Consider the following 227,195-nt stretch of genomic DNA (forward strand, 5'->3'; position numbering starts at 1 on the left):
GTGACGCTGATCAGATCGCTCTGGCCCGCGCCATTCGTCTGCACCTGGTAGCTGCCCGTCGGGTTCTGCACGAAGCTCCCGTTCACGTTCAGCGTCCCGATCGAGTTGCCCGGCGCAACCACGGCATTGTTCACGAAGGCGCCGGTCAGCGTACCCGAGCCGGACAGCTGGCCGTTGTTGGTCACGGCGCCGACCACCGCGCCGTTGTTGACGAAGGTCCCGCCGTTGGTGACGGTGCCGGTGATCGTCCCGGTGTTGATGGCCGTTCCGACATTGGTCAATGCGCTGGTCAGCGTGCCGCTGTTGAACAGCATTCCCTGATTGAACAACGCCGGGCCAAACGACTGGAACGTGCCGGCATTGATCAGCGTCGCTCCGGGAGCAACCGAATAGCCGCCAGTCGTCAGGAACGTGCCGCCTGACTGAACGGTAAGATTGCCGATCAGCGTACCGCCCAGCCCCAGCGTGGCACCGGAGCCCACGATCGTGCCGCCGGTATAGGTGTTCATCCCCAGCAGGTTCACGATGCCGCTGGCGATCGTGAGCCCGCCCGGACCGCTGATATCGCTGTTGATCGTCCCTGTGCCCGCCTCCTGCAAGGTCGTGTTGCCCATCAGGTACATCGGCAGCGTGGAACTGAAGTTATTCGACAGCGACAACGTGCCGGTCAGGGCCACGCTCGGCGTCACCTGGCCGTACTGGCTGCTGACGTTTCCGTTCCAGCGGTAGCCTACGAAGCCATCGACCGGATCGTAAAGGTAATCGAAGCCGGCATAGAACTCGCGACCCGTGTTGATGAAAATCGACGGGCCGTCGACGACCTGGACGAGCTGCGGATTGAGCGCACTGTCGACCGGGTTGTTGAGGGTGAAGCTGTAGGAGGCCGGCAGCGGCGTGATCTGGCCCGGCAGGAAGATCTGGATCTTGGCGTTCGTATTGCTGACGATGCAGCCCGTACCGCCGATCGAGCAGACGCCGGTGGTCAGGGAAGCGCCCGGCGGTGGTGTCAGGAACGAATAGCCGATTCCCGCGTCCGGCAGGATCTGGCCGCTGCCGCTGACGCCGCCCACCGAAATCGTCACCGGAGCCTGCTGCCAGGCGGACGACGGATTGTTCGAGTTCGCATTCGGCGTCAGCTTCACGAACGAGAAGTTGCTCGTCGTTGTCGGGTCGAGCCCCAGGATGACGCCTGCGTTTGTGACCCGATAGCCTTGCCAAAGCGTGCTGATCTGCTGTCCGGAAGCGATCGAGACGATATTGGTGAAGGGATTGATGTTGTTGTAGGGCGCCGGCGGCGCGATCGCGCTGTCACCTCGGTTGAAGCCCACCCCCATATAGGCGACATTGGTCGGATTCGGATTGGGCTGGCACCCCTTGTTGGTGAAGACGCACGTCTGATTGGTCACCAGCAAGACCGTGACGCGCGCGGTCGCGACGGGATTGCCGTTCTTGTCGTCGATCACGGCATTCGTCAGATAGTAGCTGCCTTGGGAGAGCAATCCGCTGCTGCTGTAGAATTGCTGTCCAGGCCCGACATATACATCGCCCGGTCCAGGCTTGAAGTTATCGCCGGAAACGATGATGCCAGTCGAACCGGTATCCATGACGAACTGATGGGTAAGAAGGCTTGGTGAACCCGCATTGCTCATCGATACGTTGAGCAGCGCCGCCTGGTTCATGTATTGGCCCGTAACGCCATCGACATAATTCATGGCGCCGTTGGCGGCGGGACCGGCATACTGAATGAACGGCAGGCTGGTATAGCCCTGATACAGGCTCCAGCTCTGGGCCCAGGCGCCCCCGCCACAGGCGACCCCAAGAGCGATCGAGATGCCGGCCGCCGCAATCTTCTTGAACACGTGATATCTCCACCCGAGTTGCGCCTGTTTAGGCGCGCTCCCCGATCCCGGGCTTCCCGATGCGATTGCAACGCGATTTATGGTGCTCGGGGAAGGCGAAAAGTACCCAATTTGGGCCAACCCAAGGCGAGGGCTGCGCTTATCGGATGACGGTCCAATGACGGTCCGGACGCTTGAGGAGATCGTATCGCTTCCTGCGCCGCCAGCTTCACAGGTCGACGACGAGTTCCATCCGGATCGCGGACACGTGGCTGGTGGTGTAGAGGACGGCTTCGCCGTCCATGTCACGGCTGACGCTGGAGATGACGAGAACGGGTTGGCCGATCTGCTGCTTCAACGCCTGCGCCTCCTGTTCCGTCGGCAATCGGGAGGCGACGCGTATCTGGCTGCGACGATAATCCGTGACGCCGCCGGCCAGCAGGACGGCACTCATCGACCGCGTCCGTTCGAATATCGCGGCGGCATCCTCGAAGCGACTGGCGGGCAGAAAGTGGATGGCATAGGTCAGCGGCAGCCGCTTCGCGCCGCGCAGGGTAACGAGCCGGACCACGTCCGAGTCGCGTCTCAGCCCCAATGCCGCCGCGACCGAAGCATCGGCCGGCCCGAGATCATGATGAAGCAGCTCGGATTGCGGTTCGAGGCCGATGCCGGCCAGATTCTCGGTGAAGCGTGTCCGGCGGCCGAGCCGATAGCGAACCATCTCGCTCTGGATGAAGGTGCCGCGGCCATGCTCGACGCAGACCAGCCCTTCGCTCTCCAGTTCGGCCATGGCACGGCGCACGGTGTGGCGATGAACGCCGAGCTGCTCGGCCAGGGTCCGCTCGTTGGGGAGTCGATCGACCTTCTTGCGCAAGGCGGTGGCGATCATCGCCTCGATCGACTGCTTCACGTCCCGCCAAAGCCGGGGAGCGGGAGGTCTGTGAGATGCCGATGGGGCCACTAATTCAGCCTGCTTTCTCGTTCAGCGGTCGCTGAACGAGATTTATCATCATCTGAAGCCGCTTCTCAATCGACGGCCCGTCCAGCCTGGCTCAGCCGCGCGGAACGAAATTCGTTGCGTCCGCGACCGCCGGAATGCCAAGGCGCGCGGATCCCGGCCCGAAGCGGTCGGCAAAGTCCGGCGCCAGCGGCCGGCCATTCGGCAGATTGAACCACAAGCGCAGGAGCAGGCGCTTGCGGGAGACCTCTTCGAAATCCTCGAAGGCAGTGCGCGCATGAAGGATCGAATGATTGCTGACGATCTGGACGTCGCCACTCTCGAAATCCTCCTGCAGGCACAGATCTTCGCGGCTCGCCAGTTCGTCGATCAGATCCAGCAGCGCAACGTCCTCGGCCGTCAATGGCTGCCCGGAAAGCTCTGCGCCAAGTTCGATCGACGCCCGGACATAGCGGCAGCTCAGCCTGCCGGCGTAGTAGCTGAAGATTGGAATCGGCTGATGCGAAAGGTTGTTCAACGCCGCCGGTCCCTCGCCGCGCAGATGGTAGACGTAGCCTCGATGCAGGCGGTCGAGATGCTCGGGATGATGCGTGAGTATCTCGTTGTAGATCGCGGTGGCACTCGAGAGAAGGCTGGTGCCGCCCTCCTTCGCCCGCCGCACGACGAGCAGTGCGACCGCGTCCGCGTTGTCGGTGTGGAAGCCCAGTCCGGTGCGGGTCTGGTAGCCGCGGACCGTCGGTTCACCCCAACTGCCCACCTTGCGGTCCGTCACCTTCGTCAGCAGGTCGCCATGCGCGTTCTGCGAGATCGCCGGGCCGATATGCGTTCCCAATCCGTAAAACAGCCGGCTGGCGTCTTCGTCGCTGTAGCGCTCGACCGGGATACCGCGAAGGACCACAAAACCCCGACCATTCTCGACCGCCTCGGGCACCGTCGCCAGGAACTGGCCGAGACGTGGCAACACGAAATCCTCGCGCGCGATGTCGGTCATGCCCAGGCCCGCTTCGTTTACGTGGCGGAGCGCCTGATCGAGTTCCTCGATCTCCGCAGCCGTCAGGTTATGGATCCAACTCGGATCATGTCGCAGTTCCTGCACCGTCCAGGCGCTTCCATCGCGCACGGGTTCCGCAAGCCTTGTCATCTTCTGCCTCACTTGTCGTCGGTAAAGGTTCAACCCAAAGATCGCGGCCCGAACTCCATCAGCAGCGTGCTGGCCGGCGTCCAGGCGACACCGCGCCGACGTCCGAAGAAGGCGCCATTGTTGTGGAGGATGAGAAAAGGTGGATCGTCGCGCATGACGATCTCCAGGATGCGGCGGTGCAACTGCCGTCGCTCCGCCACATCGAAGCTGCGCTCCATCTGGTCGCCGAGCCGGTTGAATTCCGGGTTCGACCAGACCTTGAAGTTGCTCTGGAAGATGCCGCGCTCGCCGTACAGCCGCCACAGCATGCCCGTCATGTCGGGCCAGGCCATCGATATGGAGTAGTCGAAGATCGCCTGGATGGGACGGGCAAAGACCTGGGAGAAATTCTCGAGCACGACCAGTTCGACCCGGATGCCGGCGGCACGCCATTGCTCCACCAGAACCTGCGCGGTGGCCATCTGGTTCGGGTAGTAGGCCGACTGGACTCGATAGGGGATGACTTCGCCGGCATAGCCGCTCTCGCGTACGAGGCGGCGCGCCTCGGCGAGGTCGAAACCCGGCGCGGGGACGTCCGCGAGATAGGTATCGCCATAGGCCGGGACCTGCGCCCCGCGCGGAACGCCCACGCGTCCGTCCCACAGGCCTGTCGTGATGGCGTCGCGGTCGATCGCAAGCGACAGCGCACGGCGGAAGCGAACGTCGCGCAACGGTCCCCAACTGCAATCGAAGCCGACGATGCGGTATTGCGGCAGTTCACCTCCGACGATCTCCAGCGCGTCGGTCTGGAGCGACCGGAACTGGTCCGGAGTCACGTCGGTGATCAGGTCGAGATCGCCGGCCTGCAAGGCGGCAATGCGCGAGGAGAGTTCATTGATCGATCGGAACTCGAGCTCGGACCACACGGGGGAGCCGCCCCAATAGCCCTTGTGGGCGGCCAGGAGCAGGCGCGTATCGGCCTGTGACTCGACGATCCGATAGGGACCGGTGCCGATCGGCCTCCGCAGCCATTCCGTCCAACCGCCCGCCGCTTCGAAGGCCGATCGGGAAATGATCTGGCACGACCAGGCCGCCAGCTTCTGCTCGATGACCGGATCGGGATAGGCCGTCACCACGTCGATATCGCGGTCGCCAACCGCAATCACCTCGGCAATGGACCCCTGGAACGGCCCGGCGATGGAGCCGATGGCGCCCGTCGCTCCCTGGCGACGCTGGGCGCTCAGGCTGAAGACCACGTCAGCCGCCGTCATCAGGCTGCCGTCGTGGAACCGCACATCGGGGCGAAGACGGAACCGCACACGCTGCGGATCCAGGCGCTGCCAGCTTTCGGCGAGCGCGGGCCGCAGCGCATAATTCCGCCGGATGTCGAAATCGATCAGAGGCTCGAAGACATTCGCGAGCGTGCGCAGGCCGGGAGTGAGATAGATGGTGACGGGATCGAGCGTCGAGGGATAGCTCGGCATGCCGATGCGCAACCGGCCGGCCTTGGCGGTCTGCGCCGCGGCAGGCATGGCGAACAGGGCGGCAAGGCCCATCGATACAGTTCGGCGACCAAGCAAGGCAGACACCAAAGACTCTCCATCGTCGGCGCGGCACGAGCCTGCAGCGATCGGTCACCGATCCCACGCCGCGTTCAAGTGGTACGTACCACTGGCGGATGAAGGCAATGTGACGGCCGGCGCACGGGTGGAGTCGCGCCGACGGACTGGAGATCCGGCACCGTTACTGGCGATAAGTCGTGGATGGTGTCGGGTCGCGCCCCGGGACAGAGACTGCGGGGCGATCGCGGTCGCTAATCGGGACTCGTGCCTGCCTGCAGCGAAGCAAGAACGACCTCGATCACTTCCTCGCTCTTGTAGGGCTTGTTGAGGAAAGCGCGATCGCGGTAGCGCGGCGGCATCAGCGCGCTCGATTGACCGGAAATGAAGACAAAGGGAATGCGCTGGGCCGCCAGTGCGTCGGCCAGCGGAAAGGCGGTCTCGTTGTTGCGCAGGGTGACGTCGAGAAGCGCGGTCTCGATGGCGCGATCACCCATCTGGTCATACGCGCTCTGCACTGATGCCACCGGCCCGACGACGGCTGCGCCTGCCTCTTCGAGGATCGAGGCGAGTTCGAAGGCGATCTCGGCATTGTCCTCGACCACGAGAACCGTCCGTCCTTCGAGCCGCTTCGGCGCTGCCGTCATCGTTGCCTCTGGCATCGTTCAAGCCCCTTTCGAAATGGTCACCTTCCTCAGGCGCGCTTCTTTCCGGCGCGCTCGATGGCGGCCTTGATGAGGGCGCGGGCCTCGTCGACATCGCCCCAGCCCATCAGCTTGACCCACTTGCCGGGCTCGAGGTCCTTGTAGTGGATGAAGAAGTGCTCGATCTGCTGGCGCGTGATCTCCGGCATGTCGGTGTAGTTCTTCACATTGACGTAGCGCTGCGTGATCTTGGGTGTCGGCACGGCGATGATCTTCTCGTCGCCGCCGCCATCGTCTTCCATCCGCAGCACGCCGATCGGCCGCACGTTCATCACCGCGCCCGGAATGATCGGCCGCGTGTTGGCGATCAGCACGTCGATCGGATCGCCATCCTCGGAGAGCGTATGGGGCACGAAGCCGTAATTTCCGGGATAACGCATGGGCGTGTAGAGAAAGCGGTCGACGATCAGCGTACCGGCCTCCTTGTCCATCTCGTACTTGATCGGCTCGCCGCCAATCGGCACCTCGATGATGGCATTAACGTCTTCGGGAGGATTACGGCCAATAGCAATGGCATCGAGGTTCATGCAGTTACCCTGATAGTACAGAAACGTACGTCAACATGCCTGCTGCAGCGCAAAAAGAAAACCGTCTTCGATCCCTCGGTCGGGCTTCTACGAGCCCGAATACATATTCGTCACAGGGGCCCGGGAAAGGGCACGGGAACGCGACGCATCATTGCCTTCACGACCAATGGATGGATGCGACCTACAGGCAGCATGTAAATATGTCCCAGGCAGTTCTTGACATGCACGACTGTCGAGATGACGACGTAGCTGTCCCTTCCGTCCCTGCACTCCTTCAGGATCGAGACGCGGACATCGAGGTGGCGGTCGTCGATGCCCAGCACGACCTCCTGCTCGGTACGACCGAAGACGCTGAAGATGCCCAGCCTGTCACCGACGCGATAGGAGTCGGCTGGCCGATCGACATCGTCCTGCATGCGTCCGACATCCTTGAGCCCGACCAGCGATACCAGTCGATTTCGCAACGACATCAGCCGCGTCACCCATTGCGGCGTATGGCGCGAGGCATGCAGGAAGACCTCCATCGGCGACAGGCTGTCGTCCGGGAGGGGAGCGACGTAGGCATCGAAGAAGTCCGCGTCGGCAAGCGTGCCATGCAGTACGCTCGAGGTGGGAACGGCGGTTTCCTTGACGATCGTCACCGGACGCTCCTGTCGGTCGAGGAAGTGGAACGCTCCGCAGCATGCCTGTCCGTTGCCCAAAAGAAAACCGGCGGCCTCGCGGCCGCCGGTTGCATCGGGAAGGTCAAGCCGTCTCAGTCGTGGTGGTAGATGTCGCGGTCCTTGGTCTCCGGCATGAACAGCAGGCCGATGACGAAGGTCATGCCGGCGATCACGATCGGATACCACAGACCCGAGTAGATGTTACCGGTGGCCGCCACGATGGCGAAGATGGTGGGCGGCAGGAAGCCGCCGAACCAACCGTTGCCGATATGGTACGGCAGCGACATGCCGGAGTAGCGGATGCGGGTCGGAAACAGCTCGACCAGCAGGGCAGCAATCGGCCCGTACACCATCGTCACGTAGATGACGAGGATGGTGAGGATCAGCACCACCATCGGCGTGTTCACCTTGGCCGGATCGGCCGCAGCCGGATAACCCGCGGCCCGGATGGCGCTCGTCGCCTCGTCGGTGAAGGCCTTGGTCTTGGCAGCGGCGTCCTTGCCGGCCTTGACCTTGTCGAACGAAGCGATCGTCTTGTCGCCGATCTTGATCTGCGCGACCGTTCCCGCTGGCGCGGCCTGGTTCGAGTAGTTCACCGAGTTGGTGGCCAGGAACGACTTGGCGACGTCGCACGAGGTCGTGAAGCTCGCCGTGCCGGTCGGATTGAACTGGAACGAGCACTCGGCGGGATCGGCGATGACGGTCACCGGCGATTTCTCCAGCGCCTGCTCCAGCACAGGGTTCACCGCGTTGGTCAACGCGCCGAACAGCGGGAAGTAGGTGACCACTGCCAGCAGGCAGCCGGTCAGGATGATCGGCTTGCGGCCGATCTTGTCGCTCAGCCAGCCGAAGAAGATGAAGAATGGCGTGCCGATGGCGAGCGCCACCGCGATGACGATATTCGCCGTCGTGGGATTGAGCTTGAGCGTCTGGGTCAGGAAGAAGAGTGCGTAGAACTGGCCGGTGTACCAGACCACCGCCTGACCGGCCGTGCCGCCCAGCAGCGCCACGAGGGCGACCTTGGCGTTCTCCCAGCGACCGAAGGCTTCGCGCAGCGGGGTCTTGGAATGACGGCCCTCTTCCTTGATGCGCTTGAAGGCGGGCGACTCCTCCAACTGCAGTCGGATCCAGATCGACACACCGAGCAGCAGGATCGAGACCAGGAACGGCACGCGCCAGCCCCAGTCGGCGAACTGCGCCGGCGAGAGGTTGATGCGCAGCACCAGGATCACGAGCAGCGACAGGAACAGACCGGCCGTCGCCGTGGTCTGGATCCAGGACGTGTAGTAGCCGCGGCGGCCGTGCGGCGCATGCTCCGCGACGTAGGTGGCGGCACCGCCATACTCGCCGCCGAGCGCCAGGCCCTGGACGAGGCGGCAGGCGATGAACAGCACCGGCGCAGCGAAGCCGATGGTGCCATAGCCCGGTAACAGGCCGACCACGAAGGTCGACAGGCCCATCAGGGTCATGGTGGCCAGGAAGGTGTACTTGCGGCCGATCACATCGCCCAGGCTGCCGAACACCAGTGCCCCGAAGGGCCGGACCGCGAAGCCCGCCGCGAAGCCCAGCAGGGTGAAGATGAAGCCTGCCGTCGGGTTGACGCCCGAGAAGAAGGTGGCGCTGATATTCGCGGCGAGGGAGCCGGCGAGATAGAAGTCATACCATTCGAAAATGGCGCCGACGGACGAGGCGAGAATGACCTTGCGCTCGCCGCGCGTCATCGGACGTGAAGCATCGGCAGTGGCTGCCATTGCCATCTTGGTTCTCCTGTACGTTTCCTCGAAGGCGGAGCCGTTACCGGCTCTCGGCTTATTCTTGCCGTATTTCACTACACGAGGGGTGCAGGGCAAACAATGCGCACGCCCTCATACTTTAGTCGAAGGCGCCGGTTGACTGGCGGGTCGTCTCCCACAACTGTAGCGATCGGGAGAAAACCAAGACGATGTCCGAAACGACGCCGGAGCCGCGCTCGTTCCTGATTGCCGACGACCATCCGATGGTGCGCGACGCCCTGCGGGCCGCCCTGAGCCAGGCCTTTCCCGGCGCCGCCATCTGCGCCGCCGCCAGCCTGGGCGAGGCGCAGGCCGGCCTCGAGGGCCAACCCGAGACAGATGCCCTGCTGCTCGACCTCGACATGCCGGGCATGGAGGGTCTGACGGGCCTGGCGCTGCTGCGCTCCGACTGGCCGACCGTGCCCATCATCGTGGTCTCGGCGGCGCGCGATGCCCGCATGGCACGGCGGACCTACGATCTCGGCGCCTCGGCCTATGTCGACAAGTCGGCCTCGCTGGAGGAGATCGCGGCGACGGTGCGCGCCGTGCTGGACGGAGAGGTCATCGCGCCGCCCGCCGTGGAAGATGGCGACACCTTCGCCCAGCGCGCCACCCAGCTCACGCCGCAGCAATGGCGGGTGCTCGCCCTGATGGTGCAGGGCGACCAGAACAAGCAGATCGCCTACAAGCTCGGCGTCGGCGAGGCGACGGTGAAGGCGCATGTCACGGTGATCCTGCGCAAGCTGGGCGTGCGCTCGCGGACCCAGGCGGTGATCGAGGCGCGCAGCCTGTCGCTGCCGACGGTGTGACGCCCGGCGACCTCAGACGCCCAGCGCCGGCCGCTCTCGCATTCGCAGCAAGGCCCGCAGCGCCGCGGGCTTGACCGGCTTGTGCAGCAGCTCGACCCGCTGCGCCCGCGCCCGCAGCCTGAGGGTGGGATCGCGGTCGGCGGTCACCAGCGCCGCCGGAACGGCCCGTTGCCAGCTCTGGCGCAAGGCGGCGATGACCGTGAGGCCATCCGCTTCGCTGCCTTCGCCGTCGAGATGAAGGTCGGCCAGCAGCAGGTTCGGCAGCCGGCCCACCGCGTGGACGCGGTCCAGCGCCTCGGCCAGCGAGGCCGCGGTGGCGACCTTGCATCCCCAGCCGGCCAGCAGCGTCGTCATCGCCTCCCGCACCTGGGCCTCGTTGTCGATGCACAGCACGAAGCTCTCGGCCTCGAGCGCCGGGACCGACGGCGACGCCGGTGCCGCGACCGGGCCAGCGACGACGGCCGCCGCCTGCGGCACCACCACCGAGAAGGTCGATCCCTGCCCCGGCGCGGATGACAGCCGCAACGGCAGGTCGAGCATGCGGGCAATGCGCTCGACGATGGCGAGCCCCAGGCCGAGGCCGCGCTCCTCCCCCGGCCGATCGTGCTCGGGTTGCAGGCGCACGAACTCCTCGAAGATCACGGCCTGCTTGTCGACCGCGATGCCGGGTCCGTTGTCGCGCACCTCGATCCGCAGCTCGTCTCCTTCGCGTCGGCAGCCGAGCAGGACGCGCTGCGGCCGGCCCTCGGCCTGCCCGTAGCGCAGCGCGTTGGACAGCAGGTTCTGCAGGATACGGCGCAGGAAGGCGGCATCGGTCGTCACGAAGGCGCGCGTCGGCACCACCGCCAGCTCGACGCCGCGCCGCGCCGCGACCGGCGCGAAGGCGGTCGCAAGCGACTCGAACAGCGGCTGCAGGGCGAACGGCCGCTTCTCCGGCTTGAAGGCGCCGGCATCGAGCTTGGAGATGTCGAGCAAGGCATCGAGCAGCGACTCGACGGCGCCCAGGCTGGCATCGATCTTGGCGCCGAGATCGTTGCCGGGCTCGCGATCCATCAGGGCCGCCGTGAAGAGACGCGCGGCATGCAGCGGCTGCAGCAGGTCGTGGCTGGCCGCGGCGATGAAGCGGGTCTTGCCGAGATTGGCCGCTTCCGCCTCGGCGCGGCTCGCCTCGAGCTGCGCCGTGCGCTCGACCACACGCTGTTCCAGCGTCTCCGCCGCGCGGCGAAGCTGACGATCGCTGTCGCGCAGGGCCTCGGCCGTGCGCACGCGCGTCGTTACATCGTTGCAGGTGGCGACGAAGCCGCCGCCCGGCAGCGGGTCGAGCCGCAGCTCGACGACGCGGCCGTCGGGCGTGGCCACTTCGTGCGTCTGCGGCGCCTCCGGCCGTTGCAGCAGCGGATGATCGAGCGCCAGCAAGGTGCCGAAGCGGTCGTTCGAGATTTCGAGACGGCCGTCCTTGTCGAAGGCAGCGATGCCCATGCCGACATGGTCGAGGGTGTTGCGCAGGATCTCGTAATTGTAGCGGATGGCCTCGGAGGCTTCGTCGATCAGCGCCCGGGCGCTGCGCGGCAGCAGCCGGCCGCGACGGCCGAACGCGGCGACGATCACCCGCGCCGAGGCTGCACCCAAAGTGCCCGACAGCACGCGCTCGGCCCGGCCCAGCGCCGCTTCGAACGATAGCGGGCCACCGCCCAGCGCCCGCTCGGCGCGCTCGACACCGACGAAGCGCGCCAGCAACTGGCGCAGCTCGTAGATGCGCGCCGCATCGCTCGGGTCCTGTTCCGCCGCCGGCTCGGGCTCGGCCCCCAGCACGAAGGCATCGGCCTGCTCGGCATCGGCGCCGGTCGCGCGCACCAGCAGCGACACGCCGACCAGCAGCAGCGTGTTGACGACGATGCCGACCACGAAGCCCTGCCCCACCGGATCGAGCTCGGCGAGCGGCGCCGGCAGCCAGCCGCTCAGCGGCGCCGTGCGATCGGGAGTCTGGCTGAGGCTCGGCAGCAGCAGGGCATAGAGCCAGATCGCGAACCCGCCCAGCAGCCCGGCCACCACGCCGTAACGATGGGCGCGCCGCCAGTAGAGGCCGAGCACGAGGCCGGGCGCGAAGTTGGCCACGGCACAGAAGCTGATCAGGCCGATCGAGGCCAGCGACAGATAGCCCGAGATCACCTGCTCGTAGGCGTAGCCCGCCATCAGGATCAGCACGACCGCCGCCCGGCGCACGAACACGACCAGCGGCCCCATCTCGCGCTGCACGCTGGCCCCGCCCTGCCGGCGCAGCAGGTACGGCATGACGAGTTCGTTGCCGATCATGCCCGACAACGCCATGCAGGCCACGATCACCATCGAGGTCGCCGCCGACAGGCCGCCGATGAAGACGAAGGCCGACATCCAGCTCTGGCCGTGGCCCAACGGCAGCTCGAGCAGGAAGAGATCCGGGTTCGCGCCCGGCCCCAGCAGCAGGAGGCCGGCAGCTGCGATCGGCAGCACGAAGAGGTTGATCAGCACGAGATAGGACGGAAACAGCCAGCGCGCCGTGCGCAGGCTGGCCGGATGGCCATGCTCGACGACGGCGACGTGGAACTGTCGCGGCAGGCACAGGAACGCCATGGCCGAGAGCAGCGAGATCACGATCCAGGTAAGCGGCGATCCTTCCTGCAGCACCTGCTCGGCGATGGCAGGCTGGGCCGCGAGCTTGGCCAGCAGATCGCCCGGACCATCGAACAGCACCAGGAGCACGAACGGTCCGACCGCCAGCAGGGCCAGCAGCTTCACCACCGATTCGAAGGCGATGGCCAGCATCATGCCGCGATGCTGCTCGGAGGCGGAGACGTGGCGGACGCCGAACAGGATGGTGAACACCGCCATCAGCGCCGCGACGATCAACGCCGTATCGGTGTGCACGTCGCCCGGCGTGTCGCCGAGTTGCAGGATCGGCCGCGCCACGGCCCGGAACGAGGACGACACGGCCTGGAGTTGCAGCGCGATATAGGGCAGCACGCCGACGGTGGCGAACAGGGTCGCGGTCACGCCGACCGTGCGGCTCTTGCCGTAGCGCGAGGCCAGGAAGTCGGCGATCGAGGTGACATTGTGCTGCTTCGCCAGCCGCACCATCTTGCGCAGCAGCGGGTAGCCCAGGGTGATCACCAGCGCCGGACCGGTATAGATGAGCAGGAAGTCGAAGCCGGCCGTCGCAGCCCGCCCCACCGCGCCGTAGAAGGTCCAGGACGTGCAGTAGATGGCGAAAGAGAGGCCATAGACCGCCGGCGCGACCGTTCCGCTCGCCGACCAGGCCCGCTGGTGCCGGTCGCCGAAATAGGCGACGGCGAACAGCAGGCCAAGATAGGCCAGCGACAGGGCGAGAACCACCGGTTCGGACAGCATCGCCCGCATTGAACCAAGCGCCCCGGGCCGCTACAAGGCTCGCCTTCCCGCGCCACCCCTGCCCGCCGCCCCGAAGGAGCCCGAAATGGCCGCTTATCAGTACATCTATGTGATGAAGGGTCTGAACAAGACCTATCCGGGCGGCAAGCAGGTGCTGAAGGACATCTGGCTGTCGTTCCTGCCGGGCGCCAAGATCGGCGTGCTGGGCCTGAACGGCGCCGGCAAGTCGACCCTGCTCAAGATCATGGCCGGCCTGGATGACAGCTATACCGGCGAGGCCTGGGCGGCCGAAGGCGTGAAGGTTGGTTTCCTGCAGCAGGAACCGCATCTCGACGAAAGCAAGGACGTGCTGGGCAACGTCATGGACGGCGCCGGCGACATGGCCCGGATGCTGGCGCGCTTCGAGGAAGTGTCCAACGCCTTCTCCGATCCCGACGCCGACATGGACAAGCTGATCGCAGAGCAGGCCGAGCTCCAGGAGAAGATCGACGCGGGCAACGGCTGGGATCTCGGCCGCACGGTCGAGATCGCGATGGACGCGCTGCGCTGCCCGCCGGCCGACGCCCGGGTCGACAAGCTGTCGGGCGGCGAGAAGCGCCGCGTGGCCCTGTGCCGCCTGCTGCTCAGCAAGCCCGACATGCTGCTGCTCGACGAGCCGACCAACCATCTCGATGCCGAGTCGGTCGCGTGGCTGGAGCGTCATCTCCATGACTTCCCGGGCACCGTCGTGGCCGTCACCCACGATCGCTACTTCCTCGACAATGTCGCCGGCTGGATCCTCGAACTCGATCGCGGCGCCGGCATCCCGTGGGAAGGCAACTACTCGTCGTGGCTGAAGCAGAAGGACAAGCGCCTCGAGCTGGAAGAGAAGACCGCCGACGCCCGCCGCCGCACCATGCAGCGCGAGCTCGAATGGATGGGCACCAGCCCGTCGGCTCGCCGGTCCAAGAGCAAGGCGCGTATCGCCGCCTACAACCAGATGGTCGAGGAGGAGCAGAAGGCGACGCTCGACACGGCGCAGATCGTCATTCCGGCCGGGCCGCGGCTGGGCGATCACGTCATCGAGGCCGACAAGATCTCCAAGGGCTTCGGCGACCGGCTGCTGATCGACAACCTCTCCTTCAAGCTGCCGCCCGGCGGCATCGTCGGCGTGATCGGCCCCAACGGCGCCGGCAAGACGACGCTGTTCAAGATGATCACCGGCCAGGACAAGCCCGACAGCGGCACCTTCTCGGTCGGCCCGACGGTGAAGCTCGGCTATGTCGACCAGAGCCGCGAGACGCTCGATCCCAACAAGACGGTGTGGGAGGAGCTGTCGGGCGGCCTCGACATCATCAAGCTCGGCAACCGCGAGGTCTCGAGCCGCGCCTATTGCGGCTCGTTCAACTTCAAGGGCGCCGACCAGCAGAAGAAGGTCGGCCAGCTCTCGGGCGGCGAACGCAACCGCGTCAACCTGGCCAAGATGCTGAAGAGCGGCGCCAACGTGCTGCTGCTCGACGAGCCCACAAACGATCTCGATGTCGACACGCTGCGCGCGCTCGAGGAGGCGCTGGTCGAGTTCGCGGGCTGCGCCGTGGTCATCAGCCACGACCGCTGGTTCCTCGATCGCATCGCCACCCACATGCTGGCCTTCGAGGGCGACAGCCACGTCGAATGGTTCGAAGGCAACTACCAGGACTACGAGGCCGACAAGCATCGCCGCCTCGGTACCGATGCCGACCAGCCGCATCGCATCAAGTACAAGCCGCTGGTGCGGCAGTAGGGCGCTTCCTGTCTTCCTCCCTCGTCGCGAGGGAGGAAGCTTCCCGCCCTTCCCATCCTCGGCCCCCGGGCCGGGAAGCCTCGAAAGCCGATGACGCAAGGCTTCCGCGCAAGTCTTCCCACAGTCCGCACCCCCTCCCCCTCGCTGTCCTCGCGCAAAAAAAGCGCTCGCGAGGAATCACCTGAAATGGCGTAGCAGCAAGCTTTCGACCGATTCCTCGCGAGGCTCGCGAGCCTCGCGAGCGGGCGCGTGCATTCCTGAAACGGCGATCCGACAACGCCACCGACCGCAGCGACGGAAAAGAGATCCGCGAGGAAAAGAAGAAGAAACACGACGCACACGCAACGGCTGGGAATTCCGCGCCGATCATAAGCGCGCCCCGTCGGCCCCCCTATTATGGTCGCCATCTCCGGAACGGGCGCTGCGCGGGAACTGGCGTCGCGCGCGGAGGCATGGAATGCTGCGCCCCGAATGAACAGACTCCCTCGCCGTCGTCCGCTGATCGCGGGTATCCTGAGCGCCGCCGTCTCGAGCCTTCCCTTCGGGGGCCGCAGCCAGTCCCGCCTTCCCGACAAGTCGCTGCGCATCCTGGTCGGCTTTGCCGCCGGCGGCGGATCGGAACTGATGGCGCGGGTCATCGCGCCGCAACTGGAGCGCCGCATCGGGCGACGGGTTTCGGTTCAAAACAAGCCCAGCGGAGCGGACATCGCAGCCGGCGATCTTTTCAAGCGTGATCTCGGGCAAGGGCTGATCGTCGCCTTCATGCCGTCGACGACGCTGCCGACGACACCGACCGGCTCTCCCTTTCCCTTCGACTCGCAAAGCAAGCTGGTGCCGTTGACGACGGCTGGTCCGTTCCAGATCGCCTTTGCCGTGGCGCCGCGGACCGGCATCAAGACCTTCGCCGATTACGTCGCCTGGGTGAAAGCGGAGCCGAAGGAGCGAGCCCGTCTGGGGACGACGGCCACGGATCTCTATCTCCAGACCTATGCGCTGATGATCGGCCGCGCGCTCGACGTCTCGTACCAGATCATTCCCCATCAAGGAGCGGCCCCGCTGGTCGAGGCCCTGGCCGAAGGCAGCGTACCGGCCGGCATCGGCAGCGTGACCACGGTGTTGGAGCACAATTTCGGTGGCGAGGTGAAGATCCTGGCCACCTCCGGCGCCAGGCGGGCCTGGGTGCTGCGCGATATCCCGACCCTCAAGGAACTGGGCTATCCCGGCCTCGAGCTGCAGGACTGGTATGGCTTCTTCGCCTCGTCGGCCTCGCCGCCTGAGATCATCGCGGAATGGAATCGCCAGCTCGAGGCCGTGCTCCTCGACAAGGAAGTCATGGCCGCGCTGGCCCAGCTTGGCTGCGACGTCGAAACCTGCACCCTGGCCGAAGCCGCAGCGCGCCTGGCGGCCAACATCGAGGCCTGGACGCAACGCATGAGGGCCGTCGGCATCAAGATGAAGAATTAAGGTGCGCACATCGCTGGCGTACCGCCATTGTCGCCGACGGCTTCTTCGAGCAGACGGCCTAGCCGTGAAGTTGCGCGTTGAGGCCGTCCCAATTTCGGGTCCGTCTGGTTGCCTCGAGAGCGCCGCTCTGGGAGTTGCGGCGGAAAAGAAGGCCCTTCTGGCCCGAGAGTTCCTTGGCTTTCAGCACGCGGCCGTCTTCCAACAGGATGCGCGCGCCCGCCGTGACGTAACAGCCCGCTTCAACGATACAATCGTCGCCCAATGAAATGCCGATGCCGGCGTTGGCTCCGATCAGGCAGCGCTCGCCAACTGTAATCCGCTCTTTGCCGCCCCCGGACAGAGTGCCCATGATCGACGCCCCGCCACCGATGTCGCTGCCGCTTCCCACAACCACACCGGCGCTTATCCGGCCTTCGACCATGCAGGGACCGATCGTCCCCGCGTTAAAATTGCAAAAGCCTTCGTGCATGACGGTTGTGCCGGGAGCCAGGTAGGCTCCGAGCCTTACGCGATCCGCATCGGCAATTCTCACGTCCGCGGGCGCCACGTAATCCGTCATGCGTGGAAACTTATCGATGCCTGTCACCTCAAATCCAAGGCCGCGCTTTCGTGCAATGAGTCGCGCTTCCGGCACACGAGAGCCTTCACAGGGACCGAGTGTCGTCCAGGCAACGTTCGGCAACAGACCGAAAATGCCCTCGAGGTTCAGGCCATTGGGCGGGACGAGGCGGTGGCTCAGGAGATGGAGCCGAAGATAGGCGTCGTGCACATCGGCCGGCGCAGAGGCAAGGGAGCCGATTTCCGTACGAATAGCAACGATGTCGACATCGCGGATATCGTCGTGCCGCGCATACCCGTCTGCCGACTCACCCAGCGATCCTTTGATCTCGTCGCCCGCCAGCCGCACCGTTATCGTCTTGCCTGCACCCGCCACCAGGCCGAGCCGAAGAAACCAGGAATCCAGCACGCGACCATCGGCGCCAATCGTCGCAAATCCCTCGCCTCTCGCGCCCTTCAGCTCCATCGCCATTTGAATTCCCCGCGCTACGATCCTGCCCGTAGGCCATACGCGAGTTCTCGTAGAGATGGCAACTTCCGGACTCTCTGTCTGGTGCGTGGTGGTTGTGCCTCCCGTCCATCATGCGGCAAGGTCGGGTTCTGTCGGCGGGCGGAGGTTGGCAATTCACATGCGCAAAACCGGCAAGACCAAAGCGCTGTACGCGGGATCGTTCGATCCCATCACGCGCGGACATCTCGACATCATCGGCAAGGCACTGATGACCTTCGATGCTGTTCACGTCGCAATCGGAACAAACGTCAAGAAGCAGCGCACCTTCAGCGTAGCGGAAGGCCAGCGGCTGATTATGCGGTCAATCGTAGAGCAGTGGCCCGAGGCACTTCCGACCAGTGACGCCATGGCCACCGGCGGATTGCTGTTCGACGGCGCCCTGGAGGTCGGTGAATTTACAAATCAGAGCCTGATAGCCTACGCCCGCAAGATCAACGCGACCCACATCGTGCGGGGACTCCGCGAGGCCAGCGATTTCAACGAGGAGTTCAATCTTCACGGCGTGGCCGAGCGTATCGATGCCTCGATCCCCATGGTCCATTTTATTTGCGCGACCCAATTCCTCCACGTCTCATCGAGCACTGCCAAGGAGCTGGACGCTATGGGCGAAAGCATTGGCTGGCTGGTCATGCCCAGCGTCGAGACGGCATTCGCCGCTCGTCGCGGATGAGCAGCCTCGACTGCGACATCAAACTCCAGTCGGATGCCATAGGATCGCGCCGGCCGTCCATTCCGTCGCCGCTTCTCGATATCGCGCGCCGCCGGGAAGATCGCGATTGGCACATCCTGCATGGCGCGGGTAAGACAGGCCTGCATCGATCTGGCCGGCGAAGGATATGCACGCCATGAAGCTACCGGACGACCTGTCCAAATGCCTCATCCTGAATACTGTCGCGGCGGCGCGGACATTGCTGCGGCGTCATGATGCCCAGCTGAAGCCGTTCGGTGTCACGGTTCAGCAGTTCGCCCTTCTCGCCGCCATTCGCTTTCATCCCGGCGAGCCGGTCGCGGCGCTGGCGCAACGGGTCCTGCTGGATCGGACGAGCCTTACCCGCAATCTCGATCTCCTCGAGCGCAAGGGTCTGGTCCGTCGCGCCTCGGGAACGGTCGGAAATGTCCGCCTGTGCGAGCTGACGGGACAAGGCGACCGGCTGCTGGATCGTCTTCTGCCGGAATGGGAGCAGGCGAACTCGGCCCTCCGCAAAGGCCTTTCCGGCAAGGACGAGGCCACTTACCTCAAGCTCGCCAAGCACTTCGCGCAGGAGTGATGAATGCGAATGACGGAGAGAGGTGATTGTCTTCGGCCGTTATAGTGTATATGCACAGTGTAATTGCACAGATGAGGTTGCGATGCATGAACCTATTGTCGTCACGGGCCTTGGCGCGGTGTCCCCTCTCGGGGCCGGCGTCGCCACGAACTGGCGCAGATTGATCGCCGGGCAAAGCGGCATCCGCGCCAACACCCGTTTCGACACGGATGGATGGAAGTGCCGGATCGCGGGCCTCGTCCCCGGGCAGGCGGAAGATCCCGAAGGCTTCAATCCCGAGGCCGCCATGAATCCTCGCGAGCTGCGCAAGACCGATCTCTTCATCCACTACGCCATGGCCGCCGCGCAGGAAGCGCTCGGTCAAGCGAGCTGGCACCCCGAAAGCACGGAAGAGCGGATGCGAACCGCCACCGTGATCGGGACCGGCGTCGGTGGCGTCCCCGCGATCACCGGGGCCAACGAGACGATCCGCACGGCGGGTGTCCGTCGCCTGTCGCCGTTCATCGTGCCGTCCTTCCTGCCGAACCTTGCCGCCGGCCAGGTCTCCATCCGCTTCGGCTTCCATGGTCCCTCGGGCGCGCCGGTCACGGCGTGCGCCGCCTCGGCCCAGGCCATCGGCGACGCCCTGCGCATGATCCGCGCCGGCGAGGTCGACATCGCCCTTTGCGGTGGCGCGGAAGCCTGCGTCGATCCGGTCGCCATCGGTGGCTTCACCGCCGCCAAGGCACTGTCCTTCGACTTCAACGACGAGCCCTGGCGCGCCTCGCGTCCGTTCGACGCCGGTCATGACGGATTCGTCCTGTCCGAAGGGGCGGCGATGCTGGTGATCGAACGGGTGAGCCACGCCGAGCGGCGCGGCGCGCATCCGCTTGCCGTCATCTCCGGTTACGGCACCACGACCGACGCCCATCACATCACCGCGGGATGGGCCGACGGCCGCGAGGCCGCGCGCGCGATGGAAATCGCGCTGGCCTCGGCCGGTCTCGAGCCCGGCGCGATCGGCTACGTCAACGCCCATGCGACCTCGACAGCGGTCGGAGACGCGGCGGAACTCGCCGCGCTGGAAAAGGTCTTCGGTCCCGGCGGCGGCGGCCGGCCGGTCGGATCGACGAAATCGGCCACCGGACACATGCTGGGCGCCGCCGGCGCGATCGAAGCAGTGTTCTCGATCCTCGCCCTTCGCGACCAGATGCTTCCGCCCAGCCTCAACATCGAGCAGCCGATGCCGGAAGCGGAGGGATTCAACCTGATCTCCGAGGGCGCGCGTCCGGCCGAGATCGACCACGCGCTATCCAATGCCTTCGGCTTCGGCGGCGTGAACGCCGCGCTGGTGTTCAGCCGATACCCGTGAGATGCGCCTGTCCTGCCATCTTCCAACGGGCAAGACTATCACCACGACAATGACCGCGGAGCGTCGCATCGGATCATGAGCGCCACTGGAGTGGCGCGCTCCCTTGAGCGAAGCCATGGATCGGCTCCGCTCGGGGCAACGGCAAAGAGTCCGTCGGCGGCTGTCCTACGATGACAGGGGTCACACTCATTGGAGCGCGCCACTTCGCGCGGATACCTCCGCGCTGAAGTGGCGCATCGGATCATGCGCGCCGCATAAGCGCGGAGGTATCCGCGCGTAGTGGCCCGCGCTCCATTGAGGTCAGTTGCCGGATTGCTCGATCGGCGGTGCCTTCGGGGCCGGTTCCTGTGCCGGGCGGGCGAATCGTTCGCGCAGCCATTGGAACACGACGTAGAGCATCGGGATCACGAAGATGCCGAACAGGGCGGCGGCGATCATGCCGCCGAAGACCGGCGAGCCGACGGCGCGACGGCTGGCCGCCCCCGCTCCTTCCGCCACGACCAGCGGCGCCAGTCCCAGGATGAAGGCGAAGCTCGTCATCACGACGGGACGGAAACGCAATCGCGCGCCTTCGATGGCCGCATCGAGGATCGAGGCGCCGTGCCGTCTCTGCTCGACCGCGAACTCGACGATCAGGATGCCGTTCTTGGCCGCCAGCGCCACCAGCACGACGAGACCGATCTGGGCATAGACGTCGAAGGCGAGGCCGAGCCAGGCGACGAAACCGATCGCCCCCAGCACGGCGACGCTGACCGACAGCAGTACCGGGATCGGGATGTTCCAGCTCTCGTACAACGCCACCAGGAACAGGTAGGCGAACAACACGGCCAGGCCGAGCACGATGCCAGTCTGGCCGCTCGCCGCCTTCTCCTGCAGGGCGGTGGCGGTCCATTCGAAGGCATATCCCGGCGGCAAGGTCTGCTTGGAGATGCGTTCCATGGCCGCCAGCGCCTGGCCCGAGCTGTAGCCGGGTTTGGGCGCGCCGTTGATGACGGCGGCGCGGAAGCCGTTGTAGCGAATCATCACCTGCGGCCCCTGCACCAGCCGCGCCTGGGCCACCGCCCGGATCGGCACCATGGCGCCGGCGCTGTTGCGCACATAGACGCGATAGATATCGTCGATGGCGTCGCGGAACCGGCCTTCCGCTTCGATGTTCACCTGCCAGGTGCGGCCGAACAGATTGAAGTCGTTGACGTAGAAGCCGCCCAGCGTCGATTGCAGCGCATTGAAGACGTCGCTCACCTTCACGCCCAGCACCTGCGCCTTGTCGCGATCGATGTCGAGATAGACCTGCGGTGTATCGGCGGCGAAGGTACTGAAGACACCGGCCAGCTCCGGTTGCTGGTTGGCCGCCACCAGCAGCCCGCGCATCACCGCCGCAATGTCGGTCGGAGACTGGCCCTGCAGCGCCTCGAGCACGTACTGGAAGCCGCCCGTGCTGCCCAACCCCAGGATCGGCGGCAGGTTGAAGGGGAACACGATGGCGCCCTGGAGCGCCGCCAGCTTCGGCCGGAGATCGGCGATGATGGCATCGACCTTTTCCGCGGCCGCGGTGCGCTCCTCGTAGGGCTTCAGCCGCACCACGAAGAAGGCGCTGTTGGACGACACGACGTAGTCGATGAAGTTGAGGCCGACCACCGACAGCACGCCCTGCACGCCCGGGATGGGGCGGATCATGCCTTCGACCTGGGCCACGATCTCCTGGGTGCGATTGAGCGAGGCGCCTTCGGGCAATCGCACGGCGGCAAAGAACGCGCCCTGGTCCTCCGCCGGCAGGAAGCTCTGCGGCGTCGACCGGAACAGGCCGAGCGCGGCGCCGGCCACGATCACCACGGCGACGACGCCGAACACGGCCACGCGGACCAGCCGACGGACGATCGCGACATAGCCGTCGCGGACCCGATCGATGCCGCCCATCACCACGCGCATGATGCCGCGATTCGGTGTGCCGCGCTTGAGCAGTACCGAGCACAGGGCCGGGCTGAGCGTCAGCGCATTGATGGCCGAGATGATCATGGCCGTCGACACCGCGACGGCGAACTGGCGGAAGAGCTGGCCACTGATGCCGGGAATGAAGGCCACCGGCACGAACACCGACAGCAGGACCAGCGTGATGGCGATGATCGGTGCGGTGATCTCCGCCATCGCCTTCTTGGTCGCCTGCGGCACCGTGAGATCCGGCTCCTCCTCGATCACACGCTCGACATTCTCGATCACCACGATGGCATCGTCGACGACGATACCGATGGCCAGCACCAACGCCAGCAGCGACACGGTATTGGCCGAATAGCCGATCAGCAGCATCACGGCGAAGGTGCCGACGATCGAGACCGGCACCGCGACCAGCGGGATCAAGGTCGATCGCAGCTTGCCCAGGAACAGGAACACGACCAGGGCCACGAGGACGAAGGCGATCATCAGCGTGTTCACCACCTCCTGGATGGTCGAGGTGACGAAGACGGTCGAATCCCAGAATACGGTGTAGGCCAGGTCGTCGGGGAATCGCTGCTTGAGATCCTCCATCACGTCGCGCACATGCTGCGCCACCTCGACGGCATTGGCGCCCGGCGACTGATAGATGCCGATCGCGGCCGCTTCCGCGCCATTGAAGCGGCTGTAGCGCTCCTGCGACTTGGCCCCGAGATCAGTGCGCGCCACGTCCTTCACGCGCACGATCGAACCGTCGCGGTTGGCGCGCACGATGATGTTGCCGAATTCCTCGGCCTTGGTCAGCCGGCCCTGCGTCTTGATGGTGAGCTGCAGCTGCTGCGATGCCGGCGTCGGGGCCGCGCCGATGCGCCCGAGCGCCGCCTGCACGTTCTGGTTCTGCACCGCCGTCACGATATCGGACGGCGCTAGCCCGAAGGCGGTCAGCCGATCGGGGTCGAGCCACAGCCGGAGCGAATAGTCGAGCGCGCCGAACAGCGTCGCCTGTCCGACGCCGCGTACGCGCGACAGCGGATCGAGGATGTTGATGGTGGCGTAGTTGTTCAGATAGAGCGCGTCATGGCTGTTGTGCGGCGAGTAGATCGTGATGATCTGCAGCAGCGCCGCCGACTTCTTGCGGATCACGAGGCCCTGGCGCTGCACCTCCTGCGGCAGCAGCGGGGTGGCGAGCTGGGCCCGGTTCTGGACGTTCACCGTGTTGATGTCGGGATCGGTGCCGAGGGCGAAGGTGACGTTCAGCGAATAGCTGCCGTCGGCGCCGCTCGTGGACTGGTAATAGATCGCATTGTCGACGCCGGTGATCTGCTGCTCGATGGGCTGCGCCACCGTCGACTCGACAGTCTCGGCATCGGCGCCGGGATAGAGCGTCGTGAGCGATACCTGCGGCGGCACGATGTCGGGGAACTGCGCCACCGGAATGCTGAAGATCGAGATCAGGCCGGCAAGGGTGATGACGATGGAGACGACGAAGGCCAGCCGCGGCCGGTCGATGAAGATGTCCGAGATCATGGTGCTCAGCCCCCGACCGGGGCAGGCAGCATCGTCTCCTGTACGGTCTGGCCGGGCCGGACCTTCTGGATGCCGTCGACGATCACCTTGTCGCCCTCGTTGAGGCCGGAGGTGACCACGACATCGGTATCGAGATTGGGCCCGGTCTTGAGACGCCGCTGCTCGACCCGATGCTGGCCGTCGACGATCAGCGCGTAGTAGCCGGATTGGTCGACCTGCAGCGCCGCCTGCGGGATCACCAGGCGCGGACTCTCACGCCGCTCGCGGATGATGGCGGTGACGAACTGCCCGTCCGACAGGACGCGATGCGGGTTGGGCATGGTCGCGCGCATGATCAGCGTGTCGGTCAGCTGGTCGACCTGCGGATCGGTGAAGTTCCAGGTGCCGCGCTCGGTATAGTCCTCGCCGCTGGACAGCCGCAGCCGGATGTCGATCTTGGACAGCCCGCCGTCGCGCTGGCGGGCGGCGCGGATGGTCTCGAGATCGCGCACGCTCACCGGGAACAGCACATAGACGGGATCCTGGCTGACGATGGTCGCCAGGATGCCGGTCGAGGGATTGACGAGGTTCCCGACCGTATAGGCGGTGCGGCCGATGCGGCCGTCGATCGGCGCGCGGATGTCGGTGTAGTCGAGATTGACCTTGGCCTGCGTGAGCGCGGCCTCGGCCTGCATGATCTTGGCCTTGGAAGTATCGAGCGCGGCCTTGTTCTGGTCGACGGTCGATTGCGGGCTGTACTGGCGCTTGGAGAGATCGAGCTGACGGCTGTACTGGAGCTGGGCGTTGGTCTGTTCCGCCTCGGCCGCGGCCAGATTGGCCTCCGCCTGCTGGACCTGCGCCTGGAACTGCACTTTCTCGATCTGGTAGAGCAGATCGCCCGCCTTCACGTCCTGGCCTTCGCGGAACAGGACCTTCTCCAGGAAGCCTTCGACCCGGGCGCGGACCTCCACCTTCTCTACCGCCTTGACGCGACCGACGAACTCGAACGCCTGGCTCACGCCCTTGAGGCCGGCGGGCCGAACCCCGACCGCCGGTGCCGTGGTTTGAGCGGCAGCGGGCGGCGCAACCTTTTCGCCTCCCCGCATCAGAAACCAGGCCGCTCCGGCAACGACAACGAGCACGACGGCGGCGAATATCCTGAGGCCGGGCGAACGCACCTTCAGGCGGGCGATGGAACGCATCACATCCCTCGTCGAATGCCGCCCGCATGTACGCGCCGGCCGGTTTCCCCGCTCGACGCACCATTACCCGAGTCCACAAATCGGAAAAGCAAATAATTCTGAGGTGCACGCGAATCGCGTTAGTGCAGGACAGCGAAAGCCGGACCTGATTCACATAACGTGACTGTTATATCTTCACCGACCCGATGAAGCCGATGAAGAGGCCTTCCCGCGCGCCGTCCCCTTCTTCGCGGAAGGACTGTGCGGCGGCGGCGTTGCGTGCCCCGCCTTGAGTCCGGCGATCAGATAGGCCGCAAAGGCGCGATAGCTGCGGTCCATCGGCCGCGCCCGGCCGTCCTCCCAGCGCAGGATGAAGGCGTCCCGGCCCAGCAGCTCGGCATGCCGCACCAGGGCTGGATGGGACTCTTTGTCGATGCCGGCGACGCGATCGCGCTGCATGGCTTGCCAGGCTGCGGTGTCCTCGTCGGGTGCCGGCGCCAGCTCGATCGTGACGAAGCCCACCATGCCGGCGACGACGGCGTTATAGGCATCGACGATGGCCGCCCCCTCGTAGCCGGCGCGTTCGAGAGCCCACAGGATGCCGTCGACCATCTCCGCCTGCACGCCGCTATTGGAAACCAGGCGCGCGCCCAGCAGGGGCGCGGCATTCGGATGAGCCCGCACGGCGACCCGGTAGCGCTCGAACAGATCGAGCAGCCAATCGTCCCACGACACGTCGGGACTGCAGCTCGGCGTCACGCCGTCGAGGACACGCGCGGCGATCTCCGCCAGCAGCACGTTCCGCCCCCCCGGCACATGCCAGTAAAGGGCGGTCGGGAAAACCCCGAGTTCGCGCGCGACCTCGCGCAGGCTGAACGCCTCGAGACCGCTGCGGTCGAGACAGGCCAACGCCGCCGTGACGATCTGGTCACGCGTCAGGTCGCCACGCCGGGATTTGGGTTTCGACATTGTTCTCCTGTACACTGAACAAGATTCCTGTACACTGGACAATAACACGATCGATCCAATGCAGACTGCCGGGGAATGAGGCCATGCGCGTCCGTCTAGTCAACGCCGTAATCACCCTTCTGGCCGGTGTCGCGGCCGCGACATCGACTTCGGCGCAGACGCCGTTCCGCATCGGCGTCGTGAACGATCAGTCGGGCGTCTATCAGGACGTCACCGGCCCCGGACAGGCGATCGCGGCGCGCATGGCGGTGGAAGATTTCGGCGGCAAGGTGCTCGGCCGGCCGATCGAGGTCGTGGTCGCCAACGATCAGAACAAGCCCGATATCGGCGCGACGGCGGTCCGTCGCTGGTTTGATGCGGAAGGCGTTTCGGCCGTGATCGGCGGCGGCAACTCCGCCGTCGCCGCCGCCATCCTCACCGTCGCGCGCGAGCGGGGGCGCCCGTTCATGATCGTCGGGGCCGGCAATCCCGACTTCTACGGCAAGCTCTGCACGCCCTACACGACACAATGGGCCTACGACACCTATTCGGCGGCGCAATCGACCGGCAGCTACCTGTCACAAGGCGGCGGCAGCTGGTTCTTCATCACCACCGATTACGCGTTCGGCCACGCGCTGGAACGCGACACGACAGCGGTCGTCAACGCCTCAGGGGGCAAGGTACTGGGCAGCGTGAAGGTGCCGCTCAACACCGCCGACTGGTCGTCCTTCCTGATGCAGGCGCAGTCGTCGGGCGCCAAGACGATCGGGCTCGCCGTCGCTGGCGCCGACCTCATCAACGTGGTGAAGCAGGCCAACGAGTTCGGGTTGACGCGCGGCGGCCAACGCCTGGCCGCGATGATCGCGCTCGCCACCGACGTGGTCGCCCTCGGTCCGGAAGCCTCGGCCGGCCTGATCGGCTCGGAGAGCTTCTACTGGAACGCCAACGAGGCCACCCGTGCCTGGTCGCGGCGCTGGATGGCGCAGCGTCCGGGAAAGGTGCCGCACATGCTGATCGCCTACGCCTACTCCGCGACCTTGCATTATCTCAAAGCCGTGCAGTCCGTCGGCTCCGACGATCCCAAGGCCGTCGTCGCCCGCATGAAGGAAATGCCGGTCGAGGACTTCAACAATCACGGGGTCGCCATCCGCGCCGACGGTCGCGTCATGAACCCGTCCCTGATCCTGCGCGCGCATCCTCCCAAGGACGATCCGCTCGACGTCATGGAGGTGCTGGCGACGGTGCCGGGCGACAAGCTCTATCGGCCCATCGCCGGCAATGGCTGCACGATGGCGGGAGGCTGACGCCATGACGCAACGTCGCTTCGGCTTCCTGATGTTTCCCGCCTTCGGGGAACTCGACCTGATCGGTCCGTGGGAAATGGCGACCATGTGGAACGCCTATGCCGGCGGACCGCAGTGCCTGACCGTCGCGGCCACGGCCGGACCGATCCGCTGCGCCAAGGGCCTCGCCGTCTCTGCCGATGTCGGGTTCGACGATTGTCCCTCTCTCGATTATCTGCTGATCCCCGGCGGCTTCTCCGCCTTCGACGCAGCGCAGGATCCGGAGGTTGTCCGCTTCGTGCGCGAGCGCGCGGCGACGGCGCGCGCCGTGCTCTCGGTCTGCACCGGCGCCTTCATCCTCGCCGCCGCCGGCCTGCTGCGAAACCGGACGGCGACCACGCACTGGAAAGCGCTCGACCGGCTGGCGGCGATGGACGGCATCACCGTGCGGCAGGAACGTTGGGTGCGCGACGGCGCGATCTGGACCAGCGCCGGCGTGTCGGCCGGTATCGACCTGCTGCTGGCCTTCATCGCCGCCGAAGACGGTGACGCCACGGCCGGCACGGTCCAGTTCAATGCCGAGTATTATCCCGAGGGCAAAACCTACGGCGATGCGCATCGCGGGTCGCAAGCGCCGACCTACGTCCGCAGGCTGCCGTGACCAGACTGTCGAGGGAGGCGCTGCGCGGGCGCGCACAAACCGTGCTGGGGCCGCTCGATCCCGCCGTTCTGGGCCCGACGCTGATGCACGAACATCTGCTGTGGGACATCCGCACGCCGACCATGCGCGCCGATCCCGATCAGGGTCCGGAGATCACGCTCTGCAACTGCTTCGCCATCAACTATGGGCAGCGCAAGGCGCCTGCCAACCTTCTCCTCACCTGTGAGGCGACGGCCGCGGACGAGTTGAGGCAGATGGCCCGCGCTGGCGGGCGCACGGTCGTGGAACTCTCTTCGGGCGGCCTCGATCCGCGGCCCAACGGGCTGGCGTCCCTGGCACGGACCACCGGCGTGCACATCGTGATGGGCTGCGGCCATTACGTGGACGAGTACCAGCCCGAGGCGAACCGGACACGCGATGCCGACAGTTTCGCCGCCGAGATGATCGACCAGATCCAGATCGGTGCCTGGAACACCGACGTGCGCGCCGGCATCATCGGCGAGATCGGTTGCCAGGCGCCATGGACCGACCTGGAGAAACGCGTGATGCAGGGCGCCCTGCTGGCGATGGCCGAGACCGGCGCGGCCGTGAACGTGCATCCAGGCCGCGATCCCGACCAGCCGCAGGAGGTGGCGGATTTCGTGCGCGCCGCCGGCGCCGATCCGACGCGCGTCATCGTCAGCCATATCGACCGCACCATCTTCGACGAGGCGCGGCTGTTGCGGCTGGCCGACTGCGGCGTGGTGATCGAGTTCGACCTGTTCGGTCAGGAGCAGTCGTTCTATCCGCTGGCCGATATCGACATGCCGAACGATGCCGTGCGGCTTCGCCTGATCCGCGCCCTGATCGCCCGCGGGCATCTCGACCGCATCGTGATCAGCCACGACATCTGTTACCGTACCCGCCTCAGCTGCTTCGGCGGCCACGGGTACGGGCACATCTTCGCCAACGTCGTCCCGATGATGGCGCGCCGCGGCTTCTCCGAGGACGAGATTGCCGCCATCACCCGTCGCAATCCGGCCCGCTTGCTCACCTTCGTCTGAGGCTGCGCCATGTCCATCACGCTTCCCAACGCCAGTCTCGATGACACGCTCTCCGAGGCCCACGCGCGCTACGAGCGCGCCAATCCGCGGAGCCAGGCCGTTCATCTCGAGGCCTGCAACGCCATGCCGGGCGGCAACACCCGCACGACGCTGTTCCACGGCCCGTTTCCGCTGGCGCTGGAGTCCGGGCAGGGTGGACGGGTGCGCGATGTCGACGGGCACGCCTACATCGACATGATCGGCGAGTATTCGGCCGCCCTCTATGGCCACTCCCACCCGGCGATCCGTGCAGCAGTGGAGGCGGCGCTGGCGCGCGGCCTCAATCTCGGCGGGCACGGCATCGCCGAAGCGCGGTTGGCGCAACTGGTCTGCGCCCGCTTTCCATCGATCGAGCTTGTGCGATTCACCAATTCCGGGACCGAGGCGAACCTGATGGCCGTGGCGACCGCAAAGGCGGCGACCGGACGGAAGCGCGTCATGGTGATGAACGGCGGCTACCATGGCGGGCTGATGTATTTCGGCGGCGGCGGTTCGCCCGTGAACGCCCCGCACGATTACCTGCTGGGACGCTACAACGACGTCGAAGGAACCGTGGCGCTGATCGAGGCACATGGGCCGGAACTCGCCTGCATTCTCGTCGAGCCGATGCTCGGCGCCGGCGGCTGCATTCCCGCCACGCCGGCGTTCCTCGGCGCGGTGCGCGAGGCGGCGAGCCGTGTCGGTGCAGTCCTGATCTTCGACGAGGTGATGACCAGCCGCATGTCGGCCGGCGGACGGCAAGCGATGCTGGGCATCGCTCCCGACATGACCACGCTCGGCAAGTATATCGGCGGCGGCATGAGCTTCGGGGCGTTCGGCGGCAACCGAGACCTGATGGCGCTCTACGATCCGCGTCGGCCGGACGCCCTGCCCCATGGCGGCACGTTCAACAACAACGTCCTCAGCATGGCGGCGGGATATGCCGGCCTCTCGGAAGCCTTCACCCCGGCGGCGGCAGACGCCTTGTTCGCGCGCGGCGAGGCCTTGCGTGCGCGCCTCAATGCGGCGGCCAATGCAGCTGGCATAACGGCGCAATGGACCGGGCTGGGCTCGATGGCCTGCGTGCATTTCGGCATTGCCGGCCCCATCGCCTCGCCGGCCGATCTCGCGGCCGCCGACAAGACGGCGCTGGAGCTGTTCTTCCTCGATATGCTGCATCGCGGCTTCTATCTGGCGCGGCGCGGCATGATCGCGCTCAACCTGATGGTGAGCGAGGAGGAGTGCACGGCCTTCGTCGACGCCTGGCAGGACTTCCTGGCCGAACGCCGGCCCGTGCTTCCCGGATAAGGCCAACGGAGCGACCATGATGACCCGCCGAGTACTGACTGCTGCCGTTCTCGCCGCCGCCGCGGCCGGTGCCTCCGCGCAGGCCACGCCGGCGCCCGCGCGCGGCAAGGAACGCATTGCCCTGCTCATCTATCCAGGCTTCACCGCCCTCGATCTGTTCGGACCGCACAACATGCTCTGCGGACTGATGCCGGAGAAGATCGACCTCGTGGCGAAGACATCCGATCCCGTGATCACCGATACCGGTGTCACGATCGTACCGAGCGCGACCTTCGGCGATATCGCTCCGGGGCTGGACGTGCTGTTCGTGCCCGGCGGCACCAAGGGCACGCTCGCGGCCCTGCAGGATGAGGCGACCCGGGAGTTCGTGGCCCGACAGGGCGCGTCGGCACGCTATGTGACCAGCGTGTGCACCGGCTCCCTGATCCTGGGGGCGGCCGGCCTGCTGCGCGGCTACCGCGCGACCTCGCATTGGGTGGCACGTGACATCCTCTCCGAGTTCGGAGCCCAGCCCGTCGATTCGCGCGTCGTGATCGATCGCAATCGGGTCACGGGCGCCGGCGTTTCGGCCGGACTCGACTTCGGGCTAACTCTGGTGGGATTGCTGCGTGATGCAGGGTACGCGCAGCGCGTCCAGCTGGTGGCCGAATACGATCCCCATCCGCCGTTCGATGCCGGTACGCCGGCCAAGGCGCCGGCCGACGTGACTGCCGATATGCGCACCATGTTCGCCCCCTTTGCCGCGGAAGCCCTTAAGGCGGCGCGGGCATACAAATAACGAGGCCATCCGGCGGGATTCAGCCCACGACGCCCCCGGCTGGCACGATTCGTGCTGCCAGACCGGCATGACCGTGATCGACAGGCCCCCGGCGCCTGCCCAGCCGGATTTCATCTCCTACATTCCCAGTGACGCGCCCTTTGACGAGGACCAGCGCGCCTGGCTGAACGGCTTCCTTGCCGGCTATCTGTCGGTACTGCCCGCGGCCGCCCCCGATGCGGCTGGGTCGGCCCCGAGGGCGGAGGCCGACGACGACGAGGCGCCCTGGCACGATCCGACGATTACCCTCGCCGAGCGCATGGAGATGGCCAAGGACCGGCCCCTGCCGCGGCGGATGATGGCGGCGATGGCCCAGCAGGATTGCGGTCAGTGCGGCTACACCTGCGAGACCTATGCCAACGAGATTTCGCAGCAAGCCGAGGAACGGCTGAACCTGTGCGTGCCGGGCGGCAAGGAAACGGCGCGCATGCTCAAGAAGCTCATCGAGGAGATGGGCGGCGGGGCCACCGACCCGGATGAGGAGAAAGCCAAGGCAGAAGCGAAGGCCGCCAGCCGGCTCGCCTCCAAGTCGCCCGCGATGCGCGGCTACTCGCGCGAGATGCCGGTCGAGGCGCGGTTCCTGTCACGCACCCTTCTGAACAAGGGCGCCTCCGAAAAGTCGACCTGGCACATCGAGTTCGATCTGGCCGGCTCTGGCCTGGACTATACGGTCGGCGACAGTTTCGGGGTCTATCCCCGAAACGATCCGGCCCTCGTCTCGGCAGTCATCGAGGCGATCAATGCGCCGGCCGATTTCCCGATCGCCGGCAAGACGCTGGCGGAAGTCCTGACGGAAGACATGTCGCTCGGCCCGGCACCCGACATGCTGTTCGAACTGATCTCCTACATGGTCGGGGGCGAGCGCAAGGCGAAGGCCAAGGCGCTGGCCCAGGGCGACGATCCGGATGGCGACGCGGCCACGCTCGACGTGCTGGCGGCGGTCCGCAAGTTTCCCGGCATCCGTCCCGATCCCGAGGCGTTCGTCGAGTGCCTGGAGGGGCTGCAGCCCCGACTCTATTCCATCTCCTCCTCGCCCAAGGTCGATCCCAACCGGCTCACCCTCACTGTCGACCATGTGCGCTACGAGATCGAAGGCGAAGGTCGCATGCGGCTGGGCGTGGCCTCGACCTTCCTGTCGAGTAGCATTGCACCCGGCACTGCGCTCAAGGTGTACGTCCAGCGCGCGCACAACTTCGCCCTGCCGGCCGATTCGGCAACACCGATCATTATGGTCGGTCCCGGCACCGGCGTCGCCCCCTTCCGCGCCTTCCTGCACGAGCGGCTGGCGATGAAGGCGCCGGGTGAGGCCTGGCTGTTCTTCGGTCATCAGCGCCGGCACTGCGACTTCTTCTACGAAGAGGAATTCGCGGGCCTGCAGAGCTCAAAGGCGCTGACGCGACTGTCCCTGGCCTGGTCGCGCGACACCAACATGCCCAAGACCTATGTGCAGGACCGCATGCGGGAGGAAGGCCCCGAACTGTGGGCATGGCTGCAGCGCGGCGCCCACTTCTACGTGTGCGGCGATGCCAAGCGCATGGCCGCCGATGTCGAGAAGGCGATGGTCTCCATTGCCGCCGAGCACGGACAGATGGGCGAGCCCCAGGCCAAGGCTTTCGTTGCCGACTTGAAGAAGTGCGGCCGCTACCAGGCTGACGTATATTGAAACTCGATTCTCGTTGCGTCCAAAGCGGTGATGCTGGCCAATGCACAGCCTGACGGAGCGCGTCTTCTCGGAACCTTCCTGCGCGCTCACCGAACCCATCTCGCTCCGGAAACGGTAGGCATTGCGCCATCCCGTACGCGCCGGACACCGGGCTTGAGGCGGGAAGAAGTCGCTGCCCTCGCGGGTGTCGGCGTTGCCTGGTACACGTGGCTGGAGCAAGGGCGGGTCCAGGCCTCGAAACAGGTATTGGAGGCAATCGGCCGTGCGCTGCGCCTCGGCCACGGCTCCTTCCGCTATATGCTCGAGCTCGGTGGCTACGCGCCGCGCGGCACGGAAACCGGTAATGGTACTGACTGCCAAGCATCGCCCGCTTCGAGAGAGCACGCACGCTTCATTGTCGAGGATTGGCGCCACGGACCAGCATTCGTGCTGGATCGGTGGTTCGATATCGTTGCGTGGAACCAGAGCTACGAGGTCATCTGGCAAGATCCGCGTGCGCAACCGAACTTCATGATCGCGCTTGCAGCATCCGGCGCCGTGGGTACGCGGCTCGGCACGGAGCACCGGACCGTGCTGCGCCAGCATCTTCCACGTTTTCGGGCGCAGACCGCCGCTCATCGCGCCGTTGCACGCGTCGACGAGATCTACCTCGAACTCGAACGATCGACGCCAGACCTCGCCGACTGGTGGATCTGTCAGAGCATGGACGCCGCCAGCCAAATCGAATTCACCATCCGCCTGGGTGACAGCATGATCCGTCTGTCCCAAGCATTCCTGAGGATCAGCGAATCCAGTCTGACGATTGTCCTGCAGCGTGCGGAGAGCGAGACCGACGCCTTGGCTCTCGCCGCCTTTTGCCGGCGACCAACATAGAGCGGCGCCCCGTCCAGGCATGCCACCGGACGACCCAGTGAGTCCTGATCATACGATGAGCCGAGAACTGGTTGGCATTCCCTCAGCCCTCTAGCGTCACGGCGTTCATCCGTCGGGCTCAAAAGTAGGGGCATCATGACAACCTGTTCAAAGCGCAGTTCGGTCAAAGGGCCGGCGATGATAGATCGCCGTTCCCTCCTGGCGTGCGGAAGCGCGGTAACCGCCACCGTCCTTTTCACTGGCGCCGAGGCATCGCCGGGATCAACGGCGGCACCCCCAGACATATACGGTCTCGATGCCACCGCCCTTCAGCAGATGCTGACGCGCGGCGAGACGACTTCGGTCGGGCTCGTGATCTCTTACCTTCAGCGAATCGCCGCCTACGAATTCGCCTACGGCGATCAGCTTGGCATCAATGCGATTTCCAATCTCAATGCCAACGCCTTGGCCGAAGCCCGCCAACGCGACGAGGAGAAAGCCCAGGGCAAGCAACGCGGTCCCCTTCACGGCATCCCGATTCTGGTCAAGGACGTCGTCGACGTGAGAGGATTGCCGACCACCGGATCGCTCGAAGCGCTTCGCAATTTTGTCCCCGCCGAAGATGCCACTCAAATCCGCCTGCTGCGAGAAGCAGGCGCAATCGTCCTCGGCAAGACGAATGTCCTCGGAGTCGACGGCCGCGGCGCCGGATCGTTCGGAGGCGATACCCGCAACCCCTATGACCAGTCGCGTCATCCCGGCTTCAGCAGCGGCGGCGCTGCAGCCGCGGTTGCTGCAGGCTTCGCACCCATCTCGATCGCCGAAGATACCTTCGGCTCGATCCGCATTCCCGCCTCGCTGACCAATCTCGTCGGCCTGCGCCCAACCATTGGACTGACCAGCGCCAATGGTCTTCAACGACTGACATGGACGTACGACACGCTTGGTCCTATCGCCCTGTCGGTCCGCGATATTGCGCTGGTGTTGGATGCCACTGTGCGCCCCGACCGCAAAGATCCGGTGAGCGCAAAGGATGCCGCGGTGCCCGCGGGAGGCTATGGTCGTTTTCTCGACGTGGGCTTCCTGCGCGGGAAGCGCTTGGGCGTCATCGGCGCTCTCTTCGCCTCCGGAACGCCGGCACAGGTCGCCACAAGCGAAGCCGTTCGCTCTGCCCTCGCCGAGATGGAACGCCAGGGCGCCACCATCGTCGAGGCGACGCTGCCTGCCGACATGATGCAGGTCTATGGCACGATCGGGCGCAAGATCATCTCCTACGAAATCCCGAAAGCGCTGAACGCCTACTTCGGGACCACGGTCGGCGCCAATGCAGGCCTCGCCGCACTGGCCCCGCCATCGGACAGGATCACTCGCGCCGACCTCCTGGTTTATTCAGGCGAGATCAATGCTTCCGATACCGACGCAACTACAAGGGCCGACGAGTCGTCGGTCAGCGAGGCTGACTACAAGGATGCCCTTGCCGCGGCGGAAAAGTACAAGCGGCTCCTTGTCCGTTACATGGTCGACAATCACTTCGACGCCTTGGCCTATCCCAGCATGCAGCAGCCGGCGAGCAAGATCGGTGTGTCCGATCCGTTCGATCAGGAGAAGCTTGCCGCCACCGCCGGCTTCCCGGCCCTTAGTCTGCCTGCGGGTTTCGTTGAAGGCCTGCCCGTCGGCATCGAACTCATGGGATTACCATTTACCGAGGCCAAGTTGCTCGGCATGGGATACGCCTTCGAGCAGGCCACGCAGCATCGCAAGCTGCCGGCGACGACGCCGGCCCTCATGACCGGTCAGGTCTCTCGTCGCTAATCGAGGCCAACGAACCGTCTGTGTGCCTACTCCAACGGATCACAATCCATGGTAGTGTTTCTCCCGAAAAAAGGGAGAACGCCATGGATCACTCAGCGCAGCAGCATGCGGGCCGAAGCCATGAAAAGATGCGCGAGGTCCTCATGCATCCGGATGCTCCGGGACCGGCGATCCACTACCACATGATCCGCGGCGGCTCGGGCGCGCGCAACATTACCGTCTGGCAGCCCGGAACGGTGGGAGCCGAGTACATCAAGACCTACGGCCATTACCACGTCGGCGCACTCGACGAAGTCTATTGGACGCTGCAGGGCGAAGGTGTGGCCATTATCCAGAAGCGGGCCGAGGGCGCTGACGGCCCGATCGACGACGAGATCGAAGATGCCTATGCCGTGCATGTACGGCCGGGTGATGCGCTGTACATGCCGCCGGGATGGGGGCATCTCGTGGTGAATGTCGGCCCGACCTTCTTCGTCACGGCCGACGATTCGCCGGTGGATTTCGGCGAAAGCGATGGCGTCTCCCTGCCCGGCCATGCCGACTACGAGCCGGTCAGGCGGATGCGGGGCTTCGCTTATTATGTCGTCGACGAGGCGGGGAAGCCGAGGCTCGTCCCCAACCCGCTCTATCGCAGGGCGCCGGATATTCGCATCATTGCCGCCGCCGACTACCCGCTCAAACGCGAAAGCTGACGTACGCGCCTGCGGCTCAGAACGATTATCCCGGCGTGCGGCAAGGGGCGTGTCCGGAATGCTTCAGTGGACGACAAATCGGTCACGCCGCCCCTCTTCGGGCTCTTAGCCCATTGCGCGCCGGGCGGTTCTCTGGCCCCATGCCCGAGCGCCAGAGATCAGGCAATCGGCTGGGAGCCCCGCTCGAAGTCGGTGCTGGTTTGCGGCGCACAAAGGTATTCAACGTCGGCCCATCGCCCCGCCAGTTCTGAATGAAGAAATTCGCCTTCGCCCTTCTGGCGCTCAGCGCAAGCGTTACTACCGCCCAGGCCGAGTCGATCATCGTTCTCAACTCCGAGGATGCCTCGTACAGCATTCTCGACCGGGCCACGCGCATGGAGGTGCAGCGCCTGCCGCTCGGGCGCGAGCCGCACCACCTGATCCTTACGCCGAACGGCAAGGAAGTGCTGCTGGCGTCCACCTTCACCAACGAGCTGGTGGCGCTCGACACGCGCACGCTCGAGCGCCGCTATGTGGTGCGCGACATCATCGACCCCTACCAGTTGGGTTTCAGCCCCGACGGCAAGTGGATGGTCACCGCCGCCAACCGGCTCGACCATGTCGATATCTACCAGACCGACGGCTACAAGCTGGCGGGCCGGATTTTCCTCGACAGCATCCCGAGCCACATCGCCTTCGACGCCGCCTCGCGCACGACATTCGTCACGCTGCAGGAAAGCGGCCGCGTCGCGGCCCTCGACCTGGCGACCCAGACCATCAAGTGGAATGTCGAGGTCGGCAAGGCGCCGGCCGGCATCGTCATGCTGCCCGACGACAAGCGGCTCCTGGTGGCGCTGACGGGAGAGGAATCGGTCCTGACCGTCGATCCCAAGGACGGTTCGGTCATCGGTCGCCTGCCGACCGGCAAGGCGGCTCACAATTTCCGCGTCAAGGACAACCGCTACTATTTCCTCAGTAACCGCGTCGGCAGCACGGTGTCCCTGATCGACACGCAGGAGATGAAGGTCGTGGCCAGCATCAAGGTCCCCGGCGGCCCCGACGACATGGACATCACGCCCGATGGCAAGGAGCTGTGGGTGACGCAGCGCTTCCTGCGCCGCATCGCGATCATCGACATCGCCGAGATGAAGATGATCGGCAGCGTGCGCGTCGGCAAGTCGCCGCACGGCCTGATCATCCTGAAGACCGACCCCGCCGCCGTACCGAACAAGCTGCGCTCGGCCTCGATCGAGCCCAGCCCGAAATAGCGGCGATCCGATGCATTGGCTGCTCGACGCCTGGATCGGCACCCAGACCTGGCTGTTCGAGACTTTCGTCAGCCCGGTCCTGTTCCATTTCAACCTGATGGAGTGGTTCGACGACGCCTTCGATGCGGTCGAATTCTTCATGCTGGGCGTAGTGCAGATCCTGGTCATCGCGCTCCTCATGCGACCGCTCGAGAAGCGCCGGCCGATGGAGAACGTGAAGAACAGGCGTCTGCCGGCCGTCGATCGCGTCTACACGGTACTCAGCAAGCTTGGCGTCGTTCCCCTCGTCGTGTTCGTGATCGCCTATCCGATCACCAACGAGATCGAGTTGCAGATGCGCGGTCTGGGCATCGCGCCGCCGCGAATCGAGAGCCTGATGCCGTGGCTGCACGACCATCCGCTGGTCACGTTCCTGATCTATTTCGCGCTGTACGACTTCGCGGCCTACTGGATCCATCGTGCCCAGCACGGCTTCTCGTGGTGGTGGGCGCTGCACAGCCTGCATCACAGCCAGCGCGAGGTGACGGCCTGGACCGACGATCGCAACCACGTGCTGGACAGCCTGCTGGTGACCCTGGTGCTGGTGATCTTCTCGCAATCGGTCGGCGTGCAGCCTGGCGACTATGTCTCGATCCTCATGGTCGGGCGACTGATCGAGAGCTGGTCGCACGCCAATGTCGATCTGGGTTTCGGCCGGATCGGCGACCGGCTGCTGGTGGGCCCTCGCTTCCATCGGCTGCATCATGCTTTGGGAACACCGGCGGAGCCCCGCATTTACGATCATAACTATGCGCTGGTCTTCCCCCTCTGGGACATGCTGTTCGGCACCGCGCGGTACGACCGCAAGGCCCGCCCGATGGGGGTGGAAGACCCGGCCATCGATGCCGACAACGACCTGGGCTGGCTGGGCCAGCAGGTCGCCGGTTTCAGGCGGTTCGCCGCCGCCATACTGCCTCGTCTCGCGGGCTGAACGTCGGGCAGGCGGTTCCGGTCTGCCGCCACCTTCTCATTGTCCAAGTTGCTTCGTCAGGAAGGCACGCACGTCGGTGACGAAGGCCTTCCAGGCCGCTTCGTTGGCACCGTAATGGGCACCACAGCAACCGCCCGGCTTGCTACGGTTGCCGGCGTCGGCCAGGTAGCGGACCGGCAGGCCCAGCGCGTCGAAGCTGTGATAGGCGCCGTCGTAAACGCGCGTCTCGATCAAGTCGCGGCCGACCGCGACGCGATCGATCACGGCCTGGCATTGCGACACAGGCGTCCAGTCGTCGAGGGCCGCCAGCGCGAACAGAGTCGGCTGCCGCACGCGCAGCCGCGGTCCCAGCGCGTCCGCCAATGCACAATCGGGATAGACCAGGATGGCCGCACGCGCCGGCGGCAGCGCATCGTCCAGACGTGGTGTGAGCGCCCGCAACATCGCGACACCGCCACCGTAGGAATAGCCCATGAAGGCGATGCGCGCGGGATCGACGAAGCTCTGCGCGCGGAGCCATTTGATCGCGGCGTCGATATCGTGGGCCCGCCGTTCCGCGTCGGCTTGCGTTGGCCAATGGCGGGCGCCGCAGACGTCCTTCAGACCGCGCGCAGAGAAGCTGTCGACGCCCAGCGCCACGTAGCCCCATCTTTGCAGCAGCGCCGCCATGCGCGCCGTATTCTGCCCCGGCCCGCCACAGCCGTGAAAGATGGCGATAGCGGCCGCGGCCTTTGCATGGTCGGAAGGCCGGTAAAGCTGGCTGGCCAGCTTCAACGTCCGGCCTCCCTCCTCGACCGGGACATGGACAGTCTGCTGCGCCCATGCCGGTACAGCCCAGACGAGACCGAGGAGCAAAAGCCAGCGCACGCGCAGAGCGACTAGATCCGCTGATCCATCTCCAGCGCTGGCTCCGGCACATCGACGCAGCCGATGATGCGTGCGGGTACGCCGGCGGCGGTGCAGCCGGCCGGCACGGCCTCGAGGACAACGCTGCCAGCCGCGATCTTCGCGCAGGCACCGATCTCGATATTGCCCAGCACCTTGGCGCCAGCCCCCAGCAGCACGCCGTGGCGAACCTTGGGATGCCGATCGCCTCGCTCCTTGCCGGTCCCGCCCAGCGTCACGCCGTGCAGCATCGACACGCCATCCTCTACGACGGCGGTCTCGCCGATGACGATGCCGGTGCCGTGATCGAGGAACAGCCCCTTGCCGATGACGGCGCCGGGATGGATGTCGAGGGCGAACAGCGAGCTGGCGCGGCTCTGGAGATAATGGGCCAGCGCGCGGCGTCCCTGCTTCCAGAGCCAGTGGCCGGCGCGATAAGTCTGCAGCGCGTGATAGCCCTTGAACCAGAGCAGCGGATCGAGATGGGACGTGCAGGCCGGATCGCGCTCGGCCACGGCAACGATATCGGCGCGCGCCGCGAGACCGATGGCCGGATCGGCGTTGAAGGCTTCGTCGAAGATCTGCCGGATCAGAGCCGCCGGCACCTCGGTCGTGCCGACAAGGCGCGCCAGATGATAGCTGAGGGCACCTTCGAAGCGTGACTGGCTGAGGATGGTGGCATGAAGCATCCCGGCTAGAACAGGCTCCGCCGCCGCCGCTGCCTGGGCCGCTTCACGGATCTTGCTCCACACCGGATCGACCGACCACCGGTCGGCCGCGTTCTTGACGACTGCGCTATCCATTGGCGCTCTCCTCCGCCCCATCGGCTCGCGACGGGACCGATTGAAAGGCCTCCCGATCGCTAGTCTACGTCCGACGCGTTACAGCCGCAAATCACTGCTTGGCCCGCGATTCCAGCTCCGCGATCAAGGCGTCGACCTTGCCGCCGTGATTCTGGATGTAGGAATTGAAATCCGAGCGTCTAGTCATGACCATGCTGACGCCCTCCACCTTCACGTCGGTGATGCGAGGCCGTCCGGCCTCGTCGCGCACCTCCCACTGGATGGAGATGGGCTGGCCGTTGCTCTGGTTCAGCTTGCTGTCGACGACGGACACGCCGTTCGGGCGCGGGCTGACGCGGCCGACCGATAGCGTCTGGCCGAGATACTGGCCGAAGCGCTCGCTATAGGCATGGGCTTCCGCGCTGGCGGCCGCCTTGAGGAAGCGCTGCTGCTCCTCGGGCGTGGTTCCGTTCCAGTGCGTGCCGAGGGCCGAGCGTCCCATGAAGTTGAGATCGAAATCCGTCTCCAGGACCTTCTTGAAGGCTGCCTCGCGAGCGGGGCCAGGCGTCGTGCTCTTGATGAGCTCGATCACCCTGTTGGCGACGCTCTCGATGAAGGTTGCGGCCGGCGCGTCGGCAGCATGCACTGCCAACGGCACGGACAGGGTTGAGGCGATGGCCGCGGCTCCGGCGGCCAGCCGTAGCACATGACGACGTGAGGCGAACTGCGACACCGTTCTCTCTCCCAGCAAAGATCCAAACTTGGAGATCAAGTCCTAGCGCACAAGCGCAAGGTTGTCGCGCCGTTCCAGCTCAGCCTTGGCATCGGGCGACCGCTTCTGGCGAATCTGTTCAGCCCGCTGCTGCGTATAGGCGCTGCGCAACGCCGCGTAGTAGTCGACGCTGTTCTTCTCCAGATCGTCCAGCGCATACATCGTGCGAACTCGCGTATCGACCACGGTCGCGCCAACGCGGCTGCCGGCATAAATCCAATAAGGGGTGCTTCCCCAGATGCTGTAGATCGCGATGCCGAACGGATCGAGCGAGCCGTCGGCGACAAGGCCCGCGGCATCGCGGACATTCGACGGCCCGAGCAACGGCAGCATGATGTAGAAGCCGCCGTTCTCAGGCTCGACGCCGGCATAATAGCCGATCGTCAGGCCGGCGTCGTTCTTCGACGGCTCGAGGCCCATCGACTTGGCGACGTCGAAAAGGCCGGCCACACCGATGGTGCTGTTGATCAGGAAGCGGGCCATGGTGGTGGCAGCCCGGTGTGCCTTGCCTTGCACGGCCTCGTTTAGGGCCGTGATCGGTTCGCCGAGGTTGGTGACGGCGTTGTGCACGCCCTTCTGGGCCGGATCCGGCACCGTATCCCGGTACAGGACCGCAACCGGGCGCAGGGCGATGGTGTCGACTGCGCGATTGATCGAGAAAATGAATCGGTTGGGCGTCTCGAGCGGATCCCAGACGTCCTCCGCCCCGGTATCCTTGGTGGCGCAGCCACCGACCAGCGCCGCCGCCGCGACAGCCAACACTGCGGACCGGCGAAGATGCCCAGCCGCCGCCTTCAAAAAACCTTGGCCCATGGATTCCTATCCAGCCCCTATCTGCGACCCTCGCCCCAGGGTCTGGACGCCTAAGCGGCTTGTTGTGCCGCGACTTTGAAACAGTCTCGCATAGGGCCAAGACAGTTTGAAGTGCATAGCAAGGGACGGCCGGAAGTTGTGGCAAAGCAGTCACAATCTGGTTGATAACACTATCTTGCAAACATAAAGATATGCTTATATTCTTCAGCCTATGGATCACCTGCTCACCCTGCTGCGGGCCGCCGCCGAGGATACGCGCTTGCGGATCCTGGCGCTGGCGGCGCGAGAGGATTTGACGGTCAGCGATTACGTGCACGTGCTGGGGCAGAGCCAGCCGCGCGTCTCGCGTCACCTGAAACTGCTGGTCGAGGGCGGATTGCTGGAGCGCTTCCGCGAAGCGCAGTTCACCCGGTTCCGGTTGGTCAGCAGCGGCGACGATGCCCAATTGGTGCGGGAATTCGTCCGTCGCCTCGATCCGAAGCATCCCCGCCTGGCCGCCGATCGGGCTCGTCTGGACGCCCTGCAACAGCGTCGCCAGACCGCTGCCGCGCGCTTCTTCCGCGACAACGCGCAGCGCTGGGACGAATTGCGGGCCCTGCACGTCGCCGATCGCGAGATCGAACGAGCCCTCGTGCATCATCTGCCGATTGGCGCGCGCCGGCTGCTCGACATCGGCACCGGTACGGGACGGCTTCTCGAAGTGCTTGCGCCCAAGGTCGAACGCGCGATCGGCGTCGACCAATCCCGTGAGATGCTGGCGCTTGCCCGGGCCAACCTCGCCCGCGCCGGCATCGACAATGCCGATATCCGCCAGGGCGACATGTACGCCCTCCCCTTCGAGTCCGAGAGCTTCGACGCCGTCACCATCCATCACGTGCTGCACTACGCCGACGATCCCGCCGCCGCGCTGACCGAAGCGGCACGCGTGGTGAAGCCGGGCGGTCTCGTGCTGGTGGTCGATTTCTCGCCGCATGATCTCGTCGAGCTGAAGCGCGAACATGCGCATGTCCATCTCGGCTTCGCCGACAATCAGGTCCAGGGCTGGCTCAGGACGGCCGGCCTGACGCCGCTCGAGCCGATCCATTTCCCCGGTCGGCGCCTGATGACCGGCATCTGGCGTGGCGAGCGGACGGTCCCCGCTCGCACTTCGCCCCACCCCGCTGCTCTTTCCAGCCAAGGAGTTTCCTGATGAGCCCCGATACCGGGCCCCTGAGTTCGAGCCCGCTTGCCGGCGGCACGGCCGAGTTCCCCGCCCGTGCTCCGCAACGCCTGAAGGTCTCGTTCGAGTTCTTTCCGCCCAAGACGGAGGCGATGGAGCACTCGCTGTGGGAAGCGGTGAAGCGCCTGGCGCCTTTGCACCCGACCTTCTTTTCCGTGACCTATGGCGCCGGCGGCTCGACCCGCCAGAGGACGCACGACACCGTGGTGCGCCTCAAGACGGAAACCGGGATCGAGCCGGCAGCCCATCTCACCTGCGTCGGCGCCACCTGCGGCGAGATCGATGAGGTGGCCCGCGCCTACTGGGATGCCGGCATTCGTCATATCGTTGCGCTGCGCGGCGATCCGCCGTCGGGTATGGGCGGCAAGTACACGCCTCATCCGGGTGGCTATGCCAACGCCGCGGCGCTGGTCGCCGGTTTGAAGAAGATCGCGCCGTTCCAGATCAGCGTCGCCGCCTATCCGGAGAAGCATCCCGATTCGCCGGATGCCGATGCGGATCTCGAGAATCTGAAGCGCAAGGTCGACGCCGGTGCCGATCGCTGCATCACGCAATTCTTCTTCGAAGCCGACGATTTCCTTCGCTTCCGGGACCGTGCCGCAGCGATCGGCATCGAGGCGCCGATCGTGCCGGGCATCATGCCGGTGTCGAACTACCAGTCGGTGGCGCGCATCGCCGGGCTGTGCGGGTCCAAGGTCCCAAGCTGGATGGCGCAACTGTTCGACGGGCTGGACGACGACGCCGAGACGCGACGCATGATCGCGGCGACCGTCGCGGGCGATCTCTGCCGGCGGCTGCGCGACGAAGGCGCCGACCAGTTCCATTTCTACACCTTGAATCGCGCCGATCTCACGTTCGCGATCTGCCATCTGTTGGGCGTGCGTCCGGCGCGCGCAGGAGGAGTATCATGACCAGCCGCATTGCCAGCCGCATGGAAAGAGCCGAGCAGCTACGAGCCATCGCCCAGGAGCGCATCCTGGTGAAGGATGGCCCCTACGGCTCGATGATCCAGACCTACAAGCTCGACGAGGCCGGCTATCGTGGCGGCCGCAGCTTCGACCACGACCAGAAGGGCAACAACGATCTCCTGAACCTCACGCGTCCCGACGTCGTGAGCGAGATTTGCAACGCCTATATCGATGCCGGCGCCGATATCCTGGCGACCAACACCTTCAACGCCAACGCCATCAGCCTCAGCGACTACGGCATCGCCGGCATGGCGCGCGAGATCAACCTGGCGGCCGCGAAACTCACACGCGCCTGCGCCGACGCGGCAACGGCCAGGAATCCCGACAAGCCGCGCTTCGTCGCCGGCGCCCTCGGCCCGACCAACAAGACGCTGTCGGTCTCTCCCAACGTCAACGACCCTGGCTATCGCGCCGTCACCTTCGACGAGATGAAAGGCATCTATCGCGAGCAGGTCGACGGCCTGCTGGATGGCGGCGTGGACTTCATCCTGATCGAGACGGTGTTCGACACGCTGAACGCCAAGGCCGCGATCGTCGCGGTCGACGAAGCCGGCGAGGCGCGCGACGAGGAGATCCCCGTCATGGTCTCCATGACCTTGACCGATCTCGCCGGCCGCAATCTCTCGGGCCAGACCGTCGAGGCCTTCTGGCATTCGGTGCGGCACGCCCGGCCGCTCACGATGGGCCTCAACTGCAGCTTCGGCGCGACCGAGCTGCATCCCTACGTGAACAGCCTGAACCCACAGGTCGACAGCCTGCTGTGCGTCTATCCCAATGCCGGCCTGCCCAACGAGCTCGGCGCCTACGACGAGCCGCCGGAGATGACCGGCAAGCTTGTCCGGGGCTGGGCCGAGAACGGCTGGCTGAACATGGTCGGCGGCTGCTGCGGCACCACACCGGCCCATATCAAGGCCATTGCCGAGGCCGTGAAGGGCGTCAAGCCACGCACCTGGCATGCCCTTCCGCCAGCCCTGCGCCTGTCCGGCATGGAAGCCGCCAGTTTCTTCTGAGTTCCGAGTACCGTCATGACCGAGCAAAGAGCCACTTTCATCAATATCGGCGAGCGCACCAACGTCACGGGCTCGGCGAGGTTCAAGAAGCTGATCCTGGAAGGCGACTATCCGGCCGCCATCGAGGTCGCACGCCAGCAGGTCGAGAGCGGCGCGCAGATCATCGACGTCAACATGGACGAGGGCCTGCTCGACGCCGAGAAGGCGATGGACACGTTCCTGAAGCTGATCGCCTCGGAACCGGACATCGCCAAGGTGCCGATCATGATCGACAGCTCCAAGTGGAGCGTGATCGAGGCCGGCCTCAAGTGCGTCGCCGGCAAGCCGATCGTCAATTCGATCTCCATGAAGGAAGGCATCGAGCCTTTCATCGCCCAGGCCCGCAAGGTGCGCCGCTACGGCGCCGCCGTCGTCGTCATGGCTTTCGACGAGAAGGGCCAGGCCGATACCAAGGAACGCAAGATCGAGATCTGCTGCCGCGCCTACGATATCCTGGTGAACAAGGTCGGCTTCCCGGCCGAGGACATCATCTTCGATCCCAACATCTTTGCCGTGGCGACGGGCATCGAGGAGCACAACAACTACGGCGTCGATTTCATAGAGGCGACGCGCGAGATCAAGAAGCGCTGCCCGGGCGCCAAGATCTCCGGCGGCGTCTCAAATCTCTCCTTCGCCTTCCGCGGCAATGAGCCGGTGCGCAAGGCCATGCACTCGGTGTTCCTGTATCACGCCATCCAGGCCGGCATGGACATGGGCATCGTCAATGCGGGCCAGCTCGAGGTCTATGACCAGATCCCGCAGGAGCTGCGCGACGCTTGCGAGGACGTGATCCTGAACCGGCGGCCCGACGCCACCGAGCGTCTTCTGGAACTGGCGCCCAAGTACAAGGGCACGGGTGAGGCTGCCGAAACCCAGGATGCCGAGTGGCGCAGCTGGCCTGTCGAGAAGCGGCTGGAGCATGCGCTGGTCAAGGGCATCGACCAGTACGTCGTCGCCGACACCGAGGAGGCGCGCCAGCAGATCGCGCGACCGATCGAGGTGATCGAAGGCCCGCTGATGGCCGGCATGAACGTGGTCGGCGATTTGTTCGGCGCCGGCAAGATGTTCCTGCCGCAGGTCGTGAAGAGCGCCCGCGTGATGAAGAAGGCGGTCGCGCACCTCCTCCCCTACATCGAGGCCGAGAAGACCGAGGGCGCCAAGGCCAAGGGCAGGATCGTGATGGCGACGGTCAAGGGCGACGTCCACGATATCGGCAAGAACATCGTCGGCGTGGTCCTGCAGTGCAATAACTTCGAGGTCATCGATCTCGGCGTCATGGTGCCGTTCCAGGAGATCCTGAAATCGGCCAACGACAACAAGGCCGATATCATCGGACTGTCGGGCCTGATCACGCCGTCGCTCGACGAGATGGTCACGGTCGCCGAGGAAATGACACGGCAGGAGTTCAAGGTGCCGCTGCTGATCGGTGGCGCCACGACCTCCAAGGTCCATACCGCCTTGCGCATCGCGCCGCGCTACCATGGCCCCACGGTGCACGTCCTCGATGCCTCCCGCGCGGTGGGCGTCTGCAGCGCCCTGGTATCGGAGTCGGGCGACCAGGCCAAGGACTTCGCGGCCAAGGTCGCGGCGGAATACGAGGCGATCCGTATCGAACGCGCCGGTGGCGGCAAGGAGAAGCTGGTACCGCTCGCACAGGCGCGCGCCAATGCCTTCAAGATCGACTGGAGTGCCTATACGCCGCCGAAGCCGGCCGTGTCGGGCACGCGGGTCTTCGCCGAATATCCGTTGCACGAACTCGTGGAGCGCATCGACTGGACGCCATTCTTCCGCGCCTGGGAACTCGCCGGCACCTATCCGGAGATTCTCGACGACAAGGTCGTCGGGCAAAGCGCCAAGAAGCTGTATGCCGATGCCCGCAAGATGCTGGAGCGCATCGTGCGCGAGAAGTGGCTGACGGCGAAGGGCGTGGTCGCTTTCTGGCCGTGCCGCCGGGAGGGCGACGACGTCGTGCTGTTCGAGGACGAGACCTTCACCAAGGAAGTCTCGCGGCTTTATTTCCTGCGGCAGCAAATCGAGAAGCGCGCGCCGCGCGCCAATATGTGCCTGGCCGATTTCATCTCCCCCAAGGCCGACTGGATCGGTGGCTTCGCCGTCACGGCGGGCCACGGCATCGAGGCGCATCTGGCCCGCTTCAAGGCCGACAGCGACGATTACTCGGAGATCCTGCTGAAGGCGCTGGCGGACCGTCTCGCCGAGGCATTCGCCGAACGCCTGCACGAGCGCGTGCGCAAGACGCTGTGGGGCTACGCTCCCGACGAGGCGCTCACCAACGACGATCTCGTTCGCGAGAAGTATCGCGGCATCCGCCCGGCGCCGGGCTACCCCGCCTGCCCCGACCACAGCCAGAAGCCGGAATTGTTCCGGCTGCTCAATGCCGGTCAGAATGCCGGGATGACGCTGACCGAAAGCTTCGCCATGCTGCCGACGGCGGCGGTCTCCGGCTACTACTTCGCTCACCCCGATGCGCAGTATTTTGGCGTCGCCCGCATCGGCCGCGACCAGGTCGAGGACTATGCCAAGCGCCGCGGCATTCCCGTCGAGCAGGCGGAGAAGTACCTCCGGGCCAACATCGGGTACTGATCGCAACAGGCGGCAGCGGTCGCGGCCGTGGATTAGCCGGACCTGGGAAGCCGGCGTCCGGTGCTATCCTTCCGGACGATGGCCACCTATCTCCTCGTGCTCATTGTCGGCCTTGTCGCGGGCCTCGTGAGCGGTGTCGTCGGCACCGGCGCCACCATCATCCTGCTGCCGGTGCTGGTATTCGCCTTCGGACCGAAGGCAGCGGTGCCGATCATGGCGGTGGTGGCGCTGATGTCGAACGTCGCCAAGATCACCGCGTGGTGGAAGGAGATCGACTGGCGGGCGACGGCCTTCTATGCGCTCGGCGGCGTGCCGGGAGCCGCCCTCGGTGCCCGTACCATGCTCGCCTTGCCGCCTGCAATTGTCGACATTGCTCTCGGCAGCTTTTTTCTCCTGATGATTCCGGGGCGGCATTGGCTTGCCCGCCGAGTCCAACGGGTCCGCCCGTGGATGCTGGCGCCCGCCGGCCTGGCTATCGGGTTCCTCACGGGCGTCGTCGTCTCCACGGGGCCGCTCAGCGTGCCGCTCTTCACGGCCTACGGTCTCTCCAAAGGCGCCTTCATCGCCACCGAAGCCGCCGGCTCGCTGGCGCTTTACATCGCGAAGGCCGCCACGTTCCGGACCTTGGGTGGCTTGCCGACCGATATCATTGCCAAAGGCCTCATCACCGGTTCGTCCGTGATGGCCGGCACCTATGGCGCGCGGCTGCTGGTCGAACGTCTCCATATCGCAACCTTCCAGCGCCTGCTCGACGGCGTGATGCTGATCTCCGGCACCACCCTCATCTGGCAGGCGTTCCGCTGACCTTTGCAAAGTTGCGATAGCCGCCGGCGGCAGAGTCGTTCTTTGCGATATGTTAAGCCTATCGCCATGCTCAGCCTGCGCCAGCTCCAGCAATTCCTCGCCGTCACCGAGACGATGAGTTTCCGTCGCGCGGCGGAGCGTCTCAACATGGCGCAACCGCCGCTCACGTCAGCCATCCGCCAGATGGAGGAGGAGCTCGGGGTCCGGCTGCTGGAGCGGACCAACCGGATCATCGCGTTGACCGAAGCCGGCCGCGTGCTGCGTGAGGAAGCCCGACGCACCTTGGCCCAGGCCGCACGGGCGGAGACCCTGACGCGACGCGCCGGACAGGGCATCTCCGGTTCGTTGCGCATTGGCTTCGTCGCCAGCGCCGTACGACATCTTCTACCTGAGCTGGTCGTCAGGTTTCGCCGTTCACATCCCGAGGTGCTGCTCGATCTCACCGAGATGCCGACCGGCCGGCAGACGGAGGCGCTCTTGGAAGATCGCCTCGATATCGGCATCGTCGTGCTGCCCCTGCCGAGCAACGCCGACAAGCTGATCGCCACCCACGTCGTCCTGAAGAGCCAACTGGTCGCCGCGCTGCCGAAGCAGCATGCGCTGGCGAGCAAATCCGCGAAGCCGCTCCCTCTTGCGGCCCTGGCGCACGAACCATGGATCCTGTTTCCCGGCCATGAGGGACCCGGCCTGCAGGCCGGCATCCTCGCCGCCTGCGCCGAGGCCGGCTTCGCGCCTCAGGTCGCGCAGCGTGCCGTGCAGATGGAAACCATCCTCGGCCTCGTTGCCGCCGAACTCGGGGTCGCTCTCGTACCGGCGTTGTTCGGAGTCACGGGCTGGGATCGCGTGGCGTTCCGGCCCCTGCGCGGTCCCGGAACGCCCATCGACTATCGCCTCGCCCTGGCCTGGCGCAAGAACGACAGCTCGGCGGCGCTGGCGGCCTTTCTTACCAGCGCCGGCGCACATCGGTCGGCCCGCCCCCGGCGATAGCAAGGATCTATCGCGTCTTCAGCCAGACGGTATTGGACGCCCGTCCGGGCGCTCCCTAGCTTCGCCGCCGAGAACTGGACGGGAGAGATCTCGTGCGAATTGCGTTCATTGTTCTGGCCTTGGTGGGATCGATGATGGCCACGATACAGAGTGCCGCGGCGAGCGAGGATGTCGTGCGGGGCGACCTTCATGCGACAACGGAAGACGGCGTGCGGATCTTCGTCCGCGAGCTGAGGCCGCGTTCATGGCTGGATGGCGCGGAGCCGATCATCCTGCTGCACGGCGCGCGCGTGCCGGGACTGGCGAGCTTCGACCTGCCCGTGACAGGCGGCTCCTTCGCTGCCGATCTAGCCCAGCGGAGCGGCCGTCTGGTCTATGTCATGGATGCTCGCGGCTATGGCGGCTCGGATCGAGCTGCCGCCTTCGAGCAGCCGCCCGAGGCCAATCCGCCCCAGTCTCGCGCCTATCTCGTCGTGCGCGACATCGCGGCGGTCGTCAGCATCGCCAAGGAGCGATCCGGCAGCCGCACCGTCTGCCTGCTGGGTTGGGCGACGGGCGGCATGTGGGTCGGCTATTACGCGTCGCTGCATCCGGAGGACGTCGGCCATCTGGTCACCCTCAACGCCCTCTACGGCGGCTCGGCCCAGCATTCCCAGTTCGGCCCCGGCTCGCCGGTAAGCGATCCGGCTCATCCCGATCGCCTCAGTCCGACCATCGGCGCCTATGCCCGTTACGATGCCGCCTCCCTGCTGCCGGGATGGGACAAATCCATTCCCGTGGCAGACAAGGACCAGTGGCGCGACCCCGTCGTGGCCGCCGCCTATCAACGCGCGGCGCTGGAGAGCGACCCCGAGTCGCAAAAATCAGAACCGCCGGCATTCCGTGCGCCCATGGGCGCCATCGAGGACAGCTTTTATCAAGCCAGCGGACGACGCCTGTTCGACGCCTCGACGATCACAGGTCATATCCTGGTCGTGCGATCCGAGCGCGACTTCTGGAGCCGGCCGGAGGACGTCCAAGCCTTCGCACATGACGCCGTTCATGCCCGGTCGATCAGGATCGTGGCCCTGCCGGAGGCGACGCACTTCGTGCATCTCGATCGACCGGAGCGCGGACGCGGCCAGTTGCTGGACGCCCTGCAGGGCTTCCTCGTCGAGCCCTGAAGCGCTTCAGGCTGCGGCGGGCTCCAACGCACAGCCGGCAACGGTGATGCGATGCATCAGGCGTCGTTCGCCGTGGTAGTCATTGGCGGCGTAGTGCCAGGTCGCGCGATTGTCCCAGAAGGCGATCGAGCCTTCCTGCCAGCGGAAGCGACAGGTAAATTCGGGCCGCGCGGCATGACGGTAGAGATGGTCGAGAAGCGGTCTGCTGTCCTCGACCGACCAATTCTCGAAACGCAGGGTAAAGGCCGGATTGACATAGAGTGCCTTGCGACCGCTCAGCGGATGCCGGATCACGACCGGATGCACGACGTCGTCACCGACCAGATGCTGATTGCCGTAGCGACCGGCGCCCTCCGGGTTCTTCGCGTTGACGCCCTGTGCGCCGAAGATATGGGCCGAGCCGTGAACGGCCCGCATGCCTTCAAGCGTTCGCTGGAGCCCGGCCGAAAGGGTCTCGAAAGCGCGATACATGTTGGCGAACAGCGTATCGCCGCCCTCCTCCGGCAACTCCTGGGCCAGCAGGATCGAGCCCATCGCGGGCTCGGGGTCGTAGCTATGGTCGGTATGCCAGCCGCCGCCGATATTGGTCTTCTCCTGCGGCTCCTTGCGCACCTCGGCGATCTCGGGATGGCCGGGGACAGACTTGAAGAAGCGGTTGACGTCGATGGGCGCCCAGCGCCGAGCGAACGCGATATGCTGCTCCGGCGTAAGGTGCTGGTTGCGAAAGAAGATGACGCCGTGCTCGACGAAGGCACTGCGCACCTCGTCCCATTGCCGATTGGTCAACGCGGTCAGATCGACGCCCAGGACCTCGGCGCCACAGCCTCCGGTGACCTTGCGCATCTCGATTGTTTCGTAGGTCATGCGCTTCCTCCCGGCGACAAGCCTAGCCCGGATGCACGCCCAGCAACAACAGCGTGACGGACAGGGTGACGATGCTGGCGCCGGTGGAGAGGACGACGGCATTCGTCGCCAAGCCGACGCCCGTTCGATAGAGCTGCGCCACAAGATACACGTTAGCGCCGGCCGGCATTGCCGCGTTCAATGTCGCGACGGTGAGCCAGAGCGGATCGAGGGCGAACAGGTAACGGCCGGCTGTCCATACCATCAGCGGAAGGGCGACAAGCTTGAAGACGGCCGTGACGGCGGCGGTCTGCCAGTGCTCCTTGAGCCCGACATGGGCAAGCGAGGCGCCGGCCATGATCAGGCCGCAGGGCGCCGCAGCGGTTGCCAGGCCCTGCAGAACGCGGTCGATCACGACGGGCGTGCCGAGCCCCGGCACGAGGGCCGTGATTTCGGACCAGGCAAGGCCTGCAAAGATGGGCGGCAGGACAGGATGCTTCAGCATCGCTAGGGCCGCTCCACCGAGCTTGCGCAGCAGATGCGTCTGGCCGGCTCCCTGGGCGCCGATCTCCATCAGGAAGGAGGAAAGCGTCAGCATGGCGAGGGAGTTGACGCTGATGATCATCAGCAGAGGCACCAGCCCCTTCTCGCCGAAGGCGTAGGAGACGAAGGGAATCCCGATGCCGACGCCATTGCAGAAGGTGGCCGACAACGCGAACACCGCGCGCTCGCTGAAGCGCAGTCCGAGGACGCGGGCCAGCAGCAGCATCAGGAAATAGAGGATGAGACCGGCGCCGAAGAAGACGATCAGGATGTCCGGCGACAGCGCGTCGATCCGCACATGCGACATGGAGCGGAACAGCAGAGCCGGAAAGAAAGCGTAGAAGGTGACGTTGGTGAGGCCGCGCAGCCCTTCGGGCCGCAGGAGACTGGTACGGCCGATCACCCAGCCCACCGCGACCATGCCGAACACCGGCACGATGATCTCGAGGATGGCCTTCATGCGCAGAGGAAGCGCCACTTCCGTGGCGCGAGTTCCTTCAGGGTCGGCAAAGACGCGCGACAGGTGTCGCGCGTCTCCAGCACGGCTTACGCCGCCATGGCGAGGTTGCTGTACCGCGTCAGATGATGCTGCTGGTTGCCGAATATCAGGTCGATCATCGTCAGCCGCTTGAAGTAATGGCTGACCGAAAGCTCGTCCGTCACACCCATGCCGCCATGCATCTGCACGGCGCTCTGGCCGCAGAACCTGCCCGACTTGCCGATCTGGACCTTGGCGCCCGAGGCGGCCTTGTGGCGCACGACGGGATCCTTGTCCTCGATCTTGAGGGACGCCATCAGCGTCATCGAGCGGGCTTCCTGCGCGTTGGTGAAGCAATCCACCATGCGATGCTGCAGAACCTGGAACTTGCCGATCGGCACCCCGAACTGCTTGCGAGTCTTGATGTATTCCAGGGTCGCGGCGTTGATGGCGTCCATGCAGCCGGTCGCCTCGGCGCAGAGCGCGACGATGGCGCGGTCCACCGCATCCTCCACCACCGGGAAGGCGGCATCGACCGTTCCCAGCACGGCATCGGCACCGACCGACACCTTGTCGAAGGTGAGCTCGGATGCGCGCAGTGCATCCTGGGTCGGGTAGTCGCGGCGCGACAGGCCTTTGGCGTTGCCATCGACCAGGAACAGGGTCAGGCCCTTTTCCTCGCGCGCACCGCCGGCGGTGCGGGCAAGCACGATGATCTGATCGGCCGAAGCGGCGTTGTAGACCACGCCCTTGTGGCCCGACAGCGACCAGCCACTGCCATCCTTGGTCGCCTTGAGCGAGACGTCGGCGAGATTGTAGCGGCTCTGGCGCTCCAGCCAGGCGAAGGCGAACTGCTTCTTGCCCTCGATCATGGGCGTCAGCAGCGCCTCCTTCTGCGCGGCGCTGCCGGCCGCGGCGATCATGCCGCCGCCCAGCACCACTGTCGGCAGGAACGGCTCCAGCACCAGGCCTTTGCCGAACTGCTCCATGACGATCATGGTCTCGATCGGACCGCCGCCGTAGCCGCCATCCTCTTCCTTGAAGGACATGCCGAGCCAGCCGAGTTCGGCCATCTGCGCCCAGTTTTCCGGCAACCACCCGCGGTCCGTCGCGACGATCTTGCGGCGGTTCTCGAAAGTATATTTGTCGCGAACAAAGCGTTCGGCCGCATCCTGCAGCTGCTTCTGTTCGTCGGACAGGGACAGATCCATCTTTCTCCTCCGAAATCTTGCGTTTCTTATAGCGCCAAAGCCTAGAGGCCCAACACCATCTTGGACACGATGTTCTTCTGAATCTCGTTGCTGCCGCCGTAGATGCTGGTCTTGCGCATGTTGAAATAGCGCGGCGCCGCCGGCGGCGCATGGTCCGGACCGATCGGCGTCTCGTTGGTATCGTGGAACAGCATGCCGGGCTGGTACGGCTGGGCATATTCGCCCACCGCCTCCATGGTCAGCTCGGCGATGCGTTGCTGGATCTCGGACCCACGGATCTTCAGTGTGGAGACTTCCGGCCCGGGCGCCCCGCCCAGCGCCATGGTCGACAGCGCCCGCAGTTCACTCATCTCCAGAGCCTGCACCTGCAGATCGATATCGGCAATCTGGGCGGCGAAGGCCGGATCGTCGGCCAAAGTACGGCCGTTCTGCGGTTCCGTGCGCGCGATATCCCGCAGCGAGCGCACGCCGCGCTTCGAGGCCGGGACCTCGGCGATGCCCAATCGCTCGTTCGCGAGCAGGAACTTGGCGCAGGTCCAGCCCTCGCCCTCCTTGCCGATGCGGTTGGCCACCGGAACCTTCACATTATCGAGGAAGACATCGTTCACGTGGTGCGCGCCGTCCATCATGATGATGGGACGAACCGACACGCCTGGGGTCTTCATGTCGATCAGCAGGAAGGAGATGCCTTCCTGCGGCTTGGCGTCCGGATTGGTGCGGACCAGGCAGAAGATCCAGTCGGCCCAATGGGCAAAGGAGGTCCAGGTCTTCTGTCCGTTGACGATGTAGTAGTCGCCCTCGCGTACGGCGCGTGTGCGCAGGTTGGCGAGATCGGATCCCGCGCCCGGCTCGGAATAGCCCTGACACCAGGCGACGTCGGAGCTGCGGATGCCGGGCAGAAAGCGTTCCTTCTGCTCGTCGGTCCCGAAGGTGTAGATGACCGGCCCGACCATCTTGACGCCGAACGGGATGATGCGCGGCGCCCCCTCTTCGGCGAGCACATTCTCGAACAGGAAGCGTTGCGTCACGTCCCAGCCCGGGCCGCCGTACTTCTTGGGCCACGTATAGGGCAGCCAACCCTTGCGACCGAGTGCCTTCTGCCAGTCGACATGGTCGGCGCGATCGTAATGCTTGCCTGCGAAGGTCTTGGCCTTCGTCGTTGGCGACAGGTTGTTGCGGGCGAAGTCGCGCACTTCGTCGGCAAAGGCCTGATGCTCAGGCTTCAATGCGAGGTCCATCGCCTCCTCCCGCTTTACAGACCGAGCACCATCTTGCTGATGATGCCTTTTTGAATCTCGTTACTGCCGCCGTAGATCGTGGTCTTGCGCGTATTGAAGTAACGCGGCGCAGTGAGATGGGCGTATTCCGGGCCGACCGGCTCCTCGTTGGAGCCGTGCCACAGCAGGCCTGGCAGATAGGGCGCGGCATACTCGCCCACCGCTTCCATGGTGAGTTCGGTGATCCGCTGCTGGATCTCGGAACCGCGGATCTTGAGGCCGGACACCTCGGGCCCGGGCTGGCCGCCCTGCGCCATCTGCGACAATACGCGCAGCTCCGTGAATTCGAGGGCCGTCACCTGGATCTCGAGATCGGCGATCTTCTCGGCGAAGCTGGGATTCTCGATCAACGGCTTGCCGTTGTCCTGTTCGGCCCGGGCGATGTCCTTCAGCGCTTCGACCCCACGCTTGGATTGCGGGACGGCGGCGATGCCCAGCCGCTCGTTGGCCAACAGGAACTTGGCGCAAGTCCAGCCCTCGTTCTCCTTGCCGACGAGGTTGGCAACCGGAACCTTCACGTTGTCGAAGAAGACCTCGTTCACCTCGTGGCCGCCATCGGCCATGATGATCGGCTTCACGGTGATGCCGGGCGTCTTCATGTCGATCAGCAGGAACGAGATGCCTTCCTGCGGCTTGGCTTTCGGATCGGTGCGCACGAGGCAGAAGATCCAGTCGGCCCAGTGGCCCATCGTGTTCCAGGTCTTCGATCCGTTGACGATGTAATGATCGCCGTGCTTCTCGGCCTTGGTACGCAAGCTGGCGAGATCCGAGCCCGAGCCTGGCTCCGAATAGCCCTGGCACCACCAGACGGTGCTCTCTCGGATGGCGGGAAGGAACTTCGCCTTCTGTTCGTCGCTGCCGAACGTGTAGATCACCGGCCCGACCATCTTGGTGCCGAACGGAATGATGCCAGGCGCATACTCCTCGGCGCAGACGTTCTCGAAAATGTAACGCTGGGCCGGCGTGAAGCCCGGACCGCCATGTTTCTTGGGCCAAGTGTAGACCAGCCAACCCTTCTTCCCGAGCGCCTGCTGCCAGCGCATGTAATCGTCGCGGCCGAGATGCTTGCCGTTCTTCACCTTGTCGCGCACATCGGCCGGCAGGTTGGCCTTCACGAAGGTGCGCACGTCATCGGCAAATTTCTGTTCTTCCGCTGTAAAAGCGAGATCCATAGGCCCCTCCCGGGCTCCGGCAGCTGACAAATTTTGTGGCGCCGGAGTTTAACGGCCGACCCGCCTTGGACAAGCGCGGAGATACCGGTTCGCGGCTGATAGCGCCGCGACGCGGAACAGCTTTCCGTAAGAAAGTTCAACGGAAATTGGTTCCATCCGCCATCGGGACTGTGGCCGGACCCTCTCTCGACTGTCCCAGATCGACTACCGCGCGCGACCGCGACGCATCATACGATGCCACCGTTTCGACCGCGTCTCATCTTCACGCGATGACGCGTTTTCGGCGCGGCGAATGTGGCGAACTGGCAACGGTTCCGGCTTCATCTCGCCGCAATTTGATCCAGATCAACTCCGCTGCTCCCGCCATCCATATCGTTCGCCGCGACGTTGAAAGCAGGAGTATTCCGAATGAAAATAACACTCATCGCGCGTGCTGCGGCGGCGGCAACTCTCATGACCTGCGTGTTGTGGCAGCCGGCGAAGGCGGACGACACGGTAACGACGCAAGCTCAGGCCGCTTCGACCAATTCGTCGGATATACAGGACTGGAGCCGCTGGCAGATTCGCCTGCGTGCGCTGGGTGTCGTGACGGACACCTCCTCGGCCACGGCCACCGTTCAAGGCGTGCCGGCGCTCTCGACCCCGAATTCCGGCCTCTCCGTCGGCAACTCGGTCGTCCCCGAACTGGACATCACGTACTACTTCACTCGTAACATTTCGGCCGAACTGATCCTGGGCGTGAGCCAGAATCACATCACCGGCAATGGAGCCCTGACCGGTCTCGATGTCGGCAGCACCTGGCTGCTTCCCCCGACCCTGACGGTCCAATACCACTTCACCGACTTCGGCCGCTTCCAGCCCTATCTCGGTGTCGGCATCAACTATACGTTCTTCTTCGGCCAGCAGCCGGCAGGCGCCTATACGCCAGGCGGCCTCGCGATCACCAACCTGAACATCCACAATACCGCTGGCTTCGCAGCGCAGGCCGGCTTCGACTACATGATCGACAAGCATTGGGGCATCAACTTCGACGTCAAGAAGCTGATCCTGCGCCCGAATTACGACGCCTGGGTCAACAACAGCATCTATGTCAGCGGCACCGCCGCTCTCGATCCCTGGCTGTTCGGCGCCGGCATCACCTACCGCTTCTAAAGCGGATCGATCTCTTTTCCTGCCGAAGCCCTCGGTCTCACGGCCGAGGGCTTCGTGCTGATGGCGATCGTCAAGGCACGATCAGCGTCTTATCTGCTTTCAGTTTCTCGATCTCGGCGTCGCTGAGTCCGGCTTCGCGCAATACCTCGACCCCGTCGCCGCCCAGCCGAGGCGCATGGCGCCGATACTCGACCTTGGTCTTCTCGAAATCGAACGGGCTGGCGAAGGTCTTGATCGGCCCTTCGCTGGGATGCTCGCGGTCGGTGAAAAATCCCGTTGCCGTGAGGTGCGGATCCTCCAGCAGTTGCTCCATCGAATGGACTGGCATCGCCGGAATGTCGGCCTTGTCGAAGGCCTCCAGCCATTCCTCCGTCGTCCGATGCTTCAGCAACGAATCCAGCACCTGATAGAGCTCGCTGAAATGCTTGGCGCGCTCGTTACGATCCACGAATCTCTTGTCCTTGGCGAGGTCGGGGCGGCCCGCCAGTTCGAAGAAGGTGATCCAGTGCGCGTCCGTGTAGGGCAATGCACAGACATAGCCATCCTTCGTCGGGAACGGATGGCGAAACTTGTTGATGATCCGGTCATAGCCCATGTCGCCGCGTGGCGGAGTCCAAGTCGCCCCGAACAGATGCTCGGTGAGCCAGAACGAGGTCAGGGTCTCCAGCATCGGCACCTCGATCAGCTGGCCCTCGCCCGTCGCTTTGCGGTGATAGAGGGCGCCCAGCACCGCAATGCAGAGATGCAGGCCGGTGGTCTTGTCCGCCACCAGGCTCGGCATGAAACGGGGCGGCCCGCCATCGACCCGGCTTTGCAGGGATGCGGCGCCGCTCACGCCTTGCACAAGATCGTCGAAGGCCGGCTTGTGCCCATACGGTCCTTTGCGGGCGTATCCCAGCGAATAGGCGTAGATGATCGACGGATTGACCCTCTTCAGATCCTCATAACCCAATCCCAGTCGCTCGATCGCCGCCGGTCGGCTGTTGTGGATGAAGATGTCCGCCGTCTTCACCATCCCCTTCAGGATTTCCACCGCCGCCGGCCGCTTGAGGTCGAGGCAGAGTGAACGCTTGTTGCGATTGGCGGCCATGTAGATCGGCCCCATGTTCTTGTCGCGGCTCATCGATCCGCCCGATGCCCGCAACAGGTCTCCCTCCGGCGGCTCGACCTTGATCACGTCGGCGCCCATATCGGCCAGATGCTGCGTCGCGAACGGCCCCAGCAACACGGCTGTCAGATCGATCACGCGTACGCCCGCCAGCGGTCCCGGCATTTCCTCTCCTTTTCGAGTTGCTCTTTCCTTGACCGTCACTATGGCACGGCGGACGGCGATCATGCATGTTGCCGGCGCAACTCGGATAGAAGGCAGAAGGAAGAAGGATGTCCGGAGCGTTGGATGGCCTGCTGGTAGTGAGCGTCGAGCAGGCGGTGGCGGCCCCTTACTGTTCGGCTCGCCTGGCGGATGCGGGGGCGCGGGTCATCAAGATCGAACGCCCGGAGGGTGATTTCGCCCGTGGCTACGATGCCTATGTGCATGGCCTGTCGAGCTATTTCGTTTGGCTGAACCGCGGCAAGCAGTCGGTGACGCTCGACTTCAAGCAGCCGGAAGATCTTGCCCTGCTCCACCGGCTGATCGCCAAGGCTGACGTGCTGATCCAGAACCTGGCGCCTGGCGCCGCGGATCGGGCCGGCTTTGGCTCGACCGCGATGCGGAGCCTGCATGAGCGCCTGATCACGGTCGACGTATCCGGCTACGGCGATCACGGTCCCTACAAGAACCGCCGGGCCTACGATCTTCTCGTCCAGGCCGAGAGCGGCCTCGCCTCGATCACCGGCACGGAGCACGCGCCGGGTCGGGTCGGCATCTCGGCCACCGATATCGGCACTGGGATGTATGCCCATGCCGCCGTCCTCGAGGCGCTGCTGGCGCGCCAGAAGACCGGCGAAGGCCGCGCCATCTCGGTGTCGCTGTTCTCCTCCATGGCGGAGTGGATGACCGTGCCGGTGCTCGGCATGGACTATTCCGCCTACGACTGGCCGCGGCTGGGGCTGACTCATCCTTTCATTGCTCCGTACGGCGTGTACGAGACGGGCGACAAGGTTCCGGTGCTGATCTCGATCCAGAACGACCGCGAGTTCGAGCGCCTCTGCAACGGGGTGATCGACCGGCCCGGCCTCGAGAAGGATCCCGACTACGCCACCAACAAGGCCCGCAACGCCCGGCGCGACCAGACCAATGCGATCGTGCAGCAGAGCTTCGGCGCGCAGACCTTCGCCGGTCTCGCCGCCCGTCTCGACGCGGCGCAGATTGCCTGGGCCCGCGTGAGCTCGGTGGCCGACCTCTCCAAGCATCCGCAGCTCAAGCGCGTGAGTTTCGGTACAGCCAAGGGCGATGTTTCCATGCCGGCGCTCGCCGCCACCTACACCGGCGAGCCGTCGCGGCTGGGCGACGTGCCGACCCTTGGCCAGCACACCGACCAGGTACGGCGCGAGTTCGCAGCCTGATGCCGCCACGCTGGCTGACGGCGCTTCGGCTTGCGGGCTACGGTGCCGGCTACTTCTTCGCCGCCGGCGCCTTCATGAGCTACTGGCCGGTCTGGCTGCGCAATCGCGGCATTTCCGATGCCGAGATCGGCACGCTGTTCATGACCCGCCAGTTCGTGGGCGTGGCAGCAACGCTTGGCATCGGCTTCCTCGCCCACCGGCTCGGCAATCTGCGCGGCATGCTGCTGGCCCTGAGCGTCGCCGCGGTGGTCATGATGGGAGCGTACCAGGTCTCCTACACGTTCCTCGCCCTGCTGCTCGTCGGCCTGATCTGGGGAGCGGTCTGGTCGCCGACGATGGCCCTCTACGACGGCGTGCTGGTGAACGAGGCGCGCGCACGCGGACTCGTCTACGGTCGCCTCCGGCTCTGGGGCTCGGTGGCTTTCATTCTCGGAACGCTGCTCTGCGGGCTCGCCGTGCAGGAGCTGGGGCCGCCCTGGGTCCTCTATGTCGGCCTCGCCGGTATCCTGTTCCTTGTGCCTTTCGCCCTCGCCCTGCCGACCGCCGAAAGCCATCCGATCGGGGCGGGTGGCCATGCGCCGTTCGGAACAAGGGATCTGTTCCGCTCGCGCCCGTTCCTTCTGTTCATGATCGCGGCCGGTTTCTGCCAGTCGAGCCATGCCGTGCTCTATAGTTTCGGCACCCTCACCTGGCGCGGCGCGGGTATCGACGACGTCACGATCAGCCTGCTGTGGGGCGAAAGCGTCGCGGTCGAGATCCTGATGATGCTGCTGAGCGGTTGGCTGATTCGCCGCATCGGTGTCACCGGCATGATCGGCATCGGCCTGGCATGCGGACTGGTGCGGCGGACCGGCCTTGCCTTCACCAACGATCTGGTGGCCCTCGTTCTCCTGCAGATATTGCATGCCGGCACCTTCGCGGCCTGCCACCTCGGCGCCATGGCGTTCATCCAGCGCGCCCTGCCCTCGAGCGGCGTGGCCTTGGGCCAGAGCCTCTATTATGCGCTGGGCACCGGTGCGACGCAGGCCGTGATCTTCCAGTTCGCCGGACTGCTCTATGACCGCTTCGGCCAGCACGCCTTTCTCGGCATGACGGTGATCAGTGCGATCGGCATGGCCGCACTGCTGATTCTGGCGCGGACCTGGAACGGCAATATGCTAGTTGGCGCGCTGCCGTCGAAAGCCTGATGCCGGCTCACAGGTCGTCGTGTCAGGAAGGCTCGGCGCCAATCAGAGTCAAAATACGACGCCGGCGTTCGTATTCGGTCCGGTCGAGGCGGACCTTTTCGAGGAGAAGACGGCACGTGGGCATCATCGGCAGGCCGAACCACCAGCGCTCGGACTCCACGATCCGCCACAGCAGGCGAAAGCCATAAGGCACGCCCTCCTCCTCACGACAGACCAGCGGGGCCAGGTAGAAGTCCAGAGTCGGATCGCGCCATCCCCAGAGGCGAGAGAGGACGAGCGGCAACGTCGTATCGGCGTAGGCATAGAGCTCATAGCGTGGGACGCGAACCCAAGCTCCCGGCAGCGGGATTTCGCCGGGCAGGCCCAGGATCGGCCGGTGCATGTCGATCAACAGGAAGCGCCCGCCCTCGCGCAGGACGGACAGGGCTTCGCCAGCGACGGCGACGGGATCACCGATGCCGCCGATGCCGAAGACCTGCACCACAATGTCGAAGCTTGCCGGCGCCAGGGCCTGAAACCCGGCGGGCACTTGCCCCGTCATTTTCGTTGCATCGCCGCGCACGAACGAGATGGCGCTCGATGATTTGAACTCGCGGCGATTGCGAGCGCCCACGAGCATGGCTTCGTTGTAGTCCAGCCCCACGATCTCCGCCGTGCGGCCATGTTCGGCCAGCACGCGCACGATCTCCAACGCCGTGAGGCCCGTTCCCGTGCACAGATCGAGCACACGCGGCCGCGGCTCGGGCGCGGATGCCACCAGCCACCCGGCAGCGCGCCGCCAGAACAGGTCCTGCCCACGCGTCGTGCGGTGGTGCTTCACGTCGTAGCCGGCAGCCTCCTTGTCATAGACTGCATCGACTTCGGCCTGGTCCAGGCCTCCCACCGCGCCGCGGCGCGGCCGCAGCAGCAGGCGGATCAGCGCCTCGGTCGGCACCTTGAGGATCGGGAACAGGATGCGCTCGAGCGCATTCAGCTCGAACGTGAGCGGCTGCCGCGTGTAAGCCGGAAACGCCGCCAGCACGTCCTTGTCGGTGGCGTGCTGTAAGGCCGCTGCGATCGAGGCGAGATCAGCCATGGCCGAACGGACAGACCATCGCCGACGGCTTCTCCGCCTGCGTCGGCATCGCTGGCTTTGCCGCCTGGCGGCGATGATGCACTCGCATCGGCAGATGCTCGCCCGGCCGCAGCGACACCAGACAGACCGGCTCGACGACATGGTCGGGCTCAAGCTCGAGCGTGAAACGCTGCGCAAGCGTGGCCAGGCAGATGATCGCCTCCGTCAGGCCGAAGGCCATGCCGGCGCAGATGCGCGGTCCGATGCTGAACGGCACATAGGCCCACTTCGATGGCGGACCGCCACCACCGGGCAGGAACCGTTCCGGCATGAAGTGATCCGGCTTCTCCCATAGCCCTCTCTTGCGGTGCAGGAGGAAGGGGACGACGAGCAACATGGACCTCTTGGGAACCGCTTGTCCTTCGATGACTTCGTCGCTCACCGCCTCGCGCGCCAGAACCGGAATGGGCGGATAAAGACGAAGTGTCTCCTCGATGATAGCGCGCGTGTAGACGAGGTTGGGCACATCCTCCAGGGAAGGCGTCCGTCCGCCCAACACGCGATCGAGCTCTTCGTGAAGGCGGGCTTCGACGTCGCGCGCCTGGGACAGTAGGAACCACGCAAAGGCCATGGTGTTTGCCGTGGTCTCGTGGCCCGCCATGAAGATCACAATGGCTTCATTGCGGATGGCGTCGTTGCTGAGCAGCTCACCGGTCTCCTCGTCGCGGGCGTCGAGCAGCGCGCGGATGAAGGAATGCTCGGTCCCGGGGACGCGATTGCGGCAGGCCTCGATGATCTCATCCAGGGTCCGCTGAATGCGGTGGGTCGACCTGAACAGCGATCGCGGCCGCAGACGCGGCCACCAATCGGGCAATGCGAACAGCGACGGGATGTCGATGAGACTCACGGATTTCTGGAAGTCGGTGAAGCCTTCGACGATTTCGTGGGTGCGTTCCTGGCCGAGCCTTTGTCCGAAGATCGCTCGGCAGATGATTTCCGCCGTGAGCTGGGCCATCTCCGCGAGAGCATCGATCTGCGTCCCGTCGGGCAGTGCGCCCCACCGATCGGCCAATTCGCGTGCCGTATCCGTCATGACCGGCGCGAAGGCGCTGGTGTTGGAGACATGGATGATCGGGGCCACGATGCGACGGCGCTTGCGCCAGACCTCGCCGTCGCTGATGAAAAGTCCGTCATCGATCAGAGGCTGCAGCATGTGTCTCATCGACGGGCTCTTGCGTTCGAAGGCGGCGTTGCGCGTATTGAAGGCGTACTGAACCGTCTCCGGGGTATTGCAAACGAAGATCCGCTGCTTGAAGACCTGCGTGCTCACGAAGTCGTAGTCGAACGCCCCCTCGGCCCACATCCCGATCAGGTTCTTTCGGCAAGCCTTGAGGCGCTGCCATATCGACGGCTCGTGCGGAAACCGATAGGGATACGGCGGAATGAATTCGCTCATCTCCGACTATCTTATCGGCGCCCCGTGATGGTTCAATCCCGGCATCCCCAACCGCGCAAGTCGATCCTCATCACGGGGGCTTCGAGCGGCATTGGCGCCGCCCTGGCGCAGGCATTGTCAACATCCGGCCGCACCCTGGCGCTGCTCGGCCGCGACGAGGCTCGTCTCGATGCCATCGCCGATGCGTGCCGTGCCAAGGGCGCGCAGTGCAAGGTCGGTGTCATCGATATTTGCGACCACGCCGCGATGGCCGACTTCATATCCCTCTTCGAGCGCGAACACGGCATCGACTTGCTGGTCCTGAACGCCGGCATCATGACCGGACGGCCAGCGGACAACGCGCTCGAAACCGGCGCGGCGGCGCAGCGCTTGCTCGAGATCAACCTCGTGGCAGCGATCGACACCTTGCATCTCGCCTTGCCCGGCATGCTTCAGCGGCGCCGGGGGGAGATCGTCTTCATGGCGTCGCTCTCGGGCCTAGCCCCGCTGCAGGATGCACCGGCCTATTCCGCCTCGAAAGCCGCCTTGCTTTCCTATGGCGTGGCCCTGCGCGACGCTGTCGCCGAGAGCGGCATCAACGTCATGGTCGTCTGCCCGGGCTATGTGGCGACGCCGATGGTCGCCAAACACCGGGGCGCCCGTCCTGGCGAAGTTTCCGCAGCCGACGCTGCCCGGCGGATCCTGAAAGGTCTCGATGCCAACAAAGGCCTGATCGGCTTTCCGATCTGGCTCTACTGGCTGAGCAGGGTCGCGTTGCTGGCACCGGAATTCCTGCGCCGGAAGACGATGTCGCTGTTCCGCTTTCACCTCGACGCCTAGCGCCTCAGCGAGAGCGGCCGCGCGCCGTAACCGGCCAGATGTCGACCAGCGTGTCACCCTTCACGACGTGATAGCTCTCATACAGGTTCACCGTCGGGTCGCAATGCGGTGGCACCAGGATGACCTGCTCGCCGAGATCCGGCGCAGCCTTCCCTTCCGGAGCGATGATAGCGAGATGCTCGTCGCCCATGAAGCGGGTGGTCGCGCCTTCGACGGCGCCCTTCAGGATCGGCGGCGGCCCCTTCTCGGTCGCCATCGCCTTGAGCCCGGCGTCGACCGTGGCCATGCCTGCGGTATTGGCACTGACCACACGCGCGTCGATCTGCAGCGCCTGCTCGAAGGTCGGCCTGTCGAGCCCGCGCAGGTCGCAGACATTGTATTCGTGGTCCATGAACACGTAGGAGCCGACCTGTAGTTCTGTGAAGACACCGAGCTTGGCGTCGATGAAATGCGTGCCCGTGCCGGAGCCGGTCACGATGGCGGGCTTCAGCCCCGCCGCCTCTAGCTTAGCAAGAATACCCTTGAGATAGGCCGTACGCTCCTCGATGGCCGCCTTGCGCTCGGCAAAGCCCTCGATGTGCTGATGACGGCCGCAATAGAATTGCACGCCGGCATATTTCAGCGCCTTGAGCTGGACGACCTTCCGCACCAGGTCGACCACGCCATCCGGCGTCGCCACGCCGGTACGATGGATGCCGGGATCGATATCGACGACCACCGCCAGCGGCTTGCCGGCTTTGGCCGCTGCCGCGGCAAGCGCTTCCGCGTTGGCCGGATGGTCGACCACGACCATCAGATCCTTCACCTTGCCGTTGAGTTCGATCAGCCGCGTGATCGCCTGAGGCGTCACCACCGGCGACGTGATGTGCAGGTTCTCGACGCCCTGCTCGGCCAGCGCCTCAGCCTCGCCCAGTTTGGCGCAGCACACGCCAAGCGCGCCGGCGGCGATCTGGCGCCTGGCGATGTCGGCCGACTTGTGGGTCTTGGAGTGGGGACGCAACTTTACATTGTGGGCGGCGGCGAAAGCGGCCATCTCGGCGATATTGCGATCGAGCATGTCGAGATCGAGCACCAGTGCCGGCGTGTTCAACGAACGCCGCGATCCCTGCTGGCCGATCAGATGACGATGAAGACGCTCGGCTTCGCTCATTACTTTCTTTCTCCTGACTGAAGGGTCCGGACGACCATGGTTTCGCCGGTCGTACCACGATTGACGCCGGCGCTCTTCATAAAGGTATTGTCGGCGCCGGTGCCCCAGAGAGCCACGCCCTGGGCCAGCAGCCCGCCATCGACCTTCACGGTCTCGCCGGTGATGAAGCGGGCGTCGCTCGAACAGAGGAATGCGGCCACGTCGGCGATGTCCTCGGGCTCTCCGCGATCCGGCCAGGGCTGCTGCTTGAACTGCTTCTCGTATCTTTCGGGCTTGCCACGATGGACGAGCGGCGTCGAGATCACGCCCGGCGCGATACCGACCACGCGGATGCGATCCGGCCCCAGCTCTGCCGCGACATTCTCGATCAGGCTGATCACGGCCGCCTTGGCCGCCGAATAGGCGTGGCTTCCGCCGCCGCCGACCATCCCCGCAATCGATGCGGTCACCAGGATGACGCCTCCTTGCCCATGCTTCTTCATCGCCAGCGAGGTATGTTTCATGCCGAGGAACACCGAGCGTGTCAGGACGGCGAAGGTATAATCCCAGCCCTCGACGCTGGTTTCGGCGATGGGGCCAAAGGCACCGCCCACACCGGCGTTGAGATAGGCAATATCGAGTCGACCGAAGCGCTTCTCGGCCTCCGCGGCCATCGCGACGACATCGGCTTCCCGGGCAACGTCGGTGCGGATGAAAGCCACGCTGTCGCCATGGCCTTGTGCCCTGGCCACGGAGATCGTCTCGGCGCCGTTCTGCTCGTTGAGATCGGCGACGACCACCTTGGCGCCATCGGCGAGGAAACGCATCACCGTGGCACGGCCCATGCCGCTTGCCCCGCCGGTCACGATCGCAACTTTGCCAGCCAGCTTTTTCATTGGATTTCGCCCTCCGATGGCATCGTGGAGTTGCGCCGCCAGCCCGGCAAGCCTAGCGTTTCGCAAAACTCGCCAGCGGGCAAACGCACACCGAGGAGCGTCCAATGAAAGTCGGAGTCTTCGCCACCTTCATGTCGCCTCTCGCGACACCGCAGATGATTCGCGACTTCGGCCGGCGCGCCGAGGAGGCGGGCCTCGACTCGATCTGGATGGGCGAGCACGTCGCCCTGTTCGACAAGAACACCTACGGCTATCCCGGCTCGAAGGATGGTCGCATTCCGGTGCCGCCGGGCGGTGGCATGCTGGATGTCACGGCGACCTTCGGCTTCCTCGCTGCCGCGACGAGGAAGCTGCGCTTCGGCACAGGCGTCGCGCTCGTGCCCCAACGCAACCCGATCTATACGGCCAAGGAGATGTGCACGCTCGACTGGTTGAGCGACGGCCGTCTCGATTTCGGCATCGGCGTGGGTTGGAACAAGGAAGAAGTCGAGGCCTGCGGTTACCGCTGGGAAGATCGCGGCGCGCGCTGCGACGAGTTCCTGGAGGTGATGCGGCGTTTATGGACGGAGCCCGTCGTCGACTTCTCAGGCAAATGGGTGAAGTTCGAGACCATGCGCCTCGATCCCAAACCGATCCAGAAGCCCCACATCCCGATCATCGTCGGCGGCTACGCTGATGCCGCCTTCCGCCGCGCCGTGCAGTTCGGCGCCGGATGGTACGGCTTCAACCTCGATGTCGCGCGCACGAAGGAAATGCTGACCAAGCTCGATGCCGCCTTCGCCAAGGCGGGGCGCAAGCGCGAAGCCTCGTACCAGATCATCATCACGCCGCCGATATCGATGCCGATGGACGCCATGCAAGGCTATGCCGAACTGGGCGTCCATCGCGTCGTCGTCAATCTCGGCGGCCAGAAGCCGGAGCAGGTGGACAAGCGCCTGCCCGAAATCGGCTCGCTGGTGAAGCGGGCGGCCTGAGACATGCGCCTGGAGACACTGCTGCCGCTCGGCAAGGTCGATCCGGGCCTGCGGGCGCCCGAAGTCCCGCTCGATCTCCACAGTATCGGTCGCGATGCGCGGCTGCTGGAAGAGATCGGCTACGACCGACTGGTCGTCGAGGAAACAAAGGACGACCCCTTCATCCTGATGGCGCTCGCCGCCGAGGCGACTCAAACGCTGAAGCTGGGCACGTCCGTGGCCATCGCCTTCCCGCGCAGCCCGACCGTGACCGCGCTCAGCGCCTGGACGTTGCAGAAGCTCAGCCGGGGCCGTTTCACGCTGGGACTGGGCACGCAGGTCCGGGCGCATATCGAACGTCGCTACGGCCTGCAATGGTCGCCGGCGGGCCCGTGGATGCGCGAATATGTGGCGGCGGTGCGTGCGGTGTGGAACTGCTGGCAGAACGGCGTGCCGCTCAACGTCGAGGGAGAGCACTACAATCTCAACCTGATGGTGCCGCTGTTCAATCCGGGCCCAATTGAACATCCCGAGATCCCGATCCATGTCGCAGCCGTGAACTCGGTCCTGTGCCGAATTGCCGGCGAGGTGGCCGATGGCATCCGGGTCCACCCCGTCTGCACACCCTCCTACATCGAGAAGGTGATGCTGCCGGCCGTGCGCACGGGGGCGGCCAAGACGGGCCGCTCGCTCGACAACTTCCAGGTCTGCATGAAGCCGTTGGTCGCGGCCGCCGCCACGGAGGCCGAGCTGGTGCCAAAAGTGCGCGACGTTCGGGCACGCATCTCCTTCTATGCGTCGACGCCGCAATATCGCGCCGCCTTCGACCATCTCGGCCTGGGCGATCTCGCCGATCGGCTGAAGCTATTGTCACGTGCCCAGAAGTGGGAGGAGATGCCGCAGCATATCAGCGACGACATCCTTCACGCCTTCGTAACCATCGGCACCTACGACACGATCGCCCAGAAGCTTTGCGATCGCTTCGGCAAGGTCGTCACGCATTGCGAATTTTCGATCGCCGTTGCCAACGATGCCGACAAGCATCGCCTGCGCGATCTCGCCAAGACGATCCAGTCGCAACCGCTCGACGGTGTGCGCCGCACCATCCTGGGCGAGGCCGCGTAGGAACCTGCCGACCTACCGGGCCGCACGTCGCGTCGCTTCCTCGAAGCGGCGGGCGCGCGTGGCCAGCCGCGGATCGTCCATCTCCTGCGCCGCCCTCTCCGGCACCCAATCGTCGCGTCCCGGCACGTAGTTGCGATTGGTCTGCACGGGGTTGCGATTGACGAGGGGCCGGGCATAAAGCGGATTATGCAGGCTCCTGACCTCGTGCTCGATCTCGAACAGCGGCGTCCCGCTGGCCAGGTCGACGATGTTCTGGAAGCGGTACTGGTGCTGGTTGCTCTCCTCGGTGACGAGGCCGCGGTCGAGAAGCTCGCGATGGGGGCCGGAGAAATTGGCGATATAAACCTGGATGTGATGGCCGTCGTAGGCCGGTAGCTCTGATGCCGTTTCGCGGAAGATCAGCTCCTGTCCGACTCCGACCGATACGCAAGCAGCCGGCGTAGGACCTGAACCGTCCACCCGCGCCATGGTCCCGAACACGCGCCGATAGAACGCCGCAATGCCATCGGCGGCGCCCATCGGCACATCGAACTCGACGTAGGCCATGCCGAGCGGCATGGCGGCAAACCTCTCCGACGGGCTGTAGCAGCGGATGCGATTGCCCCAGGGACAGGTTGCCTCGACGTACTCGCCCAGGGCCTTGAAGGTGAAGGCCGTGCCCTCCAGCAGCTTGCGCATCCGCTCCAGGCGGTTCAACAAAAATTCGTGATCGGGAATGACGAGGCCCACGTGTCCCCTCAGCCGTTGTGGCTTTCCGGTGGGGAGATGGAACTGGCTGCGCCCGACGTTGATCCACATATTGTCTGTGCTGGTCATCATGTAGGGATCGCGCGTAAGCCCCAGTCCGCTCACATAGAACAGCGTTGCGAGCCCCTGGTCCGGCACTTGCACGTTCACGTGCTCCAGGGCGACGATATTGCCGACATCCTCCGCGCTGCGGTCATATTGCCCGGCCATCTCTTGCCTCCCTTCGATCGCACGGACATTCTAGCGCAATTCCGGCGCCGAAGTTGCGGGATCGGGACTGGCGCCCGCCGGCTGCCACCAGGGAGAGCCTGATGATCTTCGAAGTACGCACCTACCTTCTGAAGCCGGGCACCGTCCCGCAGGCCGAGGAGGCCTTCGCGGTGGCCCTGCCCGAGCGCGTCAAGCTTTCGCGGTTGGCGGGCTTCTGGCGGACCGAAGTGGGAACGCTCAATCAGATCATCCATATCTGGCCGTACAAGGATCTCAATGAGCGCGACCGCATCCGCGCCGAAGCGGTCGAAAAGAAGATCTGGCCTCCCAAGATCGCCGACTTCATCCTCGAGATGGAATCGAAGATCCTGCATCCGGCACCGTTCTCTCCGCACTTCGAGCCGGGAGAGCACGGCAGCCTCTACGAGTTCCGCACCTATACCTACGGTCCGGGCGCGATTCCCAAAGTCGTCGAGGAATGGACCTCGCGCATCAAGGAGCGCTCGGCCGTGTCGCCACTGATCTTCGCCGGCTACACCGACATTGGCGCGCTGAACCAGTGGGTCCATGTCTGGGCCTACAAGAACATGGGCGAACGCGAGCGCCTGCGCGGCGAAGCGATGAAATCGCCCAACTGGCCGCCCCCTCGCCATCCCAGCGTCAGCCGACAGCAGAGCATCTTCGCCGTCCCGGCCAAGTTCTCGCCCTTGCGGTAAAAGGGTCGGGGCGTTCTCGGTTCACAGGAAGGAGACGCGCCATGACCATCACCATTCGCCAGGTCGGCCCCTGCTTCGCCGGAGAGGTCGAGGGGGTCGATATGCGCCGGCCACTGACCTCGGACGAGGTCGCGGCCATTCATGCCGGCATGGATCGATATGCCGTTCTGGTGTTCCGGGATCAGACCATCGACGACGAGCAGCAGCTCGCCTTCACCCGGAGCCTGGGCGAGATCGAGCATGCCATTGGCACCAGCCTGCGCGCCGCGGCCGACTACCGACTGCCGACCACCTTCGCCGACGTTTCAAATCTCGACCGGGACAATGCCCCCTTCGCGCGCGACGATCGCCGGCGGCTGTTCGCGATCGGCAACCGGCTTTGGCATTCGGACAGCTCATTCAAGGCCATACCAGCGAAATACTCGCTGCTGCGGGCCGTCAGCATCCCGTCGAAAGGCGGTGACACGCAATTCGCCGACATGCGGGCCGCCTACGATGCCCTGGACGAGGAGACCAGGAACGAGGTCGAGACACTGGTGTGCGAGCATTCGCAGATGTTCTCGCGCCAGATCATCGGCTTCTTCGACTTCACCGACGAGGAACGGGAGCGCTTCAAGCCGGTGCGGCAATGCATGGTTCGCATCCATCCGGTGACAGGCCGCAAATCGCTGTATCTTTCCAGCCACGCCGGCAGCATCGTCGGATGGCCAATGCCCGAGGCACGCGGATTCCTGCGCGACCTGATCGAGCACGCGACACAGCGGGAGTTCGTCTATACGCACAAATGGCGCGTCGGTGACCTGGTGATGTGGGACAATCGTCAGACCATGCATCGTGCCCGACCTTTCCCGGCCAGCGAACCGCGCGACATGCGCCGCACGACACTGGCCGGAGATGGCCCCACCGCCGAACAAGTCGAAGCAAAGGCCGCATGAGGAGCAGCACATGCCGATAGCCACCAAGTATCTCTTCGTCGTCAGCATGGATGTGGCAAAGGACAAGGAAGCCTTGTTCAACGAGGTCTATGACACCGAGCACGTCCCTCTTCTGAAGAAGGTGCCGGGCGTGCACTCCGTGACGCGTCTCAAGACCGAGCCTGCCGCCTTCATGCTCGGGGGCGAACGCAAACCCCTCGATGGCGCCGGCCAGGCAAGCTATGTGGCGCTCTACGAGATCGACAGCCCCGACGTGCTGCTGAGCAAAGAGTGGGCGGCGGCCGTCGAAAAGGGTCGCTGGCCAACGGAGGTACGACCCTTCACCTCCAACCGGAGACACGTCGTCCGCAAGGTCCTCTGACCTCATGCAGATCGGCTTCAACCTGCCGAACTCGGGTCCGCTCTCCTCGGTCGCGACGATGACAAAGATCGCGACCGAAGGCGAAGCGATGGGATTCGACTACCTGACCCTCACCGATCATGTCGTCCTGCCGGACACGGCAGTACCCGGCTATCCCTATTCCGAAAGCGGCTCCTTCTACGAGGAAGCGCCGACCGAACGGCACGAGCAGCTGATCGGCATGGCCTACATCGCTGCCAAGACCTCGCGCATCCGCCTGGTCGCCGCGGTCCTGGTGGTGCCTCATCGCCCGGCGGTGCTGGCTGCCAAGATGCTCGCCACGCTCGATGTGCTTTCGGGCGGACGTCTTGTCGTCGGCATCGGCGCCGGCTGGCTCAAGACCGAGTTCGATGCCGTCGCGACCACGCCCTTCGGCGAGCGCGGCAAGGTCACCGACGAATATATCGACGCTTTCCGCGTGCTCTGGACCGAGGCCCGGCCGCGCTTCAACGGCCGCTATACCCGCTTCGACGGCATCGTGCTGGAACCCAAGCCGGTACAGCGCCCGCATCCACCGATCTGGGTCGGAGGAGAAGGCCCTCCCGCCTTGCGTCGCGCCGCCCGCGTCGGCAATGCCTGGTATCCGATCGGCAGCAACAACCAGCATCTGCTCGATTCGTTGCCGCGGCTGCAGGCCGGTATCGCGCGCTTGCGCAAGGCTGCCGCCGAGGCCGGCCGCGGCCCGGCCGCCGTCGGTATCGCCTATCGCGTGAAGCGCTATGGTACGGTCGTCCCGCCCTTAGCCTCGGATGGCGAGCGGCGGCTTTTCTCCGGTACCGACGACGATATCGTGCGCGATCTGCGTGACCTGCGGGAGATCGGCGTCACCGCCATCGATATCGACTTCGGCCGTCCGGACGCCTCGGACATGCTCGCCGAAATGCGCCGGTTCAGGACGGCGGTCATCGAGAAGATCTGACCCGGCCCTTCAGGCCGGATCGCGAGTCAGCGCACCGGCTCGAGCACGACCACGGGAATTTCCCGCGAGCCGGCCTTCTTCTCGTAGTCGGCGTACGGCGGGAAGAACGACACCGCCTGATCCCACAAACGCTTGCGTTCCTCACCTTGTGCGGTGCGCGCACGGGCCTTCATCTTCGCCGTTCCGACCTGGATATCGACATCGGGATTGGCCTGCATGTTGCGGTACCAGCCGGGATGTTCCGGCGCACCGCCCTTCGAGGCGATGACGAAGTAGTTGTTTCCGGCTTTGCCATAGAAGAGCGGGAACATCCATTTGTCGCCCGACTTGCGACCGGTGGTCGTCAGCAGGAGCGCCGGAACGGTGCGGGCAGGCTGGCCGGGATTGTTGATCGTGTACAGGTGGCCGTCGGAGCCGCCGCTCTTGATATAGCGATCGGCATGGTCCTTCATCCATTGCGGCAGATTGGGTGGGAGCTTCGCTTCAGTCATCGCCGTCTCCTCAGTTGATCTCGATTACGTCGGCACCGCCTCTGTACAGCCGCTCCACCAGCGCCTTGCGGCGTTCGAGCGTCGCCCGCTGGTTGATGTAGCCCTTGTCGGTGATCTCGTGGCCGTCCACCGACGGCGGTTCTTCCATCAGCATAACGCGCCGCACCTGCATGGAGGAACCCCGTCCCTCGGCATTCATGCGGGCCAGGCCGCCCTTCAGCATCTCGATCACGGCGGGATGTTCCAGAAGCTGCGCGATGGTCAGGGCAGATCCGGTGTCACCAGCGATTCGCCGGCAGGCAGCGATGTTGGGAAAACCGAGCAGGCCCACATACTCGCGATCTGGTGCGCAAACGACGGCATCCTGCAGCACCGGTGACGCCGCCGCGATGGCATTGGCGCGCAATGTGCCGACCAGCACGAACGTGCCACTGGTCAATTTGAAATCCTCGACGACGCGGCCGTCGAAGATCAATCCTTGATTGGGGTCATGCGAATCGACGAAGCGGGCGGCATCTCCGATCTTGTAGAAACCTTCCTCGTCGAAGGCAGCGGCGGTGAGATCCGGTCGCTTGTAGTAGCCCGGCGTCACGATCACGCTCCTGAGGCGCACCTCGTAGCGACCATCCTCCCCGGTCGGCACCAGCTTGAGCTGCACGCCCGGATAAGGAAGACCGATCAGGCCGACGCGCTCCGACGCCCAGTGCACAGATGTCGCCGTCGGCGCGGTTTCGGTCGCTCCCCAGCCGGTGATGAACGGCAGTCGATAGCCTGTATGCCTTACCGCGAGCGCTTCCATCCGCTCGTAAAGATCGTGAGGCAGCGTGGCGCCGCCATAGGCAAGGCTATTCAGGTTCCTGAAGAACCTTTCCGCCAGAAGATCGTCCTTTTCGAGCGCCGTCGCCAGCATGGCATAGCCGGCCGGAACGTTGGCGAAGGAGGTCGGCGAGATCTCGCGCAGATTACGCAGCGTCTCCTCGAACAGGCCCGGCAAGGGCTTGCCGTCGTCGATCCAGGTCGTGCCGCCCTCGGCAAGGTTGCCCTGGAAGGTCGCATTGCCGCCCATCGTGTGGTTCCACGGTAGCCAATCCAGGTTTACCGGCGGTGGCTCATCCGGATGACGCGTGCGGGCCATCTGGCCCATGGCGATATTGGCGCACATCATCTCCTGGGTATTGATGACGGCCTTGGGCATTCCTGTGCTGCCCGAGGTGAAGAGGAATTTGCCGATCGTGCCGGGTTCGATGGCGGCGATCGATTGCGCGACGGCTGCCGTCGGCCGGGTCGAAACCAACTCGCTCCAGGGCAGCGATTGCGTCTGCGGTGGCGCTTTGTCGACATGGACCACGGTCACGCCCGCGAGGTCGAGCGCCGCGAGTGCGCCGGCGTAGATCTCGCCGTTCTGCACGAACACCAGGCCCGGCCTGATGAGGTCGAAAACGTAACGAAGCTTGGCGTGGTCCTGGCTCAGGATGGAGTAGGCCGGCGACACCGGTGCAACCGGTGCCCGCGCCTGCATCCCAGCCATGGTGAGCAGCGCGAATTCGATCGAGTTCGACGACAGGATCATGATCGGCTTTTCGGGGCCAAATCCGCGGTCCAGCAGCGCTTGCGTCACCGCATCGACCTGCCCCTTGGCCTCGCCGTAAGTGACCTTCAGCCATTCGCGCGCCGGGCCCCGCCGCTGGGCAAGCCAGATCCGCTCCGGCGCCGCCGCAGCCCACCGGGCGAGAAAGGCAGGAACATGCCGTTCGTAGGGCTTCAGCTTGTGATTGGACCGCAACAAAAGAGTGCCATCCGGTCGGCGATCGAGACGCACGTCCCGGCTCAGGAACTCCACCGGCTTGAACGGTGCGCGCAGTACGCTGTCCACTACTTTTTCCTCCCACAGCACTTTGGTCGACATCTAGGCCCGCCGCCGTCGCCCCGGCAAGTCACTGCCCCGGCGGGCATTTCCGTCCACCGGGATATGTGCGGCGCCTTGTGGCTTTTTCGCCCGGAGGTGCGGTGCTAGCTTCCGCCGCCGAAATTCATGAGGAAACCCCAATGATCCGTAAATTGGCCTCGGCCTTTGCCGCGGCATGCCTGCTCGCCGCGCCGGTATTGGCGGCGGAACCGCCCGCCGAAATCAAGATCGGTACGCTTTACGCGTCATCGGGGCGATACGCCTCGATTTCGATGCCGGTGCACAGTGCGTTGAAGCTGTGGGTCGACCAGAAGAATGCCGACGGCGGCGTCTATGTGAAGGCCTTCGACAAGAAGATCCCGATCAAGCTCGTCGCCTATGACGACCAGAGCAACACGGCGACCGCCTCGACCCTCTACAACCAGCTGATCACGCAAGACAAGGTCGACCTCCTGGTCGCCGATTCGGGATCCGTGCTGACCGCTCCCGCGGTCGCGATCGCCCGCGATCACAAGATGTTCCTGTTCGATCAGACCGGCACCGGCGCCAGCTTCTTCTCCAAGGACAATCCCTATATCGCGCTGATGGCCGACCCGGTCTCGACCATCTGGCCCAAGCCGGTGGCCGACTTCCTGACGCAGGACGGGCCGGCGCTCGGCATCAAGAAGATCGCGATCCTCTACTCGACCAACGAGTTCACGGGCACCCAGGCCAATGCGGTGCGCAAGTTCATCAAGGACTCCGGCGCACCGGTGGAGATCGTCTACGACCAGGGCGTGCCGACCGAGACGACCAATTACACGGTCATCATCAACAACATCCGCGCCAAGCAGCCGGATGCGGTGATCCATCTCGGCTACGCTCCGAACGACATCGCCTTCCTGCGCAACGTCAATGAGGTTGGCGTGAAGTTCAAATGGCTGTTCTGCATCTATCCGGGCCTGGAGACCGAGCTCCTGGAGAAGAATGTCGGCGTGAAGGGCCTGCAGCACGTCTTCACCTACGTGCCGCCGTCCGAGCTCGACTATCCGGTGAATTTCGGCATGAAGATGCCGGAGTTCCGGGCGCTGTGGAACAAGAGCTTCCCCGACGGCAAGGTCGAGTTCGGCTTCAACGCGGTGGCCGGCTATACGACGGCACTGGTGATCGAGAAGACCCTGTCGGTGGCGACCAGTCTCGACCAGATGGAGTTGCGCCGTGCCGTGTTCAGCCTGTCGGGCCAGCTCAAGACCCTCGATGGCACCTTCGCCCTCGATGACATGGGCGGCCAGATCGGCGAGCTGACCCCGCTCGGCCAACTCGAACTCGACGACCACGGTCATCTGAAGTTCGTCGCCGTCTATCCTCACGACGTCGCCACCGGCAAGCCGGTCTATCCGCGCCCGTGAGTCCCCACCCCGTGAGCTCCCCGTCCGCCGCGACGGGGAGCTCGAGGACATGATCTGATGCTTGTCTACGCCCTCGTCGCGGGCCTCTTGTTCGGTCTGTATTTCAGCCTGGTGGGAATCGGCCTGAACCTGGTGTTCGGCGTCATGCGCATCGTCAATCTGGCGCATGGCGACTTCCTGATGCTCGGTGCCTTCATCGCCGTCGGCGTCTCGGCGCTGGCCGCGCTCGATCCGCTGTTCGCCGTCCCGCTCGCCTTCGTGGTGTTCGTGCTCGTGGGCCTGGTGCTCTACCGCCTGCTGGTGCCGCGCCTGCAGGGCTCCGTGAACCCCGAGATGCTGTCGATCATCCTGTTCTTCGGCTTGAGCCAGGTGATCGAGGCGCTCACCACCATCGCCTTCGGCACCAGCGAACGCTCGATCCCGAGCAGCGAGCTCGGCGCCATCCTCGCGCCCCTGCGGGTGCGGCTGTTCGGCGATGCGGACGGCCCGGTCGAGCTGTTCGGCCAGACCTTTCCCGCGACCTGGGCGATCTCGGCGATGGTCAGCGTGATCGCCATCGGCCTGGTCTATGTCTATCTGTACCGCACCCGCCTCGGCACCCTCACCCGCGCCGTGATGTCCCGCCGCGACGAAGCCTTCGCCACCGGCATCAATGTCGATCGCGTGTCGGCGGCAGCGTTCGGCATCGGCCTCGGCCTCGCCGCGGTCGCCGGCGTATTCGCGCCCTTCATGTTCGGTTCGGTAACTCCCGCCTTCGGCGAGGATGCGACCGTGACATCCTTCGCCGTCGTCGTGCTGGGGTCGCTCGGCAATCCGCTCGGCACGGCTCTGGGCGGCGTGGTCTACGGCATTTCCTACATGCTGGTTCAGACCTATCTCAGCTCCTGGGCCGATCTGCTGCCCTATGTCCTGCTGATCCTGATCCTGCTGCTGCGGCCGAGCGGACTGCTCGGAAGGCGGGTGCGCGTTGCCTAGCACCCTGCGTCACCTTCTGTTCATCGTCGCGCCGCTGTTGATCGTCTTCGCGATCCTGCCCGGCGTCTACGAGAACCACCTGATGCTGTTCAACTTCGTGGTGTTTCTCATCCTCGCCCAGGGCGTGAACGTGATCTACGGCTTCACCGGCTACCTGCCCTTCGGCTATGTCGGCTTCTTCGGCGGCGGCGCCTATGGCTTTGCCATGATGGTGATGCACGCCCATGCGCCGGCGCCGCTCGCCCTGATCGTGGCCGGCGTGGCGGCGGTGCTGCTCGGCCTGTTGCTGACGCCGCTGCTGCGTCTGTCGGGCGCCTACTTCGCCATCGCCAATCTCGCCGCCTCGCTGGCCGTGCTGCACTTCGTCGCCAATCCGGCGCTGGAAGACATCACGCGCGGCCCGTACGGCGTCTCGCTGACGGCGACCTTCAACCCCAACGCCGCTTACTGGGCCGCCCTGCTCGTGCTCGCCCTCACGCTGGGCGTCGTGGTGTTCCTCAAGAACTCACGATTCGGCCTGGCCCTGCAGGCGGTGCGCGAGGATCCGGTCAGCGCGGCCATGGCCGGCGTCAGCGTGGTGCGCATGCGCGTCGTCGCCTGGCTGGCGTCGGCCCTGATCGCCGGCCTCGCCGGCGGAGTCTATGCCTGGTACGTCTCGGTGTTCTTCCCCGACAACGTCTTCAGCGGCACCTTCAGCATCTTCGCCATCGTTTTCGCCCTGTTCGGCGGCGTGGCGACGATCATCGGGCCGATCGTCGGCGTGCTGATCCTGTACGGAGTCTACAACCTGATCGGCTTCACCACGCCCCAGTACTTCCAGCTCATCTACGGTCTGCTGATCATGGGACTGGTGCTGTTCCTGCCGGCAGGCCTCGTGTCGCTGGCCACCCGTCGAGGCTGGCATGTCCCCTGAGCCGACACCGATCCTGCAGGCCGACGGCCTGGTAAAGCGCTTCGGCGGCTTCTACGCCCTGGGCGGTCTGACGTTCCATGTCGCGCCCGGCGAGATCCTGGGGCTGGTCGGGCCGAACGGCTCCGGCAAGACCACGGCAATCAACGTCATTTCCGGCCTCTATGCGCCGGACGGCGGTCGCGTCACCTTCGAGGGACGGTCGATCGGCGGGCTGGCATCCCATCGCCTGGTGCATCTCGGCATAAACCGCACGTTCCAGGTGCCGAAGCCGTTCCTGTCGCTCACCGTGCGGCAGAACATCGAGGTGGCGCTTGCCTATGGCCGTTCGGCGTCGGCGCCGCCGTCGATCGAAAGCCTGCTCCAGGAATATCGGCTGGCCGAGGTGGCCGATCGTCCGGCACAGGATCTCAACAACGTACAGCAGAAGACTCTCGATCTCGTGCGCGCGCTGGCGACGGGCCCACGGCTCTTGCTGCTCGACGAGCTTGCTGCCGGCCTCAACCCGACCGAGCTCGACTGGATCGCCAGTCGCATCAGGAGCCTGGCCCAAGCCGGCATGGCGATCATCGTCGTCGAGCATCTGATGGGCTTCATCGAGCAGATCACCGATCGTGTCATCGTGATGAACGCGGGCAAGGAGATATTCGAAGGGACGCTGGCGGTCGCGGTGAAGGTACCGGAGGTGATCGAGGTGTTCCTGGGAGGCGAACATGCCGCCTGAAGCCAAGGCGCTGCTGCGCACGTCCGGCATCAATGCCGGCTATGGCACCATGCAGGTCCTGTGGGGCGTCGATCTCGATGTGCGCGCCGGCGAGACGGTGCTGCTGCTCGGCGCCAACGGCGCCGGCAAGACCACGTTCCTGAAAACGCTGGTCGGACTGATCGAGGCCCGCAACGGCAGCATCGTCCTGGCGGACGAGGATGTCACCCGGACACGCTCGAGCGATCGCATGCGGCGCGGCATGACCTACATGTCCGAGCTCGCCGTCTTCCCGGACCTGTCGATCGAGGAAAACATCCTGATCGGCGCGCAGGCCCTGGGACATGCGCGGCCGCAATCGCGACTGGAAGAGCTCTATGGCCTGTTTCCGGTCCTGCGCGACAAGCGACGCGACGCGGCCTCCAGCCTGTCGGGGGGTCAGCGCAAGATGCTCGGCATCGCCAAGGCACTGGCAGCGGACCCGAAGCTGCTGGTGATGGACGAGCCCTCCGCCGGACTGTCGCCGCTGTTCGTGAAGGAAGTGTTGCGCATCCTGGGCAGCCTGCGCGAGCGCGGTCTCGCCCTGCTGATCGCCGAACAGAATATCGGCTTTCTCGAGGTCGCAACCCGGGTGTTCGTTCTGGAAGGCGGTCGCATCCGCTTCTCCGGTACCGTTGCCGAGATGGCCGATAACGAAGCGCTGAGGCGCGCTTATTTCGGCTTGAAATAGCGCGCAAGACCGGCTCAATCCACCTGTCGGCCGATGGCGCTTCGGGAGAGCGGCGGCCGGCAGGGGGAGCGTGTCTGATGACGCCGAGTAAGGCCGATTTCCGGGGCGAAGGGCGCTGGGTCCAGCTCATCGCCGGCATCGTCTGCATGGTGATGATTGCCAACCTGCAATACGGCTGGACGCTTTTCATCCATCCCATGCGCGAGAAATTCGGCTGGGACCGGTCGGCCATCCAGGTCGCCTTCACGATCTTCATCCTGGTCGAGTCGTGGCTCATTCCGGTCGAGGGCTGGCTGGTCGATCGCTTCGGGCCGCGACGCGCCGCCATGGCCGGCGCCGTGCTGATCGCGCTGGGCTGGACGGCGAACGGCCTCGCCCAGTCCTTGAGCATGCTCTATGTCGGCGCCGTCCTGGGCGGCCTCGGCGCCGGCTGCATCTTCGGCACCTGCACCGGCAATGCCATCCGCTGGTTTCCCGACCGCCGCGGCCTTGCGGTAGGTCTCACCGCGGCAGGCTACGGGATGGGCTCGGCGTTCACGGTCGTGCCGATGCAGTATTTGATCCAGACCGAAGGCTATCAGGCCACGTTCCTGCTGTTCGGGATTGGACAGGGCGTGGTGGTCCTGGTCGCCGCGCTGCTGCTGAAGGCGCCACCGTATCGCCCCGTGTTCATGACTTCCGCTCCGAGCTGGAGCACGCGGCAGGTCATTCGCACGCCCATCTTCTGGGTCATGTATGTCACCTTTGTTCTGGTGGCAGCTGGCGGCCTCACCTTCACGGCCCAGCTCGCGCCCATGGCCCATGACTTCAAGGTCGCCACCATTCCGGTCGAGCTGGCAGGGATCACGCTGCCGGCCCTCACCTTCGCCATCGCCCTGGATCGCGTCACCAACGGCATCACGCGGCCGCTCTGTGGCTGGGTCTCCGATCACATCGGACGCGAGCAGACGATGTGCGTCGTCTTCCTGCTCGAGGCCGCCGGCGTCTGGGCGCTCGCCCGCTGGGGCAGCGACCCGCTCATGTTCGTCGTGCTGGGCGGCGTGGTCTTCTTTGCCTGGGGAGAGATCGCGAGCCTGTTCCCGGCCCTCTGCACCGACCTGTTCGGCGACCGCTATGCCGCCGCCAATATCGGTGCGATCTACACCGCCAAGGGCACGGCGTCCCTGCTTGTGCCGCTGGCGAGCCTGCTCGCCGACGCCACGGGCGGATGGCATGACGTTCTGATGATCGTCATGGCGATGAATCTCGTGGCAGCCGTCTTCGCCATCGCCGTGATCCGCCCCATGCGACTGGCCCGCACCAACGTTCTGCCGAACGAAATGCCGGGTGCGGCCTGAATGACCGTTCACATTGCCGCTGTTTTCGACCACAGTCCGCGGCAGCACAAAGGGAGAAAAGGATGGATTTCGAATATTCCGACCGCACCAAGGCGCTGCTGGAAAAACTCAACAAGTTCATGGACGAGGTCATCTATCCGGCCGAGACCGTCTATGAAGAGCAGATGGAGAAGGCCAAGGATCGTTGGCAGCTCCCGCCGGTGATGGAGGAATGCAAGGCCGAGGCGAAGAAGCGCGGCCTGTGGAACATGTTCCTGCCGGCCGACCGCGACAGCGGCGACACGCACGGCACGATGGGCCTCTCCAATCTCGAATACGCCCCGATCTGCGAGGTGCTGGGGCGTTCCTCGATCGCATCGGAGGCCACCAACTGCTCCGCGCCGGACACCGGCAACATGGAAGTGTTCGCTCGCTACGGCTCCAAGGAGCACAAGGAAAAGTGGCTGAAGCCTCTGCTGAATGGCGAGATCCGGTCCTGCTTCGCCATGACCGAGCCGGCCGTTGCCTCGTCCGACGCCCGCAACGTCGAGTGCCGCATCGAGAGTGACGGCGACAGCTATGTCATCAACGGCCGCAAGTGGTGGTCGTCGGGCATGGGCGATCCGCGCTGCAAGGTCATCATCCTGATGGGCAAGAGCGACCCCAGTGCGCCGGCCTACCGCCAGCAGTCGATGATCGTCGTGCCGCGCGACGCCGCCGGTATCAAGGTCGTGAAGATGCTGCACGTGTTCGGCTATGACGACGCGCCGCACGGCCATGCCGAGGTGATCTACGACAACGTGCGCGTGCCGAAGTCCAGCATCCTGCTGGGTGAGGGTCGCGGCTTCGAGATCGCCCAGGGCCGCCTCGGACCGGGCCGCATCCATCACTGCATGCGCGCCATCGGCGTCGCCGAGCGTGCCCTCGAGATGGCGATCAAGCGCGCCAAGAGCCGCGTCGCCTTCGGTCAGCGCATCTCCGAGATGGGCGTCACGAAGGCTCATGTCGCCGACATGCGCATGGAGATCGACATGGCGCGCCTGCTGGTGCTGAAGGCCGCCTGGGCGATGGACAAGTTTGGCAACAAGGAAGCCCGCCAGCAGATCGCCATGATCAAGGTGGCTGTACCCAACATCACCTCGAAGGTGGTCGACCGCTGCCTGCAGCTTCACGGCGCCGGCGGCGTCAGCCAGGTCTTCAAGCTGGCCAGCATGTACGCCCATCAGCGCACCCTGCGCCTGGCCGACGGTCCGGACGAGGTTCATCGCGACCAGGTCGGCCGGCTGGAGATCGCCAAGTACAACTAAGACCCCGCCTCGTCGGGACGAAGGCAAAGGCCGCCGAAAGGCGGCCTTTGGCACCTCTGGCGTTGTTCTGTGTCGGTCCAGCGACGGCAATCTTGATGGACGTGCACCGTAGAGGCTAACCCGTCACGCCAATGTCAGCGCCCGCAACGTCTTCGCCGGATGCACTGTCCGGCCTGATCCCGTCGAGGATCGCGCGCGGCTTCACGGTTTCCATCCTGTCCGGCCTGTTCTTCACGCTGCTGAATGCCTCGGTGAAGGAACTCACGCACGAGCTGCCGCCCCTTTTCGTGTCGTGGGGACGGTGGTTGAGCGGCATCCTGCTGATCGCGCCCTTCATGCTGTGGCGCGGCGGCGTCGCCGGACTGGCGACCCGCAATCTTCGCCTGCACTGCCTGCGCGGCCTGTTCCACGCGTCCGGCTACGCGCTGTGGTACGAAGCCGTGTTCTGGCTGCCGCTCGCCACCATGGCCGCGATCGGCTTCACCGGTCCGATCTTCGTCACGATCGGCGCTGTCCTCTTCCTGGGAGAGATCGTCAATCGCCGGCGCTGGCTCGGCGTGGCGGTCGGCTTTCTTGGCATGCTGGTGATCGTTCGCCCCGGCCTGGCCGAGATCAATCCCGGGATGTGGATGATGATGGCGTCCGTGCCGCTGATTGCCGGCTCCAATCTCGTCGCCAAGAAGGTATCGGGTTACGACTCGCCCATGGTCGTGGTGTTCTGGCAGAGCGTGATCGCAACGCTCTGCTTCCTGCCGGCGGGTCTGTGGTTCTGGCACACGCCGACCCTTGCGCAGCTCGCGCTGTTCCTGGGCGCCGGTTTCTTCGGCACGCTCGGCTACTTCTTCCTCACCTGGTCGTTCCGACTGCTCGACATCTCGGCCCTGCAGCCCATCACCTTCCTCGGTATCGTCTGGGCGGCGTTGATGGATGTGCTGGTCTGGGGCAAGACGGCCGATGCTTGGACCTTCGTGGGCGCGGCCATCATCGTTGCCGCCACCAGCTACATCGCCCACCGCGAGGCTCGGCTCGCAGCGTAGCAATCAAGCCGACTACTGTGCCTTCAGCAGACCGGCCGCTTCGAGCGCCACGATCCCCGCATCCTCCCGCTGCAACATCGCCCCCAGGGCCTGCGGCGTCATTGCCTCGGTATCCGCGCCCAACTCGTTCAGCCGCTGGCCGACCGCAGGATCGGACAGGGACTGGTTAACTGTCGCATTCAGCTTGGCCACGATCTCCGCCGGCGTCCCGGCCGGCGCCATCAGGATGATCGGCGTGGCCGCATCGAACCCCGTTACGCCAAGTTCGGCCAGGGTCGGCGTATCCGGCAGCTCCCGCGCGCGCTTGGCCGTGGTGACCGCAATGGCGCGTAATCGTCCCTCGCGGATATGGCCGATCGAAGCGGGAACCTGATCGATGACCGCATCGATCTGCCCGGCGAGCAGGTCGTTCAGCGCCAGGCCATTGCTCTTGTACGGAATCGTATTGAACCGCACGCCCAGCGCCTGTTGCAGGCGAAGCACGGCGAGATGATTGCTGCTGCCGTTGCCCGGATGACCGATGCTCAGCTTGCCCGGGTTGGCCTTGAGATAGGCCAGCATGGCCGGCCAGTCCTTGATCTCGTTCTTGGCCGTGACCTCAATCACCATGGCCGAGGTACTGAGCAGGGCGACAGGGGCGAAGTTCGCCAGACTGTAGGGCGGCTTGCTGCCCGTCATGCGTGGACTGACGAGGAAGGTCCCGGTCGATCCCAGCACCAGGGTGTAGCCGTCGGGAGACGCCTTCGCCACCTGCTCGGCACCAATGGCGCCGCCGGCACCGCCGCGATTGTCGATCACCACCTGCTGTCCCAGCCTCTGGCCGAGCGCCTCGCCGAACACACGCCCGGTGAGATCGGCGTTACCGCCCGGCGCAAAGGGCACTACCAGCCGGATCGGCCGGTCGGGATAGGTGTCCGCCCGGGCGGTGCCGATCAACGGCACAGCGAGCGAGGCGGCAAGCAACGTTCGGCGGGAAAGAGGCATGGCCTGACGGTAGCCATCTTCACCGCGCAGGCGCCATCGCCACCGCATCGAGGTTCCGCCGTGCAACCTCTCTCGCTAACCTGCTGTTGTGGAAGCGCCAACAGGAGATAGACCGTGACCGACAAGGACATCCGCGCCCTGAAGGAGCAGCAGCAGAAGCTGCACCACGTCTCCGAGCATCTGGCGAACGAGCGGACGATCCTCGCCTGGATCCGCACGTCGATCGCGGTCATGACCTTCGGCGTGGCCATCAACCGCTTCAGCCTGTTCCTGATCGAATTCGGCCAGGCCGTGCCGGGCAGCGGGCGGCGCATGAACGTGCATGCCGAACAACTCGGGATCGGGCTGGTCGTGTTGGGCGTGTTGCTGATGATCGGCGCGACCTTTCATTATCTCCACGTCGCCAACACCATCGACAACGAGACCTACCGCCCCTCGCGCGCCGGAATCATCGTCACTGCCCTGGCCGTCCTTGCGCTCGGCGGAACGAGCCTCGTCTGGCTGCTGTAGCGACACGTTCCCGGCTTGATGACGGTCGCGTCCTGGGGCAAGACCGAACGACAGGAGGAACACGCATGACGGATCGCCTGAAGGGCAAGGTTGCGCTGATCACGGGTGGCGCATCGGGGCTTGGCGCCAATGCCGCCGCGTTGATGGCGCAGGAAGGGGCGAGCGTCGTGGTGGCCGACATCGCCGCCGATCGCGGCAAGGCGGTTGCCGACAAGCTGGGCTCGGCCGGCCATTTCGTGAAGCTCGACGTCACGAGCGAGGAGAACTGGAAGGCCGCGATCCGCGAGGCCGTCGACAAGTTCGGCGCCCTGCACGTGTTGGTGAACTCCGCCGGAATCGGTCTCAGCAAGACGGTCGAGGAGATCGCGCTCGAGGAGTGGCGCAAGGTCCACGCGATCGATCTCGATGGCGTGTTCCTCGGCTGCAAGCACGGCGTCGCCGAGATCAAGAAGCATACCCATCGGCTGGGCGGCTCGATCATCAACATCTCGTCGATCTCGGGCATCATCGCCGGCGCCAACATGGCCGCCTACAATTCGGCCAAGGCCGGCGTGCGGCTGCTAAGCAAGTCGGTGGCGCTGCATTGCGCCAAGTCGGGCTACAACATCCGCTGCAACTCGGTGCATCCCACCTTCATCGACACGCCGATCCTCGACAAGTACCGCGACCGCTTCGGCCAGGAAGTGATGCAGCAGAAGCTCGGCCGGCAGGTGCCGATCGGTCGCCTCGGCCGTCCCGAGGAGGTCGGGTGGGCGCTGGTGTTCCTGGCGTCCGACGAGTCGAGCTTCATGACCGGCTCGGAAGTCGTGATCGACGGCGGCATCTCGGCGATGTGACGGCGCAGCCGTCATCCTGAATTGCGCGGGGTAGTCCCCGCGCTCTAGTGAAGGATCTCTTCTCATGCTTCTTTCTCTCGACGGACGCCGTGTCTATTTCGATCTTGCCGGACCGCAGAATGCGCCGGTGGTCTGCTTCACCCACTCTCTGAATTCCGATTCCGGGATGTGGGCCGAGCAGCTCGTGCCGCTGCTGGGCGCGGGCTATCGAGTCCTGCGACTCGACATGCGTGGCCATGGCGGCAGTGCGCCGGTCGAGGGCGATTATTCGATGGATGCTCTGGCAGCCGACGTGAAGGGCGCGCTCGACGTGCTCGACATCAAGAAGGTGCATTTCATCGGCCTCAGCATTGGCGGCATGATCGGCCAGGGCTTCGCGCTGGCCTACCCCGATCGCCTGCTGTCTCTCACGCTCTGCGACACGCAGCCCGGCACGCCACCTGGTTCTGCGGGAGCCTGGGACGAACGCAAGCAGGCGGTCCGCAAGGCCGGCACCGTGGCGGTGCTAGCCGACGGCACGATGGAGCGCTGGTTCACGCCGGAGTTCAAGGGCGTGAATCCGATCCGCTGGCGCGAGATCCGCGACACGATCAGCAACACCACTCCGGCCGGCTTCCTGGGCTGCGCCGCCGCGATCCAGACCTTCGACTACGAAGCCCGATTGCCGACGATCAAGGCGCCAACGCTGGTGATCTGCGGCGACGAAGATCCTGGGACACCGCCCGAGCGCAACAAGTTGATTGCCTCGAAGATTCCGGGCGGTCGGTACGAAGGCATCGCCGACGCCCGCCATCTGCCCAACGTCGAGCGTCCGGAACAGTTCAATCGTGTCATGATGAGCTGGCTCGCCGCCAACCGCTAGCCGCATCGCAAGAGGCCGACAATGGATTTCGCCTTCACTGAGGACCAACTCGCGATCAAGGAGAGCGTCGCCAAGCTCTGCGCGCAGTTCGACGACAAGTACTGGCTGAAGAAGGACAAGGAAGGCGGCTTCCCTGAGGACTTCTACAAGGCCATGGCGGAGGCCGGCTGGCTCGGCATCGCCATGCCCGAGGAATATGGCGGTTCAGGACTCGGCATCACCGAAGCAGCCCTATTGATGCAGACCGTGGCCGAATCCGGGGCGGCGTTGCAGGGCGCCTCTGCCATCCATCTCAACATCTTCGGCCCCAACCCGATCGTGGTGTTCGGCACCGAGGAGCAGAAGAAGCGCATCCTGCCCGACATTATCAAGGGCAAGGTCAAGGGCTGCTTCGCGGTCACCGAGCCGGATGCTGGCCTCAACACCACTGCCCTCGAAACCAAGGCCGAGCGCGACGGCAACGGCTACGTCGTGCACGGCAAGAAGACCTGGACCACGACAGCGCAGGTCGCCGACAAGATGTTGCTGATCGCCCGCACCGCGCCCAAGGAGAAGTGCAAGCGACCTACTGACGGCCTGTCGCTCTTCTACACTGATTTCGACCGCTCGAAGATCGAGGTGCGCGAGATCGAGAAGATGGGCCGCAAGGCCATCGACACCAACCAGGTCTTCATCGATGGGCTGAAAGTGCCGCTAGAGGACCGCATCGGCGAGGAAGGCAAGGGCTTCCACTATCTGCTGCACGGGCTCAACCCCGAACGCGTGCTGATCGCGGCCGAGGCGATCGGCATCGGCAAGGCCGCCCTCGCGCGCGCCACGCAATATGCCAAGGAGCGCATCGTGTTCGGCCGTCCGATCGGCAAGAACCAGGCGATCCAGCATCCGCTGGCCGAGAGCTGGATGGCATTGGAAGCAGCCAACCTCATGGCCTTCAAGGCGGCCTGGCTCTACGACAATGGCAAGGAATGCGGTGCCGAGGCGAACTCGGCCAAGTATCTCGGTGCCCGCGCCGCCTACGATGCCTGTGAGCGAGCCATCCTGACGCATGGCGGATACGGCTATGCCAAGGAGTTTCACGTCGAGCGGTTCCTGCGCGAGGTCATGATCGCGCGCATCGCCCCGGTCAGCGAGCAGCTCATCCTCTGCTACGTCGCCGAGCGCGTGCTGGGCCTGCCCAAGAGCTACTGACGCGTCGCCACCTCGTGGTCGAGGCCGGTCAGCAGAGCGACCATGGCCTGCGCCGCCGCCGGATGACCTTGCGATGCACCCGACGACGCAGGCGGCTGTAGTCTTCCCGGTCATATCGGTCGCCAGGGCATCCGCAGCGCAATCGGCGTCCTCGATACCGAGGTTAAAGCCGGTTGCCGCGACGCCGCTACTTGGTCTCCGGCCCCCATTCCGTGACGACGCGCTGCAGGTCGATCAGGTTCTGGTGGATCTGCTCGAACGCGAAACCCACGGCGAAGAAGCGCTCGGCGACGTCGCCGGGAAGAACGCGTGTCAGCCCTTCGCGACGCACCGCCGCCAGCTCCGCCTCATAGGCCGCCAATGCTTCCTCGAAAGGCTCCAACGGTGGTGGTCCAGCATGGGCAAGCAGGGCCGTGCCGCTCTTGCGCAGGAACTCGGCCGCGGTATCGGCAGCCAAGGCAACGCGCGGCCCAAGCCTGAGCTTGAGCGCCTCGGGCAGCGGAATACCTGCCACGCGTCCGACCATCACCAGGTCGTGGCGCAGGCGCAGCAGCGTCCGGCGCAAGGGACCGGTGTCAGGCTGAGAAGACAGACGCGCCTTTCTTTCGCGCTCGGCTTCCGCGCCCACCGTATCGATCCCCACCAGGGCCTGGCCTATCCCGTCCTGCAGGCGATGGAGATCATCGTTGCTCAAGCCTCGCCCGAGGCCGGCCACCAGATCGACGAGGGCCCGCGCCATGCGGTCGAGCGCCCGCGCCGCCGCGAGTCGCATCTGCCGATGCGCGCTCGAGGGCAGGACGAGGAAGGACACCAGCAGTCCGACAACGGCGCCGAGACCGACCTCCAGAACCCGGTTGATGGCGGATGCCAGAGGACTGGCCTGGGTGAACGTCGGCACCAGCAGCACGATGATGGCGGTGATCGGCAGCACGTTCATGTTCTGGCGCGCGGCCGCGATCAAGGCGAGCGGTGCAATGGCGATCACCAGCACCAGCAGCAAGGCGCTCTCCGTCTGGTGCGGGATCAGGATGGCGACCGCGCCGCCGTAGATCGCGCCGGCGATGGTGCCGATCAGATAGTCGCTGGTGGCCTTGAGGGATCGGCCGACACTCATCTGTGTCACGATGACGGCTGTCAGCACCGCCCACAGCGGCAAGGGGAGATCCGCCATCTGGGCGGCGATCAGCGCCAGGATGGCGGCGATGGTCACCCTCAAGGCGAGCGCGATCTGCACCCGGCGCCGAAGGACGTGACCGCGCAGCCAGCGCCACTGAACTTCCAGCGCCTTCAGGGACATAAAGATGAACTCGTTCTCATTGGGAGGAAGGAACCACGACTCCACGAGCGAAGAAAGCCTTGCGGCAACAATGTGGCAATTCGGCAACCACCGCCGCTTGCTTGGCGTTGATCGAGTGTTCACAGCTTCTGACATGAGAGGACGCTATGACCTCGCTGCGTTCTATCGCGGCCGTTGCGGTCGGCAGTCTCGTGGCTGCCGTTGTGGCCCATGCCGCACCGCCCTACGTCTCCGGGCCGGCCCAGGATCGCGCCCAGGAGGCCTGCCTCAAGCAGGAGGTGAAGCCCAACTCGACCGTTTGGGAACTCTGCCTGTCGCATGTCGGCCGAGCCTATGAATGGGGCGAGCCGGCCCTCGCCAAGCAGCTCGCCAAGGCGGCGGGTGACGCCAAGGAGTCCTGCCTCGATGAAGGCTACGACGCCGAGAGCACCGGCTATCGCACCTGCGTCTCGCGCGAGATGGACGCGCGCAGCCAGCTCATGATCCTCGGCGACGACAGCAGCGGCGACAACGTCGCCCAGACGCAATAGCCGCCGCCCGAACGGCGCTGGTCTGCTAGAACTGGGGAATACGCCTGTCGTATTCCCCGTCGTACTTCCGAAACACATCCCAGAAGGCCGGCGGCATCCGGCCATGAGCCTTGTCGACGAGGATGGCGAGGTGGCAGTGCCAGCCTCCAGCCGTGCCGACCATGTCCTCCCGGCGCGGGATGCGACAGTGGGTCAGCGTCAGCAGAACCTTGTCGCCGCGCGGCGCGAGGTCGAACACCACTTCCGAGCCGTCGTCCCAGGTGAAGGCGAGACGACGCGGAGCCACGATCTCCGTGATCCTCAGTTCCGCGCGGTGGCCCTCGGTATCCATCTTCTCGAATTTTTGAGGCGGTGCCGCGTTATGGGGCGAAAGGTCGGAATGCTTGAAGAACAGCTCGACCTTGCCGCCCACCTTCAGCTCCATCGGCCCGGAGGCGAACCATTCGCCGCGCTTGTTCGAATCGGTGAGGAAGGCCCAGACTGTCTCGATCGGCCCGGGTAGCAGGCGTTCGAAGCGGATCTCGGTCGGCGACAGGAGGGTGGCAAAGTCGTTCATTTCCGGCTCCTCTTCCTTTTGGCCTCGCGCGCATGGCGAACAAGGGCTGTCTCGAGATCGTCGAGCCGGCCCGTCCAGAAGCGCTGATAGGTGGCGAGCCAGCGATCGGCCTCGGCAAGCGGTCCGGCTTCGATACGGCAACGATGGGTACGCCCCTCGATCGTACGACTGAGAAGCCCCGCTCCCTCCAGAACCTTCACATGTTTGGCGGCCGCCGCGAACGACATGTCGAAGGGCGCCGCGAGTTCACCCACGGTACGGGGCCCGTCACTCAAGCTGTGCAGCATTGCGCGACGCGTCGGATCCGACAGGGCACCGAAGACACGGTCCAGCGCCGGCTCTGTATACTCAACCATATGGTTGAATATAAGTGGTGCGGCGGAAACGTTCAACCACTTAGTTGAATGACGACACCACAACCTGCACCAAATGGCCTCCGAAATGCCCAATTACAGCGGAAACCAGCCTGCCGATTCAGCGTTTCCCCGGCACGACAACGCGAACCGGGGTTCGCAAGGAGGAGTCCATGTCCCGTCAGACGATGATGGCGCTTGCGCTGGGAACGGTCGCGCTCGCGGTGCTGCCGCTCGCCCAGGCGGCCGCAGAGTCGGGGCCTTCGAATATTGATCGGATCTGCGCCGCCCACGGTCTCGCACCGCAGACGGCCGACTTCGATGTCTGCGTCAATCGCGTGGCCTCGGCTCTCGACCATGGCCAGCCAGGCCAAGCGGACCGTGAAGCCGCGTTGGTACGCAGCGCCAAGGAGACGTGCAGCGCCTATGGCGTTCCGAGTTCCAGCCTGAGTTATCGCGGCTGCGTCAGGAACGAAATCGAGCGGCACAGCGCCCAGCCGGCGCGCTATCAGCCGAGTGCCGGCTCGGCGACGAAGGTCGATTCTTACGGGTTCCGTTACGACAGCGAGGGCAACCTCTTCGACCCGGACGGCTATCCGATCCGGCCCGTGCCGTAACTCTATCGCAATCCACGAAGAGCCGGCCGGCGCTTGCCGCGCCGGCTCTTTTCGTGGGAGGAGTCGGGTATGGATCCCCTGCCCGCTTCCGTTCTGCCCAACGGTATTCGCAGCCGCGTGCTGCCGGACATCAACGGCCTCGACATTCACATCCTCGAAGCCGGCTACGAAAGGCCGGGCCGTCCCGCGGTGATGCTGCTGCACGGCTTTCCTGAACTTGCCTACAGCTGGCGCAAGGTGCTGCCGGCGCTGGCCGACGCGGGCTATCACGCCATCGCGCCCGATCAGCGCGGCTATGGCCGGACGACCGGCTGGAGCGCGGACTACGATGCCGATCTTTCGAGCTTCCGCTTCCTCACCCTGTTGCGCGACACGATCGGCGTGCTCTTTGCTCTCGGCCATCGCAGCGCCGAAGCCGTGGTGGGCCATGATTTCGGTGCGGCCGTCGCCTCGTTTCTGGCGCTGGTGCGACCCGACATCTTCAGGCGCATGGTGCTGATGAGCGCGCCTTTCGGCGGCGTGCCGGCGGTCCCGTTCGATACGGCGGACAAGCCGGCTGCAGCGAAAGCCCCGGATATCCATGCCGCCCTCGCCGCCTTGCCGCGGCCGCGCAAGCATTACCAGTGGTACCAGTCGACGCGCGAGGCCAACGAGAACCAGTGGCACGCCAAGCAAGGCATCCACGACTTCCTGCGCGCCTATTACCACTACAAGAGCGCCGACTGGAAAGGGAACAAGCCCTTCGAACTCAAAGGCTGGACCGCCGAGGAACTGGCCAAGATGCCGACCTACTACGTCATGGATCTGGCCGAAGGCATGGCGGAGACCGTGGCCAAGGAAATGCCGACGCCGGCGGAGATCGCGGCCAATCGCTGGCTGCCCGATCACGAACTGCGCGTCTATAGCGAGGAGTTCACCCGCACGACCTTCCAGGGCGGGCTCAATTGGTATCGCGTGCGCACCTCCGGCCTGATCGGCCGCGAGTACGAAGCCTTCACCGGCCGCACGATCGACGTGCCGTCGACCTTCATCTCCGGCGCCAGCGATTGGGGCAACTACCAGTCACCCGGCGCGCTGGAGCGCATGCAGAAGAGTGCCTGCACCAACATGAAGGAAATCCACCTGGTCGAGGGCGCGGGACACTGGGTCCAGCAGGAACAGCCGGACGCCGTGAACCGTCTCCTGCTCGCCTTCCTCAGGAGCTGACCGCGGCCGGCGCTGGCCGGCCGGGACCAGCTTTGCTAGCGTCACCGTATTGCCTGCGTAAACGTTGGAGAGACACAAGCCGAACATCCGGCCATCCGGCACATAAGCCGGAGGTCAACCCTATGATCTGGGAGGATCAGCCATGGACGCCGCGCTCGAAGCTTCGACGATGCGTAAAGTGTACCTGCGCCTGCTGCCTTTTGCGATGCTGGCCTATGTCCTGGCGTATATCGACCGCATCAATGTGAGCTTTGCCGCGCTCACGATGCGTGACGATCTGCATATGTCCGCCGGCGATTTCGGGTTTGCCGTGGGCACCTTCTACTGGGCCTATTTCCTGTTCGAGGTGCCGAGCAACGTCATCATGGAGAAGGTGGGCGCCCGCATCTGGATCGCCCGCATCATGGTGACGTGGGGCATCTTCGCCTGCGCCACCGCGTGGGTCACCGGCACGACCAGCTTCGGCGTCATCCGCTTCCTGCTCGGCATGGCGGAAGCGGGGTTCTTCCCCGGCCTCATCCTCTATTTCACCTACTGGTTCCCGGCCCGCCATCATGCCCGGATCGTCTCTGCCTTTCTGATCGGGCTGCCGATTGCGGTCGCTGCCGGCGCGCCGATCTCGACCGGCCTGATGAGCCTGCACGGGCTGTTCGGCCTCAAGGGCTGGCAGATCATGTATCTCGCCGAGGGCATCCCCACGATCCTGATCGGCATCGCCACCTACTTCGCCCTCACCAACAAGCCCGCGCAGGCAAAGTTCCTGACGGCGCAGGAACGCGACTGGCTGGTGGCGAAGATCGAGAGCGAGCGCAAGGCCAAGGAGGCCGTCCGGGTCTATTCCATGATCGAGTCGATGTGGAACCCCAGAGTGCTGCTGCTGGCCCTCAACTACTTCGGCATCGTCACGGCGAGCCTCGGCATCCTCATCTTCATCCCGCAGATCATCAAGTCGCTGGGCACGATGAGCAACATGACCGTCGGCTGGCTGACCATGATCCCCTATATCTGCGGCGCCATCGCGCTCGTCACCTGGGGCCGCGTCTCCGACAAGATGAACGAGCGGCGCTGGAACCTGCTGCTCGCCTGCCTGCTCTCGACCGGAGGACTCGTCCTGGCGGGCCTCACCATGGGCACATGGTGGGCGATGGTCGGCATCTGCCTCGCCACCATGGGCTTCTATGGCTCGAAGGGTCCCTTCTTCGCCATGCCACCGATGTTCCTGAGCGGCACCGCGTTGGCCGCCGGCATCGCCTGGATCAACTCCATCGGCAATCTCGGCGGCTTCTTCGGACCGTGGTGGGTCGGCCTCATGAAGGATGCGACCGGCAGCTATTCCGGCGGCCTGTACGGCCTCGCTCTGCTCACACTGGTCTCGTCGCTGGTCTGCGCCTTCTGCCTGCACATCCCCGACGTGGTCTCTCAGGCGACGCGGCAACCGAAGCTGGTTCCCGCGCAGTAGGACAGTCCGTCGGCTGGACAGCGCGCCGTCAGTTGTTGCTGTCGGCGCGCAGGATGGCCCGCAGATCGTCGGGATCGACGGCGATCGATACGCCGGCCCGCTCCTGCTGCAGCAGCATCGCCGAGCGCGAATCGCGAGTCTGCCAGCCGCGGCCCAGCGCCTCGGTCATCTCCTCGAGCGTGAGATTGGACAACCGCATCGGCACACCGACCTCGCGCCCGAGTTGGGTGGCGAGTGACACGTCCTTGTGCGCAAGCTTGAGGGCGAAGCGCGCCGGGTCGTAATTGTTCGCCAGGAAGTGCTCGGCGAGCGAATCGAAGGTGCGCCGGCGGCCGTTGGCACCCTGCCGCACGGCCTTCCACAGCAGCAACGGATCGACGCCCGCCTTCACGCCCATGGTGAAGGTTTCCGCCAGCGCGGTGTTGACGATATAGCCGGACAGATTGTGTACCAGCTTGGCCACGCTCGCTGCGCCGATCGCGCCCATGTAGAAGATCTGATCGCCCATGGCATCGAGCACCGGCCGATGGCGATTGAAACTTTCCTCGTCGCCGCTGACCCACAGCGCCATCTTGCCGGAAGCCGCGCCGCCCGGCCCGCCACTGACCGGACTGTCGAGCAGATGGGCGCCCTTGGCCGCAAAGGCGCCATGCAGACGGCGGATCAGCGTCGGCGAATTGGTCGAGAGGTCGAACAGCACCTGCCCGGGCGACATGCCCTCGATCAAGCCGTTGCGCCCCGTCGCCACGGCCTCGAATTCAGGCGGACCGGGCAACGACGTGAACACGAGCTCGCTCGCGCTGGCCACGGCCTTCGGCGATTCAGCCCATTCGGCGCCGGCCGCCATCAGCTTTTCGGCGGCTTCGCGCCGCGCGTCGTGCACGACCAGCGTATAGCCGGCCTTCTGCAGATTCGCCGTCATGCCCGACCCCATGAGGCCGAGGCCGATGAATCCAACCTTCATCGTTTCCTCCTTTATTGCTTCAGAAGCCTGTCGAAGAAAGCCTTGGTGCGCGCCTCCGCATCGGCGGCGGCAACGGGATCGTAAGCCAGACGGTGATACTGGCCGTCCGGCGTCGGGAAGTAACGGTCGCGTACGTTGGCATCGAAGCTGTGGAAGGCGTGCGGATAGTAGATCATCTCCACAAGCTCCGGATGGGTGAAACCGCCTTGCTGCAGACGACGGCAGTTCTGGGCCGGCGTCCAATCGTCCTGCTCCCCGATCAGCACCAGGAGCGGGACGGACACGTCGTAGTCGAGCGCGGCCCAGCAGAGCGGATAGTAGGCCACCGCTGCGCGAAGACCATGGTTGGCAAGCCCGAAGCCCTTCTGGACCGCGCGCATCGTCGTCCATCCGCCGTGACTATGGCCGATGAGCCCGATCCGGTTCCGCTCGACGAACGGCTGAGCCTGCAGGAAGTCGATCGCGCCGGCGACGTCGGCGACCCGCATGTTGCCGTTGACGAGGCGGCCGCGCCCGCAAACGGAGGTGACGCCGCGCGGGCCGAAACTGTCGGGCGCGAGCACGACATACCCCCAGCCCGCCAGCCGCTTGCCCCACTCGTCGGTGTGCCGATTCACGCCGGCGCAGCTATGCGCCAGGACGATCGCCGGGAACGGACCGGGGCCGCTCGGCCAGTACAGCCAGCCCGAAATCTCCGGCCCGGCGTCGACGCGGCCGACAGCGAGGCTGGGGAAGTGGACGGACTCCGCCCCCGCGGGCCGCACCGCCAGCAGCAGGACCAGGAAGGCGAGGACCGATCGCAGCATCGTTGTGCGTCACTCCGGCTCGATGCCGGCCTCCTTGGCGATCTCGCGCCACATCGCCAGTTCGACCGTGATGCGCCTGGCAAACACGTCGGGCGCTTCGCCCCCCGGCTCGCTGGCGAGATCGTGGATCCTGGCGAGTGTCTCGGGTTCGGCCAACACGGCCGCGACATCCGCATGGATGCGCTGTGTCAGCTCCGGCGGCAGGTGTCCCGGGCCGAACAGCGAGAACCACGCCGATGCCTGATCGACACCCGACACGCCGGCCTCGGCCATGGTCGGAACCTCCGGTAGCATCGACAAGCGCTTGTCGGCGGTGACGGCCAGGATGCGGATGGTTCCGGCGCGGTGATGCGACAGTGCCGTCAAGGGACTGGTGAAGCCGACGGGGATGTGGCCGCCCGCCAGTTCCTGCAGCATCGGCGCCGCGCCCTTGTAGGCCACGTTCTCGATCTTGAGGCCGCTCTTCAGCCGGAACAGCTCGCCGACCATGCGCGTCGTGTTCTCGGTGCTGCCGAACTGGAACTTGCCCGGCTCCGCACGCGCCGCCGCCAGGAACTTGTCGATCGTGTCGAAGCCCGCCTTGACCGAACCGACCAACGACAGCGCGCCCATCACCAGCGGCGTGATCGGCGTGAAGTCGCGCTCCGTGTCATAGGGGAGATGCCGGCTGGTATAGGGATTGATGGTGTGGGCGCTGGTCATCACCATCAGCGTGTAGCCATCGGCCGGTGCGCGAGCGACCACCTCGCTGCCGACGATGCCGCTCGCGCCGCCCTTGTTGTCGATGATCACCGTCTGCTTCCAGCGTTCGGCCACACGGGGCATGACGAGGCGGGCGACAATGTCGGTGCCGCCGCCGGCGGGATAGGGAACGACCACGCGCACCGGCTTGGCCGGATAGTCCTCTGCCGCCGCATATCGCGGAGCGAGGCCGAGCCCCATCGCGGCGGCGACAAAACGCCTCCGGTTCAACCGTGCCACGTCTTCCTCCCGTGATATTTTCTGAGTGAGACAGTAGGATTCCTGGCGGAGGAAGCCAACATGTTCGATCTCGTCATCAAGGATGCGCAGATCTTCGACGGCTCCGGCAGCGCACCGGTGCAAAGTGATCTCGGCGTCACGGACGGCAAGATCGCAGCCATCGGTGCCAAGTTGGGCCCGGCCAGGGAGACAGTGAAAGCCGACGGCCTCGCCCTCGCGCCCGGCATCATCGACGGCCACACTCATTACGACGCGCAGATCACCTGGGACCCGTTCGTCGATCCCTCGCCTGCGCTGGGCGTCACGACGGCGGTGCTGGGCAATTGCGGTTTCACCATAGCGCCGTGCAAGCCCACCGACCGCGATCTGACGATGCGCCATCTCACCCATGTCGAAGGCATGTCGCTCGATGCGCTGCGTGCCGGCATTCACTGGGGCTTCGAAAGCTTTCCGCAGTATCTCGACATGTTGGAGGCGCAAGGCGTCGGACCGAACGTCGCCTGCTTTGCCGGCCACTCGGCCATTCGCACCTTCGTCATGGGCGAGGAAGCGACGGAGCGCGCGGCAACGGACGACGAGATCGCCAGCATGGCGACCCTGGTGCACGAGGCGATGAAGGCCGGCGCCGTGGGTTTCGCCACCTCGACCTCGGAGGCGCATAACGGCGAGGGCGGCACGCCGATGCCGTCGCGCCTCGCCGACGACAAGGAACTGCGCACCCTCGTGAAGGCGATGGCGGCGCATGGCGGCGTCTACATGCTCACCAAGGGCACCAAGACGTCGATCCCCTATCTGGAGGAGATCGCGGTCGAGGCCAAGCGGCCGGTCGTGATCGCCGCCCTCTTCCACTCCAACACCAACCCGACCGCCGCCTTCACCTGGCTGAACCAAGTCAACGAGGCGCGAGCCCGCGGGCATCAGCTCGTGGCGCAGACCTCCTGCTGTCCGCTCAGCATGGATTTCACCTTCAAGAGCCCGTACCTGTTCGAAAGCATGGAATCGTGGAAGCCGGCCATGGCGGCACACGACGGCGAGGCGCTGAAGAAGGTCTATCGCGATCCGGCCTGGCGCGCGGCGGTGAGGAAGGAACTGGCCGAGCGCCGCGGCCGACTGGTCTTCAATGGCGAATGGGACAAGCTGTTCGTGGTCGAGGTGATCAAGGCGGAGAACCGGCCGCTCGAAGGCATCACGCTCGCGGAGCTGGCGAAGAAGGTCGGCAAGGAGCCGCTCGACTGCATTCTCGACTTCGCCCTGTCGGAAGATCTCGACACGATGTTCGTGGCGCAGCTTCTGCACAACGACGACAAGGCCGTGGGCAGGATCCTGGCCGATCCGAACACGCACATCTCCCTGTCGGACGCGGGCGCCCACCTGACCTTCTTCTGCGACGCCGGCTTCGGCCTGCATCTGATGGGGCACTGGAGCCGCGAGCTCGGCGTGCTCGACCTGCCGCAGGCCGTCCATCGCCTGACCGGCCAGCCGGCCAAACTGTTCGGCCTCCGGAATCGCGGCCTGCTGCGCGAGGGCTATGCCGCCGACCTGATGCTGTTCGACCCCAAGACCGTCGCGCGCGGCCCGAAGCGACGCGCGCACGATCTGCCGGCCGGGGCGGCACGCCTGACGACGACCGCGGTGGGACTGCATGGCGTCTGGATCAACGGCGCCCATGTCGCGGACGAAAAAGGTTTCTGCGCCGATCCGGCAAGCCGGCCGGGCCAGGTGCTGAGATCGTTCGCGCCCTGATCCCGCTCCCGTTAAAGAAACGGAAAAATAACGGTTACGATCAGGTAACCCGGCACCGTCGTGCCGGGCCGGGCGAGACGCCCACAAGTTCCCGACTTTCCCGCGCTGCTGGGAAGGCTCGGATGCCAATGACGCAAGGCTTTCCGGCGACTTTCCCAGCGCCGTACCACCCTCCCTCGATGCACGGAAAATTTCTCGCGAGGAATCGCATAAAACACTGCTGCCACACAATTTGAGGCAATTCCTCGCGAGGCTCGCGACCGTCGCGAGGGCGAGACCGCAACGCGATGCAGGGTGAACGGCGTCATTCATGCGGGCCATGATAGGTCCGCTGCATCCCGGCCCCTATTATGGCCGCCTATCAAGAGGTCGGGATGACGACGGAAGTCTCTGCCGACTGCGCCGCCGGCTGTGAACGGCAATCGGCATTTTTGTCGTCACGCCAAATGCAGCCGCCCGAAGGTGGCGTAGCCGACGGGGCCGTCTTGGCTGCTCCGTTCAATGTGGGCGCCGAAGGAAGGGTCCTTCGGCCGTGCTCAGGAAGACCGCGCCGCAGCCAAGTCCGGAACGGCTACGACGGTTTCAGCCGGAAGAACACCGTTCGCTCCCGCTCCTCGACCTGCAGTTTGGTCCTGACCCGCATCAGGTCGCTCCAGCCGATGTAGCCGACCAGCCGACCGTTCTCGCGCGAGAGCACCGGCAGGTGGGCCACGTTGATGGTCGACAGCCGATCAGCCACCGCCTCGAGATATTCGTCCGGATACGCGACGGTGATCTTGCTGCCGGCCAGCAGCTCGGCCAGCGTCCGGCGGCGATGCTGGCCGGCGCGACGCCAGCGCAGGATCGACGGTGGATCGATCACACCCAGAACATGACCGGCCTCATCGACCACCGGGAAGCTCGGATGCGCCGTCGCCGGATCGGTGAGCAGGCGCGTCGCCTGGTGCAGCGTCGTCTGCGCCGAAACGGTCTCGACCACCGTCGTCATCACCTCGTCCACCCGCGTCAAGGCAAAGGGATCGACCCGGTATTCGCGCACGAGATGGTGGCCGCGGCGCGCGATCTTCTCGGTCAGGATCGAGCGGCGCATCAGCAGGACCGTGACCGCATGCGCCGTGGCGCAGGCCGTGATCAAGGGCAGCAGGACATGAGTGTTGCCGGTAAGCTCGACCGCAAAGAAGGTCGCGGTGAGCGGCGAGCGCATGGTGCCGCCCATGGTGGCCGCCATGGCCAGCAACGCCCAGAACCCGGGCCCGCCGCCCGGCAACACGCTGCCCAGGACCGTGCCCATGGCGCCGCCCATGATCAGGAGCGGCGCCAGCACGCCACCCGACGTTCCCGATCCGAGCGCGACCGCCCAGATCACCGCCTTGGCCACGAGCAACAGCAGCGCCGCCTTCGGCACGACGTCGCCCCGCAGCATGGCGGCGATGTTGTCGTAGCCGACACCCAGCGCGTTGGGTTCGACCAGACCACCCAGCCCGACCACCAGCCCGCCCAGCAGCGGCCACCACATCCAGTGGATCGGCAATTTCAGGAAGCCGTCCTCGCAGGCATAGACCAGCCGCGTCAGCAGCCCGGACAGCAGGCCGCCCAGCAGTCCCGTCAGGCCCCAGCACAGGGCGCCGAGAAGCGAGATGTCGACACTGCCGGCATAGGGGAAGAGCGGGCTGCCGAGATGCAGGAAGCCCCGCTCCACCGCGGCCACGACGGCGGCAACGGCGACCGGAATGAAACTGCGCGGCGTCCATTCGAACAGCAGCAGTTCGACGGCCAGCATGATCGCGGCGATGGGTGTGCCGAACACGGTCGTCATGCCGGCCGCCGCACCGGCCACCAGCAGGGTCTTCCGTTCGTTATCGCTCACCGGCAGGATCTGCGCGATCAGGGAGCCGATGGCCCCGCCGGTCATGATGATCGGTCCCTCGGCGCCGAAGGGACCGCCGGTGCCGATCGCCACCGCCGAAGACAGCGGTTTCAGGATCGCCACCTTGGCATCGAGCCGCGACCGGCCGAGCAGGATCGCCTCGATCGCCTCGGGAATGCCATGGCCGCGGATCTTCTGGCTGCCATAGCGCGCCATCAGGCCGATGATCAGCGAGCCCGCGACCGGCACCAGGACCGCCCACAGGCCGAGGGGCGACTGTTCGAGCTTCAGATCGGCAAGGCTGAACCGTCCGAAATAGGCGATATTGGTGGCCAGCCGGATGAGTTCCAGCAGGGCGAAACCAGCGATCACTCCGGCGGTTGCCACGCCGACCGCAATGCCTGCAATGAGCAGGACGCGCGGGTCGGTGGTGAAATCGCCGAGATGCTGCGGATGGCTGACCGAGGGCGCAGGGGCACGGTCGGTCACATGAGCGACGGGAGGGGTCATTGGGGGTTCCTGGGGGCGGCCCCGGTTCTATCGGATTACGATATATTTAGGCAAGTCGGGGAGTTCGCATGGCGCGACAGGAAAAGGGCCGCAAGGCAAGACAGCCGAGACAGGCCGATTACGAGGCCCTGGCAGAGTTCCGCTACCAGATACGGCGATTCCTCGAATTCAGCCAGAATGCTGCCCGCGAGGCCGGATTGACGCCGGCCCAGCACCAGGCCCTGCTGGCGATCAAGGGGTGGCCGGGCGGCGCTCTCATGACCATCGGCGACCTCGCCGAGCGGCTGTGCGTCCGTCATCACAGCGCCGTCGAGCTGATCGACCGGCTGGCCGCGGCAAAACTGGTCGTCCGCGCGACCGATCCCGACGACAATCGCCGCGTCACGCTGAGCCTGACGCGCTCGGCCGAGAAGCATCTGGCCTCTCTGTCGGCCGCGCATCTCGACGAGTTGGCCCGGCTCTCGCCGTCACTCAAGAAGCTGCTGGCACGGCCGAGGCGCCGCACTCCATAAGTTGTATTCGTCCGCACATGAAAGACCATCGCGGGCGGCCCAGACCCGATCCTGGCAAGATCGCGGCATGACCAAACCACGCCCCACCGCCTTCCATCCAGCCGATGTGCCGGAGAGCAATGCCACCGCCTATCCGGCGCCGTTCCGGGCCGTGAACAGTCAGCGTTGGAATCGCCGGTTGGGGGATCATGGCGGCCTCAGGAATTTCGGCGTGAACCTCACGCGTATCGTTCCCGGGGCGCAATCCTCGTCCCGGCACGCCCACAGCAGACAGGATGAATTCGTCTGGATCATGGAGGGCGAGGTCGTGCTCGAAACCGACGACGGACGCCAGACGTTGCAGGCCGGCATGTGTGCGGCCTTTCCGGCCGGCACGGGCAATGCCCATCGCTTCGTGAACGAGAGCACCAGCGACGTTGTGTTGCTGACGGTTGGCGATCGTACGCCCTTCGACGAGATCGTCTATCCCGAAATCGACATGCACGGCAAAGCGGGCGCCGACGGAAAGTATGTCTTCACCCACAAGGACGGCCAGCCCTACGAGGACTGAGCGGCCTGACGTCGGGATGTAATCAATCGGGATGCCTCCGCCCTTGAACTGACCAAGAACAACTGTCAGTCTACCTATACTTATTTATACTACCTAAGGTTGTTCGCCATGTCGGCTTGGAGATTTCTCGTCATGGGGTGCCTTTTGCTGGCTGCTGGTTGCACTAGCGAAATGTACGGTGTGGTCGGAGACGAGAACGACGTCTTCAAGGGCACGATGACAGGCAGGGAGGCGGGGCGGATAGAACTCGACAACGGCAAGGGCGTTCGGTGCGTCGGAGACTACCGGGACCGGACCTCTGCGCTCCTCTCGACGGCAACGGCCATTGCCGTACTCATCGATGGAGTTCCCCGATCGCTCGGTGCGCGAGGTGGTCGCGCGTTCCTCTCCTGCAGCAATGGCGAGCAGGCCGCCCTCCAGTTCAGTCCGATCGGCGGGGAAAGCGGCTACGGGTTCGGAACGACGAGCGACGGCCGGGCGGTACGCATCACCTACGGGCTGAGCCGGACCGAAAGCCAATCGTACCTCAAGGTCTCCGCCGCCCAGCCGCCAGCCAGCCCGGGCGGGCCGAGCGACAAGACGGCAACCATCGCCACCGGAACCGGCTTCTATGTCACGCGGCAAGGCCACATCGTGACCAACGCGCATGTCGTCGACCGCTGCAAGAGCGTGACGGTGGCACGGGTCGGCGAGCAGATGTTGGATGCCAGCGTCGTCACCGCGGATAAGCAGAACGATCTGACGGTCCTGCTCGCCGCCGGCCCGGCGCCGGCGGTCGCGACCTTGCGCTCCCGGCCTATTCGACAGGGCGAGCCGGTGATCGCCTTCGGCTTCCCTCTTGCCGGCTCGCTCTCCTCAGGCGGCGTGATCACGACCGGCAGCGTCAGCGCCCTGTCGGGCCTGCACGACGATTCGCGCTATCTGCAGATCTCGACACCGGTACAGCCCGGAAACAGCGGTGGCCCATTGCTCGACGACAGCGCTGCGGTAGTCGGAGTCGTCTCGGCGGGTTTGCGGGCCAACCGGGCCTCCGGACTGATACCGCAGAATGTCAACTTCGCCCTCAAGGCGGATGTGGTGCGCACCTTCCTGGCCGCGGCGGGCGTGGCCGCAGAGAATGCCGCGGGCGGGGCGACGCTCAGTACCCCCGATGTCGGCACGCGGGCACGAGCCTTCTCCGTCCTGATCGAGTGCAAGGGCTGACGCGCCGCACCGAAGAGACATGGCTGCCATTTGCGCTATGTCAACGCGTTGCCCCTGTCCAGCCGCGATCCTCCTCGACAGCATTCGAGGGGGAAAACTGATGCCACAAGCCTTGTGCGCCATCCTGGTGATGTTCCTGGCATTGGCCGAACTGGGCACGCTGACGGCCTGGAGCCGGCAGGCCGCAACGGCAATGCCGGCGACAATCGATGCCGCCCTGCTGCCGGCCGGCAACCACTCCCTCGTCGCCATACGCTTCTGAACCATGCGAGGAACAATGCCAAAGAATCCCATCACCTGGATCGTCGTTGCCGACGGTGCCCGCGCCCGCTTCCTGCGCGCGGCGCCCGACGGTAAGAGACTGGTCCCCGCCCGCGGTGCCGACCTGATCGCCCCGCAGGGACGCCACCATGTCCGCGACATGGTGAGTGACCGGCCGGGCCGCGTCGACAGCACCTCACGCGGCGGCCAACGCCATGCGTTCGAACCCAAGCACGACTATCACAAGCTGGCCAAGCACCACTTCACGGTGAGCGTGGCCGATGTGCTGGACAAGGCCTGCCTGGCCAAGGAGTTCGACGAGGTGATCCTGGTGGCGCCGCGCCGCAGCCTCGGCGAATTGCGCCAATGCCTGTCCAAGCGCGTCCAAAAGGCCGTACAGCAGGAAATCCCGAAGGACTTCACGGAATACACGCCGGCCATGTTGTGGCGCCACCTGCGGCCGATGGTCGGCCCCAAGATCCCCAAGGGCTGACCCAGCCCGTCGGGAAAGGTTCATAGGAGCGCGCCACTCCAGTGGCGCTCATCATCATGATGCGCCACTTAAGCGCGGAGGTATCCGCGCGCAGTGGCGCGCTCCGCTGAGTCAGGTCCTTCGGCCTCTCATCGATCGCCGCAGTTGCTCGCGCAGGCCCGCAAGCGCCCAAAGAACTTCTTCCGCGAAAGCACGTCCTCATGGGAGCGCGCCGCTCTAGGGACGCATCATGATCACGAGCGCCACTTAAGCGCGGAGGTATCCGCGCGCAGTGGCGCGCTCCCTTGAGCGGTAACGCCGGCGAGGCTCTAGCTTTCCGGCCGTTCCAGCGCGCGCTCGACCCGTTCATGCAGGTTCTTCACGTCGCCGCGCTGGCGGCGGATACGGTCCTCGATCTGGCGTTGCGCGCGCCGGAAGGCGTCGGTCACGGCGAAACGCGGATCGTCGAAACGCCCGTCCTGCCGCGGCGAATGATCGACATCGACCGTGAGGTTGCCAGGCAGGGAGAGATGGATATCGACCTCGAAATGCTTGCCGCTGCGATGATGGTGGCCGGGCGCCTTGACCATGACATGGCAGGCCGTCAGCCGACCGTGATAGCGCTCGAGAGTCGCCACCTGCTCCTCGATCAGCTGGCGCAGCCCCTCGCTGGATTCACTACCCTGGAAGTTGATTTTCAGTGCGGTTTGCATTGTGTCTTCCTTCAGTCTTTATCTTTGCAAAAGGCTAGCGGGTCACCTCCCCGGCAGGATTGACCGAGATCAAAGCCGGCGTTGTGGATCGACGGAAGATTGCCTGTCGCGGTTCATTCGCAGGAGAGCCTTATGCCGTACGCCTCGACGGCGGCACTGCCCGCCTCCGTCCGCCACCACCTGCCGCTCGCGGCGCAGGAGATCTACCGCGAGGCCTTCAACCACGCCTGGCTGACCTACGCTTACCGTTCCAATCGGGAGCAGATTTGTCATCGCGTCGCCTGGGCCGCGGTCAAGCGCGCGTTCCACAAGGAGGAAGACGGCCTCTGGTATCGCACCGCCGCCGCTTTCCCTTGAAGGGAGCGGCCGTCCGATCGAGGTCAAATCTGGAACATCGACCGGCCGAAGGTGGCGGACTGGTCGGGCCGTGCTAGAAGGCGACACAATCGGAGGTGCACAAATGGTTGCCAGTATCGGTCACTACATCAACAACAAGCCCGTTGCGGGCAAGAGCGGCCGCACCGGCGACATCACCAACCCCGCGACCGGCGAGGTCACGGCCAAGGTGGCCTTCGCGACCGAGGCCGAGATCGACGAGGCCGTCCAGATCGCCAAGAAGGCACAGCTGGCCTGGGCTGCCACGCCGCCGCTGCGCCGCCAACGCGTGATGTTCAACCTCAAGAGCCTGATCGAGAAGCACACCGACGACCTCGCGCGCCATCTGTCGCTGGAGCACGGCAAGACCTTCGACGATGCCAAGGGCGAGGTCGGCCGCGGTCTCGAGGTCGTGGAGTTCGCCTGCGCCATCGGCCATCACATGAAGGGCGACTTTACCGAGCAGGTCGCCACCGACATGGATAGCTGGTCGATCCGCCAGCCGTTGGGCGTCGTGGCCGGCATCACGCCCTTCAACTTTCCCATTATGATCCCGTGCTGGATGGGCGCGATGGCGGTGGCGACCGGCAACGCCTTCATCCTCAAGCCGTCGGAGAAGGATCCCAGCGCACCGATGCTGCTGGCCGAGCTCTATACCCAGGCCGGTGCGCCTCCGGGCATCTTCCAGGTCGTGAACGGCGACAAGGTCGCGGTCGATGCCCTGCTCAAGCATCCCGACGTGCCAGCCATCTCCTTCGTCGGTTCGACCGCCATCGGCGAGTACGTCTATCACACCGGCACCCAGCACAATAAGCGCGTCCAGGCGCTGTGCGGCGCCAAGAACCACATGGTGGTGATGCCGGATGCCGATCTCGACCAGGTCACCGATGCCCTGATCGGCGCCGGCTATGGCGCGGCCGGCGAGCGCTGCATGGCGATCTCGGTCGCGGTCGCGGTGGGCGATATCGGCGACAAGCTGATCCACAAGCTGGCGCCGCGGGTGCAGGCGCTGAAGATCGGCCCGGGCCTCGATCCGCAATCGGAAATGGGACCGCTGGTGACGCGCCAGCATCGCGACAAGGTGATGGGCTATGTCGACCAGGGCGTGAAGGAAGGCGCCAAGCTGGTGGTCGACGGGCGCGGCCTGAAGCTTCAGGGCTACGAGAACGGCAACTTCATGGGCGGGTGCCTGTTCGACCACGTCACCCCGGACATGACGATCTACAAGGACGAGATCTTCGGGCCGGTGCTCTCCGTCGTACGTTCGGGGAATTTCGACGAGGCGATCAAGCTCGTGAACGACCACGCCTATGGCAACGGCACGGCGATCTTCACCCGTGACGGCGACTCCGCCCGCGCCTTCGCCAGCAACGTCAAGGTCGGCATGGTCGGCATCAACGTGCCGATCCCGGTCCCGGTCGCCTATCACAGCTTCGGCGGCTGGAAGGCCTCGGTGTTCGGCGATCACGGCATCTACGGCATGGAAGGCGTGCGCTTCTACACCAAGCTCAAGACCATCACGGCGCGCTGGCCCACCGGCATCCGCTCGGGCGCCGAGTTCAACTTCAAGGCGCGGGCGTAAGACTTACGCCCCGAGGCGACAATGATGCCGCCCAGGCGGCCGAGGCCCTTCGACTGGTATTCTAGAAGGGGCCTCGCCGCGCTCGGCTGAGTCGGCAGGTTGGACTCACGTCATCCGAGCGCGTTCACCCACACCACGACGGTCTCGCGCTCGAGCGGATTGCGGAAGCGATGCGGAGTCGTCGAGCTGAAGCGGAAGCTGTCGCCCGCTTTCAGCTTATAGGTCTTGGTGTCGACGGTAAGCGACATGGCGCCTTCGAGCACCAGGCCGGCTTCCTCCCCCTGATGCGCGTAGACCTCCTCCCCGGTCGACCCGCCCGGCGCCAGGCGCACCAGATAGACGTTCAGCGAGCCGGCACCCGCCGCCGGCGTCAGGAGCTGCTTGGAAATTCCCGAGCGCCACAGCGACAGCTTGGGCCGCCTGCCGCGACGGACGACGACGGCGTCGCCCTCGCCCGCGGCGCCGGCCGGGCCGAACAAGGCTCCCAGCGACACCGAGAAGACATCCGCGATCGATGCCAGAACGCGCAGCGACGGCGACGACAATCCGCGCTCCACCTGGCTCAGGAAGCCGATCGACAAGCCTGTCTGGGCGCCCACCGTTTCCAGCGAAATCGCCCGTTGGCGCCGCAAGTGACGGATGCGCTGCCCCACCGCCGCATCCGGCGATGATGCGCGCTTGCCGGGCAGGCGATTGCCCTCGTTCCGCCGCTTCCGCGTCTTCACCGGCCGATCCTTCATCCGATCGAGATTCCCTTTGCTTGCCCGTCGCAGCATGATCTAGGTTTCATATACGTGAAAATCTGACAAGAGGCCTTGTCGCACCAGCGACGTCAAAGGCCGGCAGGCCCGAGTTTTGCTTCCGGGCCATCATCGGGGAAGAGGGAGACAACATATGATCAGTCGCAGGATTCTCGCCGTGACCGGCATCCTGGCATCCGGCCTCGTCGCGACGCTGTTCGGCGGGGCGGCGCAGGCGCAGCAGGTACTCAAGGTCGGCTCGACCCCGACCGGCATCCCCTTCACCTTCCTCGACACCAAGACCAACACCATCCAGGGCGTGATGGTCGATCTCGTCACCGAAGTCGGCAAGGATGCCGGCTTCCAGGTGCAGATCGAACCGATGCAGTTCTCGGCCCTGATCGCCGCGCTCACCTCCAACAAGATCGATCTGATCTCGGCGGCGATGTATATCTCGCCGGCGCGCAAGGAAGTGATCGACTTCTCGGAGCCGGTCTATTCCTACGGCGAGGGGCTGGTCGTGCCCAAGACCGACACCAAGGAATACAAGGAATTCGCCGACCTCAAGGGCGATACGGTGGGCGCGCAGATCGGCACCGTCTATGTCGAGCCGCTCAAGAAGACCGGCCTGTTTCCCGAAGTGAAGATCTACGACACCATTCCCGACATCCTGCGCGACGTGAATACGGGGCGGCTGCAGGCGGGCTTCGCCGACTATCCGATCCTGGCCTACAATTTGAAGCAGGGCCTGTTTCCGGGTGTCAGGCTGGTGACCAGCTACAAGTCGACCATCGTCGGCTCAATCGGCATCGGCGTCCGCAAGTCGGACAAGGAACTGCTCGCCAAGATCAATACCTCGCTGGCGAAACTGCAGGCCAACGGCACGGTCGACAAGATTCTCGCCAAATGGGGCCTGAAGTAGATCCTGCGCCGCGTTCCTGAGCGGACCGAAGGCCTGCCCTCGTACAGATGAGCCAGTTCTTTTCCGACTCGATCGAGTTTCTGCCCATCCTGCTGCAGGGCGTTCGGCTCACCATCATCGTCACCGTGGGATCCCTGATCCTGTCCACGGTGATCGGGCTGGTCTGGGCCTTCATGCGGGTCTCGGGTATCCGGGCGCTCTCGGGTACCGCCGTTGTGATCGTCAACCTGATCCGCGGCATCCCGATCATCGTCCAGCTCTTCTACATCTACTTCGTCCTGCCCGATTTCGGCATCGCCCTGTCGGCGCTGCAGGCGGCGATCGTCGGCCTCGGCGTCGCCTACTCGGCCTATCAGGCCGAGAACTTCCGGGCCGGCATCGAGGCGATCGATCACGGACAGGTCGAGGCGGCACAATCGATCGGCATGGGCTGGTGGTTGATGATGCGGCGGGTGATCCTGCCCCAGGCGGTGCGCATCGTGCTGCCGCCCTACGGCAACACTATGATCATGATGCTGAAGGACTCCTCACAGGCCTCGATCATCACGGTCGCCGAGCTTGCCCTGCAGGGCAAGCTGATCGCCTCCTCGACCTTCAAGAACACCGAGGTCTTCACGCTGGTGGCCCTGCTCTATCTCACCATGAGCATTCCTCTGATCCTGCTCGTCGGCGCCCTGGAACGCCGCTTCGGACGGAAATGACGGCCATGATCGAGCTGACCGACGTCCATAAGAGCTTTGGCGACCACCATGTGATCCGTGGCTTCTCGGCCTCGGTGGCCAGGGGCGAGGTGGTCTGCCTGATCGGCGCCTCGGGCTCGGGCAAGTCGACGATCCTGCGCTGCATCAACGGTCTCGAAAGCTACGAGCGCGGCTGCATTACCGTCGACGGCGTCACGGTCGACTGCACCGACCGGTCGATCGTCACGGTTCGCACCCATGTCTCGATGGTGTTCCAGCGCTTCAACCTGTTCCCGCACCGCACGGCGCTGGAGAATGTGATCGAGGGTCCGATCTACGTGAAGGGGGAGTCCCGCGCCGAGGCGATCGATCGCGGCCGCGCCCTGCTCGCCCGCGTCGGGCTTGCGGACAAGGAAGGCGCGCACCCGGCCCAGCTTTCCGGCGGCCAGCAGCAGCGCGTGGCGATCGCGCGTGCGCTCGCCATGCAGCCGCGCGCCATCTTGTTCGACGAGCCGACGTCGGCGCTCGACCCGGAGATGGTCGGCGAGGTGCTGGAGGTGATGCGCTCGGTCGCCGAGGAAGGCATGACGATGCTGATCGTCACGCACGAGATGGCCTTCGCGCGCGAGGTCGCCGATCGCGTGCTGTTCCTCGACCAGGGCGTCATCCTCGAACAGGGGCCGGCCCGCTCGGTCCTCACCGCCCCCACCAATCCGCGCACCCAGGACTTCCTGCGCCGCGTCCTGCATCCGATGTAGCGCCTCGCAACGGCGCTTTGCCTCGGGCCCGAATCCGGATCACACCGTCGCGCCCAGGATCTCCGTCGGGATCTCGCGATCGACGATCTCGCGCAGCGCGAAGCTCGATTCGAGCCGCGCCACGTGCGGCAGGCGCGAAAGCTGCGTGTTATGGATGCGCTCGTAGTCCTCGATGTCTCGCGCCGCGACCGTGACGAGATAATCGCTGGTTCCCGACATCAGGTAACACGAGAGGACGGAGGAGCAGCGCACCACCGCCCTCTCGAAGGATCTCAGGCAATCCTCGCTCTGGCGCTCGAGGGTGACACGGATGATCACCCGCACGCCGAACCCCGCCTGCTTGGCATTGAGCTCGACCCGGAACCGCTTGATGACGCCATCCTTGACCAGGCGCTCCAGCCGTCGGGCGCAGGCGGTGGCGGAGAGACCGACCTTGCCGCCGAGTTCGGTCAGGCTCATGCGGGCGTCGTACATCAGATAGCGCAGGAGACGAATATCCAACCGATCCAAGTCCATTACGCGTGATTCCTTCGGAATTTAAGTACTTTACGCAGGATTTACACGCCAATGCAAATATACCGGCACGAAATCGCAGTTTTCATGCATCCGAGCCGTGATAGGTGCTGAGCCTGCTCGACCACGAGAAAGGACATCAGATGCGGATCGGCGTTCCCAAGGAGATCAAGAACAACGAGAACCGTGTCGGCCTCACGCCCGCGAGCGTGAGCGAGCTCGTTCGCCGCGGCCATAGTGTCCTGGTCGAGACCAATGCCGGCCGGGCCATCGGCTTCGACGACGAGACCTATCGCAAGGTCGGCGCGACCATTGCCGCTTCCGCCGAGGATGTCTTTGCGGGCGCCGAGATGATCGTGAAGGTCAAGGAACCGCAGCCACAGGAAATCAAGCGCCTGACGCCGCGCCACACCCTCTTCACCTACCTGCATCTGGCGCCGGATCCAGCACAAGCGGAGGCACTGGCGAAGTCCGGCTGCACGGCCATCGCCTACGAAACCGTCACCGACGATGCCGGACGCCTGCCGCTGCTCGCGCCCATGAGCGAGGTTGCCGGCCGCATGGCCGTGCAGGTCGGCGCTCATTGGCTGGAGAAGCCGCAGCAGGGCGCCGGCGTCCTGCTCGGCGGCGTCGCCGGCGTCGGCCGTGCCAAGGTCGTGGTGCTGGGCGGCGGCATCTCCGGCACCAATGCCGCCCGCATGGCGCTCGGCCTCGAGGCCCATGTCACGGTGATCGACAAGTCGGTGCCGCGGCTGCGCGAGCTCGACCTCGGCTTCGCCGGCAAGCTGCAGACCATCTACGCGACGCAGGAGGCGATCGAAGAGGAAGTCGCGGCGGCGGACCTCGTGATCGGCGCCGTGCTGGTGCCGGGCGCGTCGGCCCCCAAGCTCGTGTCGCGCAAGCTGATCGAGCGCATGCGGCCGGGCTCGGTCGTGGTGGACATCTCGATCGACCAGGGCGGCTGCTTCGAGACCAGCAAGGCCACCACGCACGAGAACCCGACCTATCTGGTCGCCGACGTCGTGCATTACTGCGTCGCCAACATGCCGGGCGGCGTGCCGCGCACCTCGACTCTGGCCCTGAACAACGCCACCCTGCCCTTCGCCCTGGCGCTGGCCGACAAGGGGACGCTGCCGGCTCTGCTGGCCGACCGCCACCTGCTCGCCGGCCTCAACGTCCATCGCGGCAAAGTCACCCACCCCGCGGTGGCCGAGGCGCTGGCGGTGAGCTTCACGCCGCCGCAGACGGCGCTGGCCGCATAACCGGAAGGGCGGCGCGCTACTTCTTTTCGATATTCCAGAACACCGGCACCGGCGACACGACGGCGCCGGTGACGTTCCGGCGCAGTGCCGTGGCCGTCATGTACTGGCCGAGAAAGGCGTGCGTCGGATACTCGGCGGCGCGCAGCTGGATCTTCTCGACGATCTCCTTGCGCTTGGCTTCATCGGTCTCGTCGGCGAAGGCTTGGCGCAGCTTGGTGATCTCTTCGTCGCACGGCCACCCGAACCACGCCTTGTCGCAATTCGCCGCGATGAAACTGTAGGTCAGCGGATCGAGCGAATCGACGCCGCCGGTCGAGGTGATCAGCGCGTTCCAACCGCCCTTGTCGGGCGGGTCCTTCCGCGCCCGGCGACTGACCAGCGTCTGCCAGTCCATGGATTGCATGTCGACCTTCATGCCGATCCGCTCCATCGCCGCCTTGGCAACCGGCGCCATGTTGGTCAGCACGTACAGATCGGTCGAATGCAGCAGCACGACCGGCGTTCCGTCGTAGCCGCCTTCTTTCAAGAGCTCCTTCGCCTTGGCGATATTGCCGCCGTACTTGTCGTCGAAGCCTGCCGTGGTCGCATAGGGCGTGTCGCACACGAACATGGCCTTGCAGACCTGATAATATTTCGGATCGCCGATCACCGCGTCGAGGAAGTCCTTCTGATTGAAGGCATAGAGCAGCGCCTGGCGGATCTTGGGATTGTCGAACGGCTTGAAGAGCTGGTTGTAGCGGAAGATGTACTGGTTGCCCCATTTGTTGAGGACTTCCAGCTTCACGTTCTTGTCCGCCTCGAGAAGCTTGTAGAGATCGTGCTGGGGCGCCTCGATCATGTCGATCTCGCCGGCCAGCAGGGCATTGACCGCGGTCTGCTGATCCGGGATCGCGACCCATTCGACGCGATCGACCTTGGCCACTTTGCCGCCGGCCATGCCTGACGCGGGCTCTTGCCTCGGTTTGTAGTAGGGGTTCCTGACATAGACGGTCTTGTCGCCGGGCTTGCTCTCGTCCCGCTTCAGCATGAACGGGCCGGATCCGGTGTAGTCCTCGATCTGCTTGTAGGGATCGGTTTCGGCTACCCGCTTGGGCATGATGAAGGGATTGCCCGACGGCTTGGCCAACGCCTGCAGCACGATGCCGGTCTTCTCCTTGAGCGTCAGGCGGAAGGTCTTCGCATCGACCGCCTCGGCCTTGCCCAGCTTGGACCACAGGATCTGGCCCAGAGGATCGCGCGCCGCCCAGCGCTTGAGCGAGGTCACCACGTCTTCCGACGTCACAGGCGAGCCATCCGAGAACTTCAGCCCATCGCGCAACGCGAAGGTCCAGACCAGCTTGTCCGGCGAGACGTCGTAATGCTCGACCATCTCGGGCTGAACCTTCAGATCACCGTCGAGAGCAAACAACGTGTCGTAGATCATGTAGCCGTGATTGCGCACGATGAAGGCCGTGGTCCAGATCGGATCCAGGATCTTCAGATCGGAGTGCATGACCACACGTAGCGTCGATTGCGCCAGGGCCATGCCGGGAAAAGCCAGCAGCGCCGCCGCCAGCAGCCTCGCGATGCGCTTCATCGCTTTTTCCACGTTCATTAGGCTGCCCTCCGGCTTGCCGCCCCTCGCCGATCCTCAAGCATCATCTGTGCCGCCTTGTCGGCGATCATGATGGTGGGCGTATTCGTGTTGCCCGACGTGATGGTCGGCATGACCGACGCATCCACGACCCGGAGCCCCTCCAGCCCCATGACACGCAGCCGCTCATCCACCACGGCCATCGGGTCGGACGGGAGCCCCATCTTGGCGGTCCCGATGGGATGGAAGATCGTGGTCCCGATATCGCCCGCCGCCTTGGCAAGCGACGCATCGTCGTCGCCCACGCCGGGTCCCGGCAGATATTCCTCGGGATGGTAGGGCTGCATGGCAGCCTGCCGCATCAGGCGACGCGTGACGCGGATCGCATCGGCGGCCACCCGTCGGTCCTCGGGCGTCGAGAGATAGTTGGGCGCGATCACGGGCTTCGCCGACGGATCGCCGGAGCGTAGGCGGATCGTGCCGCGCGAGGTCGGGCGCAGGTTGCAGGCGCTGACCGTGATGGCCGGGAAGCGATGCAACGGCTCGCCGAACTTGTCGAGCGAGAGCGGCTGGACATGGAACTCGATGTTGGACCGCTCATGGTCGGACGACGAGGTCGTGAAGATGCCGAGCTGGGACGGCGCCATCGACAGCGGGCCCGACTGCAACAGCGCATACTCCGCACCGATCAGCGCCCGCCCGATCAGCGAGTGGTAACTCGTGTTGAGCGTCTTCGCGCCCTGCACCTTGTAGATGGAGCGCTGCTGCAGATGGTCCTGCAGGTTGCGGCCCACGCCAGGCTTGTCGAGCACGACCGGGAGGCCGAACTCGGCCAGCCAATCGGCGGGGCCAACACCGGAGAGCTGCAGGAGCTGTGGCGAGCACACGGCGCCGGCCGACAGCACGACCTCGCCGCGGGTACGCGCCTCGATGATCCGGCCGTCCTGCCGGAACCGCACGCCGACCGCGCGCTTGCCCTCGAACAGCACCCGCTCGACCAACACGCCGGTCTCCAGCCGCAAGTTCGGCCGCTTCAGCACGGGTTTCAGGAACGCCCGCGCCGTCGACATGCGCACGCCGCGCTTCTGGTTGACGTGGAAATAGCCCACGCCGGTATTGTCGCCCGTATTGAAATTCGAGGTCGGGGGAATGCCCATCTCGGTGGCGGCCTTGGCCACGGCATCGAGAATGTCCCATCGCACCCGCAGCGGCTCGACGCGCCATTCGCCCGTGGCGCCATGGTGGTCGGTCTCGCCGAGAAAGTGCGCGTCCAGCCGCTTGAAGATCGGCAGGACATCGTCCCATCCCCATCCCGCGAGCCCGAGCTGGCGCCAATGATCGTAGTCCTGCGCCTGGCCACGCATCGAGATCATGCCGTTGATCGCCGAGCAGCCGCCGATCACCTTGCCGCGCGGATAGTTGAGGCTGCGGCCGTTGAGGCCTGCCTCCTTCTCGGTCTGGAACATCCAGTCGGCCCGCGGATTGCCGATGGCAAAGAGATAGCCCGCCGGAATGTGGAACCAGATCCAGCTATCGCGGCCGCCGGCCTCGAGCACCAGCACGCGGGTGCCTGGATCCGCCGACAGCCGATTGGCCAGCACGCACCCGGCGGAGCCCGCCCCCACGACGATATAATCGAAGTCTCCCTCGAGTCGGGAGACGCTTTCCGCTGCCATCGAGACACCCCTTTGACCGCGGATGATGCGGCGTGCGGCGAGCGTCTACAAGCGCCTCTCCGGACGTCTCATCGGCCGGCGGTCCGCGTCAGCAGCGACCCGCTGCCAATCCTCCTGTCGAAACGCCGCCCGTTGCGAGTCCGAGAGGATGACGCGCATAATTCACTCAAACGAACGAAGGGAAGGAACGCCCATGAAGTACAATCGTATTTCGGCCGACTGCCATCTCGATCTGCCATGGATGCCGCCCGATCTGTTCACATCGATGGCGCCGCGCGAGCTTAAGGACCGCATGCCCTACGTCGTCGATAGCGACGACGGTCCCAAGTGGGTGGCGAACAACGGGGCCACCTTCGGTTACAAGAACGGAGTCGGACCGGCGGGCTCGAAGTTCGTGCCAGGCAAGCATCACCGCGTCGACGTGATGGCCGAGACCGGCCTCTATTCCGATGGCGCCAAGGATATCCGCCGCGTCTCCGATCCGCATCTTCGCATCAAGGATCTCGACCGCGACCATGTCGATGCCGAGGTGATCTACGGCATCCTGGGCGCGGCGGGGCGGCTCAACGACAAGGACGCCGCCAACGAGATGCTGCGCATCTACAACGACTGGCTGAAGGAGTTCTGTAGTCACTATCCAGAACGCCACATCGGGCTCGCCTGCCTTCCCTATGGCGACATCGATGCCGCGGTGAAGGAGATCTATCGCGTCGCCAAGATGGGCATCAAAGGCCTCGAGCTTTCCTGCTCCTGGGACATGGAACCGATGTGGCATCCGATGTGGGAGCCGCTGTGGAAAGCGGTCAACGACGTCCAGCTGCCGCTGCACTTCCACACCTTCCCGAACATGCCGCCCGATACCATCGCCAAGCATCCGGGCCGCGTCGGCCGTTCGGTGTTCTTCACCATCGTCTCTGGCTTTCAGATGAACCTGGTGAACATCCTGGCCGCCATCATCGCGGCCAACGTGCTGGAACGTTATCCCAACATCCGCATCGCCTTCGGCGAGTCGGGCTGCGGCTGGATCCCCTATGCCCTCGATCGCATGGATTTCGAATGGGAGGACCGCTTCACCGATCTCGGGCTGAAGATGAAGCCGTCGGATTACTGGCGGCGCCAATGCAAGGCCACGTTCCAGTTCGACCGCATCGGCACCAAGCTGATCGACGAGATGGGCGCGGAAAGCCTGATGTGGGGGTCCGACTATCCACATGGCGACGGCGTGTGGCCCAACTCCGATCAGTACATCAAGGAGCAGTTCGCCGAAGTCTCGCCCGAAGTGACCAGGATGATCACCTGCACCAACGCCGGCAAGTTCTACGGGCTGGTCAACTAAGGCGCGACGGCTTCTGGCACGACCGGCGTCGTCCCGACGCTCGTAGCAGAGCAGCGCGCTACAGCGCGATGACTTTTCGTGGAATCAAGCCGTCGCCCTGACGCATGCGCTGCCATGCTACGAGCGTCAGGGCGACGGCCGATGCAAAAATCATCGCGCTTTAGAGATCGTCCTTCGACACGGTGTGCTGGAGGGTGAAAATCTCCGCCGTCGGCGCATGTCGTTGGCGGGCCGCCTGGGCTGCCTCGACCGACCAGAAGAAGGCGACAAGGGCCCGCTCGATCTGTCGATCGGGTGCGGGCCGCAGCTCCTTTTCCGCGGTATGCGCCTGGCCGACGGCCGCGCTGCCGACGAGAAGATCCACGCGCACCGTCTCGAGCGCGGCGAGCTTGTCGAATGGCGCGGTGTTCTGTGCCTTCATCCGCAAGGTGAGCGCCGCCACGCCAATACCGTCGCCCCAGCGCTGCTCGACTGCGCAGACGGTGCGCCAGGTATCGCGGAACTTCGGGAAGATCGCGCGGCTCATCTCCGACGGATTGCGCAGCCGCGCGTAATAGATTTCGCTCTCGAAGGTTGCCGTGCCCTCGGCATCGTAGAACAGGAGATAGCGACTGCGCTGCTCCGGAGTCGGATCGATACGCTTGAAGCGGCTGCCGCGCAGCCAGCCAGGGCAACTTACCCGCTCCTGCATATGTTCGCGGCTGTGCCAATGGTTGAAGGCCGCATCGTCCTGCGGGTCGATGTCGACCCATATCATCAAGGATGCACTGCCGCTCATGCCGCGCGCACCGCGTTGGTGAAGGCAACGACCTCGTCGCGACGATTATGATCCCTTGGCGTGGTGTAGAGAGGCTGCGGAAAGGCCCCGAGAGTCACGACCACGAGGCCTTCCTTGCGGAACACATCGATCCTCTGACCGGCGTGTCCCAGCGCCGACATCACGTCCCTGCCCAGCCACCAGCTATAGCCATAGTGCGTGATATCGACCACGGGCGGCGTCGCGAGTTCGAAGGCCGGCGTCGCCGCGGCCTCGACCCAGCCTTCCGGCAGCACGCGCTGGCCGTCGATCACGCCGTCGTTCAGAACGAACAAGCCGAACCGGCCGAAATCCCGCAGCACCATGCCGGCGCGGCTGCCGCCGATCTCCTGGCCATCCTCGCTTTCCAGCGTATAGAAGGCATCGCACTCCATGCCGGCCGGCTGCCAGATCGTCTCCGACATGTAGTCGGCCAGCGGCTTGCCGACGGCCTGTCTCAAGGCCGCGCCCAGGAGATAGGTATCGCCAGAATTGTAGAGGAAGGTCGTGCCCGGCGGATGGGCGCGTTCCAGCGAGGCCATCAGCTTCAGCACACCGCCCGGCACCTTGTCGGCCAGCGACTTGCTGTAGCGGTTCACGTCCGACGCGCGATCCGTGTAGTCCTCATTCCAGCGCATGCCGGACGACATGGTCATGACGTGGCGCAGCGACACGCCCTCGTAGCCCGAGCCGCGCAGAGCCGGCAGATAGCGTGTCAGCGGATCGTCGATCGAGCCGATGGCGCCGTCCCGAACGGCGGCGCCGACCAGCATCGCCGTCATCGACTTCACGGTCGACATGGTCGACCAGCGATCGTGCTCCTGCAGGCCGAGCCCGTAGCGCTCGAGAACGACCTTGCCGTGCCGGATCACCAGCAGGCCGGTGATGACGTTGCGGTCCATGAAGGAGGCAAGGTCGTGCTCGTGTCCATCGACGAGATAGTGCGGCGCGATTTCCTCTCCGCGCGGCAGCTCCCGTACGGTCGGCCCGCGCCGGATCACCCGATGCGCGAACAGCTTGTCGACGATGCGATAGCCGTAGGGCTGGATCGACGGCGGAAACAACAAAAAGTCTTCGCCGCGCGGCAGATGCTGGCGCGGCGCCGAAAGCGGAGCCATGAGGCGAGGCTCAGGAAAAAGCTTTGAAGGTAATGAGGGTGAAGGTGTCCTTCACGCCCGGCAGGGTCTGGATCTGGCTGGTGACGAAGTGGCCGATATCGGTCTTCTCCGGCAGATAGCACTTCATCAGGAGATCGTACTGGCCGGACGTCGAATAGACTTCCGAGACCTGCTCGATGCTCACCGCCTCGTCCGCGACCTCATAGGCCTTGCCGAGGTCGCACTTCACCATGACGAAAATGGTCTGCATGTCCCGCCTTTCCTGCGGGACGTACTTTAGCGACCTGAACGCATGAGGAAAGCGGGGACGTGATCGCCCAGTCCCATCGGCACGGGCTCGTCGCGGTCACGATGACGCTCCGGCCGGCGTTCCTGATGGCGGGCCGGCCGCTCCGTGCGCCCTTCGGGACGCCGCTCGCGGACCGGGCGCTCCTGACGGGGCTCCCGCTCGGGGCGAGTCTCTGCAGGCGCCGGCACGGTTTCCTCGGTCCGGGGTTCGCGACGCGGGGGCCTGGAGGACGCTTTGGCAGGAGCCTTGGCGCGATCGCCAGCGCCGCTGCGTCCGCCGCGTGCACGACCGCGACCGCGGCGACGACCATCGGCCGGCTCGAAGGCAAGCAATTCCATGCCCGGCACTTCGACGCGCGGGATCTCGGTGCCGATCAGCTTCTCGATCGCCTCCACCAGCGGACCTTCGTCCGGCGAAGCGAGGGTGAAGGAATGGCCGGTCTTGCCGGCGCGGCCGGTACGGCCGATGCGGTGAACGTAGTCTTCCGGCGAGAACGGGACATCGAAATTGAAGACGTGGCTCATGTCGTTGACATCGAGCCCGCGGGCGGCGACGTCCGACGCTACCAGGATCTGGATCTCGCCCTGCTTGAACTTCTCAAGCGTTTCCATGCGCGCCGGCTGGCTCATGTCGCCGTGCAGCGCGCCGGCATTGAAACCGTGCTTCTTCAGCGAGCCCTGCAGGATCGCCACGTCGCGCTTGCGATTGCAGAACACGATCGCGTTCTTGATGTCCTGCTCCTTGATGAGCCGGCGCAACGCCTCGCGCTTGTCCTCCTCGGCCACGACCGCCAGGCCCTGGACGATGTTCTTGCCAGCCGATGCCGGCGGAGAGACCGTCACTTCCTTGGGATTGCTCAGGAAGCGGTCGGCCAGGCGCTTGATCTCGGGCGGCATGGTGGCCGAGAAAAACAGGGTCTGCCGCAGCGGCGGCAACAGGCTGACGATGCGCTCGACATCGGGAATGAACCCCATGTCCAGCATGCGATCGGCTTCGTCGATCACCAGCACCTTGACGTCGTTCAGCAACACCTTGCCGCGCTCGAAATGGTCGAGCAGCCGGCCCGGCGTGGCGATCAGCACGTCGACGCCGCGCTCCAGCGCCCGCTCCTGGTCGTCGAAGCTCACGCCGCCGATCAGCAGCGCCATGTTGAGCTTGTTGTATTTGCCGTACATGTCGAAGTTCTCGGCGACCTGGGCAGCCAACTCGCGGGTCGGCTCCAGAATCAGCGAACGCGGCATGCGTGCCTTGGCGCGGCCCTGCGCCAGGATGTCGATCATCGGCAGCACGAAGGAGGCGGTCTTGCCTGTGCCCGTCTGGGCGCATCCGAGGACGTCGCGGCCCATCAGGACGATGGGGATGGCCTTTTCCTGGATCGGGGTGGGCTTGGTATAGCCCTTTTCGCTTACTGCCTGCAGCACCGGGGCGCTCAGCCCCAAACTCTCAAAACTCATTTAATTCCCGTAGGTTAGCCCACATCCGATGGGCTCCGGGTGCGGTCTCGAGAAGTCCCTGGAATGGGGCCCGAAGGGTTCGGGCCGGACCGCTGGCGGCCCTCATATGAGGCTTGCCCATTCCGAAGTCAATGCAGGTTGCCTGCGGAGCAGGGTCGCGCCCAGCGCGCGTCAGGGCTTGAGCTCGACCTCGATGAAGACGAACTCGAAATCGTTGGGGTTGATGACGTCGTGTTCGACCCCGGTCTGGCGGGCATAGGACACGCCCGCCCGCAGCGGCGCCGGCACCGTCGCCTTGCCGTCGAAGATATGCAGTTCGCCGGTGCTCACCGGCACCACGACATAGTCGTGCATGTGCTTGTGCCACCCCGTATGGCCTCCGGGCGGGAACCGCCATTCGGTGACGATGACCCGGTCGTTCTCGAGTTGCAGGGTCGGTTTGGCGAGGGGGCGTTGCGTATCACTCATGTCCCTGAAGCTACCGCGCGTGACCGGCTTTGTCTTGCGGGTCGTGTTAGGCTTTCCGTTCCCACGGTGGAGATTGGCATGGCCCGCGACACGATCCCGATCTGGAACCGCAATCAGGCCGACGAAGATGCGATGGGCGCCACCCACGCCCCGATCTGGCGACGCATGATCGATGTCGGGGCAACGCACGATCTCCGGCAGTCGACGGTGCTCGACTATGGCTGCAACCAGGGCGGCTTCCTGCGTCTGCTCTACGATCGTCATCCGTTCAAGTCGGCGATGGGCATCGACATCGCCCGCGAATCGGTGGCACGCGCCGAGCTCCTGAAGGGCCACCGACCGATCGCCTACAAGGTCGGCGACCTCGCGGCGGATCTCGGCCAGACCTTCGATCTCGCCTTCAGCCACGAGGTGATCTATCTGCTGCCCGATCCGGCAGCCCATGCCCGGGACATCAAGGCGGCGCTGCGGCCGGGCGGCGCCTACGTTGCCGCCATGGGCTGCCATACCGATTCGAGCCTGTGGCCACGCTGGCGCAAGCTCATCACCGAGACCTCCTCGATCCCGATCTACGACCATTCGCTGGAAGAGGTCGCCAGCGCCTTCGCCCAGGCGGGTTTCGGCGTTTCTGTCCGGCCGCTCGCCCTCGACGCCTTCATGCCCTTCACGGTCGGCAGCGCCTACTTCCCCAAGGTCGTCGACCAGCTGCGCTATTACAGCAGCGACAAGGTGCTGTTCCGCTTCGTGCGAACGCCTTGAAGCACCGTCATTGCTTTGGCGTACCGAACCGGTAGGCCCCCTGGAGGAACACGCCGTAACGATTGGTGCTCTGGGTGACGTACTCGTAGCTGCCAAAGCTGTAGCTGGCACTGTTGGTCCACATCGACCAATAGCGACCGCCAACACCGATGCTGAAGGCATCGGTCACGTAGTAGGACAGGACGAGTTCGCCCTGAACGCCGTTGCCGGTTCCGTTCACCGGGAAGAAGGCGTTCCGCAGCCAGTGCGCATCCATGCCGTTGAGAGCGACATAGGGTAGATAGGCCAGGTCGGCATCGACCCTGAACCGTTCCGCCGGCCACACCTGCGCCGACATGCCAAGCCGCAGCGATTGCCAGGTGCTGTTGTCGGAGATGACGGGCACGTTCGACGCGAACTGGGCTCCTGCCGACGGGGCTGTCGGATAGTAGATGCCCGTTGCGTTCAAGCTCATCTGGTAGCGGTTGTACCCCGCGAACAGACCAATCTTGTGGTCGGGACCACGCAGCACGTTGTAACCGAGATCCAGGGTCACGTAGCTGAGCGAGCCGCCGATGTTGGATTGCGTGACCTGATAGGCGGTGGGCTCGTTGGACAGCGCTTTGCCCAACCCCCAATCCTCGTCGTACATCGTGCCGCCGGTGATGCCTCCGCCGCCGACATAGCCCTTCACGAAGCCGTTGAACGGCGCATCGACGCGTCCGAACAGCTCGCCGGTATGCCCGGTCATGCCATTGTAGGAGAGGTTCGATCCGGCCGGACTGTTGGGCGTATTCGACTCACTGTTCGTCGTCTGGAAATTCCCCGAGCTGTACCAGTAGCGCAGTCCGACCTCGGCCTCCCATCCGGGCTTCCACGTCGACCGGGTATCCGGCGCGCTGGCGTAGGATTCATCGGCGGTTTTCGACGGGCCACCCCAATGGTAATTCAAGCCGAGACGGGCGATATGCAGGTCCTGCGTCACGCTGGACGTGCCACCGACAACGCTGTCGACCTCACGGAGTGCCGTGACGTTGGTCGTCGGCGGCGTTTGCAGGTTGATGCCGCTGAAGCGCATGTAGTCGTAGCCGACATTCAACGACCACTTGGATGAGACGGCGTATTCGACGCCCGCGCCAATCGTCCATCCCCACACGCCGACAGCCTGGCTTCCGCCGGTGCCGGTCTCCGCGGTCAGGTTGAAGCCCGGGAAACCGGCGCTGTTCGGGTTGGCATAGAGTTGGCTGTGCATCCAGGCCGCGCCCGCCTTGCCGTAGATGAGCGTACGGCCGTTGGGTTCCGTCAGATAGCCGATACGACCGGTGAAGCTCGCGATCGCATTCGGGAAAGCCTGGCAGGTGGCACCGATCTGCTCGGTATTGGGTTGCGCGCAGGTGTTCTGTCCCTGCGAGACGAGGTAGCTGCCGCTCACCTCCACGCCGAGCAGCAGTTGCGACGTCGGCAGCCAGTTGTAGCCCGCCTGCAAGCCGGCCAGGAAAGCCGGCGTATTGACGCTGCCGCCGAACAGGTCGGAGCCATACGGGCTGGAGAAGGTCGCCGTTCCAGTCGCCCCGCCGACATGGCCGCCCAGATAGAAGCCTTCCCAGTTGCTACGGACAGGCTCGACGGCTCGGCTTTGCGCTTGCGACGGGGATGTCTCCGCACTCAGAGGCGGATCGTCAGCCGCAAGGACAGGCGATCCCGAGGCACAGGTCAAAAGGGCCGCGATACCCACCAACCGGCGATACAGCATGCTCGACACTACTCCCCACCTTCAGTGGGGCGATTCTAGCGGCGGATGCCCAGCTTCTGCAACGACCGGTTGAGCCACTGCGCCGCGATCTTTTCCTGCACGCTATTCTGTCGCAGCCTTTGACGCAGGCAGCCGAAATCGACGCGATCGAGTTCCTGGTCCTGGTTGAAGCAGGAAAAGACCACTGTCTCCTTGCCCGTGACCGGATCCTTGTGAAGCTGAAGGCACTGGGCGCAGATCTCCTTCATCATGCACTGCATGGGGGAGTTGATCGATCCCAAGGCGCGGTGATCGGGCTTGAGATAGGGCTTCAGCACCGAATGGCGCGCCAATCGCACGGCGTTCATCATGCCGTCCGAGCCGATCGCGATGATGCGGTCTGCGTCGTTGAACGGAATCGGCTGCTCACCCAGTTCTCCGGCCGCGTACTTGCGCATCGTCTCGACGATGTTGTCGACCGTCGACTTGTCCTGCGGCCGCGACGGCGCAAACCCCGGAGCCTCGTCGCAGCACCACACCACGACATCGGCCGCGGCCTCGATCTCGTCGACCTTGTAGCGATCGATGACGCGCTTGTAGCCCGCGAAGTAGAGAACCTTGCTGCCGGCCTTCCGGAACGCCTGTCCGATCGAGAACAGCACCGCGTTGCCGAGGCCGCCGCCGGCCAGCACGACCGTTTCCCCGGGTTCGATCTCGGTCGGGGCGCCGGTCGGTCCCATCACGATCACTGGCTCGCCGGGCTCCAGCAGGGCGCAGAGATCGGACGAGCCGCCCATCTCGAGCGCGATCAGGGAGAGCAGGCCTTTCTCCTTGTCGACCCAGGCGCCGGTCAGCGCCAATCCTTCCATGGTCAGCAGCGTGCCTTCGATCTTCCTGGAGCGCGCCTCGTAATTCTGCAGACGATAGAACTGGCCGGGCTCGAAATTGCGCGCCGCTGCCGGCGCCTCGACCACGACTTCGACGATGGTGGGCGTCAGCCGCTCGACACGCACGACCTTCGCACGCCACAGACGGTTGGCCTCGGCCAGGATATCGGCAGGCGCGCGCTTGGGGGCCGCCAATCGAGCCATGCTCCGCGTAAGGATCGGATAACCCTGCTTGGCGCCGCCCATGGCTTTCACCACGTTGCCGGCGAACGACGGATGCAGGTCGCCGAAGAACGACATGAAGCGTCCGTCGGCATGGCGATACATCAGCACGCGCACGTCGCGCGGCTTGCACACGCGCTCGGGCGTCGCCGGCTCGCCATCCTCGTCGAGCGCCCGGAAATACTTGCCGTCGATGAAGGCATGCGTCGCATCCTCGCGCGCCAACACCGTGTTCGGCTGCGTTCCCGCCGCCACCAGGATCGTGCGCGCCGGCAAGGTCGCCTTGATCTTCTCGCCGCCCTGCTGGCCCTCGGCCACCAGTGCCTTGGCATGGCCGTTGGCATCCACCTCGACGGCCGTGGGCGAAAGTCCTTCGGCGAAGCGGATATCCTCTTCCAGCGCCTTCAGCACTTCCTCGTGGTTGAGCGTGTAGGAAGGCGACTCGATCAGACGGCGGCGATAGACGACGGTGACACCGCCCCAGCCGTTCACCAGCTTGGCGATCTCCGGTTCACGGCCCTCCTTGGCCGCCGCCGCACGCTCGGCGCGAATGGCCTTGGCATGCGCGATGAATTCATCGGCGATCTCGCGCTCTTCCTCGCTCCAGCCGGCCCGCACCGCCGTCTCGCCGCGTTCGGCGACCAGCGTCTCGTGGCGAGCCAGGAACTTCTCGACCTGCAGCGGATAATAGGCGAGCGACTCCGTGGCCGTGTCGATCGCGGTCAGGCCGCCACCGATCACCACGACCGGCAACCGCACCTGCAGGTTGGCGATCGACTCCTTCTTCGCCGCGCCCGTGAGCTGCAGCGCCATCAGGAAATCCGACGCCGCGCGCACGCCGCGCGCCAGCCCGTTCGGCATGTCGAGCACGGTCGGCTTGCCGGCGCCGGCACACAACGCGATATGGTCGAAGCCCAGGGCGAAGGCGTCTTCGACCGTGACAGTGCCGCCGAAGCGCACGCCGCCGAACATCGAGAACTGATTGCGACGCTCCAGCAGGAGCCGCACCAGCTTGAGGTAGTTCTTGTCCCAGCGCACCGTGATGCCGTATTCGGCGACGCCGCCGAAGCCCGCCATCGCCCGCTCGCCGAGATTCTCGCGCAGAGTGGCGATGTCCTTCACGGCAACGAAGGGAACGCGCCCGCCATCGGCCTTCACGCCCGACTGTTCCGGGGGCAGCGGCTCGATCTTGAGTCCGTCGATGGCCACCACGGTATGGCCGTCGTTCATGAGATGATGCGCCAGATTGAAGCCTGCCGGGCCGAGCCCGACCACCAGCACGCTGCGACCGGTGGCTGGACGCGGGATCGGCCGGCGCAGGTTGAGCGGATTCCAGCGCGTCAGCAGCGAGTAGATCTCGAAGCCCCAGGGCAGGCCCAGCACGTCCTTGAGCGTGCGGGTCTCGATCTGCGGGATGTCGACCGGCTCCTGCTTCTGATAGATGCAGGCCTTCATGCAGTCGTTGCAGATGCGGTGTCCGGTTGCCGCGAGCAGCGGGTTGTCGACCATCGCCGTGGCCAGTGCGCCGATGGAGAAGCCCTCGCTCTTCAGCAGGTTCATCTCCGAGATGCGCTCCTCGAGCGGGCAGCCGGCGAGCGTGACGCCGAAGGGCGACTTCTGGAACTCGCCGGTCTTGCGGTCCTTCAGGCCCTTGGAGCAGCTGTCCTTGCCCTGGTTGTGACACCAGATGCAGTAATTGGTGTGATCCACGGTGCGTACGAGATCGTAGCCCGCATCGGTGAGCGCAAACCCTTCGCGATGACGCAGCATGCTGCGCGGCAACTTCATGCGGGTGACGCCGTCGACCACTTCGGTCTCGATCGGCACGAGGTGTTCGAAGTCGAGCTTGTGCGGCACCTTGAACAGCGGTCCCTCGCGATGACGTCGCTTGCCTTCGGGGCTATGCAGCGCCCACGCGGCGTAACGCGTCAGGGCTTCGATCTCAGGCGTCGGTGCTTCCACCTTGAATTCCGCGCCCACCAGCTCGCGTACGGCCAGCGCAAATGCCAGTTCCCACGCCTCCAGCCCGTCCTCGAGGCGAGCCGGGACCTTGATCGCGGCCGTCACTTCGGCCCCGACCAGCGTCGCGGCTGCATCCGCCTTGATGGCGCGCGTCACATAGCGCTGAACGAACAGCCGCTTGCAATCGTAGAGCGGCGCAAGCTCCACGTGCCCGGCGCGCAGCGTGGAGGCTTCCCGCGAAACGCCGAACAGGCCAGCGACGAAGTCCTCCAGCGAACGCGCGACCTCGATCAGGAGGTTCGCCTCGTCCTTCGTCGCCAGAGAGTCCGGGGCCGAGCGAGCGGCCAGGAAACGAGCGTGCACATCGACATTGGCGTCCTGCAGCCAAGCGACGAAAGCCGCATCCAGCCGGACGAGTCCGTCCCGGTCGTAAAGATCGTCGAAACCCACCCCGTGAGCGAGCGAAGGAGTGAGTTGATGCGCCGTCATTGTCAGAATATCCGGGTCAGGGGGAGGGGGATTTGTATGTGCACGAACCGATTAACCAAGCACGCCGCTCCGCGCAAGGTGGCGAAGCTTCGCGACATTTATGCCTGATGACGCAGCGTTCCAGTTCCCCCATGGTCCGCCGGCCATGAAGACCGTTCCCGCCACCGTACGTGCCTGGCTGATTCTCGTCGCGGCAATGATTTTCGTCATGATCGTGCTCGGAGCCCTGACGCGCCTGACTGAATCGGGCCTGTCGATGGTCGAATGGAAACCCGTCACAGGCGTGATCCCGCCCTTGACCGAGCAGGCCTGGCAGGAAGAGCTGCAGAAATATCTTTCCTCGCCCCAGGGAAGATTGGTCAATCGTGATTTCACCGTGCCGGAATTCAAACAGATTTTCTGGCTGGAGTTCTTCCATCGCCTGTGGGGACGCCTGATCGGTCTGGTGATGGCGCTGCCGCTCGCCTGGTTCTGGATCCGCGGACAGCTGTCGCCGGCGCTGAAGCCTCGGCTCGTCGCATTGCTCGTGCTCGGAGGCCTGCAAGGCGTGCTGGGCTGGGCGATGGTGGCATCCGGCCTCGTCGATCGGCCATCGGTCAGTCACTACAGACTGGCCGCGCATCTCCTCGCCGCCGTGGCGCTCTATGCCTATACCGTGTGGCTGATCCTCGAACTCGGCCCTCAGACGGCGCGCCGCGACGATCCCGGCACGCGGCGCAAGGCTTCGGCCCTGATCGGCTTCGTGTTCGTGGTCATGACCTTCGGCGCGCTGATGGCAGGCTTGCGGGCCGGTCTCGCCCACAACACGTTCCCCACCATGTCGGGCTACTGGATTCCGCCGGGTATGTTCGATCTGTCGCCGTGGTGGATCAATATCTTCGAGAACGGAACGACCATTCAATTCATCCACCGATGGCTGGCCAAGCTCCTGGTGCTTGGCGTTCTCGTCCTGGCCTGGCGTAGCCGCCGCCCCGAAGGCTATGCGGCCGGTGGCATGGCACTGGTGCAGCTCTGTCTCGGGATCGCCACGATCCTGAGTGGCGTCGAGATCGCGCTGGCCTCCGCTCACCAGGCTGGCGCGGTGCTGCTTCTCACCACGCTGCTCGTGGTGCGCCATCGGGCCATCCCTTCTCGTGCCCAGCCGCTCTCGGCTATTGTCGGGCGATGAGCGGCGTCCCGGAACAAAATCGCATCGGCCGTAAAGCCTTCACGCGTCCGTCGCGCCTGTTGCTTGGCATCCTGGTGATCGCCGTCGCGGCGGGCGCGCTGGCGCTCGTGACGATCCGTCCGCCAGCGACACCTCCGCGGCCGGCCAAGCAGGCGAAGGCAACGGCGCCGGGCGCCCCGACGTCACAGCCACCGGCCTTCGGCGACGATATCGCCCTTCCCGCTGCGGAAATTCCGCCGGCGCCCACGGTGGCGGAGATCAAGCGTCCCGCTGTCGAGCCTGCCGCGGCACCGCCACCCGCTACGGACAACCCGCCACCGAGCGGCGCCGTTGCCGGCGATCCGGAGTCGCTGTCGCTGGCCGACCTCAAGAAGCAGGCGGAGGCCAACGATCTGCCGTCGATGATCGAGATGGGACGACGCCTCATCCTGGGAGTCGGCATCGCCAAGGATCCTCCGGCCGGCGCCGGATGGATGCTGCATGCTGCCGAACTGGGCTCTCCCCAGGCGGCCTTCAATGTCGGGGTGATGTACGAAAGCGGCTTCGTCGTGGAGCGTGATTCGGCAAAGGCGGCGCAATGGTACCGGCGCGCCGCCGAGGCCGGCGTGCCGGCGGCCCAGCACAATCTCGCCCTCCTGCTGCGGACCGGCAAAGGCGTGCCGCGCGACCAGGCGCAGGCCGTGAAGCTGTTGCAGGCGGCCGCGCATCAGGGCATGGCGGCTGCGATGTTCACGTTGGCCGATGTCTATGAACGCGGTGATGCGGCACCGAAGGATCTTCCCGCAGCCGTTGCCTGGTTTGGGCTCGCGGCACAGTTCGAGCGCGATGAGAACAATGGCGACGACACACCGCTGGCCAAGGCGGCGGTGCAGCGTGCCCAGGCGCTGCAACGCGTCCTGACGCCGGCCGAACTGCGTCGTGCACGGGACATGGGCCAAAGCGAGATTGGCAAGATCGTCGCCGGGCTGCCGTCCACCAGTCCACCGCCGCAGCTGCCTGCGCCGGCACTGCCGTCTCCGGCGCCTGACAAGACTTCCGCTTCACCCGCGCCGTCCGGGGACCAGGATGTGGCGGCCGGATGGCCCTCGACGCCGAGCGATCAGGTGCGGGCGATCCAGCAGGCGCTGGTCGATCTCAAACTGCTGCGCGACAAGCCGGACGGCGTACCGGGCCCCATGACCAGCAGCGCCATTCGCGGCTTCCAGCGCAGCATCGGCGTCGCCGAAACCGGCGAACCGAACAAGGACGTGTATGTCGCGCTGAAGCAGGCCCTCGCCAAACGCGCCACCAGCTCGCCGCCCACAGCCGCCTCTCCACAGGCTCCGAAGAGCACCAAGCCCTAAAGGGCGTCGCGACTCAGGCGAAGCCCCCGGCATGCCGCCACCACTGCGGCGGCAGCGAAGCTGCAGCGGACCGCGCGCCAGCAACATCGTCGAACAGCGCAAAGCAGGTCGCGCCGCTGCCGCTCATCGCGGCATAGCGAACGCCCGGGCTTCGACGGAGTGTCGCCAGGACCTCACCGACGACCGGCTGCAGGGAGATCGCGCCATCCGTCAGATCGTTGCCGCGTGCGGCGAGTGCTTCGACGAGCGCCGGCAGGTCCTGCCATGCCTCGATTGGCTGGACCGGCGAAAAAGGTCCGCGGCGCGCTGCGAAGACGGCCGGCGTCGGCAGGACCGCGCCGGGATTCACCAACAACACGCCACAGCGCGGCAATGCCGGAGCGGCTTCGAGTTCCTCGCCGATGCCACGTGCGATCGATGGCTTGCCGAGCAGGCACATCGGCACGTCGGCGCCTAAGCGGGTCGCAAGGGTCAGCAGGTCGGCTTGCGGAAGCCCGAGTCGCCAGAACCTGACCAGGCCACGGAGCGCCGCAGCGGCATCGGCGGAACCACCGCCCAGGCCCGCCGCCATCGGGATACGCTTGACGAGGCGAAACGCCACCTGCGGCTTGCGCCCGACTGCGTCAGCGAGCCCTCGCGCCGCCTTGAGGACCAGATTGTCGGGTTCGGCTGACAGCGTCTCCGCGCCGAGGCCTTCGATCGTCAGCCGGAGGTCATCGGCGGCACGGATCTCGAGCGTATCCGCGAGATCGCTGAAGGCCACCAGCGAGTCGAGAAGGTGGTAGCCGTCAGCGCGGCGGCCGACGACGTTCAGCCACAGATTGACCTTGGCCGGAGCCGCCTCGACATGCACTTCTCCAGGGACTTCCAAGCGCGATCCGTCTGGCTCAGCCGCCCTGCTTCTTGTCGGCGGACTTTTCCTTCTCGTAGACGGTCGGCTTGTCGTTCGAGACGTTCAGACCATTGCTCAGCTTGTCCTGCAGGACCGGCAGACGATCCTTGTCCGGCTTCTGGTTGACGGCACGCTGCCACTCGAAGCGGGCCTCGCGGAACCGGCCGACATGCCAGTAGGCGTCGCCCAGATGCTCGACCACCGTGGCGTCGTCGCCCTTCTGCTCTGTCGCGCGCTCCAGCCACTTCACGGCCTCGTCGAACTGGCCCAGCCGATAATAGGCCCAGCCCACCGAGTCGGTGATGGCGCCGTCATCGGGCCTGAGTTCGGTGGCCCGCTTCAGCATCTTCATGCCGTCGTCCAGATGCACGCCCTGATCGATCCAGCTGTAGCCAAGATAGTTCAGGACATAGGGCTGCTCGGGCGACAGCTCGAGCGCCTTCTTCATGTCGGCCTCGGCGCGCGGCCACTGCTTGAGGCGCTCGAGCGCGATGCCGCGTCCGAAATGGATCGGCCAGTAGCGGTCCTCGGCACCCTTGATGCGGGAGATCGCCGTGTCGTAGGCCGCGACCGCCTCCTGATAGCGTTCCTTGGTGCGCAGCAGGTCGGCCAGCGACAGCGCCGCGTCGATGCGATCCGGCTTCTCCGCCACCATCGCCTGCAGGCGACGGACCGCACTGTCGATCTTGTCCTCCTGGGCATCGAGCGTGGCCGCACGCAGACGTGCCTGCCAGTTCAAGGGCGAGGTCGGGCCGATCTTGCCCAATGCCGCCACGGCCTGCGGGATCCTGCCGAACTGCTCGTCGATGCCCGCGATCATCAGCCAGGCGAAGTCGAAATCGGGCTTCAGCTCGACCGCGAGTTGCTCGAAGATCAAGGCGAGATCGGCGCGCTCGTTGCGCTGGTCGGAGCCGAGGATACCGCCGATATCGAACAGGATCTCGGCCACGCCCGAGGCGGGCGACGGCGGCTTGGGAGCGGGCGCGTTGGGGGCGAGCAGGCCGTCCATCACGACCGAGTCGCTGTACTTGTCGCCATAGGCCTTGAGCAGCGCCCGGCCGTCGGCAACCTTGCCGAGCCGTTCCAGCCCTTCCGCCGCCGACACGACGATGCGCAAACCGGCCGGGTCGAGCTCGGCGGCGCGACGATACTTGGTCTCGGCCGCCGCGCGATCTCCCGCCATCTCGTCGATCTGGGCGCGGATGATGAGCGACGGCGCCTCGGCGCGGTCGTTGCCCTGGCGCGGCTTGAGCCGGGCCAGGATGTCACGCGCTGCTGCGTAGTCCTTCTCGCCCGCCTTCAGCCACGCGACCACGAAGTCCTTCAGCGGGCCGAGCTGGTTCTCGGCCCCGATCCGCGCCAGCTGCTGCTCGGCAGCGCGATAGTCGCCGCGCTTGATGTGCTGGACCGTCAGAACCAGGTTGGCGAAGCCATCACCCGGCTTGGTCGCGAGAACCTGCGGCGCCAGCAAGGCGGCGGCATCGAAGCGGCCGGCATACACGCGCATGCGGAACGCGCCGTAGACCAAGGTCGGATCGTTCGGGGCCTGCGCCAGCGCGAGGTCGAGCTGTTCGGCGCCGCTGTCGTAGTCGTGATCCTCTTCGGCCACGCGGCCGGCGAGATATCGACCCTCGAGCGAGATCGTCCCTGGCGCCGACGCACGTTGCGGCACGCCAGCCGGCGATTTCGCGGGTGGCGTACTTTGCGCCATGCCGGACAAGGACGTCGTGAGCAGCAGCGCCGCGGACAACAGCGCGAGGGGAATGGGTCGCATGCCTGTCACATGTTGGGGTAGTTGGGACCACCGCCGCCTTCCGGCACAGTCCAGTCGATGTTCTGCGCCGGATCCTTGATATCGCAGGTCTTGCAGTGGACGCAGTTCTGCGCGTTGATCTGGAAGCGCGGCTGACCGTTGTCGGCGGTGACGACTTCATAGACGCCGGCCGGACAATAGCGCTGCGCCGGCTCGGCGTAGAGTGGCAAATTGACCGCGATCGGAATCGACGGATCGCGCAGCTTGAGATGGACCGGCTGGTCCTCCTCGTGATTCGTGTTCGAGAGGAACACCGACGACAGCTTGTCGAAGGAGAGCACGCCGTCCGGCTTGGGATACGGGATGGGCTGGAACTCGGAGGCCGGACGCAGGCATTCATGGTCGGCCTTGTGATGCCGCAGCGTCCACGGCAGCCGGATGCCGAGATCGTGCATCCACATGTCGAAGCCGCCATAGATCGTGCCGATCACGGAGCCCCACTTCAGCGCCGGCTTGACGTTGCGGACCTTGTCGAGATCCTTCCAGATCCACGATGCCTTGAGCTTGACCGGATAGGCGATCAGCTCGTCGCCGCCGGTCTTGCCGCCGGCCAGCGCCTCGAACGCCGCCTCGGCCGCGAGCATGCCGCTCTTGATCGCATTGTGGCTGCCCTTGATGCGCGGCACGTTGACGAAGCCGGCCGAGCAGCCGATCAGCGCGCCGCCCGGGAACACCAGCTTGGGCACCGACTGGACGCCGCCTTCATTGATGGCGCGGGCGCCGTAGGAGAGCCGCTTGCCGCCCTGCAGATGCTTCGCGACTTCCGGATGGGTCTTGAAGCGCTGGAACTCGTCGAACGGCGACAGGTACGGATTCTCGTACGACAGGTGAACCACGAAGCCGATCGCCACGAGGTTGTCGCCGAAATGGTACATGAAGGAGCCGCCTTGGCTGCCGGTCTCCGACAGCGGCCAGCCCTGCGAGTGCACCACCAGGCCCTTCTTGAACTTGGCGGGATCGACCTGCCACAGCTCCTTGATGCCGATGCCGAACTTCTGCGGATCGACGCCGGCGCGCAGGTCGAACTTGCCCATGAGCTGCTTGGCCAGCGAGCCGCGGGCGCCTTCGGCGATCAGCGTGTACTTGGCATGCAGCTCCATGCCCTCGGTGTAGCCGTCCTTATGATGGCCATCCTTGGCGATGCCCATGTCGCCGGTGGCGACGCCCTTCACCGAGCCATCCTCGTTGTAGAGCAGTTCGGCGGCAGCAAAGCCGGGATAGATCTCGACGCCCAGCGCCTCGGCCTGCTGCGCCAGCCAGCGGCACAGCTCGCCCAGGCTGACAATGTAGTTGCCGTGGTTGTTCATCAGCCGCGGCATCAGGAAATTGGGGAAACGGTAGGATCCGGTCTTGGTCAGCCACAGGAACTGGTCGTCGGTGACATGCGTCTCGACCGGCGCGCCCTTCTCCTTCCAGTCGGGAACGAGCTCGTTCAGCCCGATCGGATCGATGACGGCGCCGGAGAGGATGTGAGCGCCGATCTCCGATCCCTTCTCGAGCACGCAGACCGACACTTCGTGGTTGCGCTCGGCCGCGAGCTGCTTCAGCCGGATTGCCGCCGCGAGCCCGGCCGGGCCGCCGCCGACAATCACTACGTCGTATTCCATCGCCTCGCGTGCCATACCCGTCTCGCTCTCCAGTGCCTTTTCCAGATAGACGCACCGCTGGCTGGCGGCGATCCTTGGCTGGTAAATAGCCTGTCGGGGGCTGGATCGCTACCTGCTGAAAGGGGCATTCCCGTGGCTGAGTTGACAGAAATTGAGAGTAAATCGTTCGCGGCGCACGATTTCCGACTGGAAAATGGGCAGGTGCTGCCTCGCCTGGAGCTCGCCTACGAGACATACGGGCAATTGAGCCCCCAACGAGACAACGCCGTCCTCGTCGTGCACGGCTATACGTCCAGCCATCATGCCGCCGGTCGGAACGCGAAAGGCAAGGAAGGACGCGGCGTCGCGGCTGGTTCCGTCGGCTGGTTCGATGCCCTGATCGGGCCCGGCAAGGCCATCGACACGGATCGCTACTTCGTGATCGCGGTGAATGCCCTGGGTTCCGCGCATGGCAGCACCGGCCCGAATGCAATCGACCCACGCACCGGCAAGCCCTATGGCCCGACCTTCCCCGAGATCACCCTGCGCGACATGGTCGCGAGCCAGAAACTTCTGGTCGATTCCTTGGGATTGAAACAACTGGTTGCCGTGATCGGCCCGTCCATGGGCGGCTTCCAGTCGTTCCAGTGGGCGGCGTCCTATCCGGGTTTCATGAAGGCCATCGTGCCGTCGGTCACGGCGCCGCGCGCGCCCTCGGGCCTCGAGCGCCTGCAGGCCTTGCAGAAACGGCTGGCCAGCGATCCCAACTGGAACGACGGTTGGTACTACGAGAATGGCGGCATCGCCGGGACGCTCGAGGAAATCCGCTTCGAGACCCTGATGAGCTACGGCCAGAACGAGATCCTGGCCGAGACGATGCCCGATCCCAGGGCGCGCGAGGCGGCGATTCGCGCCAATGCGCGGGCCTGGGCGCAGATCTATGATGGCCACTCGCTCGTCGTGTTGCGCAAGGCCATCGGTACGTTCGACATTACCAGCCAGTACGATGCGCTCAGAAGGGCCAAGGTCCTCTATGTGCAGTCTCCGACCGACAAGCTGTTCGACATCGCCCTTTGCCCCGGCTACGTGAGCGACATGCGCAAGGCCGGCGTCGATATCACCTATGTCGAGCTGCCCTCGAACAAGGGCCACATGGCGAGCCATGCCGATGCGGCGTTGTGGGCACCGATCCTCGCCGCCTTCCTGAAGAGCCTTTGATGGCCGACGCGGCGATCGCGCCACAGGATCTTGCAGCAATCCTGCGCTGGTACGTCGAACAGGGTCTCGACGAGACGATCGGCGAGGAGCCGGTCGATCGCTTCGCCCTGCCATCGCCCGCCGCCGCTCCCGTTGCCGTCACCGTCGCGATGACGCCGCCAGCCGCGACGCCCGCTCGGCCGGCCGCGCCGACGCCCCTGCGCGCCGCACCGCCAGCACCGCGTCCTCCGGTGCCGCTCGAATCGCCCCAGCTGGTCGAGGATGCGCGCGCCCTGGCCGAAGGCTGCACGACGCTCGCCGAGCTGGAAGCGGCGGTCCGCAGCTTCGAAGGCTGCGCGCTCAAGCGCACGGCCAAGAACACGGTCTTCGCCGATGGCCTGCCCGATGCGCCAGTGATGGTGGTCGGCGAGGCGCCCGGCGCCGACGAGGATCGTCTCGGCAAGCCGTTCGTCGGCGTCAGCGGCCAGCTCATGGACCGGATGATGGAGGCGATCGGCCTCACGCGCGCCGGCGGCTTCTACATCACCAACATCCTGTTCTGGCGCCCGCCCGGCAACCGCACGCCGACGCTGGCCGAGCAGGGCATGTGTCTCGCCTTCACACGCCGCCATATCGAGCTGATCCGGCCCAAGGTGCTGGTCCTCGCCGGTGGCGTTGCCGCCAAGGCGGTGCTCGACACCGCCGAAGGCATCATGCGTCTGCGCGGCAAATGGGCGAGCTATCGTCTCGGTGACGGGACGGAAATCCCCACCATGCCGACCTTCCATCCCGCCTACCTGCTGCGCACCCCCGCCAGCAAGCGCCAGAGCTGGATGGACCTGCTCGCGATCGAGAAGAAGCTGAAGGACCTCGCCTGACTCATCGGAGCGCGCCACTCCAGTGGCGCTCAAGGGGTGCGCATCCGCAGAAACGCACCGCTCCTATGAAAGCTTCTTCCTCAGGAAGAACTTCTGGTGGCCCTTGGGATAGTCGTCGAGCGTGGCGAAGACTTCGTAGCCGCGCTTCTCGTAGAAGGGCCGCGCCTGGAAGGAGTGTGTGTCGAGCGATGCCGAATGGCAGCCGCGCTGGCGCGCGTAATCCTCGGCCGCATCCATCAGCCGCGTCGCCTGTCCCTTGCCGCGCAGCGCCTCATCGACCCACAGGATGGCGACGTAGAGCCAATCCGACCATACATAACCAAGCAGGCCGCCCAGTCGTTCGCCCTTGTCGCCGATCAGGAAGATGTTCACCGGGTAGAAATCGGACCGGCCCGTCGCCGCCGCGTTGAACGCCGACAGCCGTTTGTGGACATACTCCGCCGCTGCCGCATTGTGCGGATCGAAAACCAGCTCGATCTTCTCGTCCATATCAGCGCATCGCCGCGCGCTGACGCACCAGTGCCAGGATCGTCCGGCCGATCGGCATGTCGACGCCGACCCATTCCGCCATCTCCACCACCGCGCCCAGCAGCGCCTCGATCTCGAGCGGCCGACCGCGTTCGAGATCCTGCAGCATCGAGGTCTTGTGTGCGCCCACCTCGGCGCCACCGGCGAGGCGCTTGTCGACGGTCAGCGCGAACTTCACCCCGAGCTTCTCCGCCACGGCCTGGCCCTCGACCATCAGCGCCCGGCAGACCGCGTGCGTGCCGGGATCGGCCAGGACCTTGTCGAGCGTCGCGCCGGTGAGCGCACTGACCGGATTGAAGGCCATGTTGCCCCACAGCTTCACCCACAGCTCGTCACGGATGCGCGGCCGCACCGGCGCCTTGAGCCCGGCCTTGATCAGCAATTCGGCGAACTTGCCGGCGCGCTCGCTACGGCTGCCGTCCGGCTCGCCCAGCGTGAAGCGATCGCCATAGGTATGCTCGATCACGCCGGGTTCGACGACGTCGGCAGCGGGATAGACGATGCAGCCCAGCGCCTGGGCCGGCGGCAGGCCGGCCGACACCATGCCGTCGGGATCGACCGCCTCGACACGCTTGCCCTCGAACGCACCGCCGAGCTTGTAGGTGTACCACCACGGCACGCCGTTGATCGCGGCGACGATCGTGGTGCCGGGTCCGATCAGCGGCTTGAGCTGCGCCATCGCGGGGATCAGCGAATGCGCCTTGAGGGTCAGGACCAGATAGTCCTGCGGCCCGACATCCTTGGGATCGGTCTCGACCCGCGGCCTGGTGACCGTCTCCTGGCCCTCGCTGCGCAGCACGAGGCCCTTGGCCCGCATCGCCTCGTAATGCGGGCCGCGCGCGACGACAGTCACCGGCACGCCGGCCATCTCCAGCTTGGCGGCCATCAGGCCGCCGATGGCGCCGGCGCCGAAAACGCAGATCGATGTCACGTCCGAGACCTCAGCCCGCCAACTCGCCCAGGCCGAGCTTGGCCGCCAGACCGATGCGCTGCAGCTTGCCGGTCGCCCCCTTCGGGATCTCCGCCAGGAACAGCACCTTGCGCGGCACCTTGAAGTCGGCGGCACGCGCGGCCACGAAGTCGCGCAGCTCGCGCTCGGTGCATTCGCAGCCGGGACGCAGCACGACCACCGCGCCCACTTCCTCGCCGAGCTTGGGATGCGGGATGGCGAAGGTCAGGCACTGCTCGACCGAGGGGTGATCCATCAGGATGACGTCGATCTCGATCGGGCTGATCTTCTCGCCGCCGCGGTTGATGATCTCCTTGAGGCGTCCGTTGAGGAACAGATAGCCGTCCTCGTCGAAGTAACCCTGGTCGCCGGTGCGGAACCAGCCGTTGGTGAAGGCCTTGGCGTTCGCGTCGGGATTGTTGTCGTAGCCCGCCGTGACGTTGGGGCCCTGGATCACCACCTCACCGGTCTTGCCTTGCGGCAGCAGGTTGCCGGCGTCGTCCATGACGGCGATCTTCGGCCCGGCCGCGAGGCCGACCGACCCGGGCTTGCGCTTGCCCGGCGGCAGCGCGTTCGAGGCCATCTGGTGGCTCGCCTCGGTCATGCCGTAGGCCTCGATGACCGGACAGCCGAACGCCTGCTCCAGCTCGCTCATCACCTGCGGCGGCAACGACGAGGAAGAGGAGCGGATGAAGCGCAGCTTGGCCGCCTTCGCCGCCTCCACGTTGCCGCGCAGGCGCGCCAGGATCGCCTGATGCATGGTCGGCACCGCCGTGTACCAGGTCGGCTTCACTTCCTCGAGCCAGGCGAAGAAGCGCAGGGCATTGAAGCCGGGCGTGCACGACACCGATGCGCCGGCCGCGAGCGACGACAGCGTCGCGGCGATCAGCCCGTGGATGTGGAACAGCGGCATGATGTTGAGGCAGCGGTCGGCCGGCGTCAGCGCCAGCGTCGCCCCGATGTGCCGGGCCGAGGCCGCGAGATTGGCGGTCGAGAGCGGCACGATCTTGGGCCGCGCCGTCGTGCCCGACGTGTGCAGGACGAGGGCGATCTCGCCATCGACCGACGTACCCGGCTTGGCCGCCTTGCCCGGCTTCAGCGCCGAGACATCGAGCGTGAAGACACCGGCCGGCGCGCCCTCCGTCGGGACGAGATCGACCAGGGGGATGCCGAGCTTCTGGGCCACGGCGCGCACCGGGCTGTCCACGCCCTTCTGCACGATCACGGCCTTCGGCTTGAGGTCGTCGAGATAGAACTCGAACTCCTCGGCGCGATAGGCCGGATTGAGGGGCGCCGAGGTCGTGCCCGAGGCGACGGCGACGAAGGACGAGGCCATCTCCGGCCCGTTGGGGATGACCATGGCGACGCGGTCGCCGCGGCCGATGCCGACGCCGTTCAGGGTGGCGATCGTGCCATCGGCAAGCGTCTTCAACCCGGCATAGGCGAGCCACGGCCGGCCCGGTGCCCCGATCGCCGGCGCCTCGGCCTTGCCTGCGGAAGTGACGTCGTAAACGGTCTGGACCATTGGTGTTTGCCCCTTCTGTCTTGATCCCCTCCCCTTGGCGGCGTCCGCCAAGGGGAGGTGTCGCCGTCATCGGCGACGGAGGGGTCATGGGCTGCCGCAGCATCTGTGTGCAGCCCATGACCCCTCCGCCCTCGTAAGACGAGGGCACCTCCCCTGCGCGGACTCCGCGCAGGGGAGGACAACGATCTTCTACTACGCCGCCGCCTTCGTCTCGTCGGCGATGATGCGATCGTACGCCGGCAGGGTCAGGAACTCATAGAACTGCGGCTGCTCGACCAGGTCGATCATCAGCTGCGCGGCGTCCTCGTACCGGGCCTTGGCGTAGGCCTCCTCGCCGATCTGCGCCTTCACCTTGTCGTTCTCCTCGCGCACGATCTGGCGCACGAGTTCCTTGGTGACGGGTCGACCGTCGTTGAGCGTCTGGTTGTGACGCACCCACTGCCAGACCTGCGCGCGGCTGATCTCGGCGGTGGCGGCGTCCTCCATCAGGTTGAACAGCGGCACGCAGCCGATGCCGCGCAGCCACGCCTCGACGTAACCGATGCCGACGGCCACGTTCTGCCGCAGCCCCGCCTCGGTCTTGGTGCCTTCCGGAACCTTAATCAGGTCGGCCGCCGTGACGTGCACGTCCTGGCGCTTGCGCGCGATCTGGTTGGCTTCCTTCATGATGGCATCGAACTCGGCCTTGGCGATCTCGACCAGGCCGGGATGCGCGACCCAGGTGCCGTCGTGGCCGTCGCCGGCCTCACGCTTCTTATCGGCGCGCACCCGCTCCATTGCCTGTTCGTTGGCGGCCGGATCGTTCTTGATCGGGATCTGCGCCGCCATGCCGCCCATGGCATGCACTTCGCGACGATGGCAGGTCTTGATCAGGAGCTGGCTGTAGCAGCGCAGGAAGTGCGAGGTCATCGTCACCTGGCCGCGGTCGGGCAGCACTGCCCACTCCTGCTCGCGGAACTTCTTGATAAAGGAGAAGATGTAGTCCCAGCGGCCGCAATTGAGGCCGGCCGAATGGTCTTTCAGCTCCCACAGGATCTCGTTCATCTCGTAGGTGGCGAGGATGGTCTCGATCAGCACCGTGGCCTTGATCGACTTCTGCGGCACGCCGAGCGTGTCCTGGGCATGGACGAAGACGTCGTTCCACAGTCGCGCCTCGAGATGGCTTTCCATCTTCGGCAGATAGAAGTACGGGCCGGTACCGCGGGCCAGCGCTTCCTTGGCGTTGTGGAAGAAGTAGAGGCCGAAATCGAACAGCGAGCCCGACATCGGCTTGCCGTCCACCGTCATGTGCCTTTCGAGCAGATGCCAGCCGCGCGGACGGACGAACAGGACGGCCGTCTTGTCGTTCAGCTTGTAGGCCTTCTGGGACTGCGGATCGACGTAGTCGATCTGGCGCCGCACGGCGTCCATCAGATTGAATTGTCCCTCGACCATGTTGGTCCAGGTCGGCGTGCTGGCGTCCTCGAAATCGGCCATGAAGACGTTGGCGCCACAATTGAGCGCATTGATGATCATCTTGCGGTCGACCGGGCCGGTAATTTCCACACGCCGATCGAGGATATCCTTGGGCAGGGGCGCGACCGTCCAGTCGCTGTCCCGGATCTGCGCGGTCTCCGGCAGGAAATCGGGCTTCTCGCCGGCATCCAGGCGCTTCTGGCGCTCGACGCGGGCGGCCAGCAGCTCCTCGCGGCGGGCATTGAAGCGACGCTGAAGGTCGGCCAGGAACTCGAGCGCCTCCCTGCTCAGCACCCTTTCGAAGCCGGGCTTGATCTGCCCATCGATGGTCACGCCCGCCGGAAGGTCCAGAGCCGCCATGGTGTTCCTCTTTTTTGGAAATTGAGTTCTTTGGATAAGGCGAGGGGCGATTTACCGCCTTGAGGCCCCACCGGGCAAGGCGCTACGAGGAAGGATGGATGCCAGTTTCGTGATCGAGTGGCTCAATCTCGCCACTCGTTGGGCCCACATGATCGTGGGCATCGCCTGGGTGGGGGCTTCGTTCTACTTCATCTGGTTGGACAACCACCTGCACGCGCCCCTCGATCCGGCCGACGCAGTAAAGGGGATCGGCGGCGAGGTCTGGGCGGTCCATGGCGGCGGCTTCTACACCGCCAAGAAGTTCAAGCTGGCGCCCGAAAAGCTGCCGCCGGAACTGCACTGGTTCAAGTGGGAAGCCTATACGACGCTGATCAGCGGCTTTCTGCTGCTGTGCATCATCTACTACTATGGCGCGCAGGTCGCGCTGATCGATCCATCGGTGATGGCGCTGTCGCAGCCCGAGGCGATCGCCATCGGCCTCGCCTTCCTGGCCGGCGGCTGGCTGGTCTACGACCTGCTCTGCCGGTCGGCCTTCGGCGAGGACGATCTGATCCTGGGCGGACTGCTCTTCCTCTACTGCATCTTCGCCGCCTGGGCCCTGTGCCACCTCTTTTCCGGGCGCGGCGCCTACATCCATTTCGGCGCCATGCTCGGCGTCATCATGGCGCTCAACGTCTTCTTCGTGATCATCCCGGGCCAGCGCGAACTGGTGAAGGCCAAGGAGGAAGGCCGCACGCCCGATCCCCGCTTCGGGCTGCGCGGGCGCCAGCGCTCCGTGCACAACACCTATTTCACCCTGCCGGTCCTGTTCACGATGATCAGCAACCACTATGGCGGTCTCTACGGCCACAAGTGGAACTGGGTCCTGCTGGTGATGATCTCGGTCGCCGGCGCCCTGGTGCGCGTCTGGTTCGTGCAGCGCCACAAGGGCAATGCCAACCCCTTGGTGCTGGCATCGGGCCTGGTGATGCTGCTGCTCACCGCCATCCTCTCCCTGCCCCGGCCCAGCATCGATGCGGGCGGCGGCCCCGTCGCCCTCAGCGAGATCCAGCCGATCATCAAGGAGCGCTGCACGCCCTGCCATGCGACCCGGCCGACCCAGGAGGGCTTCGCCGCGCCGCCCAAGGGCGTCGTCCTGGAGACGGCGGCCGAGATCCGCAACCGCGCCGAGACGATCAACCAGTTCGCGGTGGTCTCCAAGGTCATGCCTCCCGGCAACCTGACAAACATCACCGAAGGTGAACGCAGCCTGATTGCGCGCTGGTTCAACTCCGGCGCACAATAGGCGCATGTTTCCGCGTATGGGCGGCCGCCCCTGTCATCGTCTGCTGGCGATGGCGCTGGTGGCGGTCGCGAGCCTCGTCACCTGGACCTGTTCCGTCGAGTCCGGCGGACGCGCTCTTGCGCGCGACCTCGCCGACATGGTCAGCTCGGGGACCGAGCGCCGGAGCTGGGGCAACGGCGTCGGATTCGAGAGCGAATGGAAGCTCGACGAGCATTACAAGAAGCATGGCGCCGAATTCGGCAACATCACCAAGCTCGACTATCTGCACCAGGCACAGCTCCTGCGCGACACGGCCGTCGGCGGACCGGTGATCCAGGCCGTGCGCCGTGACGGCGTGACGACCCGCTTCGATCGCCAGACCGGCGCCTTCGTCGCCTTCAATCGCGACGGCACGATCCGCACCTTCTTCAAGCCCAATGACGGCGAGCGCTATTTCCGCCGCCAGGCCGAGCGAGGCACCGAATGATCGCGTCATCGCCGCCTCCGGGCCCTCCCAATGTCGAGGAGGTGCGCGATCTGATCGAGCAGTGGTCGAGCTTCGTCATCGAGCTCGAAAAGAAGGACTACACCTTCGATCTCGACAACTGGCGCAACGACGTCGACGTGCGGCAACTGATCGTCGAAGCTCTGCCGATGTTCAGTCGCGAAGAGCTCGGCGATCATGCCCTGAAGCTCGATGACGCGGACAAGACCTTCATGGCGACGACGCGCCCCTTCCGCCGGTGCGTCTGGGGCGGCGGCACGGCCAAGAAGGAGAAATGGTCGGCGCAAAATAACTGGTGGTACTTCCGCACGCCGATCCGGTCGAATGCCCAGCTCGAAGACGAGTTGGCCACCGTGCGCTAGGTTTGATCGATAGCGCCCAGCAAGCCGTGTCTCCCCAAAGCGTTGGCCGAGGGCCGGCACCGATGGATTGAAATGGACTCTCCGAAGATCCTCGTCGACCGAAGCGGCCCCGTCACCACCATCGTCATCAACCGACCGCAGGCGAAGAACGCCCTCGACAACGAGGCCGCGCATGCACTCGCCGCCGCCCTTCGCGCTTTCGATGCCGACCCGGAGGCGCAGGTCGCGGTGCTGACAGGCGCGGGTGGCGCGTTCTGTGCCGGCGCCGACCTCAAGGAACTGGGATCGGGCGTCGACTACTTCCCCTGGGCCGGCAGCGACGACGGACCCTTGCGGGCGCCGCTCACCAAGCCGGTGATTGGCGCGGTCGAGGGCCATGCCTGTGCCGGCGGCCTCGGCGTCGCGCTTTTCTGCGACATCCGCATTGTCGACGAGACGGCGATCTTCGGCGTCTTCTCGCGACGCTGGGGCGTGCCCATGAGCGATGGCACCACGGTGCGCCTGCCGCGCCTCATCGGCCTGGGGCGCGCGCTCGACATGCTTCTGACAGGCCGCGCGGTCGGCGCCGACGAAGCCATCGCCATCGGCCTGGCGACGCGCAAGGTCGCGCGTGGCAGGACGCGTGCCGAGGCGGAGAAACTCGCCGCGCAGATCGCGGGCTTTCCGCCCATCGCCATGACCTCCGATCGGCAGTCGACGTATGAGAGCTTCGACCGGGCCCAGGCGGCGGCGATCCGGCGCGAAATGGAATTGTCACTCGCGGCGCGCCGGCAGGAGTCGCAAAAGGGTGCGGCGCGTTTCGCCCAAGGCGAAGGGCGCCACGGCCAGTTCGACAAGTAACGTCCGACAAGCAACATTCGACAAGCAACATCCGGGGGAATGGAATGCGTGCGTTGGTGTGTCATGCTTATGGCCCGATCGAAAATCTGAAGGTCGAGGATCGCCCGGTGCCGGAACCGCGGACGGGCGAGATCCTGGTGCGGGTCGGCGCGGCCGGCGTGAGCTTCGCCGCCATGCTCGGCGTTCAGGGCAAGCATCAGAACAAACCGCCCCTGCCCTACATCCCAGGCAACGAGCTGGCCGGCCATGTCGTGGCGCTCGGGCTCGGCGTCGAAACGCTCAAGGTCGGCGACCGTGTGATGACCGGCGTGCCGCAGGGCGCCTTCGCCGAATATGCGGTCGCGACGGCAGCGAATGCCGTGCGCATTCCCGAGATCATGCCTTACGCCGAGGCGACGAACTTCCCCACGCTCTATCCCACCGCCTACGGCGCCCTGAAGTGGAAGGCCAATCTGCAGCCCGGCGAAGTCCTGCTGGTGCACGGGGCGGGCGGCGGATCCGGCCTGACCGCGATCGAGGTCGGCAAGGCCATGGGCGCGATAGTGATCGCATCCGCCGGCGGCGCGGAGAAACTGGCGGCGGCCAAGGAGGCCGGCGCGGATCACCTGATCGACTATCGCCAGGAAGACCTGCGCGCCAAGGTGCTGGAGATCACCGACGGGCGCGGCGCCGACGTGATCTACGATCCCGTCGGAGGGTCTGCCTTCGACGTCTCCCTGCGCTGCGTCGCGCCGGAAGGCCGCATCATCCCGATGGGATTCGCGAGCGGCACCGTTCCCCAGATCCCGGCCAACATCCTGCTGGTGAAGAACGTCACGGTGATCGGTTTCTACTACGGCTACTGGAACGGCTGGGGCGGCAAGGGCACGCCGAGCGCAAAGGAGGCGGCCGCTCTCGAGCAGCGTCGGGCCATGGTGGCCGACGCGCAGGAGGAGCTGATGCGCTGGTACACCGAAGGCAAGCTGCGGGCGACGGTCGCCGCCACCTTTGACCTCGGCGACTGGGTCAAGGCGTTCCGGCTGATCGAGGAAAGAACCGTGGTCGGCAAGGCGGTGCTGGTTCCCTGACGGGTAGGGCAATCGCCCATGCAAAGATTTCCCGTCATCCCGAGCGACGCCGAGCGGAGCGAGGCGCAGTCGAGGGACCTTTTTGCTGGCCTCGCCTCTGGACGGGAGCAAGGAAAAGAGGTCCCTCGACTGCGCTGCCCTACAGGCGGCGTCGCTCGGGATGACGAAACGACTTCATATGCGATTGCCCTACCCTGATCGCTGTCGACTGCTCGCCACCAATGACGCCCATCCGTCTGCTCGCCCTCTCCGGCAGTCTGCGTGCCGGATCATCGAACACATCGCTGCTGGAAGCGGCGTGCCGGCTGGCGCCGCGCGGACTCCAGATCGAGCTCTATCGCGGCATGGCGGACCTGCCGCACTTCAATCCCGATCTCGAGAACGACCTGCCGCAAGGGATCGTCGACCTGCACGCCCGCATCGGCGCGGCGGACGGTCTTCTGATCTCGTGCCCGGAATACGCCCGCGGCATCCCCGGCTCGTTCAAGAACATGCTCGACTGGCTGGTCGGCAGCTCGACGTTTCCTGGAAAGCCCGTGGCGCTCTTCAACACCTCGCCCCGCGCGTCGGAGGCGCAGGCGGCGTTGCGCCTGGTGCTGCAGACCATGTCGGCGCACATCGTCGACCAGGCATCCCTGTCGGTCGATCTGCTGTCCCGCAGGATGGACACCACAGCGATCGCCGCGGATCCGGCGATGTCTTCGACGATCGTCCAGGCGCTCGGATGCTTCGCCGATTGCATCAGACTGATGCAGCAGGACGCGTGAGGCGTTGGGACAGGCGGGACAGCAGGGACGCGCGGGACAGAGCGGGACACCGGGGACGGCGGGACAAAGTGCGTTAATGCCTTGAGTTATCGGCGCTTCTGCCGTCCCCGACGGCTGGGACGGAGCCGGGCCGCCCCGTCGCGGACCGCGGCTATCCCTTGTCGACCGGCGGAAACTTCCATTTGCCGTCGCGTATCGGCAGGAAGCTGCCGTCGTCCTCGCCCACTTCCTCGGCGATGCGGGCGTTGGCCGCCGCGTTCAGCGACAGGATCAGCTCGCCGTTCTTCTTGGCATCGACGGCGAGGTTGTTGACCTCCTCCGGATCCTCTCGCAGGTCGTAGACTTCGAGATCGTTCTTCGCGACCAGCTCCTCCAGCGTCTTCGGCGTGTTGAACTGCACCGGCGAGAAATAGCGCGAAAAGCGATAGCGCCCGTCCCAGATGCTGCGGATCGCGGTGCGATTGTGGAAGTCGGGCGGATGCTTCTCCATCGCTGCGTACTGCTTCTCGGGCACCTTGATTCCGGGCTTTCGCGTATCGACGGTCATGGCCGCCCATTTCGGGTCCTGAAACGACAGCATGTCGAAATTGAACAGCGCCGCCGGGCGCACGGCGTCGGCTGCGGCGCCGTCAGGACGGGCCAGCAGGCGGCTGAAATCGCGTCCCTTCAAGCCCGCCGCAGCGCTGCGGCGGCGACTTTCATCGAGACCGGTCAGACCGATGATCGTCGGCGCAAGATCGAGCTGCGACGTGATCGCCGCACAGTCCTTTCCGCCCGCGAAGGCCGGGTGGACGATCATCAGCGGCAGATGGTTCTGCTGGCGGTAGGTCGTGGTGCCTTTGTTCCGCATCTGATGGTTGCCGCCCAGTTCGCCATGATCGGAGGTGAAGACGACGATCGTCTCCTGCTCCAGGCCGAGGCCGCGCAACAGCCCGAGCAGCGCCTCGACCTTGCGGTCGCAGTCGCGGATGGCGTTGAAGTAGTAGTTGCGCAGCGCCCGCCAGCGGCGATCCTCGTCGGGCCACGCGCCGACCATCATGTCGGTGATTTCCTGATAGTACTTCTGCGCCACCGGCCGCCCCGGCGCATCGAAGCGTTGATGGCGACTGGCCGGAAGCGGAACCTCGTCCCAGGTCGCGCGGTAAAGTTCGTCGTCGGGCGCCGGCTCGATCGGCGACCAGTGCGACTTGCCCTGGACAGTCTCGCCCGGCAGGTCGGAATTGAACCACATCACGTCGTGCGGATTGACGAAGTTGACCGCGAGATACCAGGGCTGCTTCTTGGCCTTGAGGGTGAGCCCCTCGGTGCGCAGCCACGTGGTCGCGGCAGCCAGGGTCACGTCATCGTACGAGTAGCCGCCGCGCACGCTGTCGGTGAGGTCGCCGAGCCCGAAGAAATCCTTGAAGCCGTAGGACTCCATGACCTTGCGATAGTCGAGCAGCGGTACGTCGACCGGCTCGCGCGTGACATCCAGCGTCGACGACAGATGCCACTTGCCCTGATACGCCGCGTGGTAGCCGAGGTCGGCCAGCCGGTGGCCAATGGTCTTGATGTTGGTGGAGAGGTCGCGCTGCCACACGTAGTTCAAGTTGTCGGCGATGCCCGTGTGCTGGATATGCTGGCCGGCATAGATCACCGAGCGCGCCGACGAGCAGACGCAGGCCGCGGCCTGATGATTGAGGAAGTTGACGGCCTTTTTCTTGATCGCCTCGCGGCCCGGAACCGGAAACGGCCAGTGCGGGAAGAAGTGCTCCTGATCCACCAGGACGAACAGGATGTTGTAGCCCGACGGCATCGTCTGTGCGCCGGTCGGAGGCGCAGGAGCGCCGCTGGTCTGGGCTTGCGCGACTTCGCTGCCGCCCAGCGCATTGGCGAGCACCGCGCCCGCCGAGGCCATCAGCGTGCGGCGGCTGAGATCGGAAGGCGACTCGGACGAGATCGGCGTGGACATCGATGGCTCCTTGACGGGCGAGTTGCAACGCCGCTTTTGCAGTGGCGGCTTAGAGAGGGCCGAGCGCCGTCGTCAGCGGGTGCTCGGACACGCGCATGATGCCGCCGAACGGTTGTGCCAGCTCGAGGATCAGGAACACGGCCGTCGAGGCCGAGAGCGCGATGACCGCGAGGGCGACCGTGGAGGTGTGCTTGAGCGGCGAGAACAGGCAGAAGCTGACGAAGAGGAAGACCATCCAGGAAACGAGGATGATGATCAGCAGCGACGGCAGTCGGGCCTTCGATCGCTCGTAGAGCTGATAGCGGGCTTGCGAAATCCGGGCCACCACCTGCAGCGCCTGCGCCTTGAGGAGGGACTGGCTCTCGCTATGTGTCGCCAGGCCGACGATCGACGCGTAAGCCGCCTCCGCCTGCGGGTTCCTCTGAAGCGGCGCGGGAGCGCCGTCGATCTCGTCGGGTGACGACCAGATATGCTCGACCATCGTCGGGATCGACTGGCGCAGCAAAAGGCGCGCCGGCCGCGTGTCGTCGCCATAGAGGCGAAGAATATCGTCGAGAAAAATGAGGTCGCCGGCGATGTTGCGCAGCTCCGAGCGCTGGGCCTCGTAGAGTCCGTTGGACGAGCTGATGAGAAGGCTGAGGACGAGAGCGGCGATGGTCGCGATCAGTCCCATGCCGAGCCGGACGACATCCTTGGCGTCCTGGTCGAGCATGTGATCGGGCAGGCACCGCCGCAAGACCACGCCGAAGGTGGCGCCGGCGAGCAGGACCGCAAATGTCAGAAGCGCAGCGAAGGCGGGCCCGAACATCGACACCGTCTACTCGCCCTCCATCACAGCTCGCCGAAGCTGCCGCCGCGGCCCTTGCCGGACGCGAAGCGGGCAGCGCCCTTGCGGGCTTCGGCCTCCAGGGTGGGTGCGCCCAGCCGGCCTTCGTTCGACAGCGCATCCCGCAACTCGGCGCCCCATTGTTCATAGGACGAGCGGCGGTCGGAGCGCAGGCAGAGCTGGGGGAACCGGACGAGCTGCTCGGCCAGGCGCTTGGCCTCGGCCAGGGCTTGCCCCGCCGGCACGAGCCGGTTGGCGAGGCCCCAGTCGAAGGCCTCCCGGGCATCGACTTCACGGCCGGTCAGGATCATGTCGAGCGCGCGGCTGTGCCCGATCAGGCGCGGCAGCCGCACGGTGCCGCCATCGATCAGGGGCACGCCCCAGCGGCGGCAGAACACGCCGAACTTGGCCGTCTCCGACGCCACCCGCAGATCACACCACAGCGCCAGTTCGAGCCCGCCCGCCACCGCGTAACCCTCGACGGCGGCGATCACGGGCTTGGACAGCAGGTGACGGGTCGGCCCCATCGGGCCCGGACCGTCGGGATCGTGGATTGCCGCCCCTTCCCGGCTGGCCGCGACCTTGAGATCGAAGCCGGCGCAGAAGGTGCCGCCGCGACCAGTCAGGATGGCGACCGACTGCGTCTCGTCGCGATCGAAGGCGAGGAAGGCCTCGCGCAGCAGGTCCGCGGTCTCGGGATCGACGGCGTTGCGCGCCTCGGCGAAGCGATCGATGGAGACGATCGTGATGGCGCCGTCCGTCTCGATCGCGACCTTGCTCATCTACCGGCCCTGCATCATACGCAGCGGAGTGTAGATCAGAACCGTCTCGCCCTTCTGGTTCTTGACCAGATTGGTGGTGCGCACCAGGGCACGCATCGGGTCCTTCGAGGTCGGCTTGATCTCGGTGACCTCGATCTCGACATGGATCGTGTCACCGACATAGGTCGGGCCCTTGATGTCGAAGCCCATCGACAGGAAGGCGAGCCCCGTACCCTGCAGCGTGGTCGGGATCACCAGGCCCTCGGCCATGGAATAGACCAGCGCCCCCGGCACGGGATGCCCGCCACGCATGGGGGCATGCGTCGCTATGTACTCCTTGTTGGTGAACAGCTCCTCGGAAAAGCCGCAAAGCGTCACGAAATTCAGGAGGTCGGCCTCGAACAACGTGCGGCCGAAGGTGATGAAGCGGTCGCCGAGCTTGAGGTCGCGCCAGTTCCAGCCTTCTCCCAGTTGCTTCATGGCCGGCGCTCAGTGAGCATGGGCTGGTTGGGCACCTTCGCGCAGCACGTAGACCCGGCTGCAATAAGGACATTCCACCCGCCCCTCCTTGCTGAGGTTGAGATAGACTTTGGGATGGCCAAGCGGTCCGCCGCCGCCATCACAGGCGACGCGGTCCGTGTCGACGGTAATGGTTTCGAAAGGTTCTTTCACGCTGTCTCTCCTTTTGCGGCGCCGGATGATAGCCGCCACTTTAGCGCCGGTCATGCTCGCCGCCTGCTCACCCGTGGTGGTTCCGGCTGGCAAACGTACCGGCTCACCCCGATTGACGGAGAACCGTTATGTCGCGGCGGACGGCACTGCGCTACCGCTGGCGACATGGCCTGCGGCAAACGGCGCCGAGCCCCGGGCCGTCATCCTCGGCCTGCATGGCTTCGGCGACTACCGCAATGCCTTCGAGGAACCGGCAAAGACCTGGTCCAGCGCGGGCATTGCCACCTATGCCTATGACCAGCGCGGCTTCGGCGCCAGCCCGACCCGCGCCCGCTGGCCGGGCACCGATACGCTGGTCGCCGACGCCGAGGCGGTCGCGACCCTGCTGCGCGAGCGCCACCCCGGCGTTCCGCTCTATATCGCCGGGGAAAGCATGGGCGGCGCCGTCGCCTTGGTCGCCGCCGATCAGGGCCTGCCGGCCGACGGCCTGATCCTGCTGGCCCCCGCCGTGCGGTCGCGCAAGTCACTCGGCCAGGTGGTGACCGCGGGCGTATGGTTCTTCACCCACACCATCCCGTGGATGCCGCTGGGACCGACCTCGATCGATTTCCAGCCCACCGACAATCCCAAGACCATCGAGAAGCTGCAGAAAGATCCGCTGATGCTGCGCAATCCGCGCTTCGACATGGGTGCGGGGCTGCTCGACCTGATGGATGCCGCCTGCGCTGCAGCAGAGAACGTGCAGATTCCTTATATCCTTCTGCACGGCCTCGGCGACCGTATCGTCCCCTCCGGCCCGGTCCGCGAGACGATCGAGCTGATGCCCAAGCGGCCGGATTCCAAGCTCGCCTTCTACAAGCGCGGCTATCATCTCCTGCTGCGCGACAAGGAAGGCGTCGTGGTTTCGGACGACATCGTCGCCTGGATCGACAACCACGAGGCGCCCCTGCCGTCGGGCGCCGATGCCCGCGATGTCGAGCCGAAGATGGCCGCCCTCTGGGGATCGCGGCACACCTCGCGGCCGAGCAGCATCAGCCGCAGCGAATGACCGCCGAGGGTGGTCCCGCCGGCGCGCGCCCCAGGCGAGGACGGACGACTTGCCGCCCCGCCGTCAGCGCTCGACCACCGCGGTCGATTCGATCTCGACCAGCAGGCCGGGCGTGGCGAGCGCACTGACGGCCACCAGGGTCGCGCTGACCGCCGAGCCCTTGAGGACCTTGCCCAGCGCCTTGGTCACCGCGCCCATGTCGCGGATGTCGGTCACGAAGATCGTCAACCGCGTCAGATCCTTGAGCCGGGCGCCGGCCTGTTTCAGCGCCGACTCGATCTTGCGCATCGAGATCAGGGTCTGCTCGCCGGCGTCCCTGCCCTGCACACGCCCGCGCGAATCGAGGGAGGTGGTGCCCGAGACGAAGATCAACGGTCCGCTCTTCACGGTGCGCACGTAGAAGCCCGCGACTTCCGTACCGTCGCGGAACAATTGCTTGGCCATCGCTCTATCTCTCCCCCACGACCTGTGACTTGGCGCAATCTACCGGAAAGGAGTCGCCCATGTCGCTCGATCGTTATCGTCATGCCATCGTCACCGGCGCGAGCCGCGGCATCGGCGCCGCCACAGTGCGATTGCTCCGCGAGCACGGCCTCGAGGTGCATGCCGTCGCCCGCTCGGCGGCCGATCTCGCCAAGCTGGCACACGAGACCGGCTGCACGCCGATCGACCTCGACATCGCCGATCGCGAGGCGGTGATGGACCGGCTGGGACCGCTGCAAGCCGACATCCTGATCAACAATGCCTCGGCCCTGTCGCCCGCGACGCCGTCCTGGAAGGCCGAGGGCGCCGACATCGATGCGTTGCTCGACGTCAATCTGCGCGGAACGCTGAACTGCCTTCACGCCGTGGTTCCCGGCATGGTCGAGCGCGGACGCGGCCATATCGTCAATCTGGGGTCCACGGCCGGCACGTGGACGCTGCCCGGCATGCCGGTCTACGCCATGACCAAGGCGGCGCTGCACAATCTCAGCCGGACGCTGCGGCTCGACCTGCATGGCACGGGAGTCCGCGTCAGCGAGATCGCCCCGGGGCGGGTCGAGACCGGCGTGCATCTCGCCCTGATGGCCGACAAGGAAGAAGGGCGGCGGCGCTTCTACGAAGGGTACGAGAGCCTGCAGGCGGCCGACATCGCCAGGGCCATCCTGTTCGTCCTGTCGGCGCCGCAGCGGATGGATGTGAGCTTCATGGAGATCGTCCCGACCGACCAATCCTACGGCGGCTCGCACTTCCACCGGCGCGACGAGGCCTGAGCTTCGCATTGCAGGGAAAGGGCGCCTCCGGTATGGTCCGCCCCGTCGCGGACCCGTAGCTCAGCTGGATAGAGCGCTGCCCTCCGAAGGCAGAGGTCGTGAGTTCGAATCTCGCCGGGTCCGCCACTTCAGTCCCTGAGTGGGCACTGAGTTTACGCCAGTTTTTCCGGTAAGCGCCTGTAGCAGCCGGGTCTTCGATCCCATGATACGAACCTCGCCGTCCGCGACCTCGACACGCTGCGCAAGCGCGCGCAGGTGGTCGCGGCGATAGCCGCCGCCTTCAAGGCGGATGCGCTGGCGGGCGGTCTTGGCGAAGGTGCGGACCATTTGGGGGGTGATGGCCTTGGCGCCGGAGGTGTCGAGCATGGCCTGGGCGCGCTCGGCGTCGGACTTGGCCTGATCGCGGATAGCCTTGAGGCCGTCAATGCGGTCTTTGAGCGCCGGGTCGTCAATGTCGGCCACGCCCGCCTCGATGGCATCGTAGAGGCGCTTGAGACGCAGTTCCGATTCGGCGGCGCGTTTGTTCAGTTCCGCGATATGCTCGCGGCGGCGTTCGGATTGCTCCTGCCGCCGATCGAGAACGCTGGCGAGGATAATTTCCAGCCGCTCGGGCTGGAGAAGCTGGTCTTCGAGGTGACTGGCGACAAGCTCGTCGAGCTTGTCCATCGGCACGGCCATGCCCTCGCAAGCGGTCGGCCCCTGCCGTGCCTTCATTGAGCAAGCATAGTAGCGGTAGCGCCCGCCCTTGCCGGTGCGGATGGTCATGGCCCCGCCGCACTTGGCGCAATGAATCAAGCCGGTGAGCATGGTCGGGCCGCTGATGACGGCGGATGGCGTGACCTTTGGATTGCGGGCCTTTAAGAGCGCCTGCACGGTGTCGAACGTCTCACGGTCGATGATCGGCTGCACCGGAACCGTGACGATCTCGCTGAGGGGTTTCAGTTCCTTGGTCTTGCTGCGCTTGTTGAACTCGTGCTCGCCCATGTAGGTGCGGCGGGTCAGGATGCGGTGAACCTGGCCGATGCCCCACCGCCCGCCGTCGCGGGTGAAGATGCGGCGGCTGTTGAGGTAGGAGACGATGTTCTTGACGCCCATCTGGCCGCTAGTCCCATCGCCTTCCAGCGCCAGCCGGTAGATCAGCCGCACCGTGTCGGCGTGGAGCGGGTCGATCTCCAGCTTCTTCTTGGTCTTGGCCCCGCGCTGCTCGGCCGCGACGACACGGTAGCCGATGGGCGGCAGCGAGCCATTCCAGAAGCCTTGCCGGGCGTTTTCCTTCAAGGCGCGCATCACATGCTTGGCGTTTTCCTTCGACTGGTATTCATCGAACAGCGCCATGATCTGCCGCATCATCTGATGCACCGGATCATCGCCGATCTCCTGGGTGATCGACAGCAGCTTGACGCCGTTCTTGGCGAGCTTGCGGACGTAGAATTCCATATCGAAGGCGTCGCGGAAGAAGCGGCTAAACGAATGGACAATCACCACGTCGAAGGGCGCGGGCCTCGACGTGCCAGCCTCGATCATGCGCTGGAACTCGGGGCGGCGGTCGTTGGTGGCCGATGCGCCCGGCTCCACATAGGTCTCAACGAGTTGATAGCCGCGCGCCTCGCAATAGGCTTCGCCCTGCCGCTTCTGGTCAGGGATCGAGACATCATGCTCGGCCTGTCGCGCCGTCGAGACGCGCAGGTAGAGGGCGGCGCGCAGGGGGATTGTGGAAGCGGTCATGCCTTGTCTCCTTCGGCAGCCGCCTCGTCAGGCAACAACACGGCGACGCCGAATGGCAGGAAATGCTTCGTGTTGCGGGTGACGATGACGAGTTCATGCGCTGCGGCGATACCGGCAATCACGGCATCAGCCATGCCGGGGTCGTGACCGGCCGCAAGCGCCTTCGCCTCCAGCCGCCCGCCGATCGCGGCGGCCTGCGCGTCGACGCCAATAATCTTGTCGTCGTATGTGGAGACAAGGCCACTGAGCCATGCTTTCATACTCGCGGCCTTCGCCGTTGCCCCCTTGTGGTCGAGGAGCGCGATTCCCTTCTCGATCTCATGGATGGAGACGACCGACAGGAATAGCTGTCCATCGGCGTCCATGCGGTCCAGCCAGGTGAGGAAGTCAGCGGATGCCTCCGCCTTCGACGGCGCCAGCATGGAGACGACGTTGGTGTCGAGAAGAAAGCCGCTCAAAGCTCGACATCCCGCGATGGCCTGCGATTACGCGGGAACTCTCCGCCTGGGAACGTCCTGAGATAGCTGACAAGGCCCGCCCGTTTGCGCGTCAGCGCCTTGCGCGCGATCTCCGCCGCCTCGACCGAGACCAAGGCCGCGACAGGCTTGCCATGACGGGTGATGGTCACGATCTCTCCTTTGATGGCTTCATCAACTAGGCTGGAAAATCCAGCCTTGGCGTCTCTGAGGTTGATGGTCAGCATGTTGCGCCCTCACATATGTAGCTATATGTGACTACATGTAATCCATTGAAGGGCGGATTTCAACGCCGATTTCAAATCCCCGAGGTGTTAGCCCTCGGAGCCGAACAACTCGTCGAAGATGTCGCCGAACCATTGCTCGAACACCTCGATCTCGGCCTGCGTGACCGGAACAGGATGGGGCCAGTCGTCAGTGACGGTCCATGTGGACAGGTCATGTTTGGGTGGCCTGCCGGGGAACGGCCACGGGTAGCCCAATAGCGCTTCAAGCTGCTCCGATGCCGTGGGTGGCCTCACATGCGGGGAACGGGACACGATGCCCACCCCCTCATTATTCGTTTCGCCGTCGGTCATCGAAGCCGGCCTCGCCTTTCGGGCACCACGCCACGGGGTTGGCGACCCAGCGGTCGATGTCGGATTCCCTCCAACCAGCGCCGTTGACGCTGATCCTCAACTGGGCGGGGAACGTGCCCTCGGCGATCTTGCGGTAGATGGTGGACCGGGACAGGCCGGTCCGCGCGAGAACGGTTTTGAGGCGGACGATACGGTCTGGTGCGGGCATGGCTGCGCTGGCTCCTGCCGGTTGTTTCTGACGGCTTCCGGGACCAGACAGAGCGATGATTTATTGTTGTGCAATAGTGATTTAGGCGTCGTAGTACTGTGGCGTGGAGGCGGCGGAAAATAGGATAGTTCTACAGTCCGATACTCCGGCCTCTACCGAGGTCGATACCGTGGCTGAAGGCGAGTTCCCGGCCAAGGCTACGGCCCGAGTCGATCCCAATGCCGAGGTCGCGCTTGCGACCCTCAAGGATGGATTCAAGCTGGGGATCGCGTTCAAGGCTCTTTGCCATGTCGCCCATGGCTGCCCGCGTGGACTTGTAACCGGACATGTCGCCCGCCTGGTACTGGCGCTGGCTGGTCTGGCCGAGTTCCCGCCAGCGTTCCACGAAGCGGTCGGCTCGCAGGCTGGGATCGGTGCGAAGCTCGGTTTCCAGTTGCAGGGCGCGGATTGCGTGCCGGGCGTCGCCGGACGCTGCCTCCGCCGCAAGCTCCGGGTTTTTCTTGTAGGCGGCTTCGGCGTCATGCGGGCCGTGGGGGCGCACCTCCTCAAATCGCTGGCGCGCCTCCTGCAATTCCCTGATCTGATCGGGGCTGGCCTGGCCGCCCAGATCCTGTGCCGCGAAGATCGCATCCACGGCGCGGGCATGACGGACGAGCGCCCGGCCACGGGCGCGGCGCAACGCCGCCTCCGGGTCTTCCTCCACCTTCCTTTCCGGCCCCTGTCCGCCCTCAGCGGGCGGGCGTAGGCCGTCGAACAGGCCGCGAACCTTCTCGGGAACTTGGCGGACGATCTCGACAACCCGTTCCACGCGCTCGCGAAAGGTGATGCCGCGCCGCTCGGCATAGTCTCGGGCGGGTTCGTAGTCGCTCGCCATGTCCTTGGCGCGGTCGCGCGACAAGACGTTGATGAGCTTGTCCTGACTGGCGAAGTCGTCGCGGCCATAGTGCAGGTCCATACCGTCGCGGTGGCGCGAGAGGGCGACATAGCTGCCGTGAGCGTCCATGCCCGGTGTCGCCAGCACATGGGCGTGGTCCACGGTCATGCCCTGCGCCTTGTGGATCGTCGCGGCATAGCCGTGGTCGATCTTGTTGTAGTCCTTCAAGTCGAACGAGACATTGCACCCGTCGTCCGTGCGCACGGTCATGCTCTGGGCGCTGACCTGCTCGATGGCCCCGAGCGTGCCGTTCTTCACGCCAAGCCCGCGCTCGTTTTGCAGGAACATCACGCGGTCGCCGGGTGCGAAGTTCCGCGCGCCGCGCTCGACGGCGACACGCACATCGTCGCCAAGGTTTCCGGCCTCGCGCATCCGTTCGCGGGCAGCTTCGTTCAACTCCCGCACCTCGGCATTGGTGTGGGTGAGGATGATGCGGGAGGCGTCGGGGCTGGCCTGACGGTCACGGTCCCAACGGTCGATCAACTCGCCGCGCGCCTGTTCGCGTGACGCGGCCTCATGCACCATGCCATGTGTGTCGTAGGCTTGGATCGCATCGCCGATGCGGCGGGTCGCCAGATCGCGCGTGGCGTCGCGCTGCCAGTCCTGCCGCTGGCGGCGCACCTCGCTGATCTCGGCGCCGCCGTGGCGCTCGTGGATCGAGCGGAATGCCGCTCCCGCCTCAATGGATTGCAACTGCTGCGGATCGCCGACCAGCACGACCTTCGCGCCCGCGTCGGCGGCATGGGACAGCACGCGCTCCAACTGCCGCGTGCCGACCATGCCCGCCTCGTCGATGACAAGCACGTCGCGGGACGAGAGAAGGTCGCGACCCTGTCCCCAGCCATGTTCCATGCTGGCGATGGTGCGCGAGGCAATGCCCGATCCACCTTCCAGATTCTCGGCCGCGATACCGGACAGCGCCACGCCCCGGACCTCGTAGCCTGCTGCCTCCCAGACTTCGCGCGCCACGCCCAGCATCGCGCTCTTGCCCGTCCCGGCATAACCAACCACGACGCCCAAATCGCGCCCGTCCGTGACATGCGCCAGCGCGTCGGCCTGCTCGCCGGACAGGACAAGGCCGCGATCCGCCGCGCGGGCCAATGCGGCGTCGCGGTTCCTGCCGCTGACCTCATGACGTTCCCGTTCCGCCATCATCGCGGCGGCACGATGCAGGCGCTGTTCGGCCTCGATCATCTCGCGGGTCGTGAAACGCTCCTCGCCGCGACCGTCCTTGCCGAGTTCGACAACATCGGGCGCGTTGCGAATCGCGCCCATCACTTCGTTGAACTGGTCAATCCCGTCGCTGTGCCGGTGCGCGAGCATCGCCATGTCGCGCCGCGTGAAAGTCGATTGCTGCTGCGTGATGGCGTCGAGAGCGGTGGAAGGATCGGCGATGATCCGTTCACCGTTCTCGCGGGCGATGCGCCTGTGATCCTCGGCGCGGTCGGCCTCAATTCCTGCCACCTCCATGCGCTGCGCGGGCGCGCCGATCTTCGTCTGCGGCTCCAACGCGATGCCCTGCGCCTCAAGGCTGCGATGGTCGATCCGCGCGTCGATGTCGAGTTCGGCCAGCCTCTCGTTGACGCGATCGGCCCAGCGTTCGCGCCAACGCTCGACCAACTCCGTGCGGTTCCACTCCCGCACCTTCGGGCCAAAACCGTTCCCGTCCACCGACCGCATGGTGAGCATGACATGGGCATGGGGCTTGGGCTGGCCGTCCCCGCCCTTGTCCCAATGCACATTGAGGTCGGCGATCATGCCCTGATCGACAAACTCCAGTGCCACGAAGTCGCGGGCCAGTTCGATGCCCTGCGCCTGCGTCATCTCGCGCGGAAGGGCGAACTCCACCTCGCGGGCAAGCTGCGCGTCTTTGCGCATCTCGGCGGCTTCGACATCGTTCCACAGCCGTTCGCGATCCTCCCAGACCTCGGGCGCGTTTTCCGGCAGCATGACCTCGCAATGCACTACGCCCGGCTTGTTCGAGAAGTCATGGTCACGGTCCAGCCGGTCGTCGCGCAACCGCGATCCCGAGCGGTAGGCGGCGGCAGCGACCGCGCTGCGGCCCGCCGCGCGTCCGATGACCTGAACGGAGAAATGGTAGATCGCCATGGCGACCGACCAGATACTGCCCTCAAGCGCACGTCGGAACGACGTATAAGCGCGCCCTCGAAACTAATTTCTCGGGATGATCCGCGCCGTTCCAGGCCGTCCCGGCAACATAGAAGCATTTCCGCAGGCACGAAACTATCATCCCTCCATCGACTGCTCATGGAGGACATGATGCGCAAGCCACGGGACTTTGATGCGGAACTGAAGGCGCTTGAGGACAAGGCGCGAGACCTGAAAGCTCGCAAGGTGCAGCAACTCGGCGAACTGGTGATCTCGACCGGAGCCGATGCGCTCACCGCCGACGAACTGGCGGGCGCGCTGGCCGTGCTGGCCGAAACCAAGGACGCCGGGAAGAGGGAGGCGTGGGCCAAGCGCGGGGCCGCGTTCTTTCAAAGCCGGCCGCGGCGATCTGCATCAGCGCCTGACCGCGACGCTGGCGGCGCTGCGACGCAACCGGGCAGCGCGCAACCGGCATCAGGGAGCGCGGGCGCGGCATGACATGCGCACCTGGCAGGTCGAACGCCGCAAACGCACGCGACATCTGATCGAACTCGGCGGACTCGTCGTCAAGGCCGGGATCGTGGACCTCATCGGCGATGATCGCGCCACGATCTACGGCGCGCTGCTCTGGATGGCCGAAAAGCTCCAGAGCGATCAGGGCGAACATGCGCGAAGGCTATGGGCCGCAAGGGGGAAGCAAGCGCTCGAGGATCACTGAGCATCATATCGTCAAACGACAGCCCCCTTCGATGTACGCCTCGTTATGGAATGAGAACGCGCTCCAAGGCATCGACCAACTCGCGCCGTTTGCCCATCCCACGGTTCGCAAGATCATCGTCACCGGCTCGGTCGAGGTAGGCCAAGCAACTGGCCGCACTGGCGGGTCGGCACATGAAGCGCACATCGACGGAATTGGGCGGACATACCCCGTGCTTGTGTTCGACGATGCCGATGCCGATGCAGAGGCCGCGGCCCGCGCGCTTGCGGCCAAGACGTTGTGCAATGCCATTCAGGACTGCATTTCGCTCACGCGCTTCTTCATCCAGGGGGCATTCTCGACCGCTTTCTCTCCGGACTGGTTTCGGCTTTCAAAACGGTGAGGGTCGGGGGTGGACTGAACGATGGCACCCAGAAGGACCGCTTTGGCATGCCGGTCGCGCGCCGGCGACAGAAAAGCTGGTTGCCGACGCACGAAAGCGGCACCGAAGTGCTGACCGGGGCAAGCGGATCGGCAATGTCGGCAGCTTCTACGCGCGCACGATCGTGCACACGCCCGATGATCGCATCGCGCTGATGCGCGAAGAGCCGTTCGGATCGGTTGCCGTCGTCTCGCCCTTCCGGGGCAACGAAGACGGCCTGGCACGCGCGAACGGCCTGCCCTTCGGTCTTGTCTCCTACATCTTCACCAACTCGCTGGAACGGACCGACATGGCAGCGGCAGCTCTTCAGGCCGGCATGGTGAGCATCAAACATTTTGGCCTTGCGCTTCCCGTGTCCACTTTCGGCGGAGTGCGCTACAGCGGCCATGGCAGCGAACGCGGGACCGGCTCGATCCACCCTGGTGTGCGCCCCAGTCGAGCGCTGCATAGATCTCGCACGCCACGATGGCGCCGAGCCCGCGCACCTGTCTCAGGTCTCCGGGGCAGCGCACGCAGGGTCGAGAGTTTCCAGCCCGGGCGATCACCCGGCTCGCGATCAGCGCCGAGGCGAGATCGTGCGCACGCGAACCCCGGCGCCCAAGCAGGCGCGGGCTCTCCAGCTTGTGCATCATCCCTATTACCGCCGCCACATGGCCATGCGGCAGTGATGGCAGCGCCCTGAAAGCGGAGCTGCCCCGCTCGGCCTGGCCAAGATTCGACCGAACGACCCAGCAAGATTGTTCTATATGGCCACATTGAATGTTAAAGACTGCCCGGAGGCCGAGGCATAAACTCTCCGCTCATCGAGGTTGGATGGCGCCCACGCGTGAAGTTCGGGCCGAGTTCAGGGGGAACGGGGCTAAATGAAGACTCAGTTAGTAGGTGTTGATGCAAAAGCCGCGCCGGGACCGTGCGGCATCGTTGTGGTGGAAGCTCGGCCTGCCGAGCTGTACGCTCGTGCACCAGCTCCGTCACTGGTGTCAACTGGCGTTCCGTCTAGACCGCAGGTATGATTTTTAGGGCGACAGCGATGCAGCTCACTCTGAAGACCTTCCTGGAGCGCACGGAGTCTTTCCTACCGCAGAACGAGATCGTTTCGAGACAAGCCGACGGCCAGCTTTTTCGCTATCATTATGCCGATTACTGTCGGCGTACTCGACAGCTTGCGAGCGCCTTGGCTCGGCTCGGGGTCAAGCCGGGCGACAGAGTCGCGACGCTGGGCTGGAACACATACCGGCACATGGAGCTCTACTTCGCCGTTCCGTGCCTTGGCGCCATCCTGCACACGGTGAACATCCGCCTCACCGACGAGCACATCGCCTATATCATGAACCACGCCGAAGACGTGGTCCTCTTCGTGGATCCGGATCTCCTGCCGACCGTGGAACGAGTCGCTCCTTCGGTGCGCAGTCTCCGCCACATCATCGTCATGGACGATCGGCCGGCGCCTCTCGGCGATTGTGACTATGAGAGCTTTCTCGCGACAGGCGATCCGGACTTCGCGTTTCCCGAGATCGAGGAGAACAGCCCCTGCGGCATGTGCTTCACGTCCGCCACGACGGGCGATCCCAAGGGGGTCGTCTACACCCAACGCGGCCTCTACCTGCACACGCTCGCGCTTTGCCTTCGCGATGTCCTCGCCATCAGCGAGCATGACACCGTGCTGCCGGTCGTGCCCATGTTCCACGCCAACTCGTGGGGACTGCCCCACGCTGCGGTCGCCGTCGGCGCGACGATCGTGCTGCCAGGCCCGCATCCGACTGCCGCGGACATTCTCGATCTCATCGAGGCCGAGCGCGGCACGTTCTGCGCCGCCGCAGTGACGATCGGCGTCGAACTCTATGCGCAGCTGAAGAAGAAGCCGCGCGACATCAGCAGCTTGCGCGGCCTCATGCTCGGAGGCTCGGCCACGCCCGAGGCGCTCATGAAGCGCTTTCACAACGAGTACGGCGTCCCCATCCTCACCGCCTGGGGCGCGACAGAAGCCGCCCCGCTCGCGACGATCACTCATGTGCGGCGCAGCGTGTTCGAGGCCGGACCGGAAGAGCGGATCAAGGTTCGGATCCGGCAGGGCATTCCCGTACCCGGAGTCGAACTCAAGGTGCTGGACGATTGCGGAAAACCCGTGCCCCGCGACGACCGCCACCCTGGCGAGGTGCATGTGCGAGGTCCCTGGATCGCCACCGAATACTACCGCGATAAGCGCAGCCGCGACAGCTTCGCCGATGGGTGGTGGCGAAGCGGCGACATTGCGACGCAAGGCTCCGATGGCTCGATCCGCCTCGTCGACCGCGCGAAGGATCTCGTAAAGTCCGGCGGCGAATGGATCTCCTCAGTGGATCTCGAGAACGAACTCGCTGCCTGTCCCGGCGTTTTGGAGGCGGCGGTCGTGGCGATGCCGGACGCACGTTGGCAGGAGCGGCCAGTGGCCTTTGTTGTGCCCTTGCAGGAGAGTGGAGAGCTCGACCCAGACATACTGAGCGCGTGGCTCGCGCGCCGCTTCGCGAAGTGGTGGATACCAGACCGCTTCGTCGTGGTCGCGGCGCTGCCGAAAACCGGTGTCGGCAAGGTCGACAAGCGCACCCTGCGCGAGCGCGCGGCGGGACTCGCCCTGTGACCGTCCATGCCATCCGCATGCCGCTCGTGTTCCAGACTAGGAGGACTCTCTAAAATGTCTGCTACCGGCCGCGTCGCTTTGTTCCGGGGGCCACGACAGCCCTTCGATATGGCCGAAATGCCGGTGCCGGAGCCCCGGCCCGGCGCGGTCCTCGTGCGTGTGCGGATTGCCAATATCTGCGGCTCGGACCTGCATGCATGGCGCGGCGACTTCCGGCTTGCTGGCCTCGGCGGCAAGCTGCCCACGGTGCTCGGCCACGAGATGACGGGCACAATCGCCGCGCTCGGCCGGGACGTGGATCGCGACAGCAACGGCGAGCCGCTTCACGAGGGCGACCACGTCGTCTTCGCCTATTTCACCGGCTGCGGCCACTGCCCTTCCTGCCTGCGCGGACGCCGCGCCGCCTGCGACCACATCGACATGGCGATGACCGGCGACGCTACCGAATGGCCGCATTTCGTCGGAGGCTACGGCGAGTATTTTTACGTGAAGCCGGGCTCGACCATCTACAAGGTGCCGCCCAAGCTTCCCCTCGAAATCGTCGCCGGCGCGAACTGCGCCCTGGCGCAGGTCATCGCCGGGTTCGAGCGGGCGAACCTTTCCTTCGACGAGACCGTGGTGATCCAGGGCGCCGGCGGCCTCGGCCTCTATGCGACGGCGGTCGCGAAAGCCTTCGGGGCGCGGCTCGTCGTCGTGCTCGACGCAATCAGCGACAGGCTCGCGATGGCGAAGCGGTTCGGGGCGGACGTCACCATCAACATCGCCGAGGAGACGGACGAAAAGTCGCGCGTGAATCAGGTCAAGGCGCTTACCGATGGCCGGGGCGCAGACATTGTGATGGAGCTGGTCGGGCGCGCCGACGTGGTGCCGGAGGGCATACGCATGCTCGCGCAGTTCGGCCGCTATGTGGGCATCGGCAACATCAACGCCGGCCAGAGCCACCCGTTCGATCCGTCGCGCCTCGTCATGACCAACAAGTCGATGCTCGGCGTCGCGCTCTACGAGCCGTACACGCTCGGCAAGGCGCTTCGTTTCCTCGAGCGCAACCGCGACAGGCTGCCGCTCGACCAGCTGCTCAGCGCCAAATTTCCGCTGGACCAGATCAACGAGGCTTTCGCTCAGGCGGACAGGCGCGCCGTGCTGCGCGCAAGCCTCGTTCCGTGAAGGGAACTGCCGCGTGTCCATACGTGGAGGGGACCGAATACCTCCGCTCACCAAGGGAAGGAAGCACCGATATGCCAAGCAAGGAATCCGCAGAGCTCGCCGATCTCTACCGGTCATGGGTCGCCGCGATGACGGCCAAGCCGGACATGGGCCTCGACGAGATCCGACGTCTGTTCAGCCATTGGGGCGACGTGACCGCCGATCCCAGGGGCGTCGACTACCTGGAGATCGAGGTCGAAGGGATTCCGGCTATGTGGGCGGTGCCCCACGGTGCTGTCCGTGATCGCGTTCTGCTTTGCTCGCATGGAGGCGGTTATGTCGTCGGCTCGATGTACACCCACCGCAAGCTCTTTGGGCATATCGCCAAGGCGGTCGGCTGCCGGGCGCTGATCGTCGATTATCGGCGCGCCCCCGAGAATCCGCATCCAGGTCCCGTCAACGATATGGTCACCGCCTATCGCTGGTTACTGGAACGGGAGGGGTTGAAACCGCAACATATCGCGTTGACGGGCGACTCAGCCGGCGGTGCGCTTACGCTCACGACAATCGCCGCCGCGCGGGATAAGGGGTTGCCGCTTCCGGTGGCAACCATCCCGATGTCCCCTTGGGCCGGAATGGACACCTCGGGCCAAACGTACGACACGAACAAGGACAGGGACGCGCTGGTTTCTCGAGACACCACCACGGGCTTAGGTAGTCTTTTCATCGGTGAGAAGGGCAATCCAAAGGATCCTTTGGCAAATCCGCTTTACACTGAATATTCGAAATTCCCACCGATATACATCACGGTCGGAGACGCCGAGACTCTTCTCGACGACAGCCGGCGGATAGCGGAGCGAGCGAAGAAAGCGGGCGTGGACGTTAGAATCGATGTTTTCCCCGACATGCAGCACGTCTTCCAGTTTCTCGCTGGTACTGCGCCTGAAGCCGACGATGCGATTAAGCGCATGGCCGAGTGGGTTCGCCCGAAGCTTGGTCTGAGCTGATTCCGACAGGGAGAAATGCAGCAATCGCGCGAGCCGGATGAATGCAAGTCTGTGCTCCGCGACGATGCTCTCTTGGAATCGAATTACCCGTGCCCAGGCCCTTCGCCAGGGGACAGGGAGTGCACAAAAATATTCATCACATAATAAGAGGGGAACGAACATGGACGCTCAAGTCAAGAAGGCAGCCGATCTGGATGTGTTGGTCGTCGGGGCTGGATTCTCCGGCCTTTACATCCTGCATGAACTGGTGAAACGAAACTACAAGGTCCATCTATTCGACGATGGTGAGGGGCCTGGAGGAACTTGGGATAAGAACCATTACCCCGGGGCACGCGTTGACTCGGAGGTGTGGGTCTACCAGTACACCGACCCGGCGCTTTGGAAGGATTATTATTTCACGGAGAAATTCCCAGGCTGGAGGGAGCTGAAGTCCTACTTCAACTATGTCGCGGACAAATGGGGCATCCGTCCCTACATGACCTTCAAGACCAGGGTCATCGGCACGACGTTCGACGAGGCAAACGGTGTTTGGCAGGTACGGACGAGCGACGGCCAGAGCCTGACCGCCCGATATCTTGTGCTTGGAATGGGATCGACAACGCAGCCGGTCACGCCGTCCTTCCCCGGCGCGGAGACTTTTAAGGGGCAATCCTATCATTCGGCACGTTGGCCGCGCGACGGCGTCTCGATGAAAGGCAAGCGAGTTGCTGTCATCGGGACGGGTGCTTCAGGCGTGCAGATCATCCAGGAAGCGTCACGCGAGGCGGAGCATCTCACCGTCTACCAGCGGACCCCGAACCTTGCTCTACCGATGGGGCAGGAGAAGTATACTCGGGAGGAATACGAGAAACTTAAGGCGATGTTCCCGCCAGTGATGGAGAGAACGAAGCAAACATTTGCCGGCTTTGCCTATGATTTGATCTACAAGCCGTGGAATGAGATGAGCGCAGATGAGCGCCAGAAAATCATGCGCTTTAACTGGGATCAGAAAGGCTTCACCTTTTGGCTCGCCGCGCCGGCGGATTTATTCTTCGATGAAGAATGCAATCGTGCGCACTATAACTTCTGGCGGGACGAGACGCGCAAGCTGATCAAGAAGGAACATTTAATCGAGGTTCTGGCCCCGACCGAGCCGCCCCACCCCTTCGGAACGAAACGCCCCTGCCTCCAGCAGTGGTATTTCGACCTTTATAATCAGGACAATGTCGATCTCGTTAACCTGAAGGCCACACCGATCGAGAGGATCACCGAGAAAGGAATTGTATCCGGAGGCAAGGAGCACGAGGTCGATATAATCGTTTATGCCATCGGCTTCGACACATGTACCGGCGCTATCTCTGCGGTCGACATCAAGGATGCGCGTGGCCGGACGGTGGGCGATCTGTGGAAAGAGCAGTCTCTGACGTATCTAGGCAAGGCAGTGCCCGGCTATCCAAACCTGCTCTACACTTACGCGCTTCAGTCCCCCTCGGCCTTCGTCAATGGGCCGACTGGCGCTGAACTCGAGGGCGACTGGGTGGTGAAGTTCATTGAGAACATGGACAAAATGGGCATCCGCCGATTCGAGGCTAGTCGCGACGCGGCCGAAGCATGGGGCAAGCGCTGCCATGACCTAGGCGAAATGAGCCTCTTTGTAAAGGCGAAATCGTGGTACATGGCAGCAAATGTTCCGGGCAAACGGCCTGAGATCCAGCCATTTATCGGCGGACAGCCGGCCTATCGCGCCGCGTTGTACGAGGAGTTGGACAAGGGCTTTCCCAACTTCGTGCTTGTCAAGAAGCATGCCGAAGAAATCGCCGCACAGTGATTTCTTCTCGATGCGGGCGTCGGCAAACTCATGCTGTCGCCCGTGGTTCCAACCGGACGAATTCGCGAGGCAAAACAACATATCGCGAGCAAAGTAGCGATCGTCACTGGCGGCGGGTCGGAAATCGGGCGAGCAACTGCGTCGCTCTTGGCTGATACCAACCTGCGGGGTGGCTGACTCATGTGAGGGATTCCCGACGCGGGGGAATGTGGTTCACCATGGTAAACATCAGGATGTTGGCCATGGCCCCCCCCCCCGCTGCGGGATGAGTGAGCAATATGGCGTGGGATCAGGTCCACTGACGGCGCTCGCGTTCCGGGCGCCGATCGACCAGCCCGAGCGGTTCAGGAAATCGAGGGACGTCGGCGCTCATCTGGGGCTCACCCCACGACGCTACCAGTCCCACGAGACGGATCTTCAAGGGCGGATCAGCTGATGTGGCGACGAACTGACGCGAACGGCGCTCTACGAAGCGGCGCATTCGCTCCTCATTCGCAGCAAGAAATGGTGCCTTGCGGGCATGGGCATGAAGATCGCCAAACGTCGTGGAATGGCGCGCCCGCGTGTCGCGGTCGGTCGCAAACTCGCAACAATTTTGCACCGTATGTGGATCGACGATGCGGAATTCCGCTTCGGTCACGAACCGGCGGCGACCCCAGACGTCAAGACGATCACCGTCGTCGCGGCCTAATACCAATCCTCTGTGATCAGAACCCGTGCGCCCAGTCGCGCAATCCCAGGGTCATGATGCGCCAGGGTTGGTCCTCGAGTTTGTTCCATGCGTCCGCGCAATGGTCGACGATGTCGTCGTAGCAGGCGAACACTCGGTTCGAGAGCCAGTTGTCGCGCATGAACTCCCAGACGTTTTCCTGCGGGTTCAGCTCCGGGCATTTGGCGGGCAGCGGCACGATGGTGATGTTGGGCGGCACAGCAAGCCGCTCCGACATGTGCCAGCCGGCCTGGTCCCAGTAGCAGCGCCGCGTGGCGGCCCGGCGCGACCTTGGCCGAGATCTCGGCCAAGTGCAGGTCCATCGCTTCGACGTTGCACCATGGCAGGATGAGCCCGGCCGCCTTGCCGTCCTGCGGGCAGATGGCGCCGAAGATGTAGGTCGAAGCCGTGCGCTGGTCGGTAACCGTCCGGTCTGACGCGCGGCTGTGGGAGATTGACGCTGCTGTGTCAGGCGGCCGCGAGGGTTTCCGATTTGTCGCTGATGAGGTCGCGGCAATGCCAGGGCAGCAGATCGGCGACACGGTTGATCGGATGTGTTGCGATGCGCTCGAGGAGGTGGCGCAGATAGGCTTCCGGCTCGACATCGTTGAGCCGCGCAGTTGCGATCAGGGAAGCGATGGCTGCAGCGCGCACGCCACCTGCGTCGGATCCCGCAAACAGCCAGTTTTTCCGACCCAAGGCGATCGGCCGGATCGCGCGTTCGACGGGGTTGTTGTCGATCTCGATGGTGCCGTCATCGGTGTAGCGTGTCAGTGCCGTCCAGCGGGCGAGCGCGTAACGGAGTGCGGCCGCGAGATCACCGCGCTGCGGAACGCGCCGCAGCGTTGCCTCCAGCCAAGTCTTTATGTCCGCGAGCAGCGGCCCGGCTCTCGTCTGGCGGGCGTGGCGGCGGTCGTTGGGCGGCCGGCCGCGGATCTCGCCCTCGATCGCGTAGAGACCCCGGATCCGGTTCAGCGCCTCGGTCGCCAGCGGCGCTTTGCCGGTCGCATGCAGGTCGAAGAACTTGCGTCGCACATGCGCCCAGCACGCGGCTTCGACGATGCTCCCCCCATCGTAGAGCCCGTTGAACCCAGCGTAGCCATCCGCGTGCAGCACGCCTTTGAACGCGGCGAGATGGCTGCGCGGATGGTCGCCCCGGCGATCCGGGCTGTAGCGGTAGAGCACGGCAGGTGCGGCCGCCCCGGCATAGGGCCGCTCATCGCGCAGATAGGCCCACAGGCGACCGGTTTTGGTCTTTCCCGCGCCCGGGGCCAGCACCGGCACTGGCGTGTCGTCGGCATGCACCCGCTCGCCCGCCATGACATGGCGTTCGAGCGCATCGATCAGCGGGCGCAGCAGGGCGCTGCACTGGCCCACCCAATCCGCCAGCGTCGAGCGCTCGAGGTCTACGCCTGACCGCTCGTAGATCTCGCTTTGCCGATACAGCGGCAGATGATCGGCGAACTTCGCGACGAGCACGTGGGCGAGCAGCGCCGGCGAGGCGCGCCCGCGACGGATCGGCAGGTCCGGCACGGGTGCCTGGCTGATGCCCTCGCACGTCCGGCAGGAGAATTTTGGCCGGACGTGACGGATCACCCGGAACGACGCCGGCACGTAGTCGAGCACCTCCGTGACATCCTCGCCGAGCCTGCGCAGCGCGCCGCCGCACTGCGGACATGTGCACGCGGTCTCATGGGTCACCGTCATCCGCGGCAGATGATCGGGCAGCGGACGCCGCGCCGGCAGTTCGTGCGAGGCACCGGCCGGAGTCACCCGCGCGCTACCGGTCAACGCCTCGTTCCGAGCGGCACCGGCCTCGAGGTCCTCCAGCGCCAGCGTCAGCTGTGCGATCTCGGCGGCGATCTTCTCGGAGGAGCGGCCGAACTGCATACGCCGCAGTCGTTCGAGTTGCAGCTGCATCGCCGCGATCCTATCGCGCTGCGCGATCAGTTCCGCGTCCTGCCGCGCGATCGTCGCCGCCTGCGCTTCGATCAGCGCGCGCACGTCGCTCGGGAGGGAGGAGAGATCAATCACAACGCGGATCGTGCCGAATTCTTCCGCGTCGCCGCAACGCAAAGCCGCAGCTCAGCCCGCCATCTCCGGCTGCCACGTGCGCGACGGTAGTTGCGCGGGCGTCAGTGTCACCGCACCGTCCTTCGCCTGAGGCCAGACAAAGCGCCCGCGCTCGAGCCGCTTGTACCTCAACTGAGAATGCAGACTCTTCGAATGCAGCGCGGCAGTTTGTGCAGGTGATGCATCCATTCCACCCACTGTTCGGGCGGCAGCTTCCTTGCGTCGGCAAACGATACAACCGGTATGGCGAACGCCTCTTACTGCAGGGCGACAGCGCCACCGTATGGTCGGTTCCTCCGCAATGGACCGATCGTGCGAGCCCGGATCCAGAGATCGTCATCGGTCACGGACGGGCACTTTTGCGTGCTGTCGACCTGATGGAGCTAGCCAGCTTGGTGAAGCGCCTTTCCGACAGAGCAGCCTCGCGATCGCGCCGCAAACCGTAAGGATGATTACGCCGCACATGTAAGGTGATTAATGCCGCAACAATCTTCTTATGTCTGTATCGTTCCCCAAAAATCTGGCGTCTTATGTGCCATCGACGGCTGTCGCGGACTTGACATCTGCACATTTTGCGGCATAAATCTAATTACGCGAATGATTCGCGCGCTCGGAGCGGACGGTGCCGGCGAAGCACGACAGCAAGCGCTCGAAGACCGACGCCCTCCTCGAGGACGGCACGCTCAATCCGACGCCCGAGAAGGTGCGCGATCCAAAGTTTCAGGGAAGCGAGTTTTTCGATCCGCACGACGCCGTGCAGGTCAAGTACGAGATGCTGCGTCGCGTCTCCATCGACAACGCCTCGGTGACCGACATTTCCGACGAGTGTGGCGTTTCCAGGCCGACCTATTACCAAGCGAAGGCGAACTTCGATGCGGCAGGGATTGCGGGACTGGTCCCAAAGAGGCCAGGCCCCCACGGCCCCCACAAGGTCCACGGCGAGGTTCTTGCGTTCCTACAGGCACGGCTGGTCCCGGGCGAGCCGGTTCGCGCTCGGGGGCTTGCAAGGTTGATCCGCGACGAGCTCGGCATCGAGGTTCATCCCAGGACGATCGAGCGAGCATTAAAAAAAACTGCCGGATGAACACGCCACGACACTGGCGTGTTCGATCCCATCGTCCGCCATTGCGGCCCAGTATGAGGTGCTGCGCATGGCGGCTCTCGGCGAGGCGCTACCGCTTACGGCCCGCAGTGGCCTCATGCTCTTTCTGCGTCGGGGCATGTGGGGTTGGACGCAGACGCTGGTCGCCGCAAGCCCCGTTCAACAGCCAGTTCATACATCATCGCTCACTCCACCAGTGCGTAACGAGCGCACAGCTATCGTTCATGTGCTGGCGACAATCGCGATGAGCACCCACGATCGGAGAACACCATGAAGGAGTCTCTCAAGGTTCAGCCTCACCACCTCGAACGCGGTGCCTACCTGTACATTCGTCAGTCCTCGATGCGACAAGTCATCGAGAACGTCGAGAGCGCGAAGCGGCAATATGCACTTCGTGGACGCGCAATTGCCCTTGGCTGGCGCGACGAGCAAATCGTCGTCATCGACAGTGATCAAGGCGAGTCCGGTGCATCGGCTGCCTGGCGCGAAGGCTTTCAGCGCCTGGTCAGCGACGTCGGCATGGGGCACGCCGGTATCGTGATGGGCCTGGAGGTCTCCCGCCTGGCGCGGAACAATGCCGATTGGCAGCGTTTGCTGGAGATCTGCGCCCTGGCCGACACCCTAATCCTCGATGAGGATGGCATCTACGATCCGTCAACCTTCAATGACCGCCTCCTGCTCGGGCTCAAGGGCACAATGAGTGAGGCCGAGTTGCATGTGATCAAAGCAAGGCTACGCGGCGGAATCCTCAACAAGGTTAGGCGCGGCGAGTACCACTGCGTCTTGCCAACCGGGCTGATCTATGGCCAGTCCGGCAACGTGACGCTCGATCCCGACTCGCAGGTCAGGGAGACAATCGACCATTTCTTCGACACGTTCTCTCGCGTCGGCTCCGCATGCCAAACCGTCAAGGCCTTTCGCAGGGAAGGCCTTCTGTTTCCCTCGCGTCTACGCAACAGCGAGACCACGGTTTTTCGGCCATTGACCGCATCGACGGCGATACGCGTCCTGAACAACCCACGCTACGCCGGCGCCTACGCCTATGGGCGCCGGCGCTATCGACGAGCCATCGACGGTAAAAAGACCCTGCAGCGGCGTGAGCACGATGACTGGCTGGCTTGCATCCCGGATGCCCATCCCGGCTACATCACTTGGGAGCAATTCCAGGAGAATCTCAAGATTCTCAAGACCAACGGTCGAGGATATGAGTTGGCGCGCGCGTCGCCTCCGCGGGAAGGTACGGCGCTGCTGCAAGGACGGGCGGTGTGCGGGCGATGCGGTAAACATTTCCGCATCCGCTACGCTGCCCGGCGCGGACGGCTGGATGCCTGGTACGTCTGTGACCGCGCTCACGGGTATCGCGGCGAGCCCAACTGCCAGTCAATCGCCGGGCCTCCGATCGATAATGCCATTGGCATGCTGATTGCCGAACAGATGACGCCGGCCGCCGTCGAGTTGACGCTCGAGATCCGCAGGGAGATCGAAGCCCGGCACGAAGAAGCAGATCGGCTGCGCTGTCGAGCGATCGAACGCGCCCACATCGAAGCGGACCTCGCCCAGCGCCGCTTCATGTTGGTCGACCCCAATAATCGCCTCGTCGCTGACACGCTCGAAGGCGAATGGAACGAGAAGCTCCGCGTGTTGGCCAAAGCCCGCGAAGATCGAGAGCGCGCACGAGAGCAGGATCAGCTCGTCCTCGATGAAGCTGTCCGCGAGCGGCTGATCGCGATGACGGTAGACTTCAGCAAGCTCTGGGCAGATCCGGATACGCCGGACCGTGAACGCAAACGGTTGCTCGCCCACATCATTGAGGATGTCACCCTCGTCAAAATGCCGGCGGAAGGCACCACCAGGATCCACGTCCGCTTCAAGGGCGGCAAAATCCAAACGCTCACCACAATGAGCCCAAAATCTTCCGCGCAGCAGGTAAAGACGCCGTCCGGCATCGTCGAACTGGTCGACAAGCTCCTCGACAGACACATCTATGCAGAGATCGCCGAACTCCTCAACCAGCAGGGCTATCGCCCAGGAGGATCGGCGCGGCGCGGCCGCCGCGATGCCCGCTTCACAGCCTTGCTGGTCGCCTATCTCGTCCATCGGTACGGCTTGCGCTCGCGCTATGACCGTCTGCGAGATCGCGGAATGCTGACAAAACGGGAAGCCGCGGCACGCCTCAACATCCACGAAACGACCCTCGCCAGGTGGGCTGAACATGGACTCGTCACCAGGCATGCCTACAATGCGCACTATTGCCTGTACGAGGTTCCCGCATCGAACGTGCCACGCAAGCAATGCAGTCGATGGAATCGTCTTGTCGATCGAGCCGCCGCCCTCAAGACGGCAATGGCGCCAAAACCCTCAACTGTGGCTGAAGGAGGCGTAGTATGAATGCACGTAGTTGGCGAACAGGCACATCCCCTGACCATCCCAGAAGAGAACCTTCACCAGATCGCCCCGTCGGCCTCGGAAGACGAACAGGTGGCCGCAGAACGGGTCCTGTCCGAGCACCTGCTGCACCTGCCGCGAAAGGCCGTCGAAGCCGCGCCGCATATCGGTGGCCCCCGCGGCCAGCCAGACCCGTGTGCCGCCCGGCAGCGAGATCACTCGCGCAGTGCCGCGAGGATGCGCCGGAGCGCCCGCGCGTCGACATGCTGATCGACACGGACTGTGCAGCCGTTCGGCAACGTGATCTCGATCGGCTGCGGCGCCGGCCTGCGATGAACCGCAGCCTCCGGCATCACCGGAGCCGTAGCCTCCGACGCTACGCAAACCGGCAAAAGCGGGGACGCTCGCTCCGTCGGACCGATGCGCAAACCCTGCCGGCGCCAACGGTAGAGCAAGCTCGAGCAGATTCCATGACGGCGCGCCACGTCATGCACGCGCGCCCCCGGCTGCGATGCCTCCGCAATCAGACGTGCCTTCTCAGCATCGCTGTAACTGCGCCGCCGTTCGTGGCCGGTGATGACCTCGATGAACTGCGTCGCACTGGTGCTGTCCCTAGGGATAGCCTCGAGCTTGTCCATGCCACTGGTGTCCAAGCCCTCGAGCAACACGACAAGGTGGCCGACACCGGGCGGTTACGCTGGTCGTGCGGGGCGGACGGGCGCGAGCCCTTCTTGGCCCAGCGGCGCGTGACCTTGTTCTTCTGGCCGATCCTGGCCTCGTCGCCGAACCAGACCTCTATGTCGCCGGGCTCGACGCCCTGCTCGCCCGCGATCTCGCCCAGGCGCGCGGGGAGGCTTTTTTAAAAGCCTCGATCGCGCCAGCAGCCTGGGCGTGGTGGCGCGGGCGGGCGGACAGCTTGCGATACCCAAGCTCGCGCAGCTCGCGGCTCAGCGTCTGCTCGGACACGCTGACTTGGAACTCGTCGTGCAGCCACTGGCGCAGATCGACCACCCGCCAGCGCACCACGCCGTGCACGGCCGGGATCGGCCCGCTCTCGACCGCCGCCGCCAGGGCGGCGCGATGCGCATCGTCGAGCCGTCGCTTCTGGCCGGGCGCCTTGCGGTCGATCAGACCCGCGGGCCCGTGCGCGTTGAGCTTGATCACCCAGTCCCGCACGATCTGCAGCGTCACGCCGCCGATCCGGGCCGCCTCGGTGCGCGTGGCGCCCTCGCAGATCGCGGCCAGCGCCAGCAGCCGGCGCGTCTGGCCGGCATCCTTGCTCTCGCGCGCCGCCGAACGAAGACCGGCCGCGTTGAAATCCTCTCGAAGCGGGATCGGCATGACGAAGCTCCTCGATTCGCCGTGCTTGAATCAAAACCGCACCGCGTCGCGCAAGCCCCGCGAGTCACGCTCAGTGGGGATCGTTATAAGGAGACAAACCGAGATACATCAAGAAATCCGCGCCAGCGGAAGGTATCGTCCCCGTGGGGACGATGGGCAAGGCGATATCGTTGAGAGTCCAGAACCGAAGGTCGTAAGACAAATTGGGACGCCTTGCTCTTCTGAGCCCATCATGCGGCGGCCAATGCGCCGACCGCGAAGAGAAGCGAGTAGCCCACGGAACCGAGATAAGATACCAACGCGGACGGCGTGGAATGAGGAGAAGCAGGAGCAGCTTGACTTTAAGGGCCCCAATCAGAGAAGTCTCTAAGCCGGTCACGTCATGTCCAAGCGCGCGCCCGCCATCAGTCGAAAGTCCGCCGGTATTCAGCGGGCGTCATTCTGTAAAGCCGGCGGAAGAGCCTCGTCATGTGGCTCTGATCGGCGAAGCCCGCCTCGTACGCGACTTCCTTTAACGGCAGACATTGCCGCTTGATCAACTCGCTCGCGCGCTTAATCCGTTCGCGTACCAGCCACTGATGCGGCGGACAGCCGAACTCGGCATGGAACTTGCGCGAAAAATGGAATACGCTGAGCCCTACCGCGCCAGCCATATCGGCGAGCGAGACATCACCTCTCAGGTTCTCGGCCAAGTACTCGGTCAGGATCCTGCGCTGGGCCGGGGTGAAGGTACCCGAACTCCTTGGCTCGCGGAATTCGGTGTGGGCAAAGCTACGCAGGACATGCACGCAAGCCTGCGTAAGCAAAGTCTCTACCATCACGCGTCCGCCAACCTCGCCGCCGCTCAGTTCCTGCCGAAGCCTGCGGCTGACCCAAGGGAGGAAGTCGTCGACCGCGCGGACCTTATCGCCGATTTCGACATCCGCTATGTTGCGGTCGTAAATGTCGCCGGCAACCTTGGTGATCGCGTCATGGGAGAGATAGACGTGGGACACCGAGATCGGCCGTGACCACGCCCATTCCGACTGTTCCGCGCGCGTCAAAAGAGAAACTACGCCAGGCTCGACCCGATGATACTCCCAAGGCCCCCCGCATCGTCGTCCCATGCGGGCTGCTTCGCCTTCGTAGACAACGATCATGTAGTCACGCATCGACGGAATGGCGACATGAAGGTCGGCGTACTCATAGCCTTTCAGTGTCACGCCACGCCACCGGGATCCGCTGCTGTCCAGCGTCAGTTTCCCCGGAATCCAGCGCGGAATATCGTCCGGCGGAACCAGCCGCCTCATGGTTTTATCCTCCCCGTCAAGTTTTTTTTATTATCGAGTCATTCGGCAAAGCTGTCAAACGCTATCCGGAGCGGGTGTCGCCATCCGGAGCGGGCCGGGTTGCGAAGACGGGGCGAGCGCGGCGGGCAAATGGATAGCCAGTCCGGCACTGGGTTGGTTAGTATTTAGAATCTCAACGCGATCGCACTGTTTGCGTCGCTGGCTGCCTTTCCGAAGTCGCAGAGCGCCTCATGATGATGTCCGGATCGGGTGCCTCAGTTGGCCGTGAAGAACTCGGATCAAGCGACGACCGGTTGATCGCGTGATGTTATTTGCGCGGCGAACGTGATCAGGATTGCGGACAACAAAAACGCGAGCCATGCCAACAGGCGACGGAAGTTGTATCCGGCGGCGGCGAGGATGACGTTTGCGGCGTCGCCTTCCTGATGGGCGAGATGGCTTCTGTTCATGCGATGATCTGATTTCAGATGCCCGATGACTGGCTCGACGGCCGAGCGCCGTCGCATCTCACGCTTGATGTGTTCGGTGACGCGCCGCTTCTGGCTGGAAATGTAGACCTTGAACCGGTGCTCGGCCGGCGCGTTGTGGCCACAATAGCCGCGGTCGACGACAATGCGAGACAGGCTCGCGCCGATCTGCTTTTCGATGTCGGGGACGATCTTTTCGAGCGTGTGCCCCGCGGGTTGCCGGGAAGCGCCTTTACATGGGCGACGAACGGGCCGCCTTTCGAGCGATACAGCGGGGTCACGACGGAGACCTTGACCCCCAGCCCGTAGGGGCGATGCACCTTGCCCTTGCCGATGCATTAGACCTTCGGCGCGTGCAGGCTATAGATCTTCTTGCCCCGCTGTTTCTGACGCTTCGCGCACGGCACCCGCCAGAGACAGCAATTGGGCGAAGGCGGCCTGCTTGTCCGGGTCGCCTTTGATACGCCGACCGATATCGCGCATGACTCGGCCGAGATAGGTGCGCAGCTTCTTCAATCGGGGAGCGGCCAAATGACGAGTTCGTGCCGGAAAAACTCCTCGCCGCGCAACAGCTGATATAGGGGTTCTCCACCCAACGCTCGCACAGGACCTCGTCCGACAGGCCGCACATGTGCTTGAGGATGGCGAGCCCCGCCATCAGCCGCGTCGGCAGCGGGAGCCGCGCATCTGGATCGGTGGTCGAGGCATGCGTATCGTTCGATCGCTTCTGGCCATGGAAGTTCACTTCGGCGTTGCGCCCGCCGCCCTCGTTGAGGGGCTCGCCAGAGAGAGTTTTCCGCGCTTCTTGTTCGCCGCTGACCACCGACGTTCGGCCTCCTTCACCGCCTGCTTCATGTGTGGCAAATACCTCCTTGCTGCTACCTCAGGCGTCATCGATGTCGAGAAGAAGATCAGATTCAGGCTACCGAGCACCGGACCGGCGCCACGGATTGGCAGCGCAATGGCACTGATACCTGTCTCCGACCCACCGACAGAGGATGCGTAGCCGTCTTTTTTGGTCTGAATCACGATGTCCTCGACGAAATGGCGGTCCTTCGCGAGCACAGAGTCTTCTTCGACAAGAGACGCCGTCATCTCGAGCATCTCTCGACGTAGAGCGGACGGTGACGCGGCAAGAACCGCGCGTCCCAGCGCGCTCCTTATCAGCGATCGGTGGCGCCCCACCATCGAGCGGTGGACCGAGAACGGGCTAAAGGGATGCGTGCTCTCTCGGATCAGTATAGAACCGAGGTCGAAGATCCCGAAATCGCTCGGCCATGAGACCTGGTCGAGCAGGCTGAACATCGCAGGAAGCACGGCCTGGCTGGACAGGTCGCGGGAGGACACGCCTTCGCTCAACGAGCGCACTTGTGGCGTGAGACCGAAGAGCGCGTTCGTCTCGTCGAACTTCACGTAGCCGTCTTCCTGCAAGGTATATAGCAGACGATAGCAGGTCGTCCGGTTGAGGCCGGTCCTCTTCGCGAGCTGCACGACGTTCGACGGCCCGATCGCGTTGATCTCGCGGATCAGCGCCAACCCGCGGGAAAGCGACCTCACGTTTCGGTGCATCGGATCCCCTCCGGATGTGTTCGCACCGCGAACATTTCACAGGTTTCGATGTAATCCAAGTCCAAAAGAATGCAATCTATCGCCCGCACGTCCAAATAGAGCGGCTACGGGAGGAAACGATGGTTCATTCAAGCTTTCATTTGCCTGCGGTCGTGTGCGTGGCCCTCGCAATCTCGGCGGCGCCGTCCGCAGCGCAGAGCGCCGGCGGGACGCCGAATCTCAGCGGCGGGAAGGTGAAGATAGGTGTCCTAACCGACATCGCTGGCCCCACGGCCATGGCGAACGGCAAGGGCTCGGTGGTCGCGGCAGAATTGGCGGCCGAGGACTTCGGAGCGGGTCTCAACGTCGAAGTCATTTCAGCGGATCACCAGGGCAAGCCGGATGTCGGGGCGCAAATTGCCGCACGCTGGTTCGACATTGAGGGCGTCGATGTGATCGCCGATATGCAGGGATCGCCGATCGGCTTCGCCGTACAAAACATGGCCGCTCAACGGAGCAAAGTCATGCTGCTGTCCGGTTCGACCTCGTCCGATTTCAGCGGCAAGGCCTGCTCGCCGCTCACTGTTCAGTGGACCGTTGATACTTACAATCTCGCGAAGGGCGCGGCGAAGGCCGTGATCGAGGCGGGCGGGACCAAGTGGTACTTTCTCACGGTCGATCAGGCCTACGGTCACGCTCTGACGCGGGATACGTCGGAGCAGGTGAAGCTGAACGGCGGACAGGTGGTGGGCAACTCCGTGTTTCCACCAAATACGTCTGACTTCGCATCGTTCCTGCTCACGGCATCCAATGCCGGAGCCAACGTCATTGCGATTGCGGCCTCCAGCGGTGATACCGTGACGGCGCTCAAGCAGGCCGACGAATTCGGATTGAGCGCGAGGGCTAAGATCGTTCCGCTCCAATCGGTGCTGACGGACGTGTACGCCGTCGGCCTGAATATCGCGCATGACGCTTATGAGGTCTCTCCGTTCTATTGGGACCGTACGCCGGAAACGCGCGCATGGGCCGAGCGCTTCTATGCCAAGGCGAAGCAGATGCCGACCAGTTTCCATGCTGGCGTCTATTCCTCGGTGGCGCATTACCTGAAGGCCGTCAAGGCGACAGGTACCGACGACGCTCCAACTGTAATGAAGCAGATGGAAAAGGAGCGGGTGAACGATTTCTTTGCGGCGGATGGCTATATCCGCGCCGACCGCAAGATGATCCACGATATGTATCTGCTTCGGGTGAAGAAACCGGGAGAGAATAAGGGCGACTGGGATCTCTACAATGTCGTGCAGACGCTACCAGGCGAATCCGTGAATCGCCCGCTCTCCGAAAGCCCGTGCCCGCTGGTGAAGAAATAGCCGGTAGCCATCAATCGATAATACAACTCGCGTTCGAAGGAGTTCGATCATGTCAGTCGCGATCGTCTGCGCCTCCCATACGCCCTTGATGTATAGAGGCCCCGCCAGCACCGAAACCGAGGAGCGCGTCCGGACTGCATTCGAGCGGCTTAGAAGCTTCGTCAACGAGTTTGCGCCTGATTACGTGATCCAGTTCGCGCCCGATCACTTCAATGGCTTCTTCTACGACTTGATGCCCTCGTTCTGTGTCGGAGCGGGAGCGGTCTCCCTTGGTGATTGGGGTGGCGGGACGGGTCCGCTGGACGTTCCGGAGCAGACAGCGCTCGAACTTGTGGATCATGTGCGGGCGGATGACTTCGACGTCGCGATATCGTACCGCATGTCGGTTGATCACGGCTTCGTTCAGATGTGGGAGGCGGTGCTTGGTGATTTCAAGTCGATCCCCATCCTGCCCATCTTCGTGAATGCCGCTGCGCCGCCCGTGCCGACTTACCGTCGTGCGCGCCAGCTCGGCGAATCCGTGGGTCGCTTCGCCATGCATTCGGGCAAAAAGGTGCTGTTCGCGGCCTCAGGCGGTCTGTCGCACGATCCTCCGCTGCCGTCGATCAAGGACGCGCCGCCGGAGGTCCGCGAGCGTCTGATCAATGGCCGCAATCCGACCGCGGAAGCCAGGGCAACGCGCGAGAAGCGCGTGCTCGAGGCAGGTGTTCTCGCCGAGGCTGGCAAAGGCCCCTGCCAGCCGCTCAATCCGGACTGGGACAGGGATTTCATGGAGATCCTGCGCAGCGGACAGATCTGGCGAGCGGATGCGCTCGATACCGACAAGGTCCGCGAGGCCGCGGGCCGCGGCGCCAACGAGGTTCTCGCATGGGTCGCCGCCTTTGGCGCCTTTTCGACGGGCGGCCGCTTCGAGATCGAGCAGGAGTTCTACGAAGCTATTCCGGGCTGGATCACCGGCATGGCGATGATGGCCGCCAAACAGGCCGACACCACTCATTGACGACTGAATCCCTCGCGTGCGAGGCATCGCAGAGCAGGCACATGGCATACGAAACAGACGTGCTCATCATCGGAGCCGGCCCGACAGGCTCGACCACCGCGTTTGCGCTGGCCAATTGCGGCGTCCGCTGTCACATCGTCTCGCGCGGTAACTGGATGGCTGACAGCCCGCGGGCCCATATTACGAACCAGCGCACTAACGAGGTCTTCCGCGACCTCGGAATCGCCGATGATGTCGCGCGATATGCGAGCCCGTGGAAGCTGATGGGCGATACGACGTTCACGACCAGTCTCGCGGGGCCCGAACTGATACGAATGCGAACGTGGGGCACGGGAGACGATCGCCGCGGCGATTATCTTCGGGCAAGCCCTTGCGGTATGGTGGACATCATTCAGCCGCTGCTCGAGCCTATCCTGTTTCAGAAGGCGGCGGAGAAGGGCGCGACATTCGCATTCAACACCGAGTACGTCAGCCACGAGCAGGATGCGGACGGCGTGACGGCCACGCTGCGCGACCGATTGGACTGCCGCCAATACACCATCCGTGCGCGCTACATGGTCGGCGCCGACGGCGCGCGCTCGATGGTGGTCGACCATCTCGGGCTGCCGATCGAAGGCCGGATGGCGCGGGCGGGCACGGTCTACACCATCTTCAACGCCGACCTTTCGAAATATAGCCGACATCGCCCGAGCATCCTGAACTGGATCGTCACCCCGGACGCCAGCTTCGGCGAGATCGGCATGGGGCTCCTGCGCGCGGTGCGTCCCTGGACGCAGTGGATCGCTGGCTGGGGCTTCGACATCAGCAAGGGAGAGCCGGACCTGTCGCCGGAGGCGATCGTTCCGAAGATCAAGGTGCTGATCGGTGACCCGACAATCGAACTCGATATCGTGAGGACGTCGATCTGGTACGTGAACCAGGCATACGTGACCCAGTATTCCAAGGGCCGGGTGTTCTGCGGTGGCGACGCGGTCCACCGGCATCCGCCCTCGAGTGGTCTTGGCAACAACACCTGCGTGCAGGACGCGCACAATCTCGGTTGGAAACTCGCCTACGCCGTCAAGGGGTGGGCTGGTCCAAAACTTCTGGAGAGCTATTCACAGGAGCGGGCCCCCGTTGGAAAGCAAGTCGTGCTGCGGGCGAACCAGTCGCGGCTCGACTATGCCCCCTTGAACGCGTGCTTCCGAGTCGAGGGCGCGGAGAATCCGATCGCAGCGGGAATTGCGCGCTTCCGCGATCCAGGGCCGGAGGGCGTTGCCGCCCGCAAGGCCGCCCAGGCCGCGCTCGATCTCAAGCAGAGGGAGTTCAACGCCCAAGGCGTTGAGATGAACCAGCGGTATGAATCCTCGGCCGTGATTCCGGACATCGGCACTGGCCCGGAGAAATGGCTGCGGGATCGCGACCTCTACAATCAACCGACGACGCGTCCTGGGGCGAAGATCCCGCATGCATGGCTTGTCGGTCCGGACGGTGTGCGGGTGTCGACGCTCGACGTGACCGGAAAGGGTCTTTTCACCGTGGTAACCGGCCTCGCCGGTGCAGCCTGGAAGGACGCAGTGCGACGGCTCGATCTGCCCTTCCTGCGGATCGTAGTGATCGGTTCGCCCGAAACACAGGATCTCTACTGTGAGTGGCAGCGCATCCGCGAGATCGAGGAAGCCGGGGCGCTGCTTGTCCGCCCGGACGGGGTGGTGGCCTGGCGCGATAAAGACGGCACGCCCAATGTCGGCGAAGCCACCGAACGGCTCGGCGCGGCGATCCGAACGATCCTCGACCTTACGGACCTTTCAGCGGTGAAGCGCGACAGCCTGCATGAATCCTCGAAGCCCAGCGCCACGCCGCTGTTCGCCTGACAACCAGCCAGCGAGAGTGAGTTATGAGTGACAAACGTCCAGCGAACTTTTCCAGCGTCTGGGCTGATCTGAGGGGTGTCTCCTTCAAGCAGCATTACATCGAAGCGGGCGGCATCCGGACCCGCTGCATCGAGTCGGGTGACCCGTCGAAGCCGCTCGTCCTTGCGCTGCATGGTGTTGGCGGCCATGCAGAGGCTTACTCCAGGAACTTCGGCCCACATGCCGATCACTTCTGGTTCGTCGCCATCGACATGCTGGGACATGGATGGACCGACAAGCCCCCCATTGACTATCAGGTCAAGGATTATGCCGATCACGTGCTCGCCGTGCTCAAGGCGCTCGGCAGGGACAAGGCCATGATCAGCGGTGAATCTCTCGGCGGTTGGGTCGCGACCTATCTCGCAGTGCATCGTCCGGCGGCGGTCCAGAAGCTCGTTCTCAATACTGCCGGAGGCTGGACGGCCCACCCACAGGTCATGGAGCGGTTAAAGAAGCTTTCTAACGAAGCTGCCTCCGATCCTACTTGGGAGCGCATCAAGGCGCGCCTCGAGTTTCTGATGTGCGACAAATCCATGGTTTCCGACGATCTGATCGAGACCCGCCGGGCGATCTATGCCCAGCCAGGGTTCGCCGACACGATGAAGCGCATCATGTGCCTGCAGGAGATGGAGATCCGGCGGCCCAACATGATCACCGCTGAGCAGTACCGTTCGATCAAGGCGCCGACCATGGTCGTCTGGACGTCGCACGACCCGACCGCGACGCCGGAAGAAGGCAAGCAGATCGCCGACATGATCCCAAGTTCGAAATTCGTCGTCATGAACCGCTGTGGCCACTGGCCCCAGTTCGAGGATGCGGAGCAATTCAACCGCCTCCACGTCGAATTCCTCCGGACAGGCAAATAGGATTCTTCAGATGAACCAGCAGATCCAACACGGCGAACTCGCCGCCCGGATCCGTGCGGCCTACGCCGGCACGCCGATCGCCCCCATCCGACCGCAGTTGGCCGAGCTCGACGTCGATGCCGCCTACGCCATACAGCATGAGAATACGGCGCACTGGCAGGCCGAGGGACGTCGCCTGGTCGGAAGCAAGATCGGGCTGACGTCCCGCGCCGTGCAGAAGCAGCTCGGCGTCGATCGGCCCGACTTCGGCGTCCTGTTCGCCGACATGATGGTCGCCGAGGACGAGCCCGTCGCCGCCGGTCGTGTGCTGCAGCCGAAGATCGAGGCGGAAGTGGCATTCCTGCTCGACCGCGACGTCGACGTCGAAGCTCCAACCGTCATCGACGTGCTGCGCGCCGTCGCGTATGCGATGCCCGCGCTCGAGATCGTCGGCAGCCGGATCACCAATTGGGATATCGGCATCGTCGACACCGTCGCCGACAACGCCTCCTCGGGACTCTTCGTTCTGGGCGGTCCCATCCGTCGCCTTGACGGCTTAGATCTCCGCGCTCTGCGGATGCAGATGACGAGGCGGGAAGAGGTCGTTTCGAAGGGTACGGGCGCTGCGTGCCTCGGTAATCCCCTCAATGCGATGGCCTGGCTGGCCAGCGAACTGGCCAGCCGTAAACGCCCACTGCGCGCCGGCGACGTCGTGCTCTCCGGAGCGCTCGGCCCCATGGTGCCGGTCAATTCGGGGGACGCGTTCGAAGCGAACATCGCGGGTCTGGGGACGGTGTCCGCCCGGTTCGCGTAGCGAGAACGTCACCGACGACGTCGAGCCGGTCTTAGAGGCGGTGATCCTAGCGCTCTACATGGGCGTCACCATCGCGCGCGACAAGAAGTTTCTCGAACGCCTGCGGGCGATCGCGCCGTCCCGGATCCATGGGATGTCGGCTGGTTATCGCCCGATCGACGAGTGGGTAAGGGAGCACACAGACGGCTTGGGCGCATTAGGTTTTCGATGTGATATTGTGCCCTCATAGCGCTATGGCGTAAACATAGTGATCATCACTATCAGTCACGGCCCGCCACTAACCCCTTGAAATATCTATCCTGGTCGAAGATTTGCGCTTCGGCCATACCGGTCGCTGTGGCGCAGGCCATCAAACCGCGACCTCGACGCGCGGCGACGGCCGGACCGCGTCCCCCTGGTCCATCCGCGTCCACCGGAGATCGCCGGCGTAGCGCCAAGCCATGCGCCCGGCATCATCGAGGGCGAACAGATGCAGCCAGCGATTGTCGAACAGGGCGCGCACGCTTGCATGGCGCCTCAGGATCTCCGACATCGCTTGGCGCGGTGCCTCGATGCAGACCGACAAGCGTAACGGATCATGCGCATGGCGCTCCCCATCGTGCACCGACTGCCACGGCAGACCGGCGCGAAGAAGTCCGCCATTGCCTTCCACGACCCCGATGCCGCCGGTCACGTTGTGCAGCAGCTTGTTGCCGCCGCCGAACAGATCGGGCGCCACGGTCGATCCGTAATATTGCAGACTGATCCAGCTGGCGACGACTACCGGGGCCGTCAGGATCAGTTCGAGAACGCCGAAATTCCTGTCCTGCCTCCAATCGTAGTCGTGCAGGAAGGCCCGGCCCTCCAGGCTCCGTCCCGCGGTGCGCCGGCGCGGCGCGGCGATGAATGCCTTGCAACCCGCGAGTGCCCATTCAGGCCGGATCTCCGCCCAGTCGCGGCTCCGTCTGCGGATAGCCCTCTCGTGTCCTGCGCGCGGCAAGCGAAGAGCGCGCTCGGTTCTGGCGATCCTGCCAGCCGCCGCGAGCCATGCCCTGGCCTGCTCGAGATCCGTCTTGTGGCTCGCTGAAGGATGATCCTCGGCATAAACGATGACCTCGTCGGTCGTGGTGTCGTGCAGGGCGCCGAGAAAGAGCGTATCGGCCGGAATCTCGATGCCACTCTGCACGAGACCCGCTCTCACCTCCGCATCGTTCAGAAGCGTGGCCAGCAGCCTGGCGTTGACCTCGCCTGAATACCCGCCGCACGCGCCGCAATGGAGCGCACTGGCGTGAGGATTGTTGACGACAGTCGCACCGTGACCGGCCAACAAGACGATGCGCGCGAAATTGCCGGTCAGGGACATTGCCCGAAGCACAGCCTCAGCGGTCTTGATTCGACTCGCACTATCGAGAGCCGGATGAAGACGCGGCGCCGGATCGTCGGATGGAGCTCTGCCCTCCATTCCCAGAGCATCGGTCAGGAGCTTGGCGACATAGACGGGACCCGTCGCCTCGACGAACGCAAAGGAGGATACGGCCGCAAGCTTGAACCGGCCCCAGGCACGCTTCGCCCGCGCCTTGAAGCGCGCGGACCGATCCCTGGCGTCGACTTCCGGGCCGCCGGAGCAAGAGCCGAGACCCGGATTGAGCAGCACGGGCAGCCGCTTTTCTTCGACGTCCGAGGCGAATCTCCGATGCGCCGTGGGCAGACCGAAAAAGCCGGCGAACCCGAGTGTCTGAATGGCCGGATTGACGCTTTCCAGCGCGCGCCGGAAGACTTCCGAGCGCACGTCGATGCAGAAAGCCGCCTGAAGAGCGGGGCGACCTTCGATCCTCTGCGGAGCGTCCTCCGCCAACGTTTTCGCCAGTGCCCGCTGCGCGGCACGCTCTGCAGCCTCCTGGAGGATGGCGTCGATTACCGAATCCTGCGTCGCCTCGACCGGCATCGCGTGGGCCGCGCATGCACTCGCCCAGCTTTCGGCGATCTGCGGGCCATAGCGCAGAAACAGGGCTTCTTCCCAGATCAGGCGAATCGCCAGAAGGTCCGCGATCGTCTCATCCGTGCCGCCCGCGAGTTCGGCCTGCCAGAGCTTGTAGCGCGCGTAGTGCGCCCAACCGCCCAGCGTCACGAGCAGCCGATGGAAGTACGTTTCCACAGCATCCGCATCGAGACCAAGGCGGACAGCAGCGCACGCGACGGCGGCGGAAGCGGTTTCGGGCGCATCGGCGACATGCCGCGCGAAGCCGCGAAGACCGGCGATTTCCGGGATCAGGTCGCGCGAGGCAACGGCACGCCAGGCCGCATAGGCACCCCTTCCCTTCGGTGCGGCCCACAGAGCTTGTCCTTCGTCGAAAAATCCCGCGGCCCAGGCCCCGAGACGCTCGGCGACGAGTCCCGGCCAGTCGGTACCCGAGGCGCGCGCGGCAAGGTCCGCGACCGTTGGCAGCGCTGCTGGCGCAGGCGCTTCCCGACCGGCCGCATCCTTCAGGGCCAGCAGGTTGGCCGGCCTCGGACGAGACGGGGCGTTCGCGAATGCCTCGGCGAGATCCTGGTCGGAGATCAGGCCCGCCGTGATCCTGGCGTGATACCAGCGCCGCGCCATCGTGACAGGCGCGCCAGCGACCCGAGCCAGACGGGCGCCGACCTCGGCGAGAGGCTCATGGGCTTGGCCGAGAAACGGATTGACCGCGACGTTCGACGCCAAGGGCCAAGCTGGCGGGATGGCGCGGACGGCGCGATCGATGGCCGCCTCGATTTCCTGGAGGTGGGACCATGTCGTGGTATTTTCGGTGGTCATCTTCATGCTTCCTGGCTGTTCACGACCGGCTGCGGATGGACCACCCGCCGAGCCAGCGATCGAAGAGTGCGTTGGCGTAGAGGCCGTTCGACAGATGCACCCGCAGGTCTGCGGCCGCCGGGTGATCGGCCCAGAGCGGAAGCATGGCCTGTGCGACGGCGACGATGCCGAAGCTCAGCACCATGAGAGCGATCAGCGCCCATTCCAGCGCGCCGGGAGCCGGTGTGGCAGGCAGGACGTTCGCGGTGATCCGGGTCGCCGCCAGCTGAAGGGCAAAGTAGCTGACCGAGACAGCCACGGCGTAGACGGCTGTCCGGCGCGTAAGCGCTCTGGGCGCCGCATCGGCGAACCCCTGCGCCAGCATGTAGGCAACACCGAAGATCAGGATGGCGCCCAGGGCGATGGCCTGCGGCGACTTGTGCTCGAAGCCGAAGCACGACCCGATCACAGCGTAGATCACGAGCGCCGACAGGAAGGCGCGACCGACTGCGCCAGCCCTCGGAATTGCGACTGGACCGGGCCTGCGAATCGCCGCCACTCGCTCGACAGCACCGCCGGAGGCGAGAAAGGAATGCGCCTTGTAGAGCGAGTGCGCCACGATATGCAGCAGCGCCAGAGGGAACAGCGCCAGCCCGCACTCGAACATCATGAACCCCATCTGGGCCACCGTGGACCAGGCGAGCGAGGTCTTGACCGCGGGTTGGGTCAGCATGACCAGGCTTCCGCAAAGCGCGGTGAACCCGCCGATCATGACCAGCGCGGCGAGTACACTAGGCGCAAGCAACATGACATCGGCAAAACGGATCAGCAGAAAGCCGCCGGCATTGATCACCCCGGCATGGAGGAGCGCCGATACCGGTGTGGGCGTCTCCATGACTTCGGTGAGCCAGCCATGGGTGGGAAACTGGGCCGACTTGAGCGCGGCCGCGAAGGCGAGGAAGCCGGCCGCTCCGACCGCCAGCGCACCGCCCGAACCCGACCGCGCTGCCGCCAGGATCATTCCGATATCAGCGGTGCCATAGGCGGCGAGCAGGAGCGCGGCGCCGCTGATCAGGGCGGCATCGCCAATGCGTGCGCTAACCGCCTTCTTTCGCGCGGCACGCTGCGCAGCGATCCGCTGCGGATAGAACAGCAGGAGCCGATGGAGGGATAGGCTGGTGGCGATCCAGGCGAAAACGAGCTGGAAGAGATTGCCGGCGATGACGAGCAGCATCACCAAGGCAAGGGTCAGGCACAGCCAGCCGATGAATGCGCCCTGCCGCTCCTCACCATCCAGATAGGTTCGAGCGTAGCGGATGACGATCCAGCCGATGAAGGTGACCAGAAGCAGCATGGTCGCGCTGACCGCGTCGAGGCGGATGGAGAAACCAAAGTCCCCGCCCGCCGCTACGGGACTGTGTCCGCCACCAGAAGAGATAAGGCCGATCGTCGACAGCAGCGCTGCCAGCAATGCGAGAACCGAAGCGCCTTCCGCGACCTCGGGAACGAGCTTGGGCCGCCGGCCACTGCTCAGAAAACCGATCGCCGCAGCGAGAAGCAGCGGAACGGGCGCCGACACGGGCGCGAGATACACTGGCACGGCAGGGTCCCCCTCGAAGCGAAAGACGGTTCGGAGGGTGTTCCTATCTGTTCAGGATGATCTAAAGAAATTCATTGTTTTCAATAAATCGTTCTCTTTAATAGAACGATATGAGGGACCTGAACTACAACCACCTGCGCTATTTCTGGGCGGTCGCCCATGAAGGCAGCCTCACCCGAGCCGCCGAGCGCATGAACCTCTCGCAGTCGGCTCTTTCGGTGCAAATCCAGAAGCTCGAGCATCAGGCGGGACATCCGCTCTTCGACCGCGTCGGCAAGAAGCTCGTTCTAACCGAGGCCGGCCGGATCGCGCTCGACTATGCCGATACCGTGTTCAAGGCCGGCGACGAGCTGATGAGCACCTTGCGGGGACAGCCACTGACCAGCCGGCAGGTTCTCAGGGTCGGCGCGCTGACGACGCTGTCGCGCAATTTCCAGCTCGAGTTCCTTCGCCCGCTGGTTGGCCGGACGGATGTTGAACTGATCGTCCGCTCCGGCAACATCCGGGATCTGCTGACCCAGTTGGAGGCCCACGCGATCGACGTCGTCCTCGCCAACAGCGCCGCGCCCCGCGACGCGCGCTCGTCCCTGCGCAATCACCTGCTCAACGAACAGCCAGTGAGTCTGGTCGGTCACCGGCGGCCAAAGAAGCGCAAGTTCAAATTTCCCGATGATCTGCGATTCGAGCCGATTCTCCTGCCCAGTCTGGATAGCGATATTCGTATCGCGTTCGACCGCATCCTCGAATTGGCGGGCATCCGCCCCGTGATCCTGGCCGAGGTCGACGACATGGCGATGCTACGGCTGCTCGCGCGCGAAAGAGAGGGCGTAACCCTCGTGCCCCCGATCGTCGTCCGCGATGAGCTGAAGACGGGCATTCTCGTCGAGCACTGCCGGATACCGGAGGTTACGGAGACCTTCTACGCGATCGTGCAGAAGCGGCGATTTCCCAATCGGCTTCTCACCGAGCTTCTTTCGGCGAGGAAAGTCTAGCCAGCGACCGGTCCCTGCTTGCCGGATGGGAAGCGACGCGGTCCTACGGCGCCGGCGGCGCGCTCGCCACCTGTCGCTCAAGCCATCGCCTGGCGTCGTCGATGTCGTAAAAGATGGCAAAGGCGCGCGGTATGATGGCGAGACGCCGAAGCGTGGCATCGTCCGGAGCGGCCTTCGGTGCGACCACGAGGGCCACGGGGCCGAGCGGTGCCGTGCTGGCATAACCGGCAGCCATGCCGGTGTAGCTCATGAGCTCGCTTTCGGTGAGGGCGCTGCTGCCGCGACGTGTGTCGAAAAGCTTGCCGTACGGAATGGCTCCCTCGGCGCTCAGGGCAGCGATGAAGCCCTCGAGGTCGCGATAGGCCACCTGCCCTTCCAGGGTCGCGATCACAAGACGGTCAGGATGAAGGACTTCCCAGGTCAACGGCATCGTTTCACTGTGACATCCATATCGAACCGATAGCAACGCCGTTGCACAAATTATGCAGTTGTCCGCGACCGCGGCACCTTGTTGGGTATTCACTCAGGGCAGAGAGGCCGGTCTCCTGCGTCCGGCAGGACAATCTCCCCCCGTATCAGCCGCTCGTGGATGGCCCTGCAGGCCGCCCCGAAGGGATCCTCCGTCCCCGCGCGCCACGCCTTGACGGCATCGTCGATCATGAGCCGTGCGCCCAGCGCCAACTGGCGCCCCTGTTCGCACAACCAGAATTCCCAAGCCTCGTCCACGGCAAGAACGCAGACCTTCAGCGCGCGGTCCTGATGCTTGAGATCGAAACGGCGTCCCATGAGTCCCCACTCTCCCCTTGCGCAAAGCAACGCGGGATGGCGGACGCAGTTCCTCTCGCTTGCAGTCCGAGGCGAGAAGCGTTGCCGGAATGAGGAACAGCGGCGCGAGGAGGGAGATATCGAGAACGAGTCGCAACGACGTGCGTCTTAGGCACATTTCATATTTCGCGCCTGCTATCGCCGCTCGAACGCCAAATTGTCGCGCATAGTTCCCCGCGCCGACCGTCGGGAAGCCGTCGGCAAAGCGGGGGCTTTTGAGAAATGCGTCAGCTCTACTTCACCGGGATCGCCTTTGCCCTGGGCGCCGTCTTGACCTGGGCGGCAGCAACCGCCCTGGAACAGTACCAGCTACGTCCGCACCCGGTCGGTGATACGGCGCGCGTCGCGATGGACACGCCGACCGACACCCCCATTTCCCAAGGTTCGATGTTCGTCCATCCCGTGTCAGGATCGACGTTCTGACTGTATTCTGGCTGACTGTATTCTGGCTGGCTGTTCTTGGCGGCCTGGGGCCGGCTGCGGACCCGGCCGGCACGGTCGGGAGCTCGGGCTCACAGGCTTGTGAAAATCCGGCTCGGCACTACTGGCCGGGTGCATCGCGAACGCCGGGAATTGACGATAGACTGGAACAAGTCTTGCGTCGCTCGACTGGGGCAGGGAGCGACGGGACCGGCGCAATCCGGTCCGGTTGAGTGTGCGCCGGTGGCGCGAAGGGGCTTTGGAATGGCGGGTGTTAGGAGATCGTCCGGGATCGCTGTCGTGGCAACGATCCTGATCGTGGCGGCTGCAGGCTATTTCGTTCTCGAGCAGGTCGGCCAGGACAAGGCCAAGGCCGCAGCGGCGGCTTCGCCGACGTCCGGCCCGACGGTGCCCGTTACCGTGGCGCTGGCCGAGAATAAGGACGTGCCGATCATGATCCGCGGCCTGGGCACGGTCCAGGCGTTCAAGACAGTCGCCGTAAAGGCGCGGGTCGACGGGCAGATCGTGAAGATCTCCTTCAACGAAGGCCAGGAGGTGAAGGCCGGCGATCCGCTGTTCCAGATCGATCCCCGTCCCTTCCAGGCGGCGCTGGAGCAAGCCAAGGCCGCCAAGCAGCGCGACGAGGCTCAGCTCTCGGGAGCCCAGCTCGATCTCGACCGGTACGGCAAGCTGATCGGCTCCGGGTTCCAGTCGCGGCAGAGCTACGACCAGCAGAAGACCACCGTCGACAGCCTGAAGGCCTCGATTACCGCCGACCAGGCGGCGATCGACAATGCCGAGCTCAACCTGACCTATGCCGACATCCGCGCGCCGATTTCGGGGCGCACCGGACAGCGCATGGTCGATCTCGGCAACCTGATCCAGGCCGGCCAGAGCACGACGCTGGTGATCATCAACCAGATCAAGCCGATCTACGTCAATTTCACCATTCCCCAATACGCCAACCACCACTTGCGCAAGCGGCAGTCGAATACGCCGCTCCCCGTCTTCGCCTACAGCGCCGACGACAAGATGAAGCTGGCTGAGGGCCAGATCAGCCTGATCGACAACCAGATCGATACGGCGACCGGCACGCTGCGCCTCAAGGGCGAGTTCGCCAATACCGACGAGAGCCTGTGGCCGGGCGAATTCGTCAACGTGCGGCTCGAGGTCGGCATGCACAAGGATGCCGTCACGGTGCCGCAGCGTGCGGTGATGCAGGGCGCCAATGGCTACTACGCCTTCGTCATCAAGCCCGACAACACTGCCGAGCATCGCGCCATCGAGGTCGAGATGAACCAGGATGGCATGTCGGTGATCGCCAAGGGTATCAACGTAGGAGAGAAGGTCGTGGTCGACGGCCAGTACCGGCTGACCAACGGGTCGCGGGTCCGCATCGACCAGCCTACAGCCGCCGCCCCCGCCGCCGACAAGGCCGGTTGATCGCCCGATGAATATCTCCGAGACCTACATCCGGCGGCCGATCGCCACCTCCTTGATGATGCTCGGCCTCCTGGTGTTCGGGGCCGCGACCTACAATCTCCTGCCCGTCTCGGCGCTGCCCAACGTCGATTTCCCGACCATCACGGTCACCGCCAGCCTGCCCGGCGCCAGCCCCGAGACCATGGCCTCGTCGGTGGCGACGCCGCTCGAACAGCAGTTCGCCGCCATTCCCGGCCTCGCCTCGATGAGCTCGACCAGCGGTCTTGGCAGCACCTCGATCACCTTGCAGTTCGACCTCAACCGCAAGATCGACGGCGCGGCGACCGACGTGCAGACCGCCATCAACGCCGCCAGCGGCCTGCTGCCCAAGGACCTGCCCAATCCACCGACATACCGCAAGGTCAACCCGGCCGACCGCGCGGTCCTGATCTACGCCGTCTATTCCGAGGATCTTCCGCCCTACAAGGTCGACGACTACGCCTACGTGCTGCTGGCGCAGAAGCTCTCCGCCGTGCCGGGCGTGTCGCAGGTGCTGGTGGCCGGCCAGCAGGACTACGCCGTGCGCATCCAGGCGAACCCGGTGGCTCTGGCCTCGCGCGGCATCTCGCTGGAGGATGTCAGGACCGCGATCACCAATTCGACGCTCAACCTGGCGAAGGGCAATCTGGAGAACGACAACCTCTCCATCATGCTCGACACCAACGACCAGCTGTTCCAGGCGTCGGCGTACAACAACATCATCGTCGCCTATCGTAACGGCGCCCCGGTCCGCTTGCGCGACATCGGCGACGTGGTCGATGGCATCAAGTCGCCGCGTGCCGGCGCCTGGTTCAACGGCAAGCGGGCCGAGCTGCTCCTCATCTTCCGCCAGCCGGGCGCCAACACGGTCGAGATCGTCGACCGGATCAAGGGGATGATGCCGCGCCTGCTGGCCTCGGTGCCGCAGTCAGTGCATGTCGACCTGGTATCCGACCGATCGCAGTCGATCCGCGACTCCGTGGAGGACGTGCAGTTCACCTTGATCCTGACCATCGGCCTGGTCGTCCTGGTCATCTTCATCTTCCTGCGCCACCTGTGGGCGACGATCATCCCGAGCATCACCGTGCCGCTCGCCATCGTCGGCACCTTCGGCATCATGTATGTGTGCGACTACAGCATCGACAATCTGTCGCTGATGGGCCTCACCATCGCGGTGGGCTTCGTGGTCGACGATGCGATCGTGATGATCGAGAACATCGTGCGCTATATCGAGGAAGGGGAACGGCCATTCGAGGCTGCCCTCAAAGGCGCCGGGCAGATCGGCTTCACGATCATCTCGATCACTTTCTCCCTGATCGCGGTGTTCATCCCGCTGCTGTTCATGGGCGGTATCGTCGGACGCCTGTTCCGCGAGTTCGCCGTCGTCGTCACCGTGGCGATCTGCATGTCGGCCTTCGTGTCGCTGACGCTCACGCCAGTGATGTGCGCGCAGTTCCTGAAGCGGCACACGAACCACAAGCGCGGCCGCCTGGACCAGCTCTGCGAGGACATATTCGAAGGCTGGGTCCGGCTCTATGACCGTGGCCTGCAATGGGTGTTTCGGCATCAGTTCATCACCCTGATGTCGACCTTCGCGCTCGTGGGGCTGACCGGATACCTCTACGCGGTGATCCCCAAGGGCTTCTTCCCGGAACAGGATACAGGCTTCATCTTCGGCCAGGCCGAGGCGCGACAGGATATCTCCTTCTACGCCATGGCCGAGATCCAGAAGAAGATCGCGGCCATCGTCCAGCAGGATCCCGCCGTCTCGGGCGTCGTCGGCTTCGTCGGAGCCACCGGCGGCAACGCGTCGGAGAACACGGCGCGCATGTTCATCCAGCTCAAGCCCTTCGCGGACCGGCCCGGCTCGTCGGCGCAGAAGGTGATCCAGCGACTGCGCCCGAAGGTGGCGCAGGTGCCAGGCGTCAAGTTCTTCATGCAGGCCGGCCAGGATATCAGCGTCGGCGGCCGTCTCAGCAAGACCGAGTTCCAGTACACGATCACCTCGACCGACTCCGAGGAGCTCAATCACTGGGCGCCGATCATCGAGGAGCGCATGGCGAAGCTGCCCGGCCTCCAGGACGTGACGTCTGACCAGCAGATCGCCTCTCCCCACATCGCCATCGAGGTCGATCGCGATTCGGCCTATCGCCTGGGCATCACGCTGGCCCAGATCGACCAGACGCTCTACGACGCCTTCGGCCAACGCCAGATCGCCACGATCTACAGCTCGGCGACGCAATACAAGGTCGTGCTCGAAGTCCAGCCCCAGTTCCAGAACGATCCCTCGGCGCTGTCACAGATCTACGTCACGGGCATGGGCGGCGTGCAGATCCCGTTGAGCGCCGTCGCTCACTTCTCAAACCGGATCGCACCGCTCACGGTCAACCATCAGGGTCAGTTCCCGGCCGTGACCATCTCGTTCAATCTCGCGCCGGGCGTGGCGCTGGGCGAGGCGGTGGAGAAGATCCAGGCGCTGCAGACCGAGCTCAAGACGCCGATCACCCTGGACGGCTCGTTCCAGGGAACGGCGCAGGCGTTCCAGTCGTCGCTGGCGTCGACGCCGCTCTTGATCGCGGCCGCCATCCTCGCCGTCTATATCGTGCTGGGCATGCTCTACGAGAGCTACGTCCATCCCGTCACGATCCTCTCGGCGCTGCCGTCCGCCGGCGTCGGCGCGCTGCTCATGCTCATGCTGTTCGGCTATGACCTCAGCGTCATCGCCCTGATCGGCATCATCCTGCTGATCGGCATCGTGAAGAAGAACGCGATCATGATGATCGACTTCGCCCAGGAGGCGGAGCGGGAGAACGGCAAGACCCCGATGGAAGCGATCCACGAGGCCTGCCTGCTGCGCTTCCGGCCGATCATGATGACGACCTTCGCCGCGATCGGTGGCGGCCTGCCGCTGGCGATCGGCCAGGGTGCCGGCTCCGAGCTGCGGCGGCCGCTGGGCATCGCCATCGTCGGCGGCCTGCTGGTGTCGCAATGGCTGACGCTCTACACGACGCCTGTCATCTATCTCTACTTCGACAGGTTCGGGCATTGGCTGAGCGGCAAGAAGCGCCGCCCCACCGGCGAGATGCCCGCTACCATTCCCGCCATCTCCGAGAGTCCGGCTGAGGCCGATACGCGTGCGGCCGACTGATCGGAAGCCTCATGAGCGACAGTCGGTACGAAAGGGAAGAGTACCTGGAACAGGACGACGAAGAGGCCGAGCGGGCCCGGCGCAACAAGAGCCTGGTCGCCCTCCTTGTGCTGGCGGTCCTGGTGATCATCGGCATCGTCGTGGTCGAACGACTGCGCGACGTGTCGAAGCTTCAGGATTGCCTGATGACCCGCGCCACCAACTGCAATGACATGGTGGAGCCGCCCAAGCCGGTCGGCGGCACCCGTTGATCAGGTCGCGCGCCGGCGCTTCCACCAGTCGTTGAGCTCGCCCAGCAGGCCTTTGCGGAAGGCCATGACGATCACCACGAAGATCGCGCCCTGGATCACCAGGACGAACTCGCCGGTGAAGGCGAGATAGTTCTGCATCGCCACGATGAGGAAGGCACCGATCACCGGGCCGAAGATGGTGCCAAGCCCGCCCACCAGCGCCATCAGCACGACCTCGCCGGAGACGCCGGCGCTGACATCCGTCAGCGTGGCGAACTGCAGCACCAGCGCCTTCATAGATCCGGCCAGGCCGGCCAGCGCCGCCGACAGCACGAAGGCCAGCAGCTTGTAGCGGTCCGCTTCATAGCCGAGCGACACCGCGCGCTGCTCGTTGTCGCGGATCGCCTTCAGCACCTGGCCGAACGGCGAGTGGATGGTGCGCTGGATCACGCCGAAGCCGAACAGGAAGATCACCAGCACCACGTAATAGAGCGTGCGATCGTTCTCGATCGGGATCAGACCGCCCAGCAGCGCGCGTCGCGGAATGCCCTGCAGCCCGTCCTCGCCGCCAGTAAACGGCGCCTGGACGCAAATGAAATAGACCATCTGCGCGAAGGCGAGCGTGATCATGGCGAAGTAGATGCCCTGACGGCGGATCGCCAGGGCGCCGGTAACCAGCCCCAGCAGCGCCGCGCCGGCCACGCCGGCCAGCAGGCCGATCTCGGGCGCGAGGCCCATCGTCTTGACCACATAGCCGAAGAAATAGCCGCCCATGCCGAAGAACATGGCATGGCCGAAGCTCATCAGGCCGGCATAGCCCAGCAGCAGGTTGAAGGCGCAGGCGAACAGCGCGAAGCACAACGCCGTCATCAGGAAGACCGGATAGGCGACCAGCGGCGCGACCAGCGCCAACACGATCAGCAGGGCGGTGACGAGGGTACGCTGGTTGATCATTTGGTCTGTCCGAACAGGCCGGCGGGCTTCACCAGCAGCACGATCGCCATGACGACGAAGATCACGGTGTTGGAGGCCGGCGGATAGACGACCTTCGTCAGGCCCTCGATCAGGCCGAGACCGAAGCCGGTCACGATCGAGCCCATGATCGATCCCATGCCGCCGATCACGACCACGGCGAACACGACCAGGACGAGATTGGTTCCCATCAGCGCCGAGACCTGCTGGATCGGCGCGGCCAGCACGCCGGCCAGGGCCGCCAGCCCCACGCCGAGCCCGTAGGTCAGCGTGATCAGCCGCGGCACGTTGATGCCGAAGGCCCGCACCAAGGTCGGATTCTCCGTCGCCGCGCGCAGATAGGCGCCGAGCCGCGTCCGTTCGATGCCGTACCAGGTCGCCAGGCAGATCACGAGCGCGGCCAGCACCACGAAGCCGCGATAGGCCGGCAGGAACATGAAGCCGAGATTGTAGCCGCCAGGAATGGGCGCCGGATAAGGCGCACCCGACGAGCCCCACTTCCACTGGAACAAGCCCTCGATCACCAGCGACAGGCCGAACGTCAGCAGGAAGCCGTACAGGTGATCGAGATGGTAGATGCGCTTGAGCAGCAGGCGCTCGATCAGCACGCCGAACAGGCCGACGATGAGCGGCGCCAACACCAGCGAGGCCCAGAACGGGATCGATAGGTTGGTCAGCAACAGCCAGGCGGCGAAGGCGCCCAGCATGTACTGCGCGCCGTGCGTGAAATTGATCACGTTCAGCATGCCGAAGATCACGGCGAGGCCGAGACTGAGCATGGCGTAGAACGCGCCATTGATCAGGCCGAGCAGGAGCTGGCCGAACAATGCCGGGAGCGGGATACTGAAAATGTCGAGCATCGGCGCGATCAGACTCCCAGGTAGGCCTGCAGCTTGCCGACGTTCTTGTCGACGTCCGCGGCCGCGATCATGTCGACCACCCGCCCATCCTCCATCACGTAGTGACGATCGGCGACGGTGGCGGCGAAGTGGAAATTCTGTTCCACGAGCAGGATAGTGAAACCGCGCTGCTTGAGCTGGCGGATGATCTCGCCGATCCGCTGCACGATGACCGGAGCGAGCCCTTCGGTCGGCTCGTCGAGCATCAGCAGGTTGGCGCCGGTGCGCAGGATACGGCCGATCGCCAGCATTTGCTGCTCGCCGCCCGACAGCTTGGTGCCCTGGCTGCGGCGGCGCTCCTTGAGGTTGGGGAACAGGGTGTAGATCTCGTCGACGCCCATGCCGCCCGGCTTCACCACCGGCGGCAGCATCAGATTCTCCTCGACATTGAGGCTGGAGAAGATGCCGCGCTCCTCGGGGCAATAGGCGATTCCCAATCGGGCGATGATGTCGGACGGCTTGCCGACCGTTTCCTGCCCCTCGAATCGCACCGATCCGGAACGCTTGCCGACGATGCCCATGATCGAGCGCAGCGTCGTCGTCTTGCCGACGCCGTTGCGGCCGAGCAGCGTCACGAGCTCGCCCCGGCCGATCTCGAAGCCGACGCCATGAAGAATGTGGGACTCGCCGTACCAGGCCTGCAGTCCCTCGACTTTGAGCAGGGTTTGCCGCGGGCTCGCGTCAGCCATGACCGGTCCCGACATAGGCTTCGACGACGAGCGGGTTCTTGGAAACCGTTTCATACGGCCCCTCGGCCAGTACCTCGCCGCGCGCCAGCACGGTGATCGCATTGGAAAGGTCGGCGACCACCGACATGTTGTGTTCGACCATGAGCACCGTACGGTTGCGTGAGACTGTGCGGATGAGCGAGGCGATGCGCTGGATGTCCTCCTGGCCGAGCCCGGCCATCGGCTCGTCGAGCAGCATCATCTCGGGATCGAGTGCCAGGGTCGTCGCGATCTCGAGCGCCCGCTTGCGGCCGTAGGGCAATTCGACCGCCGGCAGTTCGGCGAAGGGTGTCAGGCCGACCGCCTCCACCAGCTCCAACGCCCTCTCGTCCAGCCGATCGAGCACCCGCTCGGAACGCCAGAAGTAGAATGAATTTCGCAACTTCCGCTGCAACGCGACGCGTACATTCTCCCGGACGCTCAAATGAGGAAAGACAGCCGAGATCTGGAACGACCGCACCAACCCCATGCGGGCGATCGCCGCGGGCGAACTGCCCGTGATGTCACGCCCATTGAAATGGATCCGACCGGATGTCGGACTGAGAAAATGAGTGAGGAGGTTGAAGCAGGTCGTCTTGCCGGCACCGTTCGGGCCGATCAAGGCGTGAATCGTGTGGCGTCGAACCCGCAGGTCGACGTTTTTGACCGCCACGAAACCCTTGAATTCCTTCGTTAACCCCGTCGCCTCGAGAATTACTTCTTCTTCGGCCATCCGCTCTCCCTTTGCGGTGAGGGGAATTAATCGAAGCTTGGTGACGATGTCCAGCAGTCTATGCCCCAGGTTTGTCACCACGGGGACTGTAAAACGCGTGCTAACCACAATCAGGTGGTGCGCCGAACCCAGGGAGGACGGCGCGAGGGAAGGATTCGACCATGGCGGCAATCGCCGGGAACGATCGTCCATTGTCTTTCGGGCCGCCGACGCCATCGGTCGCTCGCCTGCTCGCCGTGTGGGCACTTTCCGATGCGCCACTGGCGGCCGTGCTCCTGCTCGCAGCGCTTCCCGTCCTGATCGGGATCTGGGATCTCCTGTCGCCGCCGCTGGTCCTGTCCCAGGAAATGACATGGGACCTGCTGTTCAATCTCGCCGGCGCCTGGCAGATGTATCTCGGCCACGTCCCGCACGTCGATTTCCACGAGCCGGTGGGACAGCTCAATTTCGCGTTGACCGCCATGGGCTTCAACGTGGTGGGTGTCGGGCCGCGCGCCTTCCTCGCCGGCGCCATCCTGATGACGGGCGTGATCTTCCTGTCCGCATCGATCGTTGCCTGGCGGCGCTTGCCGGCGTTGCCCGCGGCCATCTTCGTGGCGTTCGTCAGCCTGCTTGCGCTCATGCCCGCGAATGTCGGAGACGAGCCCAACGCCTATTCGTTCGCCATGTCCTACAACCGATACGGCTGGAGCTGTATCGCCATCCTGTTCCTGATTCTGTTTCTGCCGCCGCGTCGTGGGGACGGCCGCGCGCTGGCCAGTGCCTGGAGCGACATCGCCATCGCCATCGCGCTGCTGCTGGCGATGTTCTACCTGAAGATGACCTACTTCGTGGTCGGGCTGGCCGCCCTTCCGGTGGCAGCTCTCGTCTGCTCCCATGTTCGCGGCGCCCTGTTCGGCTGGTACCTCCTCGCCCTCGGAATGATGGCTCTCGCCCTGGCCCCGGTGAATCATGCCTACTGGGCCGATCTGTTTGCCGCGGCCGAGGCTGGCCAACTGCGCGACACGCTGACCTTCCACATCAACAACTTCTTCGGCCATACCGCCGAGTACGCGCCCTACATTGCCGCACTGGCGATCGCCGTCTGGATGGCCTGGCGCGGTGACGCCCCCATGAGACTGCCGATGGCGACAGCCTTCATCCTCGCCACCGCCCTCGTGCTGCTGTCGCAGAACGCGCAGACGCACGGACTTCCCGCCGCGGTCATCATCGCCTTCCTGTTCTACGACATCCTGCGTGAGCGCCGCCTGCAAGTGCGGCCGGGAAGCAGCATCGCCCTGCTCCTGTCGCTGCTGGTCTTTCCGTTGCTGTCGATCGCCGCCGCTCTGGTCAGCCTGACGGGCTACGAGCTGAAAGCCTCGCGTCAGACGTTGCAGACGGTCGATGGCACCAACCTTCACGGGCTGGCCGTGCCGGCCGAAAAATCGGGCCTGCTCGCCGCCTTCGCGAATCCCAGGGGCGACTATCATCTGCTGAATCGCGCCCGTATGGTGAGCACACGCTACGAGCTGTCGCCGAGCGAATATGTCGATACGCTCCTGGATGCCGTGGCGTTGCTGGGCACTGTCTCCGGCCGGCACAGGCGGATCGTGGTACTCGACCAGGTGAACCCGCTTCCCTTCATGCTCGGCCAGGTCCCGCCGCGGGGCGGCAATCTGTGGTCGGGCCCCGGCGCGCCGGTGCAACCGGCACAACACGTGTTCGCTGAAGCCGATTGCGTCCTGATTCCGAAATTCTCGACCTACAGCCCATGGACCAAGGCCGCGGTCGAACTCTACGGGCCCTATCTGCGGCGCCATTTCGCCGTTCGCGCCGAAAGCCAGAGCTGGATCATGATGGGCCGGAAGTCGCCGTCGGCTCCAGCCGATCACGACGCGCCGCGACCGGGCTTTCTGTCCACCGTGAAATCGGTGGAAACCGACTCCTCCGATGCTCCCTAGAAGCGAAGCGATTCGCACGGCGGCAACGGACTTGGCACGGGCGCCGCGGGAGCGATAAGGTCGTCTCCTCTGCGGCGGTGCCGCGTGTGGGAGGAAACTAGAGTATGAAAGTCGCGAACGTCGCCCGCTTGATGGGCGCGGTAACGGCAGGCGTGTGCCTTGTCGCCCTTGGTGTTGCCACCATGGCGCAGGCGCAAGCGCCTCAACCGCTCAAGATCGGCCTGATGGCTGGGCTGTCCGGCGTCTATGCCGATGTGGCCCAGGGCCAGGTCGAAGCCATGCAACTGGCGATCGAGGATGTCGGCGGCAAGGTGCTTGGGCGCCCGATCGAGATCGTCTCGGCCGACCATCAGAACAAGCCGGACGTCGCCGCCGGTCTCGCCCGAAAGTGGTACGACGACGGCGTGAAGATGATCACCGGCCTCGACACCTCGTCGGTCGGCCTGGCCGTGCGCAAGGTGGCCCAGGAGAAGGGCCAGATCGATCTCAACGTCGGATCGGCCACGGCGGATCTGACCGGTCCGGCCTGCTCGGCCACCGGCGCGCACTGGGTCTACGACACCTACGCCCTCGCGCACGTCACGGGCAGCGCCGTCGTGAAGGATGGCGGCGATACCTGGTTCTTCATCACGGCGGACTATGCCTTCGGCAAGTCCATGGAGGATGAGACCGCGGCCGTCGTGAAAGGCGCCGGCGGCAAGGTCGTGGGCGGCGTCAAGCATCCGCTCAGCACGCAGGACTTCTCGTCCTATCTGCTGCAGGCGCAGGGGTCGAAGGCCAAGGTCATCGGTCTTGCCAATGCCGGCATGGACACCGTGAACGCCATCAAGCAGGCCAACGAGTTTGGCATCGTCAAGGGCGGCCAGCGCATCGCCGCGCTGCTCATCTTCGACAGCGACGTGCAGTCGCTCGGCCTGCCGGTGGCACAGGGCCTGGTGCTGACCACACCGTTCTACTGGGACATGAACGACGAGACGCGGGCCTGGACCAAGCGCTTCCGTGCCAAGAAGGACAAGCTGCCGAACCTGACGATTGCCGGCGTCTACAGCGCCACGCTGCATTATCTGAAGGCCGTGCAGGCCGCCGGCACCGACGAGCCGATGGCGGTGATGGCCAAGATGCGCGAGATGCCGATCAACGACATGATGACCAAGAACGGCAAGCTGCGCGAGGACGGCCGCGTGATCCGCGACATGTACCTCGCCCAGGTCAAGTCGCCGGCCGAGTCCAAGAGCAAGGACGATATCTACAAGATCCTGGCCACGGTTCCGGCCGACCAGGCGTGGCGGCCGCTGAAGGACGGCCACTGCCCGCTGATCAAGAACTAGGCTTCCGTAGCAGCCGCAAAGAGCAAAAGGCGCCCTCTCGGGCGCCTTTTCATTTGCCCTCGCCGACGGTCGCCGGCACGCGCTATCGGCTTGGCCGGCCGGCGGAGGAAGGCTAGATTTCGCGCCTCTGCGGCACCGCCGCGTGTGGGAGGAAGAATGAAGAGTACAAATGTTGCCCGGCTTGCGGGCGTGCTGGCCGCTGGCGTGAGCCTGACCGTGCTGGGCCTCGGCGCCATTGCCCAGGCGCAGGCGCCGCAGCCCCTCAGGATCGCGGTCATGGACGGCTTCTCCGGCGTCTATGGCGACCTTACCCAAGGCGAGGTCGAGGCGATGCAACTCGCCGTCGAGGACGTGGGCGGGAAGGTGTTGGGCCGTCCGGTCGAGATCCTGTCAGCCGATCACCAGACCAAGCCCGATGTCGGCGCCGCGATCGCGCGCAAATGGTACGACGTCGACGGCGTCAAGATGATCACCGGCCTCGGCACGTCCTCGGTGGCGCTGGCTGTGCGCAAGGTGTCCCAGGAGAAGGGACAGATCGATCTCAACACGGGTGCCGGTTCCGCCGACCTCACTGGTCCGGCCTGCTCGGCGACCGGCGCGCACTGGGTCTATGACACCTATGCCCTGGCGCACGTCACGGGCAGCGCCGTCGTGAAGGACGGCGGCGACAGCTGGTTCTTCCTCACCGCCGACTATGCCTTCGGCAAGTCACTGGAGGACGAGACGTCATCGGTCGTGAAGGCCTCCGGCGGCAAGGTGCTGGGAGACGTGAAGCACCCGCTCAGCACGCAGGATTTCTCGTCCTACCTGCTGCAGGCGCAGGGCTCCAAGGCAAAGGTCATCGGGCTTGCCAATGCCGGCATGGATACCGTCAACGCCATCAAGCAGGCGGCCGAGTTCGGCATCGTCAAGGGCGGCCAGCGCCTGGCCGGGCTGCTCGTGTTCGCGACCGACGTCCAGGCCCTGACGCTGCCCGTCGCCCAGGGACTGGTGCTGAGCGAGTCGTTCTACTGGGATCTGAACGACGAGACTCGCGCCTGGACCAAGCGTTATCGGGCTAAGAAGGACAAGCTGCCGAGCATGCTGACGGCCGGCGTCTACAGCTCGACCCTGCATTACCTCAAGGCGGTGCAGGCCGCCGGCACCGACGACCCCAAGGCGGTGATGGCCAAGATGCGCGAGATGCCGATCAACGACGTCATGACCAAGAACGGCAAGCTGCGCGAGGACGGCCGCGTGATCCGCGACATGTACCTGTTCCAGGTCAAGTCGCCGGCCGAATCCAAGAGCAAGGACGACATCTACAAGCTCGTCGCCACCGTTCCCGGCGACCAGGCCTATCGTCCGCTGAAGGACGGCCATTGTCCGCTCATCAAGGACTGAAATTGCAGTGATGTCTGCGGAAGGGCGCCCGTCGGGCGCCCTTTTTCGTTGTGCCGGTAGCGGAGACACACGTGGTCCGCGCTTCACCCTTGCGCCGCCTGCGGCGGCCTTGTCTTATGGACGCAGAAGCCCAAACAAAGGGCAAAGGGAGTGACGCCAAAGTGACTGCGCAAGAACGCCCTCTCAAGGGCGCCTGGCTGATGACCGGGCTGCTGTTCCTCTTCATGCTCATCAACTTCGCCGACAAGGTGGTGGTCGGGCTCGCGGCGCGGCCGATCATGCAGGAATTGCAGCTGACGCCCCAGGAGTTCGGCCTGCTCGGCTCGTCCTTCTTCTTCCTGTTCGCCGTGTCGGCGGTGGTGGTGGGCTTCCTGACCAACCGCATCCATGCACGCCGCACCCTGCTGGCGATGGCAATCGTCTGGTCGCTGGTGCAGTTCCCCATGCTGGCGACCGTCAATCTCGAAGTGTTGATGGCCTGCCGCATCATCCTGGGCGCCGGTGAAGGCCCGGCCGCGCCCGTCGCGACCCATGCCATCTACAAGTGGTTCCCCGATTCGTTGCGCGGGTTGCCGACGGCGATCATCGCGCAAGGCTCCGCACTCGGCGTGATCGTCGCCGTGCCGACGCTCAACTGGATCATCGTCCATCACTCCTGGCACTGGGCGTTCGGCGCACTCGGCGTCGCCGGCCTTGTCTGGGCGGTGCTGTGGCTGGCGTTCGGCCGCGAAGGCACGCTGGTCGACCGCCCCGCCTCTCCTCACGGCAACGGTCACGTCCCCTACCGCTATCTCATCACCTGCCCCAGCATCGTCGCGGTGAGCTGCACCTGCTTCGCGACCTACTGGGGCCTGTCGCTCGGCCTCACCTGGTTCACCTCCTACCTGATCCAGGGACTGGGCTATTCGCAGGCGGTCGCCGGCAACCTGACCATCCTGCCCTGGATCTTCGGCCTCTGCGTGGTGCTGAGCGGCGGCTGGCTGTCGCAACGCCTGACCCGGGCCGGCGTGTCGAGCCGGATCGCGCGCGGCATCTTTCCGGCCGCGACCGTTATCCTAGGCGGATGCCTGATGCCGCTGGTCGGATCGATGCCATCTCCTGCGGCCAAGCTTGCCGTGCTGGTCATCGGCTCGGCGATCGGCAGCACGATCTATGTCGTCATTCCGATGATCGTGAGCGAGCTGACGCCGCAGTCGCAGCGGGCGGGCATGCTCGCCATCACCAATTCGTTCGTGACGGTGGCCGGCGTGCTCGCGCCGCTCGTCATGGGCAATTTCATCCAGAACGCGGCCTCGCCGGTGGCGGGATACGAACACGGCTATGTGATCATGGGCCTGCTGATGATCGCCGGCGGCCTGATCGGCGTCCTTTTCATCCGCCCCGAAGCCGATCGCGCGCGGCTCGTCGCCCACGCGGCACGGACCGCCGGCATGCGGCCGGCCCAGGCCTAACGAGCTCGGCGGAAACATCGAACGACAGGTGCCGGCATTCTCCGGCGCCTTCAGGCCGGCCGTGTCCGGGCAGGAACCAGACAGCCGTGCAGGATGAGCGCTGTGATGTTTTCGGCCGCGGTGGCGAAATCCTGATCGGTCAGCCGGCCGCGCCCCAGCACGGCCCTGACCTGCACGTCGAAGTCGGCGTAGTGCTGGGTCACCGCCCACAGCTGAAAGAAGAAGTGCTTCGGGTCCAGGGGCCGCATCTTGCCCTGCGCGATCCAGTGCCGGACGACCTCCGACTTGTCTTCGACCCGTCGCCGCAGGTCGTTCGACAGATAGGCTTTCAGGAAGGGCGCTCCGTGCAGGACTTCGTTGGCAAAGACCTTCGAGGCGTTGGGACGCTTGCGTGACCAGTTCAGCTTCGCTGCAACGTATTCGGCGATCGCTTCGGTGGGTTCGCGATCCGACGTGAAGCGATCGAGTTCGTCGAGCCAGAGTTCCAGCACGTTCGCCAGCACCGCCCGATAGAGCTCGGCCTTGGTGCGAAAATAATAGTGCAGGTTCGCCTTGGGCAGCTTGGCGCGCGTGGCGATCTCAGCCGTCGTCGCGCCGCTGAAGCCGCGCGCCGCGAACACCGTCTCGGCTGCCTGCAACAGCCGCATCTCGTTGCTTTCCCGAATGGCGCCACGCGTGTTGGCATTGAACTTGCGAAGGGCCTCCAACCGCTGCGTCCCCGACGACTTGTTCCTGGTGATGCTCGGTTTTTGGGCGGTGCGCTGCCTGGACATACCAACTGATGTACAGGATCGAATGACTTCTCTCCAGCCTGGCAATGTCGTGACGCCGAACTTGACCATTTGGTCAGATCATCGCTACCGTGCAGTTGAGGATCAGGCGGTTGCTCGCGAGTTCCGAGCACCGACAACGGGAAGGGAACGCTGATGAACGACGCAGGCCGACTTGCCGCCCAACGCCTGACTGCGGACGAGATCGCCCGGAACTTCTCGGACATCCATCCGCCGCTCGATCGCAAGCGGGCGCTCGTCGAAGCGAGCCGCTGCTACTTCTGCTACGACGCGCCCTGCACGCAGGCCTGCCCGACCGGCATCGACATCCCGGGCTTCATCCGCAAGATCACCACCGACAATGTGAAGGGCGCGGCAACGACCATCCTGGGCGAGAACATCATGGGCGGTGCCTGCGCCCGCGTCTGCCCGGTCGAGATCCTGTGCGAATCGGCCTGTGTCCGGCAGACGCAGGAGTCCAAGCCGATCCAGATCGGCGCCTTGCAGCGCTACGCCACGGACTGGCTGTTCGACCATAAGGTCCAGCCCTTCACTCGGGCGGCCGCGACTGGCAAGCGCGTCGCCGTCGTCGGGGCGGGACCGGCCGGACTGGCCTGCGCCCATCGGCTGGCGCGGCACGGTCACGATGTCACGATCTTCGAAGCCAGGCCCAAGGCCGGTGGCCTGAACGAATACGGTATCGCCGCCTACAAGATGACGAACGATTTCGCTCAGACGGAGGCGGCCTTCATCCTGGGCATTGGCGGCATCAGGATCGAATTCGGCAAGGCGCTCGGACGCGATGTCAGGCTTGCCGACTTGCGCCGGGACTTCGACGCCATGTTTCTGGGCCTTGGCCTCGCTGGTGCCAATGCCCTGGCCCTCGAGGGCGAGGACATGGCGGGCGTGATGGATGCCGTCGCCTATATCGAACGGCTGCGCCAGACCGCCGACAAGAGCGCTCTGGAGATCGGCCGCCGCGTCGTGGTGATCGGGGGCGGCAACACGGCCATCGACATCGCCGTCCAGGCCAAGCGCCTGGGCGCGCAGGATGTCACCATCGTCTATCGCCGCGGTCCGCAGCACATGACCGCGACCGGATACGAACAGGAGCTGGCCCAGACCAACGGCGTCGCCATCAAGTATTGGGCGCGGCCGATCCGACTGGTCGGCCAGGGCGGCCGGGTCAGGGAAGTCGAGTTCGAATATACACAGCTCGATGAGCAAGGCCGGCTGATGTCGACCAACGATCGCTTTACCCTGCTCGCCGACATGGCGTTCAAGGCGATCGGCCAGACCTTCGTCGCGGCGCCGCTCGAGATCGGTGCCGCGGAACCGCTGGAATTGGCCGGTAGCCGCATCGCCGTGAATGCCGACCGGCAGACGTCGTTGCCCAATGTCTGGGCCGGCGGCGATTGCGTACCGGGGGATGATTTGACCGTGAGCGCGGTGCAGGATGGAAAGGTCGCGGCGGAAGCGATCAACCGCGCCCTGCGCTCGGCTTGAGGGAGGAAGACGTGGCTGATCTGCGCACCACTTTCGCCGGCATCAAGTCGCCCAACCCGTTCTGGCTGGCCTCGGCGCCGCCGACGGACAAGGCCTACAATGTCGTCCGCGCCTTCAAGGCCGGCTGGGGCGGCGTGGTCTGGAAGACGCTGGGCGAAGACGGTCCGCCGGTCGTCAACACCGCCTCACGCTACGGATCGCTCGATGTCGGCGGCGTGCGTATGGCCGGCTTCAACAATATCGAGCTGATCACCGACCGGCCGCTGCAGGTCAATCTCGACGAGATCAAGCAGGTGAAACGCGACTGGCCCGACCGGGCTCTGGTCGTTTCGCTGATGGTGCCGTGCGAGGAAGAGAGCTGGAAGCGCATCCTCAAGCGGGTCGAGGAGACCCATGCCGACGGCGTCGAGCTGAATTTCGGCTGCCCGCACGGCATGTCGGAGCGCGGCATGGGGGCTGCGGTCGGCCAAGTGCCGGAATATGTCGAGATGGTCACGCGCTGGTGCAAGCAGAACACCCGCATGCCGGTGCTGGTGAAGCTCACGCCCAACGTGACCAACATCCTGGGCTCGGCAAGGGCCGCCAAGCGCGGCGGCGCCGATGGCGTGTCTCTGATCAACACCATCAATTCGATCATCGGTGTCGATCTCGACCTCATGGCCCCGACCCCCGTGGTCGGCGGCAAGGGAACCCATGGCGGATATTGCGGTCCGGCCGTGAAGCCGATCGCCCTGCACATGATCTCCGAAATCGGCCGCGATCCGGAATGCGCCGGCATGCCGATCTCGGGCATCGGCGGCATCGCCACCTGGCGCGACGCGGCAGAGTTCCATGCCCTTGGCGCGGGGACCGTCCAGGTCTGCACCGCCGCGATGCATTACGGCTTCAAGATCATCGACGATATGGTCGACGGACTGAGCAACTGGCTCGATGCCAAGGGTCACGCGCGTCTGGATGCCCTCGTCGGCCGCGCCCTTCCCAACGTGACGGACTGGCAGCACCTCGACCTCAACTACAAGATCGTTGCCCGCATCGACCAGGAAGCCTGCATCAAGTGCGGCCTCTGCCATATCGCTTGCGAGGACACCTCCCACCAGGCGATCACGGTGTCCAAGACGAATGGCGAGCGCCGCTTCGAGGTCGTCGACAAGGAGTGCGTCGGCTGCAATCTCTGCATGCATGCATGCCCGGTGACGGGCTGCATCAGCATGATCGAGGTGGCGACTGGCCGCAAACCTCTCACCTGGCTCGAACATCCCAACAATCCCCTGCGGCAGGCTGCCGAGTAACCATTCAGACAGATCGAGGCGCATCATGAGCAATACGGCGAGCGGCAAGAATCTGCGCATCAACGGCGAGCGGCTGTGGCAGAGCCTGATGGAAATGGCGAAGATCGGCGCCACGGAGAAGGGAGGCGTCTGTCGCCTCGCCCTGACCGATCTCGACCGTCAGGGCCGCGACCTGTTCGTGCGCTGGTGCAAGGAAGCCGGCTGCACTGTTTCGGTCGATCGCATGGGCAATATCTTCGCCCGTCGACCGGGCCGCGATAACTCGCTGCCGCCGATCGGCACCGGCAGCCATCTCGATTCCCAGCCGACCGGCGGCAAGTTCGACGGCGTCTATGGCGTGCTGGCCGGCCTCGAAGTGATCCGCACCCTGAACGACATGAACTACGAGACCGCGGCGCCGGTCGAAGTCGTGGTCTGGACCAACGAGGAGGGGTCGCGCTTCGCGCCGGCGATGGTCGCCTCGGGCGTGTTCGCCGGAGTCTTCGACGAGGAATACGGACTGACGCGCAAGGATCTCGACGGCAAGACCATGGGCGAGGAACTGCAGCGCATCGGCTATGCCGGCGATCTGCCAGTCGGCGGCCGCAAGTTCGGCGCCTTCTTCGAGGCGCATATCGAGCAGGGCCCGATCCTCGAGGCCGAGCAGAAGACCATCGGCATCGTCCAGGGCGCCCAGGGTCAGCGCTGGTACGAAATCACGATGACCGGCCAGGAAGCCCATGCCGGACCGACGCCGATGCGTCGCCGCAAGGATGCCTTGCTGGGCGCCTCGCGGATCGTGCACGAGGTGAACCGCATCGGCCTCGCCCACCAGCCCTACGCCTGCGCGACCGTCGGGCTGATGCAGGTCAGCCCCAACTCGCGCAACACCATCCCGGGCAAGGTGTTCTTCACCGTCGACTTCCGGCATCCTGATGATGCGACGCTGTCGAAGATGGACGCCGAGCTGCGCGCCTGCGCCAGCCGCATCGCCGAGGAGATCGGCCTGCAGCTCCAGCTCGAGCAGATCTGGTACTCGCCGCCCGTCGCGTTCGACAAGGCGTGCGTTTCCGCGGTCCAAAGCGGTGCGGAGACGCTGGGCTACGAGAACATGCCGATCATCTCCGGCGCAGGACACGATTCCTGCTACATCGCCCGGGTGGCACCCACTGCCATGGTCTTCGTCCCCTGCGCCGATGGCATCTCCCACAATGAGGTGGAAAGCGCCACGCCCCGCGACATTGCCGCCGGTTGCAACGTGCTGCTGCAGGCGATGATCGCCCGCGCCAACGCGACCTGACGCGGTTTGACGGGGCAAGCCGGTGCTGCGACGATCCGAACGGGGGAGCGATTGACGTGCAAACGCTGCGCACGGCCACGACCATGAGTGCAGATGCTCCGCGACCGGCGTCCCGCAACGACGACAAACCGGTTGCCATCGACGTTCGCGACCTGTCGCTCACCTTTCAGACGACCGACGCGCCGGTCGTCGCGCTCACCAATGTCAATCTGCAGATCAAGGCGGGCGAGTTCATCTCCCTGATCGGCCCGTCGGGCTGTGGCAAGACCACGCTGATGCGCGTGATGGCGGATCTGGAGCATCCGACCAGCGGCTCCATCACCGTCAACGGCCTGTCTCCCGAGCAGGCCCGCCTGGCCCGCGCCTACGGCTACGTCTTCCAGGCCCCAGCCCTCTACCCGTGGCGCAGCGTGCGGCGCAATCTCATGCTGCCGCTCGAGATCATGGGCGTGCCGCGCGCCGAACGCGACAGCCGTGCGGCGCGCTACCTGGAGATGGTGGGACTCAAGGATTTCGCCAACAAGTTCCCCTGGCAGCTTTCGGGCGGCATGCAGCAGCGCGTTTCCATTGCCCGCGCGCTGAGCTTCGAGCCGAAGCTCCTGCTGATGGACGAGCCGTTCGGCGCCCTCGACGAGATCACGCGCGATCATCTGAACGAGCAGTTGCTGCGGCTGTGGGAACAGACGCAGAAGACCGTCATCTTCGTCACGCACTCGATCCCCGAAGCGGTGTTCCTGTCCAGCCGCATCGTCGTGATGTCGCCGCGTCCCGGCCGCATCCTCGAGGTCATCGACTGCGACCTGCCGTCCGATCGCACGCTCGATGTGCGCGAGACTCCGGAATTCCTCGCCATCGCTCATCGCGTCCGTGTCGCGCTGCGGGCCGGTCATTCCTATGACGATTGAGGCCCTCGCACCTTCGCCGGCTTCGATCCCAATCAGGAACCGCCTGACCGAAAGCCGTTGGCTGCCGGTGACGATGGTGCTCGCCGCCATCGTCCTGATCTGGTACGTGGGCGCGGTCTGGCTCAATGCCGGTCTCGTCGAGCAGCGGCTCGAGCAGTCCGAGACCAAGGCCACAGCGGCCGAATTCATCGGCACCGCCCTGGCGCTGGACCGCCCGCTCCTGCCGGCGCCGCACCAGGTTGCCGAAGAATTCTACGACAGCGTCTTCACCCGCGACGTCACCTCGCCGCGCAGCTTGGTCTATCATGCCGAGATCACGGGATCGGCCACCTTGCTGGGCTTCGCCCTGGGAACGGTGCTCGGGATCGTGCTGGCGGTCGGCATCGTCAGCTGGCGCACCCTCGATCGCAGCCTGCTGCCGTGGATCATCGCCTCGCAGACGATCCCGATCCTGGCCATCGCTCCCATGATCATCGTCGTGCTGGGCAATATCGGGTTGACGGGCCTCGTGCCCAAGGCCGTGATCTCGATGTATCTGTGCTTCTTCCCCATCACCATCGGCATGGTGAAGGGGCTGCGCTCACCCGACCCGCTGCAGCTCGACCTGATGCGCACCTATTCGGCAACGCCGAGCCAGGTTTTCTGGAAGTTGCGCTGGCCGGCCTCGGTCGCCTTCCTCTTCGCCTCGCTGAAGGTAGCGATCGCCATCAGCCTGGTCGGCGCCATCGTCGGCGAATTGCCGACCGGTGCGCAGGGCGGGCTGGGCGCGCGCCTGTTGAGCGGCTCCTATTACGGCCAGACCATCCAGATCTGGGCGGCCCTGTTCATGGCGGCCCTGCTCGGCATGGTGCTGGTTGCCCTCGTTGGCGTGGTCGAGCGGATGACGTTGCGCCGAATGGGGGCCAAGCCGTGAAGGCGGGTATCGCCGCCACCGTCGTTGCGCTGGCCGGCGCGACGGCGTCGCTTGTTTTCCTGGGGCCTGGACCATCGCCCGGCGAGATGCCACTCGGCTTCTGGGCACTCGTGATCGCCGTCGTGGGCTTGTCCTGGGTCGGGCTCGAGCGCCTCGCCGCCGTCGACCGACCGCGCTGGATCGGCGGGCTGGTGGTGCCGGGCCTGTTCGGCCTGCTCCTGCTCTATCTGTGGCAGGTCCTGACCGTCGGATTCGATGTGCCGGCGGTGTTACTTCCCAGCCCGGCCCGCATCGGCCATCAGCTGGCCTCGAATGTCGGCCTGTTGTGGCAGGATTTCCGCCAGACCTTCCTCAAGTCGGTGTTGGCCGGCTTCACGCTGGGATCCGGCCTCGGCTTCCTGGTCGCCGTCCTGGTCGATCGCAGCCCGTTCCTGCAACGCGGGCTTCTGCCGCTCGGCGCGCTGGTCAGCGCCATCCCGATCGTCGGCATCGCGCCGATCATGGTGATGTGGTTCGGCTTCGACTGGCAGTCGAAGGCGGCGGTGATCGTCATCATGACCTTCTTCCCGATGCTGGTGAACACGCTGGCCGGGCTCGGGGCCGCCAGCGAGATCGAGCGGGATCTGATGCATTCCTACGCCGCCGGCTACGGCCAGACCCTGCGCAAGCTCAGGCTGCCCAGCGCACTCCCCTTCATCTTCAACGCGCTCAAGATCAATTCGACGCTGGCCCTGATCGGCGGCATCGTCGCCGAGTTCTTTGGCACGCCGGTGGTCGGCATGGGCTTCCGCATCTCCGTCGAAATCGGCCGCATGAATGTCGACATGGTCTGGGCGACGATCGCGGTGGCGGCTCTGGCCGGATCCATCTTCTACGGCATCCTCGCGCTCATCGAGCGGGGGTTCACCTTCTGGCACCCGTCCTATCGCCAGGAGCGGAGTTGAGCGGAGCAACGGACACGAACGAACAAGGAGCTTACGTATGAAGAGATTTCCCATCCTGGCCGGCGTCGCCGCCCTGGCGATGGCCAGCGCGACAGCGCACGCGGCCGACAAGCTCACCCTGCAGCTCAAATGGGTCACCCAGGCCCAGTTCGCCGGCTACTACGTGGCCAAGGACAAGGGCTTCTACAAGGATGAGAATCTCGACGTGACCATCAAGGCCGGCGGCCCGGACGTCGCGCCACCGCAGGTGATCGCCGGCGGCGGCGCCGACGTGGTGGTCGACTGGATGCCCTCGGCTCTGGCGACGCGCGAGAAAGGCATTGCGCTCGTGAACATCGCCCAGGTCTTCAAGCGCTCGGGCATGGAGCTCACCTGTCGCAAGGACAGCGGCATCAAGACGCCGGCCGATTTCAAGGGCAAGACACTGGGCGTGTGGTTCGGCGGCAACGAATATCCGTTCCTGTCCTGGATGGACAAGCTCAAGTACAAGACCTCGGGCGCCGACGCGGACATCAAGATCCTGAAGCAGGGCTTCAATGTCGACCCGCTGCTGCAGAAGCAGGCGGCCTGCATCTCGACCATGACCTATAACGAGTACTGGCAGATCATCGATGCCGGCGTGAAGCCCGCCGACCTGATCGTCTTCAAGTACGAGGATGAAGGCGTGGCGACGCTCGAGGACGGTCTCTACACCCTCGATGCCAAGCTCAAAGATCCGGCGATGGTCGACAAGCTCGCCCGGTTCGTGCGCGCGTCGGTGAAGGGCTGGGACTACGCCATCAAGAACCAGCCCGAGGCGGTGAAGATCGTACTCAAGAACGACGCGACCGGCGCCCAGACGGAGCATCACCAGACCCAGATGATGAGCGAGGTCGCCAAGCTGGTCGCCGATCAGCCCAAGGGCATCGGCTATCTCGAAGAGGCCGACTACCAGCGCACTGTCGACGTGCTGCTGAAGGGCAGCTCCGACCCGGTCATCACCAAGAAGCCGGTCGGCGCCTGGACCCACGAGGTGTGGGACAAGGCGATGAAGAAGTAACGGCGAAGCCAAGCTTCGTCGAAACGATGCGGGGGAGGCAAGGCCTCCCCCGTTTTTTTGTGACGTCGCGTCCCCTACTCCGCCGCGACGCGCGGCACCGGACGAGGAGCCTTGAGTTCGGTCTGACGCCGCACCGCCTCGAACACCGGCGCGAAGGTTGGCCGCGGGATATAGCGGCCGGCACCGCGCTTGGCGTCGAGCTTGCCGTCGGCCCAAACGACATTGCCCTGGCTGATCGTGTGCGTGGGCACACCCTGCACCGTCAGGCCCTCGAAGATGTTGTAGTCGACCTTCTGATGATGGGTCTTGGCAGAGATGGTGCGCGTCGCCTTGGGATCCCAGACGACGAGATCGGCATCGGCACCGACGCTCACCGAACCCTTGCGCGGATAGATGTTGAAGATCTGCGCCGCATTGGTGGAGGTCACGCGCACGAACTCGTTGGGCGTCAGCCGGCCGGTGCCGACGCCGTAATGCCAGAGGATCGCCATCCGGTCCTCGACGCCGCCGGTGCCGTTGGGGATCTTGGTGAAATCGGTCCGACCCATCGCCTTCTGCGGCGCGCAGAAGCAGCAATGATCGGTCGCCGTCGTCTGCAGGTTGCCGGATTGCAGGCCGCGCCACAGCGCTTCCTGATGCTCCTTGGGCCGGAATGGCGGGCTCATCACATGCGCTGCCGCCACATTCCAGTCGGGATGGCGATAGACCGAATCGTCCACCACGAGATGGCCCGCCAGCACCTCGCCGAATACGCGCTGCCCCTCGTTGCGCGCCCGGGTGATCGCCTCGAGCGATTCGCGACAGGAATTGTGCACGATATAGAGCGGCACGCCCAACACCTGGGCGATGCGAATGGCGCGGTTGGCCGCCTCGCCCTCGACCTCCGGCGGCCGCGACAGTGGATGCCCCTCCGGTCCGGTGATGCCGGCCTTGAGGAGCTGCTGCTGCAGGTGGAACACCAGCTCGCCGTTTTCGGCGTGAACGGTGCAGATGGCGCCGAGCTCGCGGGCGCGGGTGAAGGAATTCACCAGCACCTCGTCCTCGGCCATGATCGCGCCCTTGTAGGCCATGAAGTGCTTGAAGGAGTTGACGCCGTGCTCCTTCGTCAGCACGCCCATGTCGCGATGCACCGACTCGTCCCACCACGTGACCGCGACATGGAAGGAATAATCGCCCGCCGCCTTCTCGGCCCAGCCGCGCCACTTCCGGTAGGCTTCGAGCAGCGGCTCCTTGGGATCGGGAATCACGAAGTCGATGATCATGGTCGTCCCGCCGGCAAAACCCGCTGCCGTACCCGAGTAGAAATCCTCGGACGCGGTCGTGCCCATGAAGGGCAGCTCCATGTGCGTATGCGGATCGATGCCGCCCGGCATGACGAGCTGGCCGCCAGCGTCGACGATGCGGGCATCGGCCGGCGCCTCGATCCTGGGGGCGATCTCCTTGATGACGCCCTGGTCGCAGAGGACATCGGCCCGATAGCTCGTCTCGGCCGTAACGACGGTGCCACCGCGGATCAACGTTGCCATGCGCGCCTCCAAAAACCTGACCAATTGATCAAGTCTAGCGCAAAGGCTGCCCCTCCGGAAGCTCGCGAGCCGGCAATCTCGGGCGGTTGTGCGACCGATCAGCCGTTCACCAAGCGGCCCCCCCCCGGCTACGTCTCCCGTCGTTTCCTCTTATGGTGTTCCGTCGTCCATTAGCGGCCGTTGGGCGGCTCGGACGAGTCGAGGAAAGAGCGCAGAAGGCGCGCCGATTGCGCGGCATGGGAAAACGGCAACCCGTGGCGGGCCGGGCCGATGACATTGAGCCGTGCGTTCGGCAGCAGGCGATGCAGTTCGGCCATGACCGACACGGGGATGAATGGGCTGCCATCCGGATGCAGCAGCAGCACCGGACAGACTATCTCCTGCAACCGCGCGGTAAGATCGGTGCCGATCAGCACGCCGAGCGCCTTCAGGATCGACTCGCCCGACCACTGCGCCTGCTGGTGCTCGAACCAGGTCGCCATCTCGGCGCTCAAGGCATCGGGATGGAATCGATCCAGCATGAAGGCGCGCGACCAACCTGCCAGGCCGCCGGCATCCAGCTGCCCGCGCCAGACCTCGACTCGCTGGATCGATGCGCCGAGATGGGCTCCGTTGCTGACGGTGAGACTGGCGATGCGATCCGGACGGGCAAGAGTCGCGGCGAGCGCGACCGTGCCGCCCATCGACTCGCCCACGAGATGAAAACGATCGAGGCCCGCAGCGTCGGCGACCGCGAACAGATCGTCGATCAGAGACTCGAGAGACCAGTCGGCATCGGGCGGCGGAACGAAAGACTGTCCACTGCCGCGCATGTCGAACGCCGCGACGCGATAACGGTCGGCCAGGGCGGGATACCATCCACGCCACAGCAGTCGGCTGCTGCCGATGCCATGATGAAAGAGAATGGGCGCGGCCGGTCGCTGCCAGGGAGCCACGAGATCGAAGAGCTCATAGTGCAACGCACCATGGGTGGTTTGCGCGACGGCCATGGTGCACATCATACTCCGGCCAATGACGACCCTCACCCGCCGCGCCTTGGTCTGCGGAATTGCCGTTACGGCTCTTCCGGCGCGCGCCCAGACAGCCGACTTTCCCGACCGGCCGCTGCGCTTCATCGTTGGCTTCCCGCCCGGCGGCCCGAACGATCTGCTGACGCGCATCATCGCTCCGGGCATCGGCGAGCGTTTGGGACGTACTGTCGTGGTCGAGAATCGAGCCGGCGCGAATGGCGAGATCGCGGCCGCATCGCTGGCCAAGGCGGCGCCCGACGGCAGCGTGTTCATGCTGGCTTCCAACGGCTCGACCACCGTGGCGGCCGCTCTCGAACGCAATCTGCCCTACGATGTGCGGACCGACTTCATTGCCGTGGCGCCGGTCGGCATCAACCCGATGCTGCTGGTCGTACGCCCCGACCTGCCGGCCAATACCGTGGCCGAGTTGCTGGCATTGGCGCGGGCCCGGCCTGGCAAATTGAACGGCGCGTCCGCCGGAGCCGGTGGCGCAACGCATCTGGCCCTCGAGCTGTTCAAGGCGCTGGGCAAGCTCGATATCGTGCACGTTCCCTACAAAGGCGGCGGTCCGGCGATGGCCGATCTCATGGCCGGCCTGGTCGATCTTTACTTTGGTGGGCTGTCGACGGCTCTGCCCCACGTCAAGGCGGGCAAGCTCAAGGTGCTCGGTCAGACCGGCACCAAGCGCTCCGCCGCGGCGCCCGACATCCCGACCATCGCCGAGTCAGGACTGCCAGGCTACGAGGCAGCGATCTCCTACGGCATCTTCCTGCCCGCCGGTACGCCGCAAACGCTGGTCGACAAGCTGCATGACGCGGTCGACGGCACAGTCCGCTCCCCGGAGGTAGCGAAGAAGTTCGCCGAACTCGGCGCCGACCCGCAATTCGGCAGTCCGCCCGAGTTTGCGGCTTACGTCGCGGCCGACCTGGAGAAATGGACGAATCTCGCCAAGTCGGCCGGCCTCAAGATCGAGTGACTCCTGTCGACCCGCTCGCCTGTCACTTCACCGACGAAAAGGTCGTCGGCACCAGGAACTGGTTGGAGACGTTGGCGACGATCTGGCCATCCTTCTCGGTCTCCGCGCGCTTGGAGAGCCATTCGGGATCGGCGGCAAAGGCATTCCACTTCTTCTCGCGGTCGGCCAGCGACTCCCACTGCAGGAAGTAGGTCAGCTCCTGGTTGGACTCGCCGACGAGCGTGGTGAAGAAGCCGGCCTGCTTGATGCCGTGCTTCTCCCACAACTTCAGCGTGATCGTGTTGAAGCGGTTGAGCAGCGCCGGCAGCCGGCCCGGCAGGCAGCGATAGACACGCATTTCATAGATCATTTCTTCCTCCCTCTAGAAATTGCCGCTGAAGCGCGGAGCGAAGCCGCCGCCCTTGTGATCGATGTGACAGGTGAAGGGCGCGCCGAAATGGCAAGGCATCAGCAACGCACCGGAACCCGCGCAATGCTCGAGCGCGGCGCGTCGGCTCTTGCGCGCATTGTCCTGATCGAGGCAGGCGAAGCTGTTCCATTCGGGATGATAGACCTGCAGGGCGTGATGCAGGATGTCGCCGCAGAACAGCGCCTTCTCGCCGTCGGCCTCGAACTTGATGGCGATGGTGCCGGGCGTATGGCCGGGCGCCGGCTCGACCTTGAGATGTTCATCCAGCGTCGCCGCGCCACTCACCATCTGCGCCAGGCCGGCCTCGACCACCGGCAGGACGGAATCGCGGAACGAACCGCCGTTGGCCGGCCCCTTCTCCGGATCGCTGTCGACCTTCTGATAGAATTCGTAATCTTCGCGGCTGAAGACGTACTTGGCGTTCTTGAAGGTGGGCACCCACCGACCATTGTCCAGCCGCGTGTTCCAGCCGACATGATCGACATGCAGGTGCGTGCACATCACCATGTCGATCTGGTCCGGCTTGACCCCGGCGGTCGCCAGCCGCTCGAGATAGGGCGTCTCCATCATGTTCCACATCGGCCGATAGGCGCGCGGCTTGTGATTGCCGACGCAGGTATCGATCAGGATGTTCTTGCCGCCAACCTTCAGCAGCCAGCTATGGATGCTCAGCTTGAGGAAGCCTGACGCTTCGTCATAGTGGTTGGGCACCAGCCAGTCGTGGTGCTGTCGCACCACGTCCGCATTCCAGTCGGGAAAGAATCGCCGCGCCTCGAAGTTGGGCTCGTAGCTTTCCTCGATACGCGTCGCCGTTGCAGCGCCAAGCTTCACTTCGACCATGCGATACCCCTCTTGCCTGCAGCGAGCTTAAGGGGCTGGCAAGGATCAGAACAGCCTGGCGCCCAGCGATTTTCGATAGCCGAACACGATGCCGATGCCGCTGCACATCGCCCCTACGATGACCAGGGCCATGACGTGCAGCCCGACCGATCGGGCATCGATCAGCTCCGGCCATGCCTGGGCAATGAATAATGCAGAGATGAAGTACAGGCCGGCGGCAACGATTCCGAACGGCACTCCGAACAGCAATGCACCGAGAAAAGCGGTGGGAGCCCAACGTCCCCCGGCCATGAAGCCGAGCAAACCCGCCACGCCGCTTGCAACAATGGCTCCGACGGTTTCCACGATATACCCCTCCTTTATCGCGGTCTCGACTTGGGATCATACTGAGTCGAGATGACGATCAGGATACACGGGGTCGTCGCCAACCGAGATGAGCGAACACGCATGTCTGACAGCCTGATCTGGTGCACGGCGCACGAGCTGAGCCGACGATTCGCCCGGAGAAGTCTTTCTCCTGTCGAGGTCGTGCGGGAAGTCTTGGACCGCGCCGGCAAATTGCAGCCGTGCCTGAACTTTCTCGTCCTGCTAGACAATGAAGGTGCGAAAGCGGCCGCGAGGGCATCCGAGGAGCGATGGCGAAGAGGTGAGCCGCTCTCGCCCCTCGACGGCGTGCCGACCTCGATCAAGGACACGACCACGGTCAAGGGATGGCCGACGCGCTACGGTTCACATGCCACTGACGAATCGCCGGCTGTCGAGGACGCACCGGTCGTGTCACGGTTGCGTCAGGCCGGCATGGTCATTCTCGGCAAGACCACGACGCCCGAGTACGGCTGGAAGGCACTGACCGACTCGCCCTTGCAGGGGATCACCCGCAATCCGTGGAATACCGACCATTCGCCGGGCGGTTCCTCCGGCGGCGCCGCGGCGATGACGGCGGCCGGTGTCGGCCCCTTCAATCATGGCAACGACGGCGGCGGCTCGATTCGAATTCCGGCCGCTCACACCGGACTCGTTGGGCTGAAGCCCTCCTACGGCCGCATCCCCCAATATCCGGCCGACTCTCCGTTCGCCGATGTTGTCAGCCAGGGTGTGCTGTCCCGCAGCGTGTTCGACACGGCGCTCGCCCTCAATGCCACTGCGGGACCCGATGCGCGCGACTGGCGCTCGCTGCCCGCCGAACCGCGCGATTACACGATCGGCCTCGAGGAAGGTGTGCGTGGCTGGCGCATCGGCCTCAGCCTCGATCTCGGGCACGTCTCAGCCGACGCGGAGGTGCGTGACCTCGTCGTCGCCGCGGCGACGCGATTCGACTCTCTGGGTGCCCATGTCGAGGAAGTCGGCCCGCTGATCGAGCCGCTGCAAAATGCCTTCGAGCCACTCTGGATCGGCAGTTTTGCCACCCGTCTGCGCCAGATCCCGACGCAGCTTCACGGCAAGCTCGATCCCGGCTTCCGCGCCGCCGCGGAAAAGGGCCTGGCGATCACGCTGGCCGACTATGCGAAAGCGTACGAAGCACGCTCGAAGCTCGCGCGGGACATGGCGCTATGGCACCAGACCTTCGACCTCCTGCTCGCCCCCGTAACGCCGACCGCCGCCCCGCCGGTCGGAACACTCTACAATTCAGAGGCCTTCCCACGCTGGACCAAGGGGGCGCCCTATACGCTGCCATTCAACCTGACGGGCCAGCCCGCAGCCTCGATGCCCGCCGGCCTCACCCGGTCGGGCCTTCCCGTCGGGCTGCAGATCGTCGGGCCAGCTCGGGCCGATCACCTCGTGCTGCGCGCGATGCGAGCCTACGAAAGTGCGAGCGGCTGGACCTGGCCGCAGCCAAAGGTCGAGGAGACTCTCGCCCGCCTTTAAAGCGCGATGACTTTTGCTTCGGCCGTCGCCCTGACGCTCGTAGCATGGCAGCGCATGCGTCCGGGCGACGGCTTGATTCCATGAAAAGTCATCGCGCTGTAGCGTCAGGCCTCGACCCTGACGCCCGCGGTGACGATCACCTGCCGCCACTTCTCGACCTCATCCGCCAGGAACTTCTTGGTCGCGGCGGGATCGGTGCCGGCGGGAATCAAGGCCAGCTCGGCAAAACGCTTGCGAAGGTCGGAGTCTGTCACCGCTTTGGCAACGGCGGCGGACAGGCGATCGACGATCGGTTTCGGCGTTCCTGCCGGGGCCAGGAACATGGCCCAGCTCGAAGACTCGATCAGCGGGCCACCGGATTCGACGATGGTGGGAACCTCCTCGACGCCGGGGACGCGCTCCTTGGAGAACATGCAGAGCCCGCGGATCTTGCCGGCCCGGACATTCGACATCACGCCGATCGGCGCATCGACCAGAACCTGGATATTGCCAGCGGCGAGGTCGGCCAGCGCCGGCGCCGTTCCCTTGTAGGGGACGTGCTCCATCTGGATGCCCGCGACTTGCTTGAACAGCTCGCTCGTGAGATGCGCCGCCGAGCCGACGCCGGAAGAGCCGAACGAGATCTTGCCCGGATTGGCCTTGGCATAGGCGATCAGCTCACCTGCGGTCTTGACTGGCAGATTGTTGGTCACGGTGAGGATCAACGGCGCGATGCCCACCAGCGACACCGGCTCGAAGCTCGTCTCGGGATCGAACGACAGTTTGCCGGCATAGAGCGTCTTGTTCGCGGCGTGCGCAGCGATGACGGTCAGGAAGGTGTAGCCGTCGGGCGCCGCCTTTGCGACCGCTTCGGCGCCGATCAGCGAATTGGCGCCGGGCTTGTTATCGACCACGAAAGTCTGCCCGAGATCGATCTTCTCCAGCGTCAGCCGCGTCGCCGAGTCGGTCAGTCCTCCGGCCGTATAGGGAACCACCCAGCGAACCGGCTTGCTCGGCCAGGTCTGGGCCGAAGCCGCCTGCGGAAGGGCCGCCAGTCCCGCGATGCCGGACAGCACCGACCGGCGATGTAGATTGCTCATCACACTTACCTGCTTACTTTCGTGCCTCAATCGAGATCCATGCCGTCCATGCCGGCATTCTTGCGCGCCTTCTTAGCGAGCTCGGTGAGGATCTTGCCAGCCTGGTGGGGATCCATGACCTGCTCGGCCATCGGGCCCTTGTGCCAACTTTCGGCAACCGCGAACTGACCGTTGCCGGCCTGGAAGACGCGGCCGGTGATCTCGCGGCTCTGCTCGCTCACCAGCCAGGTGGCGACCGGCGCGATCCATCTCGGATCGCGGCGCTTCTTGTCCTCCTCGCTGTACTGCCGCAGATCCTCCGTCATGCGCGTGAAGGCCGAGGGCGAGATCGAGTTCACCGTGATGCCATAGCGGCCCAGCTCCCGCGCGGCGATGATGGTGAAGGAGGCGATGCCGGCCTTGGCGGCGCCGTAGTTGGTCTGGCCGATATTGCCGTAGATGCCCGACACGGACGTGGTCGTAATGATGCGCGCGTCGACCGGTCCGCCCTTCTCCTTGGCGAGGTCGCGCCAGTAGGCAGCGGCGTGGCGCGCCGGCGCAAAGGTGCCCTTGAGATGGACCTTGATCACCGCGTCCCACTCGTCCTCTGACATGTTCACGAGCATGCGGTCGCGCAGGATGCCCGCGTTCAGCACCAGGGCGTCGAGCTTGCCGAAAGCCTGGATGGCCTGATCGATCATGCGCTTGGCGCCGTTCCAGTCGGAGACGTCGTCGCCGTTGGCGACCGCCTCGCCGCCCTTGGCCTTGATCTCGTTCACGACCTGTTGAGCGGGCCCGACATCGTGGCCCTTGCCGGTACGGTCGCCGCCGAGGTCGTTCACCACCACCTTGGCGCCATGCTCGGCCAGCATCAGGCAATGTTCCCGGCCGACGCCGCGGGCGCCGCCCGTGACGATCGCCACCCGCCCTTCGCACAATCTTGCCATTGCACCCTCCCGTCTTTTGCGTGTCTGGAAATCGCTGTCCTGCGCTAGTGTATAGCGGTTCGAACCGGAGGATCGCCATGGACACCCTGCCACTCGTTGCGCCTGAACAGGTCGGCCTTTCCGCAGCGCGGCTCGCGCGTGTCAGCCACTGGATGAAAGGCTGGGTCGATAGTGGCCGGCTGCCGGGCATGGTGACCTGCGTCATGCGCAAGGGCGAACTCGCCTTCGCCGAGGCCTACGGCAAGGCCGATGTCGAACGCGGCAAGCCGATGCGGCCCGACACCATCTTCCGCATCTACTCCATGACCAAGCCGCTCACCTCGACCGCGATCATGATGCTCTACGAGGAAGGCCGCTTTCAGCTCGACGACCCGATCTCGCGATTCCTGCCCGCCTTCAAGACCATGCGCGTCTTCGCTGGCGGCAGCCGCGGCAAGATCGATACCGTACCGGCCGAGCGCGAGATCACCTTCCGCGATCTGCTCACGCACACCTCGGGCCTGACCTACGGCTTCATGGAAAGCACCATCATCGACGCGCTCTATCGCGGCAAGGACGGCGTCGACTTCCAGACCGCCGACAGCAGCCTCGCGGAGCTGGTCGACAAGCTCGCGACCTTCCCGCTGCTGTGCCAGCCCGGCAAGGCCTGGAACTACAGCGTCTCCACCGACGTCCTGGGACGGCTGGTCGAAGTCGTCTCCGGCGAGCCGTTCGAGAAATACCTGGTCGAGCGCGTGATCAAGCCCCTGGGCATGGTGGACACGAACTTCCACGTGCCGAAGGAAAAGCACGAGCGTCTGGCCGCCAACTACAGCCCGACGCCCGACGGCAAGCTGTCGCTGCTCGACGATCCCGGCAAGAGCCGCTATCTCGCGCCGCGCAAGGTCAATTCCGGCGGCGGCGGACTGGTCTCGACGGCGTCCGATTATCTCCGCTTCTGCAAGTTCATGCTGAACAAGGGTGAGCTGGACGGCGTGCGCCTGCTCGGCCGCAAGACGGTCGAGCTCATGACCATGAACCACCTCAAGGGCGACATGGCGGACATGGGCACGCCCCGTTTCTCGGAGTCGACCTACTACGGCGTCGGCTTCGGACTGGGCTTCTCCGTCATGATCGATCCGGCCAAGGCGCAGATCGTCGGCACTCCCGGCGAGTATGCCTGGGGCGGCGCCGCCTCGACCGCCTTCTGGTGCGATCCTGCCGAGGACATGGCGGTGGTGCTGCTGACGCAGCTCATGCCGTCCTCGACCTATCCGATCCGGCGCGAGCTGCGCGTGCTGACCTATCAGGCAATCGTTGACTGAAGGAGCGGGCCATGCGCAACACCGGACCGATCACAGTCAGGAAGCTGCATCCGCTGTTCGGCGCGGAGATCTGCGGCATCGACATCACGCAGCCGCTGAGCCCCCGGGAATTCGGCCCGATCCGGGCTGCGTTCGAGGAACATTCGGTCCTCTTGTTCCGCGACCAGCCGATGGATGACGAGAAGCAGATCCGCTTCAGCGAATATTTCGGTCCTCTGGAGACGACCCTCAGCGCCAATCCGGCCGCGGGAACGAAGTTCGCACGCCAGTCGAACCTCGACATTATGACCGGCGAGCCGATCCCACCCGACGACATGCGCATGATCTACCAGAAGGCCAATTACTTCTGGCACTCGGACTCCTCGTTCAAACGCATTCCGTCGCTCTGTTCGGTTCTGACGGCACGCATCTGCCCGGCCGAGGGAGGCAACACCGAATTCCTGAGCATGCGCGCGGCCTGGAATGCCCTGCCTCCAGCGCTGCAGGCGACCATCGAACCGCTGATCGCCGAGCATGCGCTCGAATATTCACGCAACCGCGTGCAGAAGGGCATCCTCAGCGCCAAGAGCCTGGCCGAGCTGCCAGCGGTGAAGCAACGCCTGTTCCAGGACAATCCCATCAACGGGCGCCGCGCGCTTTATATCGGCGCTCATGCCGGCTTCATCATCGGCTGGCCGCGGGAGACCGGCGAAGCGCTGTTGCACGAGCTGACCCAGCGTGCCGACCAGCCGGAATTCCGCCTCTCCCAGGCCTGGCGCGAGGGCGATGTCGTCGTGTGGGACAATCGGGCGGTCCTGCACCGCGCGACCTATTACGATGCGGTGAAATACAAGCGTCTCATGCAGCGCACCACCATCAGCGGCGATGCACCGACGGTGATGCAATAGACGCATGCCCTACTCGACCTCCGTCGCAGAACCTGTCCCGGCCACCGCTACCCATCCCGACGGCCTGCCGCCCGGCCTTCCCCGCATTCTGGCGGTTGCCACCATCACCATCGGCCTGTCGATGGCGGTGCTCAGCAACTCGATGACCAATCTCGCGCTGCCCTACATCGCGCACGATCTCGACATTTCCGCCGAGAGTTCGATCTGGATCGTCAACGCCAGCCAGATCGCGCAGATGGTGTCGCTGTTGCCGCTGGCGGCCCTGGGCGACATCATCGGCTACCGCCGCGTTTATCGCGCCGGCATTTTGCTGTTCTGCATCGCGTCCGTCGGCTGCGTGTTGGCGCCATCCTTGCCCTGGCTCCTGGCGGCACGAACTTTTCAGGGATTGGGAGCGGCCGGCCTCATGGCGATCCAGCCCGCCCTGGTGCGCTCGATCTATCCCCGCAACATGCTGGGGCGCGGATTGGGCTTCAACACCACCGTCGTCGCAACCTCTCTCGCCGCCGGACCCAGCATCGGGGCGGCGCTGCTCGCCGTCTGGTCGTGGCCGATCCTGTTCGCGTGCTACATCCCGCTCGGCATCGTCTCCTTCATTCTCGGCGAGCGCTATCTGCCGCGCACCGTGCACATCCGGCGCCCCTTCGACATTCTGTCGGCCGTCCTGTCGGGCGCGACGTTCGGGCTTCTGATCTTTGCGATCGACGGGCTGGCGCATGGCCATTCGTGGAACGTGATCCTGGCCGAGGCGGGTGGCGCCGCGGTGCTGGGCACGCTCTTCATCTGGCGGCAGAAGCTGCTCGTGCATCCGATGATGCCGGTCGACATCTTCAGGCGCCCCATCTTCGCGTTGTCGATCAGCACCTCGAGCTGCACCTTCGTGGCGCAGGGCCTGGCCTATGTCAGCCTGCCCTTCTTCTTCCACACCGTGCTTGGCCGCAGCGCCACCGATACCGGCATCCTGCTGACGGCCTGGCCGCTGGCTCTGGCCGCCATCGCGCCGTTCGCCGGGCGCCTCGCCGATCGCTACCACGCCGGAGTTCTCGGTGCGATCGGCTTGGCGAGCATGACCACCGGACTCGTGCTGACGGCCCTGCTGCCGGACAATCCTTCGACGGCCAATGTCATGTGGCGGCTGATGCTGTGCGGCGCCGGCTTCGGCATCTTCGCCTCGCCCAACAACCGGCTGATGATGAACGCCGTGCCGCGCGACCGCAGCGGCAGCGCCGGCGGCATCATCGCCACCTCGCGGACACTGGGCCAGACGCTGGGCGCGGCGCTGGTCGCGTTGATGTTCGGCCTGTTCGATTTCTCCGCCGGCGGTGCGCAGGCTTATGCCGCGGCCCATGGGGCCTTGTGGCTGGGAGCAGCCTTCGCGGGCACCGCGCTGGTCATCGGCAGCTTCCGCATGCGCCTCCAGCGCTGAGGCTCAGGCAAGCGGTGCTGCCGAGCCAGGGCCGGCGCGATGCATCTCCCGAAACAACGAGGGCGTCATGCCGAAGCCGCGCTCGAACGCAGCACCGAGCCGCGCTGACGAGCCGAGGCCAACCTTGCCGGCAATGACCTTCAGCGGCAGGTCCTTGGCGATCAGCGTCCGCGCCGCCTCGAGACGGAGCCGTTCGACGAACTGGGCGGGCGTCTTGCCCGTCGCCTCGGTGAACTTGCGATAGAAGGTGCGTTCCGTAAGGCCGGCCTGGCGCGCCAGTGTCGGCACGTCGAGAGCTTCGTCGAGATGGGCCTGCATCCACTCGATCAGCTGAGCGAACGGCGCTTCGGCCTTGGTCTGGGCCTGCAGCAGCGGACTGAATTGCGACTGGTAACCGGGGCGACGGGCATAAAGGACGAAGTGGCGGGCGATCAGATTGGCCGTAGCCGCCCCGAGATCGGCTTCGACCAGCGCCAGCGCCATATCGATGCCCGTGGTGACGCCGGCCGAGGTCCAGACCTGTCCATCCACGACGTAAAGCGAGTCGGCATCCACCGACAGCTCCGGGTGTCGGCTGGCCAGCCGGTCGCAGCTCGCCCAATGCGTCGCCACGCGCTTGCCATCCAGTAGGCCGGCAGCCGCCAGCACGAATGCGCCCGTGCAGACCGAACCGTAGCGCCGGCAGCGAGGCGCCGCGCGCCGCAGCCAGCGTCGAACATCGGCGCGAGCGATGACGCCCGGCAGCCCCTTCGAGCCGCCGGCCACGAGCAGCGTATCCGGCTGGCCGCCGATCTTGCGGCTTTGCAGGGCAACGCCGCCGTTCGTCGTCACTAGGCCGCCGTCGGGCGACAGGATGCGCAGATCGTAGACCGTGCGGCCGATGGATTCGTTGGCCGCTCCGAACACGGCAGCCGGGCCTGTGACATCGAGGAGCTGGCAGTCGCCATAAGCCAGGATGAAGAGACGGTGCGGATGATGCATTGGCAGAAAATATACCGTCTTTGTCATTTCTGCCAACCGAGACGAGTCGTATTGTCCGGCCGTCACCCCGCGCGGAGCCGCCCGAGGGGCGGCATAGCCGAGGGACCTGTCTGGCTACGCTCCATTCAATGGCAGCGCAGCAAAAAGGTCCCTCGGCTGCGCCTCGCTCCGCTCGGCTTCGCTCGGGATGACGGGGGATTAGCGCCATATGCGATTGCTCTAGCCTCCGGACGCGGACGACACCTTGTCGAGGACCTTGCCATGACAGCTCCATTCCATATCGGCATTCTGATCTTCCCGGACATCACCCAGCTCGACGCCATGGGACCGGCGCAGGTCCTGAGCCGCGCACCGGGCGCCAAGATCCACCTGGTCTGGAAGACCCGCGAACCTGTCCCGACCGATGCCGGCTTCCCCCTTCTGCCGACGACGACATTCGCGGACTGCCCGCAGCTGGATGTGATCTGCGTGCCGGGGGGCTTCGGCCAGGTCGCCCTGATGAACGACGAGGAGACACTGGCGTTCCTGCGTCGACAGGCACAAGGCGCCCGCTACGTCACCTCCGTCTGCACCGGCTCGCTGGTGCTGGCCGCGGCCGGTCTCCTGAAGGGATATCGTTCGGCTTGCCACTGGGCCTCGCGCGACCTGCTCTCGGCCTTCGGCGCCATTCCTGTCGCCGAACGCGTCGTGCACGACCGCAACCGCCTGTCCGGCGGCGGCGTAACCGCCGGCATCGACTTCGGTCTCACCCTGCTGGCCGAGATCGCGGGCGAGGACGTCGCACGCGCCGTCCAGCTCGGGCTGGAATACGATCCGCAACCGCCGTTCAACGCCGGGTCACCGGACAAAGCAGGCCCGGCCCTGACGCAACGCGTGCGTGACGGGATGACGACGATGATGGAAAAGCGGCGCCGCGCCAACGAACAGGCGGCCTCCCATCTGCGATGAGCCTGCCCAGAAGCGTTTGATACAGAACCGCGATTGGCCGGAAGTCCCGTTGCAGCGATGATGTAACGGGAGAGCGTACTTCCATGCCAATCCTCGCGTCGGTACGACAGGCCTTTTGCGGGCTCATCTGCAGCCTGGCACTTCTCTGCGCTTTCGGCGCACTGGCTCAGGATCTTCCGGTGACGAAGATCACCGGCGACGATGTGCGGCAGGCGCTGATCTGGACCGGCCACTACAGCGTCATGACTCACGCGGATCCGGTCACGGCCTTCCACGACGCATCGCGAAGCTGGCAGAAGGCAAGAGGCTACCCGCTTACCGATGCGCTCTCCGACGAACAGATGACGGAACTGCTGGCGGACGCAGCCAGGCAGAAGGATGCCTTCGGCTGGACAAATCTCGAAGACAAGTCGGTCGGCTTTTCCATCGGCGTGCCGACAAAGCTCGTGAAGTTCGCGGCGGCGAGGATGAGCAACGGCGCCATGTCGTATGATTTCGACGGCGGCATCACCTATACCATCCGCGTATCCTACGGGGACCTGAGCTGCTCCCGCCTCAAGGAACGCTATCGCTCGCTGCTGCAATCCTTTCGTCCGTTCTACACAGCGCGCTGGAGCGGTGGCTTCGCGATCGGCGTGCAGATCGGCAGCCAGATCAACTATGCGCAGGCCTTGTGCCGTGAATCCGGCGCGGTGTTTGCCGAGATCGGCATCCCGCAAAGCATGGTGGCCCAGCAGGGGCTCCTGTTCTCGGCCATGGCCGAGAGCCTGCAGGTCGATCGGCAATTCAATCCCACGGCTGTCCCGCATCCGAAGATCGAACAGCCCACGCCGATCGCCAACGATTTCCACGTCACCTCGGCGGCCAACGAGACCTCGGATGCCAAAGCCGATGGCGACGGCAGGACTGCCGCCATTCAACGCGAGGTGCGCAGCGGCAGCGATCTCAGCGTCGAGCAGGTCTTCGAGAAGGCCTCCGCCGCCGTCTACATGGTGAAGGCCGGGGATCGCATGGGATCCGCGGTGGCTGTCAGCACCCACGACCTTCTGACCAACTGTCATGTTGTTAAGGACAAGCCGAGCGTCACGCTCGTACACGGCGGCAAGGAGCAGCGCGCCGATGTGGTCTCGACCAATGACAAGGCCGACCGCTGCGTGCTGCATACCACCGACACGCTCCCGGCCTGGGTGACGGTGCGTCCCTATGACGACATCAAGGTCGGCGAACGCGCCATCACCATCGGCACGCCGCAGGGCCTGGAATTGACGGTCGGCGAAGGCATCGTGTCGTCCAAGCGCAGCCACGAGGGCTCGCGCCTGGTGCAGACGACGGCGCCCATTTCCCAAGGTTCTTCCGGTGGCGGCCTGTTCGACGCCCAGGGGCACCTGCTCGCCATCACGACCTTCTACCTGAAGGTCGGGCAGAACTTGAACTTTGCGGTGGCGGCCGAGGACTTCGCGCGATCGCCGGACACCAAGCCTGTCCAAACGAGCGCTGCGCCGTAACGCGTGTTGTAGGGCGCACGACGTCGCCGCGTCGATTCGTCCGCAGCTTTCTTCACACCGACTGTCGGCTGTTCGGCCACGCGCTTGTCACGGCCTTTCCCGGCAACGCGCTGTATGGTGCGGCGCGCGCTGTCATCGCGACAGCGCCGTTATCCGCAAGACACAAGAGAGGAGATGGCTGGGTGGCAACGGCAAAAGCCCGCATCCACGGCCTCGATATGTTGCGCGGTGGTGCTGCTGCGGCGGTGATGGTGCATCACCATGCGCAATACTACGACGTCCTCTATCCGGGACGCGTGCCGCTGGCGATCGATCTCGGCGCCGGGCATTTCGGCGTCGAACTGTTCTTCATCATCAGCGGCTTCGTCATCCTGATGAGCCTGGAGGCCAAGAAATCGGTACGGGCTTTCGCGGTGTCCAGAGCGGGCCGGCTTCTGCCGACCTTTCTCGTCACCTTGATTCTGGCGACAGCCATATTGACCGTGTCTCCCATGCCGCCGTTGGAAACGCCAACGGCACTGCAGTTTCTCGCCAACCTCACCATGGCGCCGAGTCTGTTCAATCAGTCGCCGATCGACCTGCCCTATTGGACGCTGACCTACGAACTCCTCTTCTACATATACATGGCGTTCGTTTTGTATTTCGGCGCACTGCGTCAGACCGAGCGCCTCGGGCTGCTGCTGATGGCGATGGGCTGCCTGTATTGGGCACTGGCCGACATCGAACATCACCGCCGCACCAGTATTCTTCTGATGGTCCATTACAGCAGCTTCTTCGTCATCGGCATGTGCCTCTATCGCATCCATATGCGAGCGGCGCGGCCGATCACCTATACCGCCCTTGTCGCAGCCCTGGCGACGACGGCCTTCGGCGGCGGCGAGCAGGCATTCTATGCTCCGGGCTCCGTCTATCTGCCGTTAACGTTGGCCTTCACCGCTCTGGTCTGGCTGGCGACCAGCCACGGCTCGAAATGGCCGGTCTGGAGACCGTTCCTCTTCCTCGGGCAGATCTCCTATCCCCTGTACCTGGTCCACGTCGTGCTGGGCTTCGAGATCATCCGCTTCGGCACCAACCACGGCTGGAGCACGCTCGATGGCGTGATGGCCGCCGGCCTGGCCTCGTTCGTCGCGGCGACCGTGCTGCATTACGCAGTGGAGCTGCCCGGCATGCGATGGA

At 65.0% G+C, this 227,195-nt stretch carries 203 protein-coding genes, 1 tRNA gene and 8 pseudogenes (1 of these 212 cut by a window edge); 117 read left to right on the forward strand and 95 right to left on the reverse strand.

Annotated features, from left to right (window positions below; translation table 11 throughout):
* The 8 genes from B5D62_RS33315 to B5D62_RS09585 form a co-directional block, all read right to left on the reverse strand.
* Positions 1–1,859: autotransporter outer membrane beta-barrel domain-containing protein (locus tag B5D62_RS33315; RefSeq protein WP_085933655.1), on the reverse strand; the 1,859-nt coding region annotated here is incomplete at its 3' end.
* 208 nt (positions 1,860–2,067) lie between these two features.
* Entirely contained in the window at positions 2,068–2,799 is a 732-nt protein-coding gene (gene phnF / locus B5D62_RS09555) for a phosphonate metabolism transcriptional regulator PhnF (RefSeq protein ID WP_269435093.1), read from the reverse strand.
* A gap of 91 nt (positions 2,800–2,890) precedes the next feature.
* A complete protein-coding gene (locus B5D62_RS09560; RefSeq protein WP_085933657.1) occupies positions 2,891–3,937 on the reverse strand; it encodes a TauD/TfdA family dioxygenase in 1,047 nt (348 codons plus the stop codon).
* 29 nt (positions 3,938–3,966) lie between these two features.
* Positions 3,967–5,505: an ABC transporter substrate-binding protein gene (locus B5D62_RS09565; RefSeq protein ID WP_139373822.1), complete on the reverse strand. Its 1,539-nt coding sequence runs from the start codon at positions 5,503–5,505 to the stop codon at positions 3,967–3,969.
* Between the two features lie 224 nt (positions 5,506–5,729).
* On the reverse strand, positions 5,730–6,122 hold the full coding sequence (locus B5D62_RS09570) for a response regulator (RefSeq protein ID WP_170920856.1): 393 nt from the start codon (positions 6,120–6,122) through the stop codon (positions 5,730–5,732).
* Positions 6,123–6,169: 47 nt separating this feature from the next.
* A complete protein-coding gene (ppa, locus tag B5D62_RS09575) occupies positions 6,170–6,706 on the reverse strand; it encodes an inorganic diphosphatase (protein WP_085933660.1) in 537 nt (178 codons plus the stop codon).
* 110 nt (positions 6,707–6,816) lie between these two features.
* Complete coding sequence (locus B5D62_RS09580; RefSeq protein ID WP_170920857.1) at positions 6,817–7,347, reverse strand: DUF2867 domain-containing protein; 531 nt, start codon at positions 7,345–7,347, stop codon at positions 6,817–6,819.
* 113 nt (positions 7,348–7,460) lie between these two features.
* Positions 7,461–9,125, reverse strand: a complete 1,665-nt coding sequence (locus B5D62_RS09585; protein ID WP_085933662.1) for an MFS transporter — start codon at positions 9,123–9,125, stop codon at positions 7,461–7,463.
* A 185-nt stretch (positions 9,126–9,310) separates the two neighbouring features.
* Between B5D62_RS09585 and B5D62_RS09590 the strand changes: the two genes are divergently transcribed.
* Positions 9,311–9,949, forward strand: a complete 639-nt coding sequence (locus tag B5D62_RS09590; protein WP_085933663.1) for a response regulator — start codon at positions 9,311–9,313, stop codon at positions 9,947–9,949.
* A 12-nt stretch (positions 9,950–9,961) separates the two neighbouring features.
* Here the strand turns inward: B5D62_RS09590 and B5D62_RS09595 are convergent, their stop codons facing one another.
* Positions 9,962–13,342, reverse strand: coding sequence for a hybrid sensor histidine kinase/response regulator (locus tag B5D62_RS09595; protein WP_085933664.1), 3,381 nt, complete (start codon positions 13,340–13,342; stop codon positions 9,962–9,964).
* A 76-nt stretch (positions 13,343–13,418) separates the two neighbouring features.
* Here B5D62_RS09595 and ettA point away from each other — a divergent pair, with 76 nt between their 5' ends.
* The gene (gene ettA, locus B5D62_RS09600) at positions 13,419–15,095 is read left to right on the forward strand and encodes an energy-dependent translational throttle protein EttA (RefSeq protein ID WP_085933665.1); all 1,677 of its coding nucleotides are present in this window, start codon (positions 13,419–13,421) and stop codon (positions 15,093–15,095) included.
* Positions 15,096–15,566: 471 nt separating this feature from the next.
* A complete protein-coding gene (locus B5D62_RS09605; protein ID WP_170920858.1) occupies positions 15,567–16,559 on the forward strand; it encodes a tripartite tricarboxylate transporter substrate-binding protein in 993 nt (330 codons plus the stop codon).
* Between the two features lie 58 nt (positions 16,560–16,617).
* Here B5D62_RS09605 and B5D62_RS09610 read toward each other — a convergent pair whose 3' ends face one another.
* Positions 16,618–17,589, reverse strand: coding sequence for a DapH/DapD/GlmU-related protein (locus B5D62_RS09610; RefSeq protein ID WP_085933667.1), 972 nt, complete (start codon positions 17,587–17,589; stop codon positions 16,618–16,620).
* A 157-nt stretch (positions 17,590–17,746) separates the two neighbouring features.
* Here B5D62_RS09610 and coaD point away from each other — a divergent pair, with 157 nt between their 5' ends.
* The 3 genes from coaD (at position 17,747) to fabF (ending at position 20,247) form a co-directional block, all read left to right on the forward strand.
* On the forward strand, positions 17,747–18,298 hold the full coding sequence (gene coaD, locus B5D62_RS09615) for a pantetheine-phosphate adenylyltransferase (protein ID WP_170920859.1): 552 nt from the start codon (positions 17,747–17,749) through the stop codon (positions 18,296–18,298).
* 175 nt (positions 18,299–18,473) lie between these two features.
* Positions 18,474–18,896 carry a MarR family winged helix-turn-helix transcriptional regulator gene (locus B5D62_RS09620; protein ID WP_170920861.1) on the forward strand — a complete coding sequence of 141 codons (423 nt, stop codon included), beginning with the start codon at positions 18,474–18,476 and terminating at the stop codon, positions 18,894–18,896.
* Positions 18,897–18,978: 82 nt separating this feature from the next.
* Positions 18,979–20,247 (forward strand): beta-ketoacyl-ACP synthase II, encoded by a 1,269-nt coding sequence (gene fabF, locus B5D62_RS09625; RefSeq protein WP_085933670.1) that lies wholly within the window; start codon positions 18,979–18,981, stop codon positions 20,245–20,247.
* Positions 20,248–20,547: 300 nt separating this feature from the next.
* On the opposite strand, the gene B5D62_RS09630 is transcribed toward fabF, so the two are convergent.
* The 3 genes from B5D62_RS09630 to B5D62_RS09640 all read right to left on the reverse strand — a co-directional run bounded on the left by B5D62_RS09630 (position 20,548) and on the right by B5D62_RS09640 (position 25,832).
* On the reverse strand, positions 20,548–23,703 hold the full coding sequence (locus tag B5D62_RS09630; protein WP_085933671.1) for an efflux RND transporter permease subunit: 3,156 nt from the start codon (positions 23,701–23,703) through the stop codon (positions 20,548–20,550).
* A 5-nt stretch (positions 23,704–23,708) separates the two neighbouring features.
* On the reverse strand, positions 23,709–24,884 hold the full coding sequence (locus tag B5D62_RS09635) for an efflux RND transporter periplasmic adaptor subunit (protein ID WP_085933672.1): 1,176 nt from the start codon (positions 24,882–24,884) through the stop codon (positions 23,709–23,711).
* A gap of 174 nt (positions 24,885–25,058) precedes the next feature.
* Positions 25,059–25,832 (reverse strand): TetR family transcriptional regulator, encoded by a 774-nt coding sequence (locus tag B5D62_RS09640; protein ID WP_085933673.1) that lies wholly within the window; start codon positions 25,830–25,832, stop codon positions 25,059–25,061.
* 83 nt (positions 25,833–25,915) lie between these two features.
* Here B5D62_RS09640 and B5D62_RS09645 point away from each other — a divergent pair, with 83 nt between their 5' ends.
* The 11 genes from B5D62_RS09645 (at position 25,916) to B5D62_RS09695 (ending at position 38,177) form a co-directional block, all read left to right on the forward strand.
* Positions 25,916–27,115: an ABC transporter substrate-binding protein gene (locus tag B5D62_RS09645; protein WP_085933674.1), complete on the forward strand. Its 1,200-nt coding sequence runs from the start codon at positions 25,916–25,918 to the stop codon at positions 27,113–27,115.
* A gap of 4 nt (positions 27,116–27,119) precedes the next feature.
* On the forward strand, positions 27,120–27,755 hold the full coding sequence (locus tag B5D62_RS09650; RefSeq protein WP_085933675.1) for a DJ-1/PfpI family protein: 636 nt from the start codon (positions 27,120–27,122) through the stop codon (positions 27,753–27,755).
* Positions 27,752–28,798 (forward strand): phosphotriesterase family protein, encoded by a 1,047-nt coding sequence (locus tag B5D62_RS09655; RefSeq protein WP_218191019.1) that lies wholly within the window; start codon positions 27,752–27,754, stop codon positions 28,796–28,798. The genes B5D62_RS09650 and B5D62_RS09655 overlap by 4 nt, the downstream gene beginning before the upstream one ends.
* Positions 28,799–28,807: 9 nt before the next feature.
* Positions 28,808–30,124: an aspartate aminotransferase family protein gene (locus B5D62_RS09660; RefSeq protein WP_085933676.1), complete on the forward strand. Its 1,317-nt coding sequence runs from the start codon at positions 28,808–28,810 to the stop codon at positions 30,122–30,124.
* A gap of 16 nt (positions 30,125–30,140) precedes the next feature.
* Positions 30,141–30,902, forward strand: a complete 762-nt coding sequence (locus tag B5D62_RS09665) for a DJ-1/PfpI family protein (RefSeq protein ID WP_085933677.1) — start codon at positions 30,141–30,143, stop codon at positions 30,900–30,902.
* A gap of 67 nt (positions 30,903–30,969) precedes the next feature.
* Positions 30,970–32,604: a sulfite reductase subunit alpha gene (locus B5D62_RS09670; protein ID WP_085933678.1), complete on the forward strand. Its 1,635-nt coding sequence runs from the start codon at positions 30,970–30,972 to the stop codon at positions 32,602–32,604.
* 30 nt (positions 32,605–32,634) lie between these two features.
* Positions 32,635–33,477, forward strand: coding sequence for a helix-turn-helix domain-containing protein (locus B5D62_RS09675; RefSeq protein ID WP_085933679.1), 843 nt, complete (start codon positions 32,635–32,637; stop codon positions 33,475–33,477).
* A 135-nt stretch (positions 33,478–33,612) separates the two neighbouring features.
* Positions 33,613–35,268, forward strand: coding sequence for an amidase (locus B5D62_RS09680; RefSeq protein ID WP_085933680.1), 1,656 nt, complete (start codon positions 33,613–33,615; stop codon positions 35,266–35,268).
* A gap of 83 nt (positions 35,269–35,351) precedes the next feature.
* On the forward strand, positions 35,352–35,960 hold the full coding sequence (locus B5D62_RS09685) for a glucose-6-phosphate isomerase family protein (RefSeq protein ID WP_085933681.1): 609 nt from the start codon (positions 35,352–35,354) through the stop codon (positions 35,958–35,960).
* Between the two features lie 251 nt (positions 35,961–36,211).
* Entirely contained in the window at positions 36,212–37,207 is a 996-nt protein-coding gene (locus B5D62_RS09690) for a YncE family protein (protein ID WP_139373823.1), read from the forward strand.
* A 10-nt stretch (positions 37,208–37,217) separates the two neighbouring features.
* Positions 37,218–38,177 (forward strand): sterol desaturase family protein, encoded by a 960-nt coding sequence (locus B5D62_RS09695; protein WP_085933682.1) that lies wholly within the window; start codon positions 37,218–37,220, stop codon positions 38,175–38,177.
* A 36-nt stretch (positions 38,178–38,213) separates the two neighbouring features.
* On the opposite strand, the gene B5D62_RS09700 is transcribed toward B5D62_RS09695, so the two are convergent.
* From B5D62_RS09700 to B5D62_RS09715, 4 genes are all read right to left on the reverse strand, one after another.
* Positions 38,214–39,044 (reverse strand): dienelactone hydrolase family protein, encoded by an 831-nt coding sequence (locus B5D62_RS09700; protein ID WP_170920862.1) that lies wholly within the window; start codon positions 39,042–39,044, stop codon positions 38,214–38,216.
* 11 nt (positions 39,045–39,055) lie between these two features.
* Positions 39,056–39,865: a serine O-acetyltransferase gene (cysE, locus tag B5D62_RS09705; protein WP_085933684.1), complete on the reverse strand. Its 810-nt coding sequence runs from the start codon at positions 39,863–39,865 to the stop codon at positions 39,056–39,058.
* Positions 39,866–39,956: 91 nt separating this feature from the next.
* Positions 39,957–40,577: an MlaC/ttg2D family ABC transporter substrate-binding protein gene (locus B5D62_RS09710; protein ID WP_170920863.1), complete on the reverse strand. Its 621-nt coding sequence runs from the start codon at positions 40,575–40,577 to the stop codon at positions 39,957–39,959.
* 42 nt (positions 40,578–40,619) lie between these two features.
* Positions 40,620–41,429: an MlaA family lipoprotein gene (locus B5D62_RS09715; protein WP_085933686.1), complete on the reverse strand. Its 810-nt coding sequence runs from the start codon at positions 41,427–41,429 to the stop codon at positions 40,620–40,622.
* A 211-nt stretch (positions 41,430–41,640) separates the two neighbouring features.
* Here B5D62_RS09715 and B5D62_RS09720 point away from each other — a divergent pair, with 211 nt between their 5' ends.
* From B5D62_RS09720 to B5D62_RS09750, 6 genes and pseudogenes are all read left to right on the forward strand, one after another.
* Positions 41,641–42,618: an ArsR/SmtB family transcription factor gene (locus tag B5D62_RS09720; RefSeq protein ID WP_085933687.1), complete on the forward strand. Its 978-nt coding sequence runs from the start codon at positions 41,641–41,643 to the stop codon at positions 42,616–42,618.
* Positions 42,618–43,559, forward strand: coding sequence for a methylenetetrahydrofolate reductase [NAD(P)H] (gene metF, locus B5D62_RS09725; RefSeq protein WP_085933688.1), 942 nt, complete (start codon positions 42,618–42,620; stop codon positions 43,557–43,559). The genes B5D62_RS09720 and metF overlap by 1 nt, the downstream gene beginning before the upstream one ends.
* Positions 43,556–47,266: pseudogene (gene metH / locus B5D62_RS09735) on the forward strand (methionine synthase). Before metF ends, metH begins: the two are co-directional and overlap by 4 nt.
* A gap of 78 nt (positions 47,267–47,344) precedes the next feature.
* Positions 47,345–48,070: a sulfite exporter TauE/SafE family protein gene (locus B5D62_RS09740; RefSeq protein WP_085933690.1), complete on the forward strand. Its 726-nt coding sequence runs from the start codon at positions 47,345–47,347 to the stop codon at positions 48,068–48,070.
* Between the two features lie 66 nt (positions 48,071–48,136).
* Complete coding sequence (locus tag B5D62_RS09745) at positions 48,137–49,057, forward strand: LysR family transcriptional regulator (protein WP_085933691.1); 921 nt, start codon at positions 48,137–48,139, stop codon at positions 49,055–49,057.
* A 131-nt stretch (positions 49,058–49,188) separates the two neighbouring features.
* Positions 49,189–50,220, forward strand: a complete 1,032-nt coding sequence (locus B5D62_RS09750) for an alpha/beta fold hydrolase (RefSeq protein WP_139373824.1) — start codon at positions 49,189–49,191, stop codon at positions 50,218–50,220.
* 6 nt (positions 50,221–50,226) lie between these two features.
* Here the strand turns inward: B5D62_RS09750 and B5D62_RS09755 are convergent, their stop codons facing one another.
* The 5 genes from B5D62_RS09755 to B5D62_RS09775 all read right to left on the reverse strand — a co-directional run bounded on the left by B5D62_RS09755 (position 50,227) and on the right by B5D62_RS09775 (position 55,744).
* Complete coding sequence (locus B5D62_RS09755) at positions 50,227–51,084, reverse strand: TauD/TfdA dioxygenase family protein (protein ID WP_085933692.1); 858 nt, start codon at positions 51,082–51,084, stop codon at positions 50,227–50,229.
* 22 nt (positions 51,085–51,106) lie between these two features.
* Complete coding sequence (locus tag B5D62_RS09760; RefSeq protein WP_139373825.1) at positions 51,107–52,084, reverse strand: AEC family transporter; 978 nt, start codon at positions 52,082–52,084, stop codon at positions 51,107–51,109.
* A 68-nt stretch (positions 52,085–52,152) separates the two neighbouring features.
* Positions 52,153–53,295 (reverse strand): acyl-CoA dehydrogenase family protein, encoded by a 1,143-nt coding sequence (locus B5D62_RS09765; protein ID WP_085933694.1) that lies wholly within the window; start codon positions 53,293–53,295, stop codon positions 52,153–52,155.
* Positions 53,296–53,336: 41 nt separating this feature from the next.
* Positions 53,337–54,533, reverse strand: coding sequence for an acyl-CoA dehydrogenase family protein (locus tag B5D62_RS09770; protein ID WP_085933695.1), 1,197 nt, complete (start codon positions 54,531–54,533; stop codon positions 53,337–53,339).
* A 14-nt stretch (positions 54,534–54,547) separates the two neighbouring features.
* A complete protein-coding gene (locus B5D62_RS09775) occupies positions 54,548–55,744 on the reverse strand; it encodes an acyl-CoA dehydrogenase family protein (protein WP_085933696.1) in 1,197 nt (398 codons plus the stop codon).
* Positions 55,745–56,197: 453 nt separating this feature from the next.
* Here B5D62_RS09775 and B5D62_RS09780 point away from each other — a divergent pair, with 453 nt between their 5' ends.
* Positions 56,198–56,896: an OmpW/AlkL family protein gene (locus tag B5D62_RS09780; protein WP_139373889.1), complete on the forward strand. Its 699-nt coding sequence runs from the start codon at positions 56,198–56,200 to the stop codon at positions 56,894–56,896.
* A gap of 70 nt (positions 56,897–56,966) precedes the next feature.
* Here B5D62_RS09780 and B5D62_RS09785 read toward each other — a convergent pair whose 3' ends face one another.
* Positions 56,967–58,169 carry a CaiB/BaiF CoA transferase family protein gene (locus B5D62_RS09785; protein WP_085933698.1) on the reverse strand — a complete coding sequence of 401 codons (1,203 nt, stop codon included), beginning with the start codon at positions 58,167–58,169 and terminating at the stop codon, positions 56,967–56,969.
* A 107-nt stretch (positions 58,170–58,276) separates the two neighbouring features.
* Between B5D62_RS09785 and B5D62_RS09790 the strand changes: the two genes are divergently transcribed.
* Positions 58,277–59,401, forward strand: a complete 1,125-nt coding sequence (locus B5D62_RS09790; protein WP_085933699.1) for a CaiB/BaiF CoA transferase family protein — start codon at positions 58,277–58,279, stop codon at positions 59,399–59,401.
* Positions 59,401–60,588, forward strand: a complete 1,188-nt coding sequence (locus tag B5D62_RS09795; protein ID WP_085933700.1) for an MFS transporter — start codon at positions 59,401–59,403, stop codon at positions 60,586–60,588. Before B5D62_RS09790 ends, B5D62_RS09795 begins: the two co-directional genes overlap by 1 nt.
* A 22-nt stretch (positions 60,589–60,610) precedes the next feature.
* On the opposite strand, the gene B5D62_RS09800 is transcribed toward B5D62_RS09795, so the two are convergent.
* Positions 60,611–61,663, reverse strand: coding sequence for a class I SAM-dependent methyltransferase (locus B5D62_RS09800; protein WP_170920864.1), 1,053 nt, complete (start codon positions 61,661–61,663; stop codon positions 60,611–60,613).
* Positions 61,656–63,098 (reverse strand): cytochrome P450, encoded by a 1,443-nt coding sequence (locus B5D62_RS09805; protein WP_085933702.1) that lies wholly within the window; start codon positions 63,096–63,098, stop codon positions 61,656–61,658. The genes B5D62_RS09800 and B5D62_RS09805 overlap by 8 nt, the downstream gene beginning before the upstream one ends.
* Before the next feature lie 27 nt (positions 63,099–63,125).
* Between B5D62_RS09805 and B5D62_RS09810 the strand changes: the two genes are divergently transcribed.
* Positions 63,126–63,917, forward strand: a complete 792-nt coding sequence (locus B5D62_RS09810; protein WP_085933703.1) for an SDR family NAD(P)-dependent oxidoreductase — start codon at positions 63,126–63,128, stop codon at positions 63,915–63,917.
* A 4-nt stretch (positions 63,918–63,921) separates the two neighbouring features.
* Here the strand turns inward: B5D62_RS09810 and B5D62_RS09815 are convergent, their stop codons facing one another.
* Complete coding sequence (locus tag B5D62_RS09815; RefSeq protein WP_085933704.1) at positions 63,922–65,067, reverse strand: DSD1 family PLP-dependent enzyme; 1,146 nt, start codon at positions 65,065–65,067, stop codon at positions 63,922–63,924.
* Complete coding sequence (locus tag B5D62_RS09820) at positions 65,067–65,942, reverse strand: SDR family NAD(P)-dependent oxidoreductase (protein WP_085933705.1); 876 nt, start codon at positions 65,940–65,942, stop codon at positions 65,067–65,069. The genes B5D62_RS09815 and B5D62_RS09820 overlap by 1 nt, the downstream gene beginning before the upstream one ends.
* A gap of 104 nt (positions 65,943–66,046) precedes the next feature.
* Between B5D62_RS09820 and B5D62_RS09825 the strand changes: the two genes are divergently transcribed.
* Together B5D62_RS09825 and B5D62_RS09830 are read left to right on the forward strand one after the other, a co-directional pair.
* Positions 66,047–66,916, forward strand: coding sequence for an LLM class F420-dependent oxidoreductase (locus B5D62_RS09825; protein ID WP_085933706.1), 870 nt, complete (start codon positions 66,047–66,049; stop codon positions 66,914–66,916).
* A gap of 3 nt (positions 66,917–66,919) precedes the next feature.
* Positions 66,920–68,020 (forward strand): TIGR03617 family F420-dependent LLM class oxidoreductase, encoded by a 1,101-nt coding sequence (locus B5D62_RS09830; protein ID WP_085933707.1) that lies wholly within the window; start codon positions 66,920–66,922, stop codon positions 68,018–68,020.
* A gap of 12 nt (positions 68,021–68,032) precedes the next feature.
* Here the strand turns inward: B5D62_RS09830 and B5D62_RS09835 are convergent, their stop codons facing one another.
* Entirely contained in the window at positions 68,033–68,977 is a 945-nt protein-coding gene (locus B5D62_RS09835; protein ID WP_218191021.1) for a VOC family protein, read from the reverse strand.
* Positions 68,978–69,078: 101 nt separating this feature from the next.
* On the opposite strand from B5D62_RS09835, the gene B5D62_RS09840 reads away from it, so the two are divergent.
* Genes B5D62_RS09840 through B5D62_RS09855 form a run of 4 tightly spaced genes read left to right on the forward strand, consistent with a single transcriptional unit; the run spans position 69,079 to position 71,947 of the window.
* On the forward strand, positions 69,079–69,693 hold the full coding sequence (locus B5D62_RS09840; RefSeq protein WP_085933708.1) for an NIPSNAP family protein: 615 nt from the start codon (positions 69,079–69,081) through the stop codon (positions 69,691–69,693).
* 41 nt (positions 69,694–69,734) lie between these two features.
* The gene (locus B5D62_RS09845) at positions 69,735–70,628 is read left to right on the forward strand and encodes a TauD/TfdA dioxygenase family protein (protein WP_085933709.1); all 894 of its coding nucleotides are present in this window, start codon (positions 69,735–69,737) and stop codon (positions 70,626–70,628) included.
* 10 nt (positions 70,629–70,638) lie between these two features.
* Positions 70,639–70,989, forward strand: a complete 351-nt coding sequence (locus B5D62_RS09850) for an EthD domain-containing protein (protein ID WP_085933710.1) — start codon at positions 70,639–70,641, stop codon at positions 70,987–70,989.
* Positions 70,990–70,993: 4 nt separating this feature from the next.
* Positions 70,994–71,947, forward strand: a complete 954-nt coding sequence (locus B5D62_RS09855; protein ID WP_085933711.1) for an LLM class F420-dependent oxidoreductase — start codon at positions 70,994–70,996, stop codon at positions 71,945–71,947.
* Between the two features lie 26 nt (positions 71,948–71,973).
* Here the strand turns inward: B5D62_RS09855 and B5D62_RS09860 are convergent, their stop codons facing one another.
* The gene (locus B5D62_RS09860; protein ID WP_085933712.1) at positions 71,974–72,438 is read right to left on the reverse strand and encodes a nitroreductase family deazaflavin-dependent oxidoreductase; all 465 of its coding nucleotides are present in this window, start codon (positions 72,436–72,438) and stop codon (positions 71,974–71,976) included.
* A gap of 10 nt (positions 72,439–72,448) precedes the next feature.
* Positions 72,449–74,344 carry an AMP-binding protein gene (locus B5D62_RS09865; RefSeq protein WP_085933713.1) on the reverse strand — a complete coding sequence of 632 codons (1,896 nt, stop codon included), beginning with the start codon at positions 74,342–74,344 and terminating at the stop codon, positions 72,449–72,451.
* A gap of 140 nt (positions 74,345–74,484) precedes the next feature.
* Here B5D62_RS09865 and B5D62_RS09870 point away from each other — a divergent pair, with 140 nt between their 5' ends.
* From B5D62_RS09870 to B5D62_RS09905, 8 genes are all read left to right on the forward strand, one after another.
* Positions 74,485–75,732, forward strand: coding sequence for an amino acid ABC transporter substrate-binding protein (locus B5D62_RS09870; protein ID WP_085933714.1), 1,248 nt, complete (start codon positions 74,485–74,487; stop codon positions 75,730–75,732).
* Positions 75,733–75,789: 57 nt separating this feature from the next.
* The gene (locus tag B5D62_RS09875) at positions 75,790–76,707 is read left to right on the forward strand and encodes a branched-chain amino acid ABC transporter permease (RefSeq protein ID WP_085933715.1); all 918 of its coding nucleotides are present in this window, start codon (positions 75,790–75,792) and stop codon (positions 76,705–76,707) included.
* A complete protein-coding gene (locus tag B5D62_RS09880) occupies positions 76,700–77,620 on the forward strand; it encodes a branched-chain amino acid ABC transporter permease (RefSeq protein ID WP_085933716.1) in 921 nt (306 codons plus the stop codon). Before B5D62_RS09875 ends, B5D62_RS09880 begins: the two co-directional genes overlap by 8 nt.
* Entirely contained in the window at positions 77,610–78,341 is a 732-nt protein-coding gene (locus tag B5D62_RS09885; protein WP_085933717.1) for an ABC transporter ATP-binding protein, read from the forward strand. Before B5D62_RS09880 ends, B5D62_RS09885 begins: the two co-directional genes overlap by 11 nt.
* A complete protein-coding gene (locus B5D62_RS09890; RefSeq protein WP_085933718.1) occupies positions 78,331–79,050 on the forward strand; it encodes an ABC transporter ATP-binding protein in 720 nt (239 codons plus the stop codon). The genes B5D62_RS09885 and B5D62_RS09890 overlap by 11 nt, the downstream gene beginning before the upstream one ends.
* A 77-nt stretch (positions 79,051–79,127) precedes the next feature.
* A complete protein-coding gene (gene oxlT, locus B5D62_RS09895) occupies positions 79,128–80,387 on the forward strand; it encodes an oxalate/formate MFS antiporter (RefSeq protein WP_085933719.1) in 1,260 nt (419 codons plus the stop codon).
* A gap of 62 nt (positions 80,388–80,449) precedes the next feature.
* Positions 80,450–81,673 carry an acyl-CoA dehydrogenase family protein gene (locus tag B5D62_RS09900; RefSeq protein ID WP_085933720.1) on the forward strand — a complete coding sequence of 408 codons (1,224 nt, stop codon included), beginning with the start codon at positions 80,450–80,452 and terminating at the stop codon, positions 81,671–81,673.
* Positions 81,674–81,804: 131 nt separating this feature from the next.
* Positions 81,805–82,710 (forward strand): DMT family transporter, encoded by a 906-nt coding sequence (locus B5D62_RS09905; RefSeq protein WP_085933721.1) that lies wholly within the window; start codon positions 81,805–81,807, stop codon positions 82,708–82,710.
* A gap of 12 nt (positions 82,711–82,722) precedes the next feature.
* On the opposite strand, the gene B5D62_RS09910 is transcribed toward B5D62_RS09905, so the two are convergent.
* Positions 82,723–83,742, reverse strand: coding sequence for a Bug family tripartite tricarboxylate transporter substrate binding protein (locus tag B5D62_RS09910; protein WP_085933722.1), 1,020 nt, complete (start codon positions 83,740–83,742; stop codon positions 82,723–82,725).
* A gap of 66 nt (positions 83,743–83,808) precedes the next feature.
* Between B5D62_RS09910 and B5D62_RS09915 the strand changes: the two genes are divergently transcribed.
* The 4 genes from B5D62_RS09915 (at position 83,809) to B5D62_RS09930 (ending at position 87,090) form a co-directional block, all read left to right on the forward strand.
* On the forward strand, positions 83,809–84,204 hold the full coding sequence (locus B5D62_RS09915; RefSeq protein ID WP_085933723.1) for a YidH family protein: 396 nt from the start codon (positions 83,809–83,811) through the stop codon (positions 84,202–84,204).
* 65 nt (positions 84,205–84,269) lie between these two features.
* Positions 84,270–85,040: a glucose 1-dehydrogenase gene (locus tag B5D62_RS09920; RefSeq protein WP_085933724.1), complete on the forward strand. Its 771-nt coding sequence runs from the start codon at positions 84,270–84,272 to the stop codon at positions 85,038–85,040.
* Between the two features lie 64 nt (positions 85,041–85,104).
* On the forward strand, positions 85,105–85,902 hold the full coding sequence (locus B5D62_RS09925; RefSeq protein ID WP_085933725.1) for an alpha/beta fold hydrolase: 798 nt from the start codon (positions 85,105–85,107) through the stop codon (positions 85,900–85,902).
* A gap of 21 nt (positions 85,903–85,923) precedes the next feature.
* Positions 85,924–87,090, forward strand: a complete 1,167-nt coding sequence (locus tag B5D62_RS09930; protein ID WP_085933726.1) for an acyl-CoA dehydrogenase family protein — start codon at positions 85,924–85,926, stop codon at positions 87,088–87,090.
* A gap of 187 nt (positions 87,091–87,277) precedes the next feature.
* Here B5D62_RS09930 and B5D62_RS09935 read toward each other — a convergent pair whose 3' ends face one another.
* Positions 87,278–88,387 (reverse strand): FUSC family protein, encoded by a 1,110-nt coding sequence (locus tag B5D62_RS09935; protein ID WP_085933727.1) that lies wholly within the window; start codon positions 88,385–88,387, stop codon positions 87,278–87,280.
* Between the two features lie 146 nt (positions 88,388–88,533).
* Between B5D62_RS09935 and B5D62_RS09940 the strand changes: the two genes are divergently transcribed.
* Positions 88,534–88,917, forward strand: a complete 384-nt coding sequence (locus tag B5D62_RS09940; RefSeq protein ID WP_085933728.1) for a hypothetical protein — start codon at positions 88,534–88,536, stop codon at positions 88,915–88,917.
* A 25-nt stretch (positions 88,918–88,942) separates the two neighbouring features.
* On the opposite strand, the gene B5D62_RS09945 is transcribed toward B5D62_RS09940, so the two are convergent.
* Entirely contained in the window at positions 88,943–89,473 is a 531-nt protein-coding gene (locus tag B5D62_RS09945) for an SRPBCC family protein (RefSeq protein ID WP_085933729.1), read from the reverse strand.
* Entirely contained in the window at positions 89,470–89,829 is a 360-nt protein-coding gene (locus B5D62_RS09950) for an ArsR/SmtB family transcription factor (RefSeq protein WP_085933730.1), read from the reverse strand. The genes B5D62_RS09945 and B5D62_RS09950 overlap by 4 nt, the downstream gene beginning before the upstream one ends.
* A gap of 170 nt (positions 89,830–89,999) precedes the next feature.
* Between B5D62_RS09950 and B5D62_RS09955 the strand changes: the two genes are divergently transcribed.
* From B5D62_RS09955 to B5D62_RS09965, 3 genes are all read left to right on the forward strand, one after another.
* On the forward strand, positions 90,000–90,443 hold the full coding sequence (locus B5D62_RS09955) for a hypothetical protein (RefSeq protein WP_085933731.1): 444 nt from the start codon (positions 90,000–90,002) through the stop codon (positions 90,441–90,443).
* A gap of 69 nt (positions 90,444–90,512) precedes the next feature.
* Positions 90,513–91,649, forward strand: coding sequence for an alpha/beta hydrolase (locus B5D62_RS09960; RefSeq protein WP_085933732.1), 1,137 nt, complete (start codon positions 90,513–90,515; stop codon positions 91,647–91,649).
* A gap of 142 nt (positions 91,650–91,791) precedes the next feature.
* Positions 91,792–93,108, forward strand: a complete 1,317-nt coding sequence (locus B5D62_RS09965) for an MFS transporter (protein ID WP_085933733.1) — start codon at positions 91,792–91,794, stop codon at positions 93,106–93,108.
* Between the two features lie 28 nt (positions 93,109–93,136).
* Here the strand turns inward: B5D62_RS09965 and B5D62_RS09970 are convergent, their stop codons facing one another.
* Genes B5D62_RS09970 through B5D62_RS09980 form a run of 3 tightly spaced genes read right to left on the reverse strand, consistent with a single transcriptional unit; the run spans position 93,137 to position 95,859 of the window.
* A complete protein-coding gene (locus tag B5D62_RS09970) occupies positions 93,137–94,072 on the reverse strand; it encodes an NAD(P)-dependent oxidoreductase (RefSeq protein ID WP_085933734.1) in 936 nt (311 codons plus the stop codon).
* Between the two features lie 11 nt (positions 94,073–94,083).
* Positions 94,084–94,878: a dienelactone hydrolase family protein gene (locus B5D62_RS09975; RefSeq protein WP_085933735.1), complete on the reverse strand. Its 795-nt coding sequence runs from the start codon at positions 94,876–94,878 to the stop codon at positions 94,084–94,086.
* Positions 94,879–94,887: 9 nt separating this feature from the next.
* Positions 94,888–95,859, reverse strand: coding sequence for a Bug family tripartite tricarboxylate transporter substrate binding protein (locus tag B5D62_RS09980; RefSeq protein ID WP_170920867.1), 972 nt, complete (start codon positions 95,857–95,859; stop codon positions 94,888–94,890).
* A 60-nt stretch (positions 95,860–95,919) separates the two neighbouring features.
* Here B5D62_RS09980 and B5D62_RS09985 point away from each other — a divergent pair, with 60 nt between their 5' ends.
* Positions 95,920–97,602, forward strand: a complete 1,683-nt coding sequence (locus tag B5D62_RS09985) for an N-acyl-D-amino-acid deacylase family protein (RefSeq protein ID WP_085933736.1) — start codon at positions 95,920–95,922, stop codon at positions 97,600–97,602.
* Positions 97,603–98,173: 571 nt separating this feature from the next.
* On the opposite strand, the gene B5D62_RS09990 is transcribed toward B5D62_RS09985, so the two are convergent.
* The gene (locus B5D62_RS09990) at positions 98,174–99,979 is read right to left on the reverse strand and encodes a chloride channel protein (RefSeq protein WP_085933737.1); all 1,806 of its coding nucleotides are present in this window, start codon (positions 99,977–99,979) and stop codon (positions 98,174–98,176) included.
* Positions 99,980–100,047: 68 nt separating this feature from the next.
* Here B5D62_RS09990 and B5D62_RS09995 point away from each other — a divergent pair, with 68 nt between their 5' ends.
* The 5 genes from B5D62_RS09995 (at position 100,048) to B5D62_RS10010 (ending at position 102,998) form a co-directional block, all read left to right on the forward strand.
* On the forward strand, positions 100,048–100,491 hold the full coding sequence (locus B5D62_RS09995; protein WP_085933738.1) for a MarR family winged helix-turn-helix transcriptional regulator: 444 nt from the start codon (positions 100,048–100,050) through the stop codon (positions 100,489–100,491).
* Positions 100,492–100,558: 67 nt separating this feature from the next.
* Entirely contained in the window at positions 100,559–101,041 is a 483-nt protein-coding gene (locus B5D62_RS10000) for a cupin domain-containing protein (protein ID WP_085933739.1), read from the forward strand.
* A gap of 132 nt (positions 101,042–101,173) precedes the next feature.
* The gene (locus tag B5D62_RS10005; RefSeq protein WP_218191022.1) at positions 101,174–102,244 is read left to right on the forward strand and encodes a S1C family serine protease; all 1,071 of its coding nucleotides are present in this window, start codon (positions 101,174–101,176) and stop codon (positions 102,242–102,244) included.
* Between the two features lie 100 nt (positions 102,245–102,344).
* Positions 102,345–102,506, forward strand: coding sequence for a hypothetical protein (locus B5D62_RS33320; RefSeq protein ID WP_170920871.1), 162 nt, complete (start codon positions 102,345–102,347; stop codon positions 102,504–102,506).
* A 15-nt stretch (positions 102,507–102,521) separates the two neighbouring features.
* The gene (locus tag B5D62_RS10010; RefSeq protein ID WP_170920873.1) at positions 102,522–102,998 is read left to right on the forward strand and encodes a host attachment protein; all 477 of its coding nucleotides are present in this window, start codon (positions 102,522–102,524) and stop codon (positions 102,996–102,998) included.
* Between the two features lie 308 nt (positions 102,999–103,306).
* On the opposite strand, the gene B5D62_RS10015 is transcribed toward B5D62_RS10010, so the two are convergent.
* Positions 103,307–103,690 (reverse strand): HPF/RaiA family ribosome-associated protein, encoded by a 384-nt coding sequence (locus B5D62_RS10015; protein ID WP_085933742.1) that lies wholly within the window; start codon positions 103,688–103,690, stop codon positions 103,307–103,309.
* A gap of 132 nt (positions 103,691–103,822) precedes the next feature.
* Here B5D62_RS10015 and B5D62_RS10020 point away from each other — a divergent pair, with 132 nt between their 5' ends.
* Both B5D62_RS10020 and B5D62_RS10025 read left to right on the forward strand, forming a co-directional pair.
* The gene (locus tag B5D62_RS10020) at positions 103,823–104,047 is read left to right on the forward strand and encodes a ChaB family protein (protein WP_085933743.1); all 225 of its coding nucleotides are present in this window, start codon (positions 103,823–103,825) and stop codon (positions 104,045–104,047) included.
* 103 nt (positions 104,048–104,150) lie between these two features.
* On the forward strand, positions 104,151–105,647 hold the full coding sequence (locus tag B5D62_RS10025; protein ID WP_085933744.1) for a CoA-acylating methylmalonate-semialdehyde dehydrogenase: 1,497 nt from the start codon (positions 104,151–104,153) through the stop codon (positions 105,645–105,647).
* Between the two features lie 110 nt (positions 105,648–105,757).
* Here the strand turns inward: B5D62_RS10025 and B5D62_RS10030 are convergent, their stop codons facing one another.
* Entirely contained in the window at positions 105,758–106,372 is a 615-nt protein-coding gene (locus B5D62_RS10030) for a cupin domain-containing protein (protein WP_218191023.1), read from the reverse strand.
* A gap of 169 nt (positions 106,373–106,541) precedes the next feature.
* Between B5D62_RS10030 and B5D62_RS10035 the strand changes: the two genes are divergently transcribed.
* From B5D62_RS10035 to B5D62_RS10045, 3 genes are read left to right on the forward strand one after another with little or no spacing between them, the layout of a single operon-like run.
* The gene (locus tag B5D62_RS10035; protein WP_085933746.1) at positions 106,542–107,309 is read left to right on the forward strand and encodes an ABC transporter substrate-binding protein; all 768 of its coding nucleotides are present in this window, start codon (positions 106,542–106,544) and stop codon (positions 107,307–107,309) included.
* A 47-nt stretch (positions 107,310–107,356) separates the two neighbouring features.
* Positions 107,357–108,010, forward strand: coding sequence for an amino acid ABC transporter permease (locus B5D62_RS10040; protein WP_085933747.1), 654 nt, complete (start codon positions 107,357–107,359; stop codon positions 108,008–108,010).
* A 5-nt stretch (positions 108,011–108,015) separates the two neighbouring features.
* Positions 108,016–108,747, forward strand: coding sequence for an amino acid ABC transporter ATP-binding protein (locus B5D62_RS10045; RefSeq protein ID WP_085934703.1), 732 nt, complete (start codon positions 108,016–108,018; stop codon positions 108,745–108,747).
* 39 nt (positions 108,748–108,786) lie between these two features.
* Here the strand turns inward: B5D62_RS10045 and B5D62_RS10050 are convergent, their stop codons facing one another.
* Positions 108,787–109,263 (reverse strand): Lrp/AsnC family transcriptional regulator, encoded by a 477-nt coding sequence (locus B5D62_RS10050; RefSeq protein WP_085933748.1) that lies wholly within the window; start codon positions 109,261–109,263, stop codon positions 108,787–108,789.
* A 140-nt stretch (positions 109,264–109,403) separates the two neighbouring features.
* On the opposite strand from B5D62_RS10050, the gene ald reads away from it, so the two are divergent.
* Positions 109,404–110,522: an alanine dehydrogenase gene (gene ald / locus B5D62_RS10055; RefSeq protein WP_085934704.1), complete on the forward strand. Its 1,119-nt coding sequence runs from the start codon at positions 109,404–109,406 to the stop codon at positions 110,520–110,522.
* 16 nt (positions 110,523–110,538) lie between these two features.
* Here the strand turns inward: ald and B5D62_RS10060 are convergent, their stop codons facing one another.
* Together B5D62_RS10060 and B5D62_RS10065 are read right to left on the reverse strand one after the other, a co-directional pair.
* Positions 110,539–112,098, reverse strand: a complete 1,560-nt coding sequence (locus tag B5D62_RS10060) for an ABC transporter substrate-binding protein (protein ID WP_085934705.1) — start codon at positions 112,096–112,098, stop codon at positions 110,539–110,541.
* A 17-nt stretch (positions 112,099–112,115) separates the two neighbouring features.
* Complete coding sequence (locus tag B5D62_RS10065; protein ID WP_085933749.1) at positions 112,116–113,771, reverse strand: GMC family oxidoreductase; 1,656 nt, start codon at positions 113,769–113,771, stop codon at positions 112,116–112,118.
* A 193-nt stretch (positions 113,772–113,964) separates the two neighbouring features.
* Here B5D62_RS10065 and B5D62_RS10070 point away from each other — a divergent pair, with 193 nt between their 5' ends.
* The gene (locus tag B5D62_RS10070) at positions 113,965–115,107 is read left to right on the forward strand and encodes an amidohydrolase family protein (RefSeq protein WP_170920875.1); all 1,143 of its coding nucleotides are present in this window, start codon (positions 113,965–113,967) and stop codon (positions 115,105–115,107) included.
* Positions 115,108–115,267: 160 nt separating this feature from the next.
* Here the strand turns inward: B5D62_RS10070 and B5D62_RS10075 are convergent, their stop codons facing one another.
* The 5 genes from B5D62_RS10075 to B5D62_RS10095 form a co-directional block, all read right to left on the reverse strand.
* A complete protein-coding gene (locus B5D62_RS10075; RefSeq protein WP_218191024.1) occupies positions 115,268–115,864 on the reverse strand; it encodes a DUF4286 family protein in 597 nt (198 codons plus the stop codon).
* 17 nt (positions 115,865–115,881) lie between these two features.
* Positions 115,882–117,021: a serine hydrolase domain-containing protein gene (locus B5D62_RS10080; RefSeq protein WP_085933752.1), complete on the reverse strand. Its 1,140-nt coding sequence runs from the start codon at positions 117,019–117,021 to the stop codon at positions 115,882–115,884.
* Positions 117,022–117,031: 10 nt separating this feature from the next.
* Entirely contained in the window at positions 117,032–117,271 is a 240-nt protein-coding gene (locus tag B5D62_RS10085; protein WP_085933753.1) for an Lrp/AsnC family transcriptional regulator, read from the reverse strand.
* A 26-nt stretch (positions 117,272–117,297) separates the two neighbouring features.
* The gene (locus B5D62_RS10090; protein WP_085933754.1) at positions 117,298–118,764 is read right to left on the reverse strand and encodes a DEAD/DEAH box helicase; all 1,467 of its coding nucleotides are present in this window, start codon (positions 118,762–118,764) and stop codon (positions 117,298–117,300) included.
* 171 nt (positions 118,765–118,935) lie between these two features.
* Positions 118,936–119,232 (reverse strand): cupin domain-containing protein, encoded by a 297-nt coding sequence (locus B5D62_RS10095; RefSeq protein WP_085933755.1) that lies wholly within the window; start codon positions 119,230–119,232, stop codon positions 118,936–118,938.
* A 78-nt stretch (positions 119,233–119,310) separates the two neighbouring features.
* On the opposite strand from B5D62_RS10095, the gene B5D62_RS10100 reads away from it, so the two are divergent.
* Positions 119,311–119,991 carry a class I SAM-dependent methyltransferase gene (locus tag B5D62_RS10100; protein ID WP_085933756.1) on the forward strand — a complete coding sequence of 227 codons (681 nt, stop codon included), beginning with the start codon at positions 119,311–119,313 and terminating at the stop codon, positions 119,989–119,991.
* A 7-nt stretch (positions 119,992–119,998) separates the two neighbouring features.
* Here the strand turns inward: B5D62_RS10100 and B5D62_RS10105 are convergent, their stop codons facing one another.
* Both B5D62_RS10105 and B5D62_RS10110 read right to left on the reverse strand, forming a co-directional pair.
* A complete protein-coding gene (locus B5D62_RS10105) occupies positions 119,999–121,723 on the reverse strand; it encodes an outer membrane beta-barrel protein (protein ID WP_085933757.1) in 1,725 nt (574 codons plus the stop codon).
* A 35-nt stretch (positions 121,724–121,758) separates the two neighbouring features.
* Positions 121,759–125,262: an FAD-dependent oxidoreductase gene (locus tag B5D62_RS10110; RefSeq protein WP_085933758.1), complete on the reverse strand. Its 3,504-nt coding sequence runs from the start codon at positions 125,260–125,262 to the stop codon at positions 121,759–121,761.
* Between the two features lie 100 nt (positions 125,263–125,362).
* Between B5D62_RS10110 and B5D62_RS10115 the strand changes: the two genes are divergently transcribed.
* Positions 125,363–126,430, forward strand: coding sequence for a COX15/CtaA family protein (locus B5D62_RS10115; RefSeq protein ID WP_139373827.1), 1,068 nt, complete (start codon positions 125,363–125,365; stop codon positions 126,428–126,430).
* Positions 126,427–127,773, forward strand: a complete 1,347-nt coding sequence (locus tag B5D62_RS10120; RefSeq protein ID WP_085933759.1) for an SEL1-like repeat protein — start codon at positions 126,427–126,429, stop codon at positions 127,771–127,773. Before B5D62_RS10115 ends, B5D62_RS10120 begins: the two co-directional genes overlap by 4 nt.
* A gap of 13 nt (positions 127,774–127,786) precedes the next feature.
* Here the strand turns inward: B5D62_RS10120 and B5D62_RS10125 are convergent, their stop codons facing one another.
* From B5D62_RS10125 to B5D62_RS10135, 3 genes are read right to left on the reverse strand one after another with little or no spacing between them, the layout of a single operon-like run.
* The gene (locus B5D62_RS10125; protein WP_085933760.1) at positions 127,787–128,644 is read right to left on the reverse strand and encodes a 4-(cytidine 5'-diphospho)-2-C-methyl-D-erythritol kinase; all 858 of its coding nucleotides are present in this window, start codon (positions 128,642–128,644) and stop codon (positions 127,787–127,789) included.
* Between the two features lie 16 nt (positions 128,645–128,660).
* Complete coding sequence (locus B5D62_RS10130; RefSeq protein WP_139373828.1) at positions 128,661–130,439, reverse strand: tetratricopeptide repeat protein; 1,779 nt, start codon at positions 130,437–130,439, stop codon at positions 128,661–128,663.
* 5 nt (positions 130,440–130,444) lie between these two features.
* Positions 130,445–132,100: an electron transfer flavoprotein-ubiquinone oxidoreductase gene (locus B5D62_RS10135; protein ID WP_085933762.1), complete on the reverse strand. Its 1,656-nt coding sequence runs from the start codon at positions 132,098–132,100 to the stop codon at positions 130,445–130,447.
* A 186-nt stretch (positions 132,101–132,286) separates the two neighbouring features.
* Here B5D62_RS10135 and B5D62_RS10140 point away from each other — a divergent pair, with 186 nt between their 5' ends.
* Together B5D62_RS10140 and B5D62_RS10145 are read left to right on the forward strand one after the other, a co-directional pair.
* Positions 132,287–133,282, forward strand: a complete 996-nt coding sequence (locus B5D62_RS10140) for an alpha/beta fold hydrolase (RefSeq protein WP_170920877.1) — start codon at positions 132,287–132,289, stop codon at positions 133,280–133,282.
* Positions 133,282–134,139, forward strand: coding sequence for a uracil-DNA glycosylase (locus B5D62_RS10145; RefSeq protein WP_139373829.1), 858 nt, complete (start codon positions 133,282–133,284; stop codon positions 134,137–134,139). The genes B5D62_RS10140 and B5D62_RS10145 overlap by 1 nt, the downstream gene beginning before the upstream one ends.
* Positions 134,140–134,202: 63 nt before the next feature.
* Here B5D62_RS10145 and B5D62_RS10150 read toward each other — a convergent pair whose 3' ends face one another.
* The 4 genes from B5D62_RS10150 to aceB form a co-directional block, all read right to left on the reverse strand.
* Positions 134,203–134,628 (reverse strand): GNAT family N-acetyltransferase, encoded by a 426-nt coding sequence (locus tag B5D62_RS10150; protein WP_085933765.1) that lies wholly within the window; start codon positions 134,626–134,628, stop codon positions 134,203–134,205.
* 1 nt (position 134,629) lies between these two features.
* Positions 134,630–135,598 carry a ketopantoate reductase family protein gene (locus B5D62_RS10155; RefSeq protein ID WP_085933766.1) on the reverse strand — a complete coding sequence of 323 codons (969 nt, stop codon included), beginning with the start codon at positions 135,596–135,598 and terminating at the stop codon, positions 134,630–134,632.
* A gap of 10 nt (positions 135,599–135,608) precedes the next feature.
* A complete protein-coding gene (locus tag B5D62_RS10160; protein ID WP_085933767.1) occupies positions 135,609–137,141 on the reverse strand; it encodes an acyl--CoA ligase in 1,533 nt (510 codons plus the stop codon).
* Between the two features lie 192 nt (positions 137,142–137,333).
* Positions 137,334–138,956 (reverse strand): malate synthase A, encoded by a 1,623-nt coding sequence (gene aceB / locus B5D62_RS10165; protein WP_085933768.1) that lies wholly within the window; start codon positions 138,954–138,956, stop codon positions 137,334–137,336.
* 94 nt (positions 138,957–139,050) lie between these two features.
* Here aceB and B5D62_RS10170 point away from each other — a divergent pair, with 94 nt between their 5' ends.
* From B5D62_RS10170 to B5D62_RS10195, 6 genes are all read left to right on the forward strand, one after another.
* Complete coding sequence (locus tag B5D62_RS10170) at positions 139,051–140,241, forward strand: urate hydroxylase PuuD (RefSeq protein WP_085933769.1); 1,191 nt, start codon at positions 139,051–139,053, stop codon at positions 140,239–140,241.
* Positions 140,242–140,245: 4 nt separating this feature from the next.
* On the forward strand, positions 140,246–140,707 hold the full coding sequence (locus tag B5D62_RS10175; RefSeq protein WP_139373830.1) for a hypothetical protein: 462 nt from the start codon (positions 140,246–140,248) through the stop codon (positions 140,705–140,707).
* Entirely contained in the window at positions 140,704–141,087 is a 384-nt protein-coding gene (locus B5D62_RS10180) for a hypothetical protein (RefSeq protein WP_085933771.1), read from the forward strand. The genes B5D62_RS10175 and B5D62_RS10180 overlap by 4 nt, the downstream gene beginning before the upstream one ends.
* Positions 141,088–141,159: 72 nt before the next feature.
* Positions 141,160–141,927, forward strand: coding sequence for a crotonase/enoyl-CoA hydratase family protein (locus tag B5D62_RS10185; protein ID WP_085933772.1), 768 nt, complete (start codon positions 141,160–141,162; stop codon positions 141,925–141,927).
* Positions 141,928–141,971: 44 nt separating this feature from the next.
* On the forward strand, positions 141,972–142,994 hold the full coding sequence (locus tag B5D62_RS10190; RefSeq protein WP_085933773.1) for an NADPH:quinone oxidoreductase family protein: 1,023 nt from the start codon (positions 141,972–141,974) through the stop codon (positions 142,992–142,994).
* A gap of 221 nt (positions 142,995–143,215) precedes the next feature.
* Positions 143,216–143,761, forward strand: a complete 546-nt coding sequence (locus tag B5D62_RS10195; protein ID WP_085933774.1) for an NADPH-dependent FMN reductase — start codon at positions 143,216–143,218, stop codon at positions 143,759–143,761.
* 151 nt (positions 143,762–143,912) lie between these two features.
* Here B5D62_RS10195 and B5D62_RS10200 read toward each other — a convergent pair whose 3' ends face one another.
* Genes B5D62_RS10200 through B5D62_RS10220 form a run of 5 tightly spaced genes read right to left on the reverse strand, consistent with a single transcriptional unit; the run spans position 143,913 to position 147,971 of the window.
* A complete protein-coding gene (locus B5D62_RS10200) occupies positions 143,913–145,712 on the reverse strand; it encodes a sulfatase-like hydrolase/transferase (RefSeq protein WP_218191025.1) in 1,800 nt (599 codons plus the stop codon).
* 49 nt (positions 145,713–145,761) lie between these two features.
* Positions 145,762–146,520 (reverse strand): bestrophin-like domain, encoded by a 759-nt coding sequence (locus tag B5D62_RS10205; protein WP_085933775.1) that lies wholly within the window; start codon positions 146,518–146,520, stop codon positions 145,762–145,764.
* A 23-nt stretch (positions 146,521–146,543) separates the two neighbouring features.
* Positions 146,544–147,320 (reverse strand): crotonase/enoyl-CoA hydratase family protein, encoded by a 777-nt coding sequence (locus B5D62_RS10210; protein WP_085933776.1) that lies wholly within the window; start codon positions 147,318–147,320, stop codon positions 146,544–146,546.
* Positions 147,321–147,779: a MaoC family dehydratase gene (locus B5D62_RS10215; RefSeq protein ID WP_085933777.1), complete on the reverse strand. Its 459-nt coding sequence runs from the start codon at positions 147,777–147,779 to the stop codon at positions 147,321–147,323.
* A gap of 9 nt (positions 147,780–147,788) precedes the next feature.
* Positions 147,789–147,971, reverse strand: coding sequence for a zinc-finger domain-containing protein (locus B5D62_RS10220; RefSeq protein ID WP_231714781.1), 183 nt, complete (start codon positions 147,969–147,971; stop codon positions 147,789–147,791).
* Positions 147,972–148,023: 52 nt separating this feature from the next.
* Here B5D62_RS10220 and B5D62_RS10225 point away from each other — a divergent pair, with 52 nt between their 5' ends.
* On the forward strand, positions 148,024–149,019 hold the full coding sequence (locus B5D62_RS10225) for an alpha/beta hydrolase (RefSeq protein ID WP_170920878.1): 996 nt from the start codon (positions 148,024–148,026) through the stop codon (positions 149,017–149,019).
* Positions 149,020–149,082: 63 nt separating this feature from the next.
* On the opposite strand, the gene B5D62_RS10230 is transcribed toward B5D62_RS10225, so the two are convergent.
* Positions 149,083–149,463: a Rid family hydrolase gene (locus B5D62_RS10230; RefSeq protein WP_085933780.1), complete on the reverse strand. Its 381-nt coding sequence runs from the start codon at positions 149,461–149,463 to the stop codon at positions 149,083–149,085.
* Positions 149,464–149,522: 59 nt separating this feature from the next.
* Between B5D62_RS10230 and B5D62_RS10235 the strand changes: the two genes are divergently transcribed.
* Both B5D62_RS10235 and B5D62_RS10240 read left to right on the forward strand, forming a co-directional pair.
* Positions 149,523–150,272 carry an SDR family oxidoreductase gene (locus B5D62_RS10235; RefSeq protein WP_085933781.1) on the forward strand — a complete coding sequence of 250 codons (750 nt, stop codon included), beginning with the start codon at positions 149,523–149,525 and terminating at the stop codon, positions 150,270–150,272.
* A gap of 49 nt (positions 150,273–150,321) precedes the next feature.
* Positions 150,322–150,398 (forward strand) — tRNA-Arg (locus B5D62_RS10240).
* On the opposite strand, the pseudogene B5D62_RS10245 reads toward B5D62_RS10240, so the two are convergent.
* The 6 genes and pseudogenes from B5D62_RS10245 to traA form a co-directional block, all read right to left on the reverse strand.
* A pseudogene (locus B5D62_RS10245) lies at positions 150,369–151,997 on the reverse strand (recombinase family protein); the annotation flags it as partial. The gene B5D62_RS10240 and the pseudogene B5D62_RS10245 overlap by 30 nt on opposite strands.
* Positions 151,994–152,455: a type II toxin-antitoxin system VapC family toxin gene (locus B5D62_RS10250; protein WP_085933782.1), complete on the reverse strand. Its 462-nt coding sequence runs from the start codon at positions 152,453–152,455 to the stop codon at positions 151,994–151,996. The pseudogene B5D62_RS10245 and the gene B5D62_RS10250, both read right to left, overlap by 4 nt.
* On the reverse strand, positions 152,452–152,700 hold the full coding sequence (locus B5D62_RS10255; protein WP_085933783.1) for a type II toxin-antitoxin system Phd/YefM family antitoxin: 249 nt from the start codon (positions 152,698–152,700) through the stop codon (positions 152,452–152,454). The genes B5D62_RS10250 and B5D62_RS10255 overlap by 4 nt, the downstream gene beginning before the upstream one ends.
* Before the next feature lie 87 nt (positions 152,701–152,787).
* On the reverse strand, positions 152,788–153,051 hold the full coding sequence (locus B5D62_RS33325) for a hypothetical protein (protein ID WP_085933784.1): 264 nt from the start codon (positions 153,049–153,051) through the stop codon (positions 152,788–152,790).
* A complete protein-coding gene (locus B5D62_RS10265; protein WP_085933785.1) occupies positions 153,029–153,259 on the reverse strand; it encodes a helix-turn-helix transcriptional regulator in 231 nt (76 codons plus the stop codon). The genes B5D62_RS33325 and B5D62_RS10265 overlap by 23 nt, the downstream gene beginning before the upstream one ends.
* A gap of 130 nt (positions 153,260–153,389) precedes the next feature.
* Positions 153,390–156,302, reverse strand: a complete 2,913-nt coding sequence (gene traA, locus B5D62_RS10270) for a Ti-type conjugative transfer relaxase TraA (protein WP_085933786.1) — start codon at positions 156,300–156,302, stop codon at positions 153,390–153,392.
* Positions 156,303–156,473: 171 nt separating this feature from the next.
* On the opposite strand from traA, the gene B5D62_RS10275 reads away from it, so the two are divergent.
* The 9 genes and pseudogenes from B5D62_RS10275 to B5D62_RS10310 all read left to right on the forward strand — a co-directional run.
* Positions 156,474–156,800 (forward strand): conjugal transfer protein TraD, encoded by a 327-nt coding sequence (locus tag B5D62_RS10275; protein WP_170920952.1) that lies wholly within the window; start codon positions 156,474–156,476, stop codon positions 156,798–156,800.
* A gap of 1 nt (position 156,801) precedes the next feature.
* Positions 156,802–157,020: a conjugal transfer protein TraD gene (locus tag B5D62_RS10280; RefSeq protein ID WP_085933788.1), complete on the forward strand. Its 219-nt coding sequence runs from the start codon at positions 156,802–156,804 to the stop codon at positions 157,018–157,020.
* The gene (locus tag B5D62_RS34175; RefSeq protein WP_218191026.1) at positions 156,968–157,402 is read left to right on the forward strand and encodes an aldehyde dehydrogenase family protein; all 435 of its coding nucleotides are present in this window, start codon (positions 156,968–156,970) and stop codon (positions 157,400–157,402) included. Before B5D62_RS10280 ends, B5D62_RS34175 begins: the two co-directional genes overlap by 53 nt.
* Positions 157,305–157,844 (forward strand): annotated as a pseudogene (locus B5D62_RS34345) (aldehyde dehydrogenase family protein); the annotation flags it as partial. The gene B5D62_RS34175 and the pseudogene B5D62_RS34345, both read left to right, overlap by 98 nt.
* A 627-nt stretch (positions 157,845–158,471) precedes the next feature.
* On the forward strand, positions 158,472–160,058 hold the full coding sequence (locus tag B5D62_RS10290; RefSeq protein ID WP_085933789.1) for a long-chain fatty acid--CoA ligase: 1,587 nt from the start codon (positions 158,472–158,474) through the stop codon (positions 160,056–160,058).
* Positions 160,059–160,166: 108 nt separating this feature from the next.
* Positions 160,167–161,222 carry a zinc-binding dehydrogenase gene (locus tag B5D62_RS10295; protein ID WP_218191028.1) on the forward strand — a complete coding sequence of 352 codons (1,056 nt, stop codon included), beginning with the start codon at positions 160,167–160,169 and terminating at the stop codon, positions 161,220–161,222.
* Between the two features lie 71 nt (positions 161,223–161,293).
* Positions 161,294–162,208 carry an alpha/beta hydrolase gene (locus B5D62_RS10300; protein ID WP_085933791.1) on the forward strand — a complete coding sequence of 305 codons (915 nt, stop codon included), beginning with the start codon at positions 161,294–161,296 and terminating at the stop codon, positions 162,206–162,208.
* A 160-nt stretch (positions 162,209–162,368) separates the two neighbouring features.
* Positions 162,369–164,015 carry a flavin-containing monooxygenase gene (locus tag B5D62_RS10305; RefSeq protein WP_170920880.1) on the forward strand — a complete coding sequence of 549 codons (1,647 nt, stop codon included), beginning with the start codon at positions 162,369–162,371 and terminating at the stop codon, positions 164,013–164,015.
* Positions 164,016–164,301: 286 nt separating this feature from the next.
* Positions 164,302–164,706 (forward strand): annotated as a pseudogene (locus B5D62_RS10310) (transposase); the annotation flags it as partial.
* A 16-nt stretch (positions 164,707–164,722) separates the two neighbouring features.
* Here the strand turns inward: B5D62_RS10310 and B5D62_RS33950 are convergent.
* Together B5D62_RS33950 and tnpC are read right to left on the reverse strand one after the other, a co-directional pair.
* A pseudogene (locus tag B5D62_RS33950) lies at positions 164,723–165,143 on the reverse strand (transposase); the annotation flags it as partial.
* Between the two features lie 49 nt (positions 165,144–165,192).
* Positions 165,193–166,758, reverse strand: a complete 1,566-nt coding sequence (gene tnpC, locus B5D62_RS10320; RefSeq protein WP_085934708.1) for an IS66 family transposase — start codon at positions 166,756–166,758, stop codon at positions 165,193–165,195.
* Positions 166,759–166,976: 218 nt separating this feature from the next.
* Between tnpC and B5D62_RS34350 the strand changes: the two genes are divergently transcribed.
* From B5D62_RS34350 to B5D62_RS10335, 3 genes are all read left to right on the forward strand, one after another.
* The gene (locus B5D62_RS34350; protein WP_419188781.1) at positions 166,977–167,243 is read left to right on the forward strand and encodes a DUF5372 family protein; all 267 of its coding nucleotides are present in this window, start codon (positions 166,977–166,979) and stop codon (positions 167,241–167,243) included.
* A gap of 176 nt (positions 167,244–167,419) precedes the next feature.
* Positions 167,420–167,881: a helix-turn-helix domain-containing protein gene (locus B5D62_RS10330; RefSeq protein WP_085933794.1), complete on the forward strand. Its 462-nt coding sequence runs from the start codon at positions 167,420–167,422 to the stop codon at positions 167,879–167,881.
* A gap of 288 nt (positions 167,882–168,169) precedes the next feature.
* Positions 168,170–170,287, forward strand: a complete 2,118-nt coding sequence (locus B5D62_RS10335) for a recombinase family protein (protein WP_085933795.1) — start codon at positions 168,170–168,172, stop codon at positions 170,285–170,287.
* On the opposite strand, the gene tnpB is transcribed toward B5D62_RS10335, so the two are convergent.
* The 7 genes and pseudogenes from tnpB to B5D62_RS10365 all read right to left on the reverse strand — a co-directional run bounded on the left by tnpB (position 170,258) and on the right by B5D62_RS10365 (position 174,950).
* A complete protein-coding gene (gene tnpB, locus B5D62_RS10340) occupies positions 170,258–170,503 on the reverse strand; it encodes an IS66 family insertion sequence element accessory protein TnpB (RefSeq protein ID WP_139373832.1) in 246 nt (81 codons plus the stop codon). The genes B5D62_RS10335 and tnpB overlap by 30 nt on opposite strands.
* Complete coding sequence (gene tnpA, locus B5D62_RS34355; RefSeq protein WP_085933796.1) at positions 170,500–170,922, reverse strand: IS66-like element accessory protein TnpA; 423 nt, start codon at positions 170,920–170,922, stop codon at positions 170,500–170,502. The genes tnpB and tnpA overlap by 4 nt, the downstream gene beginning before the upstream one ends.
* 56 nt (positions 170,923–170,978) lie before the next feature.
* Positions 170,979–171,625, reverse strand: a pseudogene (locus tag B5D62_RS10350) (IS630 family transposase); the annotation flags it as partial.
* Between the two features lie 404 nt (positions 171,626–172,029).
* Positions 172,030–172,914: an AraC family transcriptional regulator gene (locus tag B5D62_RS10355; RefSeq protein WP_085933798.1), complete on the reverse strand. Its 885-nt coding sequence runs from the start codon at positions 172,912–172,914 to the stop codon at positions 172,030–172,032.
* 278 nt (positions 172,915–173,192) lie between these two features.
* A pseudogene (locus B5D62_RS10360) lies at positions 173,193–174,057 on the reverse strand (transposase); the annotation flags it as partial.
* Positions 174,058–174,168: pseudogene (locus tag B5D62_RS34360) on the reverse strand (IS5/IS1182 family transposase); the annotation flags it as partial.
* Entirely contained in the window at positions 174,123–174,950 is an 828-nt protein-coding gene (locus tag B5D62_RS10365; RefSeq protein ID WP_085933799.1) for a helix-turn-helix domain-containing protein, read from the reverse strand. The gene B5D62_RS10365 and the pseudogene B5D62_RS34360, both read right to left, overlap by 46 nt.
* A gap of 119 nt (positions 174,951–175,069) precedes the next feature.
* On the opposite strand from B5D62_RS10365, the gene B5D62_RS10370 reads away from it, so the two are divergent.
* Genes B5D62_RS10370 through B5D62_RS10390 form a run of 5 tightly spaced genes read left to right on the forward strand, consistent with a single transcriptional unit; the run spans position 175,070 to position 180,847 of the window.
* A complete protein-coding gene (locus tag B5D62_RS10370; protein WP_170920882.1) occupies positions 175,070–176,296 on the forward strand; it encodes an ABC transporter substrate-binding protein in 1,227 nt (408 codons plus the stop codon).
* 49 nt (positions 176,297–176,345) lie between these two features.
* Positions 176,346–177,296: a 3-carboxyethylcatechol 2,3-dioxygenase gene (locus B5D62_RS33960; RefSeq protein ID WP_085933801.1), complete on the forward strand. Its 951-nt coding sequence runs from the start codon at positions 176,346–176,348 to the stop codon at positions 177,294–177,296.
* Between the two features lie 41 nt (positions 177,297–177,337).
* Positions 177,338–179,149, forward strand: coding sequence for an FAD-dependent monooxygenase (locus tag B5D62_RS10380; protein ID WP_085933802.1), 1,812 nt, complete (start codon positions 177,338–177,340; stop codon positions 179,147–179,149).
* Positions 179,150–179,172: 23 nt separating this feature from the next.
* The gene (locus tag B5D62_RS10385) at positions 179,173–180,054 is read left to right on the forward strand and encodes an alpha/beta fold hydrolase (RefSeq protein WP_085933803.1); all 882 of its coding nucleotides are present in this window, start codon (positions 179,173–179,175) and stop codon (positions 180,052–180,054) included.
* Positions 180,055–180,064: 10 nt separating this feature from the next.
* Complete coding sequence (locus B5D62_RS10390; protein ID WP_085933804.1) at positions 180,065–180,847, forward strand: 2-keto-4-pentenoate hydratase; 783 nt, start codon at positions 180,065–180,067, stop codon at positions 180,845–180,847.
* Positions 180,848–181,196: 349 nt separating this feature from the next.
* Here B5D62_RS10390 and B5D62_RS10400 read toward each other — a convergent pair whose 3' ends face one another.
* Complete coding sequence (locus tag B5D62_RS10400) at positions 181,197–183,623, reverse strand: YbcC family protein (RefSeq protein ID WP_085934709.1); 2,427 nt, start codon at positions 183,621–183,623, stop codon at positions 181,197–181,199.
* Between the two features lie 19 nt (positions 183,624–183,642).
* On the reverse strand, positions 183,643–185,202 hold the full coding sequence (locus B5D62_RS10405) for a proton-conducting transporter transmembrane domain-containing protein (RefSeq protein WP_085933806.1): 1,560 nt from the start codon (positions 185,200–185,202) through the stop codon (positions 183,643–183,645).
* 110 nt (positions 185,203–185,312) lie between these two features.
* On the opposite strand from B5D62_RS10405, the gene B5D62_RS10410 reads away from it, so the two are divergent.
* A complete protein-coding gene (locus B5D62_RS10410; RefSeq protein ID WP_085933807.1) occupies positions 185,313–186,194 on the forward strand; it encodes a LysR family transcriptional regulator in 882 nt (293 codons plus the stop codon).
* A 43-nt stretch (positions 186,195–186,237) separates the two neighbouring features.
* Here B5D62_RS10410 and B5D62_RS10415 read toward each other — a convergent pair whose 3' ends face one another.
* Both B5D62_RS10415 and B5D62_RS10420 read right to left on the reverse strand, forming a co-directional pair.
* Complete coding sequence (locus B5D62_RS10415) at positions 186,238–186,624, reverse strand: hypothetical protein (RefSeq protein ID WP_085933808.1); 387 nt, start codon at positions 186,622–186,624, stop codon at positions 186,238–186,240.
* A gap of 89 nt (positions 186,625–186,713) precedes the next feature.
* Positions 186,714–186,980, reverse strand: coding sequence for a hypothetical protein (locus tag B5D62_RS10420; RefSeq protein WP_085933809.1), 267 nt, complete (start codon positions 186,978–186,980; stop codon positions 186,714–186,716).
* 261 nt (positions 186,981–187,241) lie between these two features.
* Between B5D62_RS10420 and B5D62_RS10425 the strand changes: the two genes are divergently transcribed.
* The 4 genes from B5D62_RS10425 to B5D62_RS10440 all read left to right on the forward strand — a co-directional run bounded on the left by B5D62_RS10425 (position 187,242) and on the right by B5D62_RS10440 (position 192,299).
* Complete coding sequence (locus B5D62_RS10425; RefSeq protein WP_085933810.1) at positions 187,242–187,442, forward strand: hypothetical protein; 201 nt, start codon at positions 187,242–187,244, stop codon at positions 187,440–187,442.
* 297 nt (positions 187,443–187,739) lie between these two features.
* Entirely contained in the window at positions 187,740–188,882 is a 1,143-nt protein-coding gene (locus B5D62_RS10430) for an efflux RND transporter periplasmic adaptor subunit (RefSeq protein ID WP_170920883.1), read from the forward strand.
* 7 nt (positions 188,883–188,889) lie between these two features.
* A complete protein-coding gene (locus B5D62_RS10435; RefSeq protein WP_085933812.1) occupies positions 188,890–192,048 on the forward strand; it encodes a multidrug efflux RND transporter permease subunit in 3,159 nt (1,052 codons plus the stop codon).
* An 11-nt stretch (positions 192,049–192,059) separates the two neighbouring features.
* Entirely contained in the window at positions 192,060–192,299 is a 240-nt protein-coding gene (locus B5D62_RS10440; RefSeq protein ID WP_085933813.1) for a hypothetical protein, read from the forward strand.
* Here B5D62_RS10440 and B5D62_RS10445 read toward each other — a convergent pair whose 3' ends face one another.
* Genes B5D62_RS10445 through B5D62_RS10460 form a run of 4 tightly spaced genes read right to left on the reverse strand, consistent with a single transcriptional unit; the run spans position 192,300 to position 195,589 of the window.
* Positions 192,300–193,232 (reverse strand): branched-chain amino acid ABC transporter permease, encoded by a 933-nt coding sequence (locus tag B5D62_RS10445; protein WP_085933814.1) that lies wholly within the window; start codon positions 193,230–193,232, stop codon positions 192,300–192,302. It lies immediately after the preceding gene.
* Positions 193,229–194,110, reverse strand: coding sequence for a branched-chain amino acid ABC transporter permease (locus B5D62_RS10450; protein WP_085933815.1), 882 nt, complete (start codon positions 194,108–194,110; stop codon positions 193,229–193,231). Before B5D62_RS10450 ends, B5D62_RS10445 begins: the two co-directional genes overlap by 4 nt.
* 8 nt (positions 194,111–194,118) lie before the next feature.
* Positions 194,119–194,838, reverse strand: coding sequence for an ABC transporter ATP-binding protein (locus B5D62_RS10455; protein WP_085934710.1), 720 nt, complete (start codon positions 194,836–194,838; stop codon positions 194,119–194,121).
* Positions 194,831–195,589, reverse strand: coding sequence for an ABC transporter ATP-binding protein (locus tag B5D62_RS10460; protein ID WP_085933816.1), 759 nt, complete (start codon positions 195,587–195,589; stop codon positions 194,831–194,833). Before B5D62_RS10460 ends, B5D62_RS10455 begins: the two co-directional genes overlap by 8 nt.
* 161 nt (positions 195,590–195,750) lie before the next feature.
* Here B5D62_RS10460 and B5D62_RS10465 point away from each other — a divergent pair, with 161 nt between their 5' ends.
* The 4 genes from B5D62_RS10465 (at position 195,751) to B5D62_RS10480 (ending at position 201,691) form a co-directional block, all read left to right on the forward strand.
* Complete coding sequence (locus tag B5D62_RS10465) at positions 195,751–197,529, forward strand: hypothetical protein (protein WP_085933817.1); 1,779 nt, start codon at positions 195,751–195,753, stop codon at positions 197,527–197,529.
* Between the two features lie 104 nt (positions 197,530–197,633).
* Positions 197,634–198,857: an ABC transporter substrate-binding protein gene (locus tag B5D62_RS10470; RefSeq protein WP_218191030.1), complete on the forward strand. Its 1,224-nt coding sequence runs from the start codon at positions 197,634–197,636 to the stop codon at positions 198,855–198,857.
* A 156-nt stretch (positions 198,858–199,013) separates the two neighbouring features.
* Positions 199,014–200,240: an ABC transporter substrate-binding protein gene (locus tag B5D62_RS10475; RefSeq protein WP_085933818.1), complete on the forward strand. Its 1,227-nt coding sequence runs from the start codon at positions 199,014–199,016 to the stop codon at positions 200,238–200,240.
* Between the two features lie 161 nt (positions 200,241–200,401).
* A complete protein-coding gene (locus tag B5D62_RS10480; protein WP_218191031.1) occupies positions 200,402–201,691 on the forward strand; it encodes an MFS transporter in 1,290 nt (429 codons plus the stop codon).
* Positions 201,692–201,741: 50 nt separating this feature from the next.
* Here the strand turns inward: B5D62_RS10480 and B5D62_RS10485 are convergent, their stop codons facing one another.
* Positions 201,742–202,398 (reverse strand): TetR/AcrR family transcriptional regulator, encoded by a 657-nt coding sequence (locus B5D62_RS10485; protein WP_231714782.1) that lies wholly within the window; start codon positions 202,396–202,398, stop codon positions 201,742–201,744.
* Positions 202,399–202,617: 219 nt separating this feature from the next.
* Here B5D62_RS10485 and B5D62_RS10490 point away from each other — a divergent pair, with 219 nt between their 5' ends.
* From B5D62_RS10490 to B5D62_RS10520, 7 genes are all read left to right on the forward strand, one after another.
* Positions 202,618–203,967: an NAD(P)-dependent oxidoreductase gene (locus B5D62_RS10490; RefSeq protein WP_085933821.1), complete on the forward strand. Its 1,350-nt coding sequence runs from the start codon at positions 202,618–202,620 to the stop codon at positions 203,965–203,967.
* Between the two features lie 11 nt (positions 203,968–203,978).
* Entirely contained in the window at positions 203,979–205,256 is a 1,278-nt protein-coding gene (preA, locus tag B5D62_RS10495; RefSeq protein WP_085933822.1) for an NAD-dependent dihydropyrimidine dehydrogenase subunit PreA, read from the forward strand.
* Positions 205,257–205,281: 25 nt separating this feature from the next.
* On the forward strand, positions 205,282–206,535 hold the full coding sequence (locus B5D62_RS10500; protein ID WP_085933823.1) for a Zn-dependent hydrolase: 1,254 nt from the start codon (positions 205,282–205,284) through the stop codon (positions 206,533–206,535).
* A gap of 83 nt (positions 206,536–206,618) precedes the next feature.
* Complete coding sequence (locus tag B5D62_RS10505; protein WP_085934713.1) at positions 206,619–207,440, forward strand: ABC transporter ATP-binding protein; 822 nt, start codon at positions 206,619–206,621, stop codon at positions 207,438–207,440.
* Positions 207,430–208,353: an ABC transporter permease gene (locus tag B5D62_RS10510; RefSeq protein WP_139373833.1), complete on the forward strand. Its 924-nt coding sequence runs from the start codon at positions 207,430–207,432 to the stop codon at positions 208,351–208,353. Before B5D62_RS10505 ends, B5D62_RS10510 begins: the two co-directional genes overlap by 11 nt.
* Positions 208,350–209,297, forward strand: coding sequence for an ABC transporter permease (locus B5D62_RS10515; protein WP_231714783.1), 948 nt, complete (start codon positions 208,350–208,352; stop codon positions 209,295–209,297). Before B5D62_RS10510 ends, B5D62_RS10515 begins: the two co-directional genes overlap by 4 nt.
* Positions 209,298–209,334: 37 nt before the next feature.
* Positions 209,335–210,336, forward strand: coding sequence for an ABC transporter substrate-binding protein (locus B5D62_RS10520; protein WP_085933824.1), 1,002 nt, complete (start codon positions 209,335–209,337; stop codon positions 210,334–210,336).
* Between the two features lie 74 nt (positions 210,337–210,410).
* Here B5D62_RS10520 and hydA read toward each other — a convergent pair whose 3' ends face one another.
* Both hydA and B5D62_RS10530 read right to left on the reverse strand, forming a co-directional pair.
* On the reverse strand, positions 210,411–211,862 hold the full coding sequence (gene hydA / locus B5D62_RS10525; RefSeq protein WP_085933825.1) for a dihydropyrimidinase: 1,452 nt from the start codon (positions 211,860–211,862) through the stop codon (positions 210,411–210,413).
* 170 nt (positions 211,863–212,032) lie between these two features.
* Complete coding sequence (locus tag B5D62_RS10530; RefSeq protein ID WP_170920885.1) at positions 212,033–212,851, reverse strand: alpha/beta fold hydrolase; 819 nt, start codon at positions 212,849–212,851, stop codon at positions 212,033–212,035.
* 22 nt (positions 212,852–212,873) lie between these two features.
* On the opposite strand from B5D62_RS10530, the gene B5D62_RS10535 reads away from it, so the two are divergent.
* Positions 212,874–213,848 (forward strand): Bug family tripartite tricarboxylate transporter substrate binding protein, encoded by a 975-nt coding sequence (locus B5D62_RS10535; RefSeq protein ID WP_170920886.1) that lies wholly within the window; start codon positions 212,874–212,876, stop codon positions 213,846–213,848.
* Between the two features lie 22 nt (positions 213,849–213,870).
* Here the strand turns inward: B5D62_RS10535 and B5D62_RS10540 are convergent, their stop codons facing one another.
* Genes B5D62_RS10540 through B5D62_RS10550 form a run of 3 tightly spaced genes read right to left on the reverse strand, consistent with a single transcriptional unit; the run spans position 213,871 to position 215,442 of the window.
* Positions 213,871–214,197 (reverse strand): NIPSNAP family protein, encoded by a 327-nt coding sequence (locus tag B5D62_RS10540; RefSeq protein ID WP_085933828.1) that lies wholly within the window; start codon positions 214,195–214,197, stop codon positions 213,871–213,873.
* A 12-nt stretch (positions 214,198–214,209) separates the two neighbouring features.
* On the reverse strand, positions 214,210–215,097 hold the full coding sequence (locus B5D62_RS10545; protein ID WP_085933829.1) for an MBL fold metallo-hydrolase: 888 nt from the start codon (positions 215,095–215,097) through the stop codon (positions 214,210–214,212).
* A 45-nt stretch (positions 215,098–215,142) separates the two neighbouring features.
* Positions 215,143–215,442 (reverse strand): hypothetical protein, encoded by a 300-nt coding sequence (locus tag B5D62_RS10550; protein WP_085933830.1) that lies wholly within the window; start codon positions 215,440–215,442, stop codon positions 215,143–215,145.
* Between the two features lie 102 nt (positions 215,443–215,544).
* On the opposite strand from B5D62_RS10550, the gene B5D62_RS10555 reads away from it, so the two are divergent.
* Positions 215,545–216,963, forward strand: a complete 1,419-nt coding sequence (locus B5D62_RS10555; RefSeq protein WP_085933831.1) for an amidase — start codon at positions 215,545–215,547, stop codon at positions 216,961–216,963.
* 104 nt (positions 216,964–217,067) lie between these two features.
* Here B5D62_RS10555 and B5D62_RS10560 read toward each other — a convergent pair whose 3' ends face one another.
* Both B5D62_RS10560 and B5D62_RS10565 read right to left on the reverse strand, forming a co-directional pair.
* The gene (locus tag B5D62_RS10560; RefSeq protein ID WP_085933832.1) at positions 217,068–218,042 is read right to left on the reverse strand and encodes a Bug family tripartite tricarboxylate transporter substrate binding protein; all 975 of its coding nucleotides are present in this window, start codon (positions 218,040–218,042) and stop codon (positions 217,068–217,070) included.
* A 26-nt stretch (positions 218,043–218,068) separates the two neighbouring features.
* Complete coding sequence (locus tag B5D62_RS10565; protein WP_085933833.1) at positions 218,069–218,968, reverse strand: SDR family NAD(P)-dependent oxidoreductase; 900 nt, start codon at positions 218,966–218,968, stop codon at positions 218,069–218,071.
* Between the two features lie 77 nt (positions 218,969–219,045).
* On the opposite strand from B5D62_RS10565, the gene B5D62_RS10570 reads away from it, so the two are divergent.
* Genes B5D62_RS10570 through B5D62_RS10580 form a run of 3 tightly spaced genes read left to right on the forward strand, consistent with a single transcriptional unit; the run spans position 219,046 to position 222,585 of the window.
* A complete protein-coding gene (locus B5D62_RS10570) occupies positions 219,046–220,272 on the forward strand; it encodes a serine hydrolase domain-containing protein (protein ID WP_085933834.1) in 1,227 nt (408 codons plus the stop codon).
* An 11-nt stretch (positions 220,273–220,283) separates the two neighbouring features.
* Positions 220,284–221,159 carry a TauD/TfdA dioxygenase family protein gene (locus tag B5D62_RS10575; protein WP_085933835.1) on the forward strand — a complete coding sequence of 292 codons (876 nt, stop codon included), beginning with the start codon at positions 220,284–220,286 and terminating at the stop codon, positions 221,157–221,159.
* A gap of 4 nt (positions 221,160–221,163) precedes the next feature.
* Complete coding sequence (locus tag B5D62_RS10580) at positions 221,164–222,585, forward strand: MFS transporter (RefSeq protein WP_085933836.1); 1,422 nt, start codon at positions 221,164–221,166, stop codon at positions 222,583–222,585.
* 3 nt (positions 222,586–222,588) lie between these two features.
* Here the strand turns inward: B5D62_RS10580 and B5D62_RS10585 are convergent, their stop codons facing one another.
* Positions 222,589–223,593, reverse strand: coding sequence for a GlxA family transcriptional regulator (locus B5D62_RS10585; protein WP_231714784.1), 1,005 nt, complete (start codon positions 223,591–223,593; stop codon positions 222,589–222,591).
* A gap of 234 nt (positions 223,594–223,827) precedes the next feature.
* On the opposite strand from B5D62_RS10585, the gene B5D62_RS10590 reads away from it, so the two are divergent.
* The 3 genes from B5D62_RS10590 to B5D62_RS10600 all read left to right on the forward strand — a co-directional run.
* Positions 223,828–224,514 carry a DJ-1/PfpI family protein gene (locus tag B5D62_RS10590; RefSeq protein ID WP_085933837.1) on the forward strand — a complete coding sequence of 229 codons (687 nt, stop codon included), beginning with the start codon at positions 223,828–223,830 and terminating at the stop codon, positions 224,512–224,514.
* An 83-nt stretch (positions 224,515–224,597) separates the two neighbouring features.
* Positions 224,598–226,019: a S1C family serine protease gene (locus B5D62_RS10595; RefSeq protein WP_085933838.1), complete on the forward strand. Its 1,422-nt coding sequence runs from the start codon at positions 224,598–224,600 to the stop codon at positions 226,017–226,019.
* 182 nt (positions 226,020–226,201) lie between these two features.
* On the forward strand, positions 226,202–227,195 hold the 5' portion of the coding sequence (locus tag B5D62_RS10600) for an acyltransferase family protein (RefSeq protein ID WP_085933839.1). It continues 125 nt past the right edge of the window; the window shows 994 of its 1,119 coding nt (coding positions 1–994); its start codon is at positions 226,202–226,204; its stop codon lies beyond the right edge, outside the window.

This window comes from Enhydrobacter aerosaccus (assembly GCF_900167455.1).
GTDB lineage: Bacteria > Pseudomonadota > Alphaproteobacteria > Reyranellales > Reyranellaceae > Reyranella > Reyranella aerosaccus.

What these genes read in the sequence shown, in the direction of transcription:
- B5D62_RS09890 (WP_085933718.1), top strand. Translation starts at nt 78,331, where the DNA reads ATGCCGCCTGAAGCCAAGGCGCTGCTGCGCACGTCCGGCATCAATGCC.
- aceB (WP_085933768.1), bottom strand. Translation starts at nt 138,956, where the DNA reads ATGGCGGCTCTGGACCTTCCGGCGGGCGTGACCATCGATGGGCAGATC.
- B5D62_RS10045 (WP_085934703.1), top strand. Translation starts at nt 108,016, where the DNA reads ATGATCGAGCTGACCGACGTCCATAAGAGCTTTGGCGACCACCATGTG.
- B5D62_RS10575 (WP_085933835.1), top strand. Translation starts at nt 220,284, where the DNA reads ATGCGCAACACCGGACCGATCACAGTCAGGAAGCTGCATCCGCTGTTC.
- B5D62_RS10025 (WP_085933744.1), top strand. Translation starts at nt 104,151, where the DNA reads ATGGTTGCCAGTATCGGTCACTACATCAACAACAAGCCCGTTGCGGGC.
- B5D62_RS10500 (WP_085933823.1), top strand. Translation starts at nt 205,282, where the DNA reads ATGAGCAATACGGCGAGCGGCAAGAATCTGCGCATCAACGGCGAGCGG.
- B5D62_RS09930 (WP_085933726.1), top strand. Translation starts at nt 85,924, where the DNA reads ATGGATTTCGCCTTCACTGAGGACCAACTCGCGATCAAGGAGAGCGTC.
- B5D62_RS10230 (WP_085933780.1), bottom strand. Translation starts at nt 149,463, where the DNA reads ATGGCCAAGCAATTGTTCCGCGACGGTACGGAAGTCGCGGGCTTCTAC.
- B5D62_RS34350 (WP_419188781.1), top strand. Translation starts at nt 166,977, where the DNA reads ATGCATCCATTCCACCCACTGTTCGGGCGGCAGCTTCCTTGCGTCGGC.
- B5D62_RS09990 (WP_085933737.1), bottom strand. Translation starts at nt 99,979, where the DNA reads ATGACCCCTCCCGTCGCTCATGTGACCGACCGTGCCCCTGCGCCCTCG.
- B5D62_RS10365 (WP_085933799.1), bottom strand. Translation starts at nt 174,950, where the DNA reads ATGCACCGAAACGTGAGGTCGCTTTCCCGCGGGTTGGCGCTGATCCGC.
- B5D62_RS10460 (WP_085933816.1), bottom strand. Translation starts at nt 195,589, where the DNA reads ATGGCCGAAGAAGAAGTAATTCTCGAGGCGACGGGGTTAACGAAGGAA.
- B5D62_RS09850 (WP_085933710.1), top strand. Translation starts at nt 70,639, where the DNA reads ATGCCGATAGCCACCAAGTATCTCTTCGTCGTCAGCATGGATGTGGCA.
- B5D62_RS09855 (WP_085933711.1), top strand. Translation starts at nt 70,994, where the DNA reads ATGCAGATCGGCTTCAACCTGCCGAACTCGGGTCCGCTCTCCTCGGTC.
- B5D62_RS09605 (WP_170920858.1), top strand. Translation starts at nt 15,567, where the DNA reads ATGAACAGACTCCCTCGCCGTCGTCCGCTGATCGCGGGTATCCTGAGC.
- B5D62_RS10290 (WP_085933789.1), top strand. Translation starts at nt 158,472, where the DNA reads ATGCAGCTCACTCTGAAGACCTTCCTGGAGCGCACGGAGTCTTTCCTA.
- B5D62_RS09585 (WP_085933662.1), bottom strand. Translation starts at nt 9,125, where the DNA reads ATGGCAATGGCAGCCACTGCCGATGCTTCACGTCCGATGACGCGCGGC.
- B5D62_RS10540 (WP_085933828.1), bottom strand. Translation starts at nt 214,197, where the DNA reads ATGATCTATGAAATGCGTGTCTATCGCTGCCTGCCGGGCCGGCTGCCG.
- B5D62_RS09560 (WP_085933657.1), bottom strand. Translation starts at nt 3,937, where the DNA reads ATGACAAGGCTTGCGGAACCCGTGCGCGATGGAAGCGCCTGGACGGTG.
- B5D62_RS09970 (WP_085933734.1), bottom strand. Translation starts at nt 94,072, where the DNA reads ATGAAGGTTGGATTCATCGGCCTCGGCCTCATGGGGTCGGGCATGACG.
- B5D62_RS10280 (WP_085933788.1), top strand. Translation starts at nt 156,802, where the DNA reads ATGCGCACCTGGCAGGTCGAACGCCGCAAACGCACGCGACATCTGATC.
- B5D62_RS10390 (WP_085933804.1), top strand. Translation starts at nt 180,065, where the DNA reads ATGAACCAGCAGATCCAACACGGCGAACTCGCCGCCCGGATCCGTGCG.
- B5D62_RS10160 (WP_085933767.1), bottom strand. Translation starts at nt 137,141, where the DNA reads ATGGTCCAGACCGTTTACGACGTCACTTCCGCAGGCAAGGCCGAGGCG.
- B5D62_RS09790 (WP_085933699.1), top strand. Translation starts at nt 58,277, where the DNA reads ATGTCCGGAGCGTTGGATGGCCTGCTGGTAGTGAGCGTCGAGCAGGCG.
- hydA (WP_085933825.1), bottom strand. Translation starts at nt 211,862, where the DNA reads ATGGCAACGTTGATCCGCGGTGGCACCGTCGTTACGGCCGAGACGAGC.
- B5D62_RS09670 (WP_085933678.1), top strand. Translation starts at nt 30,970, where the DNA reads ATGACCGTGATCGACAGGCCCCCGGCGCCTGCCCAGCCGGATTTCATC.
- B5D62_RS09975 (WP_085933735.1), bottom strand. Translation starts at nt 94,878, where the DNA reads ATGCTGCGATCGGTCCTCGCCTTCCTGGTCCTGCTGCTGGCGGTGCGG.
- B5D62_RS09795 (WP_085933700.1), top strand. Translation starts at nt 59,401, where the DNA reads ATGCCGCCACGCTGGCTGACGGCGCTTCGGCTTGCGGGCTACGGTGCC.
- B5D62_RS09900 (WP_085933720.1), top strand. Translation starts at nt 80,450, where the DNA reads ATGGATTTCGAATATTCCGACCGCACCAAGGCGCTGCTGGAAAAACTC.
- B5D62_RS10440 (WP_085933813.1), top strand. Translation starts at nt 192,060, where the DNA reads ATGAGCGACAGTCGGTACGAAAGGGAAGAGTACCTGGAACAGGACGAC.
- B5D62_RS09620 (WP_170920861.1), top strand. Translation starts at nt 18,474, where the DNA reads ATGAAGCTACCGGACGACCTGTCCAAATGCCTCATCCTGAATACTGTC.
- B5D62_RS10255 (WP_085933783.1), bottom strand. Translation starts at nt 152,700, where the DNA reads ATGCTGACCATCAACCTCAGAGACGCCAAGGCTGGATTTTCCAGCCTA.
- B5D62_RS09925 (WP_085933725.1), top strand. Translation starts at nt 85,105, where the DNA reads ATGCTTCTTTCTCTCGACGGACGCCGTGTCTATTTCGATCTTGCCGGA.
- B5D62_RS10545 (WP_085933829.1), bottom strand. Translation starts at nt 215,097, where the DNA reads ATGGTCGAAGTGAAGCTTGGCGCTGCAACGGCGACGCGTATCGAGGAA.
- traA (WP_085933786.1), bottom strand. Translation starts at nt 156,302, where the DNA reads ATGGCGATCTACCATTTCTCCGTTCAGGTCATCGGACGCGCGGCGGGC.
- B5D62_RS10110 (WP_085933758.1), bottom strand. Translation starts at nt 125,262, where the DNA reads ATGACGGCGCATCAACTCACTCCTTCGCTCGCTCACGGGGTGGGTTTC.
- B5D62_RS10000 (WP_085933739.1), top strand. Translation starts at nt 100,559, where the DNA reads ATGACCAAACCACGCCCCACCGCCTTCCATCCAGCCGATGTGCCGGAG.
- B5D62_RS09780 (WP_139373889.1), top strand. Translation starts at nt 56,198, where the DNA reads ATGACCTGCGTGTTGTGGCAGCCGGCGAAGGCGGACGACACGGTAACG.
- B5D62_RS09960 (WP_085933732.1), top strand. Translation starts at nt 90,513, where the DNA reads ATGGATCCCCTGCCCGCTTCCGTTCTGCCCAACGGTATTCGCAGCCGC.
- B5D62_RS10415 (WP_085933808.1), bottom strand. Translation starts at nt 186,624, where the DNA reads ATGCCGTTGACCTGGGAAGTCCTTCATCCTGACCGTCTTGTGATCGCG.
- B5D62_RS10585 (WP_231714784.1), bottom strand. Translation starts at nt 223,593, where the DNA reads ATGACAAAGACGGTATATTTTCTGCCAATGCATCATCCGCACCGTCTC.
- B5D62_RS09640 (WP_085933673.1), bottom strand. Translation starts at nt 25,832, where the DNA reads ATGTCGAAACCCAAATCCCGGCGTGGCGACCTGACGCGTGACCAGATC.
- B5D62_RS10370 (WP_170920882.1), top strand. Translation starts at nt 175,070, where the DNA reads ATGGTTCATTCAAGCTTTCATTTGCCTGCGGTCGTGTGCGTGGCCCTC.
- B5D62_RS09820 (WP_085933705.1), bottom strand. Translation starts at nt 65,942, where the DNA reads ATGAAAAAGCTGGCTGGCAAAGTTGCGATCGTGACCGGCGGGGCAAGC.
- B5D62_RS09770 (WP_085933695.1), bottom strand. Translation starts at nt 54,533, where the DNA reads ATGGACCTCGCATTGAAGCCTGAGCATCAGGCCTTTGCCGACGAAGTG.
- fabF (WP_085933670.1), top strand. Translation starts at nt 18,979, where the DNA reads ATGCATGAACCTATTGTCGTCACGGGCCTTGGCGCGGTGTCCCCTCTC.
- B5D62_RS09805 (WP_085933702.1), bottom strand. Translation starts at nt 63,098, where the DNA reads ATGAGCGAATTCATTCCGCCGTATCCCTATCGGTTTCCGCACGAGCCG.
- B5D62_RS09595 (WP_085933664.1), bottom strand. Translation starts at nt 13,342, where the DNA reads ATGCGGGCGATGCTGTCCGAACCGGTGGTTCTCGCCCTGTCGCTGGCC.
- B5D62_RS10215 (WP_085933777.1), bottom strand. Translation starts at nt 147,779, where the DNA reads ATGAAGCAACTGGGAGAAGGCTGGAACTGGCGCGACCTCAAGCTCGGC.
- B5D62_RS09630 (WP_085933671.1), bottom strand. Translation starts at nt 23,703, where the DNA reads ATGATCTCGGACATCTTCATCGACCGGCCGCGGCTGGCCTTCGTCGTC.
- B5D62_RS10470 (WP_218191030.1), top strand. Translation starts at nt 197,634, where the DNA reads ATGAAAGTCGCGAACGTCGCCCGCTTGATGGGCGCGGTAACGGCAGGC.
- B5D62_RS10150 (WP_085933765.1), bottom strand. Translation starts at nt 134,628, where the DNA reads ATGGACGAGAAGATCGAGCTGGTTTTCGATCCGCACAATGCGGCAGCG.
- B5D62_RS10420 (WP_085933809.1), bottom strand. Translation starts at nt 186,980, where the DNA reads ATGGGACGCCGTTTCGATCTCAAGCATCAGGACCGCGCGCTGAAGGTC.
- B5D62_RS10305 (WP_170920880.1), top strand. Translation starts at nt 162,369, where the DNA reads ATGGACGCTCAAGTCAAGAAGGCAGCCGATCTGGATGTGTTGGTCGTC.
- B5D62_RS10120 (WP_085933759.1), top strand. Translation starts at nt 126,427, where the DNA reads ATGAGCGGCGTCCCGGAACAAAATCGCATCGGCCGTAAAGCCTTCACG.
- B5D62_RS10205 (WP_085933775.1), bottom strand. Translation starts at nt 146,520, where the DNA reads ATGTTCGGGCCCGCCTTCGCTGCGCTTCTGACATTTGCGGTCCTGCTC.
- B5D62_RS09675 (WP_085933679.1), top strand. Translation starts at nt 32,635, where the DNA reads ATGCTGGCCAATGCACAGCCTGACGGAGCGCGTCTTCTCGGAACCTTC.
- B5D62_RS09810 (WP_085933703.1), top strand. Translation starts at nt 63,126, where the DNA reads ATGGTTCAATCCCGGCATCCCCAACCGCGCAAGTCGATCCTCATCACG.
- B5D62_RS09885 (WP_085933717.1), top strand. Translation starts at nt 77,610, where the DNA reads ATGTCCCCTGAGCCGACACCGATCCTGCAGGCCGACGGCCTGGTAAAG.
- B5D62_RS10180 (WP_085933771.1), top strand. Translation starts at nt 140,704, where the DNA reads ATGATCGCGTCATCGCCGCCTCCGGGCCCTCCCAATGTCGAGGAGGTG.
- B5D62_RS09840 (WP_085933708.1), top strand. Translation starts at nt 69,079, where the DNA reads ATGATCTTCGAAGTACGCACCTACCTTCTGAAGCCGGGCACCGTCCCG.
- B5D62_RS10185 (WP_085933772.1), top strand. Translation starts at nt 141,160, where the DNA reads ATGGACTCTCCGAAGATCCTCGTCGACCGAAGCGGCCCCGTCACCACC.
- B5D62_RS10050 (WP_085933748.1), bottom strand. Translation starts at nt 109,263, where the DNA reads ATGGACTTGGATCGGTTGGATATTCGTCTCCTGCGCTATCTGATGTAC.
- B5D62_RS09865 (WP_085933713.1), bottom strand. Translation starts at nt 74,344, where the DNA reads ATGTCGACCAAAGTGCTGTGGGAGGAAAAAGTAGTGGACAGCGTACTG.
- B5D62_RS09775 (WP_085933696.1), bottom strand. Translation starts at nt 55,744, where the DNA reads ATGGATCTCGCTTTTACAGCGGAAGAACAGAAATTTGCCGATGACGTG.
- B5D62_RS09740 (WP_085933690.1), top strand. Translation starts at nt 47,345, where the DNA reads ATGGCCACCTATCTCCTCGTGCTCATTGTCGGCCTTGTCGCGGGCCTC.
- B5D62_RS34175 (WP_218191026.1), top strand. Translation starts at nt 156,968, where the DNA reads ATGCGCGAAGGCTATGGGCCGCAAGGGGGAAGCAAGCGCTCGAGGATC.
- B5D62_RS09785 (WP_085933698.1), bottom strand. Translation starts at nt 58,169, where the DNA reads ATGCCGGGACCGCTGGCGGGCGTACGCGTGATCGATCTGACAGCCGTG.
- ettA (WP_085933665.1), top strand. Translation starts at nt 13,419, where the DNA reads ATGGCCGCTTATCAGTACATCTATGTGATGAAGGGTCTGAACAAGACC.
- B5D62_RS10195 (WP_085933774.1), top strand. Translation starts at nt 143,216, where the DNA reads ATGACGCCCATCCGTCTGCTCGCCCTCTCCGGCAGTCTGCGTGCCGGA.
- B5D62_RS09945 (WP_085933729.1), bottom strand. Translation starts at nt 89,473, where the DNA reads ATGAACGACTTTGCCACCCTCCTGTCGCCGACCGAGATCCGCTTCGAA.
- B5D62_RS10300 (WP_085933791.1), top strand. Translation starts at nt 161,294, where the DNA reads ATGCCAAGCAAGGAATCCGCAGAGCTCGCCGATCTCTACCGGTCATGG.
- ppa (WP_085933660.1), bottom strand. Translation starts at nt 6,706, where the DNA reads ATGAACCTCGATGCCATTGCTATTGGCCGTAATCCTCCCGAAGACGTT.
- B5D62_RS09800 (WP_170920864.1), bottom strand. Translation starts at nt 61,663, where the DNA reads ATGGCTGATCTCGCCTCGATCGCAGCGGCCTTACAGCACGCCACCGAC.
- B5D62_RS09690 (WP_139373823.1), top strand. Translation starts at nt 36,212, where the DNA reads ATGAAGAAATTCGCCTTCGCCCTTCTGGCGCTCAGCGCAAGCGTTACT.
- B5D62_RS09660 (WP_085933676.1), top strand. Translation starts at nt 28,808, where the DNA reads ATGTCCATCACGCTTCCCAACGCCAGTCTCGATGACACGCTCTCCGAG.
- B5D62_RS10190 (WP_085933773.1), top strand. Translation starts at nt 141,972, where the DNA reads ATGCGTGCGTTGGTGTGTCATGCTTATGGCCCGATCGAAAATCTGAAG.
- B5D62_RS10565 (WP_085933833.1), bottom strand. Translation starts at nt 218,968, where the DNA reads ATGGCAAGATTGTGCGAAGGGCGGGTGGCGATCGTCACGGGCGGCGCC.
- B5D62_RS10080 (WP_085933752.1), bottom strand. Translation starts at nt 117,021, where the DNA reads ATGGCTCCGCTTTCGGCGCCGCGCCAGCATCTGCCGCGCGGCGAAGAC.
- B5D62_RS09650 (WP_085933675.1), top strand. Translation starts at nt 27,120, where the DNA reads ATGACGCAACGTCGCTTCGGCTTCCTGATGTTTCCCGCCTTCGGGGAA.
- B5D62_RS10490 (WP_085933821.1), top strand. Translation starts at nt 202,618, where the DNA reads ATGAACGACGCAGGCCGACTTGCCGCCCAACGCCTGACTGCGGACGAG.
- B5D62_RS09910 (WP_085933722.1), bottom strand. Translation starts at nt 83,742, where the DNA reads ATGCGGTGGCGATGGCGCCTGCGCGGTGAAGATGGCTACCGTCAGGCC.
- B5D62_RS09685 (WP_085933681.1), top strand. Translation starts at nt 35,352, where the DNA reads ATGGATCACTCAGCGCAGCAGCATGCGGGCCGAAGCCATGAAAAGATG.
- B5D62_RS09950 (WP_085933730.1), bottom strand. Translation starts at nt 89,829, where the DNA reads ATGGTTGAGTATACAGAGCCGGCGCTGGACCGTGTCTTCGGTGCCCTG.
- B5D62_RS10115 (WP_139373827.1), top strand. Translation starts at nt 125,363, where the DNA reads ATGCCTGATGACGCAGCGTTCCAGTTCCCCCATGGTCCGCCGGCCATG.
- B5D62_RS09935 (WP_085933727.1), bottom strand. Translation starts at nt 88,387, where the DNA reads ATGTCCCTGAAGGCGCTGGAAGTTCAGTGGCGCTGGCTGCGCGGTCAC.
- B5D62_RS10075 (WP_218191024.1), bottom strand. Translation starts at nt 115,864, where the DNA reads ATGATATGGGTCGACATCGACCCGCAGGACGATGCGGCCTTCAACCAT.
- B5D62_RS10145 (WP_139373829.1), top strand. Translation starts at nt 133,282, where the DNA reads ATGGCCGACGCGGCGATCGCGCCACAGGATCTTGCAGCAATCCTGCGC.
- B5D62_RS10040 (WP_085933747.1), top strand. Translation starts at nt 107,357, where the DNA reads ATGAGCCAGTTCTTTTCCGACTCGATCGAGTTTCTGCCCATCCTGCTG.
- ald (WP_085934704.1), top strand. Translation starts at nt 109,404, where the DNA reads ATGCGGATCGGCGTTCCCAAGGAGATCAAGAACAACGAGAACCGTGTC.
- B5D62_RS09570 (WP_170920856.1), bottom strand. Translation starts at nt 6,122, where the DNA reads ATGACGGCAGCGCCGAAGCGGCTCGAAGGACGGACGGTTCTCGTGGTC.
- B5D62_RS09830 (WP_085933707.1), top strand. Translation starts at nt 66,920, where the DNA reads ATGCGCCTGGAGACACTGCTGCCGCTCGGCAAGGTCGATCCGGGCCTG.
- B5D62_RS10560 (WP_085933832.1), bottom strand. Translation starts at nt 218,042, where the DNA reads ATGAGCAATCTACATCGCCGGTCGGTGCTGTCCGGCATCGCGGGACTG.
- B5D62_RS10435 (WP_085933812.1), top strand. Translation starts at nt 188,890, where the DNA reads ATGAATATCTCCGAGACCTACATCCGGCGGCCGATCGCCACCTCCTTG.
- B5D62_RS09755 (WP_085933692.1), bottom strand. Translation starts at nt 51,084, where the DNA reads ATGACCTACGAAACAATCGAGATGCGCAAGGTCACCGGAGGCTGTGGC.
- metF (WP_085933688.1), top strand. Translation starts at nt 42,618, where the DNA reads ATGAGCCCCGATACCGGGCCCCTGAGTTCGAGCCCGCTTGCCGGCGGC.
- B5D62_RS09940 (WP_085933728.1), top strand. Translation starts at nt 88,534, where the DNA reads ATGACCTCGCTGCGTTCTATCGCGGCCGTTGCGGTCGGCAGTCTCGTG.
- B5D62_RS09835 (WP_218191021.1), bottom strand. Translation starts at nt 68,977, where the DNA reads ATGGCCGGGCAATATGACCGCAGCGCGGAGGATGTCGGCAATATCGTC.
- B5D62_RS10450 (WP_085933815.1), bottom strand. Translation starts at nt 194,110, where the DNA reads ATGCTCGACATTTTCAGTATCCCGCTCCCGGCATTGTTCGGCCAGCTC.
- B5D62_RS10520 (WP_085933824.1), top strand. Translation starts at nt 209,335, where the DNA reads ATGAAGAGATTTCCCATCCTGGCCGGCGTCGCCGCCCTGGCGATGGCC.
- B5D62_RS10100 (WP_085933756.1), top strand. Translation starts at nt 119,311, where the DNA reads ATGGCCCGCGACACGATCCCGATCTGGAACCGCAATCAGGCCGACGAA.
- B5D62_RS09645 (WP_085933674.1), top strand. Translation starts at nt 25,916, where the DNA reads ATGCGCGTCCGTCTAGTCAACGCCGTAATCACCCTTCTGGCCGGTGTC.
- B5D62_RS09750 (WP_139373824.1), top strand. Translation starts at nt 49,189, where the DNA reads ATGATGGCCACGATACAGAGTGCCGCGGCGAGCGAGGATGTCGTGCGG.
- B5D62_RS10385 (WP_085933803.1), top strand. Translation starts at nt 179,173, where the DNA reads ATGAGTGACAAACGTCCAGCGAACTTTTCCAGCGTCTGGGCTGATCTG.
- B5D62_RS09955 (WP_085933731.1), top strand. Translation starts at nt 90,000, where the DNA reads ATGTCCCGTCAGACGATGATGGCGCTTGCGCTGGGAACGGTCGCGCTC.
- B5D62_RS09610 (WP_085933667.1), bottom strand. Translation starts at nt 17,589, where the DNA reads ATGGCGATGGAGCTGAAGGGCGCGAGAGGCGAGGGATTTGCGACGATT.
- B5D62_RS10295 (WP_218191028.1), top strand. Translation starts at nt 160,167, where the DNA reads ATGGCCGAAATGCCGGTGCCGGAGCCCCGGCCCGGCGCGGTCCTCGTG.
- coaD (WP_170920859.1), top strand. Translation starts at nt 17,747, where the DNA reads ATGCGCAAAACCGGCAAGACCAAAGCGCTGTACGCGGGATCGTTCGAT.
- B5D62_RS10060 (WP_085934705.1), bottom strand. Translation starts at nt 112,098, where the DNA reads ATGAAGCGCATCGCGAGGCTGCTGGCGGCGGCGCTGCTGGCTTTTCCC.
- B5D62_RS10510 (WP_139373833.1), top strand. Translation starts at nt 207,430, where the DNA reads ATGACGATTGAGGCCCTCGCACCTTCGCCGGCTTCGATCCCAATCAGG.
- B5D62_RS10210 (WP_085933776.1), bottom strand. Translation starts at nt 147,320, where the DNA reads ATGAGCAAGGTCGCGATCGAGACGGACGGCGCCATCACGATCGTCTCC.
- B5D62_RS10425 (WP_085933810.1), top strand. Translation starts at nt 187,242, where the DNA reads ATGCGTCAGCTCTACTTCACCGGGATCGCCTTTGCCCTGGGCGCCGTC.
- B5D62_RS10570 (WP_085933834.1), top strand. Translation starts at nt 219,046, where the DNA reads ATGGACACCCTGCCACTCGTTGCGCCTGAACAGGTCGGCCTTTCCGCA.
- B5D62_RS10235 (WP_085933781.1), top strand. Translation starts at nt 149,523, where the DNA reads ATGTCGCTCGATCGTTATCGTCATGCCATCGTCACCGGCGCGAGCCGC.
- B5D62_RS10535 (WP_170920886.1), top strand. Translation starts at nt 212,874, where the DNA reads ATGACGACCCTCACCCGCCGCGCCTTGGTCTGCGGAATTGCCGTTACG.
- B5D62_RS10005 (WP_218191022.1), top strand. Translation starts at nt 101,174, where the DNA reads ATGGGGTGCCTTTTGCTGGCTGCTGGTTGCACTAGCGAAATGTACGGT.
- B5D62_RS10530 (WP_170920885.1), bottom strand. Translation starts at nt 212,851, where the DNA reads ATGGCCGTCGCGCAAACCACCCATGGTGCGTTGCACTATGAGCTCTTC.
- B5D62_RS10070 (WP_170920875.1), top strand. Translation starts at nt 113,965, where the DNA reads ATGAAGTACAATCGTATTTCGGCCGACTGCCATCTCGATCTGCCATGG.
- B5D62_RS09845 (WP_085933709.1), top strand. Translation starts at nt 69,735, where the DNA reads ATGACCATCACCATTCGCCAGGTCGGCCCCTGCTTCGCCGGAGAGGTC.
- B5D62_RS09825 (WP_085933706.1), top strand. Translation starts at nt 66,047, where the DNA reads ATGAAAGTCGGAGTCTTCGCCACCTTCATGTCGCCTCTCGCGACACCG.
- B5D62_RS10505 (WP_085934713.1), top strand. Translation starts at nt 206,619, where the DNA reads ATGAGTGCAGATGCTCCGCGACCGGCGTCCCGCAACGACGACAAACCG.
- B5D62_RS09695 (WP_085933682.1), top strand. Translation starts at nt 37,218, where the DNA reads ATGCATTGGCTGCTCGACGCCTGGATCGGCACCCAGACCTGGCTGTTC.
- oxlT (WP_085933719.1), top strand. Translation starts at nt 79,128, where the DNA reads ATGACGCCGAGTAAGGCCGATTTCCGGGGCGAAGGGCGCTGGGTCCAG.
- B5D62_RS10175 (WP_139373830.1), top strand. Translation starts at nt 140,246, where the DNA reads ATGTTTCCGCGTATGGGCGGCCGCCCCTGTCATCGTCTGCTGGCGATG.
- B5D62_RS10455 (WP_085934710.1), bottom strand. Translation starts at nt 194,838, where the DNA reads ATGGCTGACGCGAGCCCGCGGCAAACCCTGCTCAAAGTCGAGGGACTG.
- B5D62_RS09870 (WP_085933714.1), top strand. Translation starts at nt 74,485, where the DNA reads ATGATCCGTAAATTGGCCTCGGCCTTTGCCGCGGCATGCCTGCTCGCC.
- B5D62_RS10335 (WP_085933795.1), top strand. Translation starts at nt 168,170, where the DNA reads ATGAAGGAGTCTCTCAAGGTTCAGCCTCACCACCTCGAACGCGGTGCC.
- B5D62_RS09590 (WP_085933663.1), top strand. Translation starts at nt 9,311, where the DNA reads ATGTCCGAAACGACGCCGGAGCCGCGCTCGTTCCTGATTGCCGACGAC.
- B5D62_RS09815 (WP_085933704.1), bottom strand. Translation starts at nt 65,067, where the DNA reads ATGAGCGAAGCCGAGCGTCTTCATCGTCATCTGATCGGCCAGCAGGGA.
- B5D62_RS10130 (WP_139373828.1), bottom strand. Translation starts at nt 130,439, where the DNA reads ATGCGACCCATTCCCCTCGCGCTGTTGTCCGCGGCGCTGCTGCTCACG.
- B5D62_RS10135 (WP_085933762.1), bottom strand. Translation starts at nt 132,100, where the DNA reads ATGGCACGCGAGGCGATGGAATACGACGTAGTGATTGTCGGCGGCGGC.
- B5D62_RS10580 (WP_085933836.1), top strand. Translation starts at nt 221,164, where the DNA reads ATGCCCTACTCGACCTCCGTCGCAGAACCTGTCCCGGCCACCGCTACC.
- cysE (WP_085933684.1), bottom strand. Translation starts at nt 39,865, where the DNA reads ATGGATAGCGCAGTCGTCAAGAACGCGGCCGACCGGTGGTCGGTCGAT.
- B5D62_RS10445 (WP_085933814.1), bottom strand. Translation starts at nt 193,232, where the DNA reads ATGATCAACCAGCGTACCCTCGTCACCGCCCTGCTGATCGTGTTGGCG.
- tnpA (WP_085933796.1), bottom strand. Translation starts at nt 170,922, where the DNA reads ATGGACAAGCTCGAGGCTATCCCTAGGGACAGCACCAGTGCGACGCAG.
- B5D62_RS09680 (WP_085933680.1), top strand. Translation starts at nt 33,613, where the DNA reads ATGACAACCTGTTCAAAGCGCAGTTCGGTCAAAGGGCCGGCGATGATA.
- B5D62_RS09765 (WP_085933694.1), bottom strand. Translation starts at nt 53,295, where the DNA reads ATGGATCTGTCCCTGTCCGACGAACAGAAGCAGCTGCAGGATGCGGCC.
- B5D62_RS09745 (WP_085933691.1), top strand. Translation starts at nt 48,137, where the DNA reads ATGCTCAGCCTGCGCCAGCTCCAGCAATTCCTCGCCGTCACCGAGACG.
- B5D62_RS09905 (WP_085933721.1), top strand. Translation starts at nt 81,805, where the DNA reads ATGTCAGCGCCCGCAACGTCTTCGCCGGATGCACTGTCCGGCCTGATC.
- B5D62_RS10275 (WP_170920952.1), top strand. Translation starts at nt 156,474, where the DNA reads ATGCGCAAGCCACGGGACTTTGATGCGGAACTGAAGGCGCTTGAGGAC.
- B5D62_RS10085 (WP_085933753.1), bottom strand. Translation starts at nt 117,271, where the DNA reads ATGCAGACCATTTTCGTCATGGTGAAGTGCGACCTCGGCAAGGCCTAT.
- B5D62_RS10410 (WP_085933807.1), top strand. Translation starts at nt 185,313, where the DNA reads ATGAGGGACCTGAACTACAACCACCTGCGCTATTTCTGGGCGGTCGCC.
- B5D62_RS10010 (WP_170920873.1), top strand. Translation starts at nt 102,522, where the DNA reads ATGCCAAAGAATCCCATCACCTGGATCGTCGTTGCCGACGGTGCCCGC.
- B5D62_RS10090 (WP_085933754.1), bottom strand. Translation starts at nt 118,764, where the DNA reads ATGAGTTTTGAGAGTTTGGGGCTGAGCGCCCCGGTGCTGCAGGCAGTA.
- B5D62_RS10105 (WP_085933757.1), bottom strand. Translation starts at nt 121,723, where the DNA reads ATGCTGTATCGCCGGTTGGTGGGTATCGCGGCCCTTTTGACCTGTGCC.
- B5D62_RS33960 (WP_085933801.1), top strand. Translation starts at nt 176,346, where the DNA reads ATGTCAGTCGCGATCGTCTGCGCCTCCCATACGCCCTTGATGTATAGA.
- B5D62_RS10380 (WP_085933802.1), top strand. Translation starts at nt 177,338, where the DNA reads ATGGCATACGAAACAGACGTGCTCATCATCGGAGCCGGCCCGACAGGC.
- B5D62_RS10355 (WP_085933798.1), bottom strand. Translation starts at nt 172,914, where the DNA reads ATGAGGCGGCTGGTTCCGCCGGACGATATTCCGCGCTGGATTCCGGGG.
- B5D62_RS09920 (WP_085933724.1), top strand. Translation starts at nt 84,270, where the DNA reads ATGACGGATCGCCTGAAGGGCAAGGTTGCGCTGATCACGGGTGGCGCA.
- B5D62_RS10225 (WP_170920878.1), top strand. Translation starts at nt 148,024, where the DNA reads ATGCTCGCCGCCTGCTCACCCGTGGTGGTTCCGGCTGGCAAACGTACC.
- B5D62_RS10015 (WP_085933742.1), bottom strand. Translation starts at nt 103,690, where the DNA reads ATGCAAACCGCACTGAAAATCAACTTCCAGGGTAGTGAATCCAGCGAG.
- B5D62_RS10065 (WP_085933749.1), bottom strand. Translation starts at nt 113,771, where the DNA reads ATGGCAGCGGAAAGCGTCTCCCGACTCGAGGGAGACTTCGATTATATC.
- B5D62_RS10035 (WP_085933746.1), top strand. Translation starts at nt 106,542, where the DNA reads ATGATCAGTCGCAGGATTCTCGCCGTGACCGGCATCCTGGCATCCGGC.
- B5D62_RS09860 (WP_085933712.1), bottom strand. Translation starts at nt 72,438, where the DNA reads ATGACTGAAGCGAAGCTCCCACCCAATCTGCCGCAATGGATGAAGGAC.
- B5D62_RS10200 (WP_218191025.1), bottom strand. Translation starts at nt 145,712, where the DNA reads ATGTCCACGCCGATCTCGTCCGAGTCGCCTTCCGATCTCAGCCGCCGC.
- B5D62_RS10555 (WP_085933831.1), top strand. Translation starts at nt 215,545, where the DNA reads ATGTCTGACAGCCTGATCTGGTGCACGGCGCACGAGCTGAGCCGACGA.
- B5D62_RS09665 (WP_085933677.1), top strand. Translation starts at nt 30,141, where the DNA reads ATGATGACCCGCCGAGTACTGACTGCTGCCGTTCTCGCCGCCGCCGCG.
- B5D62_RS33320 (WP_170920871.1), top strand. Translation starts at nt 102,345, where the DNA reads ATGCCACAAGCCTTGTGCGCCATCCTGGTGATGTTCCTGGCATTGGCC.
- B5D62_RS10465 (WP_085933817.1), top strand. Translation starts at nt 195,751, where the DNA reads ATGGCGGCAATCGCCGGGAACGATCGTCCATTGTCTTTCGGGCCGCCG.
- B5D62_RS09715 (WP_085933686.1), bottom strand. Translation starts at nt 41,429, where the DNA reads ATGGGCCAAGGTTTTTTGAAGGCGGCGGCTGGGCATCTTCGCCGGTCC.
- B5D62_RS10020 (WP_085933743.1), top strand. Translation starts at nt 103,823, where the DNA reads ATGCCGTACGCCTCGACGGCGGCACTGCCCGCCTCCGTCCGCCACCAC.
- B5D62_RS10170 (WP_085933769.1), top strand. Translation starts at nt 139,051, where the DNA reads ATGGATGCCAGTTTCGTGATCGAGTGGCTCAATCTCGCCACTCGTTGG.
- B5D62_RS09995 (WP_085933738.1), top strand. Translation starts at nt 100,048, where the DNA reads ATGGCGCGACAGGAAAAGGGCCGCAAGGCAAGACAGCCGAGACAGGCC.
- B5D62_RS10095 (WP_085933755.1), bottom strand. Translation starts at nt 119,232, where the DNA reads ATGAGTGATACGCAACGCCCCCTCGCCAAACCGACCCTGCAACTCGAG.
- B5D62_RS10265 (WP_085933785.1), bottom strand. Translation starts at nt 153,259, where the DNA reads ATGCCCGCACCAGACCGTATCGTCCGCCTCAAAACCGTTCTCGCGCGG.
- B5D62_RS09635 (WP_085933672.1), bottom strand. Translation starts at nt 24,884, where the DNA reads ATGCGTTCCATCGCCCGCCTGAAGGTGCGTTCGCCCGGCCTCAGGATA.
- B5D62_RS09875 (WP_085933715.1), top strand. Translation starts at nt 75,790, where the DNA reads ATGCTTGTCTACGCCCTCGTCGCGGGCCTCTTGTTCGGTCTGTATTTC.
- B5D62_RS10475 (WP_085933818.1), top strand. Translation starts at nt 199,014, where the DNA reads ATGAAGAGTACAAATGTTGCCCGGCTTGCGGGCGTGCTGGCCGCTGGC.
- B5D62_RS10400 (WP_085934709.1), bottom strand. Translation starts at nt 183,623, where the DNA reads ATGACCACCGAAAATACCACGACATGGTCCCACCTCCAGGAAATCGAG.
- B5D62_RS10590 (WP_085933837.1), top strand. Translation starts at nt 223,828, where the DNA reads ATGACAGCTCCATTCCATATCGGCATTCTGATCTTCCCGGACATCACC.
- B5D62_RS33325 (WP_085933784.1), bottom strand. Translation starts at nt 153,051, where the DNA reads ATGACCGACGGCGAAACGAATAATGAGGGGGTGGGCATCGTGTCCCGT.
- B5D62_RS09720 (WP_085933687.1), top strand. Translation starts at nt 41,641, where the DNA reads ATGGATCACCTGCTCACCCTGCTGCGGGCCGCCGCCGAGGATACGCGC.
- B5D62_RS10595 (WP_085933838.1), top strand. Translation starts at nt 224,598, where the DNA reads ATGCCAATCCTCGCGTCGGTACGACAGGCCTTTTGCGGGCTCATCTGC.
- B5D62_RS09985 (WP_085933736.1), top strand. Translation starts at nt 95,920, where the DNA reads ATGTTCGATCTCGTCATCAAGGATGCGCAGATCTTCGACGGCTCCGGC.
- B5D62_RS09965 (WP_085933733.1), top strand. Translation starts at nt 91,792, where the DNA reads ATGGACGCCGCGCTCGAAGCTTCGACGATGCGTAAAGTGTACCTGCGC.